The sequence below is a fragment of the Streptomyces zhaozhouensis genome, from assembly GCF_900230195.1.
Taxonomy (GTDB): domain Bacteria; phylum Actinomycetota; class Actinomycetes; order Streptomycetales; family Streptomycetaceae; genus Streptomyces; species Streptomyces zhaozhouensis.
Genome location: NZ_OCNE01000001.1, coordinates 1 through 226,341, shown reverse-complemented (window position 1 = coordinate 226,341; position 226,341 = coordinate 1). Strand labels below are relative to the sequence as shown.

Sequence of the window (226,341 nt, the reverse complement as noted above, 5' to 3'; positions counted from 1 at the left end):
GTTGTAGAAGAGCGCGAAGGTGTTGGTGCCGGTGGGCACGGCGACCAGCTGCTCGTTGGCCCGCCCGGAGGCCAGCAGCTCCTCCTCGATGCCGGAGGTGTCCAGCACGCCGCCCTCGAACTCGCCGAGATCGTAGAGGAGTCCGCCGTTGCCGTACTCCAGCAGCCGGGAGAGGTCCATCTGCATCACGTCGGGCAGCTCGCCCGAGGTGCCGTCCGTGCTGCGCTGGGTCCAGTAGTCGTTGAACTCGGCGAAGCTGGTCTGCACGGTGATGCCGGGGTTCTGCTCCTCGAAGAGGTCGACGGCCTCCTGGTAGCGGTCGGCCCGCCCCTCGGTGCCCCACCAGGTGAACCGGAGGGTCACCGTTCCGTCGTCGTCGCCCCCGCCGTCGCCGCCGCAGGCGGCCAGCGTCAGCACGCCGGCCAGGGCCACGGCGAGCCCTCTCAGCGCGGTCTTCCTGTTGGGCATCGAAGCGCCTCCTTGCTCGGTGAACAAAACGGGAACGGCCCGCCGTGAATCGATTCATTTAATGGCCGGAAAACGGCGCGGCTCAGCGATCGGGAAGGGGGCCCCAGCACCCGCCCCCCTGGGTGATCGGCGAGCGCTCGGGTCCCCGGAGTCTGGCAACGCCAACTCGTCCCCGTCAAGGGGTGTGCAGGCCGCACGGCACCCCGCCCGCCGTGTGCCGCGCCGCGCGTCCGCAGTGTCGAACGAGGCGCGGCGCAGCCGGCTCCCCGGGGCGGGCCATGGGCGTGAAACGCTTCATTGAACGCCCTCCGATCCGGGTATCGCGGGACGGTGCCTCACCCCTGGGCGACCGGCCGGCACAGGACCGGGTTCTGGAGCTCCGTGCAGGGGCGGTGGCCGTGGGCGCGGACGAGGTCGCGGCCGACCTCGTCGGTCAGATAGCGCAGAAAGCTCGCGGCCAGCGACTTCGCCGGCAACTCGCCGTAGGTGTAGGCGTACTCGGTCTCCCAGAACGGGTAGGCCCCGTAGTCGGCGGCCTCCGTCGACGCCTCGTGGCCGGAGAGCCTGACGCGGGGCAGGTTCTCGCGTTCCTGGGCCGCGCCCAGCTCGGCGTAGCCGAGCGCGCCCGGCGTCTCGGCCACCGTGTCCAACACCTCGGGCGTCGCGTCGCGTTCGCAGCGGGTCAGCCGGTCGCGTGCGCCCGGATCGCGGTCGCGGCAGTTGTCCGAGGTGCTGCCTGGCTCGCGGAAGCCGTCGAGCACCCGCTGCTGGAGGACCCGCCGGGTGCCGGACTTGTCGTCCCGGCCGACCAGGCGGATCGGCACGTCCTCGCCGCCCAGCTCGCCCCAGTTGGTCAGGCGTCCCTCGAAGATCGCCCTGACCTGCTCGGGGGTGAGGTCCAGGACGCCCGCCTCCTCGTTGATCACCAGAGTGAAGAGGGAGAGCGCGACGGGGCGCGGCAGCAGCCGGGGGTGGCCGTCGCCCTTCGGGCCGTCGGAGAACGCCAGCATGGACGGCTCGCCCCGCTCGTGCTCCCGGCCGGCGGATTCCAGCGCGTTCAGACCGTTGGCGCTGCCGTCGGCGGTGACGGTGATGCGGGAGCCGGGGCAGGTGTCCTCGTAGGCGGTCGCCGCCTCCTCCAGCACCGGCGCGAACGCCGTGGAACCGGTCAGGGCCAGCTCACCCGAGGCGCAGTCCAGCGGCGCGTTCTCGTCGCGGAGCGAGAGGAGCGACTGCGTGACGATGATGACCATCAGGAAGCAGACCAACGAGATGGCCGGCACCGAGGTGCCGGTGCGGCTCCGTGTCTCCGGGATGTCGCCCGAGCCGACGCCGCCCTTGATCCCGCCGATCACCTTGGGGGGCGCGAACTCGGCGCCCGCCGCCCGGGTCGCGCCCGGCTCGCGCTCCAACGCGGCCAACACCTTGTAGTGGGTGCCCCTGTTCATCGGGACCCGGGGCAACTGGATGACCCCGTTCCTGACATGCAGCCCCGAGTCGCCCTCGAACGACGGCCGCAGATAGGGGTGGCTCAGCTCGGTGACGACCAGTCCGGCCACCCGTCGGTCGGGGAAGACGACGCGGATGCCGACGCGGTCGTCGTCCAGGACCGCGTAGTCGGACTCGTCGATGTGGGTGGCGCCGTTGTTCTCGAAGCGCAGCAGCACGAACGAGGGGTCGAGCAACGGCGTGCCGCCGTCCCGTTCCAGCCGTTGCAGCGCGCCGGCGTACGCCGAGTGCACCTCGTCGCTGGCGATGGTGTCCATCTGCACGCGGTAGCCGAGGCGCTTGCGGCCGACGAAGACGAACTCGTAGAGCGCGGCGAGGATGGGGACCACCACACCGAGGACGGTGAGGAAGACGTCCCACCGAAGGATGTCCACCCGGCAAACGTATGACCTAGGTTGACGGGGCGTGGGCAAGGTGGGTGAGCCGTCGACGGCTGTTCATCCGGGCGTCAACCGGGCGCCGGCGCCCGCGCGGGACGCGGGGCGCGAGGGGCGTGCGCGCCGGAGCGCGCCGCGTCGGGCACACCGAACGGGAGAGACGGATGCGACTGAGGAACAGGCGGGCCCCCTTGCTGACGGCGGCCGTCGCCGCCCTGCTGCTGGGGGCGACCGCCCCGGCCGGGGCCACCACCGGGACGGACGGCGGGGGCTGGGAGCCGGCGCCCTCCGCGCCGTGGGAGATGCCGGCGGGGGAGCGCTGCGACGCGCCGGTCAGCGGCGTGCCGGTGGTGGACGAGGTCGAGCGGCTGGTGCTGGCCGCCCACGCGGACGGGACGCCGGCCACGGTGCTCTACCGGGGGCCGCTGGTGGTGCGCGTGACCAACGACGACACCGGCGCCACCCACGACACGGACATCGGCGGGACCGCGCTGGTGCGCTACGGGACCGACGGCTCCGAGCACTGGTCGGTGGCCGGGCCGGTGCTGGTCGGCGTCGCGGAGCACGGCGGCAACCTGGGCCGCGGCCTCTACACCGTCGACGGCCTGTTCACCCTGGAGATAGACGCCGACGGCTACCGCACCGTCACCCAGGCCGCGGGCGGGGTCGACGACCTCTGCGCGCGGGTCGGCGCCTGACGGCCCGACCGGCCCTACCGCCACCGTCGCGGGGGCGGCGCCGGTGCGCCCGGGCGCACCGGCGACCGCCGCGCGCTCAGGCGAGGCCGAGCTTCGCCTCCCTGGCCCGCGCGACCGCCTCCTCCTCGCCGTCGAACTCGACCTTCGCCACCCGCTGCCGGCCGAAGGCGAACAGCAGCAGCTCGCTCGGCTCGCCGGTCACCGTCACGACCGGGGTGCCCTTGTGCGCCACGACCGTCTGCCCGTTGGGCCGGCGCAGCACCAGGCCGACCGGACTGCGGCGGCCCAGCATCCGGCCCGAGGACTCCAGCCGGCGCCACAGCGCGTCGGCGAAGACCGGGTCGAGCGAGCGGGGCTTCCACTCCAGCCCGGTCCTGCGGACGTCCTCGCCGTGCACGAAGAACTCCACCGTGTTCGCCGCCTCGTCGACCTGCTTCAGCGAGAACGGCGAGACCTTCGAGGGACCGGACCTGAACATCTGGACCAACTCGTCGTACGGGCGGGCCGCGAACTCGCCCCGCACCCGCTCGCCCCTGGCGGCCAGCGGCTTGATCACCAGCCCGCCGGCCGCGTCGGCCCGGCGCTCCCGGACCACGAGGTGGGCGGCCAGATCCCGGGTGGTCCACCCCTCGCACAGGGTGGGGGCCTCCGGCCCGGCGGACTCCAACAGATCGGCGAGCAACAGGCGTTCACGCTTGGCATGGGTAGACATGACCCCAGGGTATGACCTCCCGCTGACAACGCAGCGTAACCGCGCGGACGCGCCCGTCACGGGCCCCGGCGCGAGGCAGAATGGGGCCATGTCCCGCACCCCGCCCCCTCGGCTCGCCCCCGAGATCGCCGCGCGCCTCAAGCGGAACGCCGACGGCCTCTTCCCCGCGATCGCCCAGCAGCACGACACCGGAGAGGTGCTGATGCTCGGCTGGATGGACGACGAGGCCCTGCGCCGCACGCTGGTCACCGGCCGTTGCACGTACTACAGCCGCAGCCGCCGGGAGTACTGGGCCAAGGGCGACACCTCGGGCCACGTGCAGCACGTCAAGTCGGTCGCGCTGGACTGCGACGGGGACACCGTGCTGGTCAGGGTCGACCAGGTCGGCGCGGCCTGCCACACCGGTGACCGCACCTGCTTCGACGCCGACGAACTGCCGCTCGGCGGGGGCGCGGAGACCGCCTGACCGGCGCGCGGAGCGTTCCCGGCGGCCCGGAGGGTCGCCCGCTGTCAGCGGTGTCGCCTAGGCTCAACGGCCATGACCACTGAGGACATCGACCGTTTCCGGGTGCTCGCCAAGGAACGCCGGGTCATCCCGGTGACCCGTCGCCTCCTCGCCGACGGCGACACCCCGGTCGGCCTGTACCGCAAGCTGGCCGCCGGCCGGCCCGGCACGTTCCTGCTGGAGTCCGCGGAGAACGGCCGCACCTGGTCCCGTTACTCCTTCGTCGGCGTGCGCAGCGCGGCCACGCTCACCGTGCGTGACGGGCAGGCGCACTGGGTCGGCAGGCCGCCGGTCGGGGTGCCGGTGGAGGGGGACCCGTTGACCGTGCTGCGGGAGACGCTGCGGGTGCTGCACACGCCGCGCGACCCGGAGCTGCCGCCGTTCACCGGGGGGCTCGTCGGCTATCTCGGCTACGACGTGGTGCGCCGGCTGGAGTCCATCGGCGAGGACACGGTGGACGACCTGCGGCTGCCCGAGCTGACGATGCTCCTCGCCTCCGATCTCGCGGTGCTCGACCACCGCGACGGCACGGTGCTGCTGATCGCCAACGCCTTCAGCGACCTGCCGCTCGGCGAGGACGAGGAGCGGCTCGCCGAGGTGCACGCCGACGCGGTGGCGCGGCTGGACGCCATGGCCGCCGACCTGACGCGTCCGGTCGCGATGAGCGCCGTCGCGCTGCCGCCCAGCGAACTGCCGCCCTTCACCGCGAGGTTCGGCGGGGAGCGGTACCGGAGCGCCGTGGAGGCGGTGAAGGAGTACGTGCGGGCGGGCGACGCGTTCCAGGTGGTGCCCTCCCAGCGGTTCGAGACGCCGTGCGCCGCCGGCGCGCTGGACGTCTACCGGGTGCTGCGCACCACCAACCCGAGCCCCTACATGTATCTCTTCCGGTTCGCGGGCGAGGCGGGGGAGAGCGGCTTCGACGTGGTCGGCTCCAGCCCCGAGGCCCTGGTCAAGGTGACGGAGGGCCGCGCCATGCTGCACCCCATCGCGGGCACCAGGCCGCGCGGGGCGACCCCGGGCGAGGACGCGGCGCTCGGCGCCGAGCTGCTGGCCGACCCCAAGGAGCGCGCCGAGCACCTGATGCTCGTCGACCTCGGCCGCAACGACCTCGGGCGGGTCTCGGTGCCCGGCACCGTCGAGGTCGTCGACTTCATGTCGGTCGAGCGGTACAGCCACGTGATGCACATCGTCTCCACGGTCACGGGGCAGTTGGCCGAGGGCCGCACCGCGTTCGACGCGCTCACCGCCTGCTTCCCGGCCGGCACGCTCTCGGGCGCGCCGAAGCCGCGCGCCATGGAGATCATCGAAGAGCTGGAGCCGACCCGGCGGGGGGTCTACGGGGGCTGCGTCGGCTACCTCGACTTCGCGGGCGACGCGGACACCGCGATCGCCATCCGCACCGCCGTGCTGCGGGACGGCGTGGCCCATGTGCAGGCCGGCGCGGGGGTGGTCGCGGACTCCGATCCGGTCGCCGAGGACACCGAGTGCGCCAACAAGGCGGCGGCCGTGCTCAGGGCGGTGGCCACGGCCGGGAGGTTGCGCGGTAGCGTGGAAGCGTGAGCCGAAACCCGTCCGACAGTGCCAGGGTGTCGCGCCGTGCACTCGGCGCGGCGCTGCTGAGCGGCGCGGCCGGGGCAGCCGTCGTGCTGGTCTCGGCCGGTCAGACCTGGGGCGAGGGGGATGCCCAGGGCGGCGGCGGCGAGCTGCCGGTGACGGCCAGCGGGAGCGCGGTCTCCGGGCTGCCGAGCGCGTTGGCGCTGGTCGGCCTCGCCGCGCTGGTCGCGGTCTTCGCGGTGCGCGGCACCGGCCGGTTCGTGGTGGCCTCGGTGCTGGCGCTCAGCGGCGCCGGCTCGATCGGCGCCGCGCTGCTGGGCTACGGCGACACGGAGGCGCTGGACCGCGCGGCGGCCGAGGCGATGGGCATCTCGGACGTGGCGGTGACCTCGGTGAGCCACACCGGCTGGCCCTGGTTCTCCGCGTTGGGCGGGCTGTTGCTGCTGTGCGCCGGCCTGTTGGCGCTGAGCTACGGCCGGCAGTGGCCGGCCATGTCCAGCCGTTACGAGCGCGGCGGCCGCGAGGCGCGCGGCCGGCGGGGCGGTCGCGGCGGCGCGGGCGACCCCGAGCGGCCCGAGGACATCTGGCGCGCGCTGGACCGGGGCGAGGACCCCACCTGACCGGCCGGCCCCGTGCCGCCCCGGGGCGCGTGGTGACGCACCCCACCCGTCACGCCGTGAACGGCCTGCCACAATGGAGGGGGGCGCGGGACGTGAGCGCCCGGCACCTTTTCTTTCCCAGAGGAGCGCACATGGCGGGCCAGCACGACCACGGACACACCCCTGCCGCCTGGACGGCGGTGACCATCGCCTTCATCGGGTTCTGCCTCGGCAGCTACTTCACCGTCGTCGCGCAGCCGTGGGGCGTCGCGGCCAGCGGTGTGGTGCTGGTGCTGGCCGGCGTGGTCGGTCTCGTGATGCGGGCGATGGGCCTCGGCCAGCAGCCGGCCCCGGCGCGGGCCGCGAAGCCGGCCGTCGCGGCCGAGCCCGCGCCGGTCGTCGAGCCGGCGACGCCGGCCGCCGCCGGCTGACGGGGGCCGCCGACCGGCCCACTTCCGCACGCGCGGTGCCGCGGCGGTGGTGAGACTGGTCACATGCGGCAACGACAGCGACTTCTCGACGCGGGAGCACCACTGGCCGCCGTCGCCCTGGGGGGCGCGGCGGTCGGTTGCGTCGTGGTCAGGGACCCGACGCGGGCCGGGAGCTTCCCGCCCTGTCCGCTGCTGACCGGGTGGGGCGTGCACTGCCCGGGGTGCGGCGGGTTGCGGGCCGTGCACGCCCTGGCGCACGGGGAGTGGTCGGCGGCGTGGCACGCGAACGCGTTGGTGGTCGTCGGCGGGGTGCTCGTCGGGCTGGGGCTGCTGGCGTGGCTGGCCGCGGCCCTGGCCGGCGTCTCGTGGCGGGTGACTCCGCCGGCCTGGGCCGGGTGGACGGCGCTGGCCGGCGCGACGGCGTTCACGCTGCTGCGCAACGTGCCGCCCGGCGCGTTCCTCGCGCCCGGGGGGTAGGGGCGACGACGGCGGTCCCGCCCGGTGGGGCGGGTGGCCGCCCGCGCCCCGGTGCGGGGTGGGGCGGTGGGCCGAGCGCGGCTCTTGAGCGGGTCGATACCGCGCTGACCAGGGGTTTCGCGGGGTGGGTGCAGGTCCCTGCGTTCTGCGTGGGCGGGTGGTGAGGGGGCGGCGGGCGGCGGATACTATCGGTGGGGATTGCTCTCCCCACACCGACAGGAAGGGGCCGGTCGCGTGAGTGTGCTCGACGAGATCATCGAGGGAGTCCGCGCCGACCTCGCAGAGCGGCAGGCGCGGGTCTCTCTTGACCAGCTCAAGGAGCGCGCCGCCGCGGCCCCCCCGGCGAAGGACGGGGTGGCCGCCCTCAAGGGGGACAGCGTCACCGTCATCTGCGAGGTCAAGCGCTCCAGCCCGTCCAAGGGCGCGCTGGCCGCGATCGCCGACCCGGCCGGTCTCGCCGCCGACTACGAGGCGGGCGGCGCCGCCGCCATCTCCGTGCTGACCGAGCGCCGCCGCTTCGGCGGCTCGCTCGCGGACCTCTCCGAGGTGCGCGCCCGGGTGGACGTCCCGGTGCTGCGCAAGGACTTCGTCGTCACCTCCTACCAGCTGTGGGAGGCCCGCGCGCACGGCGCGGACCTGGTGCTGCTGATCGTCGCGGCGCTGGACCAGCCGGCGCTGGTCTCGCTCGTGGAGCGCGCCGAGTCGATCGGCCTGACGCCCCTGGTCGAGGTGCACGACGAGGACGAGGTGGAGCGCGCGGTGGACGCCGGCGCCCGGATCATCGGGGTGAACGCCCGGGACCTGCGCACGCTCCAGGTCGACCGGTCCACCTTCGAGCGGGTGGCGCCCGAGATCCCGGAGGGGATCGTCCGGGTCGCCGAGTCCGGGGTGCGCGGCCCGCACGACCTGATCGCCTACGCCAACGAGGGCGCCGACGCCGTGCTAGTCGGCGAGTCCCTGGTGACCGGCCGTGACCCGCGCACGGCCGTCGCCGACCTGGTCGCCGCCGGCGCCCACCCCGCCCTGCGGCAGGGGCGCTGAGCCGTCATGCCCGCCGCCCCCTCCGCCGAGCGCGCCCCCGCGCCGCCCCGAGACCGCCGCGACCGCGCGGTCGGGCGGATAGCGGTGCGCGGCGCCAGGGGCGCACGCCCGCGCGGCCCCCGCGCGCCCGCGCGCCGGGTGCTCGGCCGTCGGGTGCGGTATCACATCGGCTGCGAGCCCGGTCAGATCAGCGGTCGCCGATGGCCGGCCGCCCCCCGGGCCTGACCGGCCCCCGTCCCCAGGGGACGCGACGCGCGGCCCCGTCGCACGGCGCCGCGCCGCCCCCGCACCCCCTCACGCGCCACCGCGCGCCCCGGCGTCCCGCCGGGCGCCCCGGCGCGTTCCAAGCGTTTCCCGTCGCTTTCGTACCGCTTCGTACCGCTTCGCTCCGCGCGCCTCCCGAGTCGCGCGCCGTCCCGGAAGGCAGCAGTCACCCATGTCCGCCGAGTACTTCCATCCCGACCACGAAGGCGAGGTGCCCGACGCGCGCGGGTACTTCGGCGCCTTCGGCGGCACCTTCGTCCCGGAGGCCCTGCGGGCCGCCATGGACGAGGTCGCCGACGCCTACGAGAAGGCCAGGAACGACCCCGCCTTCGTCGCCGAGCTGGACGACCTGATGGTCAACTACGCCGGCCGTCCGAGCCCGCTCACCGAGGTGCCGCGGTTCGCCGAGCACGCCGGCGGCGCCCGGGTCTTCCTCAAGCGCGAGGACCTCAACCACACCGGCTCGCACAAGATCAACAACGTGCTGGGTCAGGCGCTGCTCACCCGCCGGATGGGCAAGACCCGGGTGATCGCCGAGACCGGCGCCGGGCAGCACGGCGTCGCCACCGCGACCGCCTGCGCGCTCTTCGGCCTGAAGTGCACCATCTACATGGGGGAGATCGACACCGAGCGCCAGGCGCTCAACGTCGCCCGGATGCGGATGCTGGGCGCCGAGGTGATCGCCGTCTCCTCGGGGAGCCGCACCCTGAAGGACGCCATCAACGAGGCGTTCCGCGAGTGGGTGGCCACCGTCGACGAGACCCACTACCTGTTCGGGACGGCGGCCGGGCCGCACCCGTTCCCCGCACTGGTGCGGGACTTCCACCGGGTGATCGGCGTCGAGGCCAGGCGGCAGATCCAGGAGCGGGTCGGCCGGCTGCCGGACGCCGTGGTGGCCTGCGTCGGCGGCGGCTCCAACGCCATCGGCCTCTTCCACCCCTTCGTGGCCGACGCCGACGTGCGGCTGGTCGGCTGCGAGGCGGCCGGCCACGGCGTGGAGTCCGGGGAGCACGCGGCGACGCTGACCGCCGGCGAGCCCGGCATCCTGCACGGCTCGCGTTCGTTCGTCCTCCAGGACGACGAGGGCCAGATCACCGAGCCGTACTCGATCTCCGCCGGTCTCGACTACCCCGGCATCGGTCCCGAGCACGCCCATCTCAAGGCGAGCGGGCGCGGCGAGTACCGCCCGGTCACCGACGCACGGGCGATGGAGGCGCTGCGGCTGCTCTCCCGCACCGAGGGCATCATTCCGGCCATCGAGTCGGCCCACGCGCTGGCCGGCGCGCTGGAACTGGGCCGCGAGCTCGGCGAGGACGCCGTGCTGGTGGTCAACCTCTCGGGCCGCGGCGACAAGGACATGGACACCGCCGCCCGGTACTTCGGGCTCTACGACGGCGAGGAGAACGACCGGTGAGCGAGCAGCAGACGGCAGGCGGACGACTCGACCTGCTGAGCGCCACACTGGCCGACACGGCCGCGGCCGGCCGCGCCGCGCTCGTCGGCTACTACCCGGCCGGCTTCCCCACCGTGGACGGCGCGGTGCGCGCCGCGACCGCCATGGTGGAGGGCGGCTGCGACATCGTGGAGATCGGGCTGCCGCACAGCGACCCGGTGCTGGACGGCCCGGTGATCCAGACCGCCGACGACATCGCGCTGCGCGGCGGGGTGCGGATCGCGGACGTGCTGCGCACCGTGCGCGAGGTGCACGCGGCGACGGGCGTCCCGGTGCTGGTGATGACCTACTGGAACCCGGTGGACCGCTACGGCCCCGAGCGTTTCGCCGCGGAGCTGGCCGAGGCGGGAGGCGCCGGGTGCATCCTGCCCGACCTGCCCGTCGAGGAGTCCGACGCCTGGCGCAAGGCGGCCGAACAGCACTCCCTCGCCACGGTGTTCGTGGTCGCGCCGAGCAGCAGGGACGAGCGGCTGGCCACCATCACGGCGGCCGGCAGCGGCTTCGTCTACGCGGCCTCGCTGATGGGCGTCACCGGCGGTCGGGCCGCCGTCAGCGCCCAGGCGGCCACCCTGGTCGAACGGACCAGGGCCACCACCGAACTGCCCGTCTGCGTCGGCCTCGGTGTCTCCAACGAGGCGCAGGCGGCGCAGGTCGCCGGGTTCGCGGACGGGGTGATCGTGGGCTCCGCCTTCGTGAAGGTGGTGCTCGAACACGAGGGCGACGAGCCCGGCGCCCTGGCGCGACTGCGCTCCCTGGCCGGCGAGTTGGCGCGGGGCGTGCGCTCCGGGCGCTGAGGCGCGCGATGGCGTGAAACGCCCAGCCGGGGCGCGGTGCCGTGAGCGCCCGCGCCCCGGCCCCCGGACCCGACCGGTACAGTCGGTCCATGGGGATCGAGGGGACCGCGGAGGACATAGCCTGGCAGCCGCCGACCACCGTGGAGGAGCGGCTCTACCAGGCGGGGCTCCAGGCGGACTGGCCGGCGTACTTCGAGGTCGTGGCGGGCACCGACCTCTTTCTGCCCACGTCGCGTGATCTGGCGGACGCGGTGCCGGGACGGCTGCGGTTCAGCCCGTTCCACCACCCCGAGGTCAAGGGGCTGTGTTTGCCCGTCTACACCCGGGGGATGCTGCCGCCGCCCGTCGACGACGGGGTCTTCGAGCGTTCCTCGCTGGCCGACCTCGCGAAGTACTGGCCCCGGCCGGCGCGTTGGCTCGCGGTCAACCCGGGCACCCCGGTGGAGACGCTGCTGCCGGCCGAGCCGCGCAAGTGGAAGCGGCAGGCGAAGCACGGCGCCGAGGAGCGCCAGCTGAAGACGCTCTGGACGGGGCACCGCGGCGGCCCCATGGCGCACGGTCTGGCCTGCGGCGCCCTGCTGATGGTGAACAACGCGGCCATCTGGAACCACATGGGCTGGCAGAGCGGCGGCTACACCGAGGAGAAGGAGCTGCTGCGCTCCTGGTGGGGCGTGGGGAACCGGGCGCAGTGGCAGGAGATACTGCGCCGGCTGCTGGGCGGTCAGGTCATCTCGCCCGCCTGGGAGTTCGTGCTGCGGGTGCGGCAGGCGATGGTCCGGGAGTACGGGGCGACCCCGAACCCGGTGGCCTGGCGGGAGGCGGCCGAGCGGGTGCTGCTCTCCCGCACCGCCGAGGTGGTGGACCGCACGGGCCGGCCGCCCGAGTTCGACCTGGACGCCGACATCGCGCTGGCCCACGAGCTGATCGGCCAGGTGCTGCGGTACGAGTCCCGGTTCCGCGCCGACGGGCTGCTGACCGACGACGGCTGCGTGCGTTCCGTCCTCGCCTGGGACATGGGGCGGGCCTCCTGCATGGCGCGTTGGGGCCTGGGCGCGCGCTTCGCCGAGCCGCACGAGACCGAGCAGGCGGTGCTGCGGGCCGGCGAGGGGGCGCGCCAGGTCTACGACTCGTGGGGCGAGTTCGCCGCCGGCTATGTGCTGGGGCGCTGTCTGCACTTCGACAGCGAGGAGTTCGGCGACTGGTACACGGAGATGGTCGACGTCTTCCGCATCCTGACGACCGACCCGGAGAGCCCCTGGCTGAGCGTCCCCTGGGAGCAGCCGGCGGTCGACCTGACCGAGCGCTGAGCGCGGACGCCCCGGCCGCGCCGGGGAGTTCGCCCGGCCGGCGGGCGACTCGGGCGCGGCGCGCGGTAATCCGCCGGTATCGCCCGACAAGGGCCTAGCGTGACCGTTATGCGTGTACTGGTCACCGGAGGAGCCGGTTTCATCGGCTCGCACATCGTGGAAGAGTTGCTGACCGCCGGCCACGAGCCGACGGTGCTCGATATCCGCCCGCCCGTGCCGGGCGAGCCCTTCGCACAAGTCCCCTGGGTCCGCGCGGACATCCGCGACCCGCAGGCGCTGGCCCGCGCGCTGCCGGGGATGGACGCGGTCTGCCACCAGGCCGCCATGGTCGGCCTCGGCAAGGACTTCTCGGACGCGCCCGAGTATGTCGCCGTCAACGACCTGGGCACGGCCGGGCTGCTGGCCGCGATGGTCGACGCCGGGGTGCGCGACCTGCTGCTGGCCGGCTCGATGGTGGTCTACGGCGAGGGCCGTTACGACTGCCTGCGGCACGGTCAGGTCAGGCCGGGTCCGCGCCGGGTGGCCGACCTGGACGTGGGGCGCTTCGAGCCCCCGTGCCCGGAGTGCGGCGCGCCGCTGGTCCCCGGGCTGGTCGAGGAGGACGAGCCCGTCGACCCGCGCAGCGTCTACGCCGCCACCAAGCTGGCCCAGGAGAACCTGGCCTCGGCCTGGGCGCGGGACGTCGGAGGGCGGGCGACCGTGCTGCGCTACCACAACGTCTACGGCGACCGGATGCCGCGCGACACGCCCTACGCGGGGGTCGCGGCGTTCTTCCGCTCGTCGCTGGAGGCGGGCCAGCCGCCGCGGGTCTTCGAAGACGGCGCGCAGCGGCGGGACTTCGTCCATGTCACGGACGTCGCCAGGGCCAACGCGGTGGCGCTGGCCGCCCTCGCCGACCGGCGCGCCGGCAGCGTGCGGGCCTACAACACCGGCAGCGGGCAGCCGCACACCGTCGGGGAGCTGGCCGCGGCCCTGTCGGCGGCGCGCGGCGGCCCCGCGCCCGAGGTCACCGGCGCGTACCGGCTCGGCGACGTGCGGCACATCACCGCCTCGTCGGCCCGGCTCCACAAGGAGCTGAACTGGTCGCCCCGCGTCGGGTTCGAGGAGGGCGTGACCCGCTTCGCGAACGCCCCGCTGCGCGCCGTCTGAGCCCCCGCTCCCCGCCTGCCCACGCCGGCCGCGAACCGCCCGGCGGGGGTGGGATTTTCCCGCCGGTCCTTCGCGGGGCCTTCGCCGTTCCTCCGCCGGTCTTTCCTCGGCCGCCCGCCGGTTCACCGATGCGGGCGTCGTTCCGGGGGAGGAAAACCACCGCTTCGAGTGGCATGGCCGGCGCGTTGGCCCGCGCGTCCCCCACCCGCCCCCGGCGGCGGGACACACTCCCCGGCACACCTGCGCCCGTCGCGCGCCCCGGGCGCCGGCCGCGACGCGAGGAATCGAACGCCGGGTTTTATCAGCGGTGTTGTCCAGGTATACGGCGAATGTCTTCGTAGGGTGTGCGGGGTGACCAACCATTCATCCCCGCAGGGCGACCTGGTGCTGCCCTGCCTGAACGAGGCCGAGGCGCTGCCGTGGGTCCTCGACCGGGTCCCCGAGGGCTGGCGGGCCGTCGTGGTGGACAACGGCTCGACCGACGGCTCCGCCCGGATCGCCGAACGGCTGGGCGCCCACGTGGTGTTCGAGCCGCGCCGCGGCTTCGGCGCCGCCTGCCACGCCGGGCTGCTGGCCGCCACCGCCGAGCTGGTGGCGTTCTGCGACTGCGACGCGACCCTCGACCCGGGCGAACTGCCGCGGGTCGCGGCCCCGGTGGCGCGCGGCGAGGCCGACCTGGTGCTGGCCCGCCGCCGCCCGACCGACCGGGGCGCCTGGCCGCTGCACGCCAGGGTCGGCAACCAGGCGCTCTCCCGGCTGGTGCGCCGCCGCACCGGGCTGCGCCTGCGCGATCTCGGGCCGATGCGGGTGGCCCGCAGACAGGCCCTGCTGGCCCTGGACCTGACCGACCGGCGCAGCGGCTACCCGCTCCAGATGGTGGTGGGCGCCGTCGACGCCGGCTGGCGGGTGGTGGAGACCGAGGTGCCCTACCGGACCCGCGTCGGCGCCTCCAAGGTGACCGGCACCTGGCGCGGGACCTGGCACGCCGTGCACGACATGCGGGAGGTACTGAAGTGAGCACTTCGCCGGCCGGCCCCACGCTGCTGGTCATCGCCAAGGAGCCCGTCCCCGGGCGGGTCAAGACGCGGTTGACGCCGCCGTTCACCCCGGAGGAGGCGGCCGCGCTCGCCGAGGCGGCGCTCGCCGACACCCTCGCCACGCTGCTGCGGGTCCCCGCGCCCCGGCGGGTGCTGGTGCTCCAGGGCCGCCCCGGGCCGTGGCTGCCGCCCGGCTACGCCGTGGTGCCGCAGTGCGGCGGCGGCCTCGACCGGCGGATCGCGGCCGCGTTCGCCGGGTGTACCGGGCCCACCCTGCTGGTGGGCATGGACACCCCGCAACTGACCCCCCAGCTGCTGGCCCCGGCCACCGGGCCCGACAGCTGGCCGCCGGGGCGCGCCTGGTTCGGTCCCGCCGAGGACGGCGGCTTCTGGGCCCTCGGCCTCGCCGAGCCGCGCCCCGACCTGGTGCTCGGCGTGCCGATGTCGACACCCGACACCGGCCGCCTCCAGCGGCTGCGGCTCCGCGAGGCCGGTCTCGACGTGCGCGCCCTGCCGCCGCTGCGCGACGTGGACACGGCCGCCGACGCGGCCGAGGTCGCCGCCGCGCGACCCGGTGGACGGTTCGCCGCCGCCCACGCGCGGCTGGCGCCCGGGCCCGTGGCGGGGGGCCGGAACCGATGACGACGACGGCCGCGACCACGACCGCCTGGTCGACCGACCCCTACACGCTGGCGCTGCGCGCCGGCCGGGGCCCGCTCTTCCTGCGCCGTTCCGACGGCCACCGGCTGCGCCTGGAGGTCGAACGCTGGTGCGCCCGCCCCGACGCCGCCGACCGCACCGTGCTCGACCGCTGCGTGGGCACCGTGCTCGACGTGGGCTGCGGACCGGGCCGCATGGTGGCGGCGCTGGCCGGGCGGGCCGCCAGAGCGCTCGGCATCGACACCGCCTGGGCGGCCGTGCGGCACACCCGCGACCACGGCGGGGTCGCGCTGCACGCCTCAGTCTTCGACGCGCTCCCCGACGAGGGCGGCTGGGACAGCCTGCTGCTGATGGACGGCAACGTCGGCATCGGCGGTGACCCGCCGACGCTCCTGCGCCGTCTGGGCCAACTGGCGACGCCCGGCGGGCTGCTGCTGGTGGAGGCGGCGGACACCGAGGTGGACGAGCGGTTTCTGGCCTGGCTCGACGACGGCCGGGGCGGTACCAGCCCCGCGTTCCCCTGGGCCCGGGTCGGCGCCCGGGCGCTCTGCTCCCACGCGGAGGCGGCCGGCTGGGACCCGGTCGCCCACTGGACGGCCGGGTCCCGCGCGTTCCTGGCGCTGCGCCGGGGCTGACCCACCCCCGGTCCGCCCCTGGCGGGCCGGGGACGAACCCGCCCCCGCGAGGGGCTACCAGGTGGTCCGGTAGAGGTGGTTGACCAGTAGCGCCATCACCACCTGCGCGACCAGCCACCACCGCGCCCGCCGCGGCGGCAGCAGCGCCGTCAGCGGCAGCAGCCACATCACGAACGGCAGCCAGATCCGTTCCGTCTCCGCCTTGCTCATCCCCGACAGGTCGGCCACCAGCAGCGCGCCCAGCGCCGAACCCGACAGCACCACCAGCGCCCGGTACCCGCGCACCACCGGGCGCCCCGGCGCCAACTCCCGCAGCGCGCCGGCGAGTCGGGGCCCCCACTGCCACAGCGCCGCCGCCGTCGCCAGCCCCACCGTCAACACCTGGGCCGCGAGATTCGCCCAGACGAAGTAACCGTAGGGGCGTTGCCCGCCGGCGCCCGCGAAGTAGCGGTCCACCAGCACCTGGTACCCCTCGTACCACCAGAAGCCGCCCGCGGTGAAGACCGCCACCCAGGCCGCCACCCCCAGCAGCACATAGGGCAACGGCCGCCACGTCCTGGTCAGCGCCAGCACCGCGACGCCGACCAGCGCCATCAGCGTCAGCCCGTAGGACAGGTAGCACAGCAGCCCGAAGAGCACCCCGGAGCCGAGGGCCGCCCCGCGCCAACGCCACCCCGGCCCGCGCCGCGCGCCGCGCCCCGCCAGCGCCAGCAGCGCCACCGCCCACGCGGCGACCGCGGCGAAGTACGCGTCCGCCGAGACCCCGAGCCACACCGCCGCGGGCGCCAGCACCAGGAACGGCGCCGCCCGCCGCGCCAGCCGCTCCCCGGAGAGCAGCCGCACGGTGAGCAGCACGGCGGCCGGGATGGTCGCCGCCCACACCACGCAGAACAGCGACGCCCAGATCCCGCCGTGCAGCCCGATCCGGTCCAGCAGCGCGAACGTCAGCGTGGCGCCCGGCGGATGCCCCGCCACGTGCGCCGGCCAGTTGTCCACCGCGTCGATCGGGATGCGGTCGACGAACCCCTCGAGGAAGTGCCCCCACCCCGGCATCGCGTTGACCTCGCCGACCGAGCGCAGATACTCGTGCTTGGTCTCCAGGTTGTTGACCACCCCCCGGTGCCAGCCGTCGATCCAGGCCAGCGTGAGCAGCCACCCCGTCGACCCCGCCCAGCTCGCCGCCAGCAGCCAGCGCCACGGCAGCCGTCGCGCCAGCGCCGGCCCGTAGAGCACCCCGAGCCCCGCCAGCAGCAGTGCCGGCACGGTGCCGGGACCCACGTGCGGCGCCCAGCTCGCCAGCAGCGGCGGCGACTGGAGGCGCAGCCGGTCGCCGTCGTTGAGGGCCGTGCCGATCACCGCCGACGCGGCGAAGAGCACGGCGGCGACGGCCGCCGCCACCCACTCCCCGCGCCATCCCGCGTCCGGCGGATCGGGCACCGGCGGCTCCACCGCCTCCACCCGGGTACCGACCTGTTCTCTGGGCGGCTGTCGCACGCCCGCTGGCTCAACGCTCGGAGATCTCACACCGGGACAAACGAGACGAACCGTGCCGCGTCACCGGGTCGCCCGGCCGGACGCGCCCGTTCCGGGGCGTGTCCTGGCCGCCCCGGTGTCGTTTGGCCAGGCGTGAGCGCACGGAATCGAGAGGCACAGCGCAGCGCCAGGGAGCGACTGCGGGAGGAACGCGAACGGCAGCGCGCCGGGGAGCGGCGGCTGCGGCTGGTGAAGATCGGCGGCATCGCCGCGCTGGTCCTGGCCATCGCCGCCGGAGCCGGCTTCCTGGCGGCCGGCGACGGCAGCGACGACGACAACGCGGGCCCGGCGGCCGAGCCCATCACCGTCGGGGAGCGCGAGGCGCCGGCGGTGCTGACGATCTACGAGGACTTCCGCTGCCCCGCCTGCGCGCAGTTCGAGAACGCCTTCCGGTCGACGATCAACGAGCTGACCGAGTCCGGCCAGCTCCGTGTCGACTACCACCTGGTCACCATCATCGACGGCAACATGCGGGGCAACGGCTCCCGCTACGCGGCCAACGCGGCGGCCTGCGCCCGCGACCAGGGGGCCTTCCCGGAATACCACGACCTCCTCTTCCAGAACCAGCCGGCCGAGACGGACGACGCCTTCGCCGACAAGTCCCGGCTGATCGACCTGGCCAGGGACGTCGACGCGCTGGACAACGACGCGTTCCGCTCCTGCGTCCAGGACGGCACGCACGACGACTGGGCCAGCCGTTCCAACGCGGACTTCCTGGACGGCGACTTCAACGCGACCCCGACGGTGCTGCTCAACGGCGAGCGGATGGGCCAGGGCGGTGACCCCCTGACGCCGGAGTTCCTCCGCGACAGCGTCGCGGAGCTGGCCGGCTGAGCCGCCCCGGCGGCGGTGTCGGTCGGGGCGCCAGGGTCCACGATCGGCCGGTGGGGCGGCCTAGTTCAGCCCTCGCGCGCGGCCCGGTGGTAGCGTCGGCTGCACCATGGAGATCCTTGCCTCAATCCCCAGTCCGGGCACCAGCGAGATCGAGCTGGGGCCGCTGCCGCTGCGTGGCTACGCGGTATGCATCATCATCGGCGTCTTCCTGGCCATCTGGCTGGGCGGCCGGCGGTGGACGCAGCGCGGCGGGCAGCCGGGAACGGTCGCGGACATCGCCGTCTGGGCGGTGCCGTTCGGCCTGATCGGCGCGCGGATCTACCACGTCGTCACCGACCACCAGCTGTACTTCGACGAGGGCCGCGACCCCGTCGACGCGTTCAAGATCTGGGACGGCGGCATCGGCATCTGGGGCGCGATCGCCGGTGGCGCGCTGGGCGCGTGGGTCGCCTGCCGCCGCCGGGGGATCGCGCTGCCGCCGATGGCGGACGCGATCGCGCCGGGGATCGCGTTCGCGCAGGCCATCGGCCGCTGGGGCAACTGGTTCAACCAGGAGCTCTACGGTCGTCCAACCGATGTGCCCTGGGCTCTTCATATCGACGAGGAGAACATTTCCCCAGAGTTTCGGGGTGTTTATGACACGTTCCACCCGACCTTCCTCTACGAGTCCCTGTGGTGCGTGGGCGTCGGCGTGCTGGTGATCTGGGCCGACCGCCGCTTCCGGCTCGGCCACGGGCGATCGTTCGCGCTCTATGTCGCGGCGTACACGGTGGGCCGGTTCTGGATCGAGTACCTGCGGATCGACGAGGCCCACGAGTTCCTCGGGCTGCGGCTCAACAACTGGACGTCGATCGTCGTCTTCCTCGGCGCCGTCGCCTACCTGGTGGTCTCCGCCCGCCGCCACCCCGGCCGCGAGGAGGCCGTCGAGCCGTCGCCGGACGACCCGACGGCCCCGGAGAGCGCCGAGTCCGCCGAGCCGAAGGACGCCACCGCGAAGGACGCCACCGCGAAGGACGTCGAGCCGAAGGACAGCGAGTCCGCCGGTGCGGCGCCCGAGAAGGCGGCGAAGACCGAGAAGGCGGACGAGCCGGAGGGCGCCGGCCGGGGCGACGGCCTCGCCAAGGACACGGCCACGGCCACGGCCACGGACGCCGAGGCGGCTGACGCCGACGCCGACGCCGACGAGAAGAGCGTCAAGGCCAGCACCGAGAAGTAGGCCCTTCTCCCGCTCCGCCGCACCCCGCCGACGCCGCCCGGCACCACCGGGCGGCGTTGGCCTGTTCGGGCTTTTCGGGGGCGGACTTGTTTCCCGTGGGTTTCGCTCCGTCGACGGCGGGCATGTGCCAGTACGCCCTCAGGACATCGGCGTCCTCGGCTCCCAGCGACCACGAGGCCCAAAACGGCCCATACCGTCGCGACCACACGCGCAGAAGTCCGTATCGTGGACTGTGCTATCCGCTTCCCGGGAATCGGGTCATCGTGTAATCTGCACGAAAATTTAACGAACGCCAGGGCCAACGTCGTCCCTCGTAAGTCCACAGAGACCAAGACGACGACGGGAGAGCCGATGCGTTCTGCGTCCCACCCGGTCAAGCAGGGGATGTACGACCCGCGCCACGAGCACGACGCGTGTGGCGTCGGCTTTGTCGCCACCCTCACCGGCGAGCCCAGCCATCAGCTGGTCGACCAGGCACTCGCCGTCCTGCGCAATCTCGAACACCGTGGGGCCACCGGCTCGGACCCGGACACCGGCGACGGCGCCGGCATCCTCCTCCAGATCCCGGACGGTTTCCTCCGGGAGAGCGTCTCCTTCGCGCTGCCGGCCGCCGGCGGGTACGCCGTGGGCATGGCGTTCCTCCCCGCCGAGGAACCCGGGCTGGCCGCCGCCGTCGCCCGGGTGGAGGAGATCGCCGCCGAGGAGGGGCTGACCGTCGTCGGCTGGCGCGAGGTACCGACCGCGCCGCAACTGCTGGGGGCCGCCGCCCGCGCCACCATGCCGACGTTCCGGCAGCTCTTCGTCGCCGACGCGCGGGACGGCCGCACCGGTCTGGAGCTGGACCGGATCGTCTTCGCGCTGCGCAAGCGCGCCGAGCGCGAGGCCGGCGTCTACTTCCCCTCGCTCTCCAGCCGCACCCTGGTCTACAAGGGGATGCTGACCACCGGGCAGCTGGAGCCGTTCTACCCGGACCTCTCCGACCGCCGGCTGACCAGCGCCGTCGCGCTGGTCCACTCGCGGTTCTCCACCAACACCTTCCCGTCCTGGCCGCTGGCCCACCCGTACCGCTTCGTCGCGCACAACGGCGAGATCAACACCGTCCAGGGCAACCGCAACTGGATGCGCGCCCGGGAGTCGCAGCTGGCCACCGGCCTCTTCGGGGACCCCGAGCGGCTGTCGCGGGTCTTCCCGGTCTGCACCCCCGAGGCGTCGGACTCCGCGACGTTCGACGAGGTGCTGGAGCTGCTGCACCTCGGCGGCCGTTCGCTGCCGCACGCGGTGCTGATGATGGTCCCCGAGGCGTGGGAGAACCACCCGTCGATGGACCCGGCCAGGCGGGCGTTCTACCAGTACCACTCCACGATGATGGAGCCCTGGGACGGTCCGGCCTGCGTCACGTTCACCGACGGCGTCCAGGTCGGCGCGGTGCTGGACCGCAACGGGCTGCGCCCCGGCCGCTACTGGGTCACCGACGAGGGCTTCGTCGTGCTCTCCTCCGAGGTCGGCGTGCTGGACATCGACCCCGCCAGGGTGGTGCGCAAGGGGCGCCTCCAGCCGGGCCGGATGTTCCTGGTGGACACCGCGGAGCACCGGATCATCGAGGACGACGAGATCAAGGAGCGGCTGGCCGCCGAGCACCCGTACGCGGAGTGGCTGGAGGACGGCCTGATCGACCTGGCCGACCTGCCGCAGCGCGAGCACGTCGTGCACACCCACGCCTCCGTCGCCCGCCGGCAGCAGACCTTCGGCTACACCGAGGAGGAGCTGCGGGTCCTGCTCACCCCGATGGCGAAGACCGGCGCCGAGCCCATCGGCTCGATGGGCACCGACACCCCGATCGCCGCGCTCTCGGACCGGCCACGGCTGATCTTCGACTACTTCACCCAGCTGTTCGCGCAGGTCACCAACCCGCCGCTGGACGCCATCCGCGAGGAGCTGGTCACCTCGCTGCTCTCCTCGCTCGGCCCGCAGGGCAACCTGCTGGAGCCGACCGCCGCGTCCTGTCGCAGCGTGACGCTGCCGTTCCCGGTGATCGACAACGACGAGCTGGCCAAGCTCATCCACATCAACGCCGACGAGGAGCTGCCCGGCTTCGCCTCCACCACGCTCTCCGGGCTCTACCGGGTCTCCGGCGGCGGCGAGGCGCTGGCCAGGCGGCTGGACGAGATCTGCGCCGAGGCGGAAGCGGCGATCAACGAGGGCGCGCGGATCGTCGTGCTCTCCGACCGGCACTCGGACGCCGAGCACGCGCCGATCCCCTCGCTGCTGCTCACCTCGGCCGTGCACCACCACCTGATCCGCACCAAGCAGCGCACCCAGGTGGGGCTGCTGGTGGAGGCGGGCGACGTGCGCGAGGTGCACCACGTCGCGCTGCTGATCGGCTACGGCGCCGCCGCCGTCAACCCGTACCTGGCGATGGAGTCCGTCGAGGACCTGGTCAGCCGGGGCACCTACCTGCCGGGGGTGGACGCCGAGACCGCGATCGGGAACCTGATCAAGGCGCTCGGCAAGGGCGTGCTGAAGGTGATGTCCAAGATGGGCATCTCCACGGTCGCCTCCTACCGGGGCGCGCAGGTCTTCGAGGCGATCGGGCTGGACGCGGCCTTCGTCGACCGCTACTTCCAGGGCACCACCACCAAGATCGGCGGCGCCGACCTCGACGTGGTGGCCCGCGAGGTCGCCGCCCGGCACGCCGCCGCCTACCCGGCCTCCGGGGTGGCGTCCGCGCACCGCACGCTGGAGATCGGCGGCGAGTACCAGTGGCGGCGCGAGGGCGAGCCGCACCTCTTCGACCCGGAGGCGGTCTTCCGGCTCCAGCACTCGACGCGCGAGGGGCGCTACGACGTCTTCCGCCAGTACACCTCGCGGGTGAACGAGCAGGCCGAGCGGCTGATGACGCTGCGCGGGCTGTTCCGGCTGCGGGAGGGCGAGCGCCCCGCGGTGCCGTTGGACGAGGTCGAGCCCGTGAGCGAGATCGTCAGGCGGTTCTCCACCGGCGCCATGAGCTACGGCTCCATCTCGCAGGAGGCGCACGAGACGCTGGCCATCGCGATGAACCGGCTGGGCGCCAAGTCCAACACCGGCGAGGGCGGCGAGGACCCGGAGCGGCTGGTCGACCCGGAGCGGCGCAGCGCGATCAAGCAGGTCGCTTCCGGCCGGTTCGGTGTGACCAGCGAGTACCTGGTGCACGCCGACGACATCCAGATCAAGATGGCGCAGGGCGCCAAGCCGGGCGAGGGCGGGCAGCTGCCCGGCCACAAGGTCTATCCGTGGGTGGCCAGGACCCGGCACTCGACGCCGGGCGTCGGCCTGATCTCGCCGCCGCCGCACCACGACATCTACTCGATCGAGGACCTGGCGCAGCTGATCCACGACCTGAAGAACGCCAACCCGGCGGCCCGCATCCACGTGAAGCTGGTCTCCGAGGTCGGCGTGGGCACCGTCGCCGCCGGCGTCTCCAAGGCGCACGCCGACGTGGTGCTGATCTCGGGACACGACGGCGGCACCGGCGCCTCGCCGCTGACCTCGCTCAAGCACGCGGGCGGCCCCTGGGAGCTGGGCCTCGCCGAGACGCAGCAGACCCTGCTGCTCAACGGCCTGCGGGACCGCATCGTGGTGCAGACCGACGGACAGCTGAAGACCGGCCGCGACGTGCTGATCGCCGCGCTCCTCGGCGCCGAGGAGTACGGCTTCGCGACGGCGCCGCTGGTGGTCTCCGGCTGTGTGCTGATGCGCGTCTGCCACCTGGACACCTGCCCGGTGGGGATCGCCACGCAGAACCCGGAGCTGCGGCAGCGGTTCACCGGGAAGCCGGAGTTCGTCGTCAACTTCTTCGAGTTCGTCGCCGAGGAGGTCCGCGAGCTGCTGGCCGAGCTGGGCTTCCGCAGCCTCGACGAGGCGATCGGCCACGCCGAGCTGCTGGACGTCTCCCGGGCCGTCGACCACTGGAAGGCGCGGGGTCTTGACCTGGAGCCGCTGCTCCACGTGCCCGAGCTGCCGGACGGCGCGCACCGTCGCCGGGTCGTCGAGCAGGACCACGGTCTGGCGAAGGCGCTGGACAACCAGCTGATCAAGCTGTCCGCCGACGCGCTCTCCGCCGAGCGGCCGGAGGACGCCCAGCCGGTCCGGGCGCAGGTCGCGGTCCGCAACATCAACCGCACCGTGGGCACCATGTTGGGCAACGCGGTGACCCGCCGCTTCGGCGGGGCCGGGCTCCCGGACGGCACGGTGGACATCACGTTCACCGGCTCCGCCGGCCAGTCGTTCGGGGCGTTCGTGCCGCGCGGGATCACCCTGCGGCTGGAGGGCGACGCCAACGACTACGTGGGCAAGGGCCTCTCCGGCGGCCGGCTCGTGGTCAGGCCGGACCGGGGCGCCGACCATCTGCCCGAGTTCTCCACCATCGCGGGGAACACCATCGCCTACGGCGCGACCGGCGGCGAGATCTTCCTGCGGGGCCGGGTGGGGGAGCGGTTCTGCGTGCGGAACTCGGGCGCCACGGTCGTCGCCGAGGGCGTGGGCGACCACGGCTGCGAGTACATGACCGGCGGCCGGGCCGTCGTGCTCGGTGACACCGGGCGGAACTTCGCGGCCGGCATGTCCGGGGGCGTCGCCTATGTGGTCGATCTCGATCCGGACCTGGTCAACCACGGAATGGTCGCGATCGAACCGCTGGAGACGGACGATCAGGAGTGGCTGCGCGACGTGCTGCGCCGCCACGCGGAGGAGACCGGCTCCACCGTCGCGGACCGGCTGCTGAAGGACTGGGACAGCGCGCTGGTCCGGTTCAGCAAGATCATGCCCACCACCTACAAGGCCGTGCTCGCCGCCAAGGACGCCGCCGAGCGGGCCGGACTCAGCGAGTCCGAGACCCACGAGAAGATGATGGAGGCGGCGACCCATGGCTGACCCGAAGGGCTTTCTCACCACCGGCCGCGAGGTCGCCGAGACCCGCCCGGTCGACGAGCGCGTCAGGGACTGGAACGAGGTCTACGTCCCCGGCTCGCTGCTGCCGGTCATCAGCAAGCAGGCCGGCCGCTGCATGGACTGCGGCGTGCCGTTCTGCCACAGCGGCTGTCCGCTGGGCAACCTGATCCCCGAGTGGAACGACTACGCCTACCGGGGGGACTGGGCGGCGGCCAGCGAGCGGCTGCACGCGACCAACAACTTCCCGGAGTTCACCGGGCGGCTGTGCCCCGCGCCCTGCGAGTCGGCGTGTGTGCTGGGCATCAACCGCCCGGCGGTCACCATCAAGAACGTCGAGGTCACCATCGTCGACAAGGCGTGGGAGGCGGGGGACGTCACCCCGCAGCCGCCCGAGCGGCTCTCCGGCAAGACCGTCGCCGTGATCGGCTCGGGCCCGGCGGGGCTCGCCGCGGCGCAGCAGCTGACCCGCGCCGGGCACACGGTCGCCGTCTACGAGCGCGCCGACCGGATCGGGGGCCTGCTGCGGTACGGCATCCCCGAGTTCAAGATGGAGAAGCGGCACCTCAACCGCCGCGTCGAGCAGATGCGCGCCGAGGGCACCAAGTTCCGCACCGAGGTGGAGATCGGCCGCGACGTGGACGCGGCCAAGCTCCGCCGCCGCTACGACGCCGTGGTGATCGCCGCCGGCGCGACGGCCGCGCGCGACCTGCCCGTCCCCGGGCGGGAGCTCAACGGCGTGCACCAGGCGATGGAGTACCTGCCGCTGGCCAACAAGGTGCAGGAGGGCGACCTCACCCGGGCCCCGATCTCCGCCGAGGGCAAGCACGTGGTGGTCATCGGCGGCGGCGACACCGGCGCCGACTGCGTCGGCACCGCGCACCGGCAGGGCGCCGCCTCCGTCACCCAGCTGGAGATCATGCCGCGCCCGTCCGAGGACCGGCAGCCGCACCAGCCGTGGCCGACGTTCCCGATGCTCTACAAGGTCACCTCCGCGCACGAGGAGGGCGGCGAGCGGGTCTACTCGGTCTCCACGACCCGCTTCGAGGGCGACGAGGAGGGCAACGTCCAGTGGCTCCACCTGATCGAGGTGGAGTTCGTGGACGGCAGGCTGGAGCAGAAGGCCGGCACCGAGCGGCGCATCCCCGCCCAGCTGGTGACCCTGGCCATGGGCTTCACCGGCACCGACCAGGAGAACGGCCTGGTGCGGCAGTTCGGCCTCGAACTGGACGGCCGGGGCAACATCGTCCGCGACGCCAGCTACGCGACCGGTGTCGACGGCGTCTTCGTCGCCGGTGACGCCGGGCGCGGCCAGTCGCTGATCGTCTGGGCGATCGCCGAGGGCCGCGCGGCGGCGCGCGGCGTCGACCGGTATCTGACCGGCCAGTCCACGCTGCCCTACCCGGTCCGGCCGACCGACCGCGCGTTGGCGGTCTGAGCCGTCCCCACCGTCCGAACGGCCCGGCGGCCGTTCGGCGCGAGCGTGCCGTACAACGGGGTACGGACACAGCCGGCGCCCGCCCCTCCCCGACCGAGGGCGGGCGCCGTCATGTGCGGTGCGCGCGGCGCCGGCCGTTCCGTCAGCCGGCGTCCTGCTCCACGACGGTCAGCTCCTCGCCGGTGGCCGCGTCGACGACGGTCCGGTCGCCCAGCTCGGCCTCCAGCTCGACGGGCGCCTCGTCCATCACCATGACCTCGGCGCACATGTCGACGGACGGGTCGGGCTCGGCCCAACCGCCCACGATCACCAGCTCGTCGGTCTCCGCCACCCAGGCGCCGAAGTCGGCGTCGCACTGGCCGTGGCCGATCTCGACCGTCAGCTCCTCGTTCGTCGACTCGGCCGGCAACATGCCGGTCACCGAGGCGAGCTGTTCGGCGGGCTCGGCCGGGGGCAGGGGCTCGGGCCAGCTCTCGGCGACCTCCCGCGCTCTGGCGTCGAAGGCCGCGGCGTCCGCCTCCCCGGCGTCGCCGCCCGTGTCCGCGCCGTCCTCGCCGCCGCCCTCGGTGGAGCCGGCGTCCGCGTCCTCGTCGTCCTGTCCCCCGTCCCCGTCCTCGGGCGGGGAGCCCGCGTCGTCGCCCGACTCGTCGGGCGCGCTCCGCGACGGGTCGTTCGGCTGGCTCTCGTCGGAGTCGTCCGAGTCGGAACCACAGCCGACCAGCAGCAGGCCGGCGACCGCGACAGTGGGCACGATCATCTTGTTTCGCACGACGTACCTCCCTTTGCGTGTCCCGTTCTGACGTGACAGGGACCGATCAGGTTCCGTTTCTCGTCCTCGACCGCCAAAGGTCGGCCCACAGACGGTTCGCCGCCGGGGGTGTGGACCCGGTCCCGGCTGGACAACGCTGTCCTCAGCAACGCATCCGCGTGACCTGATCACCACGGTGAGGAGGGGAGACGGCGATGGCGCGTTCTTCCGGAAGAGGCGGCGTCCCGCCTGCGGGCCGACGGCTGGTGGCGGCCTCGGCGGTGCTGGCGCTCGGCGCGGTGACGGCCTGCGGCGGGGACGGCGGGGGAGACCCCGACACCCTGTCGCTGTGGATCATGGAGGGCACCAACCCGGACGCGGCCTCCTACGCGGCGGAGTTGGGCGCGGCGTTCGAGGAGCGCACCGGGGTCGGACTGGACGTCCAGTTCATCCAGTGGGCGGACGCCCACGACCGGATCACCACCGCCATGGCCGGTGGCGAGCTGCCCGACGTGGCGGAGATCGGCACCACCTGGGCGCCGGAGTTCGGCGCCGCCGGGGCCCTGGCCGACCTGGCGCCGCGCATCGAGGCCGACGGGCTGGGCGAGGACCTGCTCCCCGGCCTGTACGACGCGGGCACGGTGGACGGCGCGACCTACGGGATGCCGTGGTACGCCGGGGTGCGCGCGTTGCTCTACCGGGCGGACGTCTTCGCCGAGCACGACCTGCGACCGCCCACCACCTGGGAGGAGCTGCGCGAGGTCGGGCTCGCGCTGCGGGAGGCGGAGCCGGAGATGATCCCGTTCCCGGTCGCGGGCGGCAGCGAGTACGGCCTGGACCCGTTCATCTGGGGCGCGGGCGGGGAGATCGCCGAGCCGGACGGGGACGGCGGCTGGCGTGCGACGGTGAACGAGCCGGAGGCCGTCGAGGGCATCGCGTTCTACACCTCGCTCGCCACCGAGCACGGGCTGTCCGTGGCCGCCGCGGAGACCTGGCTGGAGACCGACCAGTTGGAGAGCTTCCAGAACGGCGAGGCCGCCATGGTGATCAACGGCAACTGGACCGTCACCACCCTGGTGGAGTCCGACCCGGGGTGGGCGGAGCGGATAGGCGTCGTCCCGATCCCGGGCCCGGAGGGCGGGCTGAGCCCGTCGTTCGTGGGCGGCTCGCTGCTGGGCGACTTCCAGAGCGCCGACCCGGACCTGGCCTGGGAGCTGATCTCCCTGATGACCCAGGGCGAGTTCGCCGGGCGCTGGGCCGAGTCCTCCGGCTACTTCCCCGGCCGGCAGAGCCTGGTGGAGGAGGTGCGGGCGGCGGGGGAGCCGCTGGTCGCGCCGTTCGCCCGGCAGATGCTGGAGGCCGGCGCGAGCCTTCCGGTCACCGACCGGTACGGAACGATCCAGGGCGAGCAGTTGCTGCCCCGGATGCTCCAGTCGATCCTCTCCGGCGAGGCCACCGTGCGGGAGGCCGCCGACGAGGCCGCCGCCGCGATGGACGAGACCTTTGCCGGCTGAGGCGAGCGCGTCCTCCGGCCAGGGGGGCGCGCCGGCTCTCGCGCACGCCCGGGGGGCGCGCCGCGCGGCCTGGACGCGGGCGGCGCGCCCCTGGTTGCTGCTGGCGCCGGCGCTCGCGGTCCTCGCGGTGCTGCTGCTGTGGCCGCTGGTGCGGGTGGTGCTGCTGTCGTTCCAGAACCACGGGCTGCGGCAGATCAACACCGGCGAGAGCGACTACACCGGTCTGGACAACTACCGGGAGATCCTGGGCGACCCGTTCCTCTGGAAGACGGTGCTGCCCAACACGGTGTTCTTCGCCGCCGCCTGCGTGTTCCTCACGTTGCTCGTCGGCACCCTGGTGGCGCTGCTGCTGGCCAGGCTGGGGCGGACCTGGCGGGTGGTCTGCTCCACGGTGATCATGATGGCCTGGGCGATGCCGGCGGTGACCGGCACCTATGTCTGGATCTGGATCTTCGACCCGCTGAACGGGGTGGTCAGCGGCGGTCTGGACGCGGCCGGGGCCATCGAGCCCCGGGAGACCAACTGGTTCACCGACCGCTGGTCGTTCTACGCCATCGCCACGCTCAACGTCGTCCACCACGGCTTCCCGTTCGTGGCCGTCACCCTCTACGCGGCGCTGCTGACCATCCCGCGCGAGCTGCCGGAGGCGGCGCTCATGGACGGCGCCAACGCGTGGCAGCGGTTCTGGCGGATCACCGTGCCGACCATCAGACCGGTCTTCGCGGTGGTGACCATCCTCTCCACCATCTGGGACTTCAAGGTGTTCGCCCAGGTCTATCTGATGCCGGGCGGCTCGGGCGCCAACCCGGAGGTGCTCAACCTGGGCGTCTGGTCCTACATCCAGTCGTTCAGCCGCAACGAGTACGGGATGGGGTCGGCGATCGCGGTGCTGCTGACGCTGCTGCTGCTGGCCCTCACCGTCGGCTATGTGAAGGCGCTGGCCGGGGAGGGGGAGGAGCCGTGAACCGAACGGGACCGTGGCGGCGGCTCGGGCTCGGGACGGCGGTGGCGGCGCTGCTGGCGTTCACCCTCTTCCCCGTCTACTGGATGGTCTCCTCCGCCTTCGACCCCGGCGCCGACCACCGGGGCGCCGCGGTGCTGCCCGAGGGGGTGACGCTCGACCACTTCCGCCATGTGCTGGACGAGGGCGACTTCGGCCGCTACCTGGTCAACTCGGCACTGGTCGGCCTCGGCACGGTGCTGCTCGCCGGGCTGCTGGCCCTCTTCGCGGCCGTCGCGGTCGCGCGGTTCCGCTTCCGGATGCGGACCAAGGTCCTGGTGATGGTCCTGATCGTGCAGATGGTGCCGCTGGAGGCGCTGGTCATCCCGCTCTTCCTGCAGATGCGCGACCTGCGGATGCTCAACAGCCTGCTCGGGCTGACCGTCGTCTACCTGGCCTTCTCGCTGCCCTTCGCCATCTGGACGCTGCGCGGCTTCGTCGCCGCCGTCCCGCGCGAACTGGAGGAGGCGGCCTACCTGGACGGCTGCGGCTGGTGGCGGATGTTCCGTTCCGTGCTGCTCCCGCTGGTCGCGCCGGGGTTGGTCGCCACGAGCGTCTTCGCGTTCATCGTGGCGTGGAACGAGTTCGTCTTCGCGTTCGTGTTCCTCCAGGACGACGGCAAGTACACGGCGGCGGTCGGCCTGCACCGCTTCTTCGGCCAGTACAGCACCGACTGGGGGGCGGTGATGGCCGGTTCCACACTGATCACGCTGCCCGTCCTGCTCTTCTTCGTGGCCGTGCAACGACGGCTCTCCGCGGGGCTGGCGGCGGGCGCCCTCCGGTGACGCGGCGCCAGCCGGTCGGCGGACGCCGCCGCTGACGGGCCGTCGCCCCGCGCACGGGGCGCCAGCCCGTCCCCGGGGGCGAGGCGCACGGGGGGCGGTGGGAACGGTACCGTTCGGCTTGCCCGCACGGCTGTGGCCGTCGACGGTCGTTCCGTCCCGGGCCGGAGGGGACGGCGGGGCGCGCCGCCGACCCGTCCGCGTGCGAGAGTGTTCCGGTCGTGGGAAGTGGCAACGGCCGTCTCCGGCGGCCGGGTTGGCCCATTCCGAGTGCATCGAGAGGGTAGCGAGAGCAGTGGTTTTCCTGACGTCACGGGGGACAGGGAGCAGGGCGTGAAACCGTTGGAGCCCGCGGATCCGCGTGAGTTGGGCGGATACCGGTTGTTGGCGCGCCTCGGGGCGGGCGGGATGGGCCGGGTCTACCTGGGCCGCGCCCCGGACGGGCGGACGGTCGCGGTGAAGCTGATCCATCCGCACTTCGCGTTCGAGCCGGAGTTCCGGCGCCGTTTCCGCCAGGAGGCCGCCGCCGTCCAGCGCGTCTCCGGCGAGTGGACCATGCCGGTGCTCGGCGCCGACACCGAGGCCGAGGTGCCGTGGCTGGCCACCGGCTTCGTGCCGGGCCCCGCACTGACCCGAGCGGTGGACGAACTGCACGGCGCGCTCCCCGAGTTCTCCGTGTGGCGGCTGGCCGAGGGGCTGGCCAGGGCGCTGATGGCCATCCACGGCGCCGGGGTGACGCACCGCGACCTCAAGCCGTCGAACGTGCTGATCACGCTGGACGGCCCGCGTGTCATCGACTTCGGCATCGCGCGCGCCACCGACGGCGCCGTCGCGACGCGGACGGGCGTGGCGATCGGCTCGCCCGGATACATGTCGCCCGAGCAGGTCCGCGGCGAACGCCTCACCTTCGCCAGCGACGTCTTCGGCCTCGGCGCCGTACTCGCCTACGCCGCCACCGGCGAGGGGCCGTTCGGCACCCGTGACTCCGCGGCGCACTCGCTGATGCACCGCGTCGTCGCCGAGCCGCCCACGCTCGACGGGCTCTCGGGCCCCATACGCGACCTGGTGGAACGCTGCCTGGCCAAGGACCCGTCCGACCGGCCCGACCCCGAGGAGATCGCGAAGGAGGCCGAGCGCCACCAGGACCCGGACGGCGCGGAAGGCGTGTGGCTGCCCCCCGCCCTGACCGCGCAACTCGGCAAGGAAGCGGCCCGGTTGCTCGCCCTCAGCGGGCCCACCGACAGCGCGGACGCCGCCGCCCCGACCCGGTGGGACGCCGGGGGCGCGCCGTACACGCCGACCGCGCCGGCGTCCTCAGGCGACGCCACTCCGCAGGGCGCGTTCGGCCCGCCGCTCACGGTCTCGGACGCGCACGCGGCCCCCACGGAACCGGCCACCCCCGCCGCTCCGGTCGCGCCCCTTCCCGCGGAACCCGCGACGCCGCCGCCACCCGCCGCCCCCTCGACCCCCGTCGCGCGCGGGGGCGTTCCCGAGTTCGCCACCGCCTCGGCGCACGCCGCTCCCACGGAGATAGCCACCCCGCCGGCGGCTGACACCGCTCCGCCGGTGGTGGCTGACACCACCCCGCCGGCGGCTGACACCACCCCGCCGGCGGCTGACACCGCCCCGCCGAGCGCGCCGACGCCCGACCCCGAGCCAGCGTCCCGCGCCGAGCCCTCCCCGGCGCCCGCCGACGTCCCGTCGCCCGCCACCCCGTCGGCGCCGCCGCCGGGGAACGACCGCGGCCGAGGGGGAGGGCCCGAGCTCTCGCCCAAGTCGAAGGCCGTCATGGGCTGGCTGCAGGTCTTCTTCGGCGTCTTCGGGCTCGGCCGCTTCTACTCCGGGCACTGGGGCGTCGGTCTCCTCCAGTTCCTCACCGCCGGCGGCGCGTTCTTCTGGGGGTTCGTCGACGGGATCCTCATCCTGAAGAGCGACGAACGCCTCGACGGGGAGGGCCGGCTGATGACGAGGCGGCGCCGGACCTGACGGCCGGCCGGGGCGCCGGGCGGCGCCGCCTCCGGCCGGCGCCCTCAGCCCTGGCCGTAGCAGAGGCAGAACGGATGGCCCGCGGGGTCCGCGTAGACGCGGAAGCCGCTGGTCTCCCCTCCGCTGTCGTGGAGGAACGTCGCGCCGAGGGCCAGCACCCTCGCCTCGGCCTCCGGCAGGTCGGCGAGGGTCGGCACGTCGAAGTCGAGGTGCATCTGCTGGGGGCGCTCCGGGTCGGGCCAGGCCGGCGGCCGGTGGTTCTCCGCGCGTTGGAAGGCGAACCGCAGGCCGTCCGGGGTGGCCAGCGTCACCCACTCGGGCCGGGAGGTGTCCGGCTCGCTGCCGAGGATCTCCCCGTAGAAGCGGGCGAGGGCGGTCGGGTCGGGACAGTCGACGACGAGGCACTGAAGGGAGGCGATCATGCGGGCAGAGTAGTCGGCGGCACTGACACTCGGCCTCGACAGCGCGCCCCGGGGCGTCACTCCTCGTAGACGAAGGGGTCTACGGTGATCTCCTCGACGGCCAGTTCCTCCGCGTCCCAGTCGGCGAGGATCCCGGCGTAGGTCCCGTCCTCGACCAGCATCGAGAGGGCCTCGGCGAGGGCGTCGCGGATCTCCGGCTGCCCCACGCCGACCGCGATGCCGCGTTCGATCATCTCGACCGGCTCACCCACCGTCAGCCCGGCCTCCGCGATCTCCTCGCCCAGCGCCATCGCGGTGCCCTGGAGCATGAGCGCCGCGTCCGCCCCGCCGGAGGCGACCTCGTCCAGCGTCTCCTCCGCGTAGTACTGGCCGGAGGTGTCGGGCGGTGACGCGCAGCCGGCCTCCTCGGACCATCCGGCCAGCCGCTCCTCCAGGAAGAAGGAGTGCCAGGAGGCGAAGGTCGCGCCGCACAGCTCGCCCAGCGTGTCGGGGCGGCCCTCGGGGACGACCAGCACCCACCCCTCCCTCAGATGGCTGACGAAGTCGATGTTGACCGCGGACTCGGCGTCCCGGTCGACCATGAACGAGCCCCAGCCGATGTCCTCGACGTCCATGCCGCCGCTGAGCTCGTTCGACATCTGCTGGAGCACGTCGCCCCGCACCGTGCGGTACTCGAACTCCACGCCGAGCAGTTCGCCGGCCGCCGCCGCCAGGTCCGGCTCGATCCCGGCGTACGCGTCGTCGCCCGTGGGTGCGAAGAACGGCGGGTACTCCCCGCCCGTGCGGACCGTGATCACCCCCGACTCCCGGACGCTCGCCGGCAGCAGGTGGTGCAGCGGCGCCTCCGGATCGCCCGCGCCGCCGTGAGCGCCGTCCTCGTCGCCGCCCGACCCGTCGCCCGATCCGTCGCCCGCTCCCTCCCCGTCCGGGTCCGGCGCGGGCTCGGAGACGGCGGGGTCCTCGGTGGGGGAGCCGCCGGCGGTGGTGTCGTCGTCGGAGGAGCGGTTGAGCGCCCAGCCCAGCGTGGCGGCCAGTACGGCGACGGCGGCGGCCGTCGCCGCGATCACCGTCGTCCTGCTCCGTCCCCCGCCGGAGGCGGGCGGCGAGCCGCCGAACGCCGTCACCGTGGGTGCGTCGGGTGCGTCGGGTGCGTCGGGCGCGTCGGGCGGCGGCGCGGGGCGGAGCTCCGGGGGGCCCGCCGGCGGACCGGCGGGCGGGGGCGGCGTCGCGGGCGCCGGGTCGACCCGGGTGGTCGAGGGACCGTCCAGCGCGAGCAACCCCGCCGCCTCGCGGCCCAGCAGGGAGGTCAGCGTGGCCGGCAGCCACAGCCCGCTCTCCGCGTCCACGGCCGCCCGGCCCCGCCCGGCCGTCGCCTCGACGACCTCGGCCACCGAGGGCCGCTCCGCCGGGTCCTTGGCCAGGCAGCGGGCGACCAACTCCCGCAGGGCGCCGGCCAACGGGCCGTCCTCGGGGCCGAGCGCGGGCTCCTCGTGGACCACGCGGTAGAGCACGGTGTGCACCGGCGCCCGCCCGCCCGAGAACGGCGCCTCGCCCGTGGCGGCGAAGCCCAGCACGGCGCCGAGCGCGAACACGTCGGCCGCGCCCGAGAGCGCCTCGTCGCGGATCTGCTCGGGCGGCATGTAGCCGGGGGACCCGACCAGCGAACCGGTCCGCGTCACCATGCTGGCGTCCGCCGCCCTGGCGATGCCGAAGTCGATGACCCGCGGGCCGTCCAACGTGACCAGCACGTTCGACGGCTTGAGGTCGCGGTGCACCAGGCCGGCCGCGTGGATGTCGGTGAGCGCCCTGGCCAGGCCGTGCGCCAGCGACCAGACCGTCTCCTCGGGGAGCGGGCCGAAACGGTCGTCGACCACCTGGTGCAGCGAGGGACCCGGCAGGTACCCGGTCGCGACCCAGGGCACCGGGGACTCCGTGTCGCTCTCCAGCACGGGGGCGGTCCACTCGGCGCTCACCCGCCGGGCGGCGTCGACCTCGCGACGGAAACGGCGCCGGAACTCGGGGTCGGCGGCCAGCGAGGCGTGGATCAGCTTCACGGCCGTCAACCTTCCCCCGGGCCCGCGCCCCAGGAAGACCTCGCCCATTCCGCCGGCGCCGAGCCGCCCCAGCAGCCGGTAGGGCCCGACGGACGCCGGATCGTCGGAGGTCAGTGGTCTCATCGCTCCGCCTCGGGGTCGTCGATCGCTGATGGGGCCGTCTCGGGCCCCCACATCCTAGGCCGTCGCGCTTAACGGGTGCGAAGGCACGGGGAGTTGTTCCGCGCCGTGGCCCCGCGCCCGGCGGGCCCGGGAGCACGGGCGGCCGCCTCCCGGCCGCGCGACGCTCCCGCATAGGGTGGTGACCATGGAGAAGAGCAGCGACGGGCCAGGGGCGCCCGCCGGTCTGGACGAGAGCGTGCGCGCCGAGCTGGCGGCGTTGCGCGACAGCATCGACAACATCGACGCGGCCGTGGTGCACATGCTCGCCGAGCGCTTCAAGTGCACCCAGCGGGTCGGCCGTCTCAAGGCCGACCACGACCTCCCCGCCGCCGATCCCGCCCGCGAGGCGCGGCAGATCGCGCGGCTGCGCGAACTGGCGGAAAGCGCCAAGCTCGACCCCGCCTTCGCCGAGAAGCTGCTCAACTTCGTGATCGCCGAGGTGATCCGCCACCACGAGACCATCGCCGGCGAACGGCAGTCGGGCGAGCACGCCGCCGACCCGCCGCGCTGAGGAGCCCGCCGCGCTGACGAGCCCGAGCCCGAGCAGGGGAACGGGCACGGGCGCGGCGGCCCGCCACGTCACCGCACGGCGCCCTCCGGCCAGAGGACCCGCACGGGCAGGTGGACCCGCTGCGCGTAGGCGACCACGTCCGCCGCGCCGCCGAAGCCCCGGGCCGGCTCGCCGTCCCAGACCGCCAACAGCCGGTCCACCTGCCCGATCATCACCTCGCTCGCCGTCATGAACGCCCGCTCGTCCGCGACCGCCAGCTCCGTGCGGTGGACCGTGCCGGCGGCGGCCAGCAGGGCGTCGTACTCCGCGTGGTGCCACTCCGGGAGCCGCTGCCGGTAGTCGTCGGCCGGCAGCACCACCTCAAGGCGGCCGCCGGCGTCCAGCACCGCCCGCGCGAACCAGCTGTCCGGCCCGTCGGCGACGCACGAGACGCCCACCAGCGACCCGGGCGCGGCGCGCGCCACCTCGGCCGCGAGCCCCTCGCGCACCTGGACGGCGACAGCGTCCGACAGCCCACGGTGGCCGGTTATCCCTATGCGCATCTGACTCCCTCACCTGCTGAACCGGCCGCCCCGGGCCCCGCGCCCCCCGGCGCGGCACGACCCCGGCGTCCGGCTTCCTGGACGGTGTCCCCCCGGTGTTCCCACGGTGCGCGGAACAGTAGCCCAGGGCACTGACACTCCCCGCGCCCGGGGCACCGCTCCGAGCCCAACGAGCCCTGCGGCGGGGGGAGTTCGGCGCCGACGTCCCGCTCGACGCCGACAACCCGCTGGGCCCGCCGGCGCGCCGTGGGGCAGCATGGCGCCATGGCAACACTGACCCGTCTCGAAGCGGAAGCCCGCGCCCGGCAGCTCACCGTCGAGCGCTACACCCTGGACCTCGACCTCACCCGGGGCGACACCGTCTTCGGCTCGACCACCACCGTCGCGTTCACCGTCCGCGAGGCCGGCGACACCTTCGTGGAGCTGCGCCCCACCACCCTGCGCTCGGCGCTTCTCGACGGCCGGGAGCTGGACCCGGGCAGCCTGGCCGACGGCCGGCTGCCGCTGACCGGACTGGCCGAGGGCGCGCACGAGTTGACCGTGGTGGCCGAGATGCCCTACTCGCGGACCGGTGAGGGGATGCACCGGTTCACCGATCCGGCCGACGGGCTGACCTACCTCTACACCATGTGCTGCATGACGGAGGCGCCCAAGGTCTTCGCCGCCTTCGACCAGCCGGACCTCAAGGCGGTCTTCGAGGTCGCCGTCACCGCCCCCGAGGAGTGGACCGTCCTCGGCAACGGCCGCGCCATCCGGGAGGCCGACCGGCCGGGACGGTGGCACGTCGCGCCGACCCCGCCGATCTCCACCTATCTCCTCGCCGTGGTCGCCGGCCCCTACCACTCGGTGACCACCGAGCACGCCGGGCTGCCCTTCGGCCTGCACACGCGCCGTTCGCTCGCCGCCCACCTGGACAGGGACGCCGAGGAGCTGTTCGACCTCACCCGGCGCTGCTTCGACCGCTTCCACGAGATCTTCGACGAGCCCTACGCGTTCGACTCCTACGACCAGGCGTTCGTCCCCGAGTTCAACGCCGGCGCGATGGAGAACCCGGGGCTGGTCACCTTCCGCGACAGCTACGTCTTCCAGTCGGCCGTCACGGAGACCGAGCGGGAGGTGCGCGGTGTCGTCGTCGCGCACGAGATGGCCCACATGTGGTTCGGCGACCTGGTGACGCTGCGCTGGTGGGACGACGTGTGGCTGAACGAGTCGTTCGCCGAGTACCTCGGCTACCAGGTGCTCCACGACGCGACCGACCACACGCCGTGGACCGAGTTCGCCGTCGTCCGCAAGTCCTGGGGCTACGACGCGGACCAGCGGCCCTCCACCCACCCGGTCGCGCCCGCCCCCGAGGCCGTGCCGGACACCGCGTCCGCCTGGCTCAACTTCGACGGCATCTCCTACGCCAAGGGCGCCTCGGCGCTGCGCCAACTCGTCGCGTGGCTCGGCGAGGAGACGTTCCTCGCCGGGATCAACGACCACTTCGCCCGCCACCGCTTCGGCAACGCGACGCTCGCCGACTTCATCGACGCGATGGCCCGCGCCTCCGACCGTCCCGTGCACGCCTGGGCCGACGCCTGGCTGCGCACCTCGGGCCCCGACACCCTGGCGCCGCGCACCGGCGAGGGCGGCGACGACACCTGGCGGCTCCAACTGTCGCACCACGGCGGGCGCCCGCACCGGCTGCGCCTCGGCGCCTACGACATCGACCCGACCCGGCCGGAACGGGTGCTGCCGCGCGCCCAGTACGACGTGGAGCTGGAGGCGGCCGACGCCACCACCGAGCACGCCTTCCCCGGCGGCCGCCCCGACCTGCTCATCGTCAACGACGGGGACCTCAGCTACGCCAAGGTCCGCCTCGACGAGCGCTCCTGGGCTACCGCGCTGCGCACCCTCTCCAGCCTGCCGGACCCGCTCAGCCGCACCGTGGTCTGGACGGCCGCGCGCGACATGGTCAGGGACGGCGAACTGGCCCCGTTCGACTACCTGGAGGCGGCCCGCCGCCACCTGCCGTCGGAGAGCGCCCACGTGATCGTCAGCGGCGTGCTCGGCTTCGCCGGCGGCGCGCTGGCCGGGCGCTACCTGCCGGACGACCGCCGCGCCGAGGCGCTCGGGCTGGTGCGGGAGATCACCGACCGGCTGCGCGCCGGGGGCGGCGGCGACCCGACGCGGCTGCTGATCGCGGCGCGCGCCGCGATCGACGCGGCCGACGCGCCGGACGGCCTGCTGGCGTGGTGGCGTGCCGGCGCGCTGCCCGGCGGGCCCGAGTTGGACCAGGACCTCCGCTGGCGGCTGCTGCACCGGCTGGCGGTGCTGGGCGCCACCGACCGCGCCACGATCGACGCCGAGGCCGCCGCCGACCCCGGCGCCACCGGCGAGAAGGGCGCCGCGCGCTGCCGCGCCGCGCTGCCGGACGCGGCGGCCAAGGAGGCCGCCTGGGCGGACATGTTCGACGGCGAGGACCGGCTGTCCAACTACCTGTTCTCGGCCACCGCCGAGGGCTTCTGGCACGCGGAACAGCGCGAGCTGCTGGCCGGTTACGTCCCGCGCTACTTCCCGGCGGCCGCCGCGCTCGCCCAACGCCGGGGCCACGCGCTGGCGGTCGCCGCGGGGCGCGCCTGCTTCCCGCACCCGTTCACGGACGCCGCCACGCTCGCGCTCGGCGAGGAGTGCCTGGCCTCCGGGGCGCCGACGCCGGCGCTGCGCAGGGCGCTCGCCGACGAACTCGACGACCTCGCGAGGGCGTTGCGCGTCCGCGCGACGGTCTGACGCGGAGAGTGACGGGACCCGGCGCGCCGACGGCGGGCCGGGTCCCGGTAAGGCATCCCTTACCACCTGGCGGGGTGGTGCGCCGAAACGCTTCGCTCTATAGGGGGAAAGCGCGGCGAAGTGACGGGTGGGGAACGAAGTAGCACATAGCGTTTGGCTGTCCGCCCGATCACGCTCCGTCGTCGTTGGAGAGCCCGCCTCATGTCTGCCCCCACCCCGCTCGACCCGACGCTGCTCGCCGGCGGCTGCGCGGGGCCCGCCGCGTTGCGACCGCTGCTGGAGACGGTGCTGACGGCGCTCGCCGACGGCGCCGCCGAGCGGTGCGGGCCGCTGCCGGCCGGCGGCCCCGACGCGCCGGAGGCGCATGTCGGGGGCACCGTCCTCCCGGAGCGGGGCACCGGCGCGCACGAGGCGTTGGGCGCCCTGGTGCACGCGCTGGCGCGCGGCGCGGCCGACCCGGCCGACCCGCACTGCGTCGCCCACCTCCACACCCCGCCGCTGGCCGTCGCCGCCGCCGCCGACCTGGCCGCCAGCGCGCTCAATCCCTCGCTCGACTCATGGGACCAGGCGCCCGCCGCCTCCGCGCTCGAAGCCCGGGTCACCGCCGAACTGGCCGCGCTGGTCCACCCGTCGGCGCCCGCCCCGGACGCGCTGGTCACCACCGGCGGCACCGAGTCCAACATGCTGGGGGTGCTGCTCTCCCGCGAGCGCCACCCGGCCCCGCCGCGCGTGGTCTGCGGGGAGAACGCGCACCACAGCACCCGGCGCGCCGCCTGGCTGCTGGGGTTGGCCCCGCCGCTCACCCTGCCCACCCCGCGCGGGGTGCTCGACCCGGCGGCCGTGCGGGCCGCCGTCGAAGGACTGCCGCCGGGGGAGCCCGTGCTGGTGGTGGCCACCGCGGGCACCACCGACAGCGGCGCCGTCGACCCGCTGCCCGCGCTGGCCGACGTGGTGGCCGACGCGCGCCGCGACCGCCCGGCCGGCCTGCACGTGGACGCGGCGTACGGCGGTCCGTTGCTGTTCAGCCCGCGCCACCGGGGGCTGCTCGCCGGCGTCGAGCGCGCCGACAGCGTCACCCTCGACCTGCACAAGCTGGGCTGGCAGCCGATCGCCGCCGGCCTGCTCACCGTGCCCGACCGGGGCGCCCTGTTACCCCTGACCCACCGGGCCGACTACCTCAACGCCGACGACGACACCGAGGCCGGGCTCCCCGATCTGCTGGGGCGTTCGCTGCGCACGACGCGCCGCGCCGACATCCTCAAGATCGCGGTCACCCTGCGCGCCCTCGGGCGCTCGGGACTCGCGGGGCTGGTGGACGACGTGCTGGCCGCCGCCCGGCTGCTGGCCCGACGGATCGCCGAGGAGCCGAAGTTGACGTTGCAGGCGCCGCCCGCGCTCAGCACCGTGCTCTTCCGCCCCGCCGGGGCCGACGACGACGGCGTCGCCGCGATCCGCCGCCGGCTGCTCGCGGACGGCAGCACCGTGCTGGGGCGCGCCTGGGCCCCGGACGCCGCAGGCCGGCGCACGCTCTGGCTGAAGGCCACGCTGCTCAACCCCCGGGTGCAGGAGAGCGATCTGACCGCGCTGCTCAAGCTCGTGCTGGAGCGGGCCGCCGAGCCGGTCGCTCCCGCCCGCCCCGCCCCACGCTCCCTCCCCCTCTCCCTCCCTGACCAAAGGAAGCCGCCGGATGACCGCCGCTGACCCCCGATACCCCCTCGACCTCGTGGGGGTGGGCATCGGACCCGCCAACCTCGCCCTGGCCGCGCTCGCCGACGACCAACCCGACCTGCGCACCGCGTGGTACGAGCAGCGCCCCGAGTTCCGCTGGCACCCCGGGATGCTGATCGAGGGCACCACGCTCCAGGTGCCCTTCCTCGCCGACCTGGTGACGCTCGCCGACCCGACCAACCCCTGGTCGTTCCTCAACTACCTGCGCCACCAGGGGCGGCTCTTCCCCTTCTACCTCTCCGAGCGCTTCCACTGCCCGCGCGCGGAGTACGACGACTACTGCCGCTGGGTCAGCGAGCAGTTGTCCTCGCTCCACTTCCACCACCGGGTGGACACCGTCAAGTGGAACGCGGAGCACCAGGTCTTCGACGTGGACCTCACCCCGCTGGCGGCCGGGGGCAACAGTCCCGCGGTCGCCCGGGTGCACGCGCGGAGCCTGGCGGTCGGCATCGGCACCGCGCCCCATGTCCCCGAGCCGCTGCGGCCGTTGATCGACGCGGAGGCGACCGCCCCGGTGATCCACGCCTCCGACTACCTGGAGCACCGCGGCCGGCTGCTGGCGGCCGGTCACATCACGGTGATCGGCGGCGGTCAGTCGGGCGCCGAGGTCTTTCTCGACCTGCTGCGCCGCAGGACCCCCGGCGAGGAGCGGCTGCACTGGATCAGCCGCAGCCCGGCGTTCGCGCCCATGGAGTACAGCAAGCTGGGGCTTGAGCACTTCACCCCCGACTACACCCGGTACTTCCGCGAGCTCTCCGAGCCGGTGCGGGACCAACTGCTCCGCGACCAGTGGCAGTTGTACCGGGCCGTGGACCAGGAGACGCTCGGCGACATCCACGACGAGCTGTACCGCAGGACCGTCACCCACGGCTGGCCGGACGCGGTGCTCAGCCCGGGCGTGGCCGTCCGCACGGCCGGCCGGGTCGGTGCCCACCAGCTGGAGCTGCACCTGGACCACCAGCCGGGCGGCGGCCGCAGCCGGCTGCTGACCAACGCCGTGGTGCTGGCGACGGGTTACCGCGAGCGCCCGCTGAACTCGCTGCTGGCGGGCCTCGACGCCGACCTCGGCCGGGACGCGGCCGGCCGTCCGCTCGTCGACGAGGAGTACCGGCTGTCGCTGGGCCCGAAGATCGGTGGCAGCGTCTTCGTGCTCAACGCGGAGCGCCACACCCACGGCGTCGGCGCGCCCGACCTCGGCCTGATCGCCCACCGCGCCGCCACCATCGTCAACGCCCTGTCCGGCGAGCCGCGTTACCGGCTGCCGGACCGTTCGGCGTTCACCACCTTCGGCGCGCCGGTCCAGCAGCCGGTCGGCGCGGAGCAGGAGCGGCGCGACCCCGGCGGCTTCCCGGGCACGCTGCCGCCGCCCCGGAGCATTCCGGTCTGACCGGCGCACGGGTTTCGCTGACGCGACGGCCGGGCAGAGCTGTTCCGGCCGACGCCCGTGTGCGGCGGAACGCGGTGAAGTCCCCGCCGGGCGGGGAAAGAGAAACGATAAGGCAGTCGAAAGCTCATCAGAGCGCCGTCGCGCTCATTCTGTTGCTTGTCGGTCTCTTGTGAAAAGCCGGCCTTCCCCTCGTCACTTCCCGATAGCCGGGTACTGGCGGGTAACTCCTAGGGTTACTCCATGCGCCGAGCGAAAATCGTCTGCACACTGGGCCCCGCGACCGACTCCCTGGAACGGATCACCGAGCTGGTGGAAGCGGGAATGGACGTGGCCCGCCTCAATCTCAGCCACGGCGCTCACCGCGAGCACGAGCTGCGTTACCAGCGTGTGCGCCGGGCGGCGGAGGCTTCCGGGCGAAGCGTCGGAATTCTCGCGGATCTCCAGGGCCCGAAGATCCGACTCGGTGTCTTTGCGGAAGGTCCCGTTCTGCTGGAACGCGACGACGAATTCACCATCACCACCGAGGACGTGCTCGGCGACCACCGCCGCTGCGGCACCACCTACGGCGGGCTCGCCCAGGACGTGACGGCCGGGGAGCGGGTGCTGGTCGACGACGGCCGGGTGACGCTCCAGGTGGTGGAGACGACCGAGACCGAGGTGCGCACCCGCGTCGTCGAGGGCGGCCTGGTCTCCGACCACAAGGGGCTCAACCTGCCGGGCGTCGCCGTCTCCGTGCCGGCGCTCTCCGGCAAGGACATCGAGGACCTGCGCTGGGCGCTGCGCACCGGGGTCGACATCGTGGCGCTCTCGTTCGTGCGCTCCGGCGACGACATCAAGGACGTGCACCGGGTGATGGCCGAGGAGGGCCGTTTCCTGCCGGTGATCGCCAAGATCGAGAAGCCGCAGGCCGAGGAGAACCTCGTCGACATCGTCGACGCCTTCGACGGGCTGATGGTGGCCAGGGGCGACCTCGGCGTCGAGGTGCCGCTGGAGGCCGTGCCGCTGGTGCAGAAGCGCGCCGTGCGGCTGGCCAAGCGCAACGCCAAGCCGGTGATCGTGGCGACCCAGATGCTCGACTCCATGATCGACTCCTCGCGCCCGACCAGGGCCGAGGCCTCCGACGTGGCCAACGCGGTGCTGGACGGCACCGACGCGGTGATGCTCTCCGGCGAGACCAGCGTGGGCCGCTACCCGGTGGAGACGGTCCGCACCATGAGCCGGATCGTCGAGGCGGCGGAGAACGAGCTGCTGGCCGAGGGGCTGACCCCGCTGGCGGACGCGGAGAAGCCGCGCACCCAGGGGGGCGCGGTGGCCAGGGCCGCCGCCGACATCGGGGACTTCCTCGACGCCGGGCTGCTGGTGGCCTTCACCCAGAGCGGGGACACCGCGCGGCGGCTCTCCCGCTACCGTTCGCCGATCCCGCTGGTGGCCCTGACGCCCGACCCGCTGACCCGGGCCCAACTCAGCCTCACCTGGGGCGTGGAGGCCCGGCTCGTGCCGACCGTGCGGACCACGGACGAGATGGTGGCCGTGATGGACGACGAGCTGCTGCGCATGGGGCGCTGCCGGATGGGCGACGTGGTGGTGATGACGGCCGGCTCGCCGCCGGCCACCCCGGGCTCGACCAATCTGGTGCGGGTCCACCACGTGGGCGAGGACGACTCCCCGCGCTGAGCGGGGCGGGCGAGCGGGGGAAGTGGGGGTGCCGGGTGCGGGATTCGAACCCGCAAGCCCTCTCGGGCAGAGGTGTTTGAGACCTCCGTGTATGCCATTCCACCAACCCGGCCGGCGCCACGGAAGTCTACCGGCTTCCGGCGGGTGCCGGCGACCGACCGGTGACTGGGTAGGCTCGGGGGTGGCCCCAGCTGGCGGAGAACCGAGGAGCAACGTGAGCACCCCCGACGCCCCTGACGAGCGCGACACCCCGGCCGGTCTCCCCGACGCGTCCGTCGCCGAGGACAGCGCCCACGTGCCGCCGCAGACCACCCGTGTGGTGATCGCCGAGGACGAGGCGCTGATCCGCCTCGACCTGAAGGAGATGCTGGAGGAGGAGGGCTACACGGTCGTCGGGGAGGCCGGGGACGGGCAGCGGGCCGTGGAACTGGCCCGCGAGCTGAACCCCGACCTGGTCATCCTGGACGTGAAGATGCCGGTGATGGACGGCATCTCGGCCGCGGAGAAGATCGCCGCCGACTCCATCGCCCCCGTGCTGATGCTGACCGCGTTCTCGCAGCGCGACCTCGTGGAGCGGGCCAGGGACGCGGGCGCGATGGCCTACCTGGTCAAGCCGTTCAGCAAGAGCGACGTGGTCCCGGCGATCGAGATCGCCGTCTCCCGCTTCCAGCAGCTGAGCAGCCTCGCCGGCGAGGTGGCCGACCTGACGCAGCGGCTGGAGACCCGCAAGCTGGTGGACCGCGCCAAGAGCGTGCTCCAGACCGAGTACGGGCTCAGCGAGCCGGCCGCGTTCCGCTGGATCCAGAAGACCTCGATGGACCGCAGGCTCTCCATGCGGCAGGTCGCCGAGGCCGTGATCGAGGACGCCGAGGAGAAGCGGCAGAAGCCGCAGAAGTGAGCGGGCGGCCGCCCACCGCCCGTTAACTCCCCGTTAATTCCTGCCCGGCCTGCCCCGGGGCGTGCTCCCGCCGTTCCGCGCCGGCGCGTCCCCCGGCGCGAGGGTGCTCCGAGACGCGCCCCCACGAGGCGGGGGCGGCGCCCGCCCCCGGACGGGTGTGCACAACGTCCGCACACCGGACCCTTATGTTCTGTTTCCGGCATGTGCCGGAGGTCACAGGCCGATCACATCTGTCGCCGCGCAGTGTTCGCGCAGCTCGCGGGGCAATAGATTCCGCTGCACGCCGCACCAGAGGGCGTGGTGCATGGACGTCGTGCGGTGCCGACATGGCTGGGCTCGTTCCAGGGGGTTTTTCCTAGTGCTCAACAAATCCATCGTGCGACTGGCGATACCGGTGGCCGCCGGTGCGCTTCTCCTCACCGCCTGCGGAAGCGACGACGACGGTGACGGCGGTGGCGGCACCACCTACAAGATCGCCTTCCAGGGCCCGCTCTCCGGTCAGAACGTCGCGCTCGGCGAGAACATGGAGAACGGCATCGAGCTGGCCATCAGCGAGGCCAACAGCAGCGGCGACTTCGACTTCACCATCGAGTACCTCGCGGCCGACGACCAGGGCGCCGAGGGCCAGGCGACCGCCGCTGCCCAGTCCGCCATCGACGACCAGGACGTGATGGCCGTCGTCGGCCCCGCGTTCTCCGGCCCCACCTTCGTGGCCGCCCCGCTCTACGGCCAGGCCGGTCTCGCCACCGTCTCCTCGTCGGCGACCAACCCGACCATCACCGAGGAGGGTTTCCCGACCTTCCTGCGCGCCGTGCCCAACGACAACGCCCAGGGCGGCGCGATGGCCAGGTACCTGGCGGCCCAGGACGGCGTCGACTCCGTCATGGTCATCGACGACGTCACCCCGTACGGCGAGGGCCTGGCCGACGTGGCGATGGAGGAGCTGGAGGCGGCCGGCCTCCAGGCCCAGCGCGAGAGCGTCCCCGCCGACACCGTCGACTACGGCGGCGCGGCGCGCACCGTCACCTCCTCGGGCGTGGACGCGCTCATCTACGCGGGTTACTACGAGGCGTTGGCCCCGTTCGCCACCCGCCTGGCCGAGAGCGGCTTCGACGGCATCGGCATCTCGGGCGACGGTTCCAACGACGACGAGTTCATCAACCTGGCCGGCGGCGCCGCCGAGGGCTGGTTCCTGACCTGCCCGTGCACGGACGCCAGCGCCGAGGACGCGACGCAGGACTTCGCCGACCGCTACCAGGAGGAGATGGGCGAGGCGCCGGGCACCTACTCGGCGGAGAGCTACGACGTCACCAACATGATCATCCAGGCGATCGCCGACCTCAACGGCGACGTGAACCGCCAGTCGGTCTACGAGGCGTTGGCCGGCGGTGAGTACGAGGGGCTGACCAAGACCTTCTCCTTCACCGACACCGGTGAGTTCGAGAACGAGTCGATCTTCCTCTACCAGGTCGAGGAGGGCGTCCGCGGCTACGTGGGCAACATCGACGAGCTGATCGGCGGCTGACACGCCGTGAGGGCGACGACGGGGCGGCCGTGATCGGCCGCCCCGTCTGCCTCAGACCACCCTCCGCTGCCTGTCCACAAGGAAAGTTCCGTCCATGTCCCTTTCCGATAGCTGGGACGTACTCGTCCTCGGCTTGGTGCTCGGCTCCCTGTACGCCGTCATCGCCATCGGCTACACGCTCGTCTACGGCGTGTTGCAGCTGTTGAACTTCGCGCACAGCGAGGTCTTCATGGCCGGTGGTTTCGGCGGCGTGATCGCGCTCACGATCTTCGAGCCGGCCGTCGACCCCTCCGGTATGCAGTCCGTCGTCTACGTGCTTCTCGGCATAGCCGCGGGAGCCGTCCTGGGCGGTGTGATCGCCTTCGGACTTGAGAAAGCGGCGTACCGGCCGCTGCGGAGACGAAACGCGCCACGCCTGGTCTTCCTGATCACGGCGATCGGCGCGTCCTTCTTTCTCTACAACCTGGCGGGCAAGCTCTTCGGGCGCTATCCGATCGCCATGCCGAGCATGTACGAGAACAAGACGGTCTTCACGCTCTTCGGCACCAGCGTCAGCGTGACGCAGCTGCTGATCGTCGGCGCCGCCCTGGTGATGCTGGTGGCCGTCGACGTCATCGTGAACCGCACCAAACTGGGGTCCGGCATCCGGGCGGTGGCCCAGGACCCGGAGGTCGCCGCGCTGATGGGCGTCGACATCGACAAGGTCGTCTCCCGCACCTTCGTGCTGGGCGGCCTCCTCGGCGGCGTCGCCGGCTTCCTCTTCGGCACCAACCTCCAGGTCGAGTACACGATGGGCTTCCTGCCCGGCATCACCGCGTTCGCCGCGGCCGTGCTCGGCGGGATCGGCAACGTCCGGGGCGCGGTCCTCGGCGGACTGCTGCTCGGCGTGGTCGAGGCGTTCACGGTGGAGATCTGGAGCGACGCCTGGCGCTATGTGGGCGCCTTCGCCGTGCTGGTCCTGGTGCTGATGTTCCGGCCGACCGGCCTGCTGGGCGAGCGTGTGGGGAGGACGGCATGACCGCCGGAGTGACGGCGGGGAAGACCCCGTCAGCGGCCAGGCTGCGCAAGCAGTCCTGGTACCAGCAGCCGCGCTACAGGCGGCTCTTCGCCATGGTGATCACAGCGGTCGTGATGGCCCAGGTCACCGGCGTGCAGGGCGCGCGCAACGACCTCTTCTACGCGCTGGAGGAGAACTTCACCGGCACCGGCATCTGGATCTGGCTGGGCATCTTCCTGGCGATCTGGGCCGTCCGGGAGTTCCTCCACGGCTGGCTGCGCGGATTCGTGGACCGCTTCAAGGAGCTGGCGGCCGCGCCCTCCGACGCGGCGGCGCGGAAGGACCCGCCCCCGTCCGGGGTTCCCGGGCTGGTGCGGCGCGCGGCCGACGGGTCGCGGGCCGTGCGGGGGCTCTTCCGCACCCACCGCGGCTACCAGCTGGGCGGGATGGCGGCGCTGCTCGGCCTGCTGATCCTGCTGCCGTTGATGGTCAGCACCTTCTGGCAGCAGGTGATGGTCGACCAGATCGGCATGTTCCTGCTGATCGCGATCGGCCTGAACGTGGTGGTCGGCTGGGCCGGCATGTTGGACCTCGGCTTCATCGCGTTCTTCGCCATCGGCGCCTACAGCGCGGCGTTCTGGACCGGCGGGCTGCCGGTCGAGCCGCCGGTCGAGCTGAACAACTTCCTGGTGATCCCCGTCGCGGTGCTCACCTGCCTGATCGCCGGCGTGCTGCTGGGCGCGCCGACGCTCCGGCTGCGCGGCGACTACCTGGCCATCGTCACCCTGGGCTTCCACGAGATCGTCTATCTGACGGCCAAGAACTGGACCGAGTTCACCGGGGGCACCCGGGGCGCCTCCTCCGACCGGTTCTCGATCGACCTGGGCTTCTGGTCCTACGAGTGGGGGCTGGACCCGGCGCCCTACTACTGGCTGCAACTCGCCTTCATCGTCGGCGTGCTGTTCCTCTTCCTGCGGCTGGAGCACTCCCGGGTCGGGCGTGCCTGGACCGCCATCCGGGAGGACGAGGTGGCGGCCGCCTCCACCGGCGTGGACACCGTCCGCTTCAAGCTGCTGGCGTTCGCCATCGGCGCCTCCACCTCCGGCATCGCCGGCGTGATCTACGCCAGCAAGCTCGGCTTCATCAACTCCGAGATGTTCCTGGTGCTGCTGTCGGTGCTGGCGCTGTCGTACGTGGTCTTCGGCGGGATGGGCTCCATCCCCGGGGTGCTGCTGGGCACCGCCATCCTCGTGTGGCTGCCGGAGTACCTGCGGGACAGCGTCGACCCCCAGGACCGCTACATGTACCTGGGCGGTCTGCTGGTGGTCATGATGATCTACCGTCCGCAGGGCCTGTGGCCCTCGCGGCGCAGGCAGCGTGAGCTGCGGATGTCCCAGGAGGGCACCGGCGCGGCCGACGCCCTGGGCGCGCAGCCGGGAGGTGCGCAGGCATGACGACCGAGACCACTGGGCAGAACGACGCACGGACTGCCGCGTCCGGCGACGACGTGCTGCACGCGACCGGGGTGACGCTCCGCTTCGGCGGCCTCACCAGCCTCGACGCGGTGGAACTCCGTGTCGGCCGGGGCGAGATCCTGGCCGTGATCGGGCCGAACGGGGCGGGCAAGACCTCCCTGTTCAACTCGCTGACCGGCGCGTACCACCCGCAGGAGGGCCGGATCAGCTTCCGGCCGAGGGCCGGCGGCGAGCACGAGCTGCGGGGCCGCAAGCCCCACAAGGTCAGCCGGCTCGGCGTGGCCAGGACGTTCCAGAACATCCGGCTCTTCGGCGCGTTGACGGTGCTGGAGAACGTCAAGATCGCGGTGGAGACCCGGCAGAAGACCGACCCCGTCTCGATCATGCTGGGGCTGCCCAACGCCCGCAGGGACGAACGGGAGAGCGACGCGAGGGCGCACGAGGTCCTCTCGTTCGTCGGACTGGAGCACCGGATCAACGAGCTGGCCTCCGCGCTGAGCTACGGCGAGCAGCGGCGGCTGGAGATCGCGCGGGCCCTGGGCACCCGTCCCGAGCTGCTGCTCCTGGACGAGCCCGCGGCGGGCACCAACCCGACCGAGAAGCGGGACCTGGAGCGGCTGATCCGGCGGATCAACACCGAACTCGACGTCAGCGTCCTGCTGATCGAGCACGACATGCGGCTGGTGATGTCGGTCGCCGACCGCGTCGCGGTGCTCAACTTCGGCAAGAAGATCGCCGAGGGCAGCCCCGCCCAGGTCCAGCAGGACCCGGCCGTGGTGGAGGCGTATCTCGGCGTCTCGACGGGCGACGAGGAGTCCGAGGCCGTGGCCGAGCTGGTCGCGGAGCAGGCGGAGCACGCGGAGGCCGCCCGGCAGGCGGAGGCCGAAACGGCGGACGCCGAGGCCGAGAGCGCCGCCGGCGCCGGGGGCGAGACCGGCGCCGGGGCGGAGGCCGGGGAGAGCAGCGAGACCAGCGAGACCAGCGGCGGGGGCGACCGGCCAGAACGGTCCTCCGGCGCCGCGCGCGAGGAGGACCGAGGGTGAGCACGGACCTGGAGAAGGACGCGCGTCCGGGCGCGGGGGACGGCGCCGCCGACGGCCCGACCCCGTTGCTGGAACTGCGCGACCTGCACGTCTACTACGGCGCGATCGGCGCGCTCAAAGGCGTCAGCCTCACCGTCCCCGAGGGCCAGGTGGTGGCCCTGCTCGGCGCCAACGGCGCGGGCAAGTCCACCACGCTCAAGGCGGCCTCCGGCATGTTGCAGCCGCGCTCCGGCGAGGTGCTGCTGCGCGGCGAGCGTGTCGACGGCATCAAGTCGCACGAACTGGTGCGCTTCGGGATCGGTCATGTCCCCGAGGGACGCCGGGTGTTCGCCCGGATGACCGTGCTGGAGAACCTGAAGATGGGGGCCTACCGGCTGCGTCGGCCCGACCCGGCCGACCTGGAGCGCGTCTTCACGCTCTTCCCCCGGCTGGCCGACCGGCGCAAGCAGGTCGCGGGCACGCTCTCCGGCGGCGAGCAGCAGATGCTGGCCATCGGCCGCGCCCTGATGGGCAAGCCGGAGCTGCTGCTGCTCGACGAACCCTCCATGGGGCTGGCGCCGCTGATCGTCCAGCAGATCTTCGAGATCCTCAAGGAGATCAACGAGCAGGGCACCACCCTGCTGCTGGTCGAGCAGAACGCCTCCCAGGCGCTCCAACTGGCCGACTACGGCTATGTGCTGGAGACCGGCGCCGTCGTCATGTCGGACCGCGCGCCGGCGCTGCTCTCCGACCCCCGGGTGCGCGCCGCCTACCTGGGCGAGGCCGTGGAGTAGACGGCCGACCCACGAGCGGCGCGCGGGCGGTGGCCGGGACGGCCGCCGCCCGCCGCCGTCCTCCGCCCGCCGGCCCGACCGGCCTCGCGCGCCGGCCCGCACCCGCGGGCCGCTGTCACTCCCGCCCGCCGCCCGTCTCGCCCTCCGAGGGGGCGGAACCCGCCTCCGCCGGCGCCGCGTTCTGCTGGGCGGCCGGGCGCAGCGCGCAGGTCAGCCGCGCCGTGCAGACGCGCTTGCCGCGGTCGTCGGTGATCACCACCTCGTAGGTGGCCGAGGTGCGGCCCGCGTGCGCCGGGGTCGCCACGCCCGTGATCGTCCCGGTGCGCACCGGGCGGTGATGGGTGCAGCTGAGGTCGACGCCCATCGCGATCTTGTGCGGCCCGCCGTGCAGCATCGCGCCCACCGAGCCGAGCGTCTCGGCGAGCACCGCGGAAGCGCCGCCGTGCAGCAGGCCGTACGGCTGGGTGTTCCCCTCCACCGGCAGCGTGCCCACGACCCGCTCGGGCCCGGCCTCGTGGACCACGAGGCCCATGCGGGATCCCAGGTCGCCGGCGGAGAAGAGCGCCGGCAGGTCGATGCCGAGCCCCGACCACTCGTCGATGACGTGGGGGGAGAACAGAGTGTCACTGGTTTCGCCCATGGGCGCCGTTCTATCAGCTCTCACTGACAGCGCGTCCCGGGGGTGAGGCGGATCACCACGGACTTGCTGACGGGCGTGTTGCTGGTCTCCGCCGTCGCGTCCAACGGCACCAGGACGTTGGTCTCCGGGTAGTACGCGGCGGCGCAGCCCGGCGCGGTCGGGTAGACGACCAGCCGGAAGCCGGGCGCCACCCGCTCCGTCCCGTCCGTCCACTCGCTGGTCAGGTCGACGAAGTCGCCGTCCGACAGCCCCCGTTCGGCGGCGTCCCCGGGATTGACCAGCACCACCCGGCGCCCGCCCGTGATCCCCCGGTAGCGGTCGTCGAGCCCGTAGACGGTGGTGTTGTACTGGTCGTGCGAGCGCAACGTCTGCAGCAGCAGCCTGCCCTCCGGCACCCTCGGGTAGGTCACGGGCCCGGCCGAGAAGTGGGCCAGCCCCGTGGCGGTGGGGAAGCGCCGCTCGTCGCGCGGGGCGTGCGGCAGGGTGAAGCCGCCCGGCCTCCCCACCCTCGTCTCGAAGTCCTCGAAGCCCGGCACCACCCGCGCGATACGGGCCCGGACGGCGGCGTAGTCGGCCTCGAACTCCTCCCACGGCGTGGCGCTGTCCGGGCCCAGCACCCGGCGGGCCAGCCGGCAGACGATCGCCGGCTCGGAGAGCAGCCGCTCGGAGGCGGGCCGCAGCCGGCCCCGCGAGGCGTGCACCTGCCCCATCGAGTCCTCCACGGTCACGAACTGCTCGCCGCCCGCTTGCACGTCGCGCTCCGTGCGCCCCAACGTCGGCAGGATCAGCGCCCGCGCCCCGGTCACGCAGTGCGAACGGTTCAGCTTGGTGGAGACGTGCACCGTCAACCTGGCGCGCCGCATCGCCCGTTCGGTGACCTCCGTGTCCGGGCTGGCGGCCACGAAGTTGCCGCCCATCGCGAAGAACACCTTCGCCCGCCCGTCGCGCAGCGCGCGGATCGCGTTGACCACGTCGTGACCGTGGTGGCGCGGCGGCTCGAAGCCGAACTCGTCGCGCAGCGCGTCCAGAAACGCCTCGCCGGGCCGCTCCACGATGCCCATCGTCCGGTCGCCCTGCACGTTGCTGTGCCCCCGCACCGGGCAGACGCCCGCGCCCGGACGACCGATGTTGCCCCGCAGCAGCAGGTAGTTGACCACTTCCTTGATGGTGGCGACCGCGTGCTGATGCTGGGTGAGTCCCATCGCCCAGCACACCACCACGCTGTCGGCCGCCAGCGTCATCTCCAGCGCCCGCTCGATCTCCTCCCGAGCCAGCCCGGTGGCCGCCAGCGTCTCCTCCCAGCCCGTCGCCAGCGCCGCCTCGGCCAGCTCCGCGTAGCCGTGGGTGTGCGCCTCGACGAACGCCCGGTCCACGGCGTCCCGTTCGACGATCAGCCGGTTCAGCATCCGGAAGAGCGCCTGGTCGCCGCCCAGCCGCACCTGGAGGAACAGGTCGGTCAACGCCGTGCCGCCGCCGACCAGCCCGCGCGGCGTCTGCGGGTTCCTGAACCGTTCGAGCCCGGCCTCCGGCAGCGGGTTGACGGTGATGATCCGCGCGCCCCGCGCCTTGGCCCGCTCCAGCGCCGACAGCATCCTCGGGTGGTTGGTCCCCGGGTTCTGCCCGGCGACCACGATCAGGTCGGCCCGGTAGAGATCCTCCAGAAGCACACTGCCCTTGCCCACGCCCAGCGTCTCCGTCAGCGCGGAACCCGAGGACTCGTGGCAGAGGTTGGAGCAGTCCGGCAGGTTGTTGGTGCCGAACTCCCGGGCGAGCAGCTGGTAGAGGAACGCCGCCTCGTTGCTGGTGCGCCCCGAGGTGTAGAAGACGGCCTCGTCCGGCGAGTCCAGCGCGGTCAGCTCCTCGGCGACCAGGTCGAACGCCTCGTCCCAGCCGATCGGCCGGTAGTGGGTCGCGCCCTCCGCCAGATACATCGGCTCGGTCAGCCTGCCCTGCTGCCCCAGCCAGTAGCCGGAGCGCCCGGACAGCTCCTCCAGCGCGTGCTCGGCGAAGAACGCCGGCGTGACCCGGCGCAGCGTCGCCTCCTCGGCGACGGCCTTCGCCCCGTTCTCGCAGAACTCGGCTCGGTGCGGCTTGTCCGGCTCGGGCCAGGCGCAGCCGGGGCAGTCGAAGCCGTCCCGCTGGTTGACGCGCAGCAGCGTCAACGCGGTGCGACGCGCCCCCATCTGCCGCTGGGCCATCCGCAGGCTGTGCCCGACGGCCGGCAGCCCGGCCGCCGCGTGCTGCGGCGCGCCGACGTCGGGGGCGTCCTGGACCGGGTCATCGGCGGGCGGCCTCGCTGCCATCGCTGCTTCCACCTCGGTTCTGCTGGGGTCGACTTCGCTGGTCCGATCCGCCCGCCGTGCCCGGCGGGCGCGACGCCCGGCCGGGCCGGCGCCGCGGGCGTCGACGACCGTCGTCCGCCCGATCGTCGCACGGCCGGAGAGGACTGTCAGTGGTCCGTGGCAGGATCGACGACGTGGTTGAGAACGCATCGCAGAGCACCCAGACGCCCCGCCTGCTCCTGTTGGACGGGCATTCCCTGGCCTACCGCGCCTTCTTCGCCCTCCCGGCGGAGAACTTCACTACGGCCGTCGGCCAGCCGACCAACGCGATCTACGGGTTCGCCTCGATGCTCGCCAACACCCTGCGTGACGAGGCGCCCACGCATCTCGCCGTCGCCTTCGACGTGTCGCGGAAGACCTGGCGCTCCGAGCGGTACGCGGAGTACAAGGCCACCCGCTCCGCGACGCCCGACGAGTTCAAGGGCCAGGTCGAGCTGATCGGCGAGCTGCTGGACGCGATGCGGGTGCGCCGCTTCGCCGTGGACGGCTTCGAGGCGGACGACGTGATCGCCACCCTCGCCACCCAGGCGGCGGGGGAGGGGTTCCAGGTCTCGATCGTCACGGGCGACCGGGACGCGTTCCAGCTGGTCACCGAGCAGGTCACCGTTCTCTACCCGACCAAGGGCGTCTCCGAGCTGACCCGCTTCACGCCGGCGAAGGTCCTGGAGAAGTACGGCCTGCCGCCCGCCCGTTACCCGGACTTCGCCGCGCTGCGCGGCGACCCCTCGGACAACCTCCCGGGCATCCCCGGCGTCGGTGAGAAGACGGCGGCCAAGTGGATCAACCAGTTCGGCTCGCTCGACGACCTGGTGGCCCGCGCCGACGAGGTGAAGGGCAAGGCGGGCCAGGCCTTCCGCGACCACGTCGAGTCGGTCAAGCTCAACCGCGTCCTCACCGAGCTGGACCGCGAGGTCGAGTTGGGCTGCCTCCCGGCCGAGCTGGCCCGCGAGCCGTTCGACACGGCGGCGGTCACCGGCCTGCTGGAGGCCCTGGAGTTCCGCAACGCCAACCTCCGCGACCGGCTCTTCGCCGTGGACCCGGGCGCCGCCGAGAGCGAGGTCTCCGTCGCCGAGGGCGTGGAGATCGAGGGCGAGCTGCTGGCCGAGGGGGCGCTCGCGCCCTGGCTCGAGGCCAGGGCCGGCGCCCCGCTCGGCGTGGCGACGCGCGACAGCTGGCAGTTGGGCGCCGGCTCCGTCGCGGCCGTCGCGCTGGCGGCGGCCGACGGGCCGGCCGCCTGGTTCGAGCCGTCGGCGCTGGGCGCGGCGGACGAAACGGCCTTCGCCGCCTGGCTCGCCGACGCCGAGCGGCCCAAGGTGCTGCACGGCGCCAAGGAGATCTTCCGGGTCTTCGCCGAGCACGGCTGGCGCGTGGAGGGCGTCACCATGGACACCGCGCTCGCCGCCTACCTGGTCCAGCCGGGCCGGCGCTCCTTCGCGCTGGACGGCCTGAGCGTCGAGTTCCTCGGCCGCGAGCTGGCCAGGCCCGCCGAGGACAACGGCCAGTTGGCCTTCGGCGCCGACGACGCGGCGGAGGCCGAGACCCTGATGCGGGAGGCCCGCACGATCCTCGACCTGGGGGAGCTGTTCGTCGGCCGGCTCGCCGAGGTCGGCGCCGCGGAGCTGCTGACCGACCTCGAGCTGCCGGTCTCCGCCCTGCTCGCCAGGATGGAGCGCGCCGGCATCGCGGCCGACCGGCCCCGGCTGGTGGCGCTGGAGGAGGGCTTCGCGGTCGCCGTCCACCAGGCGGTGCGGGAGGCCCACGCCTCCGTCGGCCACGAGTTCAACCTGGGCTCGCCCAAGCAGCTCCAGGAGGTCTTCTTCGGCGAGCTCGGCCTGCCCAAGACCAAGAAGACCAAGACCGGCTACACGACCGACGCCGACGCCCTGCTCTGGCTCGCCGGCCAGACCGAGCACGAGCTGCCGGTGATCATGCTGCGCCACCGCGAGCAGGCCAGGCTGCGGACGACCGTCGAGGGCCTGGTCAAGACGATCGCCGCCGACGGCCGCATCCACACCACCTTCCAGCAGACGGTGGCCGCCACCGGCCGGCTCTCCTCGACCGAGCCCAACCTCCAGAACATCCCGGTCCGCACCGACGAGGGGCGCGCCATCCGCGGCGGCTTCGTCGTCGGCGAGGGGTACGAGACGCTGCTCACCGCCGACTACAGCCAGATCGAGCTCCGCGTGATGGCTCACCTCTCCGAGGACGAGGGCCTGATCGAGGCGTTCACCTCCGGCGAGGACCTGCACACCACCGTCGCCTCCCAGGTCTTCTCGGTGGAGAAGGACGCCGTGGACGCCGAGATGCGCCGCAAGATCAAGGCGATGAGCTACGGCCTGGCCTACGGTCTCTCCGCGTTCGGCCTCTCCCAGCAGTTGGCGATCGCCCCCGACGAGGCGCGCAAGCTGATGGACACCTACTTCGAGCGCTTCGGCGGCGTGCGGGACTATCTGCACCGGGTGGTGGAGGAGGCGCGGATCGTCGGGTACACCCAGACGCTGATGGGCCGCCGCCGCTATCTCCCGGACCTCGGCAGCACCAACCGTCAACGCCGCGAGATGGCCGAGCGGATGGCGCTCAACGCCCCGATCCAGGGCACCGCCGCCGACATCGTCAAGGTCGCCATGCTCCGCGTCGACCAGGCCCTGGCCCGGGAGGGGTCGCGCAGCCGGATGCTGCTCCAGGTGCACGACGAGATCGTGCTGGAGGTCGCGCCAGGGGAGCGGGAGCGCGTGGAGGAGCTGGTGCGGCGCGAGATGGCCGGGGCGGTCCAGTTGCGCGCCCCCCTCGACGTCTCGGTCGGCGCCGGCGTGAGCTGGGAGGCCGCCGCGCACTGAGCGCCCCCGCGCCGCGCACACGTTCGCCACATCGTCACACCACCCCCTCCCGCTGTTCCCGTCCCGGGAACCAACCGTGGTCTAGCGTCGTCGGTCACGGAGGGAGTGCGTCAACGAGGGGAAGCAGGCGTGGGGTTGCGCATCAGCAGGATTCGCAGGGGTGTCTCGGGGTCGGCGGTCGCCGCCGCCGCGATGGCGGCCCTGACCGCCTCTCAGGCGTCCGACGTCCTCGGCCGGGACAGCGAGCCGCCGCAGCGGCCAGAACGGTCCTCGGCCGAGGAGCCGCCGCCCGAGAGCCGGGGGCCGGTCGAGCTCCCGTACCACACCGACCTTCCGCCCCTGGACGGCGTCGAGCCCGGCGAGGACGTCGAGGAGGGGCAGGGCGGCGGCGGCCGGCTCTCCGACGAGGCCGGCATCCCGGCCACCGTGCTCGACGCCTACCGGCAGGCGGCGGCCCGGGTGGCGGAGACCGACCCGGGGTGCCGCCTCGACTGGGAGGTGCTGGCGGCGATAGGCAAGGTCGAGTCGGGTCATGCCAGGGGCGGCGACGTCACCGCCGACGGCACCACGGTCAACCCGATCCTCGGCCCCGTGCTCAACGGCGACGGTTTCGCGAACATCCCCGACACCGACGGCGGCGCCCACGACGGTGACGCGCGCTACGACCGCGCCGTCGGCCCGATGCAGTTCATCCCCTCGACCTGGGCGCGCTGGGGCGCGGACGGCAACGGCGACGGCGCCTCCGACCCGAACAACGTCTACGACGCGGCCCTCGCGGCGGGCAACTACCTCTGTGCCAACGACCGGGACCTGTCGGACTCCGACGACCTCGACCAGGCGCTTTTGAGCTACAACCGCTCCTGGGACTACGTCCGCACGGTCCGCTCGTGGCTGGACTTCTACCGGGAGGGCACCCAGGAGGTGCCCGACGGCGAGGGCCGCCTCCCCGGCTCGCCCGGTCCGGGGAACCCGGACGCCGCCGACCGCCCCGGACTCCGCCCGGACCGCGACGACCCCCGCCCGCAGCGCCCCGACCGGGACGAGCACACCGGCTCCCGCCCGCCGGCCGAGTCCGACGGCGAGGTCCGCCCGACGGACCCGGACGACGACGAGCCCGAGCAGCCGGAGCAGCCGGAGCAGCCGGAAGAGCCCGGCGACCCGGAAGAGCCGGGTGACCCGGACGAGCCCGGGGATCCGGACGAGCCGGGTGACCCGGACGAGCCTGAGGACCCCGAGGACCCGGACGAGCCTGGCGAGCCCCAGTGCCCCGAGGACCCCGAGGACCCGGAGGACCCGGAGGACCCCGAGGCTCCCGGCCAGCCGGGGGAGGGCGACCAGGACGGGGCACCGGAGGCCCCGGAGGATCCCGAGGACCCGCAGGATCCGGAGCGGCCCGGCGAGGGCGACGGTGACGAGGGCGGGGACGGCGAAGAGGGCGACGACGCCGACGAGGGTGACGACGCGGAGGACGGGGACCAGGGCGGGGAGTGCCCCGACCCGGAGGACCCGGAGGACCCCGAGAACCCGGACGACCCCGGGCAGCCCGGTGACGGCGGGGAGGAGACCGAGGACGGGACCGGCGGCACGCCGGGCGACGAGGCTCCCGCCGCGGCCACGCGGCGAACGGCCTGAGGCGTTGGGCACCGTCGGGCCGCCGCGTCCCACACGGCGCGGCGGCCGGGGGCGGGTGCCGGACGGTCGCGAACCGCCGGGCAAATGCGCCGGGTTTGGCCCCATAGCGCCCCTCGTGGGGCGAACCGCGCATTGACCCTGATCGGATGCCCCCGTATGCTATAAGACGCGCTGCGGACTTGTGCGCCTCGGACGGAGCAGGTCGCGCTCGCATCCGCTGTATGTCCTCTCGGTCGGCGAGGCGTGTTTCGGGTCCCTCGGGACCGGGAGCCGCGCTTCTCGGGCTGTCCGGCTGCAACGATGCGATAGTGGTCTTCGGCGTAGCAGTGCCTACCAATATGTCCGTACCGGAGCCCTTTACCACATGACGAGCAGCACCGAGACCACCGCGACCACGCCGCAGGTAGCGGTCAACGACATCGGTTCCGAGGAAGCCTTCCTCGCCGCGATCGACGAGACGATCAAGTACTTCAACGACGGCGACATCGTCGACGGCGTCATCGTGAAGGTCGACCGGGACGAGGTCCTGCTCGACATCGGTTACAAGACCGAGGGGGTCATCCCCTCGCGCGAGCTGTCGATCAAGCACGACGTCGACCCCAACGAGGTCGTCGCCGTCGGCGACGAGATCGAGGCCCTTGTCCTCCAGAAGGAGGACAAGGAAGGCCGCCTGATCCTCTCCAAGAAGCGCGCCCAGTACGAGCGCGCCTGGGGCACCATCGAGAAGATCAAGGACGAGGACGGCATCGTCACCGGTACCGTCATCGAGGTCGTCAAGGGCGGCCTCATCCTCGACATCGGCCTCCGCGGCTTCCTCCCGGCCTCCCTGGTGGAGATGCGCCGGGTGCGGGACCTCCAGCCCTACGTGGGCAAGGAGCTCGAAGCCAAGATCATCGAGCTGGACAAGAACCGCAACAACGTGGTCCTGTCCCGCCGCGCCTGGCTGGAGCAGACCCAGAGCGAGGTCCGCCAGACCTTCCTCACCACCCTCCAGAAGGGCCAGGTGCGCTCCGGCGTCGTCTCCTCCATCGTCAACTTCGGTGCCTTCGTGGACCTGGGTGGCGTGGACGGCCTGGTGCACGTCTCCGAGCTGTCCTGGAAGCACATCGACCACCCCTCCGAGGTCGTCGAGGTCGGCCAGGAGGTCACCGTCGAGGTGCTCGACGTCGACATGGACCGCGAGCGCGTCTCCCTGTCGCTGAAGGCCACCCAGGAAGACCCGTGGCAGCAGTTCGCCAGGACGCACCAGATCGGTCAGGTCGTGCCCGGCAAGGTCACCAAGCTGGTGCCGTTCGGCGCGTTCGTCCGGGTGGACGAGGGCATCGAGGGCCTGGTCCACATCTCCGAGCTGGCCGAGCGCCACGTGGAGATCCCGGAGCAGGTCGTCCAGGTCAACGACGAGATCTTCGTCAAGGTCATCGACATCGACCTGGAGCGTCGTCGGATCAGCCTCTCGCTGAAGCAGGCCAACGAGAACTTCGGCCCCGACCCGATGGTGGTCGAGTTCGACCCGACCCTGTACGGCATGGCGGCGTCCTACGACGACCAGGGCAACTACATCTACCCCGAGGGCTTCGACCCGGAGGCGAACGACTGGCTGCCCGGTTACGACAAGCAGCGCGAGGAGTGGGAGCGCCAGTACGCCGAGGCGCAGACGCGCTTCGAGCAGCACCAGGCGCAGGTCATCAAGTCCCGCGAGGCGGACGCCCAGGCCGAGGCCGAGGCCGCCGGCGGCGGCGGCGGCCAGCAGTCGGGCGGCGGTTCCGGCGGCGGCTCGTACTCCTCCAGCCCCTCGGAGGACTCGGGCGCCCTGGCTTCCGACGAGGCGCTCGCGGCGCTGCGGGAGAAGCTGGCCGGCGGCCAGAGCTGACCCAGCCCCCACGGGGCTGAAGAACCCGTGAACGAGGGCCCGTCTCCCCTGGGAGGCGGGCCCTCGGTGTTTCCTCCCGTTTCTTTCCGGGGCATGGTGGAATGCCCCGGCGGGCAGGGACGTTGATCCGTCAGACGCGAGACAACGGAAGGGGAACGGGGACAGTGCGTGATCCACAGGAGTTGTACGCGTGGGAGCCCGACGGGATCGCCAGGGTCGAGGAGGCGGTCGGCGCCCCGGACAGCGCGGGGCCCGTGCTGCTCTACCACTTCGACGGGTTCATCGACGCGGGGGACACCGGCGGCCAGTTGACCGAGCAGCTGCTCGAACTGCCGGGCGCGACGGTGGCCAGGTTCGACCACGACCGCCTTGTCGATTACCGGGCGCGGCGCCCGTCCATGACGTTCCACCGTGACCGGTGGACGTCCTTCGAGCAGCCCACGGTGGAGCTGAGGCTGGTCAGGGACGCGACCCACCAGCCGTTCCTGCTGCTCACCGGGCCGGAGCCGGACACGGAGTGGGAGGGGTTCGCCGCGGCCGTGCGGCAGATCGTGGAGCGGCTGCGGGTGCGGCTGGCGGTCAGCTTCCACGGCATCCCGATGGGCGTCCCGCACACCAGGCCCGTGGGGCTGACCCCGCACGGGAACCGTTCCGAGCTGGTGCCCGTGGGGCGTTCGCTCTTCGACGAGGCGCAGGTCCCGGGCAGTGCGGCGGCGCTGGTCGAGCTGCGGCTGGAGCAGGCCGGGCACGACGTGCTGGGCGTGGCCGCCCATGTGCCGCACTACATTGCGCGCTCCCGTTACCCGGACTCGGCGCTGGTGGTGCTGGAGGCGATCACCGCCGCCACGGGGCTGGTGCTGCCGGAGGCGGTGCACACGCTGCGGGTCTCGGCGCTGAAGACGCAGGACGAGATCGAACGCGAGCTGGCCGAGGGCGAGTCGGACCTGGTGGCCGTGGTGCGCGGGCTGGAGCAGCAGTACGACGCGGTCGCCGGGGCCGCGACCAGGAGCAGCCTGGTGGCCGAGCCGGTGGAGCTGCCGTCGGCCGACGAGCTGGGCGAGGTCTTCGAACGCTTTCTCGCGGAGCGCGAGGACGGCGACGGGCAGCCGTAGCGTAGCCTGCGGCCATGGTGGCAGTGGGGCTGACCGGCGGCATCGGCGCCGGCAAGAGCGAGGCGGCGCGCGCCCTCGCGCGCCGGGGCGCGGTGATCGTGGACTCCGACGTGATCGCCCGCGAGGTGGTCGCGCCGGGGACGCCGGGGCTGGCGGCGGTGGTCGCCGAGTTCGGCGAGGAGGTACTGGCGCCGGACGGTGCGCTGGACCGTGAGCGGCTGGGGCGCGTCGTCTTCGCCGACGACGAGCGCCGCCGGGCGCTCAACGCGATCGTCCACCCGCTGGTGGCGCGCCGTGCGGAGGAGCTCCAGTCGGCGGCCGGCCCCGGCGCGGTGGTGGTGCACGACGTTCCGCTGCTCGCCGAGGAGCGGCTGGCGCACCGCTACCGGGCGGTGATCGTGGTGGACGCCTCGGACGCGACGCGGCTGGCCCGGCTGACCGGGGGGCGGGGGATGAGCGAGGCCGACGCCAGGGCGCGGATGGGTGCCCAGGCCGGCCGCGAGGAGCGGCTGGCGATCGCCGACTTCGTGCTGGAGAACGACGGGTCGTTGGACGAACTCGACGCCCGCGTCGAGAAGTTGTGGCCCCGGCTGGTGGCGCTCGCCGCGTCGGAATGAGCGGTCGGGAGATGCATCCGTACCGTGGCGCGGCGGGTGCCCCGGGAGCTACCGTAAGTGGCATGGACCTTGACTCGGCCCTTGCCCTGGTGACCGCGGCGGCGGGCAGCGTCGCCACCGAGGCCGGGCGGCACGCCTGGGACTCGCTGATGTCCCTGACCCGTCGCATCACCGGCCGGCCGGAGCCGGTCGACCCGGGGGACGAGGACGCGGTGCGGGTGCTCGTCGGGCGGATCTCCGACCGTGCCGAGGCGGACGAGGAGTTCGCCCACCAGCTGCGCGACTGGGCGCGCACCTACCAGTCGGCGGTGGACGCCCGGCACTCCCAGGTGCGCAACGAGATCTCCGGGGACGCGCGGATCACCGGTCCGGTTGTGCAGGCGCAGAACATCACGGGACCGATCACCTTCGGTTCCTGAGCGTTCGCCGACGGGACGTCGACCGAAGCCGACGCGTGCCCGACCGAAGACGACGCCGCGCCGCCGTGTGCCCGACGGAAACCGCGCGGAAGCGGCCGCGCGCAAGCCGGCCTCGCGGAAGCCGGCCGTGCGGAAGCGCGCCGGGGCCTCAGCCGGCGCGCAGGCGCTGGAAACGGCGCTCGACGCCGCTGCGCACCCGGCGCATCCGGCGGCGCACGCGGTGCATCCGGGGGTTGCGCTCGCGCTCCTCGCGGGAGACGCGGTCCAGCTCGGCCGCCAGCTTGGTGGAGCGCTTCTCGCTGTCCAGCTCGTCGAGGAGCCGGTCGACCTCGGCGAGCATCGAGCCGTGCCACTGCCACTGCTTGGGGTGCTCCTGCACCCGGGCCAGCAGCAGTTGGGCGACATGCTCCCGGCTGACCCTGGCCGCGTCCAGCTCCACCTCGAGGAACGCCTCGGCCTCGTCGGCGTCGCTGCTGACCTGGCTGGTGATCAGGGTTGCGTAGCTGTCGACCGCTCCGGCGAGGTTGCTCAGCAGCTCCCGGACGGCGGGTGCCACGTCCTCGGGGAAGAGCGGTTGGTCGCCCCGGAGGGCCGAGAGGTCGGTGAGGTTGCGGGAGAGGGTGCGCAGGATGACCGCGCAGACCTCCAGGGTGTCGAGGCCGGTGCGCAGCACGATCCTGGTCAGCACCGGCTCCTTGGCCCGCGGGTTGAAGCGCAGGCTCTCCTCGGCCTGGGTGAGCGAGGCGTCGACCTGGGCCACGTCCTGGTCGAGCTGGCGCGCCTCCTCCAGCTTCTCGGCGAGCGTCGTCAGCCGTGGCTCGCGCTCGCTGGCCTCCTCGCTCAGCCGCACCAGCAGCTGGCGCATCCGCCGGGCCTGTTCCTCGATGTCGTCGCCCGCGGAGCGCACCCAGACGGGCGGAACGAAGACCAGGTTGAACAGCAGCCCGACGACCGCGCCGATCACCGTCTCCACGACCCGGTCCAGGGCGGTCTCCGCGACCTGGGTCACGCCGAGCACCAGCATCGCGCTGATCGCGACCTCGGGAACGAACTCGCTGACTCGCACCAGATGGCCGGCGGTCAGCGCCGAGAGGATCAGCAGCCCCAGGCTCCACCAGCTGAGGCCGACCACCGAGCTGAAGGCGGAGGCCAACAGCACGCCCGTCACCACCGCGTTGACGCGCCGCACCCCGGTGGTGAGGGTGGAGTAGAGGGTGACCTGCACGACCAGGAGCGCGGTGAGCGGGGCCAGCAGCGGGGCGGTGACGTTGGTCAGCCAGAGGGCGGCCATGTAGGCGAGGGTCGCCGCGGCGGCGGACCGGACGGTCTGGATGCCCACGGGCTCGGCGCGCCGCTTGGCGAGGTCGATGATCTGTTCGGAGACATCCGGCATCTGTCTCCCCTTTCGCTCCTCTGTGGTGTTTTTGGAAAACACCTGACAAAAGATGTCATCTGACGGGTCCAGAGGAGCGAACCCCGGGGAGATCTGCGCGTCCCGGGCGCCGGGCCGGGGCCGACGCCGGGTCCGGGGCCGGGAGCGGTGGGGGGACGGGGGCGGGTCAGGGCGTGCCGGTGAGCCGCATCAGCGTGAGCATCTCGTTCTGCAGCTCGGCGGTGAACGGCTCGTCCTCCGGCCGTTCGTCCTGCCCCATGGGGACGGCGAGCCGCCCGCCGCCCGTCAGCCACGCGTTGAAGGCGCGCATCAGCAGGATGAACTGGTCGGCCGGTAACCGGGCGCGCAGCGCCTCCACATAGGGGACGAGCTGCGGGGGATCGGTGGCGTCTTCGGTCATGGATCTATCGTGCGGTGCCGGGCGCGTGGAGGGAAGAACGCGCCTGGGCGGTGAAGCGAGCGCCGGCTCGTGCGCCCGGGTGCGGGGGGCGGGTGATGATGGGGCCATGCGACTGGAGGCGATCACCCGGGAGAGACTGGCCGCCGCTCTCGCCGAGGGGGTGCTCGCCGCCGGCGGCGCGCCGGACGCCTGGCGGCGGGTGCTGGTCGACGGGGCGCCGGCGGCCGGCGGCGGCCGGCTGGCCCGCGAGGTCGCCGACGAGTTGCGGCTGCGGGGCCGTTCGGCGCTGGTGGTGGACGCGGCCGGCTTTCTGCGCGCGGCCTCGCTGCGCTACGAGTTCGGGCGGCGGGACCCGGACGCGTACCGGGAGTCGTGGCTGGACGAGGGCGCGCTCTGGCGCGAGGTGCTGACGCCCCTTGACCCGGGGGGCAGCGGCCGGGTGCTGCCGGACCTCTGGGACGCGGAGCGCGACCGGGCCACCCGCAGCGCCTATGTCGCGCTCCCGCCGGGCGGCGTGCTGCTGCTCCACGGCGCCTTTCTGCTGGGGCGATGGTTTCCCGCCGATCTGACCGTCCATCTCGCGCTCTCCGAGGGCGCGTTGCTCCGGCGCACCGCGGAGGGGGAACGCTGGACCGTGCCGGCCTTCGCCCAATACGACGCCGAGGAGAGCCCGCTGGAGTCCGCCGACGTGGTGGTGCGCATGGACCACCCCGCGCGCCCGGCGTGGACGGGGCTCCCGGGGCGCGCCTGACCGCCGCGCGCGCCCGGGCGTGAAGTCGCCTCACGGGGCCCCGTTCCGCCCGGGAGCTGACACACTGGGTGTTCGTACCGTCAGCGCACAGTGATCAGGGAGTTGGGGCGTGGACGACACGGTCAGGCCGTACACCAGGGACGAAGTGCTGCACGCCGTGGCGCTGATCAAGGCTCATCTCGCCGAGGACGAGGAGGGGGTGCGGGCCCTTCAGGACGAGTCGGACGAGAGCGCCCGGCAGTGCGCGCGGTCCATGTTCGCCCTGGCGCACCTCATCGTCTTCGGGCAGGTCATCCCGGACATGTGGGTGGTGCGCCAGAAGGTCGACTTCGGCGACACCGGACGCGTCCCCGAACTCAACCTCGCCATCCACGTGTTGAAACGCATGGAGGAGCGCGTCGCGCTCGCCCACGTCCACCCGGTGGTGGGCGCGCTCTCGGCGGGCGACGTGATGGACCTGATCGTGCAGTGCACCGGGACCAGCATGGCCGACGTGCCGCGCTTCCTCGACGGCGTCCGGGAGCGCGTCCTGCACTCCATGGAGCCCTGAGCGCACGCGGACGGCCGGACGCGCCGCGGGGCCGAGCGGGCATCGCGTTCCCACCCCCAACGGGGCTCCGAGCGGCCGGATTTCGACCGTTCCCCACGGTAGGGCCCGCCACTGACAGCGGCGCGGGACGACGGCGATACCGTGGGCGCATGGACAGCACCCAGTCAGACGAGATACATGGCCGCCATGGCGCCGCCGCCACGGTCGAGGTCGAGCCGCGCGGGATCGGGCAGGTGCGCACCGCGTACGCGCCGGAGCCGGACGGGGACCCCGACCCGGGCGAGATCGTCTGGACGTGGGTGCCCTACGAGGAGAACGACGGCCGGGGCAAGGACCGCCCGGTGCTGGTGGTGGCGCGCGAGGAGGGGCGGGAGACGTTGCTGGCCGTCCAGTTGACCAGCCAGGACAAGGACCACGACGACGAGTGGCTGCCGTTGGGCGCCGGCCCCTGGGACCGCACCGGCCGCGACTCCTGGGTCCATCTGGACCGTGTGCTGCGCGTGCACCCCGACGGGATGCGCCGGGAGGCGTGCGCGCTCGACCGCGCGCGGTACAACCGCGTCGTGCACAACCTCCAGGCGCGCCACGGCTGGCGCTGAGCCCCGGCCCGCGCTCCCACCCGCCCCCCGGAACTCCCATGCGACCCGACACATCCCCCGGCACATCCGATGCGTTCGACGGCCCCACCTCCCCGGGCGACCCCGGCACCGGCGCCGTTCCCCGTCCCCATCCCCTGCACGGTCACCGCTATGTGGTGCTCGACTGCGAGACCACGGGCTTCGACCCGGAACGCGGCGACCGCATGGTCTCGCTCGCCCTGGTCACCGTCGTCGACGGCCGGATAGCCGACCGCTGGACCAGCCTCCTCGACCCCGGCCGCGACACCGGCCCGGTCCACATCCACGGCATCACCAAGGCCGAGAGCACCACGGCACCCCGCTTCGCCGCGGTGCTGCCCGAGATCGACCGCCGACTGGAGGGCGCCGTGCTGGTGGCCCACAACGTCGGCTTCGACCTGCGCTTTCTGGCCATGGAGCTGGAGCTGGCCCACGCGGGGCCGCCCCCGGCCACCAGCCTCGACACCCTCACGCTGGCCCGCCGCTACCTCCCCGAGCTGGCCAACCACCGGCTCGCCACCTGCGTCGCGTCCCTCGGCGTGCCCCACCGGGCGCACCGTGCCGACTCCGACGCCGAGGTCACCGCCGTGCTGCTGCTGCGGCTGCTGGACCGCGCCGCCGAGGACGGGCACACCGGCCTCGAAGGGCTCGTCGAGCCCAGCGACGAGGTGCTGCGCCGCGAACGCCGCCGGCGTGCCCGGTGCGACGCGGAGACGCCGGGCCTCAGCGCGGCGCACCGCGACGCCCACGAGGTGATCGCCGCCTGGCGCGGCGGCGTGGGCGCCTGGCGCACGGCGCTGCGCACGCTCCAGGGCGAGGAGTGCCCGGAGGCGGGGCGGCTGTGGGGCTGGTTCGGCGGGACGCTCACCTCGCCGACCCCCGCGTTCGGGCGCCCCCGCCCGGAGTGGGCGCGCGAGGCCCTGCGCACCGCGCTGGACCTGCTGCTCGACGACCCCGCGACCCGCAGGGACGACGTGGCGCAGCCGGTGGCCTGGCTGGCCGCGCTCGACCAGGGCGCGGAGAGCCCCGATCACCTGCTCGGGCTCTTTCCCGACACGGCGGCCGCGATCGCCGCGCTGCCGGACTGCGGCCGCTGCTGGTCCTGCGCCACGCTGGGCCTCTGCGCCACGGGCAGCGCGGGCGCCGCCCTGGTCTCGCACTACGGCTCCGAGCCCGCCTGGGCCGACGAGCTGGCCTCGGCGCTCCCGGTGCTGCGCACCGCGGGCGACCTGGCCGCGCTGGGCCGCGCCGCCCGTTACGCCGGTCAGGGGCTGGAACGCCGGGGGCGCGTGGACGAGGCGATGCGCCTGTGGCAGTGGGCGGTGGACGAGGGCGCGCGCGACCCGGTGGTCTTCAACCGGCTCACGCTCTGCCACGAGCGCCTGGGGGACGACCGCGCGGCGTTGGCCCTGTGTGAACGAGGTCTCACCCACCGCCGTGACGAGGGGGCCCGCGCGGTGTGGGACACCCTGACGCGGCGCGCGGAACGCTGCCGTGCCCGGATCGCCGGACTGCCGGTTCCGGCGGTTTCCGAGCCGGAGCCCCTCGAAGGCTGATCCGCTCACTAGGTTCTTCTCCTGGGCGGGGAACGGGCGCCGCGTCCGTTCCTCGTCCGAGGCGACATTCCGACCCGGAGGAGACCGAAGGTGACCGAGCAGCTGACCCCGATGCCCCTGGACTGGCGACGTGGCCTGGCCGTCGTGGCCCACCCCGACGACCTGGAGTACGGGGCGTCCGGCGCCGTCGCCGAGTGGGTGGAGGGCGGCAGGGAGATCGCGTATGTGCTGGTCACCCGAGGCGAGGCCGGGATCGACTCCCTCCCTCCCGAGGAGTCGGCCCGGGTGCGGGAGGCCGAGCAGATGGCCGGTGCGGCGGCCGTCGGCGTGCGGACGGTGGAGTTCCTCGACCACGCGGACGGCGTGATCGAGGAGGGCCCGGCGCTCCGCGCCGACCTCGCCGCCGCCGTGCGCCGGCACCGGCCTGAGCTGGTGATCACGCTCAACCACCGCGACACCTGGGGCGGCAACACCTGGAACACCCCCGACCACAGGGTCGTGGGCCGCGCCGTGCTGGACGCGGTCGGCGACGCGGGGAACCGCTGGATCTTTCCCGAGCAGCTGGGGGAGGGCGGCCTGGAGCCGTGGAACGGGGTCCGCTGGGTCGCGGTGGCGGCCTCGCCCCGGTCGACCCACGCCCAGGTGCTCGGCGACGCGGCCCTGGAGCGCGGCGTCGCCTCGCTCGTGGCGCACCGCGCCTATGTCACCGGGCTCGGGGAGACGGATCCCGAGGGCTACGCGCGGTCGCTGCTCATCGGCGGCTCGGAGCGGGAGAGCGAACGGTTCGGCGGGCGCCGCTGCACCCCGTTCGAGCTCTTCCCGCGCTGAGGACCGCGGTTCCCTCCTGGCCGGAATGCGGATTTCCTGGCCCCTTTCTGTGGCGCTCGACACAGCCATTTCCGCGCCTACGAGAGTGCTTAGCAGAAAAGCGTGACCAAGGTCCCGGGACTTTCGTCACGAGGCGCCAGGGGATTCCGCCGGGATCGGCGAACGACCTCCGGGTATTCGGGACTCGGTGCAGGTCACCATGGTGGGAAGTGAGAGGCGCGGCCCTTTCTTCGGTGGTGGTGATCGGCCTGTCCAGGGCCTTAGGGCCCTCTTCTCCCGCTACGGCCCCGCTTCGTAACAGAGCTTCTTGTGCCGGGCTGGATATCCCGTTATCAAGGATGTTCACCCGGCTGGTTCCGGTCGGGATGCCCCCGAAAGCGGAGGTTGTTCTTCCATGCCGAACACCCACACGACCACCACCCCGTACCGCGCCCCGAAGTCGCTCCGTGCCCGCGCCGCCGCCGCCGTCGCGGCCGGCGTCTGCGCCACGGTGGCCCTCTCCGGCGCGGCCGTGGCGGCCGAGGGCGCCGGCAAGACCGATGCCCGCGAGGCCCCGCAGGCCACCGAGGTCGTCGAGAGGAACCACGCCCCGGCCGCCGAGAAGCCGAAGGCGAGTGACTGGGTGTCGCCGATCTCGGGTGACTACGAGCTGTCGGCGACGTACGGCAACAGTGGTGACCGCTGGACCAGCAAGCACAGTGGTCAGGACTTCGCCGTGCCGACGGGTACCGAGGTGTCCTCGGTGCACGAGGGGACCGTGGTGAAGGCCGGTGGCAACGGTGCCGGTGACGGTCCCGCGTATGGGAACGCGGTCGTGATCGATCACGGTGATGGCACGTTCAGCCAGTACGCGCACCTTTCCGAGGTGGACGTGGCCGTGGGTGATCAGGTGAAGACGGGCGAGGAGATCGCGCTGTCCGGTAACACGGGTAACAGCAGCGGCCCCCACCTGCACTTCGAGATCCGCACGACCGCCGACTACGGCACCGCCATCGACCCGATGAAGTACCTGCGCGACCAGGACGCCGATGTGTGACCCGGTCGGCGGGTGAGTCCGACCCGACGGCGCCCCGCGGTCAGAAGCCGCCCGGGGCGCCGTCCCCTTCGGCGGTCTCTCGCGCCTCGCACTCCTCGCGGAGCGCCGGATAGGCCGCCGCTATCGCGTCCCGGCACCGCCCGGTGAGCAGCCGCCGGCCCTCGGCCCGGCTCTCGCCGGGCGGCAGCGCGTGCAGCAGCTCCGCGTGCGGCGCCAGTTGCTGGAGCAGCCAGCTCACCTCCCACCGCGCCAGCTCGGCCGGCTCCAGTTCGTCGACCGAGACCGCCCGCGGCCGGTGGCCCCAGGAACGGGCGGCCCGGCTGGCGTCCCAGAGGTTCCGGTGGGCCACCGCGCGCTCCGCCAGCTCCGCTTCCGCCAACCGGGGGACCGCGAGCCGCGCCGCCCGGATCGCCGCCAGCCCCTCGGCCCTGCGCCGGGCCTGGGCGTCGCGCTGCGCGCTGGCCCGCCGTCGGCGCAGCTCCCGCGCGGCGACGAACTCCGGCAGCTCCTCCGTCCGCCTGACCCGGTCGCTCCGGTACAGCTCCACCGGGCTGCCGCGGTCCGGCTCGCCGAGGAACGCACGCACCAGCAGCGGCGTCCAGCCCCGGGCCCGGAGCGCGTCCATCGAGCAGTAGGTGATCGCCGGCCGATCCTGGGACAGCGTCATCGTCGCCCTCCTCACGCTGGACGCCAGTATCGGTGCATATCCGCACTGATCGCCTCCCGGGAGGAGGAGCCGGGCCCCGCCCCCGGGCCGTCCGGCCGCGCGCCTCCCACCCTGCGGGAGGGCCGCCGGCGCCCCCTGCCGACTGCCGCCCGCCGCCCTTCGGCCACGGGCGTGGGCCACGGGCTTACGCGCCCGGCGGGCCACGGGCCCCCGGCTTACGCGTCCCGCGGGGCCGTCGACGCCGGCCGGCGTCTCGTGGGGGAGCGGCCGCCCGTCAGCGCGTCGGTGCTCGGTCCGCCGTGTCTGGCCGGCCGACCGGACCGGCTCAGAAGAGCGGACTGGGCAGCACCCCCTCCAGGGCCAGCAGCCGGCGCTTGGTCTCCAGACCGCCACCGAAGCCGCCTATGCCCCCGTCGGAGGCCACCACCCGGTGGCACGGCACCACCACCGGCAGGGGGTTGGCCCCCATCGCCGCGCCCACCGCCTGCGCCGCGCCCGGCTCGCCGACCCGCCGTGCCAGGTCCTGGTAGGAGACGACGCTCCCCAGCGGCACGCCCGCGGCCAGCTCACGCAGCACCCGCTCGGTGAACCCCGAGGCCAGCGACCAGTCGAGGGCCAGCTCGAAGACCCGCAGCCGCCCGGCGAAGTAGGCCGCCAACTGCTCCGCCGCCTCCGTCAGCACCGGGTGGTCGCCGGGCGAGGGGGCCGGCCGCGCCCCCAGCCCCCTGGCCAGGCCCGACAGCGCCGCCGGCACCCGGCGCCGTTCCGCGTGGAAGACCACCGACACCAGCCCCAGGCCCGTGGCCGCCAGCAGCAGCGGACCGATCGGTGTGCGCTCCACCGACCAGACGCAGCCCTTCTCCTCACTCATGCCGGGGAGCATAGAGGGCGGCACTGACAACGCCCCGGGAGTCTTCGGGTCCGGGAGCGCCGTCCGCGTCGCCCTCACGCCACCGGTCGGCGCCGGTGCCCGCCGTGTCTCAGTCGCGCAGCGCGGCCCGCACCACGTCCGGCACGTCGGAGATGATGCCGTCCACCCCGAGGCCGGCGACCCGGGTGGCCAGCTCGCCGTCGTTGACGGTCCAGGTGTAGACCTTCAGCGGGCGGCCGTGCGGGCCGCGCAACGACTGGACGCTCGCCACGTACTCCGCGGTGAGGTCGGCGTGCCGGGGGTTGATCTGGTCGGCGAACTCCGCGTACTCGGCGATCCTGTCCACCGGCGGGGTGCCGAGGAAGCCGGTCTCCACCCGGGGGGCCAGCTCGTGGACCGTGCGCACCGAGTCCGCCTCGAAGCTCTGGAGCACCAGCCGCTGGCCCGGGTACCACTCACGCAGCCAGCCCTGCTCGTCCAGCTCCTCCAGGATGTCGGCCTCGATGCCCGGGTAGAGCGAGGGGGACTTCAGTTCGAGCAGCAGCCGCTGCCGGTTGCCGTCCAGCTCGTCGAGGAACTCCTCCAGCGTCGGGACCGGCTCGCCCGCGAACTCCTCGCCGAACCAGCTGCCCGCGTCCAGCCGCGAGATCTCCTCGGCGGTGAAGTCCTCCACCCGCCACGGAGCCCGGTCGGGGAAGACCTCCTCCACGTCGGTCGTCCGGTTCAGCGTCTCGTCGTGCATCAGCACCAGCTCGCCGTCGCTGGTGCGCTGCACGTCGGTCTCCACCCAGGTGGTGCGGGTCTGGGCGGCTGCCTCGGCGGCGGCCAGGGTGTTCTCCGGCGCGTAGCCCGAGGCGCCCCGGTGGGCCACCACCAGCGGGTCGTCGTCGAAGCCGAGGCCCGTGGTCGCCGCCGGACGCACACCGTCCGTCGACGCGGCCTCGGCGCTGTGGGGGGAGAGGCCGGGCAACGAGGCGACCGGCATGACGGTGAGGGCCACCGTGCCCAGGGCCCAACCGATCCAGCCGGAGGTGGTGCTGCTCATGGGGAACTCCTCGTAATCCGTGTGGGAACGCGGGGAGCCTGCCCGGCCGGGGGAAACCGCCGGGTACGCGGCCGATGACTGTCAGTTGAACAGCGTGAGACCTCGGGGGGCCGTCCGCCGGCATCGACACGGTTGTCAGTGGGGGGTCGTACGGTGGGGTCCATGCGGCCCGTATCGGATATCCCACGCACGTCGACCCCCTTCGAGGTGGTCAGCCCTTACCAGCCCAGCGGCGACCAGCCGGCGGCCATCGCCGAGCTGGAGAAGCGCGTCTCGGGAGGTGAGAAGGACGTCGTCCTGCTCGGCGCCACCGGCACCGGCAAGTCGGCGACGACGGCGTGGATGATCGAGCGTCTGCAGCGGCCGACGCTGGTGATCGCGCCGAACAAGACGCTGGCGGCCCAGCTGGCCAACGAGTTCCGCGAGCTCCTGCCGAACAACGCGGTCGAGTACTTCGTCTCGTACTACGACTACTACCAACCCGAGGCGTACGTCCCGCAGACGGACACCTACATCGAGAAGGACTCCTCGATCAACGAGGAGGTCGAGCGGCTGCGGCACAGCGCGACCAACTCGTTGCTCACCCGGCGTGACGTGGTCGTGGTCGCCTCGGTCTCCTGCATCTACGGCCTGGGCACGCCGCAGGAGTACGTGGACCGGATGGTGCCGCTGCGGGTCGGCGAGGAGATCGACAGGGACGCCCTGCTGCGTCGCTTTGTCGACATCCAGTACGCGCGCAACGACATGGCGTTCACCCGGGGCACCTTCCGGGTGCGGGGCGACACCATCGAGATCTTCCCGGTCTACGAGGAGCTGGCCGTCCGGATCGAGATGTTCGGCGACGAGATCGAGGCGCTCTCCACCCTCCACCCCCTCACGGGCGAGGTCATCTCGACCGAGGACCACCTCTATGTCTTCCCCGCCTCCCACTACGTCGCCGGGCCCGAGCGCATGGAGCGGGCGATCGACGGGATAGAGAGCGAGCTGACGGGCCGGCTGGAGACGCTGGAGCGACAGGGCAAGCTGCTGGAGGCCCAGCGGCTGCGGATGCGCACCACCTACGACATCGAGATGATGCGCCAGATCGGCACCTGCGCCGGCATCGAGAACTACTCGCTCCACATCGACGGCCGCGAGACCGGTAGCCCGCCCTACACCCTGCTCGACTACTTCCCCGACGACTTCCTGCTGGTCATCGACGAGTCGCACAACACGGTGCCGCAGATCGGCGCCATGTACGAGGGCGACGCCTCCCGGAAGCGCACCCTGATCGACCACGGCTTCCGGCTGCCCTCGGCGCTGGACAACCGTCCGCTGCGCTGGGAGGAGTTCCTGGAGCGGATCGGGCAGACGGTCTACCTCTCGGCCACCCCGGGCTCCTACGAGCTCTCCCGCGGCGACGGCGTCGTGGAGCAGATCATCCGCCCGACCGGCCTGGTCGACCCGGAGGTCGTGGTCAAGCCCACCGAGGGGCAGATCGACGACCTGGTGCACGAGATCAGACTCCGCGCGGAGCGCGACGAGCGCGTCCTGGTCACCACGCTCACCAAGAAGATGGCCGAGGACCTCACCGACTACTTCCTGGAGCTGGGCATCCGCGTCCGGTATCTGCACAGCGACGTCGACACCCTGCGCCGGGTCGAGCTGTTGCGGGAGCTGCGGGCCGGCGAGTTCGACGTGCTGGTCGGGATCAACCTCCTCCGGGAGGGCCTCGACCTGCCCGAGGTGTCGCTGGTCGCCATCCTCGACGCCGACAAGGAGGGGTTCCTGCGCTCCGGTACCTCGCTGATCCAGACCATCGGCCGCGCCGCGCGGAACGTCTCGGGCCAGGTCCACATGTACGCGGACCGCATGACCCCCGCGATGGAGAAGGCCATCGACGAGACCAACCGTCGCCGCGTCAAGCAGTTGGCGTACAACGAGGAGCGCGGCATCGACCCGCAGCCCCTCCGGAAGAAGATCAACGACATCGTCGCCGCGATCGCCAGGGAGGACGTGGACACCCAGCAGCTGCTGGGCACGGGCTTCCGCCAGCCGGTGGAGTCGGCCAAGGGGAAGGCTCCCGTGCCCAGCGTCCCCGCCGGCGGCGGCAGGGCCGGCGGGAAGAAGGAGCCCAAGGAGCTGACCGACCGCCCGGCCGCCGAGCTGGCCGAGACGATCGAGCAGCTCACCGAGCGGATGCGGGCGGCGGCGGCCGAGCTCCAGTTCGAGATCGCCGCCCGGCTGCGCGACGAGGTCTCCGAGCTGAAGCGGGAGCTTCGGCAGATGAAGGAGGTCGGCCTGAGCTGACGCCCGGGGCTCCGCCCCGGCCAGGCGGGGGCCCGGCCGGGGCGGAGCGTGCCGGTCAGCGCCGGGTCACCTCGACCGTCGCGCGGCGCTGCTGGCCGTTCACCGCGACCTCCAGGACGACCTCGCCCGGCCGCAGCCCGGTCAGCTCGCCGGTCGCCGGGTCGAAGGCGGCGACCGCCCGGCGGCCGGCCTCCTCGGCGGGCCCCACGTGCAGCCCGCGCGAGCCCGACCAGTCCGCGCTGACCAGCGGACCCACCGGCACCTCGCGCCGTTCGCCCGCGCCGTCCTGTACCACCACGGCCCCGGCGGCGGCCGTCTCGTCCACCGACACCGTTCCGGGGGCGTCGAGCGACAGCCCGTCGACCCGCGCCATGGTCCGCACCGAGAGCCAGTCAGGGCCGGGGCGCTCGGGCGACCGCCGGGTCTCGGCCTGCTCGGAGCGGGAGACCGGGTCGACGCCGACCAGGGTCCAGCCGTTGAAGCCGCCCTCGTCGGGGACGGTGGCCGGCTCCTTGCCCGCGTTGCCGTTGATCACATACGGCACGCCGTCCACCCGGTAGGTGTCGAAGATGCCGACGTGCCCCCCGACATGCAGGACGCCCTTGCCGGTGCGCTGGCGGAAGTCGGCCAGCCAGCGCTCCACGAGCGCGGCCTCCCAGCGGTCCGTGAGCTGACTCGCCGGCTGGGCCATGGTGTCCCTCGGCGGCACATGGCCGACCACCACCACCGAGTGGACGGACCGGTCGTCCGCCGCGGCGTCCAACTGGGCGCGCAACTCCCTGACCTGGGCGAAGCCGCCGCCGCGCAGCGTCAGCGCCGACGTGTCCAGCGTGAGGAAACGCGTCCCCCGGTGGTCGAACGTCAACTGGGTCTCGCCGAACTCCGCGCGGAAGTTGTCGATCGAGCCGCCCATCACCTCGTGGTTGCCCGGCACGTAGTACCAGGGCAGGTCCCCGCCCAGCTCCTCCTCAAGCACCGCGCGGGCGAACGCCAGGTCCTCGGGCGAGCCCTCGTCCACCAGGTCCCCGTTGATCAGCACGAAATCCGGGTCGGCGGCCCTCGCCTCACGCAGGCTGCGACGGGCCGAGGCGACCAGCTCGCTCTCCGGGTCACGTGCCACGAACTGGGCGTCCGAGACCACCGCGAACCGCCACTCCCGCCCGTCGGTTCCGGCGGCGGTGTCGATCAACGGCTCCGCGCCGCGCGGCTCCTCGGGCAGTTCCGCCTCGGGGGGCGTCAGCGCCCGCAGTTCGTCGATCACCAGTTCGCTGGCGTAGCTCTGGTCGCCCCGGGTCTCCGCCAGGTAGAAGCGCTGGACCGAGACGGGGTAGGCCGTGCCCTCCGGCACCTCGAAGGTCAGCTGCCGCCACCCCTCGAACTCGATGTGCTCGGACCGCAGCACCAGGTCGGTGCCCCGGGCGTCCCGCAGTTGGAGCGAGGGCCACGCGCCCCGCCCGTCGCCCCTCACCCAGAGGGTGAACCGCGAGGGCTGGCCCGGCACCCGGATCTCCTCCGGCGGGTAGACATACGCCGCCCGGGTGGCCGTGCTCAGCGAGAAGTCGTACGCCAGCCGCAGCCCGGCGCCCTCCCGACCTTCCGGCTCCGGCGCCACCGAGCCGTCGGCCCTGGCGTGGTCGAAGGTCCACCCGTCGCCGTCGGAGAAGTCCGCCACCGACGACTCGCGCAGTCCGACGGTCACCGCCATCCGCGTGGTGACCTCGCCGACCGTGACCGTCACGGTCCCCGAGGCCGACTCCCGCTCGCCGGCGGTCACGGTGAACCCGCCGCGCGCCGGGTCGGGCGCGATGGTGAAGAGCGAGGAGTCGTAGTCCAGCCGCACGTCCGCCGGCTCCACGGGCGCCGAGTGGCCCGCCGCGTCGACGCCCAGCACCCCGAAGGAGGAGACGGCCCCCGGCTCGGCCAGCCCGAGCCGCCGGGTGGTGGGGGAGATCTCGGTCAACGGTCCGAGGACGGTCAGCTCCGTCGCCCCGCGCGCCCGTCTCTCCCGCGCGGTGACCTCGACCGTTCCCGGTCGGTTGGCGTGGAAGACGCCGTCGCGCACCGTGCCGACGCGCGGGCGCGAGGAGTGCCATCGCGGGTCCGCTTCCGCCGGGCCGTAGCCGTCGTCGTGGCCGACGGCCGTCAACTCCCTGGTGAGCCCGGGGAAGACGCGTTCCGGATGCCCGCCGGCCACCGGGTCGGCGGTGGGGGCCGCGGCGGGGTCGGCCGTCGGGGCGACGCGCAGCCCGGACAGCTCGCCGTCGCCCACGGGGGCGGTGATCGCCAGGCCGTTGGGCACCGGGCGCTCCTCGCCGTCCGAGGGGCTGTTGACCAGTTCGGGCGCGTCCCGCCCCGGCAGCCTGGCGAGCAGCGTGCTGGAGCCGCCGCCGTCGAGGTTGAGCGCGCTGTACGCCCCGAGGTCGGCCATCATCGAGGCCAGCTCGGTGAGCGTGGTGCCGCCCGAGTGCGCCTGGCGTCCCTCCACGCTCAGCACGTACATCCGCTGCCCGTCGCGGGAGAAGCCGACGGCGGTGCGGGGCGCGGTGTCGTTGTTGGGCAGCCCCTCCCAGTCCTGCGGCTCACCGTCCACGACCAGCAGGCCGCGCCCGCCGACCGCCGTGCGCGGCAGCTCGGAGCCGTCGTCGGCGACCGGGGCGTACTCCACGCTCACCGGGTCGCCGACCTCAAGGCCGTCGAGGGCGAGCGCGCCGCGCTCCCGGCCGAGCAGCACGGTGGCGTCCTCGGGGACGGGGCCGTCGCCCGGCTTGTCGGAGACGGCGGTGACCTCGCCGTCGTCGATCACCACCTCGGTGCTCTCGCCGGCGTCGGCGACCAGCAGCGCGCGGTCGGCGTCGCCCCAGGCGGAGGTGTAGACGCCGACCCCGCCCGGCGGCAGGTCGGGCGTGTTGAAACCGGCGAGGTCGACCGCGCCCTCGGGCAGGGTGGCGGTGCCGTCGAAGTAGAGGTCGAGGACGCGGCCTGCGCCGTCGGGGGAGATCCCGACGGCCTCCGTGGGGCCGCCGGCCGAGCCGTGGACCAGCTCGCCCTCGGCGAGCCCGGGGCCGAGCGGCGCCTCGGTCGCCCCGATGTCGAAGAAGTCGGCGTTGAGCGCCGCGACCGTGGTCCTGCCCTCGCCCGGGTCGTGGTCGGCGACCAGCTCGCTCACCGGTGCCGCGTCGGCGACATGCTCCGGGGCGAGATAGTCGACGCGCAGGTCGGCGGTGAGGTCCAGGCTCAGCGCGTGGGCGCTGAGCCACTTGTCGGACTCCATGCGGTGGTAGCTGGTCAGCTCGGCGCCCGGGGCCAACGGCTGCTCGTTGCGCGAGAGTTCGAACCCGTCGCCCTCGACGATCCCCGAGGGGGCCGAGGCGACGGACGCGACGGGTGCCGCGTGCGCCGGGGTGATCAGCGCTCCGCCGGTCAGGGCGCAGGCGACGCCCGCCGCGATCAGTGAGGGGGCACGCCGTGCGCGTCGCCCCGTGGATCCTGGCAAGTCAACTCCCTGTGAAACGCGTGCCTGGTGGCGCGGGTGTGCGCCGGCGGCTCAGCGTTCCAAGGGAGTTGACTCGGTGCCAGGGGTTCGTCGGGAACTTGGGGAGAACAAAACGCCCGTCAGCGTTTGGCGGCGGCTCGCTTTCTCGCCGGCTTGGCGGGGGCGTCGCCCGCCGTGGCCTTCCGGGAGGGGGACTTCCGTCGGGAGGCGGCCGGGGCGGCGTCGCTCACCGCGTCCCCCAGGATCTCCCGCAGGAACTTGCCCGTGTGGCTCGCCGGCACGGCGGCGACCTGCTCCGGGGTGCCCTCGGCGATCAGCTGGCCGCCGCCCCCGCCGCCCTCCGGGCCCATGTCCAGCACCCAGTCGGCGGTCTTGATCACGTCGAGGTTGTGCTCGATGACCACCACCGTGTTGCCCTTGTCCACCAGGTCGGAGAGGACCGTGATCAGCTTGCGGATGTCCTCGAAGTGCAGCCCGGTGGTGGGCTCGTCCAGCACGTAGACCGTGCTGCCGGTGGAGCGCTTCTGGAGCTCGGAGGCGAGCTTGACCCGCTGCGCCTCGCCGCCCGAGAGCGTCGGCGCCGGCTGGCCGAGGCGGACATAGCCGAGCCCCACGTCGTTGAGTGTGCGCAGGTGGCGGGCGATCGCCGGCACGGCGGCGAAGAAGTCCAGCGCCTCCTCGATCGGCATGTCCAGCACCTCGGCGATGGACTTGCCCTTGTAGTGCACCTCCAGGGTCTCCCGGTTGTACCGGGCGCCGTGGCAGACCTCACAGGGCACGTAGACGTCGGGCAGGAAGTTCATCTCGATCTTGATGGTGCCGTCACCCGAGCAGTTCTCACAGCGACCGCCCTTGACGTTGAACGAGAAGCGGCCCGGCTGGTACCCGCGGACCTTGGCCTCCATCGTCTCGGCGAAGAGCCGCCGGACGTGGTCGAAGACGCCGGTGTACGTCGCCGGGTTGGAGCGGGGGGTGCGGCCGATGGGGGACTGGTCGACATGGACCACCTTGTCGACCAGGTCGTCCCCGGTGACCCGGGTGTGCCGCCCGGGGACCGCCTTGGCGCCGTTCAGCTCGCGGGCGAGATGGGTGTAGAGGATGTCGTTGACCAGCGTGGACTTCCCCGAGCCCGAGACGCCGGTGACGGCGGTCAGCAGCCCCACGGGGAAGCTGACGTCGATCCCGCGCAGGTTGTGCTCCCGGGCGCCGTGGACCGTGAGCATCCGCTCCTGGTCCACCGGGCGCCGCTGGGCGGGCAGCGGGATGGTGCGGGCGCCGGCCAGGTACTGCCCGGTGAGGGAGTCCTTGTTGGTCAGCAGGCCCGACAGGGTGCCGCTGTGGACGACCTGGCCACCGTGCTCGCCGGCGCCGGGGCCGATGTCGACCACCCAGTCCGCCGTCTTGATGGTGTCCTCGTCGTGCTCGACGACGATCAGCGTGTTCCCCAGGTCACGGAGGCGGACCAGGGTCTCGATCAGCCGGTGGTTGTCCCGCTGGTGGAGGCCGATCGACGGCTCGTCGAGCACGTAGAGCACGCCGACGAGGCCGGAGCCGATCTGCGTGGCCAGCCGGATGCGCTGGGCCTCGCCGCCGGAGAGCGAGCCGGCCGCGCGGTTGAGCGAGAGGTAGTCGAGGCCGACGTCGACCAGGAACCGCAGCCGCTCGTTGACCTCCTTGAGTACCCGCTCGGCGATGGTCCGCTCGCGCGCGGTCAGCTCCATCCGCCCGAGGAACTCGGCGCACTCGCTGATCGACATCCCCGCCACCTCGGCGATGGAGCGCCCCTGCACGGTGACCGCCAGCACCAGCGGCTTCAGCCGGGTGCCCTGGCAGGCCGGGCACGGCACCTCGCGCATGTACCCCTCGAAGCGCTCACGGCCGGAGTCCGTCTCGGCCTCCGCGTGGCGCCTGCGGATGAACGGCAGCACGCCCTCGAAGGCCGTGGTGTAGGCCCGCTCCTGCCCGTGGCGGTTCTCGTAGCGGACCTCGATCTTGGTCTTGTGCCCGTTGAGCAGGGCCTTCTTGGCGCGCTGCGGCAGCCCCTCCCACGGCACGTCCGTGCGGAAGCTCAGCGCGTCCCCGAGGGCGCCGATCAGCAGGTTGAAATAGCCCTTGGTGTGCCCGTGCGACCAGGGGTGGATCGCCCCCTCCTCCAGCGTCTTCTCCGGGTCGGGGATGATCAGCTCCGGGTCCACCTCCATCCGCGTCCCGATCCCGGTGCACTCCGGGCAGGCGCCGAACGGCGAGTTGAACGAGAAGGAGCGGGGCTCCAGCTCCTCGAACGAGAGGTCGTCGTACGGGCAGTAGAGGTGCTCCGAGTACATCCGCTCCCGCTGCGGGTCGTCCTCGGGGAGGTCGACGAAGTCGAGGACGACCATCCCGCCGGAGAGGCCGAGGGCCGTCTCCACCGAGTCCGTCAGCCGGCGCTTGGCGCTGTCCTTCACCGTCAGCCGGTCCACCACCACCTCGATGGTGTGCTTCTCCTGCTTCTTCAGCTTGGGCGGGTCGGCCAGCTGGATCGTGGCCCCGTCCACCCGGGCGCGGCTGTAGCCCTTGGTCTGGAGGTCGGCGAAGAGGTCGACGAACTCCCCCTTGCGCTCGCGCACCAGCGGCGAGAGCACCTGGAACCTGCTGCCCTCGGCCAGCCCGAGCACCTTGTCCACGATGGCCTGCGGCGACTGCCGGGCGATGGGCCGGCCGCACTCCGGGCAGTGCGGCTTGCCGATCCTCGCGAAGAGGAGCCGGAGGTAGTCGTAGACCTCCGTGATGGTGCCCACGGTGGAGCGCGGGTTGCGCGAGGTGGACTTCTGGTCGATGGAGACCGCGGGGGACAGGCCCTCGATGAAGTCCACGTCCGGCTTGTCCATCTGGCCCAGGAACTGCCGCGCGTACGCGGACAGCGACTCGACGTAGCGCCGCTGGCCCTCGGCGAAGATCGTGTCGAAGGCGAGCGAGGACTTGCCAGAACCCGACAGCCCGGTGAAGACGATGAGCGAGTCGCGGGGCAGGTCGAGCGAGACATTCCGGAGGTTGTGCTCGCGAGCGCCACGAACGATGAGTCGGTCGGCCACGCCGGATGGCACCTTTCGTTGGTAGATCGGGAACGCCCGCGCTCTCCGCGAGCGACCCGTTCCAGGGTATGGGGCACCTCTGACAATCGTCGCCGAACGCCCGAGGACCGCCTCGCAGCCTATAGCACGCGCGTTCGATTGCCGGCCGTTTCCCGGCGAGATCGCGCCGGATTCACCCGATGGAGTGGCACGAGCGCGGAGGCGGACTAGGGTGCGTGCCATGATCCGAGCCGTTGCCGACCTGGCCGCCGTCGAGGACGCCACCGACCGCCTCCTGCGCACCGCCGCCGGCCTCGACGAGGCCGCGCTCGCCGCACCCTCCCGGCTCCCCGGCTGGACGCGCGGCCATGTGCTGGCCCACCTCGCCCGGAACGCCGACGCCCTCAACGACGTGCTCCACGGCCGCCCCATGTACCCCAGCGACCAGGCCAGGGACGACGCGATCGCCCACGGCGCCGGGCGCCCGCCCGCCGAGCACCTGGCCGACCTGCGCGACAGCTCCGCCCGGTTCCTGGCCACCGCGCGGGCCCTCGACGAGGCCGGCTGGGAGCGCCCCGTCACCCTGCGCAACGGCGTGACCGACCGCGCCGCCGGCCTCCCGTTCCGCCGCTGGGTCGAGGTGGAGCTCCACCGGATCGACCTGGACGCCGGGCCCACCGTCGCCGACCTCCCCGGCGCCTTCCTCGACCGCGCCGTCGACTACCTGGCCGCCCGCTACACCGGCCACCCCGACCTGCCCGCCGTCGAGCTGCGCGCGGAGGACGGGCGCAGCTGGCGCACCGGCGCCACCGGGGGTGAGCCGCGCCGGGTGGTGGGCACGCCGGCCGCGCTGGTCGGCTGGCTCAGCGGCCGCACCCCGGGCAGCGGCCTGACCTCGGCCGAGCCGCTGCCCACGCCGCCGGCGCTGTAGCGGGACGCCGCGCTGTCGGTGCCGTCTGAGAGACTGCCGGGCATGGCGTACACCGGAGACGTGACGGTCGGCGGACCCCCCGACGTGCACGAGTTGACCCACCTGGTGATCACCAAGATCGCCGTCGGCCCCATGGAGAACAACGCCTATCTGCTGCGCTGCCGCGCGACCGGCGACCAGTTGCTGGTCGACGCGGCGGCGGACGCGCCCGCGCTGGTGGAGCTGGTCGGCCCGGACGGGCTCGTCGGCGTCGTGACCACCCACCGCCACGGCGACCACTGGGGCGCCCTCGCCGAGGTGGTCGCCGCGACCGGCGCGCGCACGTACGCCGGCCGCCACGACGCCGAGGGCATCCCGGTGCCCACCGAGGTGCCGGTGGACGACGGCGACCAGATCGCCGTCGGCCGCTGCCGCCTCACGGCCCGTCATCTCGTGGGCCACACGCCCGGCTCCGTCGCGCTCGTCTACGACGACCCCGAGGGCCACCCCCATCTCCTCACCGGCGACAGCCTCTTTCCCGGCGGCGTGGGCAACACCTTCGGCGACTCGGCGGCCTTCACCCGTCTGCTGGCCGACGTGGAGGGCAAGCTCTTCGCCCAACTCCCGGACGAGACCTGGGTCTACCCGGGCCACGGCGCGGACACCACCCTCGGTGCCGAGCGGCCGCACCTGGCGGAGTGGCGCGAGCGCGGCTGGTAGCCGGCGGCCGGGCCACCACGCTCACCCTGTGTGGTGCGCTCACTGTCAGTGGGCGGCAGTAGGGTTGCCGCCATGGCCGATCCTTCCAGCTACCGCCCGAGGCCGGGTGAGATCCCCGACTCGCCCGGCGTCTACCGGTTCCGCGACGAGCACCGCAGGGTGATCTACGTGGGGAAGGCCAAGAGCCTCCGGCAGCGCCTCTCCTCGTACTTCCAGGATCTCTCGGGCCTGCACCCCCGCACGGCCACGATGGTGACCACCGCCGCCTCCGTCGAGTGGACGGTGGTCTCCACCGAGGTCGAGGCGCTCCAGCTGGAGTACTCCTGGATCAAGGAGTACGACCCCCGATTCAACGTCAAGTACCGCGACGACAAGAGCTATCCCTCACTCGCGGTCACGATGAACGAGGAGTTCCCCCGCGTCCAGGTGCTGCGCGGCGCCAAGCGCAGGGGCGTGCGGTACTTCGGCCCCTACGCCCACGCCTGGGCCATCCGCGAGACGGTCGACCTGCTGCTGCGCGTCTTCCCCGTCCGCACCTGCTCGGCCGGCGTCTTCAAGCGCGCGCAGGCCATCGGCCGCCCCTGCCTCCTGGGGTACATCGACAAGTGCGCCGCCCCCTGCACCGGCCGGATCAGCCCCGAGGACCACCGGGCGCTCGCCGAGGAGTTCTGCGACTTCATGGCCGGCCGCACCGGCACCTACCTGCGCCGGCTGGAGCAGGAGATGGGGGAGGCCGCCGAGGCCCTGGAGTACGAGCGGGCCGGCCGGCTGCGGGACGACATCGAGGCGCTGCGCCGCGCCATGGAGAAGAGCGCGGTGGTGCTCGCCGACGCCACCGACGCCGACCTGATCGCCCTCGCCGAGGACGAGCTGGAGGCGGCGGTGCAGATCTTCCACGTGCGCGGCGGCCGGGTCCGGGGGCAGCGCGGCTGGGTGACCGACCGGGTGGCCGACGTCACGGCCGGCGAGCTGGTCGAGAGCGCCCTCCAGCAGCTGTACGGCGAGGAGAGCGGTGAGAGCGTGCCGCGCGAGGTGCTGGTGCCGGCGCTGCCCCAGCCGCCTGAGCCGGTCGCCGACTGGCTCACCGAGCGCCGCGGCTCCCGGGTCAGCCTGCGCGTGCCCCAGCGCGGCGACAAGCGCGACCTGATGACGACCGTGGCGCGCAACGCGCAGCAGGCGCTCACCCTGCACAAGACCAAGCGCGCCTCCGACCTCACCACCCGCTCCCGCGCCCTGGAGGAGATCGCCGAGCACCTCGGCCTCGACTCCGCGCCGCTGCGGGTGGAGTGCTTCGACATCTCCCATCTCCAGGGGGACGACGTCGTGGCGTCCATGGTCGTCTTCGAGGACGGGCTGGCGCGCAAGAGCGAGTACCGCCGCTTCCAGATCAAGAGCTTCGCCGGGCAGGACGACGTCCGGGCGATGCACGAGGTGGTCTCCCGCCGCTTCCGCCGCTATCTGCGGGAGCGCGAGCGCACCGGGGAGTGGGCCGTGGAGGAGGGCGGCGAGGAGGCCGCCGACGTCCGCGTCGGCCCGACCGAGGAGGACGGCCGGCCCAGGCGCTTCGCGTACCCGCCGCAGCTGGTCGTGGTGGACGGCGGCCAGCCGCAGGTGGCGGCGGCCCGGCGGGCGATGGACGAGCTGGGCGTCGACGACGTGGCCGTCTGCGGCCTGGCCAAACGCCTGGAGGAGGTCTGGCTCCCCGGCGAGGACGATCCGGTGATCCTGCCCCGCACCAGCGAGGGGCTCTACCTGCTCCAGCGGGTCAGGGACGAGGCGCACCGCTTCGCGATCCGCTACCAGCGCGGAAAGCGGTCACAATCGATAAGGAAGGGTCCCCTCGACGCCATTCCCGGTCTCGGGGAGACCCGCAAGAAGGCGCTGCTCAAGCACTTCGGCTCGGTCAAGCGGCTCCGCGCCGCCACGGTCGAGGAGATCAGCGAGGTGCCCGGCATAGGCCGCAGGACCGCCGAGACGGTCGCGGCGGCCCTCGCCGGCCAGGCCCAGGCCGCACCCGCGGTCAACACGGCCACCGGTGAGATCGTCGAGGACTGAGCGAGCGCGGAAGAGGCCAGCGACCACGACCCACACACGTCACCGAAGGACAGGCGGGGGATTGAGCGACATGAGCGAACAGAGCAGAGCAGAGGAACCCACCACCCCGCCCGTGGGCGAGGAGGCGACGAGCACCCCCGAGCTGGTGATCATCTCCGGGATGTCGGGCGCGGGCCGCTCCACCGCGGCCAAGTGCCTGGAGGACCTGGGCTGGTTCGTGGTGGACAACCTGCCGCCGGCCCTGATCCCGACCATGGTCGACCTCGGCGCCCGTTCCCAGGGGAACGTCGCGCGGATCGCCGTGGTCGTGGACGTGCGGGGGCGCGGCTTCTTCGACAGCCTGCGGGAGTCGTTGAACGACCTGGAGACCAAGGGCGTCACCCGGCGCATCGTCTTCCTGGAGGCATCCGACAACGCGCTGGTCCAGCGCTTCGAGTCGGTCCGCAGGCCGCACCCGCTCCAGGGCGACGGCCGGATCGTCGACGGCATCGCGGCCGAGCGCGACCTGCTGCGGGAGCTGCGCGGCGACGCCGACCTGGTGATCGACACCTCCAACCTGAACGTCCACGAGCTGCGCGCCAAGATGGACGCCCAGTTCGCCGGGGGAGACGAGCCCGAGCTGCGGGCCACCGTCATGTCCTTCGGCTACAAGTACGGCCTGCCGGTGGACGCCGACCACGTCGTGGACTGCCGCTTCCTGCCCAACCCGCACTGGGTTCCCGAGCTGCGCCCCTACACGGGGACCAGCGAGGAGGTGTCCGGCTACGTCTTCAACCAGCCGGGCGCCAAGGAGTTCCTCGACCGGTACGCCGAGCTGCTCCAGCTGGTGGCCGCCGGCTACCGGCGCGAGGGCAAGCGTTACGTGACCATCGCCGTCGGCTGCACCGGCGGCAAGCACCGCAGCGTGGCGATGTCCGAGCGGCTGGCGCGCCGGCTGGCGGCGGAGGGAGTGGAGACGGTGATCGTCCACCGGGACATGGGACGCGAGTAGCCGATGCCACGGAAGGGAGCAAGGCGCGCGGCGGGAGCCCCGTCCGTCGGCCGGCGCGCGGGGCGCACGCTGCGCGGCGTCCGCCGGGGCGCGCAGCCCAAGGTCGTGGCGCTGGGCGGCGGCATGGGGCTCTCCGCCTCGCTCACCGCGCTGCGGCGGATCACGGGCGACCTCACCGCCGTGGTCACGGTCGCCGACGACGGCGGGTCGAGCGGCCGGCTCCGGGACGAGTTGGGCGTGCTGCCCCCCGGCGACCTGCGCAAGGCGCTGGCCGCGCTCTGCGGGGACGACGAGTGGGGCCGCACCTGGTCGGAGGTGATCCAGCACCGCTTCCAGAGCGAGGGCGAGCTGCACGACCACGCCGTGGGCAATCTGCTGATCGTCGCGCTCTGGGAGCAGTTGGGCGACCACGTCGGCGCTCTCGACCTGGTCGGCAAGCTGCTGGGCGCGCACGGCCGGGTGTTGCCGATGTCCGCGGTGCCGTTGGCGCTGGAGGCGTCCGTGCTCGGCCACGACCCGGCGCGGCCCGAGGAGTTGTCACGGGTGCGCGGGCAGGCGTCCGTCGCGTTGACGCCGGGCGAGGTCCGCGAGGTGATGCTGGTGCCCAGCGATCCGCCGGCCGTGCCGGAGGCGGTGGCCGCCGTGCTGGACGCCGACTGGGTGGTTCTCGGCCCCGGTTCGTGGTTCTCCTCCGTCATCCCCCACCTGCTGGTGCCCGAGTTGCTGGACGCGCTGGTCAGCACCAAGGCGCGCAGGGTCCTCTCGCTCAACCTGGCGCCCCAACCGGGCGAAACTGATGGCTTCTCACCGCAGCGTCATGTGGAGGTTTTGGTACAACACGCCCCTAAACTCGCCTTTGACGTGGTGCTGGCCGATCGGGCCGCCGTCCCCGACGGGGAGAGCCTGAGCAGGGCCGCCGCCGAGCGACTGGGGGCCGAGGTGGTGTTGGCCCCGGTGGCCGCGAACGCTGGTTCCGGTCCCGGCGCCGGCTCGGCCCGGCACGATCCCGAGCTTCTGGCAGCCGCGTATGACCGTGTTTTTCGGATGCATGGAAGGATCGGCCCATGGCGATGACGGCTGCGGTGAAGGACGAGATCTCGCGTCTTCCCGTCACCCGCACCTGCTGCCGCAAGTCCGAGGTGTCGTCGATCCTGCGCTTCGCGGGTGGCCTCCACCTCGTCAGCGGGCGGATCGTGATCGAGGCGGAGCTGGACACCGGCATCGCCGCCCGGCGGCTCCGCCGGGACATTCTCGAGATCTTCGGGCACTCGTCGGACCTGGTGGTGATGGCTCCCGGCGGGCTGCGCAGGGGCAGCCGCTACGTGGTCAGGGTGGTCGCGGGCGGCGACCAACTGGCCAGGCAGACCGGCCTCGTCGACGGCCGGGGCCGGCCGATCCGCGGCCTGCCGCCCCAGGTGGTCTCGGGGGCCACCTGCGACGCGGAGGCCGCCTGGCGCGGAGCCTTCCTGGCGCACGGTTCGCTGACCGAGCCGGGACGTTCCTCCTCCCTGGAGGTCACCTGCCCCGGGCCCGAGGCCGCCCTCGCGCTGGTGGGTGCCGCGCGGAGGCTCCAGATCGGCGCCAAGGCGCGCGAGGTGCGCAGCGTTGACCGGGTCGTCGTCCGGGACGGTGACGCGATCGCCGCCCTGTTGACGCGGCTCGGCGCGCACGAGTCGGTGCTCGCCTGGGAGGAGCGCCGGATGCGGCGGGAGGTGAAGGCGACGGCCAACCGCCTGGCCAACTTCGACGACGCCAACCTCCGCCGTTCCGCCCGCGCCGCGGTGGCCGCCGGCGCCCGCGTGCAGCGCGCGCTGGAGATCCTCGGCGACGAGGTGCCGGAGCACCTGGCCGCCGCCGGCCGGCTGCGGATGGAGCACAAGCAGGCGTCGCTGGAGGAGCTGGGCGCGCTCGCCGACCCGCCGCTCACCAAGGACGCCGTCGCCGGGCGCATCCGCCGGCTGCTGGCGATGGCGGACAAGCGGGCACAGGACCTGGGCGTCCCCGGCACCGAGTCCAGCCTCACCGAGGAGATGGTCGGCTGAACGCCACCGCGCGCCCCGGTGTGGCGCCGGTGTCCGGGGCCTGAACACGGCTGGCCGATGTCACCGGTGACACCCGGGCGCGGTAGGGTCGGAAGCGGTCGGGGACATCCCATACAGCATCGTCGGTGGCAGCCTCACCGGCGTACCAACGAGGAGATCGGTTCGTGACGATCCGCGTAGGAATCAACGGCTTTGGCCGTATCGGTCGCAACTACTTCCGCGCGCTCCTTGATCAGGGAGCGGATGTCCAGATCGTCGGTGTCAACGACCTGACCGACAACGCCACCCTGGTGCATCTGCTGAAGTACGACAGCGTCCTCGGCCGCCTCAAGCAGCCGGTCAGCCACACCGACGACAGCATCACGGTCGGCGACCAGACCTTCAGGACCTATGCCGAGCGCGACCCGGCGAACCTGCCCTGGGCCGAGCTGGGTGCCGACATCGTGATCGAGTCCACCGGCATCTTCACCAAGCGCGAGGACGCCGCCAAGCACCTCGCCGCCGGCGCCAAGAAGGTCCTCATCTCCGCCCCGGCGAAGAACGAGGACGTCACCGTCGTCGTCGGTGTCAACGAGGACAAGTACGACCCGGCGGCGCACGAGGTCATCTCCAACGCCTCCTGCACCACCAACTGCGTGGCCCCCATGGCCAAGGTCCTGGACGAGAGCTTCGGCATCGTCAAGGGCATGATGACCACGGTCCACGCCTACACCAACGACCAGCGGATCCTGGACTTCCCGCACAAGGACCTGCGCCGCGCCCGCGCCGCCGCGGTCAACGTCATCCCGACCACCACCGGTGCCGCCAAGGCCACCGCCCTGGTGCTGCCGCAGCTCAAGGGCAAGCTGGACGGCATCTCGCTGCGCGTCCCGGTGCCGACCGGCTCGGTGACCGACCTGGTGGTCGACCTCGACCGCGAGGTCACCAAGGAGGAGGTCAACGCGGCGTTCAAGACCGCCGCCGAGGGCCAGCTCAAGGGCGTCCTGGACTACACCGAGGACCAGATCGTCTCCTCGGACATCGTCAACTGGCCGGCCTCCTGCATCTTCGACGCCTCGCTGACGATGGTCCAGGGCAACCAGGTCAAGATCGTCGGCTGGTACGACAACGAGTGGGGCTACTCCAACCGTCTGGTCGACCTCACCGTCTACGTGGGCGAGCGGCTCTGACCCGCGGGTGAGCGCAGCGCCGACCGAAGGCCCTGACTCCACGTCACGGCCAGGGGGCCCGCCGAGCGCGCACTGCGCTGGGCGGGCCCTCGCGCGTGCCCGGCGCGCGCTCCGCCACGCGGAGACGGAGCGGGTCAACCGAGAGCCTCAAGGAGACCAGACCAGATGAAGACCATTGACGACCTCGCGGTCGCCGGACGGCGGGTGTTCGTCCGCGCCGACCTCAACGTCCCGCTCTCCGGCGGGGCCATCACCGACGACGGCCGCATCCGTGCCGCCGTGCCGACCATCCGCCGGCTGCTCGACGCGGGCGCCGCGGTCGTCGTCGCCTCGCACCTCGGCCGCCCCAAGGGCGCGCCCGACCCGGCGTTCTCGCTGGCCCCCGTCGCCCGCCGGCTGGGCGAACTCCTCGGCCAGGACGTCGCGTTCGCCACCGACACGGTCGGCGACAGCGCCCGTGAGACCGTCGCCGCGCTGGCCGACGGGCAGCTCGCGCTGCTCGAGAACCTGCGCTTCAACGCGGGCGAGACGTCCAAGGACGACGCCGAGCGCGGCGCCTTCGCCGACCAGTTGGCCGCGCTGGCCGACGCCTACGTCGGCGACGGCTTCGGCGCCGTGCACCGCAAGCACGCCTCCGTCTTCGACCTGCCGGCCCGGCTGCCGCACGCCGCCGGCGGGCTGATCGCCACCGAGGTCGGCGTCCTGAAGCAGCTGACCGACGAGGTCGAGCGCCCGTACGCGGTGGTGCTCGGCGGCGCCAAGGTCTCCGACAAGCTGGGCGTCATCGACCACCTTCTGGAGCGCGCCGACCGCATCCTGATCGGCGGCGGCATGGCGTACACCTTCCTCGCCGCGCAGGGCCACGAGGTCGGCGACTCCCTGCTCCAGGCCGACCAGATCCCGGCCGTCCGGGAGTATCTGCGCCGCGCCGAGGAGAAGGGCGTGGAGTTCGTCCTGCCCGTCGACGTGGTCGCGGCCAAGGAGTTCCCCGACCTGGGTACCAAGGCGCCGGCCGGACCGGTCGAGCTGGCCGCCGACGCCATCCCCGCCGGCCTCCAGGGCCTGGACATCGGCCCGCGCACCCAGGAGCTGTTCGCCGCCAAGGTGGCCGACGCCTCGACCGTCTTCTGGAACGGACCGATGGGTGTCTTCGAGCACCCCGACTTCGCCGAGGGCACCAGGGCCGTGGCCCAGGCGCTGATCGACAGCCCCGCCTTCACGGTCGTCGGCGGCGGCGACTCGGCCGCGGCCGTCCGGCTCCTCGGCCTGGACGAGAACGGCTTCGGCCACATCTCCACCGGCGGCGGCGCCAGCCTGGAGTACCTGGAGGGCAAGACCCTCCCGGGCCTGGCCGCACTGGAGGACTGATGTCCCGGAGCGGCGACACCACCCCCGGCCGCGCGGGCGCGCCGGGACCATCCACCACGGCGGCGGGCTCCGCTGCCTCCACGGCAGACAGGAAAGGGGCGGGCGCGTGAGTCAGCGCACTCCGCTGATGGCGGGCAACTGGAAGATGAACCTCAACCACCTTGAGGCCATCGCCCACGTGCAGAAGCTCGCCTTCGGCCTCTCGGACAAGGACTTCGAAGAGGTCGAGGTGGCCGTGCTGCCGCCGTTCACCGACCTGCGCTCGGTGCAGACCCTGGTCGACGGCGACAAGCTGAAGATCAGGTACGGCGCGCAGGACATCTCGCCCTTCGACTCCGGCGCCTACACCGGTGAGATCTCGGGCGCGATGCTGGCCAAGCTCAACTGCTCCTACGCGGTCGTCGGCCACTCCGAGCGCCGGCAGTACCACGGGGAGAACGAGGAGGTCTGCAACGCCAAGGTCAGGGCGGCCTACCGGCACGGCATCACCCCCATCCTCTGCGTGGGCGAGCCGCTGGACGTCCGCAAGGCCGGCGCCCAGGTGCCGCACACCCTGGCCCAGCTCGACGGGGCCCTGAAGGACCTGCCGGCCGAGGACGCCGCCAGCATCGTCATCGCCTACGAGCCGGTGTGGGCCATCGGCACCGGGGAGGTGGCCACCCCGGACGACGCGCAGGAGGTCTGCGCCGCGATCCGGGCCCGCCTCGCCGAGCTGTACGACGGCCAGCTGGCCGACGGGGTCCGCATCCAGTACGGCGGTTCGGTCAAGTCGGGCAACGTCGCCGCGATCATGTCCCAGCCGGACGTGGACGGCGCCCTGGTCGGTGGTGCGGCGCTGGACACGGACGAGTTCGTCAAGATCGTCCGCTTCCGCGACCAGTAGGCCGCCGCCCGTCAGCCCGGTCCCGTAGCCCCTGGGGCCGTGCGCCGTCATAGCGGTACCCTGTCCGGGAGCCGAAACCCGACGCCCCCGCGCGCCGGGCCGTCTCGGCTCCCGGACACACGCCCGGGTCATGCCAGTCGTCCGTCGTTGCAGAGAGTTGGTCCAGTCGTGGAAACGGCGTTCCAGATCGCCCTGATCGTCGTCAGCGCCCTGTTGGCGCTTCTCGTGCTGATGCACAAGGGCAAGGGCGGCGGCCTCTCCGACATGTTCGGCGGAGGGATGCAGTCCTCCGTCGGCGGTTCCTCGGTCGCCGAGCGGAACCTCGACCGGATCACCGTCGTCGTCGGCCTCGTCTGGGCCGCGATCGTGGTGGTTCTCGGTCTGCTCATGAAGTCATAAGTCAGTAACTCCCGGCACTGGACGTGCGTTGAGCCTTGCATAGACTGAGGACTTCGCAGAATGGCAGGCAGGGAGTAACGACCGTGGCAGGTGGCAACGCGATCCGGGGCAGCCGGGTCGGGGCGGGGCCCATGGGTGAGGCCGAGCGCGGGGAGACCGCGCCTCGGCTGAGGGTCTCCTTCTGGTGCGCGAACGGGCACGAGACACAGCCCAGCTTCGCCAGCGACGCGCAGATCCCGGACAGCTGGGACTGTCCTCGTTGTGGTTTCCCGGCAGGCACCGAGCGCGACGCTCCGCCGGACCCACCCCGGACCGAGCCCTACAAGACGCATCTGGCCTACGTCCGCGAGCGGCGCAGCGACGCGGACGGCGAGGCCATCCTCGCCGAGGCGCTCGCCAAGCTGCGCGGCGAGATCTGAGCACACGAGTCCTCGGCACACGGGCCCGGCCCCCGACCGACCAGGTCGGGAGCCGGGCCCGTTCCGTGTCCCGGTGAACGGTCCACCGCCCGGCGGGTGATCCCCGATCGACTAGGGTCGGTCCCGACGTAGGCACAAGGGATAGCCGAGGCGAAGATGACTGAAGGTGGCCGGGTCAGGCTCGATCAACTGCCCGAGTGGGAGGCGCTGGCCGTACACCGGCGCGCGCTGGGCGAGGTGAGTCTCCGGGAGCTGTTCGACCGGGACCCGGAGCGGGCCGAGCGGCTCGGTCTCGCGGTCGGCGGGCTCTACCTGGACTACTCCAAGCAGCTGGTGACCGACGAGACGCTGCGCCTGCTGCGGGAGTTGGCGAGGGCCACGGACGTGGCGGGGCTGCGCGAGGCGATGTTCCGCGGCGAGCGGATCAACGTCACGGAGGACCGGGCGGTGCTGCACACCGCGCTGCGCGCGCCCGCGGACGCGGTGGTCGAGGTGGACGGCGAGAACGTCGTCCCCGCCGTCCACGCGGTGCTGGCGCGGCTGTCGGACTTCGCCGAGCGGGTGCGCTCCGGCGCCTGGCGGGGGCACACCGGGCAGCGGATCGAGACGGTGGTCAACATCGGCATCGGCGGCTCCGACCTGGGCCCCGCGATGGCCTACGAGGCGCTGCTGCCGTTCACCGCCCGGGAGTTGGACTTCCGCTTCGTCTCCAACGTGGACGGCTCCGACCTGCACGAGGCGGTCCGCGACCTGGACCCGGCGACGACGCTGTTCATCGTCGCCTCCAAGACCTTCACCACCATCGAGACCATCACCAACGCGACCTCCGCCCGCCAGTGGCTGCTCGACGGGCTCGGCGGGGACCAGGCGGCGGTGGCCCGGCACTTCGTCGCGGTGTCGACCAACGCGGAGAAGGTCGCGGCGTTCGGCATCGACACGGCCAACATGTTCGAGTTCTGGGACTGGGTCGGCGGCCGTTACTCCTACGACTCGGCCATCGGGCTCTCGCTGCTGATCGCCATCGGCCCCGAGCGCTTCCGGGAGATGCTGGACGGCTTCCGGCTGATGGACGAGCACTTCCGCACGGCGCCCGCCGAGGAGAACGCGCCCCTGCTGCTCGGTCTGCTGGGGGTCTGGTACGGCGCGTTCTTCGACGCCCAGTCGCACGCCGTGCTGCCCTACAGCCACTACCTCTCGCAGTTCACCGCGTATCTCCAGCAGCTGGACATGGAGTCCAACGGCAAGCGTGTGGACCGGTCGGGACGGCCCGTCACCTGGCAGACGGGGCCGGTCGTCTGGGGCACGCCGGGCACCAACGGGCAGCACGCGTACTACCAGCTGCTGCACCAGGGCACCAAGCTGATCCCGGCGGACCTGATCGGGTTCGCCCGCCCGGTCGCCGAGCTGGCGCCCGCCCTCGCCGACCAGCACGACCTGCTGATGGCCAACCTCTTCGCGCAGGGGCAGGCGCTGGCGTTCGGCAAGACCCCGGACGAGGTGCGTGCCGAGGGGGTGGCCGAGGAGCTGGTGCCGCACCGGACGTTCCCCGGCGACCGGCCGACGACCACGATCCTCGCCGACGAGCTGTCCCCCTCGGTCCTGGGACAGCTGGTCGCGCTCTACGAGCACAAGGTCTTCGTGCAGGGCGCGGTGTGGGACATCGACTCGTTCGACCAGTGGGGCGTCGAGCTGGGCAAGGTGCTCGCCAAGCGGGTCGAGCCCGCGCTCACCGAGGGCGCCGAGGTGCCGGGACTCGACGCGTCGACCGCCGGGTTGGTCGCCCGCTACCGCGCGCTGCGCGGCAGGTGAGCGACGCCCCCGGCGGTCCCGGTCGCGTCAGCCGGCCGCGGCCGCCGGGGGCAGCTCGGCCGCCGCGGCCTGGTCGACCAGCAGCAGCGTGCGGTCGGTACCCCGGACCCCGGCGGCGGGCGTCGCCTCCGGGGCGGTGGCGGACAGGGCGGCGGCCGCCGCCTTCGCCTTGTCGGCGCCGGCGGCCAGCAGCCAGACCTGCCGGGCCGCGTTGATCGCCGGCAGGGTCAGGCTCAGCCGGGTCGGCGGCGGCTTCGGCGCCTCGCGCACCGCCACCACCGTCGCGTCCGCCTCCCGCACCCCGGGCAGCCCGGGGAAGAGAGAGGCCACATGGCCGTCGGGCCCGACGCCCAGCAGCACGACGTCGAACGGGTCGGTGGCCCCGGCCAGCTCGGCGGCGTACGCCTCGGCCGCCGCCTCGGCGTCCTCGCCGTAGGGCCCGTCCGAGGCCGGCATCACATGGACCCGCCCCGGCTCCACCGGCACGGCGTCCAGCAGCGCCCCGGCGGCCTGCGTGTGGTTGCGCTCGGGATCGCCGGAGGGCAGGAAGCGCTCGTCCCCCCACCACAGGTCGATCCGCGACCAGTCGACGGCGTCCCTGGCCGGGGCGGCGGCCAGCGCGGCCAGCAGGCCGTTGCCGTTCCGCCCCCCGGTCAGCACCACGGACGCCGAGCCGCGCGTGGCCTGCGCGTCCTGGACCACGGTGATCAGCCGCGCCGCCGTGGCCTCGGCCATCAGCCGCTGGTCGCGGTGGACCAGCAGCCGCGGCGCGGTCACGAGCCGGCCTCGCCCGGGGCGCCCGCCGTGACCAGCGTGATCTCGCGGCCCGCCCGGATCGCCTCCTCGTACGCCTCGTCCGGGTCGAGCCGGCGCAGCTCCTCGGCCAGCAGCTCCGAGGTGTCCCTGCGGTTGAGCGCCACATGCCGGTTGGGCTGCCCCGGCACGGCCAGGGTCGCCATGGAACCGTCGGGCCGGTCCAGGCAGATCTCGCCGTCCTCGACGGTCAGCCGCACGGCCGTGATCCCCGGCCCCTGGGCCGCCGTCCTGGTCACCGGCACGCCCAGCCGGCGGCCGAGCCAGTACGCCAGCAGGTCGGTGCTCGGGTTGTGCTCCTCGCCCTCGACCTCGGCGGCCGTGACCGTGGAGTGCGTCTGGTCCAGCGCCGCCGCCAGCACGCTGCGCCACGGGGTGATCCGGGTCCACGCCAGGTCCGTGTCGCCGGGCGAGTAGACGTCGGCCCGCGTGGCCAGCTCGGCCGAGGGGTCCTCGGTCGCCGCCGCGTCCGTGATCCGCCGCTGGGCCAACGCGCCCAGCGGGTCGTTCGACGGGTGCGTCGGCGCCTCGTCGGGCCACCACACCACCACCGGCGCGTCCGGCAGCAGCAGCGGCAGCACGGCGCTGTGCGCGTGCCCGGCCAACTCGCCGTGCAGCCGCAGCAGCACCGTCTCCCCGATGCCGGTGTCCCCGCCGACCCGCACCTCCGCGTCGAGCCGGGCGGAGGCCGCCCGTTCGCGCGCGGAGCGGGCCGGCCGCCTGATGACGACCAGGGTCCGCGACGGGTGCTCCTTGGACGCCTCGTTGGCGGCCTTCAGCGCGTCGTAGTGGTTGCCCTCGTCGGTCACGATGACCATGGTCAGCACCATGCCGACGGCCGGCGAGCCCGTGGTCCTGCGGGCCCGCACCAGCGTGGCGTTGATCTGGCTCGACGTGGTGTCCGTGAGATCGATGTTCATGGCCGCCGCCAGCTCCGTCCGTCGCGCGCCAGCATGTCGTCCGCCGCCTTGGGGCCCCAGGTGCCGGCGGTGTACGGCTCGGGCTTGCCGTGGCTCGCCCAGAACTCCTCCACCGGGTCGAGGATCTCCCAGGAGCGCTCGACCTCCTGGTGCCGGGGGAAGAGGTTGGCGTCGCCCAGCAGCAGGTCGAGCAGCAGCCGTTCGTACGCCTCGGGGCTGGACTCCGTGAAGGACTCGCCGTAGGCGAAGTCCATCGTGACGTCCCTGATCTCCATCTGCGTGCCGGGCACCTTCGAGCCGAAGCGGACCGTGATCCCCTCGTCCGGCTGCACCCGGATGACCAGGGCGTTGCGTCCCAGCTCCTGGGTGTCCGTCGTGTTGAACGGGGAGTACGGCGCGCGCTGGAAGACGACCGCGATCTCCGTCACCCGCCGGCCGAGCCGCTTGCCGGTCCGCAGGTAGAACGGGACGCCCGCCCAGCGGCGGTTGTCGATCTCCAGCTTTATCGCCGCGTAGGTGTCCGTGACGGAGGCCGGGTCGATGCCGTCCTCCTCCAGGTAGCCGGCGACCTTCTCGCCGCCCTGCCAGCCGGCCGCGTACTGTCCGCGCACCGTGTGCAGGCCCAGGTCCTCCGGGAGGTTCACGGCGTTCAACACCTTGAGCTTCTCGGTGACCAGGGTGTCCGCGTCGAACGAGGAGGGCTCCTCCATCGCCGTCAGCGCCAGCAGTTGCAGCAGGTGGTTCTGGATGACGTCCCTGGCGGAGCCGATGCCGTCGTAGTAGCCGGCCCGGCCGCCGATGCCGATGTCCTCGGCCATCGTGATCTGGACATGATCCACGAACGAGCGGTTCCACAGCGGCTCGAACATGGTGTTGGCGAAGCGCAGGGCCAGGATGTTCTGGACCGTCTCCTTGCCGAGGTAGTGGTCGATCCGGAACACCTCGTGCGCCGGGAAGACGTCGTGCACCACCCGGTTCAGCTCCTGCGCCGAGGCCAGGTCGTGCCCGAAGGGCTTCTCGATGACCGCCCGCCGCCAGCTGTCGCCCGGCGCCTCGGAGAGCCGGTGCTTCTTCAACTGCCGGACCACTGTGGGGAAGTACTTCGGCGGGACGGAGAGGTAGAACGCGAAGTTCCCCCCGGTGCCCCGCGCCTTGTCCAACTCCTCGATGGTGCCGCGCAGCCGGGTGAACGCCTCGTCGTCGTCGAACGTCCCCTGGACGAAGCGCATCCCCTCGGCCAACTGCCGCCAGACCTCCTCGCGGAACGGGGTCCTGGCGTGCTGCTTGACCGAGTCGTGCACGACCCGGGCGAAGTCCTCGTCCGCCCAGTCCCTGCGGGCGAACCCGACCAGGGAGAAGCCCGGCGGCAGCAGCCCGCGGTTGGACAGGTCGTAGACGGCGGGCATCAGCTTCTTGCGGGAGAGGTCACCGGTGACCCCGAAGATGACCAGACCCGACGGCCCCGCGATGCGGGGCAGTCGGCGGTCCTGGGCGTCGCGTAGCGGGTTTGTGTGGTTCCCGATTCCGCTCACCGGCGGCTCAACCCTCCTCGCCCACCAGGCGCTCCAGCTCCGCCTTGGTGGACTCCAGCAGACCGACCCACGCCTTCTCGAACTTCTCCACGCCCTCGTCCTCCAGCACGCGCACCACGTCGTCGTAGTCGACGCCGACGCCGGCCAGCGCGTCCAGGTCGGCGCGCGCCTGCTCGTAGGTGCCGGCGACCGTGTTCCCGGTGATCTCACCGTGGTCCTCGGTCGCCTTGAGGGTGTCCTCCGGCATGGTGTTGACGGTGCCCGGGGCGACCAGCTCGGTGACGTAGAGGGTGTCCGGGTAGTTCGGGTCCTTCACGCCGGTGGAGGCCCACAGCGGGCGCTGCACGTTGGCCCCGGCGCGCTCCAGCGCCTGCCAGCGGTCGGCGGCGACGACCTCCTCGAACGCCTGGTAGGCGAGCCGGGCGTTGGCCACGGCCGCCTTGCCGCGCAGCGCGGTGGCCTCGGGGGTGCCGACGGCGTCCAGGCGCTTGTCGATCTCGGTGTCCACCCGGGAGACGAAGAACGACGCCACCGAGTAGATCTGGTCCAGCTCCAGGCCCTTGGCCTTCGCCTGCTCCAGGCCCTTCTGGTAGGCGTCCATCACCTCGCGGTAGCGCTCCAGCGAGAAGATCAGCGTGACGTTGACGCTGATGCCGCGCGCGACGGTCTCGGTGATCGCGGGCAGCCCGGCCCTGGTCGCCGGGATCTTGATGAACGTGTTGGGCCGGTCCACCAGCCAGGCCAGCTGCTTGGCCTCGGCCACGGTCGCGCGGGTGTTGTGCGCCAGGCGCGGGTCCACCTCGATGGAGACCCGGCCGTCCTGGCCGCCGGTCGCCTCGTGCACGGGGCGCAGCACGTCGGCCGCGTCCCGCACGTCGGCGGTGGTGATCATGCGCACGGCCTCCTCGACCGTGACGCGGCGGGTCGCGAGGTCGGTCAGCTGCTCCTCGTAGCCGTCACCGTGCGAGATGGCCTTCTGGAAGATCGTCGGGTTGGTGGTCACCCCCACCACGTGCTGCTGGTCGAGCAGCTCGGCGAGGTCGCCGGACGAGATCCGCTTGCGGGACAGGTCGTCCAGCCAGATCGCGACACCCTCCTCGGAGAGGCGCTTCAGTGCGTCGGTCATGGAATTTCGCGTCTCCTGCTGTCGTGTGTGTCGATGTCAGCGCTCGGCCGCGGACAGGGATTCCCGCGCCGCCTGGGCGACGGCCTCCGGGGTGATACCGAACTCCCGGTAGAGGGTCCGGTAGTCGGCCGAAGCGCCGAAGTGCTCCAGCGAGACCACCCGACCCGCCTGACCGACGTAACGGTGCCAGGAGAGACCGACGCCGGCCTCGACCGCGACCCTGGCGTGCACCTCGGGCAACAGCACATGATCCCGGTACGCCTGGTCCTGCTCCTCGAACCACTCGGCGCAGGGCATCGACACCACCCGAGTGGGCACCCCCTCGGCCTGGAGCGCCTCCCTGGCGGCCAGCGCCAGGTGCACCTCGGAGCCGGTGCCGATCAGGATGACGCGGGCCGCGCCGCCCTCGGCCTCGGTGTGGACGTAGCCGCCCCTGACGGTGTCCTCGTTGACCGCGTAGACCGGGACGTTCTGCCGGGTCAGCGCCAGCCCGTGCGGGGCGGGGGCCGAGGAGTGCCGGCGCAGGATCTCCCGCCAGGCGAGGGCCGTCTCGTTGGCGTCGGCCGGGCGGACCACGTTCAGCCCGGGGATGGCGCGCAGCGCCGCCAGGTGCTCGACCGGCTGGTGGGTCGGGCCGTCCTCGCCGAGGCCGATCGAGTCGTGCGTCCAGACGTAGGTGACCGGCAGCCGCATCAGGGCGGCCAGCCGCACCGCGGGGCGCATGTAGTCGGAGAAGACCAGGAAGGTGCCGCCGTAGATCCGGGTGTTCCCGTGCAGCGCGACGCCGTTCATCGCCGCGCCCATCGCGTGCTCGCGGATGCCGAAGTGCACCGTGCGGCCGTACGGGTCGGCCTCGCCGAGCGGGTTGTCCGCCGGGAGGAACGAGGAGGAGGCGTCGATCGTGGTGTTGTTCGAGCCGGCGAGGTCGGCGGAGCCGCCCCACAGCTCGGGCAGCACCGCGCCCAGGCCCTTGAGGACCTGGCCGGACGCCTTGCGGGTGGCGACGTCGCCGCCGGCGTCGAACGAGGGCAGCGCCTTCTCCCAGCCGTCCGGCAGCTCGCCGGCACGCACCCGGTCGAAGAGGGCGGCGCGCTCCGGGTTGGCCTCCCGCCAGCCGACGAGGCGCTTCTCCCACTCGGCGCGGGCGGTCTGGCCGCGCTCCACGGCCTCCCTGGCGTGCGCGAGCACCTCGGGCGCGACGGCGAAGTCGGCCTCCGGGTCGAAGCCCAGCACCTTCTTGGTGGCGGCGACCTCCTCGGCGCCGAGCGCGGAGCCGTGCGCGGCCTCCGTGTTCTGCGCGTGCGGCGCCGGCCAGGCGATGATCGAACGGGCCGCGATGATCGACGGCCGGTCGGTGACCTCCCGCGCGCCCTGGAACGCCGCGTGCAGCGCGGCCGGGTCCAGGTCGCCGCTCTCCTGCGGCGCGACCCGCCGCACGTCCCAGCCGTAGGACTCGAAGCGGGCCAGCACGTCCTCGGAGAACGCGGTCTGGGTGTCGCCCTCGATGGAGATGTGGTTGTCGTCGTAGAGCAGCACCAGGTTCCCCAGGCGCTGGTGCCCCGCGAGCGAGGCGGCCTCGGCGGCGACGCCCTCCTGGAGGTCCCCGTCACCCGCGATGACCCAGACGGTGTGGTCGAACGGGGAGGTGCCCGGCTCGGCCTCCGGGTCGAACAGGCCGCGCTCGTAGCGGGCGGCCATCGCCATGCCCACCGCGTTGGCCACGCCCTGGCCCAGCGGGCCCGTGGTGGTCTCCACGCCGACCGTGTGGCCGTACTCGGGGTGCCCCGGGGTACGGGAGCCCCACGTGCGGAAGGACTTCAGGTCGTCGAGCTCCAGGCCGTAGCCCGCCAGGTAGAGCTGGACGTAGAGGGTCAGGCTGGAGTGGCCGACGGACAGCACGAAGCGGTCCCTGCCGGCCCAGTCGGGGGAGGTCGGGTCGTGCCGCATCAGCTTCTGGAAGAGCAGATAGGCGGCGGGGGCCAGACTCATGGCCGTGCCGGGATGGCCGTTGCCGACCTTCTGCACGGAGTCCATGGCCAGGACGCGGGCGGTGTCAACGGCCCGTTGGTCCAGTTCGGTCCATTCGAGGTCTGAGGTCGTCGGCTTGCTGCTCACCCTGCGTCAGGGCTCCTCTCCGGCGATGCGTAGCTGGTGACTTCGCGGTACCCGCCCGGCGGCGGCCGCGGTTCACCCGGCCGAGTCGAGCCTACCTCTGGCCAACGCGCCGTTTCCTGGCCGCCGGGGGTTAGTTCGGCGGAAGCGCTTCCGCCCCGTCCGGCCGTGCGCCGGGCGCCTCTTCCCGGCTCCGCGCGGCCCATGATCCGCGGCCGGTGCGCCAACACGGCACCCCCGGGGCGGGACGGCGGACCAGGGCGACTAAAGTGACGGCGTATGTGCGGACCTCGTCCACCGGCGGAACGCCGGCCGGGGCCCGCCCAACACGCCCCAGGCTCCCTCCGCCCCCCAGGGCGGGCGGAAGCTCTTCGATCGCTGATGTCGCACATCCAGAGGTGCCCGTGACGGCCGTTGATTCCCGCCCTGTGGCAGGGTCCGCTTCGGGCTCCGACCATTGGTCCACGGGAGACCGGGTCAAGGCGTTCATCGCGCTGACGAAGCCGCGCATCATCGAGCTGCTGCTGATCACCACGGTGCCGGTGATGTTCCTCGCGGCGCAGGACGTGCCCGACCTGTGGCTGGTCCTCGCCACCTGCGTCGGCGGCTACCTGTCGGCGGGCGGCGCCAACGCGCTGAACATGTGGTTCGACCGGGACATCGACGCGCTGATGGAGCGGACCCGCAACCGTCCGCTGGTGACCGGGGTGGTCTCGCCCGCCGAGTGTCTGACCTTCGGCCTCGTGCTGGCGGTGGTCTCCACCGCGTGGCTCGGCTGGACGGTCAACTGGTTCTCCGCGTGGCTGGCGTTGGGCGCGCTCCTCTTCTACGTGCTGGTCTACACGATGCTGCTGAAGCGGCGGACCAAGCAGAACATCGTCTGGGGCGGCATCGCCGGCTGTATGCCGGTGCTCATCGGCTGGTCGTCGGTGACCGGCGAGCTCTCCTGGGCGGCCGTGATCCTCTTCCTCGTGATGTTCTTCTGGACGCCGCCGCACTACTGGCCGCTGTCCATGAAGGTCAAGGAGGACTACGCCCGGGTCGGCGTGCCGATGCTGCCGGTCGTCGCGGGCAACCGCGCGGTCGCGCGGCAGATCGTCCTCTACAGCTGGGTGATGGTCGGCGTCTCGCTGCTGCTGTGGCCGATGGGGTACACCGGCTGGTTCTACCCCGTGGTGGCCGTCGTGGCCGGCGGCTGGTGGCTCTGGGAGGCGCACGCGCTGCACGCCCGCGCCCGGGCCGGGGTCACGGGAGCGAAGCTCAAGGAGATGCGGCTCTTCCACTGGTCCATCACCTACGTCTCGCTGCTCTTCCTCGCGGTGGCCATCGATCCCTTCCTGCGCTGAGCCGGCGCCGGACCGAAGGTCCCCACGGTCCCCCGTGTGCTACCGGCGCGTAGCATACGGGGCATGACTGACACCGCAGAGAACGCCGAGAACGGTTCGGTCCCCGACGAGGTCGTCACCGACCGCGCGACCGAGCGCAGGACCGCGCGGGTGGCCCGCAGGCTGCGCGGCTTCGTCGCCCGCCACGGGGCCGGGACCGAGGGCCAGATCAGCTATCTCGGGGAGCGCGGCTACCGGCTGGTGCTGGTCGGTCAGGACGGCACCCTCGGCGATCAGGTGGCGCCGGGCAGGGACATCCTCGCCGGGGCGGCCGAGCGGGCCGGCGTCACGCTGCGGGACTCCTTCGACGGGGAGTTGGCGGCCCGGGTGCGCACCGGTCCCTACGAGTGGTCCCGGATGGCGGGTCTCGGTATCGGCGGTGCCTCCGAGGCCAACGGTCAGACGGCCGCCGGGAGTTCGACGAAGGCTGCCTGACCTGCGCTTTCACTCGACTGTCAGTGGCATGGTGCACCATGCCCGGCATGAGTGGGAACGATGAGTGAGAGCGCCGCCACCGAGCAGGCCGTCCCCGTCCTCAGGGTCCGGGAGCTGGCGGTCGCGCTCGGCTGGTATCTCCGCCTCGGCTTCGGGCTGTGCTGGGAGCACCGCTTCGAGCCGGGCTTCCCGGCCTTCGCCGAGGTGGGCAGGGGGTCGCTGCGGCTCTTCCTCTCCGAGCACGAGGGGGACGCCCCGGCCGGCGGGCTGGTCTATCTGCGGCTGAGCGATCTGGACACGGTCGCCGAGGAGTTCGGCGTCGCGCCGCGGGTCCAGCCCTGGGGGCGGGAGCTGGAGCTGACCGACCCGGCGGGGAACCGGCTGCGCATATCCGGCCCGGCGGCCGGGTAGCCGGCCGGCCGCCGGGGTTTCCCACGCCGTCGGGTCAGGAGGCCCTGGCCAGCGGAGTGGGCTCGGGCGCGGGGGGTCCGTCGTCGGACGGCCGGGCGTCGGCGCGTTCGCGGGTGGCCAGCAGCAGCCGCAGCACGCTGATCCACACCAGGGTCGCGCCCAGCAGATGGAGGCCGACCAGAAGTTCGGGCTCGTCGAGGGCGTACTGCACATAGCCGATCGCGCCCTGCGCCAGCAGCACCAGCACCAGGTCGCGCGCCCTGCCCAGCACCGCCGGAGGGGCGTCCATCATCCGCAGCCCCAGCCAGATCGCGAGGGCACCGAGCACCACCACCCAGGCCAGAGCCGAGTGCACCCGCGTGACGGTCTCCCAGTCGAACGGCATCCGCTCGATGTCGCTGTCGTCGCCCGCGTGCTTGCCCGAGCCGGTGACCCCGGTGCCGACGACGACCAGCGCGGCCGACAGCACCGTCAGCGCGGCGACGGCGCGCCGCACGGGGACGCCCACCAGCGGCCGGGGCGGCCCGTCGCCCTCGCGGGCCCGCACCCAGCTCAGCGTGGTGACGGTGACCAGCGCGGTGGCGGCGAGGAAGTGGCCGGCGACGATGAAGGGGTTCAGCTCGGTCAGCACGGTGATGCCGCCGATCACGCCGTTCGACGCCACCACCCAGAACTGCGCCCAGCCCAGCCGGGTCAGCGAGCGGCGCCGGGGCTCGGCCGACCTGGCGGCGACGATGAACCAGCCGACGGCGGCGCTGACCACATAGGTCATCATCCGGTTGCCGAACTCTATGGCGCCGTGGAAACCCATCTCCGTGGTCGCCGTCAGGCTCTCGTCGCTGCACTTGGGCCAGGTGTCGCAGCCGAGGCCGGAGCCGGTCAGCCGGACCGCGCCCCCGGTCACCACGATGACGACGCTCATCACCAGGGCGGCCAGCGCCGCGCGGCGGACCGTCTCCGGCCGTGGCGTCCAGCGGGCGGCGACAAAGGCGAGGGGGTTTCGCACGACTTCCTTGAGCACCCGCTCATCGTAGGCCCCCGCTTGTGCGCGGATTCACGAGCCCCCGTCCCGGGGGTGCGCCCGCCCGGTCCACCGGGGGCCGCGCCGCCCCAGGGGGTCACTCCCAGCGGAAGAAGCGCGCCGCGAGCCCTAGCCCGGCCACCGACCAGCCGGTCAGCACCGCCACGTCCGAGAGCGCGGGCCAGCCGCCCTCCCGCAGCACCTCGCGCAGCCCTTCGGCGAGCGCCGGCACCGGCAGCAGCTCCAGCACCGCGCGCAGCGCCCCCGGGTACTCCTCCAGCGGCACCACCACCCCGCCGAAGAGCACCAGCAGCACGAAGAGCAGGTTGGCGGCGGCCAGTGTCGCCTCCGCCCGCAGCGTCCCCGCCATCAGCAGCCCGAGCCCCGACAGCGCCGCCGTGCCCAGCAGCATCAGCCCGACCACGGCCAGCGGGTTCCCCCGGGGCGACCAGCCGAGCGCCAGCGCCACCGCGACCAGCAGCACCGACTGGAGCACCAGGGTGACCAGCACCGCGCCGGTCTTCCCCACCAGCAGCGCCCAGCGCGGCAGCGGCGAGACGCCCAGCCGCTTGAGCACGCCGTAGCGCCGCTCGTACCCGGTGGCGATGGCCTGGCCGGTGAACGCCGTCGAGAGCACCGCCAGGGCCAGCACCCCCGGGGTCAGGAAGTCGACCGGTTCGCCGGGGCCGGTGTCGATCAGGTCGACAGTGCTGAAGAGCACCAGCAGCAGCGCCGGGATGATCATCGTGAGCAGCAGCTGCTCCCCGTGCCGCAGCAGCATCCGCGCCTCCAGCGCGGTCTGCGCCAGGATCATCCGCGCACGGGGCGCGGCACCCGGGGCGGGGGAGTGGCGTCCGGTCGTGGTGGCCATCAGCGCAGCTCCCTGCCCGTCAGTTCCAGGAAGACGTCCTCCAGCGTGTGACGCCTGGTGGTGATCCGGTCGGCCAGCACGCCGTGCTGGGCGCACCAGGCGGTGACCGTGGCCAGCAGCCTCGGCCCCACGTCGCCGGTGATCCGGTAGCTGCCCGGCGTCGGCTCGGTGACCTCGCTGTCCGCCGGCAGCGCCGCGCGCAGCGAGGCGAGGTCCAGCCCCGGGCGGCCGGCGAAGCGCAGCACGTCCCCCGCCCCGCCCCGGCACAGCTCGGCCGGGCTGCCGTCCGCGATCACCCGGCCGCCGTCCAGGATGGCCACCCGGTCGGCCAGCTCCTCGGCCTCGTCCATGAGATGGGTGCTGAGCACCACGGTGACCCCGTCGGCCCGCAGTTCGCGCACCAGCTCCCAGGTGGCCTGGCGGGCCTGCGGGTCGAGGCCGGCCGTCGGCTCGTCGAGGAAGACCAGCTCCGGCCGGCCCACCACGGCCATCGCCAGCGCCAGCCGCTGCCGCTGGCCGCCGGAGAGCCGGCGGTAGGGGGTCCGGCCGCAGGAGCCGAGGCCCAGGCGTTCGCCGAGCGCGGCCACGTCGAGGGGGTGCGCGTAGAGGCTCGCCATGTGCCGGAGCATCTCCCCGGCGCGCGCGCCCGGGTACACGCCCCCCTCCTGCAACATCACACCGATCCGGGAGCGCAGCCGCTCGCCGTCCACACCCGGGTCGAGCCCCAGCACCCGCAGCGTGCCGGAGTCCATCCGGCGGTACCCCTCGCACGCCTCGATGGTGGTGGTCTTGCCGGCGCCGTTGGGCCCCAGCACCGCCGTGACCGAGTGGGCGGGAACGGTGAGGTCGAGGCCGTCGACGGCGGTCCGTTCCCCGTACCGCTTGACCAGGCCGACCGCCTCGACCGCCGGTTGATCCCCCGCGCTGCGCATGGGCCGAGTCTAGGTCGGCCGGCACACCGGTCCCGCGCCCGGGTGCGCCGGCCGACCCACGCGGCGCGGGGCCGTGCTCAGTCCGCCAGCCGGGTGCCGCCGTCCGCCAGCCACACGGGGAGCCCGGTGCGGGCCGACTCGTTGCCCGCGACCCCGGTCAGCACCGAGCGGATCCCGGCCAGATAGCCCGCCTGCCGGCGCAGCGGGTCCTCGCTCGCGCCCCGGAACACGTCGTCCAGCAGCAGCCGGTCGCCGCCGCCGTGCCCGCCGGTGCCCTGCTCGATCGGCACGTCCCTGGGCGGCTGCCAGTGCTGGTGCAGCGTGAGCCGCTCGGCGTAGCCGTCGTCGTCCCCGTGGCCGGTGGCGCTGGGGTCGATCGCGGCCTCGCGCGAGGCCCAGGCGCGTTCCACCACCTCCAGCTCAAGCCGTCCTCCGGTGCCGTTGAAGACCACCCGGTAGCCCTCCCAGGGGGCGTAGGCGTGCAGCGCGTAGGTCAGCTGGGCGCCGTTGTCGTACCTGACCAGCAGCGACATGGTGTCCGAGATGTCGATGCCGGGGCCGAAGACGTCGCGGTCGCGGTGGTAGCCGTCCTCGTGCTCGGCGTCCAGGTAGAGCGCCTTGAGCGCGGGGTCGGCCGCCATGTCCAGCAGGAACGGGTCGGTGCCGAGCCCCGGCGCGCCGTGTGAGCGCTCGGGCCGGGGGCCCAGCTCGGCGGCCGGCGGGTTGGCGTCCCCGTAGAAGCGGAGCTGCTGCTGGGCGAAGACCAGCTCGGGGCCGGCGTCCAGCCACCAGTTGACCAGGTCGAAGTGGTGGGTCGACTTGTGGACGAGCAGCCCGCCCGAGTTCCGGGACTCCCGGTGCCAGCGGCGGAAGTAGTCCGCGCCGTGCAGGGTGTCCAGCGCCCACTCGAAGTGCACGCCGGTGACCTGCCCGATCGCCCCCTCGGCGAGCACCCGGCGGACGGCGGAGTTGCGGGGCGAGTAGCGGTAGTTGAACGTCACGACCAGCCGGCCGGGGCCGCGCTCCGCCGCCTCGGCGATGGCGGCGCAGCCGGCGGCGTCGGTGGTCATCGGCTTCTCGACGACCACGTCCTTGCCGGCCTCCAGGGCCGCCACCACGTAGCGGGCGTGGGTGGCGTCCACGGTGGTCACCACGACGGCGTCGGCCGCCGCCAGCACCTGGTCGAAGGCGTCGGGGTGAAAGGTGGGGACGGGGTCGAGGCCGGCGGCCAGGACGCGGTCGTTGTGGTGGTCCATCCGGGTCTGGTTGGTGTCACACAGGGCGACGATCTCTCCTGCGTCCCGCCAGTCGCCGAGCAGCGCGTCCGCGTAGAGGCGGGCGCGGCTGCCGAGGCCGACCAGGGCGTAGCGGCGTGTCATCGGAGGGCTCTCCCGAGGGGTGCGGCGGTTCGTGCGGCGCCAGGGCGTCGCAGAAAGCGCTTACCCCGGCGCCGGTCCCACCCTTTCCCCTCCCCCCTGGCGCGTCAAGGGGTGGTGGCTCGCGGGCGGGCGGCCCCGGCGTGAGGTTAGGTTCGCCTTACGTGATGTACTGCATCCCGGCTGGTCAGGACGCGGCTTGCTCGGCTCGCCGGAATTACGCAACAATGGCGTTGTGAAATACGGGAGCGGTCGGCGCGCGACCCCGACGACCCCAGCGGTCGCCGGTGGCTCGGCCCTGCCGCACGCCTCCGACGAGCAGTCGACGACGCGCCGTCGGGTGGCCCGTTCCATCCTCGACCACGGCCCCTCCACCGCCGCCCAGCTGGCCGAGCGGCTCGGTCTCACGCAGGCCGCCGTCCGTCGCCATCTGGACGCGCTGGTGGCCGACTCCCTGGTGGAGCCCAGGGAGAAGCGGGTCCACGGCTCGCGCGGCCGGGGCCGGCCCGCCAAGGTCTTCGCCCTCACCGACCAGGGCCGCGACGCCTTCGACCAGGCGTACGACCAGCTCGCCGTCGAGGCCCTGCGCTGGATCGAGCGGGCCGCGGGCGGTGGTGAGCGGGGCGCCGCCGCCGTTCTCGACTTCGCCAGGGCGCGGGCCGCGGCCCAGGCCGAGCGGTACCGTGCGCTGGTGGAGCGGGTGCCGCCCGAGGAGCGCGCCAGGGCCCTGGCCGACGCGCTGTCCCGGGAGGGGTACGCTGCCGCGGCGCGGGGCGTCGCCTCGCCGGCGGGCGAGCAGCTCTGCCAGCACCACTGCCCGGTCGCGCACGCGGCGGCCTCCTACCCCCAGCTCTGCGACGCGGAGACCGAGGTCTTCTCCGAGCTGCTGGGCAGCCACGTGCAGCGGCTGGCGACCATCGCGCACGGCGATGGCGTCTGCACCACCTTCGTCCCGCACACCTCGGCCGCCGCCCCGGCGGACGGTGGGGCGGAGAGCGGGTCGCCGGCCGGCGGCCCCCAGCCCCGGGGGAGACCGGCCGCGCGCGCGAGCCGCGACACCGCCACACCCCGCAAGACCACCGCACAAGCACCCATCGCCGGGAGGAACCCCGCATGACTTCGCCTACGGAGACCGCCCACCCCGAGCTGGAGGGGCTGGGTACCTACGAGTACGGCTGGTCCGACTCCGACGCGGCGGGAGCGGCCGCCAGGCGCGGCCTGTCCGAGGAGGTCGTCCGCGACATCTCGGGCAAGAAGTCCGAGCCCGAGTGGATGCTCAGGATGCGGCTGAAGGCCCTGAAGCTCTTCGGCAAGAAGCCCATGCCGACCTGGGGCTCCGACCTCAGCGGCATCGACTTCGACAACATCAAGTACTTCGTGCGCTCCACCGAGAAGCAGGCCCAGAGCTGGGAGGACCTGCCGGAGGACATCAAGAACACGTACGACAAGCTCGGCATCCCCGAGGCGGAGAAGCAGCGCCTGGTCGCCGGCGTCGCGGCGCAGTACGAGTCCGAGGTCGTCTACCACCAGATCCGCGAGGACCTGGAGGCGCAGGGCGTGCTCTTCCTGGACACGGACACCGCGCTGCGCGAGCACCCGGAGCTGTTCCAGGAGCACTTCGGCACCGTGATCCCGTCCGGTGACAACAAGTTCGCCGCGCTCAACACGGCGGTCTGGTCCGGCGGCTCGTTCATCTACGTCCCGCCCGGCGTGCACGTCGACATCCCGCTCCAGGCCTACTTCCGGATCAACACGGAGAACATGGGCCAGTTCGAGCGGACGCTGATCATCGTCGACGAGAACGCCTACGTGCACTACGTCGAGGGCTGCACCGCGCCGATCTACCAGTCGGACTCGCTGCACTCGGCGGTCGTGGAGATCATCGTCAAGAAGGGCGGCCGCTGCCGCTACACGACCATCCAGAACTGGTCGAACAACGTGTACAACCTGGTGACCAAGCGCGCCGTCGCGCACGAGGGCGCCACCATGGAGTGGGTCGACGGGAACATCGGCTCCAAGGTCACCATGAAGTACCCGGCGATCTACCTGATGGGCGAGCACGCCAAGGGCGAGACGCTCTCCGTCGCCTTCGCCGGCGAGGGGCAGCACCAGGACGCCGGCGCCAAGATGGTGCACATGGCGCCCAGGACCTCGTCCAACATCGTCTCCAAGTCGGTGGCCAGGGGCGGCGGCCGCACCTCCTACCGCGGGCTGATCGAGATCGCCGAGGGCGCCGAGGGCTCCAAGTCCAACGTGCTCTGCGACGCGCTGCTGGTGGACACGGTCTCGCGCTCGGACACCTACCCCTACACGGACGTCCGCGAGGACGACGTGACCATGGGCCACGAGGCGACGGTCTCCAAGGTCAGCGACGACCAGCTGTTCTACCTGATGAGCCGGGGCCTGTCGGAGGACGAGGCGATGGCGATGATCGTGCGCGGCTTCGTCGAGCCCATCGCCAAGGAGCTGCCGATGGAGTACGCCCTGGAGCTGAACCGGCTGATCGAGCTGCAGATGGAGGGCGCGGTCGGCTGACCGCCCGCCCCGACCGAGCCACCCGAAGTGGCCCGGTGCCGCGCACCCACGGCCCCGGGCCCAGAACCCAAGAGAGCGAGCACGACGAGACCCATGGCTGAGGCCCAGAGTATGCCCGGCGCCGACAGTGCGGGGGAGGCGGTCGCGGCGGCCGTCGAGTCCTCCGTGGTCACCCGGACGAGCGCCCCGCCGTCGTTCGACGTCGCGGACTTCCCGGTGCCGCACGGTCGCGAGGAGGAGTGGCGGTTCACCCCGCTGTCGCGGCTGCGCGGACTGCACGACGGGACGGCCGCGGCCGACGGTTCGATCAAGGTCGACCTGTCGGCGCCCGACGGCGTGACCGTCGAGACCGTCGGCCTGGACGACCCCCGGGTCGGCCGCGCCGGCACCCCGGTCGACCGGGTCACCGCGCAGGCGTTCAGCTCCGTGGAGAAGGCCACGGTCGTCTCCGTCCCCCGGGACGCGGTGCTGTCCGAGCCGGTGCGGCTCGGCCTGCACGGCGAGGGCGGCGTGACCTACGGGCACACCGTCTTCGACATCGGCGCCTTCGCCGAGGCGGTCCTGGTGCTGGACCACACCGGCGACACCGCCCGTGCGGCCAACGTCGAGTTCCTGGTGGGCGACGGCGCCAAGCTCACGGTGGTCTCGGTCCAGGACTGGGACGACACCGCCGTCCACGTCACCCAGCACAACGTGCTGGTCGGCAGGGACGCCTCGGTGAAGTCGATCGTGGTGACCTTCGGCGGCGACGTCGTCCGCGTCCATCCCCGGGTGAGCTACGCGGGCCCCGGCGGCGAGGCCGAGCTCTACGGCCTGTACTTCACCGACGAGGGCCAGCACCACGAGCACCGGCTGCTCGTCGACCACAACGCCCCCAACTGCCGGAGCAACGTGGCCTACAAGGGCGCGCTCCAGGGCGAGACGGCCCGCGCGGTGTGGATCGGCGACGTGGTGATCAGGGTCCAGGCCACCGGCACCGAGACCTACGAGCTCAACCGGAACCTGGTCCTCACCGACGGCGCCCAGGTCCACTCGGTGCCGAACCTGGAGATCGAGACCGGCGAGATCCAGGGCGCCGGCCACGCGTCGGCGACCGGCCGTTTCGAGGACGAGCAGCTGTTCTACCTGATGGCCAGGGGCATCCCGGCCGACGAGGCCCGCCGTCTGGTCGTGCGCGGCTTCTTCGCCGAGCTGGTGCAGCAGATCGGCGTCGCCGACGTCGAGGAGCGGCTGCTGGCGAAGCTGGAGGCCGAGCTGGCGGAGTCCATCGGATGAGCGCCGTCGACTTCCAGCCGGCCTGCGTGCTGGGCGACCTGGCCGAGGACACCCCGCACCGCGTCGAGATCGCGGGCACCCCGGTCGCCGTCGTCCGCACCGAGGGGGAGGTGTTCGCGGTCAACGACATCTGCTCGCACGCGAACGTCTCGCTCTCCGAGGGCGAGGTGGAGAACTGCCAGATCGAGTGCTGGCTGCACGGCTCCAGCTTCGACCTGCGCACCGGCAAGCCCTCGGGCCCGCCGGCCACCCGCCCCATCCCCACCTACCCCGTCAAGATCGAAGGAGAGGGCCCGGCGGCGACCGTGCTCGTCTCTCTCACCCAGGAGTCCTGAGGCATCCCCATGGCAACGCTTGAGATCCACGACCTGCACGTCTCCGTCGAGTCCGAGACCGGCTCCACCGAGATCCTGCGCGGTGTCGACCTGACCGTGAAGCAGGGCGAGACGCACGCCATCATGGGCCCCAACGGCTCCGGCAAGTCCACCCTCGCCTACTCGCTGGCCGGACACCCCAAGTACACCGTCACCGGCGGCACCGTGACGCTCGACGGCGAGGACGTCCTGGAGATGTCCGTCGACGAGCGTGCCAGGGCCGGCGTCTTCCTCGCCATGCAGTACCCGGTGGAGGTCCCCGGCGTCTCCGTCTCCAACTTCCTGCGCACCTCGGCCACCGCGGTCCGGGGCGAGGCCCCGCGCCTGCGCACCTGGGTCAAGGAGGTCAAGGAGGCGATGGAGCGCCTGGAGATGGACCCGGCCTTCGCCGAGCGCAACGTCAACGAGGGTTTCTCCGGCGGCGAGAAGAAGCGCCACGAGATCCTCCAGCTGGAGCTGCTGCGGCCCAAGGTCGCCATCCTCGACGAGACCGACTCCGGCCTGGACATCGACGCGCTGCGGATCGTCTCCTCCGGCGTCAACCGCGTCCGGGAGAGCGGCGACGTCGGCACCCTGCTGATCACGCACTACACGCGCATCCTGCGCTACATCAAGCCCGACCACGTGCACGTCTTCGCCGGCGGCCGCATCGTGGAGTCCGGCGGCGCCGAGCTGGCCGACAAGCTGGAGGCCGAGGGCTACGAGCAGTACACCAAGGGGGCTGCCTCATGACGGAAGGGCGCCCGGTGTCCGGCCTGGAAGGGCTGTTGGACACCGAAGCCATCCGCAAGGACTTCCCGGTGCTGCACCGCACCGTCCACGACGGCCGCCCGCTGGTCTACCTGGACAACGCGGCTAGCTCGCACAAGCCACGCCAGGTCCTGGACGCGCTCACCGAGTACTACGAGCGCCACCACTCCAACGTCCACCGCGGCGTGCACGTGCTGGCCGAGGAGGCCACCGCGCTCTACGAGGGCGCCAGGGACAAGGTCGCGGCGTTCGTCAACGCGCCGAGCAGGGACGAGGTGGTGTTCACGAAGAACGCCTCGGAGTCGCTGAACCTGGTGGCCAACATGCTGGGCCTGGCCGACGAGCCCTACCGGGTGGACTCGGGCACCGAGATCGTCATCACGGAGATGGAGCACCACTCCAACATCGTGCCCTGGCAGCTGCTGGCGCAGCGCACCGGCGCGAAGCTGAAGTGGTTCGGGCTGACCGACGACGGCCGGCTGGACCTCTCCCGGATCGACGAGGTGATCACCGAACGCACCAAGGTGGTCTCGTTCGTGCTGGTCTCCAACGTGCTCGGCACGCACAACCCGGTCGAGGCGATCGTCCGCCGCGCCCAGGAGGTCGGCGCGCTGGTGCTGATCGACGCCTCGCAGGCGGCGCCGCACATGCCGCTGGACGTGCAGTCGCTCCAGGCGGACTTCGTGGTCTTCACCGGCCACAAGATGTGCGGTCCCACCGGGATCGGCGTGCTCTGGGGACGCCAGGAGCTGCTGGAGGACCTGCCGCCGTTCCTCGGGGGCGGCGAGATGATCGAGACCGTGACGATGAGCTCGTCCACCTACGCGCCGGCGCCGCACAAGTTCGAGGCGGGCACCCCGCCGATCGCGCAGGCGGTCGGCCTCGGGGCGGCCGTGGACTACCTCTCCGGCATCGGGATGGAGCGGATCGCGGCGCACGAGCGGGCGATCACCCGGTACGCGCTGGAGCGGCTGGCCGGTGTGGAGGGGCTGCGGATCGTCGGGCCCACCACGTCCGAGGAGCGCGGCGCGACCATCTCGTTCACGCTGGGCGACATACACCCGCACGACGTGGGCCAGGTGCTGGACGAGCAGGGCATCGCGGTCCGGGTCGGACACCACTGCGCGCGGCCGGTCTGTCTGCGGTACGGAATTCCGGCGACCACGCGGGCGTCTTTCTACCTGTACTCCACGCCGGCGGAGGTGGACGCCCTCGCCGACGGGCTGGAGTACGTGCGTGGTTTCTTCGGATGAGCCCCCGATGAGAGCGGTATGAGGACGTGCAGCTGCAATCGATGTACCAGGAAGTGATCCTGGACCACTACAAGAACCCGCACGGGCAGGGCCTGCGCGAGGGCGACGCGGAGGTCCACCACGTCAACCCGACGTGCGGGGACGAGATCACCCTGCGGGTCAGGTACGACGGGGAGCGGATCGCCGACGTCTCCTACGAGGGGCAGGGCTGCTCGATCAGCCAGGCCAGCGCCTCGGTGCTCAACGAGCTGCTGGTGGGCAGGGAGCTGCCCGAGGCGCTGGAGATCCAGCGCTCCTTCCTGGAGCTGATGCAGTCGCGCGGCCAGTTGACGCCGGACGACGCGATGGAGGAGCTGCTGGAGGACGCGGTCGCGTTCGCCGGTGTCTCCAAGTACCCGGCGCGGGTGAAGTGCGCCCTGCTGAGCTGGATGGCCTGGAAGGATGCCACGGCCCAGGCGCTGGGCGAGAGCTCCGTGCGGGGTGGGCAGTCGTGACAGGTGACGCGAACGAGAGAGGTGCTGTCGCATGACCGAGACCGAGACCGTCGCCAGCCCGGCGAGCGAGGAAGAGGTCCGGGAGGCCATGATGGACGTCGTCGACCCCGAGCTGGGGATCGACGTGGTCAATCTGGGCCTGATCTACGGCGTGCACGTCGACGAGGGCAACGTGGCGACCGTCGATATGACGCTGACCTCGGCGGCCTGCCCGCTGACGGACGTCATCGAGGACCAGGCGCGGTCGGCGACCGAGGGCCTGGTGAACGAGCTGAAGATCAACTGGGTCTGGATGCCGCCGTGGGGTCCTGACAAGATCACGGACGACGGCCGCGACCAGTTGCGCGCGCTGGGGTTCAACGTCTGAGGGCGCCTTCCGCCGTGTGGGCCGGGCCGCGGCCCGGCCCACACGGCGCGGCCGAACGGGGCCGAGCCCCACTCAAGGTGCGCCGGAGCGCGGCCGAAGAGTGGGGGCATGACGAGATCTCTCACGCGTCGGGCCGCCCTGGCCGGCGCCGCCCTGCTGACGGCCGGCGGCTCCTCACTGTTCGCGGCCCCCGCCGCCCGTGCCACCCCCGTCGGCTCCGCGGGAGCAGGTGGCCGCGCCGCGTGCCGGCTGGTTGGGCAACGTCGGGTGGGGGAGCGGCTGGTCGAGCTGACCCTCGACTCCCCGGCCCTGGGCACCACCGCTCCCGTGACCCTGCTGACCCCGCGCGGCTGGGACCGCCGGAAGCCGGGCGACCGCTGGCCGACGCTCTATCTGCTGGCCGGCGGCGACGGGGACCACACGACGTGGACCTCGCTCTTCCGGGTGCAGGAGCTGGTTCAGTTGCGCGTAGTCCTCGTGGTGATGCCGGCCATGCCGGTCTTCGGTTTCTGGACCGACTGGTGGAACCACGGGGTCGGCGGCACGCCCCGGGTGCGGAGCTACTTCCTCGACGAGGTCGTCCCCCTGGTGGAGCGCGACTACGGCGCGGGGCCGCGCCGCGCGGCGGCGGGAGAGTCCCAGGGCGGCTTCGGGGCCTTGGGCATGGCCGCCAGGCTTCCCGGCCTCTTCGGCGCGGTCGCCACCTTCAGCGCTCCCGTCCACCCGATCCGCCATCCCGAGGTGTGGCTGTCCGGGGCGGCGTACCTGGGCGTGGACGGCTCCGCGATCTGGGGGGACCCGTGGCACCAGTGGGAGGTCTGGCTGGAGTGGGACCCGGTCCACCACGCCGAGGGACTGGTGGGGACGCCGGTCTACCTCGCCTCGGGGGACGGGAGGCCAGGGCCGCTGGACGGTGACCCCGAGGTGCACATCCCGGGCACGGAGAAGTGGATCGCGCTCTTCCCCGACGATGTCGTCTCCGTCACCGAGGCGGCCTGCGGCCACGAGACCCGCGCGCTGGACCGCCGGCTGACCGATCTGGGGGCGCCGGTCACCACGCATCTCTACCGCGGCACCCACAGCGGGACCTACGGGTACCGGGAGCTGCGCCACGCGCTGCCGACGCTGCTGGACGCGCTTGAGGGGTAGGGCCTCGGGCCTGAGCGCTCCGGGCTCCGGTCGTCCGGTGACCCCGCCCGCCGCCGGGCGGCTTCGCCGCGGGCCGGGCGGGGCGGTTCAGGCGTGGTCGACCAGCTGGGCGTGGCCCTGGACGCGCGCGCAGTGGGCGCAGCAGTAGAAGTGGCCGTCCTCGGTCTCCAGGCCGTGGCCGAGGATGCGGCACTCGCAGTTCTCGCAGACCGGGGCCATCCGCTGGGCCGCGCACTCCAGGCTGTCGAAGACGTGGACCCGACCGGCGGCCCGCACCTCGAAGGCCATGCGGTAGTCGTTGCCGCAGACCTCACACTGAGCCATCTCGTTGCTCCCTCTCGCTTGTCCGACAAGCTTTCCGGATCACCCTCGCCGCCCCGGTCCCCGCGCGACGCGCGGCTCCCCGGGCGGGGTGGCCGGCTCACCCGTCCGGAGGGCCGCGCCCGCGTTGCGTACACGCGTCCACATCGTTGTGTACGCTTGTCCGCATGGCGTATCTGACCCTCTCCGGGGCGATCCTGCTGGAGATCGCCGCGACCACCCTGATGAAGCAGAGCGACGGCTACAGCAGGCTCTGGCCCACGGTCGGCTCGATCGCCGGCTATCTGCTGGCTTTCGCGCTGCTCGCTCAGGCGTTGAAGACCCTGGACGTCGGCACCGCCTACGCGATCTGGGCCGGCGCGGGCACCGCGCTGATCGCGGTGATCGGCATGGCGTTCCTCGGCGAGTCGACGACGCCGCTCAAGATCTCCGGGGTGCTGCTGGTCATCGCCGGCGTCGTCGTGCTCAACCTCGGCGGCGCGCACTGATGCCCCGCCGCTACGACCCCGAGCGGCGCGAGCGGATCGTGGCCGCAGCGGCCCGGGTGCTGGAGCGTCGCGGGATCAACGGGCTGACCCATCGCGCGGTGGCCGCCGAGGCGGACGTGCCGCTGGGCTCGACCACCTACCACTTCGACGGCGGCGAGGCGCTGTTGCTCGCCGCGCTGGAGAGGGTCAACTCCGAGTGGCTGGAGTGGTTCGGGCGGTGGGTCGCCGAGGCCGGCGCCGCCCCCTCGGTCGCCGACCATGTGGTGACCCTGCTGGACGACTGGACCGGACCGCGCAGGGCCTCGGCCGAGCTGGTCTACGGACTCTACTTCGCCGGCCTGGAACGCCCCGCGCTGCGCCCGCTGGCCGCCCGCTGCGTGGACGAGATGGTGCGGCTCGCGCGGCCGTTGGCGGGGGACGAGGCCGGCGCGCGGGCGTTCGTCGGACTGGTGGACGGGCTGCTGATCCAACTGCTGCTCACCGGGGGGCCGCACCGTCCGGAGGAGACCAGGGCGGCGCTGGCGCGGCTGCTTCCCGGGACGGGTTCGCGGCCACGGCCGGGCACCGGCTAGCGTCGGGTCCATGACCGACGAGACCCCTCGCACCGCGACCGGCGCCGTCGCCGCCGGCCTGGCCACCCTGGCCGCCGACGGCACCGTGCTGGACACCTGGTTCCCCACCCCCGAGCTGACCGAGGAGCCCGGCACCGCCGGCACCGAACGCCTCACCCCCGAGCGGGCCGCAGAACTGCTCGGCCCCGACGCCCCCGCCGCGCTGGGCCCCGACCCGCGCCGGAACGTCGAGGTGGTCGCGGTGCGCACGGTCATCGCCTCGACCGACGACAAGCCGCTGGACGCCCACGACGTCTACCTCCGGCTGCACCTGCTCAGCCACCGGCTGGCCCGGCCGCACGGGCTCAACCTGGAGGGCATCTTCGCCCTGCTGGCCAACGTCGCCTGGACCACCATCGGTCCGGTGCCGGCCGCGGAGGTCGGCCGCGCCCAGCTGGCGGCGCGGGCGGCGGGCCAGACGTTCGCCGTGACCAGTGTCGACAAGTTCCCCCGGATGACCGACTACGTCGTCCCCCCGGGGGTGCGCATCGGCGACGCCGACCGCGTCCGGCTCGGCGCCCACCTGGCCGCCGGCACCACCGTGATGCACGAGGGCTTCTGCAACTTCAACGCCGGCACCCTCGGCTCCTCCATGGTGGAGGGCCGGATCAGCGCGGGCGTCGTGGTCGGGGACGGCTCCGACGTCGGCGGCGGCGCCTCGATCATGGGAACGCTGTCCGGCGGCGGCAAGCAGACCATCTCCCTCGGCAGGCGCTGCCTGTTGGGCGCCCAGTCCGGCCTCGGCATCTCGCTGGGCGACGACTGCGTCGTGGAGGCCGGCCTCTACCTGACCGCGGGCACCCGGGTCACGCTGCCCGACGGGACGGTGGCCAAGGCCCTGGAGCTGTCCGGCGCCGACAACCTGCTCTACCGCCGCCACTCCACCACCGGCACCGTGCAGGCGCTGCCCCGCAGCGGCAGCTGGGGCGGCCTCAACGCGGCGCTGCACACCCACAACTGAGGCGCCGAGGGCCCGACGAGGCGGCCGCCGGGGGCGAACCCGGCGGCCGCCTCCGTGCGCACCCGCCGGGTCGCCGCGCGCTTGACCCTCGACCAGCTTCAGGGCCCAGGGTGAAGGCCGTGGAGAGCGAACGACCTGACCACCGGCCGTCCGAGGCGGACGGCGGGGAGCTGGGGATCGGCGCACTCGCCAGGGCCAGTGGGCTTCCGGTGAGCGCGCTGCGGTTCTACGACGGCGCCGGCGTGCTGGTGCCGGCCGTCGTCGACCCGCGCACCGGCTACCGCCGCTACGACCCCGGCCAGCTCGACGAGGCGCGGCTGGTCGCCGCGTTGCGCCGGGTCGGGATGCCGTTGGCGGACATCCGGCTGGCGCTGGCCGGCCGGGCCGGCGGCGACCCGACGCTGCCGGCCCGGCTGCTGGCCGCGCATGTGCGGCGGCTGGAGCACGGGGTGGCCGAGGCCAGGCGCGAACTCTCCCGACTGCGCACCGGCGTCCGGCCGCACGGCCGGCGCGAGGACCGTCCGAGGGAGCACGCCATGCACGACGAACGCCGACACGACGGCCAGGGACACGAGGGCCGCCGACACGAGGTGGTGCTGGCCCTGCCCGGCGCCGAGCTCGCCGGCGCGCTCGACGCGGTGCGGTTCGCCGTCGGCGGCGACCCCGAACTGCCGTCGCTCGGCGGGGTGCTGTTCGACGTCGACGACGAGGGCGGGCGGCTGCGGCTCGTCGCCACCGATCGCTACCGGTTGGCGCTCGCCGGGGTCGCGCTGTCCGAGCCGGGCGCCGGCGCGCGCGCCCTGGTCGCCGCGCCCGTGGTGGACGCGATGCGGGCGCTGCTGACGGACGCCTCCCCCGCCAGGCTGACGCTGCGGGACGGCGAGGCGTCGCTCGACGTCGGCGCACGCCGGGTCGCGGGCCCCACGGTCGACCACGAGTACCCGGACTACCGCCGGCTGGTCGACCTGCCCGCCGGCCGCCGCGTCACCGTCGACACGGCGGCGCTGCGCGCCGAGGTCGCGGCCGCGCCGGCGCGCGAGGAACGGAGCGCGCCGGACGGAGGCGCGTGCGCGGTGAGCGTGCTCACCGTCACGGACGACGCGCCGGCACGGCTCACCGCCTCCCCGGAGGCGGCGGGCGGGGGCCCGCGGGTCGCCGTCAACCGGGACTTCCTCACCGAGGCGCTGGCGGCCCTGGGCGCCACCCACGCGGAGATCGAGATCGGCGGCCCGACGGCCCCCCTCAGCCTCCGCCCCCGCGACGCCGCCTCCGACCGGCTGTCGCTCCTGATGCCGGTCCGCCTCGACGACATGGACATGGGCTGACCGGCCCGGCGCGGGCCGGGACCGGGGGCGCGGGGGAACGGCGCGGGCGGCGGGTCAGCCCTCCGCGACGGCCGCCCGGAGCGTCTTCGCGAGAAGCGCGGTCAGTTCGGGGTCCGCCGGCAGCAGCGGCGGGCGGACCGGGCCGCCGGGGAGCCCCGCCGCGCGGAACAGCGCCTTGACCGCCACCGTGCCGGGCCCGTGCCCGGTCAGCGCCTCGACCAGCGGCAGCAGCGCCCCGTGGCGGCGGGCCGCCGTCTCCGTCTCGCCCGCGGCGAACGCGTCGACCACCGCGCGCACCTGGTTGCCGACCACGTTGGCCGCCGTGCTGACCACGCCGCTGCCGCCGAGCGACAGCAGCGGCAGGTTCAGCTCCTCGCTGCCGGCGTAGTAGGCCAGGTCCGTCTCGGCCAGCGCCCGCCCGGCCTTCAGCAGGTCGAAGGAGCAGTCCTTGACCGCCACGACCCGGGGGTGCTCGGCGAGCCGGCGCAGCGAGTCCAGGGTCAGCGCGGTGCCCTCGCCGGTCCGTGCCGGGATGTCGTAGAGCATCACGGGCAGCTCGGTGGCGTCGGCGACCGTCAGCAGGTGCCGGACGACGGCCTCCTGGGTCGGCCGCGAGTAGTAGGGCGTCACCACCAACAGGCCGTCGGCGCCCGCCTGTTGAGCGGAGCGGGCCAGCTCGACCGAGTGCCGGGTGTCGGCCGTCCCGACGCCGGCCACCACCGTGGCCTCGCCGCCGACCGCGCTCACGACGGCCCGCACCAGCGTCGTCTTCTCCGCGTCGCTGGTCGTCGGCGACTCGCCCGTGGTGCCGTTGACCACCAGGGCGTCGCAGCCGCCCCGGCGGATCAGGTGGGCGGCCAGCCGCTCGGCGCCCGTCGGGTCGAGCGCTCCGTCCTCGGTGAACGGGGTGATCATGGCGGCCGCACAGCGGCCCAGTGGTCCCAGACGCATGACCGAGAGTCTGGTCCCACCGGGCCGTCCCGGTCCACTTCGTCATGCTGTGCGGCATCCTTCAGCGCCGCTTCACAGTGCCTCGCCCCTGCCCACGCGCCGCGCCATGCCCCGTGCGGCGCTCCGTTCCCGGTTCAGGGGCGGAAACGCAGCACCTGCGGGTCGTGGTCGCTCGCCTGGTCGGCGAACTCGGCGTTGATGTGCACCACGTCCAGCTCGTAGCGGCGGATCGCGGGGGAGACCAGCGTCTGGTCCAGCACCTGCGACTGCCCGTCGAACACGTAGGTGTAGCGCTCCCGCGCCGGCAGCGAGTCCAGCGCGTTCTCCAGCAGTCCGCCGCCGGTCAGCACCTCGGCCGTCGCGGAGAACTCGAAGTCGTTGAGGTCGCCGAGCACCACGACGTTCGCCGGCCGGCGCACGCCCTCGGCCTCGCGCGTCTCGCGGACGAAGTCCCGCACGGCGCGCGCCTGCGCCAGCCGCTGCTCCTCCGAACCGCGGTGCGGGGGCTGGAAGCGGCCGTGCGCCGGCTGGTCGCCGCCCTTGGACGCGAAGTGGTTGGCCACCACCAGCACCGTCCGGCCCCGGAAGCGGAACTCCCCGGCCAGCGGCTTGCGGCTGTCGTGCCACGCCTCGTCCGCCGGCGCGATCCTGCCGGGGGAGTGGCTCAACGTGGCCTCGCCGCGCCGCCCCACCACCTCGGTCGCGCGCTCGGCGTCCCCGCCGGGGCGGTCGACGAAGGAGACGCGCGCGGGGTTGAAGAGCAGCACGTTGCGGATGTTGCCGCCCGGCTGCCCGCCGTCGGCGCCGTCCACCGGGTCGATCCCGCGCCACTCGTAGCGCGGCCCGCCGGCGGCGACCACGGCCTCGGTGAACAGCCGCAGCGTCTCCTCGGCCGTCACCGTCCCGTCGTCCGTCGGGCCGCTGTCGTCCTGGATCTCCTCGACGGCCAGCACGTCGGGCGAGGCGAGGTTCTCCACCACGGCGCCGGCGAGTCGTTCGAACTTCTCCGCCGGGTCCCCCGGGTTCAGGTTCTCGACGTTGTACGCGGCCACGGCCAGCTCCCCGGGCCGCTGCGGCCTGGTCCGCTCGCGGTCGAGGCCACCGTCGGCGACCTCCCCCAACTCCCTCGCCGCCAGCGTGTATCCGCCGAACGAGTCGTAGTCCAGGGGGCCGGTGGTGGTGCCGGTCAGCCGGTCGCCCACGTTGGCCTCGGGGAACGGGCGTTCGGCGAACGGGATCAGTGACTCGACCTTCAGGCGGCCCGGATTGTGAGCCGCGTAGGACGAGTAACGGGTCCCGCCGCGCGGCGTCGGGTTCTCCTCCGGGCGGAGGGTCACCCAGAGTTCGCCGTACTCGGTGCTGGGACCGACCACCGGCGCGTCCGCGAGCGAGACCACCATGCCCTCAAGCGCCTCGTAGTGGTCGAGCGCGAACTCGTCCTCCCGCAGCGGCAGCCCCTCGATGCCGCCGCCGTCCTCGGGGTCGCCGGTCGGCGCGTACCGCCGGGGGAGCGAGTCGCCGGTCAACTCCACGGGCTCCGGCAGCTCCTCGCCCGAGGAGACGACCGTCACGCGCGGGTCGGTCAGCTGGGTGAGTGACTGGCCGCCGCCGTCGACACCGCCCGGGTAGTACTCCTCGACGGTGCCCTCGACCTCCACCGCGTCGCCGACCGCCGCCTCCGGGACGGCGTCGCCGGTGTAGACGAAGATCCCCTCGCTGGTCGCCGGGTCGCCGTCACCCACCGGGTCCTGGACCCAGAACCCGCGCGAGCCGAACGCCCGGACCCCGGTCACCACGCCCGCGACGCCGGTGACCCGCTCGCCGGCCAGCGGCGAGAGCCTGGTGTCGCCCTGGATCTGCGCGATCCGCACCGCGACCGGCTCGGCGGCGGCGGAACCCGGCCCGCACACCAGCGGCAGGCACAGCCCACCGGCGACGGCGGCGGCCAAGGCGAGGGAACCGCGCGGCGGTTGGCGGAACGGACGGGCGCGGTCGGCGGGGCGGTGGGCGTTCACGTGACACTCTCCAGGACGGACGTTGCGGACAGGCGTTGCGGACGGACGTTGCGGACAGGCGTCGCGGACGGGCGGGAACGGCGGGGCGGGGGAACGAGGACGGGGTCACGCTACGCGGGTAACGCCGCGCGGGGCAGGGGTCTTGCCGTGCGTCAACCAACTGTTAACCAGCGGGTGAGCGGGGCGACGCCGGGCCCCGCCTCCCGGCGGCGCGCGCTTCCCGGCGTCCGCCGGGGCGAAGCGGCGACCGCCGGGGACGACGTTCGAAGGAAGCGGAGCGGAACCCGCCGGATGCGCCACGGGGCGGGCCCGATCACGTCTAGGCTGGGCCCTGCCCGACCGCACCGACCGCCTGCGGGAAGCCGACCCGCCCGAGGAGTTCGCCCCATGTCGCTCGACCCGAAGGACGACCGCCCCGTGATGCCGCCCGTACGGCTGCCGTCCGTGGACGAGTTGGCCCGCCAGGCGCTCGCCGCCCCGTTGCTCTCCCGCGCGCTGCGGCTCGCCGCCTGGGCCGAGGGCGGCGTGCCGGTGGGCGCGGGCGGGGAGTTGCTCGAACCCCGGCTGGCCGCCGCCGTCGACGAGCTGGCGCTCGGCGACGACCCCGAGGGCGAGGCCGTGACCGTCGAGGCGTGGAACTTCGCGGTCGACTCCGGCCTGGTCAGCGTGGTGGAGACGGCGGGCGACGGCGAACGGGAGGCCGGCGCCGAGGAGGACCACGCCGTCGGCCTGGCCTCGCCCGACAAGGAGTTGGCCGACCTCGCCGACGGTGACCCCGAGGAGGTCCTCGGCGTCTGGTCCGACGGTCTTGAGGTGGTCCTCTCCGACGTGGCGACCCCCAGCTTCGAGGAGCTGCTGGGCGAGGACCTGGCCGGTCTCTTCGACGAGGACGGCCAACTCGACCCGGACGCCATTGATGTGGACGCCCTGGAGTGGGACGCGGAGGCGGAGACCGGGCTGCTGGACAGCGTTCTCGGCCACCTCTACCTGCTGGGCGTCACCGACGAGGACGGCCAGGGCGTGACCCCGCTGCCGCTGCCGATGGTGGCCGCCGCCGTGCTTCTGCCGGACGACGCCGAGGAGTTGACCGACGAGGCCCTGGAGGACGTCTCCTCCCTGGTGGTCCGGCTCGACCAGTGGTTCCGGGTGCTGGCCGACACCGGCCTGCTGGTGTACCGGCCGATCGACGACGAGGTGCTGCGGGACGACGAGGACGACGACGCGCCCGGCGGCGTTCAGGACATCGGCGACGCCGACCTGGACGACCTGACCCGTTACGGCCAGGTGCGGCTGACCCCGCTCGGCTTCCACGCGGTCCGCGCCCGGATGCGGGAGGCGGGCGTAGAAGCGCCGCTCGTCGGCGAGTTGACCGCCGAGCCGGCGGGGGCGCTGCTCGACGCGCTGACCGAGCGGGCGCCGTCGGATGCCACGGAGGAGGCGCAGCGTTGGCTCGCCGAGCGCGAACCGGCCGCGGCGGCCAGGGAGTTGCTGGCGGCGGCGCGCGGCGACGACCCGGCGGGTCCGGCCCGCCGGCTCGGCTGCCAACTGGCCCTCGCGCTGCTGGGCACCGAGGCCGAGCCGGCGCTCCGCGAGGTGCTGGACGACCCCGAGCTGGGCGGGCTCGCGCGGGTCTGGCTGGTGGAACGGAGCGCGGCGGACGTACCCCCGCCGCCCGAGGAGATGGTCTTCTGGCTGACCATCGACACGCTCGCGGCGCAGTTGGGCACGGAGAGCGAGGAAGAGGAGAGCGCGCCGGAGCTGCGGGAGCTGGTGACCGGGCTGGTCGACCAGAACACGGCCTTCCTCGACCGCGCCTGGCGGACCGAACACCCGGCCACGGCCGACGTGTTGGAGGCCGTGGGCCGGATGCACCCCGACCGCCAGCTGGCCAAGCAGGCCCGCAAGGCCGCCTTCAAGGCGCGGTCCCGCTCGGCGGTCTGAGGCGGCCGACGACGGTCCGGGCGGATCGTGGTGGGCGTGGTCGGTCGGGTGCCGGTGGCGGCCGCCTCAGGGGCGCGGGGAACGGCGCGGTGCCTCTGTGGCGCGGATCAGACGACGACGGTCCCGCGCTGGTAAGGCGGGTGGTCGCTCCCACGCCCGCCGGGGCCCGCGCCCGCCGGCTAGGCCAACGCGGCGTCGACGAGGGCCGTCGCCGCCTCCGTGACGGCCCGCACCGTGCCGGGCACCTCCGCGATCGCGTTGCTGACGATGGCCCCCTCGTGGAGCGCCAGCAGTTGGACCGCGAGCGTCGACGCCGCCCCCTCCTCCGCCCCGGCCTCCGTGATCCGGTCGTGGAAGAAGCGCCGCAGCCACTGCTTCTCCGCCCTGATCACCCGGTTCCCCGGGTGATCGCGCTCCGGCAGTTCGGCGAAGGCGTTCACGAAGCTGCATCCGCGGTCCGACTCGGTCAGCCACTCGGGTAGCACCGTGAACGGCACCAGCACCCGCGCCCGCGGGTCTCCGTTCTCGCTGCCGAGGCGGTCGACGACGAGTTCACGCCATCGGCGGTCCTTGGTCTCCAGATAGATGCGCAGCAGGTTGTCCTTGGAGCCGAACCGGTTGTACAGCGTGCGCTTGGTGACCCCCGACTCGGCCGCGATGGTGTCCACTCCGACCGCGTGGATTCCGCGCCGGTAGAAGAGCTCGGAGGCGACCTCCAGGATGCGCTGCGCGCCGGGCGTGAGCTCTTCCGTTTCCCGCTCGGTCGAGTCGGTTGGCATGGCGTGTAATCCCCTTGCATATACAGATCTGTGTACCTACTCTGGTCACTACCTTTACAGATCAGTATAGGAGGAGGTCGTGATGCGACGCGTCGTGTGGCAACTGCCCAGCTCGTTCAAGGCTTTCGCGGAGGGTGTGCACGCCGGTCACGCCATCCGGCACGGTGTCGCCAGGCCGGTCGCCGGTGCTCCGGCGCCCGTCCCGGAGTCGGCCGTGGAGCCGGTCGTCCTGTCGTCTTCCCGGGTCGAGCGGAGCGGCGAGGTCGCCGTTCCGGTTGACGCCTGAGGCCCGTGCACGGTGGCCCGCGGGGTCGCCCCCGAAGTCCGGGGGCGACCCCGTTTCCCGTGGGTGCCGCCCTCCGCTCTCCCCGGCTTTCCTCCGCCTCGTCCGGAACACTCGCTTAAGGCGTTGCTTATATAAGCCGTGCTTATTATGGTGGCCGCCATGCACGCACTGGATGTGCTGGGTGACCCGGTGCGCCGCCGGATACTCGAGCTGCTCGCCGACGGCGAGCGCCCCGCCGGCGCCGTGACCGAGACCGTCCGGACCGAGTTCGGGATCTCCCAGCCCGCCGTCTCCCAGCACCTGCGGGTGCTGCGCGAGACCGGCTTCGCCACCGTCCGCCCCGAGGGTGCCCGCCGGCTGTACGCGGTCGCACCCGAGCGGTTCCGCGAGGTCGACGCCTGGCTGGAACACTTCGGCCGGTTCTGGGAGCAGCGGCTCGACGCGCTCGGCACCGAGTTGGCCCGAGGCAAGCGAGAAGCGAGAAGGAAGACCGAGGATGACCGACCTCATTGACGACATCAACGCCGTCCACCGTGAGCTGGGCCGGCGTGACATCCCCGCCGGCGCGGGCCGCACCGTGGTGCTCAGCCGCCGCTACGACGCCACCCAGGAGGACGTCTGGAACGCCTGCACCGACCCCGAGCGCCTCGCGCGCTGGATGGTGCCGGTCACCGGTGACCTGCGCGAGGGCGGCGCCTACCAGCTGGAGGGGAACGCCGGCGGCGAGATCCTGGCCTGCGAGCGGCCCAGCCTGCTCCGGGTGACCTGGGTCTACGGGGAGAACGTCACGGAGAAGGACGTCTCCGAGGTGACCCTGCGGCTGTCGGCCGAGGAGTACGGTGCCACCCTGCTGACCCTGGAGCACGCCGCCGTGGACGACCCGGCCTTCTTCGGGAAGTACGGCCCCGGCGCCACCGGCGTCGGCTGGGACCTGGCGCTCCTCGGCCTCACCCGCCATCTGGCCGGCGCCCCGATGCCCGACCCCGACCGCTTCCACACCACACCCGAGGGGCGCGGCTTCATCCTGGAGGTCAGCCGCCGCTGGGGGGCGGCCCACGCCGCCTCCGGCGCCTCCGAGGAGGAGGCGCGCCGGTGCGCGGCCGAGACCGCCGCCTTCTTCGCGCCCGAGGAGTGAGCGGACGGGCGGCGCGGCGCCGGGCCGGGGCGCCCGTTGTCACACCCGCGTGTCCGTGCGCGTCAAGGAGGTGACACCCGTCAGCGGAAGAGTGTGACCTCATGAACGAACACGAGTTCCTGGCCCAGCGGTTCGAGGAGCATCGTCCCCGGCTGCGCGCCGTCGCCTACCGGATGCTGGGCTCCCTGAGCGAGGCCGACGACGCCGTGCAGGAGGCGTGGCTGCGGCTGAGCAGGGCCGGAGCGGACGAGGTGGACAACCTCGGCGGTTGGTTGACCACCGTGGTCGGCCGCGTCTGCCTCACCATGCTGCGCTCGCGCGGGCGCCGGGCCGAGGAGTCGCTGGAGACCCATGTCCCCGACCCGGTCGTGGACGGTCCCGGCGGACTCGGCACCGGCGACCCCGAGGAGCGCGCGCTGCTGGCGGACTCCGTCAGCCTCGCCCTGCTGGTCGTGCTGGAAACGCTCAGCCCGGCCGAACGGCTGGCGTTCGTGCTCCACGACCTGTTCGCCCTGCCGTTCGACGACATCGCCCCGCTGGTCGGCCGCAGCACGCAGGCGACCCGGCAGCTCGCCAGCCGCGCGCGGCGCCGGGTGCGGGGCGCGGCGCCCGCCTCGGACGCCGACCTCGCCACGCAGCGCCGGGTGGTCGACGCGTTTCTGACCGCCGCCAGGGGTGGCGACCTGGAGGGGTTGCTCGCCGTCCTCGACCCGGACGTGGTGCTGAGGTCCGACGGCGGGGCGCGGGGGCCGACGACCGTGGTCCGCGGGGCGCGGTCGGTCGCTGAGGGCGCGATCGCCTTCGGCCGCGGCGGGAGCGGCGGGGGACGGCCGGTGCTGGTCAACGGGGCCGCGGGGGCCGCGGCCTGGCGGGACGGGCGGGTCGTCTCCGTCGCGTCGTTCACGGTGGCGGGAGGTCGCGTTGTCGACATGACCATCCTGGCCGACCCCGAGCGGATCGCCGCGCTGGGACTGACGGGGCCCTGACCCCCGCGGGGCCGGGGGTACGGCGGCGGTCCGCGACCGGCCGCGGCGGGTCGCCGTCCTCCGGTCCTCCGGGCGGCGACGACGCGGGGGTGGTCGGTCGGGTGCGCGTGCGCGCCGGCCCGTTGGCGGCCCGAGGGGGCGGAGGCCGCGCCCCCCGGCCGCCGAGCGGCCCGGCGGACGGCGACGACGCGGGGGTGGCGAGAACCCGCCCCCGGCCGACGGCAACCGCTTTCGTCCGAACCGTTGACGCGGCCCGCGCCGGGTCCTACCGTCGTCGCCACCGCTTCTCGTACGCCATATGTCATATACGAGACGCGATACGCGATTCCCGCGACCCCACCCGCCGAGAACCCGTCGACTCGAACCCCGAGGGCACCCCACGCATGAGAGCACCCGCATGAAGGCACCCCTGTCCGGCGCCGGCGCCACCCCGGTGCCCATACCGTCCCGGACGCAGTTCGTCCTCGAACACCTCACCCACGCGATCCTCACCGGCGGGCTCGCGCCGGGGACCGCGCTGGTGGAGACCGAGCTGGCCGGTCGGTTCGGGGTCTCGAAGACCCCGGTGCGGGAGGCGCTGAAGACGCTGGCCGGGCGCGGACTCGTGGTGATGAGCGAGTACCGGGGCGCCTCGGTCCGCGCGGTCGACGCCGGGATGGCGCGCGCGATCTACGACGTGCGGCTGCTGCTGGAGCCCGAGGCGCTGCGCCGCACCGTCCGGGACGGCGCCGCGCTGGCCGCCGCGCACACCGCGCTGAACGCCGCGGACTCGGCGGCCGACAGCGCCGAACGCTCCCTGGCCAACCGGGACTTCCACCGGGCGCTCTACCTGCCCTGCGGCAATCCGCTGCTGGTGGTGATGCTGGACGACCTGCGCGACCAGGCAGCCCTGGTCTCCTCGTTCGTCTGGCAGACCGTGCCCAGCTGGGAGCGCGAGGCCGAGGAGCACCGGCTGATCCTGGCGGCGGCCGAGGCCGGGGAGGCCGAGCGGGCGGGGGAGTTGCTCGCGGGGCACATCAGGGGCTTTGTCGAGCGGGCCTTCCCCGAAGCGGAAGAGCCAGGCGAGGAGACCGGCGGGGCCGCCGGCGAGAGGGAGGTGTCGGCATGACCGACTTCGCGCGACAGCGAGCGGCGTTGGCGGACGTGGTCGCCATCCCGGTCACTCCGTTTACCGAAAGTGACCAGATCGACCAGGAGCGTTACCGCGCGCTCGTCCGGCGTCTTCTCACGGCCGGCGTGCAAGCGCTTACCCCGAACGGCAACACCAGCGAGTTCTACGCGCTCAGCCCCGAGGAGCGGCGCGCCGAGGTGGAGTTGACGCTGGCCGAGGTCGAGGCGGCGGGCGCGGACGCGCAGGTGCTGGTCGGCGTCGGCCTCGACGTGCCGACGGCGGTCGCCTCGGCGCTGGAGGCACGGGCGGCCGGGGCCGCGATGGTGATGGTCCACCAGCCGGTGCACCCCTACGTCTCGCAGGACGGCTGGGTCGACTACCACCGGGCCGTCGCCGAGGCCGTCCCCGACATCGGGGTGGTGCCCTATCTGCGCAACCCCGCGATCGAGGGCGCCGCGCTGGCCCGCCTCGGCGACGCCTGCCCGAACGTCATCGGCGTCAAGTACGCGGTCCCGGACGTCGTCCGCTTCGCGTCGGTGGCCAGGGACGCGGGTCTCGACCGCTTCGTCTGGGTCGCGGGGCTCGCCGAGCTGTGGGCGCCGAGCTACTTCGTCTCCGGCGCCACCGGCTTCACCTCCGGGCTGGTCAACGTCGCCCCCGAGGTCTCCCTCGCGCTGCGCGACGCGCTGCGCGCCGGCGACCACGCGGCCGCGATGCGGGTGTGGGAGCTGATCCGCCCGTTCGAGGAGCTGCGCGCGGCGCACCAGTCGGCCAACAACGTGACGGTGGTCAAGGAGGCCCTGGCCGCCCTCGGCCTCTGCCGCCGCGAGCTGCGGCCGCCCAGCACGGTGCTGCCGCCGGGGGAACGGGAACGCGTCGCGACGATGGTGAAGGGCTGGAGGCTGCCGTGAGCGAGGACCGCACCGGGCCGCGCGAGGAACCCCGGGGACACCGACTGACCAGCGAGGAGCTGCGCAGCCACCAGTGGTGGGGCACCGAGGGGCTGCGGTCGTTCAGCCATCGGGCGCGCACCCGTCAGCTCGGCTATCTGCCCGAGGAGCACCTCGGCAAGCCGGTCATCGCGATCGTCAACACCTGGTCCGACATCAACCCCTGCCACCAGCACCTGCGCGAACGGGCCGAGGCCGTCAAGCGGGGGGTGTGGCAGGCCGGCGGGTTCCCGCTGGAGTTCCCGGTCGCGACGCTCTCCGAGACGTTCCAGAAGCCGACCCCGATGCTCTACCGCAACCTGCTGTCGATGGAGACCGAGGAGCTGCTGCGGTCCTATCCGGTGGACGGCGCGGTCCTGTTGGGCGGCTGCGACAAGACCACGCCCGCGCTGCTGATGGGCGCGGCCAGCGTCGACCTGCCGGCGGTCTTCGTGCCGGCGGGGCCGATGCTGCGCGGCCACTGGCGCGGGGAGACCCTCGGCTCGGGCACCGACATGTGGAAGTACTGGGACGAGCGGCGGGCCGGCCGGATCGGTGACGCGGAGCTGGCGGAGCTGGAGGGCGGGCTGGCGCGTTCCCCCGGTACCTGCATGACCATGGGCACCGCCTCCACCATGGCCTCGGTCGCCGAGGTGCTGGGCGTGACCATGCCGGGCGCGGCGGCGATCCCCGCCGTGGACTCCGCGCACAGCAGGATGGCGGCGGCGGCCGGCCGACGGATCGTCGAACTGGTCTGGCACGACGAGCGGTTGTCGCGCTTCCTGACGGTCGAGGCCTACCGCGACGCGGTGGCCACGGTGCTGGCGCTCGGCGGCTCGACCAACGCGGTGATCCATCTGATCGCCATGGCCGGCCGCTCCCGGGTGCCGCTCGCGCTGGCCGACTTCGACCGGATCGCCCGCGAGGTGCCGGTGCTCGCCGACCTCAGGCCGGGCGGCCGGTTCCTGATGGAGGACTTCTACTACGCCGGCGGGTTGCCCGCGCTGCTGGCCAGGCTCGGGGAGGAGCACCTCCACCTGGACCGGCCGACCGTCGGGCGCACGACCCTCCGCGCGCAACTGGCCGGCGCCGCCACCCACGACACGGAGGTGATCCGCACACCCGACCAACCCCTCGCCGACCAGGGCGGACTGGCCGTGCTGCACGGCAACCTGGCGCCCGACGGCGCGGTGATCAAGCACATCTCCGCCGAACCGAGATTCCTCAAGCACACCGGGCCCGCCGTGGTCTTCGACGACTACAGGACCATGCAGGCCACCATCAACGAGCCGGCCCTGGAGATCACCCCCGACAGCGTGCTGGTGCTGCGCGGCGCGGGGCCGCTGGGCGGTCCAGGGATGCCCGAGTACGGGATGCTGCCGATCCCGGACTACCTGCTCAAGCAGGGCGTCACCGACATGCTCCGCCTCTCCGACGCCCGCATGAGCGGCACCAGTTACGGCGCGTGCGTGCTGCACATCGCGCCCGAGTCCCACGTCGGCGGCCCACTGGCGCTGGTGCGCGACGGCGACCTGATCAGCCTCGACGTGGCCGCGCGCACCCTGCGGCTGGAGGTCGACGACGCGGAGCTGGCACGCCGCCGCGCCGCCTGGACGCCGCCGGAGCCCCGTTACGGCCGGGGGTTCGGCGCGCTCTACCAGGAGCACATCACGCAGGCCGACACCGGCTGCGACTTCGCCTTCCTCTCCCGTGAGGGAGAGGTCCCCGAGCCCCACGCGGGCTGAAGCGGCCGGCGCCGACCCCCGAGGGCCGGCGCCGGTCCCCACAGAACTGTCCGAGCTTTCCCGGAGCTTCCCGGGCCGCGTTCTGGGAGCGCTCCTGTTCAGGCGCTTCCAGAGCCCGGGGATCCTTCGCACCACTTGCGGGAGCGCTTCCATGGGACGCGGCCCGCCCGTCGAGAACGGAGAAGCGGTCATGGCCGAAGCCGCGACGGAACGGACCCGGCCGAGGCGCCGCCGCCGCGGACGTACCCCACGTTCGCTGCCCTATGTGCTGCTCGCGCCCGCCGGGCTGCTGATGCTGGGATTCATCGCGTATCCCATGTTCAGCGTCCTCTACTACAGCCTTCAGGACTACAACGTCACCAAGCCCTGGCGGAACGGGTTCGCCGGCCTGGAGAACTTCCGGGAGATCTTCACCGACGACCCGTTCTTCTGGGAGACGCTGGCGTTCAGCGCGAAATGGGTCTTCGTCGAGGTCTCGCTCCAGCTGGTCTTCGGCCTGGCGCTGGCGCTGATCATCAACCAGACCTTCATCGGCAGGGCGGCCGCCCGCGCCCTGGTCTTCTCGCCGTGGGCCGTCTCCGGGGTGCTGACCAGCACCATCTGGATCCTGCTCTACAACCCCTCGACGGGCCTGAGCCGCTACCTCGCGGACGCCGGCATCGGCGAGTACGGGACCTCGGTGCTCGCCGACACCGGAACGGTCTTCTGGGGGGCGGTGATCGCCGAACTCTGGCGCGGCGTACCGTTCTTCGCCATCCTGATCCTCGCCGACCTCCAGTCCGTCTCCAAGGACCTCTACGAGGCGGCCTCGGTCGACGGGGCCAGCCGGGTGCGGCAGTTCTTCCACATCACGCTGCCCCACCTGCGCGACGCCATCGTGCTCTCCACGCTGCTGCGCGCGGTCTGGGAGTTCAACAACGTGGACCTGCTCTACACGTTGACCAACGGCGGCCCGGCCGGGCAGACCACCACGCTGCCGCTGTACGTGGCGCAGACGGGTATCCACGGCAACGAGTTCGGCTACGCGGCGGCGCTCACCACGGTCGCGTTCGTGATCCTCCTCTTCTGTTCCATCCTCTATCTGCGTCTGAGCAAGTTCGGAGGCGACGACAAGTGACCGCCGCACTCACCACGCCGCAGCCGGTGGTCACCCCGCCGCCCTCCGAGCCCGGGGGGTCGCGCAAACGCCGCCGCTCCTACGACGAGCCGCCGCGCTGGCAGATCTACCTCCCGCTCGGCGTCTACCTGGTCTTCACGCTGGTCCCGTTCTACTGGATGCTGCTCTTCGCGCTGCGCGAGCCCGGCTCGGACTCGCTGGTGCCCTGGCCGATCACCGGCGAGCACTTCGCCAAGGTCTGGAACGAGCGCGGCTTCGACACCTACTTCGTCAACAGCATGTACGTCGGGATCGCCTCGATGCTGATGACGCTGCTGGTGGCGCTCTCCGGCGGCTACGCGCTGGCCAGGTTCAAGTTCCGGATGCGGATGCCGTTCATGCTCGCGCTGCTGTGCTCGCAGTTCATCCCGGGCGCGCTGATGCTGGTGCCGCTCTTCGAGATCTTCCGCGAGCTGACGCTGCTGAACTCGCTGTGGAGCGTCATCATCGCCGAGACGGTCTTCCAACTGCCGCTGTCGATGATCCTGATCAGCGGGTTCATCCGCAACGTGCCGCCCAGCCTGGAGGAGCAGGCGTGGGTGGACGGCTGCTCGCGGTTCCGGGCGTTCCTGGCCGTGGTGCTGCCGCTGCTGCGGCCGGGGCTGGTGGCGGTCGGCTCGTTCGCCTTCGTGCACAGCTGGAACCACTTCCTGTTCGCGCTGATGTTCCTCAACTCCCAGGACAAGCAGACGATCCCGGTCGGCCTCAACACGCTGCTCGGCTCGGACAGCGTCGACCTGGGGGCGCTGGCGGCGGGCGGCGTGGTGGCCGCGGTGCCGGTGGTCATCGTCTTCGCGTTCATCCAGCGCTGGTTGATCACCGGCTTCAGCGCGGGGGCGGTCAAGGGATGAGAGCCGCGCCCGTACCCGTGGTGCTCGCCGGGGCCAGGGGCCACGGCCACTGGCACCTGGCCAACCTCCGCCGGCTGTCGGCGTCCGGACTGGTCCGGCTGGTCGGCGTCTGCGAGCTCACGCCGCTGGGCGAGGACGAGCTGGCAGGGCTCGGCAGCCCCGCGCAGTCCGACGACCTGCCCGCCCTGCTGGAGCGGACCGGCGCCGAGGCCGCCATCGTCTGCACCCCGATCCACACCCACGCCGGCCTCGGCCTCGCCGCGGCCGACCGGGGCGTCCACCTGCTGCTGGAGAAGCCGCCCACGCCGTCGCTTGACGCCTTCCGCCGGCTCACCGAGGGCGTCCGACGCGCCGGCGTGGCCTGCCAGATCGGCTTCCAGTCGCTCGGCTCCGGCGCCATCGACCACATCAGACGGCTGGTCGCGGACGGCGCGATCGGCCGGGTCACCGGGCTCGGGGCGGCCGGGGCCTGGGTCCGCGACGAGGCGTACTGGCGGCGCGCGCCCTGGGGCGGGCTGCGGCGGCTGGACGGCCGGGACGTGGTGGACGGCGTGCTGACCAACCCGCTGGCGCACGCGGCGGCCACCGCGCTGCGCATCGCGGGGGCCGACCGCGCCGAGGACCTGGCCTCGATCGATCTCGAGCTCTACCGGGTCAACGCCATCGACGCCGACGACACCTCCTGCGCCCGGCTGCGGACCACCGGGGGAGTGGAGCTGGTCATCGCCGTCACGCTCTGCGCGGAGCGGCCGGGCGAGCCGTATGTGGTGGTCCACGGCGAGGCCGGCCGGATCACCTTCTGGTACAAGGAGGACCGGGTGCTGCTGGAACGCCCGGGGCGCGACCCGGTGACCACCGAGCATCCGCGCACCGATCTGCTGGCCAACCTGGTCACCCATCTCCGTGACGGCGCCGAGCTGTTGGTGCCGCCCGAGCGCACCGGCGGCTTCATGCGGCTGGTCGAGGCCGTCCGCACCGCCCCGGACCCGCGGCCGCTGGCGCCCGCCCACTGGCGGGTGGAGCACGGCGAACGGGGCCCTCGTCGGATGCTTCCCGGCATCGACCGGCTGACCGCCGAGGGCGCGGAGCGGCTGGCGCTCTACTCGGAGCTGGGCGCGCCCTGGGCCGACGCCGGAGGAGGCCGCCCATGACCGAGCGGGACTCCCGTGCCCTTCCGGCCGCCCGTGCCGGGGCCGGCGAGCTGACCACTTCCCTGACCGGTTCCTATACCAATCCGGTGCTGCCGGCCGACTGGTCGGACCCGGACGTCATCCGGGTCGGCGAGGACTTCTACCTGACCGCCTCCAGCTTCGGCCGGGCGCCGGGGCTGCCGCTGCTGCACTCCCGCGACCTGGTCAACTGGCGGCTGCTCGGCCACGCGCTCGAACGGATCGAGCCCGCCGAGGAGTTCGCCCGCCCACGCCCCGACTGCGGCGTCTGGGCCCCCGCGCTGCGCCACCACGACGGCCGGTTCTGGATCTTCTGGGGCGACCCCGACCACGGCATCCAACAGGTCAACGCCCCCGCCGTCACCGGCCCCTGGACCCGGCCGCACCTGGTCAAGGCGGGGCGCGGCCTGATCGACCCCTGCCCGCTGTGGGACGACGACGGGCAGGCGTATCTGGTCCACGGCTGGGCCCGTTCACGCTCCGGCGTGAAGAACCGGCTCACCTGCCACCGGATGAGCCCCGACGGCCTGCGCCCGCTGGACGAGGGGCGGTTGCTCGTGGACGGCGACCGGCTGCCCGGCTGGTTCACCCTGGAGGGCCCGAAACTGTACCGCCGGGGCGACTGGTACTGGCTCTTCGCCCCCGCCGGCTCGGTGGAGACCGGCTGGCAGGGCGCGTTCCGCTCCCGCCACGTGCTGGGCCCTTACGAGGAGCGGATCGTGCTCGCCCAGGGCGCCACCCGGGTCAACGGCCCGCACCAGGGCGCCTGGGTGGACACGGCCGACGGCGCCGACTGGTTCCTCCACTTCCAGCAGCGCGCCCCCTTCGGCCGGGTGGTTCATCTCCAGCCGATGCGCTGGGACCAGGAGGGCTGGCCGGTCATCGGCGACGCGGGCGAGCCGGTCGCCGGCGGCCCGCTGCCGGTGCCGGGGGAGCCGCCCCGACGCCCGGCCACCGACGACGACTTTCCGCGCGGCGCGTTCGGCCCGCAGTGGTCCTGGCAGGCCAACCCGGCGCCGGGCCGCACCGAGCCGCACGAGGGCGCCGGGCTGCGGCTGGTCGCCCACCCCGACCCGCACGCCGACGACCCCCGCCGGCTGCCCGGCGTGCTGGGGCAGCGCCTGCCGGTCGGGCCGCTGACCGTCGAGGTCGAACTGACCCTGCGCGCCACCGCCCCCGGCGCCAGGGCCGGGCTGCTGGTGCTCGGCGACGCCTGCGCCTGGATCGGTCTGGAACGCGGCGCGGACGGCGCGGTCGCGCTGGTGCACCGCTTCGCCGAGCCGGTGGCCGAGGTGGAGCGCGACGCGGCCCACCCCCGTCCCGCGCCCACCGCGACCGCGCGGCTGGCGCTCACCGTGACCGACGACGGCCGCTGCACCTTCCGCGCCGCGACCGGCGCGGAGGGCGAACCCGCCGCCTCGGGACCGGAGTTCGCCGCCCGCCCCCGCATGTGGGTCGGCGCGCAGCTCGCCCTCTTCGCCGTCGCGCCCGCGCCCGCGGCCGACGCGCCGCACGCACCCGAGACGCCCCCGGAGCCGTCGGGACACGCCGAGTTCCGCGCGTTCCGGGTCCTCCCGCACCGCACGACACCCGTACCAACCGAGGAGCATCTATGAGAGCACAGCGGACCCGTGGCGCCGTCGTCGTCGCCACCGGCCTTGTCCTGGCACTGACCGTCACCGCGTGCGGGGACGACGGCACCTCGTCCGGCGCCGAGGGCGACGGCACCGGCGAGATCGTCTTCTGGGACAACAACGGGGGCGCCCGCACCGACGTCTGGAACGAGATCATCGACGCCTTCCACGAGGAGCACCCGGACATCCGGGTGCAGTACGTGGGCGTGCCGATCGCCGACGTCCAGTCCAAGTACGACGCCGCGATCCAGGGCGGCGCCGACGGGCTGCCCGACGTGGGCGGCGTCTCGACCTCCTACCTGGCCAACCTGGTCGCCCAGGGCGCGCTCGACCCGGTCGACGACCGGCTCGCGGAGAGCGGGCTGGAGGACGAGATCATCCCCAACATGATGGAGAGCGTGCGCTCCACCGTCGGGGACGGCGAGGAGGCGTACTCCGTCCCGACCTCCGCCAACCAGGGCGTGATCTGGTACCGCACCGACCTCTTCGAGGAGGCCGGCCTGGAACCGCCCACCACCTGGGACAACTTCTTCACCGCCGCGGAGACCCTGACCGACCGGGGCAACAACGCCTTCGGCTTCACCCTGCGGGGCGGCGAGGGCTCCGTCGCGCAGGCGCTGGACATGATGTACGCGCAGTCCGGCATCGACAGCTTCTGGGACGGCGACGAGACCACCGTCAACGACCCGGCCAACGTCGAGGCGCTGGAGAACTACGCCGCGCTGTACAACGAGGTCACCCCCGAGGCCGACCTCAACAGCGACTTCACCAACATGGTCGCCACGTTCACCGGCGGCACGGTCGGGATGCTCCAGCACAACCTCGGCTCCTACACCGACCACACCACCGCGTTCGGCGAGGGCGTGGTCGACGGGCTGCCGATGCCCACGGGCGGCGAGGACGGCCACCACACCTTCGTCTCCAACCCGGTCGACGGCCTGGGGCTCTTCAGCGGCAGCGACAACAAGGAAGCCGCCTGGACGTTCATCGAGTTCGCCCTCCGGCACGAGATGAACAGCCTGTGGAACGAGTCCGCCGGCCAGATCCCCTCCAACACCGCCGTGCTGGAGGACCCGTGGATCGCCGAGGCGCCCCCGACCCGGGCGGCGGTCGAGGCGCTGAACGACGAGAACACCACCATCGTCCAGCTGCCCTACTACCTCCCGGACTGGAACGACATCACCAAGGCCGGCACCGAGCCCAACTTCCAGCGGCTGCTGCTGGGGGAGATGACGGCCCAGGAGTTCGCCGACGACCTGGCCGAGCAGCTCAACGAGGCCCAGGCCGAGTGGCTCGAACAGCGCTGACCCACCCCGGGCGCGGGGCCGGGCCCACCCGGCCGGCCCCGCGCCGCCCCACGCACGACCCGCCCCACGCACGACCCGTCCTGTCCGCACCGTCCTTCGGAGTCGCCATGCACCACGTCATGTCCGCCGCGAGACCCCGGACGCTCGCCGCACTCGCCGTCACCGGCTGCGCGGCCCTGGCCCTGACCACCCTGCCCTCCGCCTCCGCCTCCGCCTCCACCCCCGCGGGGCACGGCGGCCACGGCCCCCGCCCGCAGGACGCCACCCTCCCCGAGGGCGACGGCTGGGGCTCCGCCGAAGGCGGCGTCACCGGCGGCGCGGGCGCCTCCGGTGACCGGGTCTTCACCGTCACCGACCGCGCCGAACTGGCGGCCGCGCTCGCCGCGCCCGGTGACGAGCCCCGCGTCATCCGGGTCGCCGGCGCGATCGACGCCAACGTGGACGACGCCGGCGACGCCCTGGACTGCGCCGACTACGCCAGGGACGGCTACACCCTGGACGCCTATCTGACGGCCTACGACCCCGAGACCTGGGGCCGCGACGAGGAGCCGAGCGGCCCGCTGGAGGACGCCCGCGTCGCCTCGGCGCTCGCGCAGAAGGAACGGGTCGTGCTGTCCGTCCCCTCGCACACCACGCTCGTGGGCGTCGGATCCGACGCCACGCTGCTCGGCGCGACGCTGGACGTGCGGGACGTGGAGAACGTGATCGTCCGCAACCTGACCTTCGAGGACACCTTCGACTGCTTCCCGCAGTGGGACCCGACGGACGGCGACACCGGCAACTGGAACTCGGAGTACGACTCCGTCGTGCTCTACGGCGCCCGGCACGTCTGGGTCGACCACAACACCTTCACCGACGGCCGCCGCCCGGACGCGGAGCAGCCGGAGTACTTCGGGATGCTCTTCCAGCAGCACGACGGCCAGTTGGACATCGTGCGCGGCACCGACCTGGTGACCGTCAGCTGGAACGTCTTCACCGACCACGACAAGACGATCCTCCTCGGCAACAGCGACTCGGCCGACGCCGACGACCGGGGGAAGCTCCGCACCACCCTGCACCACAACCTGTTCGAGAACGTCAACGAGCGCGCGCCGCGCGTCCGGTTCGGGCAGGTCGACACCTACAACAACCACTACCGGCAGGAGGCCGGCGCCCGCTACGGCTACAGCTGGGGCATCGGCAAGGAGTCCGCGCTGGTCGCGGAGCACAACGCGTTCACCCTGCCCGAGGAGATCACCCCGGACCGGGTCATGCACCAGTGGACGGCGGACACCGCGCTGACCGAGAACGGCAACGTGGTCAACGGCGAGCCCGTCGACCTGCTGGACGCGTACCGCGCCGCCAACCCGGACAACACGCTGGGCGACGACGCCGGTTGGACCCCGACGCTGCGCCCCGAGGTCGACGACCCCTGCGCGCTCCCCGCCCTCCTCGACGACCGGGCCGGTGCCGGCCGGCTCTGACCCCGCCCGGCACCCTCCCCGCGCCCCCGCGCCCAGGCAAACCCGGGGGCGCGGGGCCCGCGCGGCAGGCCCCGGCGGGAGCGGACGGCCACGCGTCCGGCCGCCCCGCCCGTCGCCGTCCGCGCACCGGCGCTCCGCCCCGCGGACCGGGACACCGGCGCGGCCGGGACGGTGCACAATGCCGGCATGGCCGACACACACCGCCCCCCGCCGCTCCGTCATGTCGCCGCCCCCGAGGGGGTCGCCCCGGGCAACGGCTACAGCCACGTGGTCAGCGGCCACGGGGAGTGGGTCGTCGTCTCCGGCCAGGTGGCGCTCGACGCGGAGGGCCGGGTCGTCGGCGAGGGCGACCCCACCGCCCAGGCCGAGCGGGTCTTCGACAACCTGCGGCGCTGTCTGGCGGCGGCCGGCGTGGGCTTCGCCGACGTGGTGAAGCTGACGTACTTCCTGACCGATCTCGCCCATCTGCCCGCCGTGCGGGCGGCGCGCGACCTGCACGTGGACGTGACGCGGCCGCCGGCCAGCACCGCCGTGCAGGTCTCCGCGCTCATCCGGCCGGAACTGCTGCTGGAGGTCGAGGCGCTGGCGCTCAGACGGCGCTGAGCGCCGTCGCCGCAGCGGCCTGCCCGGTCGGCGCGGGCGCGGTGAGCCGCCAGACGCGGGCCGGCGGCAGATTGCCCCAGACCGTCCGGGAGCGTGCCGCGCACCGGTCGTGGTACGCCGCCAACTCCTCCTCCACACGCAGGTGGCGCATGGCCTCGGCGCGGGAGGCCACCAGGGCGCGGGCCCGCCGGGTGCCCCGGTAGGCGAAGTAGGTCAGGACCCCGCCGGGCCGCAGCAGTTCCAGATAGCGGTCCATGATCGCGGTGACCCGCGCGGTGGGGAAGTTGGCGAACGGCAGCCCCGAGACGATCACGTCGTACCGCACGTCGGCCAGCAGTTCCTCCACCCTCCCGATGTGCACCCGCACGTCCCGGCCCGCCGGGCGCGGCAGCCGGTGCAGCCGGTCGGCGAAGCGCGGGTTGGCCTCGACCACGTCCAGCCGGCTCCCCGAGGGCAGCCGCGCCAGCAGCACCCGCGTCACGGCGCCGGTGCCGGCCCCCACCTCCAGCACGTTCGCCGCCCGCCCCCGCCGTTCGCGCAGTGGCAGCGTCAGCGCCGAGGCCAACGCCCGGCCGCTGGGTGCCACGGCGCCCGTGGCCTGGAGGTCGCGCGCGGCCTCCAGCAGGAACGCCCACCGTCCGGCGGAGCGCACACGGCACGGCGCGGCGGCGGAGCGGGCGGGGTTCGGAAAGCGGTGCGGGGTCTCGGGAAGGGGCGCGTCGTCCATGGTCAGGACGGTAGAAAGCCGGGAGCGCCGGGGAATCCGCCGATCCGCGACGGGCCACCCCCGACGAAAGTCGGTGCCGAGCCGCCCGATGGTCGAGGGCGGACGGCCCCACGGCCGACCTACGATCGGTCCCGTGAGTCGGGTCGGTCTGGTGAGCGCGCTGAGCAGGAGAGAGAACCCCGCCTGGGGCACCTACGCGCGCTACGGGGTGGTGCTCTTCCTGACCGGCACCTCCGTGCTGAACGCGGGCGCGGCCGCCGCGGGCCGCTATGTCTCGCCGGCCACCGGTGCCGCGTTGCTCTGCGCCCTGGCCCTGCTGGTGCGCGGCATCCCCTGGTGGGTCGCCCCGGCGCTGACGACCGTCGCGGTCGGCCTCGGCGGCTGGCCGCTGCTGCCGCTGCTCCTGGTCGCGCTGCTGGACCTGGCGACGCGACGCCGCACCGCCGTCGCCGTCGGCTGCGCCCTCGCCGCGCTGACCGCCAACTTCGCGGCGCCCGAGTCGATCTCCCTGTGGCGGCCCCAGCAGTACGGGGCGCCGGTCTTCATGGTGCTGGCCATCATCGTCGGCGGGTGGCTCGGCAACCGGCGGCGGCTGGTGCGCGCGCTCCACGACCAGGTCGAACACCTGCGGATCGAACGCGCGTTGCGGGAGGAGACCGCCAGGGCCGCCGAACGTTCCCGGATCGCCCGCGAGATGCACGACGTGCTGGCCCACAGACTGAGCCTGATCGCCCTGCACACCGGGGTGCTGGCCACCCGCTCGGAGTCGCTGCCCGCCCCCGTCGTCGCACGCCTCGGGCTGCTGCGCACCACGTCGACCGAGGCCCTGTCCGACCTGCGCGACGTGCTCGGCGCGCTCCACGACCCGGGCGCCGCCGCCGCGGGGACCGCGCCGGCGCCCGTGCTGCGCGACGTGCGGGAACTGGTCGACCAGGCGGGCGAGGCGGGGCAACGGGTCACCCTCGAGGTCGCCGGAACGCCGGAACGGGCACCGGCGGCGCACCGGCTCGCCGTCTACCGGCTGGTGCAGGAGGGACTGACCAACGCCCGCAAGCACGCCGGCGACGCGCCGGTCGACGTGCGCCTCGACCACGGCCCGCCGGCCACCGTCGTGGAGATCGCCAACGGCCGCGGCGCCGCGCCGGCCACCAGCGCGCCCTCCGGCTTCGGCCTCGTCGGCCTGCGCGAACGGGTCGCCGCCCTCGGCGGCAGGCTGGAGGCCGGGCCCGACGAGGCCGGCGGCTGGCGGCTGACGGCCCGCGTTCCGCATCCCACCCACTCCGAGCCCACCGCCCCGGGCCCAGAAGAGAACGGCTCCCGCGCATGATCCGCGTCCTGATCGTCGACGACGACGCCCTGGTCCGCCTCGGACTCGCCGACCTGCTCGACGCCGACGGGGACATCGAGGTGGTCGCCCAGGCGCCGGACGGGCTGCGCGCCGTCGAGTTGGCCACCGCGCACCGGATCGACGTGGCACTGGTGGACGTGCGGATGCCCCGCATGGACGGCATCACGGCCACCGGCCGGCTGCGCGCGCTGCCGCACCCGCCGAGGGTGATCACCCTGACGACGTTCGACCTGGACGAGTACGTCTACGGGGCGCTCGCGGCCGGCGCGGACGGCTTTCTCCTCAAGGACACCGACCCGGCCGAGATCCAGCGCGCCGTCCATCTGGTCGCCTCCGGCTCCGCGATGCTCCACCCGACGGCGGCCCGCCGGCTGATCGACCGCTACCACCACACCGGCCAGCCCCGCGCGACGGCGGCGCGCGCCCGCGTCGAGCGGTTGACGCCACGGGAGCGGGAGGTGCTGGCGCTGGTCGGCCAGGGCGAGACCAACGCGGACATCGCCGGCCGCCTCGGGATGCGGGAGAGCACCGTGAAGGCCCATGTCAGCCGGGTGTTGACGGCGCTGGAGGTCACGAACCGGGTCCAGGCGGCCCTGCTGGCCAGGGACGCCGGCCTGAGCGGGTAGCCTCCGGCGGTCCGCTGGGGCCGCGGTTTCCCGCGCCCCCGGTGCTGGTGGGCGTGGTCGTTCAGGCGCGGGTGCACGCGCTGCCGGCGGGGCGGCCTGAGGGGGCGCGCGGAACGGCGCGGTGCATGAGTGCCGCGCCGGCTACGTGGGGGGCCGTCCGCGGCCCGGCGCGGCGAGCGCGTCCGTGGCTCAGTGGGGCCACAGCGGCGGGTCGGTCATGAAGTGACCGCCGAGCCGCGCCTGTTCGGGTTGACTGGTGTCCAACTCCCCGTGCTCGGCGATCAGTTCCGCCGCGAACTGCTCCGAGTCGTCCTGCGGCTCGTATCCCAGCGCCCGCGCCGAGGTCAGGTCCCAGACCGTGCGGGTGTTGGCGGACGAGCCGTAGACCACGGTGTGGCCGACGTCCGGCGCGCTGAGCGCCGCGGCGAAGAGGCGGGCGCCGTCGGCCGGGCTCATCCAGACCGACAGCATCCGCACGGACGTGGCCTTCGGGAAGCAGGAACCGATCCGGACGGAGACGGTCTCGATCCCGTGCAGCTCCCAGTACAGCTGGGCCAGGTCCTCGCCGAAGCACTTGGAGAGCCCGTAGAAGGTGTCGGGCCGGTGCGGCGTGTCCACCGGGATCGGCGGCTCGCCAGGGGCCGGCCACTCCGTCGCGCCCACGGCGTGGTTGCTGGAGGCGAAGACGATCCGCCGCACGCCCTCCTCGCGGGCCGCCTCGTAGAGGTGGTGCAGGCCCTCGATGTTGGCCCGCAGGATCTTCTCGAAGGTGGACTCCACGGAGATGCCGGCCAGATGGAGGATCGCGTCCGTGCCGCGCACCGCCTCCCGCAGCGCCTCGCGGTCGGCGAGGTCGGCGACGACCGCGTCCGGCTCGCCCTCCACGGGCAGCATGTCCAGACAGCGCAGCCGGTACCCGTGCGCCGGCAACAGCTCCCGCATCAGCGTCCCGACGCCGCCGGCCGCCCCGGTGAGCAGGACGAGGGGGCGCGTGTCGTTCCCCTCCGACGGTGTCCGTTCAGCGGGCTGATCTGCCGGCATGGGCGCTCCAGGAGTCACGAGGCGGGACAAGGGCGGGCCGCGAGGCGGGTTTCCGGGTCACGGTAAGCGCTGACCTGGACGTCGTCAACGGCGGGTTGACCGGGGAATCGCCGCTGAACTAGCGTGGGTTGTTCAGAAACATGGACGATGGTCATCATCATGCACGGTCAGGGGAGTAGAGAATGACCGACGCGAGACTCGGTGAACGCCTGGACGGCCTGCTGTTCTTTCCGGTGACCGCCTACGGTCCCGACGGCTCGCTCCACCTCGACGCCTACCGCGCCCACGTGCGCGCCGGCGTCGACGCGGGCGCCGGCGCGGTCTTCGCCTGCTGCGGCACCGGCGAGTTCCACGCGCTCACCCCCGACGAGTTCGAACGCTGTGTCGCCGCCGCCGTCGAGGAGACCGCCGGCGCCGTCCCCGTGGTGGCGGGTGCCGGCTACGGCACCGCGCTGGCGGGCGAGTTCGCCCGCCGCGCCGAACGCGCCGGCGCCGACGGCCTGTTGGCGATGCCGCCCTATCTGGTCGTCGCCGACCAGCGCGGCCTGTTGCGCCACTTCACCGAGCTGGCCGCCGCCACCTCGCTCGACGTCATCGTCTACCAGCGCGACAACGTCGTCCTCGCCCCCGACACCGTCGCCGCCCTCGCCGCCACCCCCGGGATCGTCGGCCTCAAGGACGGCCTCGGCGACCTCGACCTCCTCCAGCGCACCATCTCCGCCGTGCGCGCCGCCCACCCCGACCGGCCGTTCCGCTACTTCAACGGCCTGCCCACCGCCGAGCTGACCGGGCTGGCCTACCGCGGCCTGGGCGTCACCCTCTACTCCTCGGCCGTCTTCGCCTTCCTCCCCGAGGTGGCCCTCGCCTTCCACGCCGCCCTCCACGCCGAGGGCCCGGAGCACGAGGAGACGCTGCGCCGGCTGCTCGACGGCTTCTACCGCCCGCTGGTGGAGCTGCGCAACGAGGGCAGGGGCTACGCCGTCTCCCTGGTCAAGGCCGGGGTGCGGATGCGCGGCCTCGACGTCGGCGAGGTGCGGGCCCCGCTCAGCGAGCCGCTGCCCGCACACCTCGACCGGCTCGCCGCGTTGATCGACACCGGCCTCGGGCTGGTGCGGAGCTGACATGCGCGCCTCGACCTTCGTCTATCCCTGGGACCTCGTGGGCGACCCCGCCGCCGCCGAGCGGATCGCCGCCCTCGGCGTGCGCCAGGCCACCCTCGCCTCCGCCTACCACAGCACCCGCGCCCTCACCCCGCGCCACCCGGGGCACCGGGTGGTCACCGCCCGGCACTCCGCCGTCTACTACCCGCCCGACGAGGCCCGCTGGGCCGGCCGCGCGCCGCGCCCGTACCGCCAGGGCTGGCTCGACGAGGACGACCCCTACGGCGTGGCGGCCGAGGCGCTGGCCGCCGTCGGCGTCGAGACGCACTCCTGGGTGATCCTCGCCCACAACTCCCGGCTGGGCGAGGAGTATCCGGAGAGCACCGTGGTCAACGCCTTCGGCGACCGCTACCCCTGGGCGCCGTGCGTCGCCAGGCCCGAGGTGCGCGCCTACGCGGAGGCGCTGGCGGCGGAGGCCGCCGTCCGCCCCGGCGCCGCCGGCGTCGAGCTGGAGTCCTGCGGCTGGTACGGGCTGGAACACCTGCACGCCCACGACAAGATCGGCGGCGCCGCGCTCGGCGGCGTCGGCGCCCTGCTGATGTCCCTCTGCTTCTGCGCGGTCTGCGCCGACGGCTACGCCGACGCCGGCGCCGATCCCGAGCGGCTGCGCGCCGCCGTGCGCGCGGCGCTCGCGCCGGCGTGGGCAGGGGCGTCCGCGCCGGGCGCGGGGGACCGCGCGGGGGAGTGGGCCGGCGTGGTCGCCGCGCTCGGCGAGGAGCGGGCCAAGGCCGTGGCGGCGTGGCGGTTCGGCGTCGCCGACGCGTTCCAACGCGCCACCGTCGCCGCCGTCCGTGCCCGCGCCGCCGAGGCGGGCCGCCCCGACTTCCGCGTGCTGCTCCACGCCGACCCGGCGCCGCACCGCTGCGGCGCCAACGTCGGGGTCCAACCGGCCGCCGTGCTCTCCCACGCCGACGGCGTCGTGGTGCCCTGCGCCGGGGGAGCGGCGGCGCGCTCCGCCGCGCTGACCCCGTTCCAGGGGCCGGCCGCCGCCGGCCGGACCGTCGCCGCCAATCTGCCCGTCGTCGCGGGCATGGGCGGCTCGCCCACCACGCTCGCGGCCGACGCCGCCCACGCCGCCGCGCTGGGCGCCACCGAACTCCGCCTCTACCACGCGGGGTTGGCCAACGACGCCGATCTGCGCGCGGTCACCGAGGCGTTGAAAGCCCTGGACTGAGCCCTTCGCGCGCCCGCCGTCCGCCCTCCGGACGCAGGACGCGATTGCGTAACGTTGCCGTCGTTCGTCACCCCCGCGAAACCCGCGCACCTCGCCGAACAGGGAGAATCCACGAGTCCCGACCCCGCTCAGTCAAGGATTCAACGATGCCGGTCCATCGGCCGACCCAGGGCGACAGCGCGCCAGGAGCCAGCGCTGCCAGCTCCCCACTGGAGCGCTTCTTCCAGCTCGGCGCCCGAGGTTCGAACGTGGCCAGGGAGGTGCGCGGCGGCGTCGCGACCTTCTTCACCATGGCCTACATCCTGGTGCTCAACCCGCTCATCCTCAGCGGCGCCCAGGACGTCCACGGCGACACGCTCTCCCCCGTCCAGGTGCTCACCGTCACGGCGCTGGTCGCCGGTGTGATGACCATCCTGATGGGCATCACGGCCAACCTCCCGCTGGCGCTGGCCGCGGGCCTCGGCATCAACGCGATGGTCGCCTTCCAGATCGCGCCCCGGATGTCCTGGCCCGACGCGATGGGCCTGGTCGTCCTGGAGGGGCTGCTGCTCTGCGTGATCTCGCTGACCGGCTTCCGCGAGGCGGTCATGAACGCCATCCCCATGGCGCTCAAGCAGGCCATCGGCGTGGGCATCGGCCTCTTCATCGCCCTGATCGGCTTCGTCAACGCCGGCTTCACCATGGGCCACGAGGGGTCCCCGCCGCTCAGCCTCGGCGCCACCGGCGAGCTCGCCGGCTGGCCGGTGCTCGTCTTCTGCCTCGGTCTGCTGCTGACGCTCGCGCTGCTCGCCCGCCGGGTCAAGGGCGCGATCCTCATCAGCATCGTCGTGATGACCGTCTTCGCCATGATCGTCAACGCCGTCGCCGACATCCCCGAGGCGGCCTGGGGGCTGACCGTTCCCGTCTGGCCGGACGCGCTCGTGGCGGCGCCCGACTTCGGCCTCGTCGGCCAGTTCAGCCTCTTCGGCGCGTTCGCCGAGATCAGCGCCATCACCGTGGTGCTGATCATCTTCACTCTCTTTCTGACCGACTTCTTCGACACCATGGGCACGGCGGTCGGCGTCACCAGCGAGGCCGGTCTGCTCGACGACGAGGGGCGCGTCCCGCGCCTGGGGCGGCTGCTCTTCGTCGACGGCCTCGCCGCCGCGGCGGGAGGCGCGGCCTCCGCCTCCTCCAACACCTCCTACGTCGAGTCGGCCGCCGGAGTCGGCGAGGGCGCCCGCACCGGCCTGGCCAACCTCGTCACCGGCGCGCTCTTCGGCCTCGCGCTCTTCCTCTCCCCGCTCGCCACCGTCGTCCCCGCCCAGGCCGCCGCGCCGGCGCTGGTCGCGGTCGGCTTCCTGATGATGACCCAGGTCGCCAGGATCGACTGGGCCGACCACACGCTCGCCATCCCGGCGTTCGTCACCATCGCCGTGATGCCGTTCACGTTCTCCATCACCAACGGCATCGGCGCCGGTTTCGTCGCCTATGTCGTCCTCAAGGCCGTCACCGGACGCGTCCGCGACGTCAACTGGCTGGTCTGGGTCACGGCGGCGCTCTTCGTCGTGTACTTCGCGATCGACCCGATCCGCCAGGCGCTCGGCGTCGACTGACACCCGTGCCCGGCCGTCGCCCGCCGCGACCGGCTCCGGTCCGCCATACTGCCGGGGAGTCCGGCGGCAGGGGAGGGGCGATGGGCGGGCGCAGGTCGGCGCGGGTGCTGTTGGTGGACGGCAGTGAACGGCTGCTGCTGTTCCGGATGGCGGGGGAGAACGGCGCGCCGACGCTGTGGATGACGCCCGGTGGGGGCGTGCGGCGGCGGGAGTCGCTGGCCGTCGCGGCGGCGCGGGAGCTGTGGGAGGAGACGGGGCTGCGCGTGGCACCCGGGACGCTGGGCGCCCCCGTCGCCTGGACCGGTGGGCACGCGGATCTGGGCTGGCGCAGCGGCTACTTCGAGGACCACTTCTTCTTCCACCGGGTCGCCGCGCACACCGTCGACGCCGCCCACCGGGACCCGCACGAGGTGCGGGCGCTGGCCCTGCACCGCTGGTGGCCGGCCGCCGAACTCGCCACCAGCGCCGAGCCGCTCACCCCGCACGGCCTCTCCCCGCTGCTGACCGACCTTCTCGCCGGCCGTCGTCCGTCGGCCCCCGTCCGCCTGCCCTGGCACCACTGAGCGGGCCTTCGGGGCTCACCCCGCCGGGCTCAGTCCCGCGACCGCCACCTGGAAGAGCCGTTCCGCCTGGGCCTCCGGGGCCGCGTGGTGCTCGGTGGCCAGCGCGATCCCGACGATCAGCGTGATCAACTCGCTCATCGTGACGCCCCCGTCCACCGCGCCGGCGGCCTCCGCGCGGCGCAGCAGCGGCGCTCCGGCCCGCTCCAGCGACGCCGAGCAGGCGTTCTCGTAGACCGACTCCGGCTCGGCGCCGTCGACGGCGATCGCGGCGGCGAACCCCCGGGCCGAGGCGCAGTAGGCGACCACGTCGCCCAGCCACTCCAGCAGCGCGGCCCGCGCGTCCTCGCCCCGCTCCAGCTCGGCGGCCCGCGCGCACAGCGCGTCGATGCGCGCCCGCGCGACCGACTCCAGCAGCGCGCGCCGGGTGGGGAAGTGGCGGCGCACGGTCGCGGAGCCCACCCCCGCGACGCGGGCGATCTGCTCCAGCGAGGCGCCCGCGCCGTGCTCGGCGACCTCCGCCTCGGCCACGGCGAGGATCCGCGCGTGGTTGCGGCGGGCGTCGGCGCGTCGCTGGGGGGCGGGCTTCGACATGGGGCTCACCTCGGGGGTTGCGTGAAGTGGCGGGGTCCGCCGTATTCTATCGTCCACGGAAACGGCGGGCCCCGCCGTTTGTGCCGCGCAGGCACGCCCGAACTCCCCGGAGGAACACATGTCCACCGACTCCGCACCCGTTCTGGTCACCGGCGCCACCGGCAGGCAGGGCGGCGCGACCGTCCGCGCCCTGCTCCTCGCCGGGCGCCCCGTGCGGGCCCTGGTCCGCGACCCGGGCACCGCACGCGCCCGGGAGGTCGAGGCGCTCGGCGCCCGGCTGGTCACCGGCGACCTGGGCGATCCCGCCTCGCTGGCGCCCGCGGTCGAGGGCGCCGGCGCCGTCTTCTCCGTGCAGATGCCGCCGGCGCGCGGCGCCGACTTCGACTACGCCGCCGAGATCGCCCAGGGCGTCCATCTGGTCGAGGCCGCGCGGGCCGCGGGCGTGCGGCAGTTCGTGCACACCTCGGTCAGCGGCGCCGGCCAGCACCGGGACGCGCCCGGCTGGGCGGAGGGGCGCTGGGCGGCGATGATGCCCACCCTGGAGGCGAAGGCGACGATCCAGGACCGGGTGCGGGAGGCCGGTTTCGCCCGCTGGACGCTGCTCAAGCCGGGTTTCTTCATGGAGAACTTCCTTCCCTCCATGGCCTTTCTCTTCCCGCGCGGCGTCGAGGGCGGCCTCGTCTCCGTCGTCCGCCCGGACACCCGGCTCTCCCTGGTCGCCACCGCCGACATCGGCCGGGCCGCCGCCGCCGCGTTCGCCGCGCCGGAGCGGTTCCACCGGGTCGAGCTGGAACTGGCCGGCGACCATCTGGCCATGACGGCCGTCGCGGAGGTCCTCTCCGACGCGCTCGGCCGGGAGTTGGCGGCGCCCGACATGACGGAGGAGGAGGCGCTCGCCGCCGGGATGCCCCGCATGGGGGCCTCCCACGAGTGGCTGAACGTGGTCGGCCAGCCCGCACGCCCCCGCTTCGCGCGGGAGTTGGGCCTCGACGTCACCTCGTTCGCCGACTGGGCGCGCTCCCGGCTGCGCGCGGCCTGACGCCTCCTCCGGCCGGGGTGCTCACAGGTGCCGCGTCGCCAGGCTGAGCCGGTCGCGCGCGTCGAAGAGCGCCTCCCTGATCAACTGCTCGTGCGCCTCGGTGAGTCGGGCCACCGGCACCGAGCAGCTGATCGCGTCCCGCGCCGGCCGGCGGTAGGGGATGGCGATGCCGAAGCAGCGCAGGCCCAGCGTGTTCTCCTCGCGGTCGACCGCGTAGCCGCGCTCCCTGACCACCGCCAGCTCCGCGATCAGCTCCTCGCGGTCGGTCAGGGTGTGCTCGGTCAGTCCCTCCAGCCGCTCGGGCAGCAGCTCCCGCACCTTCTCGTCCGGGTGGGTGGCCAGCAGCGCCTTGCCCAGCGAGGTGGAGTGCGCGGGCAGCCGGCGGCCGACGCGGGTGAAGGGGCGCAGATAGTGTTCGGACTGGCGGGTCGCGAGATAGACCACGTTGGTGCCGTCCAGCCTGGCGAGGTGGATGGTCTCGCCGGTGTCGTCGGCGATCCGGTCCAGCGTCGGCCGGGCGGCGGCCACCACCTCGTCGCCGTCGATGTAGGAGGTGCCGACCAGCAGCGCCCGGACGCCGATGCCGTACCGGGTGCCGGTGGCGTCGGTCTCCACCCAGCCCAGATCGACCAGGGTGCGCAACAGCATGTAGAGGCTCGACTTGGGGTACCCGACGGCCGACTGCACGTCGGCGAGCGAGTGCATTCCGGGTCGGCCGGCGAAGAACTCCAGAAGCTCCACCGTGCGGACCGCCGACTTGACCTGGGAACCACCCATCTCACCGGCTGGCATCGTCCTTGACCCCCTTGTTTCCCACCCGATAGAGTCCGAACCGAAATTCACATATCGGGACGATGTTCAGAATCTCGAACGGTACTATAGCGAACCTCGTCCCTCCGGGAGCAGACCGTTCAGGAGGATCGATTCCGGTGGCAGTACCAGTGTGGAGTGTGGACCCCCGAACCGGGAACCAGCGCGAGCAGGCGGCGGTGGAGGCCACCGCCGAGGAGGTGGACGCGGCCGTCCGGGCCGCCCACGCGGTGCGGGACGCGCTCGCCGACCGGGAGGTCAGGATCGCGCTCCTCCGCGCGGCCGCCGACGAGTTGACCGCCGACGGCGAGCGGCTCATCGCGACCGCCGACGCCGAGACGGCGCTCGGCGAGCCCCGCCTCACCGGCGAACTAGGCCGCACCACGGGCCAGTTGCGCGCGTTCGCCGACGAGATCGAGGACGGCGGCTACCTCGACGTGATCATCGACCACGCCGACGCCTCGCTCACCCCGCCCCGTCCCGACCTGCGGCGCTACAAGATCCCGCTCGGAGTGGTCGCGGTCTACGCCGCCTCCAACTTCCCGTTGGCCTTCTCGGTGCCCGGCGGCGACACCGCCAGCGCCCTGGCCGCCGGCAGCCCCGTCGTGGTCAAGGCGCACCCGGACCACCCGGCCACCTCCGAGCTGGCCGGCGCCGCGCTGCGCCGGGCCGCGGCGAAGGTCGGGCTGCCGGAGGACGTCGTCACCGTGGTGCACGGCTTCGAGGCCGGCGTCGCGCTGGTCAAGCACCCGCTGGTCGCCGCCGCCGGCTTCACCGGCTCGGTGCGCGGCGGGCGCGCGCTCTTCGACGCGGCGGCGGCCCGGCCGCGGCCGATCCCGTTCCACGGCGAGTTGGGCAGCCTCAACCCGGTGGTCGTGACCGAGGCCGCGGCGGCCGAGCAGGCCGACGAGATCGGCGCCGGGCTCGCCGGCTCGATGACGATGGGCGTGGGCCAGTTCTGCACCAAGCCGGGGCTGGTCCTGGTCCCGGCGGGCGAGGTCGGCGACCGGTTGGTGACCACGCTCGGTGAGAAGTTGACCGAGGTCGCCCCCGGCGTGCTGCTCGACGGCCGGATGCGCGACGCGTTCCTGGCCGGCGTGGACGACAGGAAGGCACTCGACGGGGTCGAGGCCCCGGTGAGCGCCGGCGAGGGCGAAGGCCGCACGGTCGCCGCCGGCTTCCTGACGGTGGACGGGCGACGGCTGCTGTCCGAGGGCGACCACGACCTGCTGCTGGAGGAGTGCTTCGGCCCGATCACGGTCGTCGTCCGCTACGCCGACACCGCGCAACTGACCGCGCTGCTCGGCAGGTTCCCCGGCAACCTCACCGCCACCGCGCACCTCGGCGCCGCCGACACGGACGACGGCACGGGCGCGCGGCTGCTCGCCGAGCTGACCCCGCTCGCCGGGCGGGTGCTGGTCGGCGGCTGGCCCACCGGCGTCGCGGTCGCCCCGGCCCAGCACCACGGCGGCCCCTACCCGGCCTCCACCTCAGGCTCCACCTCGGTCGGGGCCACCGCCATCGAGCGGTGGCTGCGACCGGTCAGTTACCAGAACGCACCCGAGGCGCTGCTCCCCGCCGAGCTGCGCGACGACAACCCGCTGGGAGTCCCCCGGCGCGTGAACGGCATCCGCGAGGTGCGCGAGGGCTGAGCACGCCCCGCACACCCCCGCGCGCCGAGCGGAGACGGACACGTGCGAACGAGAGGGGAACGTGCGGCCGCCGCCCGTACCCACGGTTGAGTGAACCCACAGGGTGAATCAGCCGTATGGGCGGAGGTGGTCGCGCGTTCACCTTGGCGGTCACTTTGCGCCATTGTTGACTCCTAGCCTCACCGGAACCGAACACGAACAGTTCCGCCAACAGCCATGTGAGGACTCGCGATGTCAGCACAGCACCCGGTGTTTCCGCAGGTGGACCCGGACGACGTCAGTTCCAACCGCTCCGACAACCCGTCCTTCGGCGAGGTCGTCCAGAGCCGGATGTCCCGGCGCAGCGCGCTGTTGGGCGGCACGGCCGCCGCGGCCGCGTTCCTCGTGGGCCCGGGCGCGGCCAACGGCGCGGCGGCCCCGGCCGCCGCCGACGCGCGGCACGGCGGCGGACGCCCCGGTCACGGCCGCCGGCTGCTGGGCTTCGAGCCGGTCTCCACCTCGGACGCCGACACGTTCGTCGTTCCCGAGGGCTACGAGGCGCAGGTCATCATCCCCTGGGGCACCCCGATCCGCCCCGAGGGACCCGCCTGGCGCGAGGACGGCGGCAACACCGCCGACGAGCAGGCCGAGCAGGTCGGCATGAACCACGACGGGATGCACTTCTTCCCCCTCGGCCACGGCCGCGAGGGCAGCAGGCGCGGACTGCTGGTCCTCAACCACGAGTACGTCGACCAGGAGCTCCTCTTCCCCGACGGCGCCGCCGACATGACCGGGGAGAAGGTGCGCAAGGCGCTCGCCGCGCACGGCGTCTCCGTGGTCGAGATCGAGCGCCGCCGCGACGGCTCCTGGGAGCGGGTCGACTCCCGCTACGCCCGCCGGGTCACCGGCGACACCCCCGTCGCCTTCTCCGGGCCGGTCGGCGCCGACCACCCGGCGCTGCGCGCCGCCGGTCGGCCGCGTGGCACCCTCAACAACTGCTCGCACGGCGTGACCCCCTGGGGCACCTATCTCGCCTGCGAGGAGAACTGGAACAACTACTTCGGCACCACCGACACCGGCTGGGAGCCGGATGCCACGCAGGAACGTTACGGCGTCTCCGCGGAGGGCGGCGGCTTCGACTGGCACCTGGCCGATTCCCGCTTCGACCTGGCGGCCAACCCGAACGAGATCAACCGCTTCGGCTGGATCGTCGAGATCGACCCCAAGCGCCCCGACGCCGAGCCCGTCAAGCGCACCGCGCTCGGCCGCGTCAAGCACGAGGGCTGCACGGTCACCGAGTCCCGGGGCCGCGTCGTCGCCTACACCGGGGACGACCAGGACGGCGACTACATCTACAAGTTCGTCGGCAAGGGCAACTGGCGGATGCAGCGCGCCCGCGGCCGCAGCCCGCTCGACCACGGCACGCTCTACGTCGCCAGCTTCCAGGACGACGGCAGCGGCGAGTGGCTGCCGCTGACGCACGGCGAGGGTCCGCTGACCCGTGAGAACGGCTGGGCCGACCAGGCCGACGTGCTGCTGCGCACCCGTGAGGCGGCCGACGCGGTGGGGGCCACCAAGATGGACCGCCCCGAGTGGATCACCGTCAACCCCCGCAACAACGACGTCTACTGCACCCTCACCAACGGCAGCGGCTGGGACTCGGCGGTCAACCCGCGCAAGCCCAACCCCTATGGCCACATCGTCCGTTGGACCGAGAAGCACCGCGACCACACCTCGACCACCTTCGAGTGGGACCTCTTCGTCCTCGCCGGCGACCCCGCCTACGACGAGCGGGTCGACCTCGACGAGAGCAACATCTTCGGCTCGCCCGACGGCGTGTGGTTCGACGACGACGGCCGGCTGTGGATCCAGACCGACATCTCCAACGGCTCGCAGCACCTCGCCGAGAAGGGGTACGACAACATCGGCAACAACCAGATGCTGGCCGCCGACCCGGAGACCGGCGAGATCCGCCGCTTCCTGACCGGCCCCCGGGGCTGCGAGATCACCGGCGCCACCGCCACCCCCGACCAGCGGACGCTGTTCGTCAACGTCCAGCACCCGGGGGAGTCCACCGACCACTGGGGCGAGACGACCGCCGAGAACCCGAGGGCCGTCAGCAACTGGCCCGACTTCCGGCCCAACGGCCGCCCCCGTTCCGCCACCGTCGCCATCACCCGCGTCGACGGCGGCAAGATCGGCGCCTGACCCGGCGTCGGCGCCGAGCCGTCGACCGCGCCGACGCCGGGACTTCGGGGGGTCCCGGCGCCGGCGCGCGTCACGGCGTGTCGACCGTGAAGCGCCGCACGAAGCGTCGCTGCCAGGGGGTTTCCACGGCACGAGGGTGGTAGTGCTCACGGACGAACGCGACGGCGTCCTCCGGTGGAACTCCGTCGAGGACGGCCATGCACGCCAAGGCCGTCCCCGTTCGTCCCTTCCCGCCCCCGCAGGCGACCTCGACGCGTTCGTCCCGCGCCCGGGACAACGCCTCCCGCAGCACCTCCCGGGCCTGCCGGTGATCCTTGGGCAGTCGGAAGTCGGGCCACGGCAGCCATCGGGCCTCCCAGGCCGTCGCGGGAGGCTCCTTCCCCAGCAGATACACCCCGAAGGACGGCGTCGGCCCCGACGGCAAGGGATATCGCAGGCCCCGGCCACGCACCAGCGTGCCGGAGGGCATACGCAGGACTCCGTCCGTCGAACTCCAGGCTTCGCTCATCCGGGCAGCCTACTCGGGGCCGGCGGGGCTCAACTCGCCCAAGGGCGGCTTCCCTTCACCGGTTCCCAACGATGGGGGAGACGTGTTGTGGGCGGGTGAGGAACGAGATCCACACGTCCGGCGGCAGCTCGGGCCGGTTCGGGACCGGACGGCGTTCCTCGGTCCAGGACTCGCCCGCGACCTTCTCGGCGACGCGCCGCCAGAAGCGGACCGCGCCCGCGTTGGCGTCCTGGAACGCCACCTCCCACCGGCCCGGATGACGCGCGACGACCTCAAGGACCGCCCGCGCCCCGATCCCCGCCCGGCGCGCCCCGCGCACCACGAAGAAGCTGTTCACCACGCGCGTCGGCCCGTCGAGACCACGGACGAACGCGAACCCCGCCGGGCGGTCCCCGCTGGTCAGCAGGTAGGGCGCCCAACCGGCCCCGGCGAAGGCCGCCTCCAGCCGCTCGCGCCGGAACGACCCGTCGGGGAAGGGCAGCCGCCCGCCGAACTCCGACATGTCGTGCTGGAACATCAGCCACAGCCGCTCGACGACCGGACGATCGTCAGCGGTCGCGAGGCGTACGGACACGTCGGACACGGCACTCCTTCGAACAGGAAACGAAGTCGGCGGAACGATGCGCCGCCCCGACATGGTGCACACATCAGGAGCCCGGCGCCGACCGGCCCGGGGGCGCCCCGCTCCCGCCCCGGTCACGCGGCCGCATGACGCGTGGGGACGGGTCGCGGCGTCCCCGGCCAGGGGACCGACGCCCCGTCCCGTCCGTCCTTCCGTCGGCTTCCGGCCGGCGAGCCGGCGGCGCTCAGACCTCGCCGCCCGCCTCGCCGACCCGCTCGAACGGCGCCGGGGGCTGGCCGGTCCAGCGGTAGAGGTGCACCTCGCCCTCCTGCGACGACCCGTCCTCGCCCGGGACCGAACGGCCCTCGGCGCCGTAGTAGTAGCCGTCGCCCAGCGACTCCAGGCCGTAGGAGGCGTCGAAGTCCCAACCCCACACGCCCGAGCCCTCGTCGTGCTGCCCCTGCGGCAACAGGCTCAGCAGCCGGCCGCGTTCGTACTCGGGCTGTCCCACGATCTCGCCGCGCCTCGGCCGCTCGCCGCCGTCGACCATGAAGAGCGAGTAGTTGGGGAACTCGGCCTTGGTGCCCGGGTAGACGGCCAGCATCCAGTTGCCCGTGTGCGGGTCGTACTCCAGGTTCTGCACGCCGTAGGTCGTGTTCCCCGTGTACAGGAAGAGCTTGTCGTCCACCCGGCGCGGCCCGCTGCGGTGCGGCTCGGCCTCGGAGAGCGGACGCTCGTAGCGCTCCCAGTGCCGCACGTCGTACTCCAGGACCACCTGGTGGTCGTTGTCCGCGCGCTCGGTGTTGGCGTACACGCCGTACGCCACCATCAGCTTCTGCCGGCTGTCCTCCCGCGCGCCGAACGACGGGCCGAACGACACCCCGTCGATCCCGCTGCACCCGTAACGGTGGTCCTCGGTGTCCCCGGTGTCGCCGTCGAAGACGCCGTCGCCGTTCATGTCGGCGGTGAAGTCCTCGACGACCTCGTCGAGATGCACGGTGGTCAACACCCCGTCCGTCTCGGCGTCCATCCCCACCCGGTCCACCCGGGAGACGTCCACGATCGCGATGTAGAACGCCTCCTCGGCCTTGTACTCCAGGGAGCCGTAGACCCGCCCGTCGCGCGGGTTGAGGTCGATGTCGCCGAGGTGGCCGGTGATGCCCTCGACCGTGCCGACGACGTTCCCCTCCATGTCCGTCTTGACGAGCATCTGGGTGAACGACCAGTAGACGAAGCCGTTCTCGTCGTCGACGACCACGCCCTGCACGTGACTCGTGGGCCAGACACCGCCGTTGATGTACTCGGGCCAACGCGGCGGATGCGGACCGTCCAGCCCGTCCGTGGTCTCCTGCTCCAGCGTGGTGCGGGGGGTGACGCTCGGGTTCGTGGACGCCGCCTGCGCGGTGGGGGCCGCCTGTGCGGCGGGGGCCGCCGCCACCGTCAGCCCGGCGGCGGCGAGAGCGGCGACAAGGATCAGTCTGGCCTGAGACACGTGCTTCTCTCCCATGGTGTGACGACGACGGGCACGATCGGCGCGGTGAGCCACGAGAACGGTAGGAAGCGTGCGTTATCGGCGCCCCCGACCCGGACGACCAGCGGACAACGGCGTCATGAACGACCGTATCGTAACCGTTCCGTTGCCAAACTGGAACCTTGGCAGGGAGAGGCGGCAGCCGCCCTGGTGAGGCGGGGTGGCGTCGCGTCAGGAAATCCAGACAGGGTGCCGTAGGCGAGGGTCCGCACGGTCCCGTCCTCGCCGATCACCACGTGGCCCTCCTCCCGCGGACGGGAACTCCGCGCGCCCCCGCCGCGCTCCCCGAGCCCGCACCCCCGTCGGTCGTCGCCGCCTCCCCGCCGTTGGCCCTCCTCAGCCGGGGCGCCCTACGGCCCCACTGACGACGCCTCGGTGGTCGGCGCCGCCGGCGACGGCCGTGGTGGTCGCGGTCGCGGGACGGATTGTCAGTGGCGGGTGTCAGGATGCGCAGCGGTGACTCCGAGACCACGGGGGACGACATGGGCACCTGGGACGTCGGTCCTTTCGACAACGACACGGCCGCCGACTTCCGCGGCGCGTGGGATGACGCGCCGGCCGGTGAGCGCGCGGAGAAGGTCCGCACGGCGCTCGTGACGACGGTGGAGAGCGGGGACTACCTCGACGCCGACGAGGCGTGCGAGGCCGTGGCCGCCGCCGCGCTGATCGCGGAGCTGCTGCCGGAGGGTGCCGTGCTGCCGGGGGAGGAGCGGCCCTACCCTCCCCGGGAGTCGCTGCCCGACCTGATCGGGCTTCGGGCGCTGGCGGTGCGGGCGTTGGACCGGGTGGTGGCCGAGGGTTCCGAGCTGCGCGAGCTGTGGGACGAGTCCGGCGGCGAGGAGTGGCTGGCCGGCATAGCCGCCCTCCGGACGGCGCTCGCCGCCGCGCGCTGACCGGCCCGCCCGGGGGCGGGCCCCTCGCACCCCCACGCACGCCCTTGGGGGCGGATCACCGGGACCATGCGGGCAGACCACGACGCCCCGCCGCGCGCGGAACCCGCCCGCGCGCCGCCCCCGGCCTCCGTCGAGCCGGCTCAGCGGCGTGCGAGCACGGCGTCCGCCGTCTCCTCCGGGGTGAGACCGGTGGAGTCCAGGACGTTCCGCTCGTGCGGACCGAGGTCGGCGAAGCCGTCGTAGATCCGGTCCAGGACCTTCCGGTCGGTGAGCGGGTGCCGGGAGCGGGACGTTCCGCGCGCGAGCGCCGTCTCCCGGTCGGGGCGCAGCACCACGTAGAGCAGCCCGACCCTCGCGGCCTCGGCCGCCTCCTCGTACGCCCCCAGGAACCACGGCCCGACCACCCCGTCGACCACCGTGTGGTAGCCCCCCGCCGCGTAGCCCGCGGCGGCCCGGGCGATCACCCCGGTGACGATCCGGTTCTGCTCGTGCGCCTCCGGCAGATACGGTGCCAGCGCGCCCTGCCTGATCGCCGCGTAGAAGTCGTCCGTGTGCAGATGCACGCTCGGCGAGAGCCTGCTTTCGGCGAGGAGGCGCGCGACGGTCGTCTTCCCCGATCCGGAGGGGCCGCTCACCAGGATGACGCGCATCCCCGCATTCTAGGGCGGCGGGAGCGGCGGGAGCGGCGGGAGCGGTGGCTCAGGCGGTCTCCCGCACCACCAGCTCCGTCGGAAGGATCACCGCCGAGGTGTCCTCGCCCGCGATCCGGTCCAGCAGCACGCGCACCATCTCCTGGCTGATGCGGTCCCAGGGCTGGCGCACCGTGGTCAGCGCCGGCGCCGAGGCCAACGCGGCGGACGAGTCGTCGAATCCGCCGACCGCCACGTCGCCCGGCACCGAACGCCCCGCGTCCCCCAGCGCCTCCAGCGCGCCGCGTGCCATCAGGTCCGAGGCGACGAAGAGCGCGTCCACGTCCGGGTGGCGCGCCAACAGCCGCTCGGCGCAGGCCCGGCCCCCGGCCCTGCCGTAGTCGCCGGTCTCCACCAGCGTCTCCTCGAACGGCAGCCCGGCCTCCGCCAGCACCTCCCGGTACCCGGCCAGCCGGTCGACGCCGCCCGGGGTGTCCTGGGGCCCGGCGATGGTGGCGATCCGGCGCCGGCCGGCGGACAGCAGATGGCGCACCATCTCCCGCGCCCCCTCCCGGTCGTCGGCCGCCACGTGCGCCAGCCGTCCCGCGCGCGGGTCCATCGGCTTGCCGCAGGCCACCACCGGGGTCCCGGCCCGCGCCAACTGCGCCGCCACCGGGTCGCCGGTGTGGCTGGAGACCAGCAGCACCCCGTCGACATGGCCGGCCGTGACATAGCGGACGATCCGCCGCTGCTCGTCCCGCGAACCCGCGATCATCAGCAGCAGAGGGATGTCGTGCGCCGCCAGCGCCTGGGTGCAACCGCGCAGCAGCACGTTGAAGTTGGGGTCCTCGAAGAAACGCTCCTGCGGCTCGGTCAGCAGGAACGCCGCCGAGCCCGAGCGCCCCGTGATCAGGGAACGCGCGTGCCGGTTGACCACGTAACCCGTCCTGCGGATCGCGGCGTTGACCGCCTCGGCCGCCGCCGGGCTGACGTGGTGGCCGCCGTTGAGCACCCGCGACACCGTGCCGCGTGAGACGCCGGCCACCCGCGCGACGTCGTGGATCGTGGGCCGCTGGCGCCGCGCCGGGTTGTTCATGGTCAAGACTTTACGGCCCCCGACAGCAGGTCCAGACTCCAGAACCGCTGGATCACCAGGAACAGCGCGATCAGCGGCAGCACCGCCAGCAGCGCGCCCGTGATCACCAGGGTGTACAGGGCGGGGGTGTTGGACCCCTGGTTCAGCAGCGTGAACAGGCCCAGCGTCAACGGGAACTTCTCGTCGTCGCTCAGCATGATGTACGGCAGCAGGAAGTTGTTCCAGATCGCCACGAACTGGAAGAGGAAGATCGTCACCAGCCCCGCCCGCATCATGGGCAGCGCGATCGACCGGAAGATCCGCCACTCGCCCGAGCCGTCCATCCGCGCCGCCTCCACCACGTCCACCGGCACCGAGGCCGCCGCGTAGATCCGCGCCAGATAGATCCCGTACGGGGACAGCAGCACCGGGAGCAGCACCGCCAGCCGGCTGTCGGTGAGATCGGCCTCCGCGAGCAGCAGGTACTGCGGTACCGCCAGGATCACCGGGGGCATCAGCACGCCCGCCAGCAGCACGTTGAAGATCGACTCCCGGCCCGGGAAGCGGTAGATCGCCAGCGCGTACCCCGCCAGCGCCGAGACCGCGCAGGACAGCAGCGCGCCGACGCCCGCGTAGAGCGCGGAGTTCGCCATCCACCGCCAGTAGATCCCGTCCCGGTAGCCGTGCAGGTCCGAGAGGTTCTCCAGCAGCCCGCTGCCGGGCGCGAAGGTGAACGTGGAGAACAGCTCGTCGCCGCCCTTGGTCGCGGCGACCACGACCCAGGCCACCGGCAGCAGGCAGTACAGCGCGCCCAGCAGCAGCGCGGCCGTCGGCAGCAGCGCGACCCGCCGCGGGCGGCCGGGGCCCGTCGCGGCGCTCGTCGGACGCGGCGCGGCGCTTCTCGTGGCGCTCGTCGTGGCGCTCATCGGGCGTTCTCCTCACGGCGGTTGCGGGCGGTGGCCAGCCGCAGGAAGCCGAACGACAGCGCCAGCGTGACCAGGGCGATCACCACGGCCGTCGCAGCGGCGGAGTGGATGTCACCGCCGGTGAACGCGTCCTCGTAGACCTTCATCAGCGGGGACCACGTCGTGGACAGGCTGTTGGTCAACGGCCGCAGCGTCGTCGGCTCGTTGAACACCTGGAGGGTGGCGATGATCGAGAAGAAGAAGGTGAGCACCAGCGAGGGCGCCACCATCGGGATCTTGACGCGCAGCGCCGTCTGGAACGGCGTGCAGCCGTCCAGCCGCGCCGCCTCCCGCACCTCCACCGGGATGGCGCGCAACGCGGTGTAGATCACGATCATGTTGAAACCGGTGCCGCCCCAGATCGCGATGTTCGCCAGCGAGCCGTAGAGCGCCGGCCCGGTCAGGAAGTCAGGCGACGGCAGCCCCAGCGTCTCCAGAACGTCCGTGACCGGGCTGACCGACGGGAGATAGAGGAAGCCCCACAGCAGCGCGGCGATCACCCCGGGAACGGCGTACGGCAGGAAGATCGTCAACCGGCCGAACCGCCGCCCGCGCACCCGCTCGTCGTCCAGCAGCAGCGCGAAGAACAGCGCCAGGCCCAGCATCACCGGCACCACGATCGCGCCGTAGCCCAGCACCCGGAGCGCGCCGTCCAGCAGCTCCGAGTCGGTCAGCGCCCTGCGGTAGTTGGCCAGCCCGGCCCACACCTCCTCGCGGCCGTCGGGGCCGAGGCCGAGGCCCTTGATGCGGACCTTCCGCACGCTGAGGTAGAGCGCGTAGCCGATCGGCAGCGCGAAGAACAGCAGGAAGAGCACGGCGGTCGGGGCGAGGAAGCCGTAGGGCGCGGAGCGGAGCGAGGCGCCGCGCCGGCGTCCGGGGCGGGCGGGGGCGCTCACTGGACCACCTCGAAGCCGAGCCGGTCCATGTCGTCGAACGTGGTCCGCTGCATCACGGCCAGGGCCTCCTCGAACCCGGCCCGGCGGCCGGCCGCCGAGCCGAAGGCGTTGTTGAACGCGCTGTAGGCGACGGTGACGTTCGGCCCCCAGGCGGCGGGCGCCGCGCCCTCGGCCACCTCGGCGGCGGTCTCGTAGAAGTCGGACTGGTTGGCGAAGAACGGCGGCGGCTCCGCCAGCGCCCCTCCCGTCCGGGCGTCGGTCGCGGCCGGGTAGATGCCGCCGAACCGGACGAGCGCGGACAGCGCCTCCGGGTCGGTGTTCAGCCAGGTCGCGAACTCGGCGGCCTCCTCCCGATGGTCGGTGTCCGTGGTCACGGCGGTGCTGGAGCCGCCCCAGCTGCCGGTCACGTTCTCGCCGGCCTCCCACTGCGGCAGCGGCGCCGCCGCCCAGCGGCCCTCGGTGTCGGGGGCGGCGGTGGCCAGCGTGCCGGGCGCCCAGACGCCGGCGATCCAGGCGATCTGCTGGCCCTCGTTGAGCGCCTGGTTCCAGGCGGGGGTGTACATCGGCTGGTTGTCGACCAGTTCCTCGGCCACCAGCTCCTCCCAGAACGCGCTCACCCGCCGCCCCGCCTCGTCGTCGATCGCGACCCGCCAGCGGTCGGTCTCGGTGGTCCACCACTGGGCGCCCGCCTGCTGCGCCAGGCCGGCGAAGAGGCCGGCGTCGTTGGCGGAGAACGTGGTCAGGTCGCGGTCGGGCGCCACCTCGTGGAGCTCGCGCGCGGTCTCGGCGAACTCGTCCCAGGTCGCCGGGACGTCCAGCCCGAACTCCTCGAACAGGTCGGCACGGTAGAAGAACAGCAGCGGCCCCGAGTCCTGCGGCAGCGCGTAGACCGCGTCGGTGCCGAGGGTGACCTGCTGCCAGACGGCGGGGGTGAACCGTTCCTCGACGTCGGCGACCTCCGCCGAGATGTCGGCGGTGACGTTGTTGCTGGCCAGGGTCGGCAGCGCCTGGTACTCGGCCTGGACCAGGTCGGGCGCGGTGCCGGCCTGGGCCGCGGTCACCGTCTTGGTGACCAGCTCGTCGCCGCTGGCCTGCTTCTTGACCGTGACCTGGATGTCGGGGTTGGCCTCGTTCCAGAGCGCGACGACCTCCTCCATCCCGGGCGCCCACGCCCAGTAGGTCAGGCGGACGGTCCCGTCGTCCGAGGAGCCGCAGCCCCCGAGCGTGGTGACCGCCAGCAGCGTGGCGGCGCCGATGGCGAACGCGCGGTGGCGCATGGGCCCTCCCGGGCTGTGGCTGTGGCTGTGGGTCGTTCCTCGCTGATCCGGCGAGTTCTGTGAACGTGCACAGTGAAGAAATGTTTCGCGCTCTTGTCAACCGTTGGTGATTGAGGTTTCTTGGAGAAGCGCAGTGATACAGGCTGTGCACGTTCACATGAATCTGGAGAGGTGCTCATGCCGCACGCCACCCCCAGGGGGTTGGGCCGGCTCGCCTTCGGCGGCGACTACAACCCGGAGCAGTGGCCGGAGGAGGTGTGGCGCGAGGACGTCGCGCTGATGCGGGAGGCCGGGGTCAACCTGGTCAGCCTCGGCATCTTCAGCTGGGCCCGGATCGAGCCCCGCAGGGGCGAGTTCGACTTCGGCTGGCTGGACCGCGTGATCGCGCTGCTCCACGAGGGCGGCATCAGGATCGACCTGGCGACGCCGACCGTGGTGCCGCCCGCCTGGTTCTACCGGGAGCACCCCGAGGCGCTGCCGGTGAGCAGGGACGGCACCCGCTGGGCGTTCGGCTCACGCGGCGCCATCTGCCACAGCTCGCCCGCCTACCGCGAGGCGATCACCCGCGTCACCACGGCGCTCGGCGAGCGGTACGGCGACCACCCCGCGCTCGCCATGTGGCACGTGCACAACGAGTACGGCGTGCCCGTGCTGGAGTGCTACTGCGACGTCTCCGCCGCCCACTTCAGGCGCTGGCTGGCCGACAGGTACGGCGACCTGGAGGCGCTCAACGCGGCCTGGGGCACGGCGTTCTGGGGGCAGGTGTACGGCGCGTGGGACGAGATCCAGCCGCCGCGGCTCACCCCGACCGTGGCCAACCCGGCGCAGCGCCTCGACTTCGCGCGCTTCGCCAGCGACAGCGCGCTGGAGAACTTCCGGCACGAGCGCGACCTGCTCCACGGGCTGTCCCCCGGCGTCCCGGTGACCACCAACTTCATGGTCTCCCCGACCCAGTGCGACACCATGGACTACTGGGCCTGGGGCCGCGAGGTGGACCTGGTCACCAACGACCACTACCTGGTGGGGGAGGAGGACAGGAACCACGTCAACCTCTCCATGGCCGCCGACCTCAGCCGCGCCGTGGGCGAGGGCCGGCCCTGGCTGCTGCTTGAGCACTCGACCAGCGGGGTCAACTGGCAGCGGCGCGGCATCGCCAAGCGCCCCGGGGAGATGGCCCGCAACAGCCTGGCGCACGTGGCGCGCGGCTCCGAGGGCGCCATGTTCTTCCAGTGGCGGGCCTCGCGCGCGGGCGCGGAGAAGTACCACTCGGCGATGCTGCCGCACGCGGGCACGGACAGCCGCGTCTGGCGCGAGGTGGTCCGACTCGGCGCCGACATCGGCCGTCTGGCCGAGCTGAGGGGCAGCCGCACGGTCGCCGACGTGGCGGTCGTCTGGGACTGGCAGTCCTGGTGGGCGCAGAAGCTGGAGTGGCGGCCCAGCGAGGAGCTGAACGCCCGGGAGCGTGCCGAGGCGTACTACGCCGCGCTCTTCGACCGGCACCTGACCGTCGACTTCGTCGCGCCGGACGCCGGTGGGCTGGAGCGCTATCCGCTGGTCGTGGTGCCGGCCCTCTACCTGGCGACCGAGGGCGCTGGCCGGCGGCTGCGCTCCTACGTGGAGGGCGGCGGGACGCTGCTGGTCTCCTACTTCTCCGGGATCGTGGACGAGCACGACGCCGTCCACCCGGGACCGCACCCGGGCGCGCTGCGCGAGGTGCTGGGGCTGACCGTCGAGGAGTTCCAGCCGCTGCACGCCGAGCGCGCGGTGCGGCTGACCGCGCCCGGCGGCGGCCCGGAACTAGCCGCCGACACCTGGGCGGAGACCGTGGTGCTCCGGGGCGCCGAGCCGGTGTGGGAGTACGCGGACGGGCCGGCGGCCGGTGGTGCCGCGGTGACGCGGCACGCGCTCGGCGAGGGCGCCGCCTGGTATGTCTCCGCGCGGATCGGGCGGGCCGACCTCGACGCCGTGCTGGCGCGCGCGGCGGCCGACGCCGGGCTGCCCGAACGCGACGAGCTGCCGCGCGACCTGGAACTGGTGCGCCGCAGCGGCGAGCGCGGCGACTACCTGTTCGCGATCAACCACAACGACGCGGAGGCGACGCTGCCGCTGGCCGGGGCCGCCGGCTCCCGTTCCGGTGCGGGCTCCGGCGAGGAGCTGCTGACCGGCGAGCGGGTCAGCGGCAAGCTCACCGTCCCGGCCGGCGGGGTGCGGGTGGTGCGCCTGGACGGCTGAACACGTCGGCGTGGGCCGGGGCTGGACCGCGATGACCGAACGACCGGAACGACGCGAAAGCACGCACACGCGCGACCCCGACGACGCGCGTGCCGTGCCCGACAGAGGGAGTTCACGATGAGCACCAGCAGAAGAACCCTGCTCCGCGGAGCGGGCCTCGCCTTGGCCGCGCCGATGGCCTGGCCGCTGCTCTCCGGCGGCTCGGCCCACGCCGCCGAAGGACCGATCCGAGGGGTCGACGTCTCCTCGCTGCCCAAGGCGGAGGACCTGGGCGCGGTCTTCCGCCGCGCCGACGGCTCCACGGCCGACGCGCTGACCATCCTCGCGGAGAACGGCGCCAACTGGGTCAGGCTCAAGGTCTGGGTCGACTCTCCGGACGGCTACCACGACACCGCGCGGATCTGCGAACTGGCCGCACGTGCCTCGGCGTTGGGGATGGAGACACTGGTCGACTTCCACTACTCCGACAGCTGGGCCGACCCGGGCCAGCAGCACAAGCCAGCGGCCTGGGCCGGTCTGGACGCGGCCGGACTCGACCGGGCCGTCGCCGCGCACACCTCCGAGGTGCTGGGCGCGCTCGTCGCGCAGGGCACCCCGGCGGGCATGGTCCAGCTCGGCAACGAGATCAACGCGGGGATGCTCTGGCCGGACGGCTCCACCGACGACTTCGACCGGCTGGCGTCGCTGCTGACCGTCGCCGCCGAGGCCGCCGCCGAGGCGTCGCCCGGCACCCGCAGGGCGCTGCACCTGGCCGAGGGGGGCGACAACGCGCTCTTCCGCTGGTGGTTCGACAACGTCACCGCCCGCTCGGTGCCGTTCGAGGTGGTCGCGCTCTCCTTCTACGGCTACTGGCACGGCACGCTTCCGGAGTTGGACGCCAACCTCCGTGACCTGGTGGCCCGTTACGACCGCGACGTGGTCGTGGTCGAGACGGCCTACCCGTTCACCCTTGGCAGCGACGACGGCCACGCCGACATCATCGGCGAGGAGTCCCAGCTGGTCTCCGGCTACCCGGCCACCCCCGAGGGTCAGCGGCGCTGGGTCCGGGACATCGCCTCCGTGGTCGCCGGCGTCCCGGGCGGCCGGGGCCTCGGCGTCTTCTACTGGGAACCCGCCTGGACCGCGGTGCCGGGCAACGGCTGGGACCCCGCCGACCCCGCCTCCGGCAACGCCTGGGAGAACCAGGCCGTCTTCGACTACGACGGCACCGTGCTCCCCGCCGCCGGCTGGTAGCCGGCCCGGCGCCGCGCCGGGCCGCGGCGGCGCCTCGGCCTCAGGTCTGTCGAGAGGGCGCATAGCTCTCCGCGTCCAGCCCGAACGTCCAGGCCACCGCCTCCCGCGCCGTCCGGGTCCTGGGCGGCACCCGGAGCCAGTAGGTGCGACGGGTGCCGTCCGGCTCGGGCGTCGAGTTGACCACCTCGACCATCACGATGTCCTCGTCGTCGAACTGCGCGATCCGCCACAGCACGCCCGTCTCGTCCCGGTCGACGGGCTTGGCGCCGGTCTCCCGCAGATAGCGCTCGTAGCCGTAGTGCTCGAACATCACCCGGCGCAGCTCCGCGTTCCCCTCGTCCGTGATCCGCTGGGGCGTCAGCGACTCCAGCTCCTCCAAGAAGTCCGGCGGCACCGGCATCCCCCGGAAGGCGTGCAGCGCGAACCCGTCGGGGAAGACCAGCGCCGGCCCGTCCATCCGGTGCAGCCGCCCCAGCTCGTCGCGGTGGATCTCCGTCGGCCGCTCGCTCAGGACCACCCGCCGCTCGTACGGCCACCACCAGCCGGCCGCGCCCGCGACGGCCGCCAGGCCGTCCAGCCCGTTCGGCTCCCCGTCGGGCCGCAGCGCGGCGATCCAGGGCGCCTCCTGCGGGCCGAGCACCGCCTCCAGCATCAGCACCCGCAGCGCGGGCTCGTCCTGACGGCCGGGAGCCAGCTCCGCCACCACGGCGGTCCTCACCCGCTCCACCAGCGGCGCCGTCAGCGCCCACACCTCCGCGCCCGTGGCCCGCCACCGCTCGCCCCAGCCGAGCGGGCCCAACTCCGCGTGCACGGCCGCCCGTTCCTCGGCGACCGGCCGATCCCGCACCGCCTGCCGCACGCTCGCCCCGCGTTCCGTGCGCCCGGCCCCCGAGAGCAGCCGCGCCGCCGCCAGCGGTGAGGCCACCCACTCCACCGACTCAGGCTCCGGCAGCCCGGCCCGCCGGTAGGCCAGCCGGACGCCCTCCTCGGCCGCCTCCCGCTCGCTCGGTCCCGTGGCCAACGCCGCCGTCCGCCAGTCCATCCGCTCGCTCATCCTGTCGCTCCGTCGTCCCGTCACTCACACACTCGTCTCGCGCTCCCGCCGGGGCTTCCCGCTAGTCGGCGACCAGCCGCACCGCGCCCGGCGCGTACTCCCGCTGCCGCACCACGTGGTACCAGCCGCGCGGCAGCGAGATCGCGTCGTGCTCCTCGTGCACCAGCCGCGCGCCCTCCGGCACGTGCAACAGCGCCGGCCCCGCCGGGTCCGAGGACCGCACCAGCCGGCCGGGGCCCACCACGGCGTGTGCGTGGCCCGTCGCCTCGCCCAGCGCGAGCACCAACCGCCCGCGCCCGTCGCGCGCCTCCGACTCCGCCTCACGCGCCCCCTCGGGAACCGCCTCCTCCGCCAACGGCACGATCAGCACGTCGCCCTGTCGATACATGGACACACCTCTCCCGCTCCCCGCCCCGGGCCGCCCCTCCGGCGTCCCGACGACCTTGGTGACGAACAGTAGGGGGAGCCACTGACAACGGCCTCCGGCGAAGGCCGTCGACCGTCGCGGCGTGCGGGACTGTCAGTGGCTGTTGATAGAACACCCTCGCCGTCCCCGCACGGGTCGGGGGCGGCGGTCACCCACGAGGACGAGGACACGCGCGACATGGCCATCTACGACCACATGGCGGAGTTCCACGGGCTGCCGATCTCCGACTGCGAGGACTTCCTGGACGGCGGACCGGTGGACCCCGCCTCCCTGCCGGCGCCCGGCGCGGTGGCGTGGCGGCTCCGGGTCGACCCCTTCGAGGAGTCGGCGGGCCCGCCGGACGTCCCGGAGGAGTGGGCGGGCTGGGGTGAGTGGCGCAAGCGGTTCGCCCGCTTTCTCGACGCGGTCGACCCGGGCGGGGTGCGGGCGCTGGTGGTCGGCGAGTGGGGCGAGGCCTACGAGACCGACGCCGGCGAGCCGATAGAGGCGATCGTCGAGGCGCGTGGCCGGTTGGCCTCGCTGCGGGCGGTGTTCGTGGGGGACATCGTGATGGAGGAGGCGGAGATCTCCTGGATCCAGCAGGGCCGGGTCACCGATCTGCTGGCCGCCTTCCCCGCGTTGGAGGAGCTGGGGGCGCGGGGCGGTTCGGAGCTGCGGTTCGAGGAGGTCAGGCACGCGGGGCTGCGGCGGCTGGTCGTCGAGACGGGCGGGATGCCGGCCGGGGCGGTGCGGGGCGTGGCCGGGAGCGAGTTCCCCGCCCTGGCCCATCTCGACCTGTGGCTGGGGACGCCGAACTACGGCGGGGACGCGTCGGTGGACGACCTGGCGCCGATCCTGTCGGGCGAACGGCTCCCGGCGCTGCGGCACCTGGCCCTGCGCAACAGCGAGATCCAGGACGCGGTGTGCGCGGCCGTGGCCTCGGCCCCGGTGGTCGCGCGGCTTGACTCGTTGGACCTGTCGATGGGCGTGCTGACCGACGAGGGGGCGTCGGCGCTGCTCACCGGCCAACCGCTCACGCACCTTCGGCGGTTGGACCTCTCGCACAACTACCTGAGCGAGGAGATGCGCGCCCGTCTGAGGGAGACCCTGGAGCCGGCCGGTGTCGAGCTCACCGTGGACGCCGGCGGCGCGAAAGGGGACGAGCGCTGGCGTTTCGTCGCGGTGGGGGAGTAGCCGTCCGCGATTGTCAGCGGGGCTTGGTAGAACATGCTTATCGCCCGTCACCCGGGTGAGCCCACACGACGACGAGGAGCGGGCGCGGCATGACCATTCACGGGCATCTGGAAGAGTTCCACGGACTGCCGGTCTTCGAGTTTCCGCAGCTCTCGCAGGGTCCGGTGGACCGCTCGTCGCTGCCGGCCGCCGACGCCGCCGCCTGGCGGATCACCGTCGGGTCCTACGACCCGGAGGAGCCGTGGGCGGACGCGTTCGCCCGCTTCCTCGACGCGGTCGACCCGGGCGGGGTGCGGGCGCTGGTGGTCGGCGCCTGGGGCGAGTCCTACGAGAACCACTCGACGGAGGTGCTGGCGGCGATCGTGGCGGCGCGGGACCGGTTGACCTCGCTGCGCGCGGTGTTCGTGGGGGACATCGTGATGGAGGAGTCGGAGATCTCCTGGATCCACCAGGGCCGGGTCACCGATCTCCTCGACGCCTTCCCCGAGTTGGAGGAGCTGGGGGTCAGGGGCGGCACCGACCTGGAGTTCGAGGAGGTCAAGCACGCGGGGCTGCGGAAGCTGGTCGTCGAGACCGGCGGGATGCCGGCGGCGGCCGTACGGGGCGTGGCCGGCGGCGAGTTCCCCGCGCTGACCCGTCTCGACCTGTGGCTGGGGACGCCGGACTACGGCGGGGACGCGTCGGTGGACGACCTGGCGCCGATCCTGTCGGGCGAACGGCTGCCGTCGTTGACCCACCTCGGGCTGTGCAACAGCGAGATCCAGGACGCGGTGTGCGCGGCCGTGGCCTCGGCCCCGGTGGTCGCGCGCCTGGAGGTGCTGGACCTGTCGATGGGCATCCTCACCGACGACGGCGCCGCGGCCCTCCTCAGCGGCCAACCCCTCACGCATCTGCGGGAGTTGGACCTCACTCACAACTACCTGAGCGACGCCATGCGCGCCCGCCTGACGGAGACCCTGTCGCCGGCGGACGTCGTTCTCCACCTGGACGCGGACGACGCGGAGCAGGAAGAGGAGGAGGACGGCACGATGTGGCGCTACGTGGCGGTGGGGGAGTAGCCGACACGGACTGTCAGTGGCACTTGGTAGAACATCCGTAGCGTCCGTCACGCGGTGAGCGCGCCGAGCGGACGGGGAACGACGAGGAACGGGGGCTCGGCATGAGCGCGTGCGCGTACGCGACGGGGTGCCACGGGACGTGCGCACCGGCGGTGGCCCGGCCCAGGGCGGGGGACTCGGAGCGGACGAGCCGCCTCGACGAGGGCGATCGCGGTGTCCGCGCCGGTGCGTAGCCCGGCGGCTCCCCGGTGGGCCGTCGTGGGGAATCCGGAGAACCGCCGGGTCGGCCTCTTCGCGCGGGCGGTCGAGGCCGTGGGGGACCCGCCGCCGCGGATCGTGCCGTGGGCGCGGGTGCTGCGTGAGGGTGGGCACGCGTTCGCCGACGACGAGGTGGTGCGGCTGGACTCGCCGGGGGAGGACGCCGAGGTCGACCGGCTGCTGCGGGACCTCGACGAGCCCACGCGGGTGGAGGGCACGGGGCTGTGGTACCGCAGACTGACGGCCGCCGTCGGCACGCTGCGCGGCGGGCTGCGGCTGGACGACCCGGACGAGTTGGCCGTCCTCTTCGACAAGCGGCTGTGCCACGCGCGGCTCGCCGCCGCCGGGGTTCCGGTGCCGCCGTCGGCCACCTCCGGAGCCGGCCGCCCGCTCGCCGGCTGGGAGGAAGTGAGGGCCGCCGCCGAGGAGTTGGAGGCGACCCGGTTCTTCGTCAAGCCCGCGCACGGCTCGTCGGCCTCCGGTGTGCTGGCCGTCGAGACCGCGCCGGGCGGCCGGGTGCGGGCGACGGTGCCGGTCGAGGTGACGCCGAGGGGAGACCTGCACAACACGCTGCGGGTGCGGCGGCTCGGCGACGAGCGGGCCATCGCCCGGATCGTCGACGCGCTCGCGCCGGACGGACTGCACGTCGAGCGCTGGATGCCCAAGGCGTCGCTCGACAGGCGGGCCGCCGACCTGCGGGTGGTGGTCGTCTCGGGCAGGGCCACCCACGCCGTCGTGCGCACCAGCCGGCTGCCGATGACCAACCTCCATCTCGGCGGCGCCCGGGGCGATCTCGCGGCCGTCCGCGCGCTGGCCGGAGAGAGCTGGCCGGAGGCGCTGGAGATCTGCGAGCGTGCCGCCGCCCGCTTCCCCGGCACGCTCTGCGTCGGCGTCGACCTGTTGCCGCTGGCCGGCTGGCGGGAGTTCGTCGTCGGCGAGGTCAACGCCTTCGGTGACCTGCTCCCCGGGCTGACCGGCCTGCCCGGCAGCGGGGCCGAGGGCCTGGACACCTACGGCGCCCAGGTCGCCGCCGTCCACCGCGCGCCGACCGACGCTCCGCACCGCCACCAGCCGAGGACCCAGCCGAAGAACCAGCCGAGGACCCAGCCGAGGACCCAGCCGAGGGACGACCCGAGGAGCGCCCATGCGCCACGCTGAGCGGCGGCGCCCCGACGCCGCCGAGGGCTCCGGGCACACCCCGGAGCCCGACATGAACGAGGTGGTCGGCCGCGACGACCTGCTGCTCCTCACCCTGGACACGCTGCGCTACGACGTGGCCGCCGAGTTGGCCGCCGCCGGCGAGCTGCCGGGGCTGGCGGCCCATCTGCCCGGCGGTGCCTGGGAGGAGCGGCACGCCCCCGGCAGCTTCACCTACGCCTCCCACCAGGCGATGTTCGCTGGCTTCCTGCCGACACCCGCCCGCCCGGGGCGTCACCCGCGGCTCTTCGCCGCCCGCTTCGCCGGCAGCGAGACCACCGCCGACGGCACCTTCGTCTTCGACGCGCCCGATCTGCCCACCGCGCTCGCCGCGCGCGGCTACCACACGGTCTGCGTCGGCGGCGTCGGCTTCTTCAACCGACGGGGCGCGCTGGGCCGGGTGCTGCCCGGCATGTTCGCCGAGAGCCACTGGGAGCCGGAGTTCTCCGTGACCTCCCCGACCTCGTTCGAGGCGCAGGTCGCCAGGGTCGAGGAGATCGTCGGCCGACTGCCGCGCGAGCGGCGGCTGTTCGTCTTCCTCAACGTCTCGGCGCTGCACCAGCCCAACTGGTTCCATCTCCCCGGCGCCACGAGCGAGAGCGGCGACAGCCGCGCCAGCCACGCGGCGGCGCTGCGCTACGTCGACCGCCACGTGGGCCGGCTCTTCGCCGCGATGCGCGCGCGTCGCCGGTGCTTCGCCATCGTCACCTCCGACCACGGCACGGCCTACGGCGAGGACGGCTACACCGGCCACCGCGTCGGCCATCCGACGGTGTGGACCGTTCCCTACCGCCACTTCTTCCTGGAGCCGCCGGCATGACCACCACCGCGGCGCCCGCGCGCCCCTACCAGCACTATGTCTACGCCTACCCGCACAAGACGGCCTACCGCCCGCTGCCCGAGCGGCCCGCGCTGGCCGACGTGTGGGCGGGGGAGCCGCGTGACGCGCTCTCGTTCTACGCGCACGTCCCGTTCTGCGAGGTGCGCTGCGGCTTCTGCAACCTCTTCACCCGGGTCGGCGCCCCCGAGGGGCTGACGGGCCGCTACCTCGACGCGCTGGAGCGGCAGGCCCGCGCGGTGCGGGAGGCGCTCGGCGAGGAGGCGCCGGTGCGGTTCGCCAACGCGGCGTTCGGCGGCGGCACCCCGACCTTTCTGGAGGCGGCGGAGCTGACCCGGCTGTGCGACATCGCCGAGCGGCTGATGGGCGTCGACCTGCGCGCCGTCCCCTTCTCCGTCGAGGCGTCGCCGGCGACCGCGACGGCCGACCGGCTGGCGGTGCTGGCCGAGCGGGGCGCCACCCGGCTCAGCCTCGGCGTGCAGACCTTCGTCGAGGCCGAGGCGCGGGCGGCGGTGCGCCCTCAGCGGCGGGCCGACGTGGAGGCGGCGCTCGGCAGGATCAGGGACGCCGCGCTGCCGGTGCTCAACATCGATCTCATCTACGGCATCGAGGGGCAGACGGCGGCCAGTTGGCGCCGGTCGCTGGACGCGGCGCTCGCCTGGCGGCCCGAGGAGATCTATCTCTACCCGCTCTATGTCCGCCCGTTGACCGGCCTCGGCCGGCAGGGCCGCGCCGGCGGCACCGGGGAGGCGCCCGACGCCGACCTCGCCTGGGACCGCGAGCGGCTGGCGCGCTACCGGGAGGGCAGGGACCATCTGCTCTCCCTCGGCTACGAGCAGCGCTCGATGCGGATGTTCCGCCGGGCCGACGCCCCCGCGCAGGGCCCCGACGACTACGCCTGCCAGACCGACGGCATGATCGGCCTGGGCTGCGGCGCCCGTTCCTACACCTCCTCGCTGCACTACGCGTTCGACTACGCCGTCGCCATGCCCGAGGTGCGCGGCATCATCGACGCCTACACCGCCACCCGCGACTTCTCCCGCGCCGTCCACGGCCGGGCCGTCGACGGGGACGAGGCCCGCCGGCGTCATCTGCTCCAGTCGCTGCTCCAGGCCGCGGGGCTGCCGGTCGTCGAGTACCGGGAGCGGTTCGGCACCACCCCCGAGGAGGACTTCCCGCGCGAGCTGGCCGAGTTGGTCGAGCGCGGCTGGCTCGCCGAGGAGGACGAGGGACGGACGCTGCGGCTGACCCCCGAGGGGTTGGCGCACTCCGACGCCGTCGGCCCGCCGTTCTTCTCGCCGGCCGTCCGCGCGGCGATGGCCGACCACGAGCTGAGGTGACGTCCGTGCACCTGACCGTCCTCTACCGGGGCCCGCTCGCCTCGTGCGACTACGACTGCCCCTACTGCCCGTTCGCCAAGCGCCGCGACTCCCCGGCGCGGCTCCGCGCCGACCGGGCCGCGCTGGAGCGGTTCACCGGCTGGGCCGTCTCCCGCCCCGAGGAGCGGCTCTCGGTCCTCTTCACCCCCTGGGGCGAGGGACTGACGCGCTCCTGGTACCGGCGAGCGCTCGTCGAGCTGTCGCACGCCCCCGGCGTCGCGCGGGTCGCGATCCAGACCAACCTCAGCTGCCGCACCGGCTGGCTCGCCGACGCCGACCGGGAGACGCTGGCGCTCTGGTGCACCTACCACCCGGGGCAGACGCCGCACGAGCGGTTCCTGGCCAGGACCCGCGAACTGGCCGAGCTGGGCGTCCGGTTCAGCGTCGGCGTCGTCGGGCTGCCCGAGCATCTGGCCGCCGCGCGCCGGCTGCGCGCCGAGCTGCCCGCGCACGTCTACCTCTGGATCAACGCGGCCGAAGGCCACCGCTACGACGACGCCGAGGCCGCCCGGTGGGCCGAGATCGACCCGCTCTTCCCGTTCAGCCGCGACCCGCACCGCTCCGCCGGGCGCCCCTGCCGGACCGGTGAGACGGTGGTCTCCGTGGACGGCGAGGGCACGGTGCGCCGCTGCCACTTCGTCGCCGACGAGCTGGGCAGCCTCTACGACGGCTCCTACCGCGCCGCACTCGCGCCGCGCCCCTGTCCGCTCGCGGTCTGCGACTGCCACATCGGCTATGTCCACCTGGAGTCGCTGCCGCTCTACGACGCCTTCGCCGGCGGCGTGCTGGAGCGGGTGCCGACGGCCGCCGCCCTCGCCGCCCCGCCCCCGGTGCCCGGTCGGCGGACGCTGCCGCTGCTGTCGGAGTCCGCGTGTCCGACCGGCGCCGGTTGACAGCCGGCGGTCGCCGGGTGACGGAGGTCGACCGAGTGGTGACAAGGAGCGAACGCCGGTGCCAGAGTAAGAGGGTGACGCCGCCCCCGCGCTCCACCCCGGACGCAGCCCGCGCGGCCTCCGAGCTGGTCGAGCTGCTGGAGGTGCTGTGGGAACGAGGGCGCGACGCGGCGTCCCCCGCGCCGGTCTCCCCCTCGCAACTGCGGGTCCTGCACGTGCTGGAGCGCGAGGAGGGGATCAACCTGCGTGGTCTGGGCGAGGTGTTGGGCGCCGCGCCGTCCTCGGTGAGCAGGCTGTGCGACCGGCTCCAGGCGCTCGGCTATGTCGAGCGCGAGCAGAGCCCGGCGAGCCGCCGCGAGCTGCAGCTGTCGTTGACGCCGGGCGGGCGGGCGTTCCTCGCCGAGCTGCGGGGGCGCAGGGAGCGTGCGTTGGAGGCGGCGATAGCCGCCATGGCGCCGGGCGCGCGCCGGGCGCTCGTCGAGGGGCTCGCCGGCTTCCGGGCCGCCGTGGAGCGCGTCCCGCCCGATGCCGCGGCCCCGGAAGGGCCCCGGGCCGCGGGCGTCCCGCCGGACCGCGCGCCCCGCGACGACGCGGCCGCCCGGCCTCCCACCTCCCGTTTCTCCACCGAGCCTGCCCCGTGGGGGGACCGCGCCGAGGGCCCGCCCGGTCCCCGTACGCTCGGGGGGCGCGTCGGAACCTCCGAGGCCACGGCGGGATAACGACCGGCGCCGCGGTGGCCGTTCGGGTTACGGCGGCAGGGCGGGGAAGGCTAAAGTTTGCCGAGCGGCAACTATGGGCTTTTCACACGTCGATGACATCCCAGGACGCCTCGGGGGGAAGGGCGGAGCGCCGGTGCGACCGCGGTACGAGAGGGTTTGATGTGAGTGCCATCGAGTCGGCGGGACGGGCCCGGGTGGCCCGCGCCCTGCGCGACCACGAAGCGGAGATCGCGGAGAACTGGATCAACCTCCAGGTCGAGCAGGACGTCCTGGTCGCCGGCATCGGTGAGGGCGAGCTCAGGGGCGAGGCCGACCAGCTGGTCGCCTCCCTGCGCGGCGCGCTGGCCGACGAGCAGCTGCCGACCGCCCGGCTCGCCGGGGAACACGCCGAGCTGCGCCGCACCCTGGCCGACCTCTCCCTGCGCCGCGCGCGCGGCGGCGCGACCCCGGCGGCCATCTCGCTCGCCGTCCTCGCGCTGAAGGACGTGGTGCTGGAGATCCTGCGCCGCTCCACGCGCGACGCGACCGAGCTGTTCGAGGCGGCCGTGGTGCTCAACCGCGTGCTGGACGCCGGCGGCATCCTCGCGTTCGACCAGTACGTGGCGACCCGCGAGGAGATCATCAGCCGGCAGAGCCGTCAGCTGATGGAGCTGTCCACCCCCGTCGTCCGCCTCTGGCGCCACGTGTTGGCCGTGCCGCTGATCGGCACGCTGGACACCAGCCGCACCCAGGTCGTGATGGAGAGCCTGCTCCAGTCGATCAAGGACGACGAGGCGCAGGTCGCCATCATCGACATCACCGGTGTCGCCGCCGTCGACACCTCGGTGGCGCACCACCTGATGCAGACCGTCGCCGCCGTGCGGCTGATGGGCGCGGACTGCGTGATCAGCGGCATCCGCCCGCCGATCGCCCAGACCATCGCCCAGCTGGGCGTCGACCTCTCCGCCATCCTGACCCGCGCCACCCTCGCCGACGCCCTCGCCGCCGCCCTGCGGATCACCGGCGACGCCCCGCTGCCGGCCGGCGTGGGGGTCGGCTCGTGACCGGGGTGCGCCGCGCGACCGGCGTGCCGATCCTGCGCCTCGGCGACGTGCTGGTCACGGGGCTGCTGGAGGAACTGGACGACCGGTCGGCGACGGCGTTCCTCGACGAGCTGACCGAACGCATCACCGCCGAGGGCGCCACGGGCGTGCTGATCGACATCTCCCGGCTGACGATCATCGACTCGTTCGTGGCCCGCACCCTGAGCGAACTGACCACCACCGCCCGACTCCTGGGCACCCGGGTCATCGTCGCGGGGATGCGGCCGCCCGTCGCCATCACCCTCGTCGAGCTGGGGCTGCGGCTGGACGGCGTGGAGACCGCGCTCACCGCAGAACGCGGAATGGCCGCCCTGGGCTGGTTCCGCACCGCGTCTTCCCAGGAGGTCGGGCATGGCGACCATGCCGGATGAGCCGTCCGTGCGGCTGGCCAGCCGGCAGGCGCCGCCGTTCGCCGGACCGCCGGGGCCGGTGACCAGTCGCAGCGAGCATCCGGTCCGCGTCGAGGAGGACCTGATGGAGGCGCGGCACGCGGTGCGCGCCGCGGCCCTCGCCGTCGACCTCGGTCTGGTCGACCAGACCCGGGTCGTCACCGCCGCCAGCGAACTGGTGCGCAACGCCTACATCCACGGCGGCGGCGGTGTCCTGGTCATCGAGCAGCTCAGCCGCAAGGGCGGGCGCGGCATCCGGCTGACCGTCAGCGACGAGGGGCCCGGCATCCCCGACCTGGACGCCGCGTTGAACGACGGCTTCAGCACCGGCGCCGGGCTCGGCCACGGCCTCGGCGGCGCCCGGCGCCTGATGCACGAGTTCGACGTCGAGTGCCCGCCGGGCGGCGGCACCACCGTCCGCGTCACCCGCTGGGCGACGGGGTAACGCGCGGGTGACCGGCCCTCCACCGTCCCGGGTCACCCGGCAGGTGCGCGTCGACCACGTCTCGGCCGTGCACCTCGCCGTCACCGAGGCCCGCGCGCTGGCGGGGGCGCTCCGACTGCCGGGCGCGCTGCCGGAGAAGGCGGCGGTCCTCGCCAGCGAACTGGCCACCAACCTCGACAAGCACGCCCGCGCCGGCGTGCTCTACCTCCAGCCGCTGCCCCGGGGCGGCGGCCTCGAACTGACGGCCGCCGACCACGGCCCCGGCATCGCCGACGTGCGCGCCGCGCTCGCCGACGGTTTCTCCACCGCGGGCACCCTCGGCAGCGGACTCGGCGCGGTCCGCAGGATCGCCGACACCCTGACCCTCCACTCCGACCCGGACGGCACCCTGGTCCGCGCCACCCTCACCGCGCCCGGGGCGCGGGAGTCCGAGCCGCTCGGCGCGATCTGCCTGCCGGCCGCCCCGGACGACGCGGCCGAACCCGGGGGCGCGCGCGGCGAACGGGAGGAGCCGTGCTGCGGCGACGCGTTCGCCGTGCGGGAGACGCCGGACGGCCCCACGGTCGCGCTCGTCGACGCGCTGGGCCACGGCCCCGAGGCCCAACGGGCCGCCGAGACCGCGCTGGCCGTCTTCGACGAGGACCCGTCGCTGCCGCTCACCGAGCTGCTCACGCGCCAGCACCGCGCGCTGCGCCGTTCGCGCGGCGCCGCCGTCGCGCTGCTGCGGCTGGGCGCCGAGGAGGCCGCGTTCGCGGCCGTCGGCAACGTGCGGCTGGTGCGGATCGGTCTGGGACGGCCGCACGGCGGGCCGGCCGGACCGCCGGGCATCGTCGGCTACACCCTGCCGCGGCTGGTCGCCCACCGGCTGCCGCGCGTGCCGGGGGAGACGCTGCTGCTGCACACCGACGGCATCGACCCCGGCTGGCACCGCGCGCCCGCCGCCGGGCCGCCCCGGCTGCCGCCGACCCTGCTCGCCCCGTTTCTCGCCCATCGCCACCGACGGGTCCGCGATGACGCGGCGGTCGTCGCCATCCCCACGTGAGGTCATGAACAGCAAGGACAGCAACCGCTTCGCCGACCTCGACGCGCTGCGTCGGGCCGTGCGGCAGATCGCCAGACGCCACGGCCTGCCCGTCGACCTGCGTGCCCGGCTGGTCGTCTCGGTCAGCGCCGTCGCCGGCGTGGAGTTGGCCGCCGGGCGCCCCGTCACGCTGGAGAGCACCCTGCGCCGCGCCGCCGCGCGCCCGCCGTTGCTCACCGTCGCCTGCCGCTGGGCGGACCACGAGACCGTGCCCGACCTGGCCGAACTCCCGCTGCCCGCCGAGGTGGGCGACGACGGCTCCGTCCGCTGGGAGCTGCCGGTGACCTGGCGGGAGCGCCCGGGGCGGGAGGGCCCCGAGGACGAGGCGCTGGAACACGAGCTCCAGCACGCGCTGGCCAGGGCCGACGCCCTCGCCGCCGACCACCGCCGCCTCAAGCACGAGCTCTCCGAGACCAACAGCGGGGTGCTCGCCCTCTACGTGCAGCTGGAGGAGCGCGACGAACGGCTGCGCCGCGCCCACGGCAAGACCCTGCGGGAGCTGGAGGACGCCCTGCGGCCGCCGCCCGTCGAGGTCGCGGGCGTCGAGATGGCCGTGCACTACGCGCCGGCCGGCACCGACGCGCCCACCGGCGGCGACCTCTACGACTGGTTCACGCTGCCGGACGGCTCGCTCCACATCACCGTCGTCGACGCCCTCGGCCACGGCGTGACCAGCACCCGCTCCGCGCTCAACGTGACCCACGCGGTGCGCACCCTCGTCCTGGAGGGGCACCGGCTGGACCGGGTGGTGGCCCGCACCGACGAGGTGCTGCACCCGTTCGACCCGGCGCTGATGGCGACGTTGCTGCTGGTGCGGATCGACCCGGCCAGCGGCGAGGTCACGCTCGCCAACGGCAGCCACCCGCCGGCCCTGGTGCTGCGCCGGGACGGGCGGCACGGCTATCTCGACCTGAAGGGGCGCGGCATCGGCTTCCCGATGGCCGGCAGCGACGAGATGCTCACGACCCGGCTGGACCCCGGCGACCTGCTGCTCCTCTACACGGACGGGCTGACGGAGAGCCGGAAGAACCCGCTGGAGGGCGAGGCCAGGCTGGTCGAGGCCGCCGCCCGGGCCACGGGCCTGCCGATCGCCGCGATCCCCGGCCGGCTCGCCGAGGAGATGCACACGGTCATCCTGCACCCGGACGACACCCTGGCCCTGGCGATCCGCCGCACCGCGCCGCCGGCCGTCCCGTGAACCCGCGCCCGCACGCCGCCGCGCCGACTACCGTGTGCGGGATGCGACGCCCCGACCCCGACCGCGCCCCCGACCCCGCGCGAGACCGCGCCGCCGCCCGCCCGAGGGTGCTGCTCTCCTGCGCGACCTCGATCGACGGGTTCCTCGACGACCGCACCGACCGCCGGCTGGTGCTCTCCGGTGCCGAGGACCTGGACCGGGTGGACGCGGTGCGGGCCGCCTCGGACGCGATCCTGGTCGGGGCGGCCACGGTCCGCGCCGACGACCCCCGGCTGCTGGTGCGTTCCGCCGCACGCCGCGCCGCCCGCGAGGCCGCGGGGCTGCCGGCCGACCCGGCCCGGGTGGTGCTGACCGGCAGCGGCCGACTCGACCCCGGCGCCCGGGTGTTCACCGTGGGCGGCGGGGAGCGGCTGGTCTACTGCCCCGCGACGCGGCTGCCGGGCGCGGTGGCCGCGCTCGGCGGCGCGGCCACCGTGGTGGCCGGCGGTGACCCGCTCGACCTGCCCCGCGTCCTGGCGGACCTGCGCGGACGCGGGGTGCGCCGGCTGATGGTGGAGGGCGGCGGCGAGATCCACACGGCGTTTCTCTCCGCCGGCCTCGTCGACGAACTGCACCTGGTCGTGGCGCCGTTCCTGCTGGGCGAGGCGGGCCGGCCGCGCTTCACCCGGCCGGTCGCCTTCCCCCAGGGGCCCGAGCGCCCGATGCGACTGGCCGAGACCCGTCGGCTGGGGGAGTGCGTGCTGCTCCGCTATCTGACCGGCCCGGCGAGCGGGACCCCGGGGGAACCCGTCGGCGCCCCCGGCGTGGAAGGGACGACGGCATGAACACGCACTACCCGACCGAGGGGCCGCCGCCGCCCGAGGAGCGGCGCCGCCGGCTGCGCGAGACGCTGGAGCTGGCCCGCCGCAGCCCGCCCAGCCCGACCGCGTTCGCGGTGGGCGCGGTGATCGTCGCGGCCGACGGCACCCGGATGGCCACGGGCTACTCGCGCGAGACCCACCCCACCGACCACGCCGAGGAGGCCGCGCTCGCCAAGCTCGCCGCCGACGACCCCCGGCTGGTCGGCGCCGTCCTCTACAGCTCGCTCGAACCCTGCGGCCAGCGTGCCTCCCGCCCCACGACCTGCGCGGAGCTGATCATCGCCGCCGGCATCCCCACCGTGGTCTACGCCTGGCGCGAGCCTCCGCTCTTCGTGACGGCGGCGGGCGACCACCGGTTGCGCGCCGCCGGGGTGACCGTTCTGGAGGAGCCGGCGCTCGCCGCCGAGGCGCGCGAGATCAACCGCGCGCTGTTCCGGAAGCCGGAGCCGGAGCCCGAGTCGGAGGCCGAGCCCGAGCCGAAGCCGGAGTTCGAAACCGAGCCAGAGCCGGAGCCCGAGCCCGAGCCCGACGCGGCGTCCGGGCCGGCACCGGCGCCGCCGGCCCGCCCCGACGCCCAGGACCATCCCTGAGCGACGGCGGCCCGCACGGGAAAACCCCGGTACCCAGGGCCCGCCTCACCTGGGCGGACCCCGGGCACCGGGGCAGAGGGACGCGCGGTCAGCGCACCGGGGTGAAGTCCCGCGCGCCGATGAAGCTCGGCCGGCGCACCGGGGCGGCGAACGGCTCGACCGCCGCGTTCTCCACGCTGTTGAAGACGATGAACACGTTGCTGCGCGGATAGGGCGTGATGTTGTCGCCGGAGCCGTGCATACAGTTGCAGTCGAACCAGGTCGCCGACCCGGCCTTCCCCGTGAAGAGGCGGATGCCGTGCCGGTCGGCGAACCCGGTCAGGGCCTCGTCGGACGGGATGCCTGCGTCCTGCATCTGGAGGGACTTCTTGTAGTTGTCCTTCGGCGTCTCACCCGCGCACCCGAGGAAGGTCAGGTGCGACCCGGGCATGATCATCAGCCCACCGTTGGTGTCGTAGTTCTCGGTGAGCGCGATCGAGACCGAGACGGTCCGCATCCGGGAGAGCCCGTCCTCCGCGTGCCATGTCTCGAAGTCCGAGTGCCAGTAGAAGCCGCTCGCCCCGAACCCCGGCTTGACGTTGATCCGGCTCTGGTGGACGTAGACGTCCGAGCCGAGGATCTGCCGGGCGCGGTCGACGACCCGCGGATCACGGACCAGACCGGCGAAGACCTCGCTGATCCGGTGCACCTCGAACACCGACCTGATCTCGCCCGACTTGGGCTCCACGACGGAGCGCTCGTCGGCGCGCACCCCGGGGTCGGTCACCAGGCGGTCCAGCTCCGCCCGGTAGGTGGCGACCTCTTCGGGAGTGATCAACTGGTCGATGGCCGCGAAGCCGTCCCGCTCGAACGAGCCCAACTCGTCGCCGCTGAACGGCCCTGAGGTTCCCGGCTCGGACCACACCACCGGGTCCTGCCGGGGGGTGGCCACCTCGGTGGCCCCGCGGGTCGGGTACAGGTCTGCGGTGCGTTCGGGTGCGGTGGTCATAGTGCTCCCTTCGTATCGATCAGGCTTCGGTCAGCAGCGGGTAGACCCCGTTCTCATCGTGGTCCTCCCGGCCGGTGACCGGGGGGTTGAACACGCACAGCACACGGAAGTCCGTCTTCGGGCGGACGGTGTGCCGCTCGTGGCCGTTCAGCAGGTAGATGGTGCCCGGCTTGATCAGGTGCTTCTCGCCGGTCTCCTCGTTGGTCAGCTCCGCCTCGCCCTCGACGCAGAAGACCGCCTCGATGTGGTTGGCGTACCACATTGTGGTCTCGGTACCCGCGTAGAGCACCGTCTCGTGGAAGGAGAACCCGACGCCTTCCTTGGCGAGCAGCAGTCGCTTGCTCCGCCAGGTGCCGGAGGCGGACTTCACGTCGCGGTCGGTTCCCTCGATGTCGCTGAGCGATCGAACGATCACGTTGGTGCGCTTCCTTTCCTCTGTGGATTTCCGTGTCCCGGTGGTGGACCCCGGCGGACCGGTGGTGGTCCAAGGGGACGGCGCCCCCCGACTCGCGGGGGACGCCGGTGGGGTCCTCGGGTGGGTCAGTCGGTCTCGCGTACGGCCCTGGTGAGCACGCGCAGGCCCTCGTCCAGCTCCTCGGGCGTGGCGGTCAGCGCCGGCAGCAGCTTGACGACCTCGCTCTGCGGGCCGGAGGTCTCGACCAGCATCCCCAGCTCGAAGGCGCGCTGGCAGACCCGGCGCGCGCGGTCGGCCTCGTCGAAGGTGAGCCCCCAGACCATGCCGCGCCCCCGGTAGCTCGCGCCGGCGTGCGCGTGCTCCACGGCCAGCGCGCTGAGGGCGTTCTCGATCTGCTCGCCCCTGGCGAGGGTCTGCTTCTCCATCTGGCCGTCCGCCCAGTAGGTGTTGAGCGTGGCGGAGGCGGTGACGAAGGCCGGGTTGTTGCCCCGGAAGGTGCCGTTGTGCTCGCCCGGCTCCCACACGTCCAGCTCGGGGCGGAAGAGGCACAGCGACATCGGCAGACCGTAGCCGCTGATGGACTTGGAGACGGTGACGATGTCGGGGACGATGCCGGACTCCTCGAACGAGAAGAAGGCGCCGGTCCGGCCGCAGCCCATCTGGATGTCGTCGACGATCAGCAGCATGTCGTGGCGCTTGCACAGGTCGGCCAGCGCGCGCAGCCACTCCGGACGGGCGACGTTGACGCCGCCCTCGCCCTGCACGGTCTCCACGATGACGGCGGCGGGCTGGTTGAGCCCGGAACCGGTGTCCTCCAGCAGCCGCTCGAACCAGATGAAGTCCGGGGTCTGCCCGTCCAGGTAGTCGTCGAACGGCATCGGCGTGCCGTGCACCAGCGGGATGCCGGCGCCGGCCCGCTTGAACGCGTTGCCCGTCACGGCCAGCGCGCCGAGCGACATGCCGTGGAAGCCGTTGGTGAACGAGACGATCGACTCCCGGCCCTTCACCTTGCGGGCCAGCTTCAGCGCCGACTCGACGGCGTTGGCGCCGGTCGGGCCGGGGAACATCACCTTGTGGTCCATGTCCCTGGGGACCAGCACCACGTCGCGGAGGGTCTCCAGGAAGGCGCGCTTGGCCGTGGTGGACATGTCCAGGCCGTGGGTGACGCCGTCGCGCTCCAGGTAGTCGATGAGGGCGCGTTTGAGGACCGGGTTGTTGTGGCCGTAGTTCAGCGACCCGGCGCCCATGAAGAAGTCGAGATAGGTGTGGCCGTCCTCGTCGTACAGGTAGCTGCCGCGCGAGCGGTCGAAGACCGTCGGCCAGTTGCGGCAGTAGCTGCGCACCTCGGACTCCAGGGTCTCGAAGATGCTCAGGTCGGGCTGGGTGATGGTCACAGCGGATCTCCAGGTGAGGCGAAGAGTGGTCGTCGGGTCAGCGCGCGGCGGCGACGTCGGGGACGCGGATCGGGCCGATCCGGTACAGCACTTCGGGCTGGTGGCCGCTCTCGGGGAACGCCTGGCTGTCGAAGAGCACCTCGCGCCGTACGGAGGCCAGGTGCCGTTCGGCGAAGGCGGCGAACAGCCGGTTGGAGGCGGTGTTGTCCGGTGTGACGGTGGTCTCGATGGTGGTCACCCCCAGCTCCTCGCCCGTCCGGCGGGCCAGGGCGTCGAGCATCGCGGCGGCGAGGCCGCGTCCCCGCTGTGCGTGGTCGACGGCGACCTGCCAGATGAGCAGGGTCGCCGGAGCGTCAGGGCGGACGTATCCGGTGATGAAGCCGACCGGTTCGCCCGACGCGTCTCTGGCCACGATAGAGGTGCCGGCGTAGTCACGGCACCACAGCAGGTAACTGTACGAAGAGTTCAGGTCAAGAACGCGGGAGTCCTTGGCGATCCGCCAGAGGATGGCCCCGTCCGCCAACTGTGGTGTGTCGAGCGTGAGCCCGTTTCCTTGTTCCACTGTCCCGGCTATTTCCTGGTAATCGACGGCACGTGCATGGTCTGCTTGTGCGGGGGTCATGCGAATTGAATTTACCCAGCATGAGTGGAAAATGCATCGCCGGGCGGGGTTAACGAGGGTGGGGGAGATGTGTTACGCGCGCGCGTGGGTCGGCCGGGGAGGCTCGGCGAAACGAGGCGGTTTGTCCGTTAGTTACCGGGCAAAACGGGCGCGTTCGTGCGCTTGGTCACATATTCGTAACGACGGTGTGACCCCGCTGGCCCGACGGTGTGACGTTGGGGCCACCCTCGGGCGAGTCGGTTTAGGGATCAGAAAACCGGGAAGAAGCGCCTCGGTCCCCCACCCCGATAAACCTCGGGAAACCGCTGCCGAATTCGGGTCGACCGGCCGGTGTCTCGCATGGTGGAAGTTTTCTCCGCCCGGTACCCCGAAGGCGCGGAAAAGATTATGCGGATCGCCGGTGGCAAATGCCAACGGGACGCGGCCGGTCAGCTGAAACCGCCGCCGCCCTCCACCGCGCCGCCCGGACCCTCGCCGGTGACCAGGTAGCGGTCGAACGCCGCGTCCCTCGGCCCCTCGCCGTGGTCGTACTGCGCGGCGAAGACGTGCTCCCCCTCCGGCACCTCCCGGCCCTCCCGCAACTCCCACCGGAAGACCAGGTCCCCGCCCTCCTCGCCGGTGGTGAACACGAAGTCCTCCTCCGGCGGCGTCCGCCAGCCGCCCGTCGGCCGTGCCTCCTCGTCCGCGACCACCCGCACCTCCACGGTCAGCGCGCTGAGCGGGTGGCTTGTTTCGAGCGTGACCTCGCTCTGCGACCAGTACGGGTTGTCGTCCCGGTAGATCTCGCCCGACGTGGCCAGCGTGCCCCGCGCCGACGGCGAGGCGGCCGTCGCGCCGCCCCGTTCGTCGCCGCCCAGCCACCCGCCGGCCAGCACGGTCACCGCGAGCACACAGCCGACCGCCCCCACCGCCCCCGCCACCAGCCGCCCCCGCCGGCGGCGCGGCGCGACGGCGGCCGGGCCGCGCGCCGCCATCCCGCGCGCGACGCGCGCCCGCATCCGCTCCCGGTCCGGGCGGTGCTCGGCCGCCGCCGCCCGCAGCAGCTCCCGCGTCTCCTCGCGGTCGGCCATCAGCACTCGTCCTCTTCCGGTTCTGCGTCCGCGCGGCGGCGGGCGCGCGGGCGCGCGACCGCTCACCAGCCGCGATGCTGGGGTGGGCCGGCGGACAGCGCCCGCAACAACTCCGGAGCCCCGCCCGCCTCCCCCGCGCGGACCTCCGTCTGGCGCAACAGGCGTTGCAGTTCGGCCAGTCCGCGCGAGGTCTGGCTCTTCACCGTACCCACCGTGATGTCCAGGGTCCGCGCGGTGTCGCGTTCCGAGAGGTCGAACGCGTGGCGCAGCACCACGCACGCCCGCTTGCGGTACGGCAACCGCGCGAGCGCGGCCCGCACGTCCAGCACCGCCGGGACGTCGGGCCCCTCGGTGTGCTCCGCCTGCCGTGCCCAGAAGAGCGCGATCCGGCGGCGTTCCCGCATCCGGGTGCGGATCTGCGAACGGGCGAGGTTCGCGACCACGCCCCGCGCGTAGGCCAACGGCCGTTCCGTGCCGGCCATCCGGTCCCAACGGTGCCAGAGCGCGACCAACGCGTCGGCGGCGAGATCGTCGGCGCCCTCCCTGCCGCCGTCACCGCCGAGCAGCAGATAGGCGAGTCGGGAGAGTTCGACATGGTGACGCTCGAAGAAGGCGTGGAAGTCTTCACTGGGGCTGGCCACGCCGGCCTCCTCGGGTGTGCGGCTCCTCGGTGCCTGCCGACGGCGTTTGTTCGACAGGTCGTGCGGTGTCCGTATCTTCGTCCAGCCCCGGGAGTTGGGAGCGTAGCAGGGGATCGGTAGGCTGCCGAGGCTCGTGAACCGGCTGGTATGAGACGAGTTCCCGGCCCATGCGCCGCCGCGCCGCCGCTCCGGGGTCGGCGGCGCCCGCCGCCCGTCGATTCCGCTCCAGGGAGGTCCCGTTGTCGAACGGTCAGGTGCTGCGTGTCACGGGTCGGGTGCTGACCGGCCCGGCCGCCGCGACGGACGAGGGGGAGGTGCGCGACGAGCTCTGGGTCGTCGACGGCCGGATCAGCCTCACCCCGCCGGCCTCCACCCGCGAGGTCACCACGGTCCGCGGCTATGCGCTGCCCGGCCTGGTCGACGCCCACTGCCACGTCGGCCTCGGCCCCGAGGGCGCGGTCGACGCCGCGACCTCCGAGGCGCAGGCGACGGCCGAACGGGAGGCCGGCGCCCTGCTGTTGCGGGACGCCGGCTCGCCGGCGGACACCCGCTGGATCGACCGGCGCGAGGACCTGCCGCGCGTCATCAGGGCGGGACGCCACATCGCCCGTCCGCGCCGCTACATCAGGAACTACGCGCACGAGATCGAGCCCGCCCAACTGCCCGAGCGGGTGCGCCGCGAGGCGCGCGCGGGCGACGGCTGGGTGAAGCTGGTGGGCGACTGGATCGACAGGGAACGCGGCGACCTCGCGCCGCTCTGGCCCGCCGACGTGCTGCGCGAGGCCGTCGCGGCCGCCCACGAGGAGGGTGCCAGGGTCACCGCGCACTGCTTCGCCGAGGACTCCCTGCGCGACCTGGTCGAGGCGGGCGTCGACTGCGTCGAACACGCCACCGGGCTCACCGAGGAGACCATCCCGCTCTTCGCCGAGCGCGGTGTCGCGATCGTGCCGACGCTGGTCAACATCGCCACCTTCCCGAAGCTCGCCGAGGGCGGCGAGCGCCGCTACCCGCGCTGGGCCGCGCACATGCGGCGGCTGCACGAACGCCGGCACGCGACCGTGGGCGCCGCCTGGGAGGCGGGCATCCCGGTCTACGCCGGCACCGACGCCGGCGGCTCGCTCGCCCACGGGATGATCGCCGCCGAGGTCGCGGAACTCGCCGTCGCCGGGCTGCCCCCGCTGGCCGCGCTCTCCGCCGCCACCTGGGGGGCGCGCGCCTGGCTCGGCCGGCCGGGACTGACCGAGGGCGCCCCCGCCGACCTGGTCGTCTACGCCGAGGACCCACGCCGCGACCTCACCGCGCTGGCCCGCCCCCACCGGGTCGTGCTGCGTGGCCGGATCGTGGGCTGAGGCGCGCGGGACGTGGTAAGCGCCGGCGTGCGCGCCGGCCCACCGTGCGAACGGGGAACACCCATGCGGCTGGACGTTCCCTCGTATGAGTGAAGTGACCTCTGATGGTCATCGATCACCCCCGGCAGGCCGAAGGATGGCGGCGTCCCGGTCGCCGCCGCGCCTGTCCCTGTTCACGCGGCGGCGACGTTCACCATCTCGTGGGGGTTCATCACCCGTGTTCAACTCTGCCTTCGGGCGGTCCCTCTCCCTTGCCCTGGCGGCCGGTTGCGGCGCGCTTCTGGCGGGCGCCACGCCCGCCGCCGCCGACGAGGCGCCGGAAGGGGAGACCCACGGCACCGCGAACGCCGCGGTGCTGCGCACCACGCTCGACGTCTCGCTGCTGGACGGCGCGGCCAACCTGCCGCTGAACCTGGCGCTCAACGAGGTCAGCGCCCCGGCCGACGGCGCCTCGGCCGACGAGACGCTGCTCACCGCCACCCTGGACGGGGTGGCCGACGGCCGGCCGTTCGACGTGCTGCGCGCCGAGGTCGCCCGCGCCGAGGCCGCCGCCGACGAGTCGGCCGCCACGGCCGACACCGAACTGGTGGGCGCCCGCGTCCGGTTGCCGGGGCTCGGCGCGCTCTCGCTGATCGAGCTGAGCGCCGTGCACTCCCGCGCGCACTGCGCCGCCGGCGAGACCCCCGTCGCCGAGACGACGGTGCCGGCCAGCGCCACGGTCCTCGGTCAGGAGGTCACCCTCGACTCCACCGGCGAGACCCGGCTGGAGGTGCCGGGTGTCGGCGAGGTCACCCTGGCCCTCGGCCAGCGCGAGACCACCGACGCCTCCGCCGCCGCCACGGCGCTCGAACTGTCCGTGGACATCGACCCGTTGGAGCTCAACGTGGCGACCGTCAGCGGCCGGGTCACCCTGGCCGAGGCCGCCTGCGCCACCCCGGCGGGCGCGCCCGCGCCCGAGGAGGAAGCGCGGGAGCCGGAGGCGGAGGAGCCCGAGGGGCCGGCGCCGCGGAGCGAGGGCGAGCGTCCGGCCGGCGACCTCGCCGAGACCGGCGGCGGCTCCGCCACGCCGTACGTGGTCGGCGGCGGCCTGGCGCTGCTGGCCGTCGGCGCCGGCACGGTGGTCTACGCCCGCCGCCGCGCCGCCTGAGCGGCCGTCGGCGCGGCGGGCGTTGACCCGCCGTCGACACGCACGGGGCCCGGTGCCCGGCGGGCATCCGCCGGGCACCGGGCCCCACCCGGGGGGCGGGCGGCGGGCGTCAGGCGGCGATGATCCAGATGCCGTAGCAGACGGCCGCCGCGCACAGCCCGAAGGAGAGATAGCCGGCCGACCTCGCCGGGGCACCGCTCGTCGGGCCGCTCGTCCGGATGCCGAGCGAGAAGAGCCCGACCACGGCCACGGTCAGCAGCACCGACACCAGGATGACCTGGCCCAGCACGTCCCATTCGATGTTCATCGCGTGTGAGGACCTTCGCGTTTCGAGGTGTTTCCGGGTGGGGTGTCAGGGGGTGTCAGGGGTGGGGCTCAGGAGGCGGTCGGGGTGGAGCGCCCGGCCGTCGAGTCCGCCGGCGCGGTCCGCTCCTCACCGTCCGGCTCGACGACCGGCGGCGCGAGCACGGCCAGGGCCGGTTCCTCGTCCCCGGCGCCCGACGTGTGCGCCGGGGTCCCGGGGGACGCGTTCACCGTTCCGTTCACCTTCCCGGTCGTCGAGGCGTCCGCCACCGACGCGTCGGTCACCGGCTCCTCGTCGCGGACGGCGACGGTCTCCTCGGCCGGCAGGGCGTTCGGGTCGTCGTCGTTGACGTTGTCGTGGGAGACCGGACGGCGGCGCGAGCGCGCCCAGATGGCGCCGCTCACCACGACCAGCAGCACCGCGACCGTCGCCACGCCCCAGTCGCCCTGCTCGGCCAGCAGCGCGCCCAGCGCGCCGACCAGGCCGGCGGCCGGCAGCGTCAGCAGCCACGCCACGACCATCCGGGAGACCGTGTTCCACCGGATGACGCCGCCGCGCCGCCCCAGCCCGGAGCCGGTCACCGCGCCCGAGCAGACCTGGGTGGTGGAGAGCGCGAACCCCATGTGCGAGGAGGCCAGGATGGTCGTCGCCGCGCTGGTCTGGGCGGCGAAGCCCTGCGGCGGCTGGATGTCCGTCAGACCCCTGCCCAGCGTGCGGATGATCCGCCAGCCGCCGAGGTAGGTGCCCAGCGCGATGGCCACACCGGCCGAGGTGATGACCCACAGCGGGGGGTCGGAGTCGGGCGCCAGCGAGCCGCCGGCGATCAGCGCCAGCGTCATCACGCCCATGGTCTTCTGCGCGTCGTTGGTGCCGTGCGCCAGGGAGACCAGCGCGGCGGAGGCGATCTGCCCGGCGCGGTAGCCCTTGGAACTGGCGGCCTCGTCGGCGTTCCTGGTGACCCGGTAGGTCAGCCGGGTCGCCATGGTCGCCGCGATCCCGGCCACCAGGGGGGCCACCACGGCGGGGATGACCACCTTGGTGATCACCGCGTCCCCGTTGATCGCGCCGAAGCCGACCGAGGCGACGGTGGCGCCGATCAGGCCGCCGAAGAGCGCGTGCGAGGAGCTGGAGGGGAGGCCGGCGAGCCAGGTGAGCAGGTTCCAGACGATCGCGCCCACCAGCCCGGCGAAGATCACTTCGGGCTGGATGCCCGCCTCCTCGTCGATGATCCCGCCGGAGATGGTTCTGGCGACCTCGACGGAGAGGAACGCTCCGACGAGGTTGAGAATCGCCGACATCGCGACCGCGGGTTTGGGTTTCATCGCCCCGGTCGAGATGGTGGTGGCCATCGCGTTGGCCGTGTCGTGGAAGCCGTTGGTGAAGTCGAACGCCAAAGCCGTGATGATCACGATCGCGATCAACAGCGTGAAGTGTTCCATGTACCGGACAATCGTTCGGCGGGGTGGGGACAAGCGAAGTTAACGTAGGGTGAATAGGTGAACGGAAGATGAATGAACGGCGGCGTAACGCTGTTGCTTCGATCCTTTTTTCGGCGGGTCCCTCCGGGGGGCGGCGGCCGATACCCGCCGAATGGCGTTCCGCCTGGCGGGAGTTGGTGCGGGCCGCCCGGCAGACGGTCACCGATGGTCTGGTCGTCGGCACCTCGGGTAACCTCTCGGTCCGCCTCGGCGAGACGGTCCTCGTCACGCCAAGTGGCGTTCCGTACCGCTCACTCGGGCCCCGGGACCTCCTCGCCGTCGATCTCGACGGGCGGGTGGTGGCCGGCCGGCTCAAGCCGACGAGCGAGCTCCCCCTCCATCTCGCGGTCTACCGGGAGACCGGAGCGGGCGCGGTCGTGCACACCCACGCCGCCCACGCGACGGCGGTCTCCACGCTGGTCGACGAGGTGCCGACCATCCACTACATGGCGGCGGCCATGGGCGGGCCGATCCGGGTGGCACCGTACGCGACGTACGGCTCCGACGCGTTGGCGAGCGCGGCGCTCACGGCGCTGGAGGGACGCAGCGCGTGCCTGCTGCGCAACCACGGCACGCTGGTCCACGGCCGGGACCTGCGGCAGGCGATGGACCACACCGCGCAGCTGGAATGGATGTGCGAGGTGTGGCTCGCGGCCAGCTCCGTCCCCGGCCGTCAGCCGACCCTGCTCGACGAGGCGCGGCTGGCCGAGGTGAGGGAACGCCTGCGCGACTACGGCAACGACGCGCGCCGCTGAGGTCTTCCGACGGAGCGACGGGGCGACGGAGCGACGGAGCGACGGAGCGGCGGGGCGGCGGGGAACCCGAACGGGGGCCGCCCCGTGGCCCTTCCCCCGGCGCGCTCCCATGCTGGGGTCATGCGACGGCGGATCACGGCGGCGGTCGCCGCCAGCACGGTGTTGGCGGCCGGGGCCGGGCTGGGCACGGCCCTGGTGACGCGGTGGGCCACCCGCACAGGACTCGGCGCGGCCGGCGCCGGCCGGCCCCTCGGCTTCGCCGGCGTCCGCTTCGCCGTGCACGACAGCACGCCCGACACCGTCACCCTCACCCGTTCCCCTCTCTCCCTGCGTCCCGGCACCTACCGGCTCACCGGCCGCCACGGCTCGGCCGTCGTCGGGGAGCCGCTGGAGGTGACCAGTTCGCCGGACACCGTCGTGCGCCGCCTGCTCACCAGCGGTGCCGCCGCCCCGTTCGCCACCGGCGCCTCCGTCGGCCTCACGCCCCAACTGCACGTCGGCACCCCGCGTTCCGCCCTCGGCATCGAGTACACGGACGTCGCGCTGCCGCACGGCTCGGTCACCCTGCCGGCCTGGCATGTCGCCGGCGACCGCGAGACCTGGTTGATCGCGCTGCACGGGCTCGGCACCACCAGGGAGGGCCCGTTGAACGTGCTGCCCTTCCTCCACCGGCACCAGTTCCCCGTCCTGCTGCCCGCCTTCCGGGGCGACCCGGGCGCCCCGCGCCGCGTCGACCCCGTCTACCGGCTGGGCGCGGGGGAGTGGCACGACGCGGAGGCGGCGCTCCGCTTCGCTGTGCGCTCCGGCGCGCGCCGGGTGGTGCTCTACGGCTGGTCCGCCGGCGCGACGATGGCGCTGTACGCCGCCACGCACTCCCCGCTGCGCCGTCACGTCGCCGGCTTGGTCCTCGACTCCCCGGTGCTCTCGCCCACCGCCACCCTGCGTGCGCTCGCCGTCCGGCGCGGCCTGCCCGCGCCGCTGCGCCCGCTCGCCGTCGCCGCCGCGCGCCGCGACGCGCTCCCGGAGGGCCCGCCCCCGATGCCGCCCACCGGCGAGCGGAACGCGCCCCCGCCCGTGCTGCTGCTGCACGGGCCGGACGACACCGTCGCCCCCTTCGCCGCCAGCCGCGACCTCGCCGGCCGCCACCCGGAGAACGTGCTGCTGCACACCGTTCCGGGGGCCGAGCACGCCGCGATGTGGAACGCCGACCCCGGCGGCTACGAGGAGACGCTGCGCCGCTTCCTCACCCCCCTGATGTGAGCCCCGCCCCCGGACCCGCGGCGACGCCGCGCGGATGTCCGTCATCTACCGCTCTGGGCGGGGGGTTTGGGCTTTGACGGCCCTAACGGCGAAACTGCTCGGGTGACGTCCCGAACTCCGCGTGAGCCCCGGTTGCGCCTTGTCCCGCAGAACGCCCCGCAACGAGCGCCCGTTCAGCGCCGCACCGGGGAGCGCAGACGGACCCCACGGCCACCCAAGGGCGTGCTGCCTCCCGAACGGCTGGCGCGGCAGGCGCGCGAGCTGCTGGCCGACGCGGTGCGGGTCGCGCACTGGGCCCGGGAGGCCGGGCTCTCGCCCGAGCAGGACGCCGCCCGCGCCGCCGGCGAGCTGGGGATGTCCACCGCCGAGCTGCGGGAGAACTGGAGCCGTGCCCGGCTCGCGGGGCTGCTGGAGATCGACGGCGAGGACGGCGCGGTCAGCGCCGGCTGGCGGCTGCGCGCCTGGGAGCGCGACGACACGGCGGCGCTGCGCGGCTGGGTCGCGCTCTTCGACGCCTGGTGCCTGGCCCGCCCAGCGCCGCCGGACGCCGACCCCTCCCTGGTCACCGACGTGGTCGCCGCGATGCCCCAGCTGCTCTCCGTGATGCGGCTCTCCGAGGGCCCGGTCACCGCCGCCGGGCTGATCGACCTGATGCGCCGCCGGGTCGCCGAGCTGCGCGCCGAACGCCCGGACGGCGCGGGCCCCGACACCCCGGCGCCCGAACCCGTCGAGCCCCCCGAGGCCGAGGACCGCGCGACCACGGCCGAACGCGTCCGGCTGTTGGGCTGGGCGCTGGACGCGCTCTCCTCCGTCGGCGCCCTCACCCTGCACGCCCGCGGCGACCGCCCGGCCAGGGCCCGCCTGACCGACCTGGGCAGCTGGGCGATGTGGACCAAGCTGGAGCAGATCTGCGTCGCCGCGCAGAGCCCCGCCGGCAACATCGAGCAGTCGGCCGTCGCCATGCTGCGCGGCTGCGCCAACCTCACCCCCGGCCCGGCCCGCGCCGAGTACCGCGCCTGGCTCGCGGTGCGCCCCACCGCCCCGGCCGTCGACGAGCTGCTGGCCGCCGCCAAGGGCGAGGACGCCCTGATCCGGGGGCTGGCGTTCCAGGCGCTGCGGGTGGTCGGCGCCCCCGCGTCCGAGGCGGTCCGCGCCGTGGTGGACGACCCGGTGCTGCGCCCCTACGCGCTGTTGTGGCTCGCGGACCACGAGGGCGGCGACCCGCGCGAGACGGCGGAGTCCTCGCTGGGCGTGCTCAACCGGCAGGAGGCCACCTGGCTGTGGGTGGACACCGCGTCGGCGGCCCAGGAGCACGGCGCCGAGCGGCTGCTGCTCGACCACCTCGACACCGCCCCGCAGCCGAACGTCGCCGAACTGGTGGACGAGATCCGAATCTGTGGCCACCCGCGCACCGTCCAGGTGCTGCTGGCGCTGGCGGCCGTCCACCCCGACCAGACCGTCGCCAAACGGGTCCGCAGGGCGGCGTTCCAGGTTCACAGCGGAGGCGCCTGAGGTGGGGGAGGAGCGGGGGGACGGTGGGCGGAAAACGCGTTGCGCGGCGCGGCTAGAATGGCCGCCATGGACACTCCGTTCCTCGTGCATTAGCGGCCGTAAGCGCTGATCCGACCCCTTCTCACACGTTCCGTACCTGGAGTCTGTCCATGATCACCGCATCCGGGATCGAGCTGCGCGCCGGCGCCCGCGTCCTGATCGAGAGCGCCTCGTTCCGCGTCGCCCAGGGCGACCGGGTCGGCCTCGTCGGGCGCAACGGCGCCGGCAAGACCACCCTCACCAAGTGCCTGGCCGGCCAGGGCACCCCCGCCGGCGGCACCATCACCCGCTCCGGCGAGGTCGGCTACCTCCCGCAGGACCCGCGCACCGGCGACCTCGACGTGCTCGCCAGGGACCGCATCCTCTCCGCCAGGGGGCTGGACACCGTTCTGCGCGGGATGCGGGAGAACGAGGAGCGGATGGCGGGCGGCCAGGGCGCCATCCGGGAGAAGGCGATGCGCCGCTACGAGCGGCTGGAGACCGAGTTCCTCACCAAGGGCGGCTACGCCGCCGAGGCCGAGGCGGCCACCATCGCCGCCAGCCTCGGTCTGCCCGACCGGGTGCTCGGCCAGCCGCTGCACACCCTCTCCGGCGGTCAGCGCCGCCGCGTCGAGCTGGCGCGCATCCTCTTCTCCGACGCCGACATCCTGCTGCTCGACGAGCCGACCAACCACCTCGACGCCGACTCGGTCATCTGGCTGCGGGACTTCCTGCGGACCTACCGCGGCGGGCTCATCGTGATCTCCCACGACATCGACCTCGTCGAGACGGTCGTCAACAAGGTCTTCTACCTGGACGCCAACCGCGCCGCCATCGACATCTACAACATGGGCTGGCGGCAGTACCAGATCCAGCGCGAGGCCGACGAGAAGCGCCGCCGCCGCGAGCGCGCCAACGCGGAGAAGAAGGCCGCCGCGCTCAACTCCCAGGCCGACAAGATGCGTGCCAAGGCCACCAAGGCCGTCGCCGCGCAGAACATGGCCCGCCGCGCCGAGCGGCTGCTGGCCGGCCTGGAGGAGGAGCGCCGCAGCGACAAGGTCGCCAAGCTCCGCTTCCCCGACCCGGCGCCCTGCGGCAAGACCCCGCTGGCCGCCGAGGGGCTGTCGAAGTCCTACGGCTCGCTGGAGATCTTCACCGACGTCTCGCTCGCCGTCGACAAGGGCTCACGGGTCGTCATCCTCGGCCTCAACGGCGCGGGCAAGACCACCCTGCTGCGCCTGCTCGCGGGCGTCGAGTCCCCCGACACCGGCAGGGTCACCCCCGGTCACGGACTCAAGCTCGGCTACTACGCGCAGGAGCACGAGACCCTGGATCCCGAGCGCACGGTCCTGGAGAACATGCGCACCGCCGCCCCCGACCTCGACCTAGTGCAGGTGCGGAAGACGCTCGGCTCGTTCCTGTTCTCCGGCGACGACGTGGAGAAGCCGGCCGGGGTGCTCTCCGGCGGCGAGAAGACCCGGCTGGCGCTGGCCACCCTGGTCGTCTCGTCGGCCAACGTGCTGCTGCTCGACGAGCCGACGAACAACCTGGACCCGGCCAGCCGCGAGGAGATCCTGGGCGCGCTGGCCAGCTTCAGCGGCGCGGTCATCCTCGTCACCCACGACGAGGGCGCCGTCGACGCCCTCCAGCCGGAGCGCATCATCCTGCTGCCGGACGGCGTCGAGGACCTCTGGAGCGCGGACTACGCGGATCTGGTCGCCCTCGCCTGAACGGCCCACCGGGGCGTCTCCGGTTCCGTTGATCACGCGGCGATGGACCAATCGACGCACGGGTGATCATTCATCTGAGTGAGTGCGGTCGTAGCCGGGCGTGTCGGAACGTCCGGCGCGCCGCGCTCGCCCCGTGCCCCGTCCACGCGCCCTGTCCGCCGCTTTCACCTGCCGCTTCGTGCCCGAGCGCGGCGCCCGCCCGCGCCGTTCCGCCTTCTCGGAACGGTCCCCGAGCGGTCCGTTTGTCGTACGTACCGCGACGAATGGGTGGCCAGAACCCCGGTTAGGGGTGATCATGAGAGTCCAGAGCGCACTTCGTATGAGGAGGCACGAGTGGCCGAGACTCTGAAGAAGGGCAGCCGGGTGACCGGCACCGCGCGCGAGAAGCTCGCGGCAGACCTGAAGCGGAAGTACGAGTCGGGCGCCAGCATCCGGGCGTTGGCCGAGGAGACCGGCAGGTCGTACGGCTTCGTCCACCGGATGCTGAGCGAGGCCGACGTCACCCTGCGCGGCCGCGGCGGCGCGACCCGGGGCAAGAAGGCCGCCTCGGCCTGAGCCCCGCCCCGACCGCCCCGGACGACCGGGCACGGGCGCCGATCGTTACGCTTCCAGGCATCACTACTGCCGAGTAACGAGCGGAGACCCGATGAGCCTGCTCGACCAGGACGGTGTGCGTGTCACCGTCCACGACGCCGTGGCCACCGTCACGCTGACCAACGCCGCGCGGCGCAACGCGCAGACCCCCGCCCTGTGGCACGCCCTCGCCGAGACCGGACGACGGCTGACCGGGGACGTCAGGGTCGCCGTGCTGCGCGCCGAGGGCGTCTCCTTCTCGGCCGGCCTCGACCGGCGGGCCCTCACCCCGGAAGGAATCGAAGGCCAGCTCTCGCTCTTCGACCTGGCCGGCGCACCCGAGTCCGAACGCGACGCGACCATCGCCTCCTACCAGGAGGCGTTCACCTGGTGGCGCCGCCCCGACCTGGTCAGCATCGCCGCCGTCCAGGGACACGCCATCGGCGCGGGCTTCCAACTCGCCCTCGCCTGCGACCTGCGCGTCTGTGCCGAGGACGCGCAGTTCGCCATGCGCGAGACCAGCCTGGGCCTGGTCCCCGACCTCGGCGGCACCCATCCGCTGGTCGGACTCGTCGGCTACGCCAGGGCGCTGGAGATCTGCGCCACCGGGCGCGCCGTGCACGCGGCGGAGGCCGAACGCCTCGGGCTGGCCAACCTGGTGGTGCCGGCCGACCAACTGTCCGCCGCCACCGACGACCTGACCGCCGCCCTGCTGGCCGCGGAGCGCGGCGCGCTGATCGAGACCAAGGCGCTGCTGCGCGCCGCGACCCACCAGGACTACGACACCCAACGCGCCGCCGAGCGCGCCGCCCAGGGCCGCCGGCTGAGGGAACTGGCCGGCCTGGACTGACGCGTCCGGCCCCGGCTCAGTCGACGGCGGTGACCAGCAGCGTCACCAGGACCGGCCCCGGGGCCCCGCCGTCCCCGGCGGCCGCCGAGGCCGCCGTGCGGGCCACCTCCTCGGCCAGCGCGGGCAGCGGGCGGCTCCCCTCGGCCTCCCACTGGAGCCGCACCAGCCGGGACGGGGGCTCCTGACGGTCCTCCACGCGGACCGCGCCCAGCCAGCCGTCGAGCACGGCCGACAGCCCGGCGACCCCGTCGACCGCCGTCACCGCCTCGGCCACCGCGTCGGCGCACGGCCCGCCGGAGCGCGGGGCGTCCGGCGGCGACGGCGGCTCGTGCGGCGGCCCGGAGGGCTCGGGCGGCTCCGACAGCAGCTCGGTGACCTCGAGGTCGACGGCGGCCACCGGGAGCCCCAGCCGTTCCGTCGCCTCCGCGGCCAACGCGGCCCGCACCCGTTCGGCCACCCCGGTCAACGGCACCGCCGGGTAGGCCGCGAACTCGGCCCTCACCCGCAGCGGCCCGGGGGGCAGCGCCCCGGAGGGCGCGGGGAGCGCGGCGTCCTCCGGCGGGTCGGGGCGGTCCCCGTCCCCGCCGAGCCGCAACTCGCCCAGGCGCACCTCCGGCACCGCCTCGGCGACGGCCCGGGTCAGCGCGGCGCGCGCGGCGCGTTCCGTCAGCCACCCCGCCCACGCCTCCTCCTGCCGCACCGGCAGCAGCCTGCCCAGGCCCAGCTGACGTCGCATCGTGCTCAACAGACCGTCGCCGCCCATTTGTTGCCACCTTCCGTCCTGCATGGGTTTGTACTCAACCGGCCAGGGCTGGGTACAGCATCTCCCAGGAGCGTGGCGACGGCCGCCCGGGGCGCCACCCGATCGGGCGGCCGCGAGCGGGGCGCGGAGCCCGCCGCGCTTAGTGTGGCCAAGGAGGCGACGGCCGACAGCCGCCGCCAGGAAAGGGGCGAGGCACAGTGAGTGACACCACCACGGAGCAGGGGACGGGCCAGGGGGCGGACCAGGGGGCCGAGCAGGCGACGGAGTCCGGCAGGACGCTCGGCACGCGCCGGGGCACCGGTGACCCGGCGACCCGGGGGCGCACCACGATCGCCGACGGTGTGGTGGCCAAGATCGCGGGCATGGCCACCCGCGACGTCGTCGGCGTCCACGCCATGGGCAGCGGGCTCGCCCGCACCTTCGGGGCCGTCAGGGACCGGGTGCCGGGCGGCAGCCGGTCCGTGACCCGCGGGGTCAAGGCCGAGGTCGGCGAGGTGCAGACCGCGCTCGACCTCGAGATCGTCGTCGAGTACGGGGTCTCCATCCCCGATGTCTCCCGTACCGTACGGGAGAACGTCATCACGGCCGTCGAGCGGATGACCGGACTCGAGGTCGTCGAGGTCAACGTCAACGTCGTCGACGTCAAGCTGCCCGACGACGAGGAGGACGACGACGAGCGTCAGCTCCAGTGACCACCCCGTTCCGGTGATCTCGCGGTTGTCGGCAGCACGTCGTTCCACTTGAGGAGTACGAGATGAGCATGGCGGTGATCGGCATGGTCGCCGGGATGGCCCTGGGCTTCGCCGGATACTTCGGCGGGTTCGCGGCCTTCCTGCTGGTGGCGGCGCTGGGAGCGATCGGCTTCGTGGTCGGCCGGTTCGTCGACGGCGACCTGGAGCCCGGCGACCTCTTCCGCTCCGGGACCCGGGGCGGCGACCGGCGGCGATGACGGTGGAACAGGAAGTACCGGCCGGCCAGCGCGGCACCACCCGGATCGCCGACCGGGTGGTGGCCAAGCTGGCCACCCAGGCGGCGCGCGAGGCACTGCGGGCGGGGCGCGCCGACCCCCCGGCCCCGCGCGGCCGGCACGGCGGGCCGCACGCCACGGCCGTGGTGCGTCGCCCGCCGGGTGCGGACGGGACGGGTGGGCTGGCCAGCGTCCGGGTCTCCGTCGAGCTGGGCTACCCCTCGGACATCGGCGCCCAGTGCGGCTCGGTGCGCCACCATGTGACGCGCCGCGTGGGCGAGTTGGCCGGGATGGAGCTGCAGGAGGTGGCCGTCGCCGTCGAGCGGCTGCACTCCTCGGAGCTGGACGGCGCCGCGTCGGGGAAGCTGCTGTGACCGCCCGTCACGCCCACCGGGGTTCGGGCGGCGAGGGCGACCCGGCGGACGCGGGGCCGTTCGAGGAACGCGGCGGGGGCGGGGACACCGTCCGGCTGAGCAAACCGGCACCGCCCCCGGAGCCGGGCGGCGGCCGGGGTGACGGGACCCCCCTCGACGGCGACGCGTCGGATCCGATGCGGCAGTCCGCCTCGACCGCCCGCTACGAGCCGGGGCAGGCCGAGGAGGGGCGCGCGCCGCGCTTCTGGTCGGTGCGCCGGGTGCCGGCCGGGCTGGTCGCCGCCGCGCTGCTGGCCGGTTCTGGGCTACTGCTCTTCGACATCGTCTCGGTGCGCGCCGACCGGCCGGCCGCCGCCTGGCGGCGCGAGACGGCCGACGCCCTGGCCACCCGCCCGCTCGACGACGGCTGGGTGGTGGCGGGCGCGGCGCTCGCCATGGTGCTGGGCGTCGGTCTCGTGGTGCTGGCGTTCACCCCCGGCCTGCGCCGGCTGCTGCCGATGCGCCAGGACAGCGCACTGATGCGCGCCGGCATCGAACGGTCCGCCGCCGCGCTGGTGCTGCGCGACCGGGCCCTGGAGGTCTCCGGGGTGCGCAGCGTGCGGGTCGCGGTGGGGCGGCGCCGGATCAGGGTCGCGGCCGAGGCGCACTTCCGCGAGCTGGACGCGGTCCGCGCCGACCTGGACGCGGTGCTGGGCGACGGCATCGACGAGCTGGGTCTGGCCCGCCGGCCGGCCCTCGCCGTCCAGGTGCGCCGGCCGGCGAAACGATAAGCGAGAGGAAGCGGTCGGGATGCTGCGGATCGTCAACCGGGTGCTGCTGGCCCTGACCGGGGTCGCGCTGTTCCTGCTCGGCCTGTCGGTGCTGGTCGGTACGCTCGACCTGCCCGAGCGCTGGGGCTTCACCACCCCCTCGTGGTGGACGTGGGACACGCCGGACGACGTGCTGCTGAGCGAGGGGGACCGGCTGCGCCACCGCGAGGACAGCTGGTGGTGGCCGGTGGTGATCGGCTCCCTGTCGCTGCTGGTGCTGCTGAGCCTGTGGTGGCTGCTGGCCCAGCTGCGCCGCCGTCGGCTCTCCGAGGTGCTGGTCGACAGCGGCGACGGCGTCGGCGCGCTGCTGCGCGGGCGGGCGATGGAGGACGTCGTCGCCGCCGAGACGGAGGCCCTGCCGGGCGTGGACCGGGCGCGGGTCACCCTGGTCGGCCGCCGCGAGCAGCCGAGGGCGCGGGTCGCCCTCGTCCTGGCGCCGCAGGCGCGACCGGACGAGGTGGTCCGCAGGCTGCGCGCGGAGTCCATCGAACACGCGAAGGTCTCCGCCGGCCTCGATGCCCTCCCCGCCGAGGCCCGCCTCCGCGCGGCCAAACACGGGCCGGAACGGGTCAGCTGAGCCCTGCGGGGCTTTCCCCGTGAGTGGCTCGGGTGGGTTGTCGGCGTGAGCCCGGTGTGTGGTTGCTCGCGCCGTTCCCCGCGCCCTTGCACTGCCGGTGGGCGGCTTGGGGGCGCGGGGAACTGCGCGGTGCATTCGTGGCGGGGGTTGGTCGACTACCGGCCTTGCCGGCCTGGGTGGGTTGTCGTCCTCGGCCTGGTGGTGGGTTGCTCGCGCCGTTCCCCGCGCCCCTGGGGTGGTGGCGGTGGGTGTGGTCGGTCAGGCGCGAATGCTTTCGTGGCGGGGGTTGGTCGACTGCGGAGCTTCGTGGCTGGGTGGGTTGTCGTCCTCGGCCCCGTGGTGGGTTGCTCGCGCAGTTCCCCGCGCCCCTGATGGGGCTGGGGTGGTGGGCCAGTCGCGGGTCCAGCGCTGGCCGTGGGTGGACGACCACCGTGCCGCACCCGGCTACGCCGGCGGCCCGCCGACCGGGGTCGGTTCCTCGGGCTGGGGACGGGCCTCCGCCGGCTTCCCCGTACCGCCGGCGTCGGCCGGCTTCGCGGCGGCCGCCCGGCGGTCGTTGAGGTCCCGGCGCAGCAGGAGGACCCAACCGACGGGGACGCCGGCGGCGAAGAGCCACCACTGGACCGCGTACGCGAAGTGCGCGCCGATGCCGGTGTGGTCCGGCTCGGGGAGCAGCTCCAGGGCCGGGTCCGCCGGGTCAGGAGGCGTGGTCTCGGTCAGGTCCAGGTAGCCGCCGAGCATCGGCTGTCCGAGATCGGCAGCCCGCTGCTCGCTGTTGATCAGCATCGTCATGCCCTCGGGCAGACCCGATCGCTCGCGGACACCGGTGTTCCCGGTCGTCTCGTCGGCCATCAGCCGTCCCGTGACCGTGACCTCGCCGGACGGGGGCGGCGGCACGTCGGGGGCCTGGGTCAGGTCCCGGCCCGCGGCGACCCAGCCGCGGTTGACCAGCACCGCGGGGCCGTCCTCCGGCACCAGCGGGGTCAGCACGTGGTAGCCCATCGCGCCGTCGGCGTTGGTGCGTTGCCGGACCAGTACCTCGTGGTCCGCGGCGTAGACGCCGGTCGCCGTCGCGGGCCGGTAGCGGTCGTCCGGGTCGGGGCCCGTCTCCGGCGTGGACAGCTCGGCCATCGGCACCGGCTCGGCCTCCAGGCTGGAGGCGATCAGGTCGTTGCGCGCCACCCGCTGGTCATGGCGGTCCATCTGCCAGAACCCGAGCCAGACCATGGCCGGGATCAACAGCAGTGCGAGCAGGGTGAGGATCACCCACTGCCGGGACAGCAGAAAGCGGTACACGCCTGATGACGCTACCCGAACCCGGTCACACCCCCTTCGCCGGGTCCTCCGCCGGAGCCCCGGCGGGCGCCTCCGCCGGGGCCACGTCCCGCAGCAGGTGGGTGAAGGCGGCCTCGTCCATGATGGGCGTGCCGACGGCGCGGGCCTTGGTGAGCTTGCTGGTCGCCGCGTCGGGGGCGTTGGTCACCAGCAGGCTGGTCAGCGCGGAGACACTGGTCGCCACGTGCAGTCCGGCCTCGACGGCCTGGTCCTCCAGCAGGTCGCGGTCGATCGAGGTGTCCCCCGAGAAGGCGACCCGCATCCCCTGTATGAGCCGCCCGCCCGCCTGGTAGCGCCCCGGGTTCGGATACGGGCAGGCCGGCCGCCGCCGGCTCGGCCGCCAGCCGCGCCAGGCGCCCGCCGCGCCGACCCGCTGCCGCCGCTCGGCGGCCGGCGCCTCCGACCACTCCGTGATCGGCCGGCAGGCGTGCAGCGGCAGCGGCAGCCGACGGCCGGCCGCCTGGTGGAGGCTGGGCCGGAACGCCTCCGCCAGCACCCGCGCGTCGTCCAGGGCGTGGTGCGCCCGCCGCTGCTCCACGCCGAAGTGGTCCACGAGGGTCTCCAGCCGGTGGTTGGGCAGGGGCAGCGCCAGCTCCTTCGCCAGCCTGATGGTGCACAGCCGCTGCCGCGTCGGCGGCGTGCGGTCGGCGCGCGCGAACTCCCGCGCCAGCATCGTCCAGTCGAAGACCGCGTTGTGCGCGACCAGCACCCGGTCGGCCAGCCGCTCCGCCAACTCGTCGGCGACATCGGCGAACAGCGGCGCGTCCCGCAGCATCTCCGTCGTCAACCCGTGGATCCATGTCGGCCCCGGGTCGCGCTGCGGATTGACCGGGGAGTACCAGTGGTCCTCCACGTCACCCCTGGCCGTCAGCCGGTAGACGGCCGCCGAGACGATCCGGTCGTGGCTGGCCAACCCCGTGGTCTCGACGTCGACCACGGCGAAGCCCGACGGATAGCCCTCCGGCCAGGGGCCGTCCGGCGTCGTCCGTGGCAGGGGGAGGTCAACCATGGCTGCCTGGTCGTGGTCTTCGAGCATGGTCCCAGAGGATACGGGCCGGCACCGACAGTGCCCGCCGCACGGCCGGGAGTTGGGCGGCCCCGCGGGGGCGCCGGCGCGGCCGTTCCCGCTGGTTGTCACAGGGGTGACGTACGCTGCGAGACATCTGCTTCCCACCAGCGGAGGTGCCAGGATGCTCCTCGACACCCACGGACGGACCGCCACCGACCTGCGGGTCTCCCTGACCGACCGGTGCAACCTGCGCTGTACGTACTGTATGCCGGAGGAGGGCCTGGCATGGCTGGCCAAGCCGGAGCTGCTGACGGATGACGAGATCGTGCGGCTGGTCGGCGTCGCCGTCGGCCGACTGGGCGTCACCGACGTCAGGTTCACCGGCGGGGAGCCGCTGCTGCGGCGCGGCCTGGTCTCCCTCGTGGAGCGCTGCGCGGCGCTCGGCCCCCGCCCCCGGCTCTCCCTGACGACCAACGGCATCGGCCTGGAGCGCGTGGCCGGCCCGCTGCGCGAGGCGGGGCTCGATCGGGTCAACGTGTCGCTGGACACGCTGAGTCCGGAGACCTTCGAACGGATGACCAGGCGTCGGCGCCACGCCGACGTGCTGCGCGGGCTGGCCGCCGCGCGGGACGCCGGCCTCACCCCGGTCAAGGTGAACGCGGTGCTGATGCCCGGGGTCAACGACACGGAGGCGCCCGAGCTGCTGGCCTGGGCGCTGGCCGAGGGGTACGAGCTGCGGTTCATCGAGCAGATGCCGCTGGACGCCCAACACGGCTGGCAGCGCGCGGAGATGATCACGGCCGAGCGGATACTGACGGCGCTGCGGCGCCGGTTCACCCTCACCCCCGAGGAGACGCGCGGCTCCGCGCCGGCCGAGCGGTGGCTGGTGGACGGCGGCCCCGGCCGGGTCGGCGTGATCGCCTCCGTCACTCGCCCGTTCTGCCGCGCCTGCGACCGCACCCGGCTCACGGCCGACGGCCAGGTGCGGGACTGTCTCTTCACCCGTGAGGAGTCGGACCTGCGCGGCCCGCTGCGGGACGGCGCCGACGACGCGCGGCTGGCCGAGCTGTGGCGGCGGGCGATGTGGGGCAAGAAGGCGGGCTCGGGGCTGGACGAGCCGACGTTCCAGCAGCCGCAGCGGCCCATGTCCTCGATCGGGGGTTAGCGACGCGGGCGGGCGCCCCCGAGGTCAGGTCTCGTTCCGCGCGCGCCACTCGGCGAGCGGCACGACCTCCCTGAGGAACTCCCGCAGCCCCAGGAAGCGCGACAGGTACTCCCGGTGCTCGTCGCAGGCCAGCCAGGTCTTGCGACGCTCCGGGGTGTGCAGCTTCGGGTTGTTCCAGGCGAGCACCCAGACGGCCGCCTGCCGGCATCCCTTGGCCGAGCAGACCAGCTCGGTCTCGGCGGGCTCGTTCGACACGGGTTCCTTCCAGCTTCTTCTCGGTTCCTTGGCGTTTCTGCTCAGATCCCGGCCGATCCTGTCCGGTCCCGCACGAAGAGGACACGACGCTGATCGAGACGCTGACTGGTCCCGAACATGCCCGAACATGATCGACGCCGGGCGGCCACGGGGGGAGCCGCCCGGCGTCTCTCTGTCGCTCCGACGGGGGATACGGAGCGCCCTTGAAGTATGACACGCCATCGGGCGTCCAATGCAGGGGAATGACCCAAATGAACTGAGCTTTTCCGGGTGTTGACCGTCGGAAGCGTCAACTCCGCTTGTGGGCTTCCCGCTGACCCGCCGGCAGCGCCCGGGGCGCCACCGACTCCCCGACGAATGTGGAGGGCAGCGCGGGCACGTTCTCCCGGCCCGCGTTGGCCACCACCACGGCGATGTACGGCAGCGTGACGCCCAGCACCAGCGTGACGACCGCCAGCGGCAGGCTGACGTTCCACAGCAGCGCGGTCAGCAGCACCGCCAGCGTGCGCACCACCATCGCCGCGATGTACCGCCGCTGCCGGCCGCGCACGTCGTCGTCCAGGCTCTGCCGCGCGCCTGTGATCCGGTAGACCTCGGACTCCTCGTCCCGGCCCCCGCCGGAACGGCGCAAGTGCGCCATCTCACCTCACCCGTCTCCCGGGACACCGGGCGCGACACCGCGCCACGCCCGGCCCTACGCCCACGGTAAGCCCGGCCCCCGCTCAGTCGCGCAGCTGGGCCAGCTTCCGCCCCGCCTTCAGGTACAGCCCGTCGGGCGCCCCGGTGGCGGCGCGCTCCGCGACCACCTCGGACAGCGGCCGCAGCGCGTCCGCCTCGGACAGCACCTCGGCCCGCTGCTCCGCGCCGTCCTGGAGGACGAGCCGCAGCGCGTTCTGCTTGGCCAGCCGCCGCGCGGCCGAGGCGCTGGGCGCGAACCCCAGCACCTTCGCCAGCACCGTCGTCACCGGCTCCCCGCCGTGCTCCGCGAGCGACACCTCGGGCAGCGCCTCCACGTCGGCGAAGCTGCGCCGGGAGAACTGCGCGGTGAACCCGGCGCGCGCCTTCATCGCCGCCTCCACGCCGTGCAGCGCCGCGACCACCTCGCCGGCCAGCACCTTCTTCAGGTCCATCGGATGCAGCGAGGAGTCCGCCAGCCGGCCCCGGACCGCGTCCAGCTCGGCGTCCGTCCACTCCGTCCAGGCCCGCAGGTAGGGCTCCATCAGCCGGTCCGGGATGGACATGACCTTGCCGAAGACGTCGTCGGCCGTCGAGTTCAGCCCGATGTAGTTCCCCTTGGACTTGGACATCTTCGCGCCCGACCCGTCGGTGCCCTCGATCAGCGGCATCCCGACCACCAACTGCGGGGTGAGGCCGTAGATCTCCATCACCCGCCGGCCCATCTGCATGTTCAGCAGCTGGTCGACGCCGCCCAGCTCCACGTCCGCGTCGATCTCCGCCGAGTCGATCGCCATCGCCACCGGGTAGATCAGCTCCGACATCGACAGCCCGTGACCGGCGTCCAGCCGGCCCCGGAAGTCCTCGCGCTGGAGCAGCGAGGACGCCGAGACCTGCGCGAGCACCCCGATCAGCCGCGGCAGGGTGATACCGGCCAGCCACTCGCTGTTGTGCCGGAAGCTGACCTTCTCGAAGTCGAAGAACGGGCGCACCTGGTCGCGGTAGCCCGCGAGGTTGGCCGCGATGTCCTCGTCGGTCAGCGGCGGGCGCTCGGCGGAGCGGCCCGAGGGGTCGCCGATCTTGGCGGTGATGTCCCCGATGATCAACGTCACGTCGTGGCCCATCCGCTGGAAGCGGCTGAGCACGATCATCGGCACCGCGTGCCCGAGATGCACGTCGGCGGCGGTCGGGTCGATGCCGAACTTCACGTGCAGCCCGTGCCCCGCCGCCCGCGCGGCCCCGATGCGCTCCGCCAGCCGCTCGGCCGACGGCACCAGCTCCACCGCGCGGGCCGCGATCAGCCCGGCCTGCTCCGCCGGCGACAGGTCGCTCAGGTCCAGATAACGCCGCGTCGCCGTCTCCTCCAGCAGCCGCTGGACGGTGGTGTCGGAGGAGAGGTCCTGCGCCAGCAGCGCGCTGGCGCGCTGCACGGATTCGCCGAGGCGTGTCACGTTTCGGTCCTGCCGTCGTCGGGGGATGAGAACGCCCCGATTCTACGACCGCCCCCTCACACGCCGGGGCTGACCGAGCTCATGTGGAACTCGGGCACCCGCAGCGCCGGCATCGCCGCCCTCGGGAAGTACATCCCCCACTCCCGGGAACGGGTCAGCTCGGTCGCCGACGCCTCGGTGGCCCGGCCGATGACCTCCACCGGGGACTCGTTGAACCGGAAGTTGTTGACCTGCCCGACCACCTGACCACCCTCGACCAGGAAGACCCCGTCCCTGGTCAACCCGGTCAGCAACAGGTTCTTCGGGTCCACCTCGCGGATGTACCACAGGGAGGTGACCAGGAGGCCGCGCTCGGTGGTCGCGACCAGTTCGTCCAGCGAGGCGGTGCCGCCGGCGTCCAGCCGCAGGTTGTCCACCCACGGGAGCCAGCGGCAGCCCGGTCAGCTCGGCCGAGTGCCGGCTGTTGGTCAGCGTCCGCAGCGTCCCGTCCGCGATCCACTCGGTGCGGCCCAGGGGCAGCCCGTTGTCGAAGACCGAGTTGCTCGCGAGGAAGCTCTCCGCGGAGGAGCGGGAGAGGACGAACGGCGCCGCCGCCATCCCCTCCGCGCCCGGGTCGCTGGAGAGCGTCATCGGCAGCGCCGTCAGCCGCTCCCCGACCCTGGTCCCGCCGCCCGGCCTGCTGAAGACCGTCCGGCCCTCGTGGCTGCGCCGGGCGTCGACGGTCAGATGCTGGTAAAGCAGCAGGTCGGCGACCGAGCTGGGCGGCAGCAGCGTCTCGTAGCGTCCGGGCGGCAGCTCGACCGTGCGGTCGCCCCACGCCAGCCGCGCCGCCAGCGAGGCGTCCATGGCCCCGATGTCCACGGTGGCGAAGTCGTGCACCGGAACGGTGGCGAACGAGGAACGACGCCTGCCGTCCGACTTGGCGTTCAGCTCCAGCGAGCCCGTGGCCTGGTCGTGCCGCAGCCGCAGCCCGGTCGAGGTGCCCAGATAGCTGGAGACCAGCTCGTGCTCGGCGAAGCCGAAGAGCTCACGCCCCTCGCGCGCCGCCCGCGCGAACGTCTCCCCGAGCGCCGGCGCGAACTCCGCGAAGACCGCCGACGAGGTTTCCGCGGGCGCCTCGGCGAAGTCGGCCGAGGCGGGCGCCGCCGTGCCCGGCACGAGCGGAGCGGCCTCGTCCGAGGTCGGCGACTGCCGCGCCGCCTCCTCGGCGGCCCGGACGAGGGCCTCCACCTCGCCGTCGGCGGCGGCGGACCGGGAGACCACCCCGACCGACACCCCCGTGGCACCGTTCACCGTGGCGATCACGGTCACCTGCCGGCCCCTGGTCTGCCCGTTGGTGGTCAGCGCGTTGAGCGCCCACCGGAGGTTGGCCGAGCTTCGCTCCTCGACGATCACGACGGTGCCGTCGGCACGCGACAGCTCCAGCGCCCGTTCGACCGTCTCGTGTGGTCCGGCAGCGCTCATCGGCTCGCCTCCCGCGTGGTGTGCCCCGACCGAAAGCCCTCTGTGTGCATTGACGCAGGCTAGAGGGCGCTCGGCCACGGGGGCTAGGTGTGTTGTTCGGAGAGGTCGGTGACACGGCTGGCTGGGATGTGACCGGGGACCGCGTGGCGAGCCACGGGTCGTTCGGTTCTGATCGGGGCGGGGGCCAGCGGACGGGGCCGAGCGCGGTCATACCGGTCAGCCGATCGGCGGACTCGGCGGCGCTCAAGGCGCGCGGACCGGTCAGCCCACCGGCCGGGCCCCACCCTCCCCGGCGGGGCCGGTGCACGCGGCCGGGGGCGGGACAGGCCGCGACGCTGGTGTCGGTCCCCTGTGCCACGCTGAGGGAATGAACGAAGAACAGCGGCACGCACGGGACCTGGAAAGCCTGTACGAGCGGTGGATCACGGCGCTGTGGAACGGCCCCGCCGACGTCGGGGAGCTGACCGCTCGCGCGGAGACCGTGGTCGCCGGCGACTTCGTGGGGCACTGGCCGGACGGGGACGTCCGGGGGCCGGACGGGCTCGGCCGGCTCATCGCCGAGACGAAGGGCATGTTCACCGCGCTGTCGTTCACCGTCGAGGTGCCGCCCTTCGCGGGCGGGGACCTCGTCGCCGGCAGGTGGGTGGGCCGGGGGCGCACGTCCGAGGGGCCGGTCGAGTTCTTCGGCAACGACATCCTGCGGGCGGTCAACGGAAGGTTCGCGGAGTACTGGGTGGCGTCCGGCCAGCGGTAGGGGGCGCTCGCTCGTCAGTTCGCAACCGCTGGGTGACCGCGTTCCAGAGGAACGCCCCCACCTTCCCAGGGGTCTTCGTAGACTGAACGTGTCCAGACGGCTACGGAGAAGGACCGCCGACCCGATGCGCCCCGCCCGATTCCAGCAGTTCGCCCTCGCCTCCTACCAGGCCGCCGGGCTCCACGCCGAGCCGTGGGCCGAGGGGACGTCGCGACCCTTCGGAGTGAAGATCCGCCTCCCCGGCGGCGCCGAGGTCTGGCACGCCGTCACCACGCAGCCCCGCGACGGTGACCGGCCGGACGAGCCGGAGGAGCCCGTGGAGAAGGACGCGCCGCAGCCGGTGGATGTCCCCGAGCTGCCCGCCGGCCGGGTGCCGGTGGTGGTCGTCGAGCGCTACCTCGCCGCGCTGCTCACCAACGCGGGCTCGGCCGAGATCGCCCGGGTCTACGGCTACACGGACCGTGAGCAGAGAGGGAGCGTGGCCGGGTTCGGCGTCGAGTTCTGGAGCGGGGCGAAGGCGTTCGCGCCGTTCGTGCACGCCCTGCGCCCCGGCCAGGCCGCGCCCGGCCAGGGCTTCGACCTACCGCGGGAGGTCTGAGCGCTGATCGGTCCCGGCCGCTGGGGAGGGAGCCCGAGCGTCCGGGGCGCGTGTCCACCTCAGGAGAGCGCCGCCTCCTGCGCCGTGTTGAGCACGTTCACGCCCCGGAAGAGCGCCGAGGGGCAGCCGTGGGAGACGGCCGCCGTCTGGTCGGGCTGGGCCTTGCCGCACATGAACGAGCCGCCGAGCACATAGGTCTCGGGCCCGCCGACCGCCTCCATGGAGCCCCAGAAGTCGGTGGTGTTCCCCTGGTAGGCGAAGTCCCGCACCTGACCGGCCAGTCGGCCGTTCCGGATCAGATACGCCCGCTGCCCGGTGAACTGGAAGTTGTACCGCTGCATGTCGATCGACCAGGAGCCGTTGCCCAGGATGTAGAGGCCGTTCTCCACCCGCTCGATCAGGCCGTCCGTGGCGGGCCCCTCGGGGTCGGGCCGCAGGGAGACGTTGGCCATCCGCTGGAGCGGCACATGGGCGGGGGAGTCGGCGAAGGCGCAGCCGGTGGAGCGGTCGAAGCCCTGGCGCCTGGCGATGCGGCGGTCCGTCTGGTAGCCGACGAGGACGCCGTCCCGCACCAGGTCCCAGCTCTGCGCCGCCACGCCGTCGTCGTCGAACCCGACGGTGGCCAGGCCGTGTTCGACCGTGCGGTCCCCCGTCACCTGCATGATGTCCGAGCCGTAGCGCAGCGAGCCCAGCTGGTCGAACGTGGCGAACGAGGTCCCCGCGAACGCCGCCTCGAAGCCCAGCGCACGGTCCAGCTCGGTGGCGTGGCCGATCGACTCGTGGATGGTCAGCCACAGGTTGGAGGGGTCGATCACCAGGTCGAGGCTGCCGGGGGTCACCGAGGGCGCGGCCATCTTCTCGGCCAACAGCGCGGGCATCCGCGCCAGTTCGTCGTCCCAGTCCCAGCCGGTCCCCGTCAGGTACTCCCAGCCGCGCCCGACCGGGGGCGCCAGGGTGCGCATCGTGTCGAACCGGCCGGTGGCGGCGTCCACCGAGGTGGCGGTCAACGAGGGGGCCAGCCGTACCCGTTGCTGCGTGGTGACGGTGCCGGCGGTGTCGGCGTAGAACTTGTTCTCCTGCGCCGCCCACAGCATGGTGTCGACGTGGCTGACCCCGTCGCCCGCCAGCAGCCGGGAGCTGTAGTCCGCCAGCAGCTCGATCTTCTCCGCGTCGGGCACCTCGAACGGGCTGGTCTCGTAGGAGGAGATCCAGGTCTGTTCGCCGTGCGACGGTTCGTCGGCCAGCTCGACCCGCTCGTCCGCGCCGGCCGCCCCGGTCACCCGGGCCGACAGCTTCGCCAACGCGACGGCCTGGGCGGCGACCTTCGCCGCCGCGTCCATGGTGAGGTCGACGCCGGCGGCGAAGCCCCAACTGCCCCCGTGCACCACGCGGACCGCGTAGCCGGTCGTCGTGGTGGACTCGGTGCCGGCCGGGCGCGCGTCGCGCAGCGACCAACGGGCGTGGCGGACGGATTCCAGCCGGAAGTCGGCGTGTTCGGCGCCCAGCGCCCTGGCCCTGGCGAGGGCGGCGTCGGCGAGTTGTCGTAGGGGCAGCGCGAGGAACGCCTCGTCGATGGTTCTGGGCAACCGTCTCTCCTGTCCTGCCTGTCCTGCCTGTCCTGCCTGTCCCGGCCGGGTCCACGGCGGCGCGTTGGTGACGCGCGTGCACAGATACTCGTCCCCCGACCCCCCGTCGGCCAAGGCCGTGTGCGGCGTCGGGTGCCCGGCCCCAAGGGCGCGGTGTCCCCGGCCTACCATGATCCGCATGTCGTCCGATGCCGCTCCCTCGTCCGTCTGGCCGGTTCTGCACTATGACGACACCGTGGAGGCGTTGCGCTTCCTGGTCGAGGTGCTGGGGTTCACGCGGGCGGTCGCCGCGCCGGACGAGCACGGCGGGATCGGGCACGCGGAGTTGCGCTGGCCCGGCGGCGGTGCGCTGGTCTTCGGCTCGACCCGGCACACGGACAGCGTGCACGGGACGATGCGGGCCGGCACCAGCGCGGTCTACGTCGTCAGCGACCGGGACGGGGTGGACGCGGTGCACCGGCGGGTGGTCCGCGCCGGCGGCGTGGTGCTGGAGGCGCCGCACGAGACCCGTTTCGGTTCGGGCGCCGCGGCTTACGTGTGCACGGTGCGGGACCCGGAGGGCAACCTGTGGACCTTCGGCACCTACCGCGGCCCCGCCCCGGCGTAGGGCTTCGCCCCCGGGAGCGGACGGGGGACCGGCCGGCCCGCGCCGGCGGGTGCGCCGCCACCTCGCCGGCGCGGCGCGCCGGTTGGCCACCTCGCCGCCACAAGAGGCGACGACGTCCCGTCGTTCCTGGTCGTTTCCGTTCCCGACCGGTTCGGAGCGTTACGGAACGTCTTTCTTCGGCCGTCCCGCGTGGCGCCTTTCGCACGCTGTGGGAACCCCACAGCCAGCCGTCGCGCTGGCTGTCGCGCCTTGGTTAACGCGTTTACCACCGGAGGGTCTAGCGTTGTGGAAAGCACACGAGACGAAAGAGGTGGTCCCTTGAGCCGCTCGGTACTGGTGACCGGAGGCAACCGCGGGCTCGGCCTTGCCATGGCCCGCGCTCTGGCCGGGGCGGGTGACAAGGTCGCCATCACCTACCGCTCCGGCGAGCCGCCCCAGGAGCTGGTGGAGTTGGGCTGTCTGCCGGTGAAGTGTGACATCACGGAGCCGGAGCAGGTGGAGCAGGCGTTCAAGGAGGTGGAGGACGCGCACGGCCGGGTCGAGGTGCTGGTGGCCAACGCGGGCATCAACCGCGACACGCTGCTGCTGCGGATGTCCGAGGAGGACTTCTCGGCCGTCCTGGAGACCAACCTGATGGGCACCTTCCGCGTCGTCAAGCGGGCCTCCAAGGGGATGCTGCGGGCGCGTACCGGCCGGATCGTGCTGATCTCCTCCGTGGTCGGGCTCGCGGGTTCCGCCGGCCAGGCCAACTACGCCGCGTCGAAGGCCGCGCTCGTCGGTTTCGGGCGTTCGCTCTCCCGCGAGCTGGGCTCGCGCGGCATCACCTGCAACGTGGTGGCGCCCGGCTTCATCGACACCGACATGACCCGGGAGCTGACGGACGAGCAGCGCAAGGTGATCATGGAGAAGATCCCGGCGGCGCGCTACGGCGAGCCGGAGGAGGTCGCCGCGACCGTGCGCTTCCTGGCCTCCGAGGAGGCCGCTTACATCACCGGAGCCGTCATCCCCGTTGACGGCGGATTGGGCATGGGTCACTGACATCATGAGTGGACTTCTCGCCGGCAAGCGCATCCTCGTCACCGGGGTGATCACCGACGCGTCGATCGGTTTCCACGCCGCGCGGCTGGCCCAGGAGGAGGGGGCCGAAGTGGTCCTCACCGGCTTCGGCCGGCTCTCCCTGGTGCAGCGGATCGCCAAGCGGCTGCCCAAGCCCGCCCCGGTCATCGAGCTGGACGTGCAGAACGCGGAGCACCTGGCGACCCTGGCCGACCGGGTCACGGAACACCTCGGCGAGGGCGTGGGGTTGGACGGCGTGGTGCACTCCATCGCGTTCGCCCCCCAGGACGCGCTGGGGGGGAACTTCCTGCACGCGGAGTGGTCGTCGGTGGCCACGGCCGTCGAGGTCTCCGCCTACTCGCTGAAGTCGCTGACCATGGCGGTCCTGCCGCTGCTCGAACAGCGCGGCGGTTCGGTCGTGGGGATGGACTTCGACGCCCAGGTGGCGTGGCCCAAGTACGACTGGATGGGCGTCTCGAAGGCCGCGCTGGAGGCCACCTCTCGCTATCTGGCCCGCGACCTGGGCGACCGGAACATCCGGGTCAACCTGGTCTCGGCCGGCCCGATCAAGTCCATGGCCGCCAAGTCGATCCCGGGCTTCGAGGAGCTGGCCGACGTGTGGAACACCCGCGCGCCCATCGGCTGGGAGCTGACGGACCCGGAGCCGGCGGCCCGTGGCGTGGTGGCGCTGCTGTCGGACTGGTTCCCGAAGACGACCGGCGAGATCGTCCACGTGGACGGCGGCGTCCACATGATGGGTGCCTGACCCACGTCCTCCAAGGGCGCGGGCGTTGCGGACGCACGCCCGCGCCCTTCGGCGTGCGCGGGGGAGCGGGGGCGTGCGCGCCGCATACGCGCGCCGCTGAGAACTCCCGCCCGCCGTCGCGAACTCCCGCCCGCCGTCGTGAACTCCCGCGCGCGGCCGGAATCAGCCGGCCGCGTAGAGCGAACGGCCGCACACCCGCGCGTACGACCCGGCCTCGCTGCCCGCCGTTTCCGGGTCCCCGGAGCGGATCGCGTCCACCAGCCGACCGTGGTCCATGTGCTCGTCGGCCCGCAGCTCGTCGCCCACATCATGGCGCAAAAACGCCCTCACGACGGAGCCCAGATCCGCGTACAGCGCCGTCAACACCTCGTTGTGCGACGCCTGGACGACCGCCATGTGGAAGGTGGCGTCCGCCTCGACGAAGCTCTCCACGTTCCCCGTACCCCAGGCGCTCTCCCGGCGTTCCAGCAGCGTGTCCAACTGCCGCAGCTCGCGCGGCGTCCTGCGGCGCGCGGCCAGCCGGGCCGCCGACGCCTCCAGCGTGCTGCGCACCTCCGCCACGTCACGCGGCTGGGCCTCCGCGAAGCGGCGGTGCATCACCCCCGCCAACTCGCTGGTCGCCGCCACATAGGTGCCCGAGCCCTGCCGGATGTCCAGCAGCCCGTTGTGGGCGAGGGCGCGGATCGCCTCGCGGACCGTGTTCCTCGCCACGCCCAGCCGTTCCACCAGCTCGGGCTCGGTCGGGATCCGGGAGCCGACCGGCCACTCGCCCGAGGTGATCTGGAGGCGCAGTTGGCCGATCACCTGGTCGGCCAGCGCGGCGCGACGCGGTGCGGTCAGTGACATGGCTCTCCCCGTTGCCGATCCCGGTCCCGTGGGGCACTCCCCCCGGAGCCTGATTCATCCCATGATTCTATGATGAGAGTCATGGGGCTTCTGCAGAGAGACCGTACTCCGCCCCGACGTTCCGCCGTCCATGACCGACCACCCGCCGGCCATCCCGACGCACGGATGCGCCGGGGGCGCGTACTGCTGGCACTCGCGCTGGTGTTGACCGCGTTCAACCTGCGCCCCGCGATCTCCGGACTCGGTCCCGTGCTCGCCGAGGTCCGCGACGACCTCGGGATGTCCGCCACCGTCGCCGGACTGCTCACCTCCGTGCCCGCGCTCTGCTTCGCCGTCTTCGGCGTCACCGCGCCCCGGCTCGCCGGCCGCTTCGGCGCGGTCCGGGTGGTGCTCGCCGGGCTGGTCGCCATCAGCGTCGGCCTCGGCGTGCGCGCGGTCGCGGGCGACACCGCGGTCTTCCTGGCCACCAGCACCCTCGCGCTGGCCGGCATCGCCGTCGGCAACGTGCTGATGCCGGTCCTGGTCAGACGCTTCTTCGCCGACCGCGTCGGGCTGCTCACCGGGCTCTACTCGATGGGCATGGCCCTGGGAACCGCCGGCGCCGCCGCCCTGACCATCCCGGTCAGCAGGGCGTTCGGCGGCAACTGGCGGTACGGGCTGGCGGCCTGGGCCGCGCTGGCGGTCCTGGCGCTGCTCTTCTGGCTGCTGGTGCCCGGCCGGTCACGCGGCGGCGCCGAACGCCGCGCCGGCGAAGGCCCCGCGGAACCGGGGCAGCGGCGGCTGCGGCTGACCCGCTCGCCGACCGCCTGGGCGCTCGGCGTCTTCTTCGGACTCCAGGCGACCGCCGCCTACGTCACCATGGGCTGGCTCCCGCAGATCTACCGCGACGCCGGCGTCCCCGCCTCCGAGGCCGGGATGCTGCTGGCCCTCGTGATGGGCCTGGGCGCCCCGCTCAGCTTCCTGATCCCCACCCTCGCCACCCGGATGCGCGGCCAGGGCCCGCTGGTGCTCGCCATCGGGCTGTGCGGCTTCGCCGGCTACCTCGGCCTGTGGCTGGCGCCCGCCGGCGGCGCCTGGGCGTGGGCGGTGCTGCTGGGCATCGCCAACACCGCGTTCACCGTCGCCCTGACCATGATCGGCCTGCGCGCCCGCACCGGCGCCGGCGTCATCCGCCTCTCCGCGTTCGCCCAGAGCGTCGGCTATCTGCTCTCCGTCCCGGGACCGCTGCTGGTCGGCGCGCTCAACGAGGCGACCGGCGGCTGGAGCGCTCCGCTGCTGCTGCTCGGGGCGCTGCTGGCGGCCCAGGTCTGCTGCGGGGTGCTCGCCGGGCGGGACCGCTGCGTGGAGGACGACGGATGAGTGCGAGACTGGTCCCATGCCAGCGCTCGACCCCAACCCCCGCAACGGCCAACGCAACCTGCTGCTGATCCTGGGCGCCATGCTCGGGATCTCGGTGGTCATCGCCGTGATCGCCACCATCGCCTCCCCCTGAACCCGCTCCCGGCACCCCTCCCGGGCCCGGCGGCGCCGCCCCGGGGTGGTGCTGGCCACACCTCCCCCTAGGGGGTTGGGTTCAGGGAGGACTGGGTGGCTCACCGGATGGGCCCGCCCACCCGCCGTCCGTAGATTCGTGGTCAACGGGAGCCCGGACGCCCCACCGAGGGCGCACGGGCCCCGCGCCGACGAGGAAGCGGACGAAAGGGAAGCGCCATGACCGCTCGCGCCCGGTCCACCGAGGGGGAGCTACGCCTGCGTTGGTGGGCGGTCGCCCTGCCGATAGCCTGCTTCGCCGCGCTGCTCACCCTGCTCGCCTCCGCCCAGGAGAGCACGGCCGCCACCGTGGGCACCGACCCGGTCAGCCGGCTCGTCGAGTACGTCCACACCTCCCTGCGCTGACCCCCGCCACCGCCCCGCCTCGCGGCCGGAACGACGCCCAACGGCTCGGGCCCCGCCGCTCGTTTCGTGCGAAGCTGGGGCACATGAGCGTCGAAGTCGTCCGCAGAATCGTCCTTCTCCGACACGCGAAAGCCGACTGGCCCGACGTGGCCGACCACGATCGCCCGCTCGCCGAGCGCGGCCGCCAGGACGCCGCCGTCGCCGGACGCCGGCTCGCCGGCTCCGGCGTCACCCCGGAACTCACCCTCTGCTCCACCGCGGTGCGCGCCCGCGACACCTGGAAGCTCTGCGCCGCCGAGCTCCCGCGCCGCCCCAGGACCACCTACGAGAGCCGCCTCTACGAGGCCACGCCCGGCCAGGTGATCGCCGTGCTCAACGAGGTGGACGACGCGGTCAGGGACCTGCTGGTCGTCGGGCACAACCCCACCCTGCACACGCTGGCCGACCTGCTCGCCGGGACCGCCGAGGGCGACACCCTCGCCCGCGTGCACGCCAGCGGCTTCCCCACCGCCTCCCAGGCGGTGCTGACCCTGGCCGGCGGCTGGAAGTCACTGGAGCCCGGCGCCGCCACGCTCACCGACTTCTGGACCCCCCACGCGTGAGCCGGGCCACCCCCGGCCGGCCGCCGCGCCACCGCCTCACCACCCCTGGGCGTCGGCGGCCTCCACTTCCTCCCGGGTGATCCCCAGCAGGTAGAGCACGGTGTCCAGGAACGGCACCGAGACCGCGGTGTGCGCGGCCTCCCGCACCAGCGGCTTGGCGTTGAACGCCACCCCGAGCCCCGCCGCGTTCAGCATGTCCAGGTCGTTGGCCCCGTCGCCGATCGCCACCGTGCGGGACAGCGGCACCCCCGCCTCGGCGGCGAACCGCCGCAGCAGCCGCGCCTTCCCCGGCCGGTCGACGACCTCGCCGGTGACCCTGCCGGTCAGCTTCCCGTCCACCACCTCAAGGGTGTTGGCCGCCGCGAAGTCCAGCCCGAGCCGTTCCCGCAGCGAGTCCGTCACCTGCGTGAAGCCGCCGGACACCACGCCCACCTGGCAGCCCAGCCGCTTCAGCGTCCGGATCAGCGTCCGCGCGCCGGGGGTCAGCCGCACCTCGGACCTGACCTTGTCCACCACCGACTCGTCAAGACCGGCCAGCAGCGCCACCCGCTGGTGCAGGGACTGCTCGAAGTCCAGCTCCCCGCGCATCGCCGCGGCCGTGACCTCGGCGACCCGCTCCTCGCAGCCGGCGTGCGCCGCGAACAGCTCGATCACCTCGTCCTGGATCAGCGTGGAGTCGACGTCCATCACCACCAGCCGGGGCGCGCGCCGTTGCAGCCCGGAGGAGACCACCGCGATGTCCACGCCACTGGCCGCCGCCTCCCGCGCCAGGGCCGTGCGAAGGACCTCGGTCGGCACGCCGGAGACGTCGAACTCCACGGCCGTCACCGGGTACTTCGCCAGCCGGTAGATCCGGTCGATGTTGCCGCCGGTGGCCGCTATCCGGGCCGCGACCGAGGCCGTGACCTCCGCCGTCAACGGGTTCCCCAGCACCGTCACGTGGCTGCGGCCCGTGCCGCGCGCCGGGTTGTCGCCGGTGCCGGAGATGATCTCCGCCTGGAGCCCGGCGCCCTCGGCCCAGGCGTGCACGGTCGCCCGCAGCTCGCCCTCGCCGCCGCCCCCGGACGCGTCCCCGACCGGGGCGCGGACCAGCGCGCAGAGCGTGATCCTTCCCCGGGTGACGACCTGCTCGATATCGATCACGTCGACCTGGAAACCGGCCAGCGTGCGGAAGAGCCCGGCGGTCAGGCCCGGCCGGTCGCCGCCGAAGATCTTCACCAACAGCGTGGGGGCCATCTCGTCGGCCCAAGTCACGGAGGTCATGATGGGGCCCACGTTAGCCGCTGCCCGACCGGCCGGCGCCCCGGGTGTCCGGCAGCCGGACACCCCCGACCGGCCGCCGGTCACCGCACCGACGCCGATGTCACGGGCGTGTTCACGCTTGGCGACAGCGTGGCCACTTTCGGGGGGCGACTTCCTGTTTTCGCCCCGAGCCTGGAATAGTGCCCCAACGATGTTCAACCATCCCTAGACTTCCGGTCGGAGGTCACTCGGGGGACGACTTTGTGGGGCATGGAGTGCCAGAACTCGTACTGGAACTGAACGGTCAGAGCTGGACCTTGGACCCTACGCGGTCCTACAGCCTCGGGAGAGACCCGCAGGGGGACTTCGTCCTCCAGGACTCCCGGGTCTCGTGGCGCCACGCGACCGTGCGGTGGGGCGGGCAGAGCTGGATCGTCGAGGACCACGGCAGCACCAACGGGACGTACGCCCAGGGGCAGCGGGTCCAGCAGCAGCAGCTGGGGCCCGGCGCGGTGATACACCTGGGCAACGCCACCGACGGCCCCCGGCTCTCGTTCACCGCGGGCGCCGAGCCTTACCAGTCGCAGCAGACGGCGGCGATGCCCTACCAGTCGGGACAGGGCGCGGCTTACCAGTCCCAGCAGGCTCCCGCTACGCCTTACCAGTCCCAGCAGGCCCCCGCCACGCCCTACCAGGCCCCCGGGATGCCGGCCGCGCCGCCCTACCAGCAGCCGGGCGGCCCGCCGCCGCAGCAGCCCGCCGCCGCTCCCGCGCCCGGCGACGGCCAGCCCAACCACGGCGCGACCAGCCTTCACCAGTTCGCGGTCGGCCAGGTCACCCGCATCGGCCGTGCCCTGGAGAACGAACTCGTCGTTCCCGACCTCCAGGTCTCCCGGCTGCACGCCGAGTTCCTCGCCCACAGCGACGGCCGGTTCGAGATCCACGACATGGGCAGCCACAACGGCACCTATGTCAACGGCCAGCAGTTGCCGAAGAACGGCCGCGCCAACCTCGGCCCCAACGACACCGTCGGCATCGGCCACTCCACGTTCCGCCTGGTCGGCAACCAGCTCCAGGAGTTCGTCGACACCGGTGAGGTCTCCTTCTCGGCCCGCCACCTGACCGTCCAGGTCAACAACGGCCAGACCACGATCCTCAACGACGTCTCCTTCGGCGTCCCCGAGAAGTCGCTGATCGGCGTCATCGGCCCCTCGGGCTCCGGCAAGTCGACGCTGCTGCGCGCCCTCACCGGCTACCGCCCCGCCACCTACGGCGAGGTGCTGTACGACCACCGGAACCTCTACACCCACTTCGCCGAGCTGCGGCACCGCATCGGCCTGGTCCCGCAGGACGACATCCTGCACACCGCCCTGCCCATCCGGCAGGCGCTGCGGCTGGCCGCCCAGCTGCGGTTCCCCGGGGACGTCGCGGTCGCCGAGCGCAACAACCGGGTGGAGGAGGTGCTGGCCGAGCTGAAGCTGCTGCCGCACGCCGACAAGCGGATCTCCTCCCTCTCCGGCGGCCAGCGCAAGCGCGTCTCCGTCGCGCTGGAGCTGCTCACCAAGCCGTCGCTGATCTTCCTGGACGAGCCCACCTCGGGCCTCGACCCGGGCATGGACCGCGACGTGATGCAGCTGCTGCGCGGGCTGGCCGACGACGGCCGCACCGTGCTGGTCGTCACCCACTCCGTGGCCGAACTCGGCCTGTGCGACCGGGTGCTGGTCATGGCCCCCGGCGGCGGCGTGGCCTACTTCGGCCCGCCGGACGAGGCGCTGAACTTCTTCGGCTACGACAACTGGGCCGACGTCTTCTCCGCGTTCGAGAACTACCGCGACTACGACTGGATGGGCCGCTGGCGCGGCTCGCAGCACTACCAGATGTACGCCGCCGACCTGGACGCCGTGCAGCCGCAGGCCGCCCCGTACCAGCCGATGGGGATGATCCAGCAGAAGGCGCAGACCTGGGGCTCCCAGGTGCTGACCCTGATGCGCCGCTACGCCGCCGTCATCCTCGCGGACAAGGGCTTCCTCGGTCTGACCGTCGCCCTGCCCATCATCCTCGGCCTGGTCAGCCTGGCCATCCCCGCCGACTCCGGCCTCGGCTACGGCCCACCGGAGAGCGGGCTGCGCAACGGTGACGCCAGCATCGTGCTGCTGGTCCTCGTCGTCGGCATGTGCTTCTCCGGCGCGGCCAACGCGGTGCGCGAGCTGATCAAGGAACGCGTCATCTACGAACGAGAACGGGCCGTCGGCCTCTCCCGTTCCGCCTACCTGATGTCCAAGGTCTTCGTGCTGGGCATCGTCACCGTGCTCCAGGGCGCCATCCTGTGCGTCATCGGCCTCGCGCCGCGCGAGATGCCCCCGGAGGGTGTCCTCTTCACCAGCTCGCCCGCGGTCGAGATGAGCCTGGTGATCATGATCCTCGGCTGCACCTCGATGATGATCGGCCTGGTCATCTCCGCGCTGGTGCGCACCTCCGAGATGACCATGCCGCTGCTGGTGATGATCTCCGTCGTCCAGCTCGTCTTCACCGGCGCGCTCTTCCAGGTCCACGGCACCCTCGGCGTCGAGCAGCTGGCCTGGCTGATGCCGTCCCGCTGGGCGCTGGCCGGCACCGGCACCACCGTCGACCTCAACACCCTGACGGCCTCGCCCACCGAGGACCCCGACCCGGACCCGCTGTGGAAGCACGAGGCCGGCTTCTGGCTGCTGGACGTCTCCGCCCTGCTGGTGCTCGCCGTGATCTGCGGGTTCCTGGTGATGAAGTTCCTGCGCCGCCACGAGCCCGAGGTCATGCGCGCCTGACCCGGAGCCGGGCCGCCTCGGTCCCGCGACCTAGGCCCCGCGCCGCACGCCACGACCCGCCGCCGCCCGATACGACCCGGGAGGCGGCGGGTTAACGTTTCGCCCATGGGCCCACCCACCGGTCTGGCCGCGGTAAGCGCCGCGCTGCTGGCCATGAACCGCACGCTCCAGGTGCACGACGTGCTCCAGACCATCGTGCGCTCCGCCCGCGAGCTGCTGGACGCCCGCTACGCCGCGCTCGGCGTCCCCGACGGCAACGGCGGCTTCGCCCAGTTCCTCGTCGACGGCGTCACCGACCGGCAGTGGAAGGCCATCGGCCCGCTGCCCCGCCAGCACGGCATCCTCGCCGCCATGCTCAACACGGCCGCCCCCGTCCGGCTGCCCGACGTCCGCCTCGACCCGCGCTTCGAGGGCTGGCCCTCCGCCCACCCCGAGATGACCGACTTCCTCGGGATGCCGATCGCCGACGGCGAGGAGGTGCTCGGGGCCATATTCCTCGCCAACAAGCGCTGCCCGCGGAACGCGCCGACGCCCCCCGACGGCTGCGGCTTCACCGGCGAGGACGAGGAGCTGCTCCACCTCCTCGCCGAACACGCCGCCATCGCCCTGACCAACGCCCGCCTCTACGAGCGCAGCCGCGAGCTGACCATCGCCGACGAACGCGCCCGCCTCGCCCACGAGCTGCACGACGCCGTCTCCCAGAAGCTCTTCTCCCTGCGGCTCACCGCCCAGGCCGCCACCACCCTCCTGGACCGCGACGTCGAACGCGCCAGGGGCGAGCTGCGCCAGGTCGCCGCCCTCGCCGCCGAGGCCGCCGAGGAACTGCGCGCCGCCGTCGTCGAGCTGCGCCCCGCCGCCCTCGACGAGGACGGCCTCGCCGCCACCCTGCGCGCCCAGGTCCAGGTCCTGGACCGCGCCCACCCCGCCCGGGTCGGCTGCGACTGCCGCGACATCCGCGCCCTGCCGCCCGCCCACGAGGCCGCCCTGCTCCGCGTCGCCCAGGAGGCCCTGCACAACGCCCTGCGGCACGCCGCGCCCGCCACCGTCGACGTGCTGCTGTGCCGCGCGGACGGCGCCACCCTGCTGCGGGTCAGCGACGACGGCGCGGGCTTCGACCCCGACGCCGTCCGCACCGCGGGACGCCACCTCGGCCTGGTCTCCATGCGCGACCGGGCCTCCGCCGTGGGCGGCACGCTCACCGTGCGCTCCGCGCCGGGCGAGGGAACCGTGATCGAGATGGAGGTGCCCGGTGGCTGACGCCATTCGCGTGCTGATCGTGGACGACCACCAGGTGGTGCGGCGCGGGCTGCGCACCTTCCTGGAGGTGCAGGACGACATCGAGGTGGTCGGCGAGGCCGCCGACGGCGCCGCGGGCGTCGCCGCCGCCGCCGAGCTGCGCCCCGACGTGATCCTGATGGACGTCAAGATGCCGGGGACCGACGGCGTCGAGGCCCTCGGCCGGCTGCGCGAGCGGGGCAGCGACGCCCGGGTGCTGGTCGTCACCAGCTTCACGGAACGCCGCACCGTCGTCCCCGCGTTGCGCGCCGGCGCCGCGGGCTATGTGCACAAGGACATCGACCCGGACGCGCTGGCCGGCGCCATCCGCTCCGTGCACGCCGGCCACGTGCTGCTCCAGCCCGAGGTGGCCGGCGCGCTGCTGTCGGGGGAGGGCGGGGGAGGCGGCCGCGCCGGCGCGCTGACGGACCGGGAACGCGAGGTGCTGGCCCTGATCGCCAGGGGCCGCGCCAACCGGGAGATCGCCCGCGCCCTGGTGCTCTCGGAGAAGACGGTGAAGACCCATGTCTCCAACATCCTGATGAAGCTGGACCTCGCCGACCGCACCCAGGCCGCCCTGTGGGCCGTGCGCCACGGCATGGCCGACTGACGTCCACCCGGTCAACTCCGCTCGTCATACCATCGGGTGACCTAGTGATCGTGCGCGTGTCCCCGTCGCCGGACGGCCGTTCTTGAGGGAGGAGTCGGGGCAACCCCGCCCCGGACGAGAACCCGAGAACCCAGCCAAAGGACTCGACGTGAACCACTTCAAGAAGGCCGGCGCCGTCGCCCTCATCGTCGGCGGCATCGCCGCCACCGGCGCCGGAGTGGCCGCCGCCGACAGCAACGCGGTCGGCGGCGCCGCCGGCTCGCCCGGCGTCGCCTCCGGCAACAGCGTGCAGATCCCGGTCGACGTGCCGCTCAACGTGAGCGGGAACACCGTCAACGTGGTCGGCCTGCTCAACCCGGCCTTCGGCAACACCGCCGTCAACCACTGACCCGGGCGAGCGGGCACCGTCAGCCCGCGCCCCCCGCGTTGATCCGAACGGAGGTAACGGGCCGCCCGCCCGTGCCGCACGTCAGATCGACGCGTTGTGCACCACGCGACCCCCGCAGCGGGGTCGCGGCACACGCATTCGTCCAGGAGGAACGCATCTCATGAACAACGCGAAGAAGGCCGCCCTGGTCCTCGCCGCCACCGGCGCCGCCCTGGGCGCCGCCGCGGGTACCGCCGCCGCCGACTCCGGCGCCATCGGCGGCGCCGCCGGCTCGCCCGGCGTCATCTCGGGCAACAACGTCCAGGTCCCGGTCGACGTGCCGGTCAACGTCAGCGGCAACTCGGTCAACGTGATCGGCGTGCTCAACCCGACCTTCGGCAACACGGCCGTCAACAGCTGACGCCACCAGGGTCACCCGCGGCCCCCGGACGCCGGCCAGGCTCCGGGGGCCGCTCCCTTCCCCGACCACCGCACCCGACTACCCCCGCTGCCGCTCCCGTTCCTCCGCGTACGCGTTGTACGCCGCCACCCGCGCCCGCCGCGCCGCGCGCTCCACCGGCCGCAGCAGCGCCTCCCGGCGGGCCAGCTCCCCGGCGCTCACCGCGCCGCCGCCCTCGTCCCCCCGCGCGATCTCCACCAGCGCCCCCACCCGGGACGCCAGCTCCAACACCCGCACCGCGCGCGGCGGGTACCCCGGCGCCAGCAACTGCCGCCCCCGCTCCATCCGCGCCCGGTACGCCGCCAGCGAGGCGTCCGCCACCGGCCCGGAACCCGCCACGTCCAACGCCGTCAGCGCCGCCGTCGCGTCCCGCATCACCTCGGCCAGCTCACGCTCCGCCTCGCCCAGCGACGGCACGTCGGCCGGCGGCGCCGGCCGCACCGGCGACACCCGCCACAGCACCTCGCACCAGGTGTCGTCCTCCGGCCCGCGCTCGACCACCTCGGGCACCAGACCCAGCGCCGCCCCCGAGACCAACACGGCCTCACCCGCGTCCAGCGCCGCCTCGTTGAACTCCGGCGGCCCGCTCAGCCCCAGCGGATGCCCCGGCGCCGGCAGCGCGATCCGCAGCCCCACCGCTCCCAGCGCGCGCAGGCGGCCCCACGCCAACGTCAGCCCCACCTGCCCCGACTCGCCCGGCAGCCCCGCCACACGGTGCGCCGCGTCCTCCCCGACCGCACCGGCGGCCGCGTCGTCCGGCGACACCAGACCGGCCAGCAACGCGTTGCCCCAGGCGGCCAGCCGCCCCACACGAGGTTCCTCCCACATGCCCTCTACCTTAGGGAGTGACGCGGAACAAGCCGCCTGGCGCCCGGCGACGGTGAGAGGTGGCGTAGGTTTTGTCCTGGGGAAGTGCCCACAGGCACCGAAACGGCGATGGCAAGGGGAGAAACCGCGCGCATGAGCGATGTACTGGAGCTGGTGGACGTATCCGTGGTCCGCGATGGCCGCGCTCTGGTGGACAAGGTCTCCTGGTCGATCGCCGAGGGCGAGCGCTGGGTGATCCTTGGCCCCAACGGAGCGGGCAAGACCACCCTGTTGAACGTCGCCTCCAGCTATCTGTTCCCCACCAGCGGCACGGCCCAGATCCTCGGCGAGAAGATGGGCGGCGTCGACGTCTTCGAGCTGCGCCCCCGCATCGGCATGGCCAGCAGCGCCCTCGCCGACAAGCTCTCCCGCCGCCAGACCGTGCTCCAGACCGTGCTCACCGCCGCCTACGGCATGACCGCCGGCTGGCAGGAGAGCTACGAGGCCGTCGACGAGCAGCGCGCCCGCGCGTTCCTCGACCGCCTCGGGATGAACGACCTCCTCGACCGACGCTTCGGCACCCTCTCCGAGGGCGAGCGCAAGCGCACCCAGATCGCCCGCGCCCTGATGACCGATCCCGAGCTGCTGCTGCTGGACGAGCCGGCCGCCGGGCTCGACCTCGGCGGGCGCGAGGACCTGGTGCGCCGCCTCGGCCGCCTCGCCCGCGACCCGTACGCCCCCGCCATGGTCATGGTCACCCACCACGTCGAGGAGATTCCACCGGGCTTCACCCATGTGCTGCTCATCCAGGGCGGCTCGGTGCTCGCCGCCGGCCCCCTGGAGGCCACGCTCACCTCGGCCCAGCTCTCCCGCTGCTTCGGCCTGCCGCTGGTGGTCGAGCGCCAGGGCGACCGGTGGACCGCCAGGGGGCTCCCCCTCGGCTGAACTCCGCGCCCCGGCTGACCGGTTGACGCCCTGTTCCTCGGCGTGTCCGGGGCACTACGATGGGCGCGTGGACTTCTGGGTGTGGTGGCTGATAGCCGCCGGAGGATTCGGCATCGCACTGGTGCTCACCACCATGCCGGAGCTGGGGATGCTCGGCGCCGGCGCCGTGGCGGCCGCGGTCACCGCCTCGCTCACGGACAACCTGGTCCTCCAGGTCGTGGTGTTCGCCGTGGTCTCCACGGCGCTGATCGCCGTCGTGCGCCCGATCGCCCGCCGTTCCCGCAACGGCCCACCCGAGCTGCGCAGCGGCGTCGACGCCCTGAAGGGACGGTCCGCCCTCGTGCTGGAGCGCGTCGACGCCAACAACGGCCGGATCAAGCTCGCCGGCGAGGAGTGGTCGGCCCGGTCCCTGGGCGACGACGACGCCTTCGAGCCCGGCACCCAGGTCAGCGTCGTCGAGATCGACGGCGCCACCGCCATCGTGATGTGATGGTCGCCGCGACACCCCAACCGTCCCAACTCAACTAGCAGCAAGGGGAGTACACGATGGACGCCATCATCATCGTGCTGATCATCCTGGTGGTGCTGGTCGTCATCGCGCTCGTCCAAACGATCCAGGTGATCCAGCAGGCCAGCGCGGCCATCGTGGAGCGCTTCGGCCGCTACACCCGCACCCTGAACGCCGGCCTCAACATCGTCGTTCCCTTCATCGACCGCATCCGCAACCGGATCGACCTGCGGGAACAGGTCGTTCCCTTCCCGCCGCAGCCGGTGATCACCCAGGACAACCTGGTGGTCAACATCGACACCGTCATCTACTACCAGGTGACGGACGCGCGGGCGGCGACCTACGAGGTCTCCAACTACATCCAGGCCATCGAGCAGCTGACCGTCACCACCCTGCGGAACATCATCGGCGGCATGGACCTGGAGCGCACCCTGACCTCCCGCGAGGAGATCAACGCGGCACTGCGCGGCGTCCTCGACGAGGCGACCGGCAAGTGGGGCATCCGCGTCAACCGCGTCGAGCTGAAGGCGATCGAGCCGCCGACCTCCATCCAGGACTCGATGGAGAAGCAGATGCGCGCCGACCGTGACAAGCGCGCGGCGATCCTCCAGGCCGAGGGTGTGCGGCAGTCCGAGATCCTCCAGGCCGAGGGCGCCAAGCAGTCCGAGATCCTGCGCGCCGAGGGTGACGCCCGCGCCGCCGCCCTCCGTTCCGAGGGTGAGGCCCAGGCGATCCGCACCGTCTTCGAGGCGATCCACGCGGGCGACGCGGACCAGAAGCTGCTCTCCTACCAGTACGTGCAGATGCTGCCGAAGATCGCCGAGGGCGACTCCAACAAGCTCTGGATCGTGCCCAGCGAGATCGGCGACGCGCTCAAGGGCCTGGGCGGCAACCTCAACCGCCTCACCGGCGCCGGGGACAACGACAACGGCGGCGGTGGCAACGGCGGGGGCCAGCCGGCCCTCGACAAGCCCCCGGCCCCCCGGGAGCGCCCCCGCATCGAGTGAGCCCGCGGCGCTCACCCACGACGGCGACGCGACGGTGCCGCCCGGGAGTCGATCTCCGCGGGCGGCACCGTCGCGTCGCCGTCGGGCGCGGAAGGTCAGGCGGCGCCGGCCATCCCGGTCCGCGCCGCCAGCCACTCCGGCAGCGCGGCGGACGCGCCCCCCGCTCCCAGCGCCAGCACCAGGGCGTCCGCCGGAGTCGGCTGGAACGGCTCGACCAGCAGCCGCATCCCGGCCTCGGCCGGCGTCCGGTTCGCCTTGCGGCGGTTGTCGTCCGCGCAGGCGGCGACCGTGTTCAACCAGGTGTCCCCACCCCCGCGCGAACGCGGCACCAGGTGGTCCACCGTGCTCGCCCGCCGACCGCAGTAGGCACAGCGGTGCCTGTCCCTGACCAGCACCCCCCGGCGTGACCAGGGCGCCTGTTGTCGAAAGGGAACCTTCACAAATCGCCGCAACCTGATCACCTGGGGAACCGGGAGGTCGAGGGCCGCCGCCCGGAAGTGCACACCCGGCACCGCGTGCTCCAGGTCCGCCTTGCGCTGCAACACCAGCACCACGGCCCGACGCGGCGAAACCGTCGACAGCGGCTCGTAGCTCGCGTTCAACACCAGGGTTCCCGACACCCCGACCACCTCCCCGTCTCCCGCACCGCCACCCCCGGCGGTCCGGCACCCACTGTGCCGCCACCACCACGGTCGGACAACGCAATTTCCCCCGCCTCCACGGCACGGGAACGGGAGATGAACGACGGACGGGCCCCCGCCGGGGACCCGTCCGTCGCTCCTCGGGTACGCGGGGCACCGCCTCAGGCGGGCACCTCGTACTCGGCGATCAGCCGCGCCCGCCCGATCGCGTGGAAGCGCAGCATGAACCCGACCTGGGCGGGCGTCGCGTTCTCGTCCGGGCCCAGCTTCTCCTGGTCCACGGCGTAGACGGTGAAGACGTAGCGGTGGGGCCCGTCACCGGGCGGCGGCGCGGCCCCGCCGAAGTCCCGCGTCCCGTAGTCGTTGCGCGCCTGCACCGCCCCGTCCGGCAACCCGGCGCCGCCCGCGGCCCCGGCCCCCGCCGGCAGCTCGGTCACCGAGGCGGGCAGGTCGAACAGCACCCAGTGCCAGAACCCGCTCCCGGTCGGCGCGTCCGGGTCGTAGCAGGTGACGGCGTAGCTCCGGGTGCCCTCGGGAGCCCCGGACCAGCTGAGCTGAGGCGAGGTGTTGCCCCCGGCGTGCACCTGCGCGTCGGGCAGGGTCGCCCCCTCGTCGAACCCCTCGCTGGTCACCTCGAACGCGGCCACCGGCGGGTGGAAGTCGTGGGGCAGGGGACGACGGCGCAACTCGGACATAGAGCGGAAACCTCCTCGTCGAACGGTTTGCTGGCCCCGTTAGCCTAGTCAGCGGACCACCCAGGAGACCCGAAGAGCCGCGGGAAGACCCGAGGAAGACGCAGGAAGATCCACGTGCCGACGAAGCCCAGCCCCGAGCAGCCGCTGCCCCGCGACTTCTTCGACCGACCGGTGCTCGACGTCGCGCCCGAGCTGCTCGGCCGCACCCTGGTCCGTACCTCCGAGGAGGGGACGATCACCGTCCGGATCACCGAGGTCGAGGCCTACGCGGGCGAGATCGACCCCGGCTCCCACGCCTACCGCGGTCGCACCGAGCGCAACGCCTCGATGTACGGGCCGCCTGGCCACGCCTACGTCTACTTCACCTACGGCATGTGGCACTGCCTCAACCTGGTCTGCGGACCCGAGGGCCACGCGAGCGGTGTGCTGCTCCGCGCCGGCGAGATCCTCACCGGGACCGAACTGGCCCGCGCACGCCGGCCGAAGGCGCGCAAGGACCACGAGCTGGCCAAGGGGCCGGCCCGCCTGGCCACCGCGCTCGACGTGGACCGCGCACTGAACGGCACGGATGTCTGCGGGGCGGACCCCGCCGCCCCACTCCGCGTCCGGCAGGGCACGCCCGCCGTCAGCCGACTGGTCAACAGCGGCCCACGCACCGGGATATCGGGCCCCGGCGCGGTGCACCCGTGGCGCTACTGGATCGCGGACGACCCCACCGTCAGCCCCTACCGGGCCCACCAACCCCGGCGACGAGCTGCGCGGCTTGACGCCGGGGCAACAGGGTCGTAATGTAGATCGAGTCGCCTGAAGCAGACGCTCCTGGAAGACGGTCGTCAGACCCTTCGGAGCAGCTTGGGCGACAACCCACTACAAAGCAGCGGACTCTCCCTCCGGGGCCTTTTTCGGCTTGCCGAAAACAACCAGGAGGAACCCGATTTGGAATTCGGGCGGGGTTGGTTCTAAAGTAGTGGACACAGCGAAGGGAAGCGCCCGGAGGGCCCTGAGAGGGGTTTGAAGGAAGCGTCCGTTCCTTGAGAACTCAACAGCGTGCCAAAAGTCAATGCCAGATTTTTGAGTTATTT

211 protein-coding genes, 1 tRNA gene and 2 pseudogenes (1 of these 214 only partly in view) are annotated in these 226,341 nt (G+C 73.4%); 148 read left to right on the top strand and 66 right to left on the bottom strand.

What is annotated here, in order from left to right; all coding sequences use genetic code 11:
- Together CRP51_RS01070 and CRP51_RS01065 are read right to left on the bottom strand one after the other, a co-directional pair.
- Positions 1-468, bottom strand: the start of a protein-coding gene (locus CRP51_RS01070) for an ABC transporter substrate-binding protein (RefSeq protein WP_097228991.1). 840 nt of this gene lie to the left of the window's left edge; only the first 468 of its 1,308 coding nucleotides appear in the window; the start codon lies at positions 466-468; its stop codon lies beyond the left edge, outside the window.
- A 335-nt stretch (positions 469-803) separates the two neighbouring features.
- Complete coding sequence (locus CRP51_RS01065; RefSeq protein WP_097228990.1) at positions 804-2,351, bottom strand: PstS family phosphate ABC transporter substrate-binding protein; 1,548 nt, start codon at positions 2,349-2,351, stop codon at positions 804-806.
- Positions 2,352-2,518: 167 nt separating this feature from the next.
- On the opposite strand from CRP51_RS01065, the gene CRP51_RS01060 reads away from it, so the two are divergent.
- Positions 2,519-3,052, top strand: a complete 534-nt coding sequence (locus tag CRP51_RS01060; protein WP_097228989.1) for a hypothetical protein — start codon at positions 2,519-2,521, stop codon at positions 3,050-3,052.
- Between the two features lie 76 nt (positions 3,053-3,128).
- Here CRP51_RS01060 and CRP51_RS01055 read toward each other — a convergent pair whose 3' ends face one another.
- Positions 3,129-3,764, bottom strand: a complete 636-nt coding sequence (locus CRP51_RS01055; protein ID WP_097228988.1) for a TIGR03085 family metal-binding protein — start codon at positions 3,762-3,764, stop codon at positions 3,129-3,131.
- A gap of 88 nt (positions 3,765-3,852) precedes the next feature.
- On the opposite strand from CRP51_RS01055, the gene hisI reads away from it, so the two are divergent.
- From hisI to CRP51_RS00985, 14 genes are all read left to right on the top strand, one after another.
- Positions 3,853-4,230, top strand: a complete 378-nt coding sequence (hisI, locus tag CRP51_RS01050; RefSeq protein ID WP_097228987.1) for a phosphoribosyl-AMP cyclohydrolase — start codon at positions 3,853-3,855, stop codon at positions 4,228-4,230.
- A 72-nt stretch (positions 4,231-4,302) separates the two neighbouring features.
- Positions 4,303-5,829 carry an anthranilate synthase component I gene (locus tag CRP51_RS01045; RefSeq protein WP_097228986.1) on the top strand — a complete coding sequence of 509 codons (1,527 nt, stop codon included), beginning with the start codon at positions 4,303-4,305 and terminating at the stop codon, positions 5,827-5,829.
- Between the two features lie 26 nt (positions 5,830-5,855).
- On the top strand, positions 5,856-6,443 hold the full coding sequence (locus CRP51_RS01040; protein ID WP_245880292.1) for a TIGR02234 family membrane protein: 588 nt from the start codon (positions 5,856-5,858) through the stop codon (positions 6,441-6,443).
- Between the two features lie 131 nt (positions 6,444-6,574).
- A complete protein-coding gene (locus CRP51_RS01035; RefSeq protein WP_097228984.1) occupies positions 6,575-6,853 on the top strand; it encodes an HGxxPAAW family protein in 279 nt (92 codons plus the stop codon).
- Between the two features lie 63 nt (positions 6,854-6,916).
- Entirely contained in the window at positions 6,917-7,330 is a 414-nt protein-coding gene (locus tag CRP51_RS01030; protein WP_097228983.1) for a DUF2752 domain-containing protein, read from the top strand.
- A 234-nt stretch (positions 7,331-7,564) separates the two neighbouring features.
- Entirely contained in the window at positions 7,565-8,371 is an 807-nt protein-coding gene (gene trpC / locus CRP51_RS01025; RefSeq protein ID WP_097228982.1) for an indole-3-glycerol phosphate synthase TrpC, read from the top strand.
- A gap of 6 nt (positions 8,372-8,377) precedes the next feature.
- The gene (gene trpM / locus CRP51_RS30155; protein WP_097228981.1) at positions 8,378-8,596 is read left to right on the top strand and encodes a tryptophan biosynthesis modulator TrpM; all 219 of its coding nucleotides are present in this window, start codon (positions 8,378-8,380) and stop codon (positions 8,594-8,596) included.
- A 211-nt stretch (positions 8,597-8,807) separates the two neighbouring features.
- Positions 8,808-10,049 carry a tryptophan synthase subunit beta gene (trpB, locus tag CRP51_RS01015; RefSeq protein ID WP_097228980.1) on the top strand — a complete coding sequence of 414 codons (1,242 nt, stop codon included), beginning with the start codon at positions 8,808-8,810 and terminating at the stop codon, positions 10,047-10,049.
- On the top strand, positions 10,046-10,882 hold the full coding sequence (gene trpA, locus CRP51_RS01010; protein WP_097228979.1) for a tryptophan synthase subunit alpha: 837 nt from the start codon (positions 10,046-10,048) through the stop codon (positions 10,880-10,882). Before trpB ends, trpA begins: the two co-directional genes overlap by 4 nt.
- A gap of 89 nt (positions 10,883-10,971) precedes the next feature.
- The gene (locus tag CRP51_RS01005; RefSeq protein WP_097228978.1) at positions 10,972-12,189 is read left to right on the top strand and encodes a DUF1266 domain-containing protein; all 1,218 of its coding nucleotides are present in this window, start codon (positions 10,972-10,974) and stop codon (positions 12,187-12,189) included.
- Between the two features lie 108 nt (positions 12,190-12,297).
- Positions 12,298-13,338 carry an NAD-dependent epimerase/dehydratase family protein gene (locus CRP51_RS01000; protein ID WP_097228977.1) on the top strand — a complete coding sequence of 347 codons (1,041 nt, stop codon included), beginning with the start codon at positions 12,298-12,300 and terminating at the stop codon, positions 13,336-13,338.
- A 342-nt stretch (positions 13,339-13,680) separates the two neighbouring features.
- Positions 13,681-14,355: a glycosyltransferase family 2 protein gene (locus CRP51_RS00995; protein WP_097228976.1), complete on the top strand. Its 675-nt coding sequence runs from the start codon at positions 13,681-13,683 to the stop codon at positions 14,353-14,355.
- Positions 14,352-15,017: a TIGR04282 family arsenosugar biosynthesis glycosyltransferase gene (locus tag CRP51_RS00990; RefSeq protein ID WP_245880291.1), complete on the top strand. Its 666-nt coding sequence runs from the start codon at positions 14,352-14,354 to the stop codon at positions 15,015-15,017. Before CRP51_RS00995 ends, CRP51_RS00990 begins: the two co-directional genes overlap by 4 nt.
- Entirely contained in the window at positions 15,014-15,670 is a 657-nt protein-coding gene (locus tag CRP51_RS00985; protein ID WP_097228975.1) for a methyltransferase domain-containing protein, read from the top strand. The genes CRP51_RS00990 and CRP51_RS00985 overlap by 4 nt, the downstream gene beginning before the upstream one ends.
- Positions 15,671-15,724: 54 nt before the next feature.
- On the opposite strand, the gene CRP51_RS00980 is transcribed toward CRP51_RS00985, so the two are convergent.
- A complete protein-coding gene (locus CRP51_RS00980) occupies positions 15,725-17,164 on the bottom strand; it encodes a hypothetical protein (protein WP_170970386.1) in 1,440 nt (479 codons plus the stop codon).
- Between the two features lie 132 nt (positions 17,165-17,296).
- Between CRP51_RS00980 and CRP51_RS00975 the strand changes: the two genes are divergently transcribed.
- From CRP51_RS00975 to CRP51_RS00960, 4 genes are all read left to right on the top strand, one after another.
- Positions 17,297-18,037, top strand: a complete 741-nt coding sequence (locus CRP51_RS00975; RefSeq protein WP_097228973.1) for a DsbA family protein — start codon at positions 17,297-17,299, stop codon at positions 18,035-18,037.
- Between the two features lie 106 nt (positions 18,038-18,143).
- A complete protein-coding gene (lgt, locus tag CRP51_RS00970) occupies positions 18,144-19,253 on the top strand; it encodes a prolipoprotein diacylglyceryl transferase (protein WP_097228972.1) in 1,110 nt (369 codons plus the stop codon).
- 351 nt (positions 19,254-19,604) lie between these two features.
- The gene (gene gltB, locus CRP51_RS00965) at positions 19,605-24,161 is read left to right on the top strand and encodes a glutamate synthase large subunit (protein WP_097228971.1); all 4,557 of its coding nucleotides are present in this window, start codon (positions 19,605-19,607) and stop codon (positions 24,159-24,161) included.
- Positions 24,154-25,614: a glutamate synthase subunit beta gene (locus CRP51_RS00960; RefSeq protein WP_097228970.1), complete on the top strand. Its 1,461-nt coding sequence runs from the start codon at positions 24,154-24,156 to the stop codon at positions 25,612-25,614. Before gltB ends, CRP51_RS00960 begins: the two co-directional genes overlap by 8 nt.
- Before the next feature lie 142 nt (positions 25,615-25,756).
- Here CRP51_RS00960 and CRP51_RS00955 read toward each other — a convergent pair whose 3' ends face one another.
- A complete protein-coding gene (locus CRP51_RS00955; RefSeq protein WP_097228969.1) occupies positions 25,757-26,383 on the bottom strand; it encodes a hypothetical protein in 627 nt (208 codons plus the stop codon).
- 194 nt (positions 26,384-26,577) lie between these two features.
- On the opposite strand from CRP51_RS00955, the gene CRP51_RS00950 reads away from it, so the two are divergent.
- The 4 genes from CRP51_RS00950 (at position 26,578) to CRP51_RS00935 (ending at position 31,644) form a co-directional block, all read left to right on the top strand.
- Positions 26,578-27,876 (top strand): extracellular solute-binding protein, encoded by a 1,299-nt coding sequence (locus tag CRP51_RS00950; protein ID WP_097228968.1) that lies wholly within the window; start codon positions 26,578-26,580, stop codon positions 27,874-27,876.
- On the top strand, positions 27,866-28,840 hold the full coding sequence (locus CRP51_RS00945) for a carbohydrate ABC transporter permease (RefSeq protein WP_097228967.1): 975 nt from the start codon (positions 27,866-27,868) through the stop codon (positions 28,838-28,840). Before CRP51_RS00950 ends, CRP51_RS00945 begins: the two co-directional genes overlap by 11 nt.
- Positions 28,837-29,661 (top strand): carbohydrate ABC transporter permease, encoded by an 825-nt coding sequence (locus CRP51_RS00940; RefSeq protein ID WP_097228966.1) that lies wholly within the window; start codon positions 28,837-28,839, stop codon positions 29,659-29,661. The genes CRP51_RS00945 and CRP51_RS00940 overlap by 4 nt, the downstream gene beginning before the upstream one ends.
- A gap of 330 nt (positions 29,662-29,991) precedes the next feature.
- Positions 29,992-31,644: a protein kinase domain-containing protein gene (locus CRP51_RS00935; RefSeq protein WP_097228965.1), complete on the top strand. Its 1,653-nt coding sequence runs from the start codon at positions 29,992-29,994 to the stop codon at positions 31,642-31,644.
- A gap of 44 nt (positions 31,645-31,688) precedes the next feature.
- Here the strand turns inward: CRP51_RS00935 and CRP51_RS00930 are convergent, their stop codons facing one another.
- On the bottom strand, positions 31,689-32,066 hold the full coding sequence (locus tag CRP51_RS00930; protein ID WP_097228964.1) for a VOC family protein: 378 nt from the start codon (positions 32,064-32,066) through the stop codon (positions 31,689-31,691).
- A 56-nt stretch (positions 32,067-32,122) separates the two neighbouring features.
- On the bottom strand, positions 32,123-34,243 hold the full coding sequence (locus CRP51_RS00925; protein WP_097228963.1) for a serine/threonine-protein kinase: 2,121 nt from the start codon (positions 34,241-34,243) through the stop codon (positions 32,123-32,125).
- 184 nt (positions 34,244-34,427) lie between these two features.
- On the opposite strand from CRP51_RS00925, the gene CRP51_RS00920 reads away from it, so the two are divergent.
- Entirely contained in the window at positions 34,428-34,793 is a 366-nt protein-coding gene (locus CRP51_RS00920) for a chorismate mutase (RefSeq protein ID WP_097228962.1), read from the top strand.
- 68 nt (positions 34,794-34,861) lie between these two features.
- Here the strand turns inward: CRP51_RS00920 and CRP51_RS00915 are convergent, their stop codons facing one another.
- Complete coding sequence (locus CRP51_RS00915; protein WP_097228961.1) at positions 34,862-35,335, bottom strand: hypothetical protein; 474 nt, start codon at positions 35,333-35,335, stop codon at positions 34,862-34,864.
- 264 nt (positions 35,336-35,599) lie between these two features.
- On the opposite strand from CRP51_RS00915, the gene pepN reads away from it, so the two are divergent.
- The 4 genes from pepN to pyk all read left to right on the top strand — a co-directional run bounded on the left by pepN (position 35,600) and on the right by pyk (position 42,893).
- Positions 35,600-38,104, top strand: a complete 2,505-nt coding sequence (gene pepN, locus CRP51_RS00910; RefSeq protein ID WP_097228960.1) for an aminopeptidase N — start codon at positions 35,600-35,602, stop codon at positions 38,102-38,104.
- A gap of 201 nt (positions 38,105-38,305) precedes the next feature.
- On the top strand, positions 38,306-39,805 hold the full coding sequence (locus CRP51_RS00905) for a pyridoxal phosphate-dependent decarboxylase family protein (RefSeq protein ID WP_097228959.1): 1,500 nt from the start codon (positions 38,306-38,308) through the stop codon (positions 39,803-39,805).
- On the top strand, positions 39,792-41,219 hold the full coding sequence (locus CRP51_RS00900) for a lysine N(6)-hydroxylase/L-ornithine N(5)-oxygenase family protein (RefSeq protein WP_097228958.1): 1,428 nt from the start codon (positions 39,792-39,794) through the stop codon (positions 41,217-41,219). Before CRP51_RS00905 ends, CRP51_RS00900 begins: the two co-directional genes overlap by 14 nt.
- Positions 41,220-41,459: 240 nt before the next feature.
- Positions 41,460-42,893 carry a pyruvate kinase gene (gene pyk / locus CRP51_RS00895; protein WP_097228957.1) on the top strand — a complete coding sequence of 478 codons (1,434 nt, stop codon included), beginning with the start codon at positions 41,460-41,462 and terminating at the stop codon, positions 42,891-42,893.
- A gap of 29 nt (positions 42,894-42,922) precedes the next feature.
- Here pyk and CRP51_RS00890 read toward each other — a convergent pair.
- A tRNA-Leu gene (locus tag CRP51_RS00890) sits at positions 42,923-43,005 on the bottom strand.
- A gap of 102 nt (positions 43,006-43,107) precedes the next feature.
- Between CRP51_RS00890 and CRP51_RS00885 the strand changes: the two genes are divergently transcribed.
- The 6 genes from CRP51_RS00885 (at position 43,108) to CRP51_RS00860 (ending at position 49,604) form a co-directional block, all read left to right on the top strand.
- Positions 43,108-43,791 (top strand): ANTAR domain-containing response regulator, encoded by a 684-nt coding sequence (locus tag CRP51_RS00885; RefSeq protein WP_097228956.1) that lies wholly within the window; start codon positions 43,108-43,110, stop codon positions 43,789-43,791.
- Positions 43,792-44,167: 376 nt separating this feature from the next.
- Complete coding sequence (locus CRP51_RS00880) at positions 44,168-45,316, top strand: branched-chain amino acid ABC transporter substrate-binding protein (RefSeq protein WP_342748992.1); 1,149 nt, start codon at positions 44,168-44,170, stop codon at positions 45,314-45,316.
- A gap of 94 nt (positions 45,317-45,410) precedes the next feature.
- Positions 45,411-46,334 carry a branched-chain amino acid ABC transporter permease gene (locus CRP51_RS00875; RefSeq protein WP_097228954.1) on the top strand — a complete coding sequence of 308 codons (924 nt, stop codon included), beginning with the start codon at positions 45,411-45,413 and terminating at the stop codon, positions 46,332-46,334.
- Positions 46,331-47,767: a branched-chain amino acid ABC transporter permease gene (locus CRP51_RS00870; protein ID WP_097228953.1), complete on the top strand. Its 1,437-nt coding sequence runs from the start codon at positions 46,331-46,333 to the stop codon at positions 47,765-47,767. The genes CRP51_RS00875 and CRP51_RS00870 overlap by 4 nt, the downstream gene beginning before the upstream one ends.
- The gene (locus CRP51_RS00865; RefSeq protein ID WP_097228952.1) at positions 47,764-48,831 is read left to right on the top strand and encodes an ABC transporter ATP-binding protein; all 1,068 of its coding nucleotides are present in this window, start codon (positions 47,764-47,766) and stop codon (positions 48,829-48,831) included. Before CRP51_RS00870 ends, CRP51_RS00865 begins: the two co-directional genes overlap by 4 nt.
- 8 nt (positions 48,832-48,839) lie before the next feature.
- Positions 48,840-49,604 (top strand): ABC transporter ATP-binding protein, encoded by a 765-nt coding sequence (locus CRP51_RS00860; RefSeq protein ID WP_097229401.1) that lies wholly within the window; start codon positions 48,840-48,842, stop codon positions 49,602-49,604.
- Between the two features lie 115 nt (positions 49,605-49,719).
- Here CRP51_RS00860 and CRP51_RS00855 read toward each other — a convergent pair whose 3' ends face one another.
- Positions 49,720-50,244, bottom strand: a complete 525-nt coding sequence (locus CRP51_RS00855) for a PaaI family thioesterase (RefSeq protein ID WP_097228951.1) — start codon at positions 50,242-50,244, stop codon at positions 49,720-49,722.
- A 20-nt stretch (positions 50,245-50,264) separates the two neighbouring features.
- Positions 50,265-52,547 (bottom strand): FdhF/YdeP family oxidoreductase, encoded by a 2,283-nt coding sequence (locus CRP51_RS00850; RefSeq protein ID WP_097228950.1) that lies wholly within the window; start codon positions 52,545-52,547, stop codon positions 50,265-50,267.
- Between the two features lie 173 nt (positions 52,548-52,720).
- Between CRP51_RS00850 and polA the strand changes: the two genes are divergently transcribed.
- The 6 genes from polA (at position 52,721) to CRP51_RS00820 (ending at position 61,073) form a co-directional block, all read left to right on the top strand.
- The gene (gene polA / locus CRP51_RS00845) at positions 52,721-55,423 is read left to right on the top strand and encodes a DNA polymerase I (RefSeq protein ID WP_170970384.1); all 2,703 of its coding nucleotides are present in this window, start codon (positions 52,721-52,723) and stop codon (positions 55,421-55,423) included.
- A gap of 129 nt (positions 55,424-55,552) precedes the next feature.
- Complete coding sequence (locus CRP51_RS30085; protein WP_342748991.1) at positions 55,553-57,055, top strand: lytic transglycosylase domain-containing protein; 1,503 nt, start codon at positions 55,553-55,555, stop codon at positions 57,053-57,055.
- A 364-nt stretch (positions 57,056-57,419) separates the two neighbouring features.
- Entirely contained in the window at positions 57,420-58,925 is a 1,506-nt protein-coding gene (rpsA, locus tag CRP51_RS00835) for a 30S ribosomal protein S1 (protein WP_097228949.1), read from the top strand.
- 164 nt (positions 58,926-59,089) lie between these two features.
- The gene (locus tag CRP51_RS00830) at positions 59,090-60,037 is read left to right on the top strand and encodes a proteasome assembly chaperone family protein (protein WP_097228948.1); all 948 of its coding nucleotides are present in this window, start codon (positions 59,090-59,092) and stop codon (positions 60,035-60,037) included.
- Between the two features lie 14 nt (positions 60,038-60,051).
- Positions 60,052-60,654, top strand: coding sequence for a dephospho-CoA kinase (gene coaE, locus CRP51_RS00825; RefSeq protein ID WP_097228947.1), 603 nt, complete (start codon positions 60,052-60,054; stop codon positions 60,652-60,654).
- Positions 60,655-60,716: 62 nt separating this feature from the next.
- Positions 60,717-61,073 carry a hypothetical protein gene (locus CRP51_RS00820; RefSeq protein WP_097228946.1) on the top strand — a complete coding sequence of 119 codons (357 nt, stop codon included), beginning with the start codon at positions 60,717-60,719 and terminating at the stop codon, positions 61,071-61,073.
- A gap of 148 nt (positions 61,074-61,221) precedes the next feature.
- Here the strand turns inward: CRP51_RS00820 and CRP51_RS00815 are convergent, their stop codons facing one another.
- Positions 61,222-62,466, bottom strand: coding sequence for an FUSC family protein (locus CRP51_RS00815; RefSeq protein WP_097228945.1), 1,245 nt, complete (start codon positions 62,464-62,466; stop codon positions 61,222-61,224).
- A 166-nt stretch (positions 62,467-62,632) separates the two neighbouring features.
- Complete coding sequence (locus CRP51_RS00810; protein ID WP_097228944.1) at positions 62,633-62,866, bottom strand: hypothetical protein; 234 nt, start codon at positions 62,864-62,866, stop codon at positions 62,633-62,635.
- A 106-nt stretch (positions 62,867-62,972) separates the two neighbouring features.
- On the opposite strand from CRP51_RS00810, the gene CRP51_RS00805 reads away from it, so the two are divergent.
- The 6 genes from CRP51_RS00805 (at position 62,973) to CRP51_RS00780 (ending at position 68,204) form a co-directional block, all read left to right on the top strand.
- The gene (locus CRP51_RS00805; RefSeq protein ID WP_097228943.1) at positions 62,973-63,617 is read left to right on the top strand and encodes a nucleoside/nucleotide kinase family protein; all 645 of its coding nucleotides are present in this window, start codon (positions 62,973-62,975) and stop codon (positions 63,615-63,617) included.
- 109 nt (positions 63,618-63,726) lie between these two features.
- Complete coding sequence (locus tag CRP51_RS00800) at positions 63,727-64,167, top strand: DUF6224 family protein (RefSeq protein ID WP_097228942.1); 441 nt, start codon at positions 63,727-63,729, stop codon at positions 64,165-64,167.
- Positions 64,168-64,316: 149 nt separating this feature from the next.
- Positions 64,317-64,766 carry a type II toxin-antitoxin system PemK/MazF family toxin gene (locus CRP51_RS00795; RefSeq protein ID WP_097228941.1) on the top strand — a complete coding sequence of 150 codons (450 nt, stop codon included), beginning with the start codon at positions 64,317-64,319 and terminating at the stop codon, positions 64,764-64,766.
- A 38-nt stretch (positions 64,767-64,804) separates the two neighbouring features.
- Entirely contained in the window at positions 64,805-66,340 is a 1,536-nt protein-coding gene (locus CRP51_RS00790; RefSeq protein ID WP_097228940.1) for a 3'-5' exonuclease, read from the top strand.
- A 111-nt stretch (positions 66,341-66,451) separates the two neighbouring features.
- Positions 66,452-67,168 carry a PIG-L deacetylase family protein gene (locus CRP51_RS00785; RefSeq protein ID WP_097229398.1) on the top strand — a complete coding sequence of 239 codons (717 nt, stop codon included), beginning with the start codon at positions 66,452-66,454 and terminating at the stop codon, positions 67,166-67,168.
- 394 nt (positions 67,169-67,562) lie between these two features.
- Positions 67,563-68,204 carry a M23 family metallopeptidase gene (locus CRP51_RS00780; protein WP_097228939.1) on the top strand — a complete coding sequence of 214 codons (642 nt, stop codon included), beginning with the start codon at positions 67,563-67,565 and terminating at the stop codon, positions 68,202-68,204.
- A gap of 40 nt (positions 68,205-68,244) precedes the next feature.
- Here the strand turns inward: CRP51_RS00780 and CRP51_RS00775 are convergent, their stop codons facing one another.
- The 3 genes from CRP51_RS00775 to CRP51_RS00765 all read right to left on the bottom strand — a co-directional run bounded on the left by CRP51_RS00775 (position 68,245) and on the right by CRP51_RS00765 (position 70,787).
- Positions 68,245-68,871 (bottom strand): hypothetical protein, encoded by a 627-nt coding sequence (locus CRP51_RS00775; protein WP_097228938.1) that lies wholly within the window; start codon positions 68,869-68,871, stop codon positions 68,245-68,247.
- Positions 68,872-69,196: 325 nt separating this feature from the next.
- A complete protein-coding gene (locus CRP51_RS00770; protein WP_245880290.1) occupies positions 69,197-69,742 on the bottom strand; it encodes a methylated-DNA--[protein]-cysteine S-methyltransferase in 546 nt (181 codons plus the stop codon).
- Between the two features lie 109 nt (positions 69,743-69,851).
- On the bottom strand, positions 69,852-70,787 hold the full coding sequence (locus tag CRP51_RS00765; protein WP_097228936.1) for a glycerophosphodiester phosphodiesterase: 936 nt from the start codon (positions 70,785-70,787) through the stop codon (positions 69,852-69,854).
- Positions 70,788-70,949: 162 nt separating this feature from the next.
- On the opposite strand from CRP51_RS00765, the gene uvrB reads away from it, so the two are divergent.
- The gene (uvrB, locus tag CRP51_RS00760) at positions 70,950-73,076 is read left to right on the top strand and encodes an excinuclease ABC subunit UvrB (protein ID WP_097228935.1); all 2,127 of its coding nucleotides are present in this window, start codon (positions 70,950-70,952) and stop codon (positions 73,074-73,076) included.
- Positions 73,077-73,131: 55 nt separating this feature from the next.
- On the opposite strand, the gene CRP51_RS00755 is transcribed toward uvrB, so the two are convergent.
- Positions 73,132-76,569 (bottom strand): phosphodiester glycosidase family protein, encoded by a 3,438-nt coding sequence (locus tag CRP51_RS00755; protein WP_097228934.1) that lies wholly within the window; start codon positions 76,567-76,569, stop codon positions 73,132-73,134.
- A gap of 119 nt (positions 76,570-76,688) precedes the next feature.
- Positions 76,689-79,640: an excinuclease ABC subunit UvrA gene (gene uvrA, locus CRP51_RS00750; RefSeq protein WP_097228933.1), complete on the bottom strand. Its 2,952-nt coding sequence runs from the start codon at positions 79,638-79,640 to the stop codon at positions 76,689-76,691.
- A gap of 220 nt (positions 79,641-79,860) precedes the next feature.
- Between uvrA and CRP51_RS00745 the strand changes: the two genes are divergently transcribed.
- The 12 genes from CRP51_RS00745 (at position 79,861) to pgi (ending at position 92,384) form a co-directional block, all read left to right on the top strand.
- A complete protein-coding gene (locus CRP51_RS00745) occupies positions 79,861-80,550 on the top strand; it encodes a maleylpyruvate isomerase family mycothiol-dependent enzyme (RefSeq protein ID WP_097228932.1) in 690 nt (229 codons plus the stop codon).
- Positions 80,551-80,592: 42 nt separating this feature from the next.
- Positions 80,593-81,249 (top strand): MBL fold metallo-hydrolase, encoded by a 657-nt coding sequence (locus tag CRP51_RS00740; RefSeq protein ID WP_097228931.1) that lies wholly within the window; start codon positions 80,593-80,595, stop codon positions 81,247-81,249.
- Positions 81,250-81,321: 72 nt separating this feature from the next.
- A complete protein-coding gene (gene uvrC / locus CRP51_RS00735; RefSeq protein ID WP_097228930.1) occupies positions 81,322-83,304 on the top strand; it encodes an excinuclease ABC subunit UvrC in 1,983 nt (660 codons plus the stop codon).
- 70 nt (positions 83,305-83,374) lie between these two features.
- Positions 83,375-84,295 carry an RNase adapter RapZ gene (gene rapZ, locus CRP51_RS00730; RefSeq protein WP_245880289.1) on the top strand — a complete coding sequence of 307 codons (921 nt, stop codon included), beginning with the start codon at positions 83,375-83,377 and terminating at the stop codon, positions 84,293-84,295.
- Positions 84,296-84,298: 3 nt separating this feature from the next.
- Complete coding sequence (locus tag CRP51_RS00725; protein WP_097228928.1) at positions 84,299-85,369, top strand: gluconeogenesis factor YvcK family protein; 1,071 nt, start codon at positions 84,299-84,301, stop codon at positions 85,367-85,369.
- Complete coding sequence (gene whiA, locus CRP51_RS00720) at positions 85,360-86,337, top strand: DNA-binding protein WhiA (RefSeq protein ID WP_097228927.1); 978 nt, start codon at positions 85,360-85,362, stop codon at positions 86,335-86,337. Before CRP51_RS00725 ends, whiA begins: the two co-directional genes overlap by 10 nt.
- A 164-nt stretch (positions 86,338-86,501) precedes the next feature.
- Complete coding sequence (gap, locus tag CRP51_RS00715) at positions 86,502-87,506, top strand: type I glyceraldehyde-3-phosphate dehydrogenase (protein ID WP_097228926.1); 1,005 nt, start codon at positions 86,502-86,504, stop codon at positions 87,504-87,506.
- Between the two features lie 165 nt (positions 87,507-87,671).
- Positions 87,672-88,874, top strand: coding sequence for a phosphoglycerate kinase (locus tag CRP51_RS00710; RefSeq protein ID WP_097228925.1), 1,203 nt, complete (start codon positions 87,672-87,674; stop codon positions 88,872-88,874).
- A 106-nt stretch (positions 88,875-88,980) separates the two neighbouring features.
- Positions 88,981-89,757: a triose-phosphate isomerase gene (gene tpiA / locus CRP51_RS00705; protein ID WP_097228924.1), complete on the top strand. Its 777-nt coding sequence runs from the start codon at positions 88,981-88,983 to the stop codon at positions 89,755-89,757.
- Between the two features lie 168 nt (positions 89,758-89,925).
- Positions 89,926-90,156: a preprotein translocase subunit SecG gene (secG, locus tag CRP51_RS00700; protein WP_097228923.1), complete on the top strand. Its 231-nt coding sequence runs from the start codon at positions 89,926-89,928 to the stop codon at positions 90,154-90,156.
- An 83-nt stretch (positions 90,157-90,239) separates the two neighbouring features.
- Entirely contained in the window at positions 90,240-90,575 is a 336-nt protein-coding gene (locus tag CRP51_RS00695) for an RNA polymerase-binding protein RbpA (protein ID WP_097228922.1), read from the top strand.
- Positions 90,576-90,731: 156 nt separating this feature from the next.
- Positions 90,732-92,384, top strand: coding sequence for a glucose-6-phosphate isomerase (gene pgi, locus CRP51_RS00690; protein ID WP_097228921.1), 1,653 nt, complete (start codon positions 90,732-90,734; stop codon positions 92,382-92,384).
- Between the two features lie 27 nt (positions 92,385-92,411).
- Here the strand turns inward: pgi and pgl are convergent, their stop codons facing one another.
- Genes pgl through tkt form a run of 5 tightly spaced genes read right to left on the bottom strand, consistent with a single transcriptional unit; the run spans position 92,412 to position 98,890 of the window.
- On the bottom strand, positions 92,412-93,119 hold the full coding sequence (gene pgl / locus CRP51_RS00685; RefSeq protein ID WP_245880331.1) for a 6-phosphogluconolactonase: 708 nt from the start codon (positions 93,117-93,119) through the stop codon (positions 92,412-92,414).
- Between the two features lie 38 nt (positions 93,120-93,157).
- The gene (opcA, locus tag CRP51_RS00680) at positions 93,158-94,117 is read right to left on the bottom strand and encodes a glucose-6-phosphate dehydrogenase assembly protein OpcA (RefSeq protein ID WP_097228919.1); all 960 of its coding nucleotides are present in this window, start codon (positions 94,115-94,117) and stop codon (positions 93,158-93,160) included.
- A complete protein-coding gene (zwf, locus tag CRP51_RS00675) occupies positions 94,114-95,640 on the bottom strand; it encodes a glucose-6-phosphate dehydrogenase (protein ID WP_097229397.1) in 1,527 nt (508 codons plus the stop codon). The genes opcA and zwf overlap by 4 nt, the downstream gene beginning before the upstream one ends.
- 16 nt (positions 95,641-95,656) lie before the next feature.
- Complete coding sequence (gene tal / locus CRP51_RS00670; RefSeq protein ID WP_097228918.1) at positions 95,657-96,775, bottom strand: transaldolase; 1,119 nt, start codon at positions 96,773-96,775, stop codon at positions 95,657-95,659.
- Between the two features lie 36 nt (positions 96,776-96,811).
- Positions 96,812-98,890 carry a transketolase gene (tkt, locus tag CRP51_RS00665; protein WP_097228917.1) on the bottom strand — a complete coding sequence of 693 codons (2,079 nt, stop codon included), beginning with the start codon at positions 98,888-98,890 and terminating at the stop codon, positions 96,812-96,814.
- Positions 98,891-99,291: 401 nt separating this feature from the next.
- Here tkt and CRP51_RS00660 point away from each other — a divergent pair, with 401 nt between their 5' ends.
- The 3 genes from CRP51_RS00660 (at position 99,292) to CRP51_RS00650 (ending at position 101,118) form a co-directional block, all read left to right on the top strand.
- Positions 99,292-100,233, top strand: coding sequence for a heme o synthase (locus tag CRP51_RS00660; RefSeq protein ID WP_097229396.1), 942 nt, complete (start codon positions 99,292-99,294; stop codon positions 100,231-100,233).
- Between the two features lie 63 nt (positions 100,234-100,296).
- Entirely contained in the window at positions 100,297-100,707 is a 411-nt protein-coding gene (locus tag CRP51_RS00655; protein ID WP_097228916.1) for a hypothetical protein, read from the top strand.
- A 60-nt stretch (positions 100,708-100,767) separates the two neighbouring features.
- A complete protein-coding gene (locus CRP51_RS00650; RefSeq protein WP_097228915.1) occupies positions 100,768-101,118 on the top strand; it encodes a glyoxalase superfamily protein in 351 nt (116 codons plus the stop codon).
- Between the two features lie 34 nt (positions 101,119-101,152).
- Here the strand turns inward: CRP51_RS00650 and CRP51_RS00645 are convergent, their stop codons facing one another.
- The 4 genes from CRP51_RS00645 to CRP51_RS00630 all read right to left on the bottom strand — a co-directional run bounded on the left by CRP51_RS00645 (position 101,153) and on the right by CRP51_RS00630 (position 105,321).
- Positions 101,153-102,139, bottom strand: a complete 987-nt coding sequence (locus CRP51_RS00645; protein ID WP_245880287.1) for a COX15/CtaA family protein — start codon at positions 102,137-102,139, stop codon at positions 101,153-101,155.
- A gap of 97 nt (positions 102,140-102,236) precedes the next feature.
- Positions 102,237-103,010, bottom strand: coding sequence for an ABC transporter permease (locus tag CRP51_RS00640; RefSeq protein ID WP_097228913.1), 774 nt, complete (start codon positions 103,008-103,010; stop codon positions 102,237-102,239).
- Positions 103,010-103,942, bottom strand: coding sequence for an ABC transporter ATP-binding protein (locus CRP51_RS00635; RefSeq protein ID WP_097228912.1), 933 nt, complete (start codon positions 103,940-103,942; stop codon positions 103,010-103,012). The genes CRP51_RS00640 and CRP51_RS00635 overlap by 1 nt, the downstream gene beginning before the upstream one ends.
- Before the next feature lie 77 nt (positions 103,943-104,019).
- Entirely contained in the window at positions 104,020-105,321 is a 1,302-nt protein-coding gene (locus CRP51_RS00630; RefSeq protein ID WP_097228911.1) for a Gfo/Idh/MocA family protein, read from the bottom strand.
- 232 nt (positions 105,322-105,553) lie between these two features.
- On the opposite strand from CRP51_RS00630, the gene CRP51_RS00625 reads away from it, so the two are divergent.
- From CRP51_RS00625 to CRP51_RS00585, 9 genes are all read left to right on the top strand, one after another.
- The gene (locus CRP51_RS00625; RefSeq protein ID WP_439333098.1) at positions 105,554-106,435 is read left to right on the top strand and encodes a helix-turn-helix transcriptional regulator; all 882 of its coding nucleotides are present in this window, start codon (positions 105,554-105,556) and stop codon (positions 106,433-106,435) included.
- Positions 106,432-107,853, top strand: coding sequence for a Fe-S cluster assembly protein SufB (gene sufB, locus CRP51_RS00620; protein ID WP_097228909.1), 1,422 nt, complete (start codon positions 106,432-106,434; stop codon positions 107,851-107,853). The genes CRP51_RS00625 and sufB overlap by 4 nt, the downstream gene beginning before the upstream one ends.
- 93 nt (positions 107,854-107,946) lie before the next feature.
- Positions 107,947-109,128 (top strand): Fe-S cluster assembly protein SufD, encoded by a 1,182-nt coding sequence (gene sufD / locus CRP51_RS00615; protein ID WP_097228908.1) that lies wholly within the window; start codon positions 107,947-107,949, stop codon positions 109,126-109,128.
- Positions 109,125-109,463: a non-heme iron oxygenase ferredoxin subunit gene (locus CRP51_RS00610; RefSeq protein ID WP_097228907.1), complete on the top strand. Its 339-nt coding sequence runs from the start codon at positions 109,125-109,127 to the stop codon at positions 109,461-109,463. Before sufD ends, CRP51_RS00610 begins: the two co-directional genes overlap by 4 nt.
- Positions 109,464-109,472: 9 nt before the next feature.
- A complete protein-coding gene (gene sufC, locus CRP51_RS00605; RefSeq protein ID WP_097228906.1) occupies positions 109,473-110,234 on the top strand; it encodes a Fe-S cluster assembly ATPase SufC in 762 nt (253 codons plus the stop codon).
- A 14-nt stretch (positions 110,235-110,248) separates the two neighbouring features.
- Entirely contained in the window at positions 110,249-111,505 is a 1,257-nt protein-coding gene (locus tag CRP51_RS00600) for a cysteine desulfurase (RefSeq protein WP_097228905.1), read from the top strand.
- Between the two features lie 26 nt (positions 111,506-111,531).
- Positions 111,532-111,999, top strand: coding sequence for a Fe-S cluster assembly sulfur transfer protein SufU (sufU, locus tag CRP51_RS00595; protein WP_097228904.1), 468 nt, complete (start codon positions 111,532-111,534; stop codon positions 111,997-111,999).
- A gap of 31 nt (positions 112,000-112,030) precedes the next feature.
- Positions 112,031-112,366 carry a metal-sulfur cluster assembly factor gene (locus tag CRP51_RS00590; RefSeq protein WP_097228903.1) on the top strand — a complete coding sequence of 112 codons (336 nt, stop codon included), beginning with the start codon at positions 112,031-112,033 and terminating at the stop codon, positions 112,364-112,366.
- Between the two features lie 108 nt (positions 112,367-112,474).
- Positions 112,475-113,515 (top strand): alpha/beta hydrolase, encoded by a 1,041-nt coding sequence (locus CRP51_RS00585; protein WP_097228902.1) that lies wholly within the window; start codon positions 112,475-112,477, stop codon positions 113,513-113,515.
- 87 nt (positions 113,516-113,602) lie between these two features.
- Here the strand turns inward: CRP51_RS00585 and CRP51_RS00580 are convergent, their stop codons facing one another.
- Positions 113,603-113,839, bottom strand: coding sequence for a metallothionein (locus CRP51_RS00580; protein WP_097228901.1), 237 nt, complete (start codon positions 113,837-113,839; stop codon positions 113,603-113,605).
- A 164-nt stretch (positions 113,840-114,003) separates the two neighbouring features.
- On the opposite strand from CRP51_RS00580, the gene CRP51_RS00575 reads away from it, so the two are divergent.
- The 4 genes from CRP51_RS00575 (at position 114,004) to CRP51_RS00560 (ending at position 117,221) form a co-directional block, all read left to right on the top strand.
- Complete coding sequence (locus CRP51_RS00575) at positions 114,004-114,324, top strand: DMT family transporter (protein ID WP_097228900.1); 321 nt, start codon at positions 114,004-114,006, stop codon at positions 114,322-114,324.
- Positions 114,324-114,896: a TetR/AcrR family transcriptional regulator gene (locus CRP51_RS00570; protein ID WP_097228899.1), complete on the top strand. Its 573-nt coding sequence runs from the start codon at positions 114,324-114,326 to the stop codon at positions 114,894-114,896. The genes CRP51_RS00575 and CRP51_RS00570 overlap by 1 nt, the downstream gene beginning before the upstream one ends.
- Before the next feature lie 10 nt (positions 114,897-114,906).
- Positions 114,907-115,896: a 2,3,4,5-tetrahydropyridine-2,6-dicarboxylate N-succinyltransferase gene (gene dapD / locus CRP51_RS00565; RefSeq protein ID WP_097228898.1), complete on the top strand. Its 990-nt coding sequence runs from the start codon at positions 114,907-114,909 to the stop codon at positions 115,894-115,896.
- Positions 115,897-116,015: 119 nt separating this feature from the next.
- On the top strand, positions 116,016-117,221 hold the full coding sequence (locus CRP51_RS00560; protein ID WP_245880286.1) for a DNA polymerase III subunit beta family protein: 1,206 nt from the start codon (positions 116,016-116,018) through the stop codon (positions 117,219-117,221).
- 54 nt (positions 117,222-117,275) lie between these two features.
- Here CRP51_RS00560 and dapA read toward each other — a convergent pair whose 3' ends face one another.
- Positions 117,276-118,172, bottom strand: coding sequence for a 4-hydroxy-tetrahydrodipicolinate synthase (gene dapA / locus CRP51_RS00555; protein ID WP_097228897.1), 897 nt, complete (start codon positions 118,170-118,172; stop codon positions 117,276-117,278).
- 134 nt (positions 118,173-118,306) lie between these two features.
- The gene (locus tag CRP51_RS00550; RefSeq protein WP_097228896.1) at positions 118,307-120,187 is read right to left on the bottom strand and encodes a DUF8508 domain-containing protein; all 1,881 of its coding nucleotides are present in this window, start codon (positions 120,185-120,187) and stop codon (positions 118,307-118,309) included.
- Between the two features lie 387 nt (positions 120,188-120,574).
- On the opposite strand from CRP51_RS00550, the gene CRP51_RS00545 reads away from it, so the two are divergent.
- Positions 120,575-122,128 carry an amino acid adenylation domain-containing protein gene (locus CRP51_RS00545; RefSeq protein WP_097228895.1) on the top strand — a complete coding sequence of 518 codons (1,554 nt, stop codon included), beginning with the start codon at positions 120,575-120,577 and terminating at the stop codon, positions 122,126-122,128.
- A gap of 179 nt (positions 122,129-122,307) precedes the next feature.
- Here the strand turns inward: CRP51_RS00545 and CRP51_RS00540 are convergent, their stop codons facing one another.
- The gene (locus CRP51_RS00540) at positions 122,308-122,907 is read right to left on the bottom strand and encodes a TetR/AcrR family transcriptional regulator (RefSeq protein WP_097228894.1); all 600 of its coding nucleotides are present in this window, start codon (positions 122,905-122,907) and stop codon (positions 122,308-122,310) included.
- Positions 122,908-122,989: 82 nt separating this feature from the next.
- On the opposite strand from CRP51_RS00540, the gene CRP51_RS00535 reads away from it, so the two are divergent.
- The 14 genes from CRP51_RS00535 to CRP51_RS00470 all read left to right on the top strand — a co-directional run bounded on the left by CRP51_RS00535 (position 122,990) and on the right by CRP51_RS00470 (position 137,282).
- A complete protein-coding gene (locus CRP51_RS00535; protein WP_097228893.1) occupies positions 122,990-123,193 on the top strand; it encodes a hypothetical protein in 204 nt (67 codons plus the stop codon).
- A 159-nt stretch (positions 123,194-123,352) separates the two neighbouring features.
- Positions 123,353-123,706 carry an ArsR/SmtB family transcription factor gene (locus CRP51_RS00530; protein ID WP_097229394.1) on the top strand — a complete coding sequence of 118 codons (354 nt, stop codon included), beginning with the start codon at positions 123,353-123,355 and terminating at the stop codon, positions 123,704-123,706.
- Positions 123,690-124,328, top strand: a complete 639-nt coding sequence (locus CRP51_RS00525; RefSeq protein ID WP_097228892.1) for an SRPBCC family protein — start codon at positions 123,690-123,692, stop codon at positions 124,326-124,328. The genes CRP51_RS00530 and CRP51_RS00525 overlap by 17 nt, the downstream gene beginning before the upstream one ends.
- A 101-nt stretch (positions 124,329-124,429) precedes the next feature.
- Entirely contained in the window at positions 124,430-125,314 is an 885-nt protein-coding gene (locus tag CRP51_RS00520; protein WP_097228891.1) for a sigma-70 family RNA polymerase sigma factor, read from the top strand.
- A gap of 397 nt (positions 125,315-125,711) precedes the next feature.
- Entirely contained in the window at positions 125,712-126,422 is a 711-nt protein-coding gene (locus CRP51_RS00515; protein WP_097228890.1) for a GntR family transcriptional regulator, read from the top strand.
- A complete protein-coding gene (locus CRP51_RS00510; RefSeq protein ID WP_097228889.1) occupies positions 126,419-127,336 on the top strand; it encodes a dihydrodipicolinate synthase family protein in 918 nt (305 codons plus the stop codon). Before CRP51_RS00515 ends, CRP51_RS00510 begins: the two co-directional genes overlap by 4 nt.
- Positions 127,333-129,099 (top strand): L-arabinonate dehydratase, encoded by a 1,767-nt coding sequence (gene araD / locus CRP51_RS00505; RefSeq protein ID WP_439333097.1) that lies wholly within the window; start codon positions 127,333-127,335, stop codon positions 129,097-129,099. The genes CRP51_RS00510 and araD overlap by 4 nt, the downstream gene beginning before the upstream one ends.
- 190 nt (positions 129,100-129,289) lie before the next feature.
- On the top strand, positions 129,290-130,216 hold the full coding sequence (locus tag CRP51_RS00500) for a carbohydrate ABC transporter permease (protein ID WP_097229392.1): 927 nt from the start codon (positions 129,290-129,292) through the stop codon (positions 130,214-130,216).
- Positions 130,213-131,106: a carbohydrate ABC transporter permease gene (locus CRP51_RS00495; protein ID WP_097228888.1), complete on the top strand. Its 894-nt coding sequence runs from the start codon at positions 130,213-130,215 to the stop codon at positions 131,104-131,106. Before CRP51_RS00500 ends, CRP51_RS00495 begins: the two co-directional genes overlap by 4 nt.
- Positions 131,103-132,257, top strand: a complete 1,155-nt coding sequence (locus CRP51_RS00490) for a Gfo/Idh/MocA family protein (RefSeq protein ID WP_097228887.1) — start codon at positions 131,103-131,105, stop codon at positions 132,255-132,257. Before CRP51_RS00495 ends, CRP51_RS00490 begins: the two co-directional genes overlap by 4 nt.
- Positions 132,254-133,891, top strand: coding sequence for a glycoside hydrolase family 43 protein (locus CRP51_RS00485; protein ID WP_097228886.1), 1,638 nt, complete (start codon positions 132,254-132,256; stop codon positions 133,889-133,891). Before CRP51_RS00490 ends, CRP51_RS00485 begins: the two co-directional genes overlap by 4 nt.
- Positions 133,888-135,216 carry an ABC transporter substrate-binding protein gene (locus tag CRP51_RS00480; RefSeq protein WP_097228885.1) on the top strand — a complete coding sequence of 443 codons (1,329 nt, stop codon included), beginning with the start codon at positions 133,888-133,890 and terminating at the stop codon, positions 135,214-135,216. Before CRP51_RS00485 ends, CRP51_RS00480 begins: the two co-directional genes overlap by 4 nt.
- 119 nt (positions 135,217-135,335) lie before the next feature.
- Positions 135,336-136,679 (top strand): pectate lyase family protein, encoded by a 1,344-nt coding sequence (locus CRP51_RS00475; RefSeq protein ID WP_097229391.1) that lies wholly within the window; start codon positions 135,336-135,338, stop codon positions 136,677-136,679.
- A gap of 186 nt (positions 136,680-136,865) precedes the next feature.
- The gene (locus tag CRP51_RS00470; protein WP_097228884.1) at positions 136,866-137,282 is read left to right on the top strand and encodes a RidA family protein; all 417 of its coding nucleotides are present in this window, start codon (positions 136,866-136,868) and stop codon (positions 137,280-137,282) included.
- On the opposite strand, the gene CRP51_RS00465 is transcribed toward CRP51_RS00470, so the two are convergent.
- Positions 137,269-138,009, bottom strand: a complete 741-nt coding sequence (locus CRP51_RS00465; RefSeq protein ID WP_097228883.1) for a class I SAM-dependent methyltransferase — start codon at positions 138,007-138,009, stop codon at positions 137,269-137,271. The two genes, CRP51_RS00470 and CRP51_RS00465, sit on opposite strands and share 14 nt — an antisense overlap.
- Positions 138,010-138,169: 160 nt before the next feature.
- On the opposite strand from CRP51_RS00465, the gene CRP51_RS00460 reads away from it, so the two are divergent.
- Complete coding sequence (locus tag CRP51_RS00460) at positions 138,170-139,336, top strand: sensor histidine kinase (RefSeq protein WP_439333111.1); 1,167 nt, start codon at positions 138,170-138,172, stop codon at positions 139,334-139,336.
- On the top strand, positions 139,333-139,983 hold the full coding sequence (locus CRP51_RS00455; protein WP_097228881.1) for a response regulator: 651 nt from the start codon (positions 139,333-139,335) through the stop codon (positions 139,981-139,983). The genes CRP51_RS00460 and CRP51_RS00455 overlap by 4 nt, the downstream gene beginning before the upstream one ends.
- Positions 139,984-140,172: 189 nt before the next feature.
- Here CRP51_RS00455 and CRP51_RS00450 read toward each other — a convergent pair whose 3' ends face one another.
- The gene (locus CRP51_RS00450) at positions 140,173-141,024 is read right to left on the bottom strand and encodes an NAD-dependent epimerase/dehydratase family protein (protein WP_097228880.1); all 852 of its coding nucleotides are present in this window, start codon (positions 141,022-141,024) and stop codon (positions 140,173-140,175) included.
- A 182-nt stretch (positions 141,025-141,206) separates the two neighbouring features.
- On the opposite strand from CRP51_RS00450, the gene CRP51_RS00445 reads away from it, so the two are divergent.
- From CRP51_RS00445 to CRP51_RS00430, 4 genes are all read left to right on the top strand, one after another.
- Positions 141,207-142,145 (top strand): 5-dehydro-4-deoxyglucarate dehydratase, encoded by a 939-nt coding sequence (locus CRP51_RS00445; protein ID WP_097228879.1) that lies wholly within the window; start codon positions 141,207-141,209, stop codon positions 142,143-142,145.
- A 1-nt stretch (position 142,146) separates the two neighbouring features.
- Positions 142,147-143,358 carry a hypothetical protein gene (locus CRP51_RS00440; protein WP_097228878.1) on the top strand — a complete coding sequence of 404 codons (1,212 nt, stop codon included), beginning with the start codon at positions 142,147-142,149 and terminating at the stop codon, positions 143,356-143,358.
- A gap of 146 nt (positions 143,359-143,504) precedes the next feature.
- Positions 143,505-144,953, top strand: coding sequence for an NCS2 family permease (locus CRP51_RS00435; protein ID WP_097228877.1), 1,449 nt, complete (start codon positions 143,505-143,507; stop codon positions 144,951-144,953).
- Between the two features lie 80 nt (positions 144,954-145,033).
- Positions 145,034-145,516 carry an NUDIX hydrolase gene (locus CRP51_RS00430; RefSeq protein ID WP_097228876.1) on the top strand — a complete coding sequence of 161 codons (483 nt, stop codon included), beginning with the start codon at positions 145,034-145,036 and terminating at the stop codon, positions 145,514-145,516.
- A gap of 15 nt (positions 145,517-145,531) precedes the next feature.
- On the opposite strand, the gene CRP51_RS00425 is transcribed toward CRP51_RS00430, so the two are convergent.
- Entirely contained in the window at positions 145,532-146,107 is a 576-nt protein-coding gene (locus CRP51_RS00425) for a TetR/AcrR family transcriptional regulator (protein WP_097228875.1), read from the bottom strand.
- A 118-nt stretch (positions 146,108-146,225) separates the two neighbouring features.
- Between CRP51_RS00425 and CRP51_RS00420 the strand changes: the two genes are divergently transcribed.
- Complete coding sequence (locus tag CRP51_RS00420; RefSeq protein ID WP_097228874.1) at positions 146,226-147,146, top strand: NmrA family NAD(P)-binding protein; 921 nt, start codon at positions 146,226-146,228, stop codon at positions 147,144-147,146.
- 21 nt (positions 147,147-147,167) lie between these two features.
- Here the strand turns inward: CRP51_RS00420 and CRP51_RS00415 are convergent, their stop codons facing one another.
- A complete protein-coding gene (locus tag CRP51_RS00415) occupies positions 147,168-147,938 on the bottom strand; it encodes an IclR family transcriptional regulator (protein WP_097228873.1) in 771 nt (256 codons plus the stop codon).
- Between the two features lie 137 nt (positions 147,939-148,075).
- Here CRP51_RS00415 and CRP51_RS00410 point away from each other — a divergent pair, with 137 nt between their 5' ends.
- Together CRP51_RS00410 and CRP51_RS00405 are read left to right on the top strand one after the other, a co-directional pair.
- Positions 148,076-149,608: an aldehyde dehydrogenase (NADP(+)) gene (locus CRP51_RS00410; protein WP_245880285.1), complete on the top strand. Its 1,533-nt coding sequence runs from the start codon at positions 148,076-148,078 to the stop codon at positions 149,606-149,608.
- A 231-nt stretch (positions 149,609-149,839) separates the two neighbouring features.
- On the top strand, positions 149,840-151,795 hold the full coding sequence (locus CRP51_RS00405; protein ID WP_097228871.1) for a PhoX family protein: 1,956 nt from the start codon (positions 149,840-149,842) through the stop codon (positions 151,793-151,795).
- A 70-nt stretch (positions 151,796-151,865) separates the two neighbouring features.
- Here CRP51_RS00405 and CRP51_RS00400 read toward each other — a convergent pair whose 3' ends face one another.
- The 3 genes from CRP51_RS00400 to CRP51_RS00390 form a co-directional block, all read right to left on the bottom strand.
- Positions 151,866-152,303, bottom strand: coding sequence for a protein-tyrosine phosphatase family protein (locus tag CRP51_RS00400; RefSeq protein ID WP_097228870.1), 438 nt, complete (start codon positions 152,301-152,303; stop codon positions 151,866-151,868).
- A gap of 55 nt (positions 152,304-152,358) precedes the next feature.
- Entirely contained in the window at positions 152,359-152,886 is a 528-nt protein-coding gene (locus tag CRP51_RS00395) for a GNAT family N-acetyltransferase (RefSeq protein ID WP_097228869.1), read from the bottom strand.
- A gap of 223 nt (positions 152,887-153,109) precedes the next feature.
- Positions 153,110-154,372, bottom strand: coding sequence for a hypothetical protein (locus CRP51_RS00390; RefSeq protein ID WP_097228868.1), 1,263 nt, complete (start codon positions 154,370-154,372; stop codon positions 153,110-153,112).
- 506 nt (positions 154,373-154,878) lie between these two features.
- On the opposite strand from CRP51_RS00390, the gene CRP51_RS00385 reads away from it, so the two are divergent.
- Positions 154,879-155,289 (top strand): DUF4259 domain-containing protein, encoded by a 411-nt coding sequence (locus tag CRP51_RS00385; RefSeq protein ID WP_097229390.1) that lies wholly within the window; start codon positions 154,879-154,881, stop codon positions 155,287-155,289.
- Between the two features lie 140 nt (positions 155,290-155,429).
- On the opposite strand, the gene CRP51_RS00380 is transcribed toward CRP51_RS00385, so the two are convergent.
- The 5 genes from CRP51_RS00380 to CRP51_RS00360 are packed head-to-tail and all read right to left on the bottom strand — an operon-like array spanning position 155,430 to position 160,131.
- Positions 155,430-155,939 carry an AAA family ATPase gene (locus CRP51_RS00380; protein WP_099459278.1) on the bottom strand — a complete coding sequence of 170 codons (510 nt, stop codon included), beginning with the start codon at positions 155,937-155,939 and terminating at the stop codon, positions 155,430-155,432.
- 49 nt (positions 155,940-155,988) lie between these two features.
- Positions 155,989-157,020 (bottom strand): LacI family DNA-binding transcriptional regulator, encoded by a 1,032-nt coding sequence (locus CRP51_RS00375; RefSeq protein WP_097228867.1) that lies wholly within the window; start codon positions 157,018-157,020, stop codon positions 155,989-155,991.
- A complete protein-coding gene (locus CRP51_RS00370; RefSeq protein ID WP_097228866.1) occupies positions 157,017-157,919 on the bottom strand; it encodes a carbohydrate ABC transporter permease in 903 nt (300 codons plus the stop codon). Before CRP51_RS00370 ends, CRP51_RS00375 begins: the two co-directional genes overlap by 4 nt.
- Positions 157,916-158,854, bottom strand: coding sequence for a carbohydrate ABC transporter permease (locus CRP51_RS00365; protein ID WP_097228865.1), 939 nt, complete (start codon positions 158,852-158,854; stop codon positions 157,916-157,918). Before CRP51_RS00365 ends, CRP51_RS00370 begins: the two co-directional genes overlap by 4 nt.
- A complete protein-coding gene (locus CRP51_RS00360) occupies positions 158,851-160,131 on the bottom strand; it encodes an ABC transporter substrate-binding protein (protein ID WP_097228864.1) in 1,281 nt (426 codons plus the stop codon). Before CRP51_RS00360 ends, CRP51_RS00365 begins: the two co-directional genes overlap by 4 nt.
- Positions 160,132-160,308: 177 nt before the next feature.
- On the opposite strand from CRP51_RS00360, the gene CRP51_RS00355 reads away from it, so the two are divergent.
- Both CRP51_RS00355 and CRP51_RS00350 read left to right on the top strand, forming a co-directional pair.
- A complete protein-coding gene (locus CRP51_RS00355; protein WP_097229389.1) occupies positions 160,309-162,363 on the top strand; it encodes a beta-galactosidase in 2,055 nt (684 codons plus the stop codon).
- 117 nt (positions 162,364-162,480) lie between these two features.
- Positions 162,481-163,596, top strand: a complete 1,116-nt coding sequence (locus CRP51_RS00350) for a glycoside hydrolase family 53 protein (protein ID WP_097228863.1) — start codon at positions 162,481-162,483, stop codon at positions 163,594-163,596.
- Positions 163,597-163,636: 40 nt separating this feature from the next.
- On the opposite strand, the gene CRP51_RS00345 is transcribed toward CRP51_RS00350, so the two are convergent.
- The gene (locus CRP51_RS00345; RefSeq protein ID WP_097228862.1) at positions 163,637-164,650 is read right to left on the bottom strand and encodes a DUF6745 domain-containing protein; all 1,014 of its coding nucleotides are present in this window, start codon (positions 164,648-164,650) and stop codon (positions 163,637-163,639) included.
- 61 nt (positions 164,651-164,711) lie between these two features.
- On the bottom strand, positions 164,712-165,038 hold the full coding sequence (locus CRP51_RS00340) for a DUF8820 family protein (protein ID WP_097228861.1): 327 nt from the start codon (positions 165,036-165,038) through the stop codon (positions 164,712-164,714).
- A 216-nt stretch (positions 165,039-165,254) separates the two neighbouring features.
- Here CRP51_RS00340 and CRP51_RS00335 point away from each other — a divergent pair, with 216 nt between their 5' ends.
- The 14 genes and pseudogenes from CRP51_RS00335 (at position 165,255) to CRP51_RS29265 (ending at position 178,237) form a co-directional block, all read left to right on the top strand.
- Positions 165,255-166,250 carry an STM4015 family protein gene (locus tag CRP51_RS00335; RefSeq protein ID WP_097228860.1) on the top strand — a complete coding sequence of 332 codons (996 nt, stop codon included), beginning with the start codon at positions 165,255-165,257 and terminating at the stop codon, positions 166,248-166,250.
- Positions 166,251-166,339: 89 nt separating this feature from the next.
- Positions 166,340-167,308: an STM4015 family protein gene (locus CRP51_RS00330; protein WP_097228859.1), complete on the top strand. Its 969-nt coding sequence runs from the start codon at positions 166,340-166,342 to the stop codon at positions 167,306-167,308.
- Between the two features lie 207 nt (positions 167,309-167,515).
- Entirely contained in the window at positions 167,516-168,724 is a 1,209-nt protein-coding gene (locus CRP51_RS00325; protein WP_097228858.1) for an STM4014 family protein, read from the top strand.
- Positions 168,725-168,776: 52 nt separating this feature from the next.
- Positions 168,777-169,583, top strand: coding sequence for an STM4013/SEN3800 family hydrolase (locus CRP51_RS00320; protein WP_097229388.1), 807 nt, complete (start codon positions 168,777-168,779; stop codon positions 169,581-169,583).
- Positions 169,580-170,941, top strand: a complete 1,362-nt coding sequence (locus CRP51_RS00315) for an STM4012 family radical SAM protein (RefSeq protein ID WP_097228857.1) — start codon at positions 169,580-169,582, stop codon at positions 170,939-170,941. Before CRP51_RS00320 ends, CRP51_RS00315 begins: the two co-directional genes overlap by 4 nt.
- Before the next feature lie 5 nt (positions 170,942-170,946).
- Positions 170,947-171,873 (top strand): STM4011 family radical SAM protein, encoded by a 927-nt coding sequence (locus CRP51_RS00310; protein ID WP_097229387.1) that lies wholly within the window; start codon positions 170,947-170,949, stop codon positions 171,871-171,873.
- A gap of 74 nt (positions 171,874-171,947) precedes the next feature.
- Positions 171,948-172,421: pseudogene (locus CRP51_RS00305) on the top strand (MarR family winged helix-turn-helix transcriptional regulator); the annotation flags it as partial.
- A 332-nt stretch (positions 172,422-172,753) separates the two neighbouring features.
- A complete protein-coding gene (locus CRP51_RS00300; protein WP_097228855.1) occupies positions 172,754-173,635 on the top strand; it encodes an STAS domain-containing protein in 882 nt (293 codons plus the stop codon).
- Entirely contained in the window at positions 173,632-174,045 is a 414-nt protein-coding gene (locus tag CRP51_RS00295) for an STAS domain-containing protein (protein ID WP_245880284.1), read from the top strand. The genes CRP51_RS00300 and CRP51_RS00295 overlap by 4 nt, the downstream gene beginning before the upstream one ends.
- Positions 174,026-174,508 carry an ATP-binding protein gene (locus CRP51_RS00290; RefSeq protein WP_439333096.1) on the top strand — a complete coding sequence of 161 codons (483 nt, stop codon included), beginning with the start codon at positions 174,026-174,028 and terminating at the stop codon, positions 174,506-174,508. The genes CRP51_RS00295 and CRP51_RS00290 overlap by 20 nt, the downstream gene beginning before the upstream one ends.
- A 7-nt stretch (positions 174,509-174,515) precedes the next feature.
- Positions 174,516-175,550 carry an ATP-binding protein gene (locus tag CRP51_RS00285; protein ID WP_097228854.1) on the top strand — a complete coding sequence of 345 codons (1,035 nt, stop codon included), beginning with the start codon at positions 174,516-174,518 and terminating at the stop codon, positions 175,548-175,550.
- A gap of 4 nt (positions 175,551-175,554) precedes the next feature.
- Positions 175,555-176,787 carry a PP2C family protein-serine/threonine phosphatase gene (locus tag CRP51_RS00280; RefSeq protein ID WP_097228853.1) on the top strand — a complete coding sequence of 411 codons (1,233 nt, stop codon included), beginning with the start codon at positions 175,555-175,557 and terminating at the stop codon, positions 176,785-176,787.
- A 41-nt stretch (positions 176,788-176,828) separates the two neighbouring features.
- Complete coding sequence (locus tag CRP51_RS29270; protein WP_097228852.1) at positions 176,829-177,611, top strand: RibD family protein; 783 nt, start codon at positions 176,829-176,831, stop codon at positions 177,609-177,611.
- The gene (locus CRP51_RS29265) at positions 177,608-178,237 is read left to right on the top strand and encodes a cytidine/deoxycytidylate deaminase family protein (RefSeq protein ID WP_097228851.1); all 630 of its coding nucleotides are present in this window, start codon (positions 177,608-177,610) and stop codon (positions 178,235-178,237) included. Before CRP51_RS29270 ends, CRP51_RS29265 begins: the two co-directional genes overlap by 4 nt.
- An 88-nt stretch (positions 178,238-178,325) precedes the next feature.
- Here the strand turns inward: CRP51_RS29265 and thpD are convergent, their stop codons facing one another.
- The 6 genes from thpD to CRP51_RS00240 form a co-directional block, all read right to left on the bottom strand.
- Positions 178,326-179,225: an ectoine hydroxylase gene (thpD, locus tag CRP51_RS00265; RefSeq protein WP_097228850.1), complete on the bottom strand. Its 900-nt coding sequence runs from the start codon at positions 179,223-179,225 to the stop codon at positions 178,326-178,328.
- A gap of 19 nt (positions 179,226-179,244) precedes the next feature.
- A complete protein-coding gene (locus CRP51_RS00260) occupies positions 179,245-179,640 on the bottom strand; it encodes an ectoine synthase (protein WP_097228849.1) in 396 nt (131 codons plus the stop codon).
- Between the two features lie 125 nt (positions 179,641-179,765).
- Entirely contained in the window at positions 179,766-181,034 is a 1,269-nt protein-coding gene (gene ectB / locus CRP51_RS00255; RefSeq protein WP_097228848.1) for a diaminobutyrate--2-oxoglutarate transaminase, read from the bottom strand.
- 37 nt (positions 181,035-181,071) lie between these two features.
- Entirely contained in the window at positions 181,072-181,656 is a 585-nt protein-coding gene (gene ectA / locus CRP51_RS00250; protein WP_097228847.1) for a diaminobutyrate acetyltransferase, read from the bottom strand.
- Positions 181,657-182,084: 428 nt separating this feature from the next.
- A complete protein-coding gene (locus CRP51_RS00245) occupies positions 182,085-182,726 on the bottom strand; it encodes a hypothetical protein (RefSeq protein WP_141514523.1) in 642 nt (213 codons plus the stop codon).
- Positions 182,727-182,788: 62 nt separating this feature from the next.
- Positions 182,789-183,367, bottom strand: coding sequence for a SigE family RNA polymerase sigma factor (locus tag CRP51_RS00240; protein WP_097228845.1), 579 nt, complete (start codon positions 183,365-183,367; stop codon positions 182,789-182,791).
- Between the two features lie 239 nt (positions 183,368-183,606).
- Here CRP51_RS00240 and CRP51_RS00235 point away from each other — a divergent pair, with 239 nt between their 5' ends.
- Both CRP51_RS00235 and CRP51_RS00230 read left to right on the top strand, forming a co-directional pair.
- Positions 183,607-184,716 (top strand): amidohydrolase family protein, encoded by a 1,110-nt coding sequence (locus CRP51_RS00235; RefSeq protein WP_097228844.1) that lies wholly within the window; start codon positions 183,607-183,609, stop codon positions 184,714-184,716.
- Between the two features lie 217 nt (positions 184,717-184,933).
- The gene (locus CRP51_RS00230) at positions 184,934-185,863 is read left to right on the top strand and encodes an SCO1860 family LAETG-anchored protein (RefSeq protein WP_097228843.1); all 930 of its coding nucleotides are present in this window, start codon (positions 184,934-184,936) and stop codon (positions 185,861-185,863) included.
- Between the two features lie 109 nt (positions 185,864-185,972).
- Here the strand turns inward: CRP51_RS00230 and CRP51_RS00225 are convergent, their stop codons facing one another.
- Positions 185,973-186,170, bottom strand: a complete 198-nt coding sequence (locus CRP51_RS00225; RefSeq protein ID WP_097228842.1) for a hypothetical protein — start codon at positions 186,168-186,170, stop codon at positions 185,973-185,975.
- 68 nt (positions 186,171-186,238) lie between these two features.
- On the bottom strand, positions 186,239-187,606 hold the full coding sequence (locus tag CRP51_RS00220) for an inorganic phosphate transporter (protein WP_245880283.1): 1,368 nt from the start codon (positions 187,604-187,606) through the stop codon (positions 186,239-186,241).
- 68 nt (positions 187,607-187,674) lie between these two features.
- Here CRP51_RS00220 and CRP51_RS00215 point away from each other — a divergent pair, with 68 nt between their 5' ends.
- From CRP51_RS00215 to CRP51_RS00190, 6 genes are all read left to right on the top strand, one after another.
- Positions 187,675-188,400: a class II aldolase/adducin family protein gene (locus CRP51_RS00215; RefSeq protein WP_097228841.1), complete on the top strand. Its 726-nt coding sequence runs from the start codon at positions 187,675-187,677 to the stop codon at positions 188,398-188,400.
- A gap of 120 nt (positions 188,401-188,520) precedes the next feature.
- Complete coding sequence (locus CRP51_RS00210) at positions 188,521-189,660, top strand: alpha/beta hydrolase family protein (protein WP_097228840.1); 1,140 nt, start codon at positions 188,521-188,523, stop codon at positions 189,658-189,660.
- Between the two features lie 102 nt (positions 189,661-189,762).
- Positions 189,763-191,172, top strand: coding sequence for a hypothetical protein (locus CRP51_RS00205; protein ID WP_097228839.1), 1,410 nt, complete (start codon positions 189,763-189,765; stop codon positions 191,170-191,172).
- Between the two features lie 149 nt (positions 191,173-191,321).
- A complete protein-coding gene (locus CRP51_RS00200; protein WP_097228838.1) occupies positions 191,322-192,920 on the top strand; it encodes an ABC-F family ATP-binding cassette domain-containing protein in 1,599 nt (532 codons plus the stop codon).
- A gap of 333 nt (positions 192,921-193,253) precedes the next feature.
- A complete protein-coding gene (locus CRP51_RS00195; protein ID WP_193318133.1) occupies positions 193,254-193,475 on the top strand; it encodes a helix-turn-helix domain-containing protein in 222 nt (73 codons plus the stop codon).
- 91 nt (positions 193,476-193,566) lie between these two features.
- The gene (locus CRP51_RS00190; protein WP_097228836.1) at positions 193,567-194,343 is read left to right on the top strand and encodes an enoyl-CoA hydratase/isomerase family protein; all 777 of its coding nucleotides are present in this window, start codon (positions 193,567-193,569) and stop codon (positions 194,341-194,343) included.
- A gap of 16 nt (positions 194,344-194,359) precedes the next feature.
- On the opposite strand, the gene CRP51_RS00185 is transcribed toward CRP51_RS00190, so the two are convergent.
- Complete coding sequence (locus CRP51_RS00185; protein WP_097228835.1) at positions 194,360-195,106, bottom strand: nucleopolyhedrovirus P10 family protein; 747 nt, start codon at positions 195,104-195,106, stop codon at positions 194,360-194,362.
- A 197-nt stretch (positions 195,107-195,303) separates the two neighbouring features.
- On the opposite strand from CRP51_RS00185, the gene CRP51_RS00180 reads away from it, so the two are divergent.
- From CRP51_RS00180 to amaP, 5 genes are all read left to right on the top strand, one after another.
- The gene (locus tag CRP51_RS00180; RefSeq protein WP_097228834.1) at positions 195,304-195,798 is read left to right on the top strand and encodes an Asp23/Gls24 family envelope stress response protein; all 495 of its coding nucleotides are present in this window, start codon (positions 195,304-195,306) and stop codon (positions 195,796-195,798) included.
- Between the two features lie 62 nt (positions 195,799-195,860).
- Positions 195,861-196,055: a hypothetical protein gene (locus CRP51_RS00175; RefSeq protein ID WP_097228833.1), complete on the top strand. Its 195-nt coding sequence runs from the start codon at positions 195,861-195,863 to the stop codon at positions 196,053-196,055.
- On the top strand, positions 196,052-196,447 hold the full coding sequence (locus tag CRP51_RS00170; RefSeq protein WP_097228832.1) for an Asp23/Gls24 family envelope stress response protein: 396 nt from the start codon (positions 196,052-196,054) through the stop codon (positions 196,445-196,447). Before CRP51_RS00175 ends, CRP51_RS00170 begins: the two co-directional genes overlap by 4 nt.
- A gap of 95 nt (positions 196,448-196,542) precedes the next feature.
- A complete protein-coding gene (locus tag CRP51_RS00165) occupies positions 196,543-197,217 on the top strand; it encodes a DUF6286 domain-containing protein (RefSeq protein WP_097229384.1) in 675 nt (224 codons plus the stop codon).
- A 19-nt stretch (positions 197,218-197,236) separates the two neighbouring features.
- Positions 197,237-197,833, top strand: a complete 597-nt coding sequence (gene amaP, locus CRP51_RS00160) for an alkaline shock response membrane anchor protein AmaP (protein ID WP_097228831.1) — start codon at positions 197,237-197,239, stop codon at positions 197,831-197,833.
- A gap of 444 nt (positions 197,834-198,277) precedes the next feature.
- Here amaP and CRP51_RS00155 read toward each other — a convergent pair whose 3' ends face one another.
- A complete protein-coding gene (locus tag CRP51_RS00155; RefSeq protein WP_097228830.1) occupies positions 198,278-199,129 on the bottom strand; it encodes an SURF1 family cytochrome oxidase biogenesis protein in 852 nt (283 codons plus the stop codon).
- A gap of 25 nt (positions 199,130-199,154) precedes the next feature.
- Positions 199,155-200,204, bottom strand: coding sequence for a DEDDh family exonuclease (locus tag CRP51_RS00150; protein ID WP_097228829.1), 1,050 nt, complete (start codon positions 200,202-200,204; stop codon positions 199,155-199,157).
- 154 nt (positions 200,205-200,358) lie between these two features.
- Here CRP51_RS00150 and moaA point away from each other — a divergent pair, with 154 nt between their 5' ends.
- A complete protein-coding gene (gene moaA / locus CRP51_RS00145; RefSeq protein ID WP_097228828.1) occupies positions 200,359-201,342 on the top strand; it encodes a GTP 3',8-cyclase MoaA in 984 nt (327 codons plus the stop codon).
- A 24-nt stretch (positions 201,343-201,366) separates the two neighbouring features.
- On the opposite strand, the gene CRP51_RS00140 is transcribed toward moaA, so the two are convergent.
- From CRP51_RS00140 to CRP51_RS00125, 4 genes and pseudogenes are all read right to left on the bottom strand, one after another.
- Positions 201,367-201,597 (bottom strand): hypothetical protein, encoded by a 231-nt coding sequence (locus tag CRP51_RS00140; RefSeq protein WP_097228827.1) that lies wholly within the window; start codon positions 201,595-201,597, stop codon positions 201,367-201,369.
- 289 nt (positions 201,598-201,886) lie between these two features.
- The gene (locus CRP51_RS00135; RefSeq protein WP_097228826.1) at positions 201,887-202,237 is read right to left on the bottom strand and encodes a DUF3099 domain-containing protein; all 351 of its coding nucleotides are present in this window, start codon (positions 202,235-202,237) and stop codon (positions 201,887-201,889) included.
- A gap of 82 nt (positions 202,238-202,319) precedes the next feature.
- Entirely contained in the window at positions 202,320-203,723 is a 1,404-nt protein-coding gene (gene tyrS, locus CRP51_RS00130) for a tyrosine--tRNA ligase (RefSeq protein ID WP_097228825.1), read from the bottom strand.
- Positions 203,724-203,779: 56 nt separating this feature from the next.
- Positions 203,780-205,187, bottom strand: a pseudogene (locus CRP51_RS00125) (metallopeptidase TldD-related protein).
- Positions 205,188-205,554: 367 nt separating this feature from the next.
- Here CRP51_RS00125 and CRP51_RS00120 point away from each other — a divergent pair.
- Positions 205,555-205,941, top strand: coding sequence for a nuclear transport factor 2 family protein (locus CRP51_RS00120; protein ID WP_097228824.1), 387 nt, complete (start codon positions 205,555-205,557; stop codon positions 205,939-205,941).
- 124 nt (positions 205,942-206,065) lie between these two features.
- Positions 206,066-206,539: a hypothetical protein gene (locus CRP51_RS00115; protein WP_097228823.1), complete on the top strand. Its 474-nt coding sequence runs from the start codon at positions 206,066-206,068 to the stop codon at positions 206,537-206,539.
- A 59-nt stretch (positions 206,540-206,598) separates the two neighbouring features.
- Here CRP51_RS00115 and CRP51_RS00110 read toward each other — a convergent pair whose 3' ends face one another.
- Entirely contained in the window at positions 206,599-208,125 is a 1,527-nt protein-coding gene (locus CRP51_RS00110) for a TldD/PmbA family protein (RefSeq protein WP_097228822.1), read from the bottom strand.
- 178 nt (positions 208,126-208,303) lie between these two features.
- Between CRP51_RS00110 and CRP51_RS00105 the strand changes: the two genes are divergently transcribed.
- The 3 genes from CRP51_RS00105 to fabI all read left to right on the top strand — a co-directional run bounded on the left by CRP51_RS00105 (position 208,304) and on the right by fabI (position 210,554).
- Positions 208,304-208,732 carry a VOC family protein gene (locus CRP51_RS00105; protein ID WP_097228821.1) on the top strand — a complete coding sequence of 143 codons (429 nt, stop codon included), beginning with the start codon at positions 208,304-208,306 and terminating at the stop codon, positions 208,730-208,732.
- Between the two features lie 318 nt (positions 208,733-209,050).
- Complete coding sequence (fabG, locus tag CRP51_RS00100; RefSeq protein ID WP_097228820.1) at positions 209,051-209,770, top strand: 3-oxoacyl-[acyl-carrier-protein] reductase; 720 nt, start codon at positions 209,051-209,053, stop codon at positions 209,768-209,770.
- A 4-nt stretch (positions 209,771-209,774) separates the two neighbouring features.
- Positions 209,775-210,554 carry an enoyl-ACP reductase FabI gene (gene fabI, locus CRP51_RS00095; protein ID WP_097228819.1) on the top strand — a complete coding sequence of 260 codons (780 nt, stop codon included), beginning with the start codon at positions 209,775-209,777 and terminating at the stop codon, positions 210,552-210,554.
- Between the two features lie 162 nt (positions 210,555-210,716).
- On the opposite strand, the gene CRP51_RS00090 is transcribed toward fabI, so the two are convergent.
- Positions 210,717-211,400: a FadR/GntR family transcriptional regulator gene (locus tag CRP51_RS00090; RefSeq protein WP_097228818.1), complete on the bottom strand. Its 684-nt coding sequence runs from the start codon at positions 211,398-211,400 to the stop codon at positions 210,717-210,719.
- Between the two features lie 81 nt (positions 211,401-211,481).
- On the opposite strand from CRP51_RS00090, the gene CRP51_RS00085 reads away from it, so the two are divergent.
- From CRP51_RS00085 to CRP51_RS00070, 4 genes are all read left to right on the top strand, one after another.
- Positions 211,482-212,759, top strand: a complete 1,278-nt coding sequence (locus CRP51_RS00085; RefSeq protein ID WP_170970380.1) for an MFS transporter — start codon at positions 211,482-211,484, stop codon at positions 212,757-212,759.
- Between the two features lie 16 nt (positions 212,760-212,775).
- Positions 212,776-212,892: an SGM_5486 family transporter-associated protein gene (locus CRP51_RS29895; RefSeq protein ID WP_097228816.1), complete on the top strand. Its 117-nt coding sequence runs from the start codon at positions 212,776-212,778 to the stop codon at positions 212,890-212,892.
- 218 nt (positions 212,893-213,110) lie between these two features.
- On the top strand, positions 213,111-213,296 hold the full coding sequence (locus CRP51_RS00075; RefSeq protein ID WP_097228815.1) for a hypothetical protein: 186 nt from the start codon (positions 213,111-213,113) through the stop codon (positions 213,294-213,296).
- Between the two features lie 83 nt (positions 213,297-213,379).
- Positions 213,380-213,898: a SixA phosphatase family protein gene (locus CRP51_RS00070; protein ID WP_097228814.1), complete on the top strand. Its 519-nt coding sequence runs from the start codon at positions 213,380-213,382 to the stop codon at positions 213,896-213,898.
- 36 nt (positions 213,899-213,934) lie between these two features.
- Here the strand turns inward: CRP51_RS00070 and serB are convergent, their stop codons facing one another.
- On the bottom strand, positions 213,935-215,161 hold the full coding sequence (gene serB / locus CRP51_RS00065) for a phosphoserine phosphatase SerB (RefSeq protein ID WP_097228813.1): 1,227 nt from the start codon (positions 215,159-215,161) through the stop codon (positions 213,935-213,937).
- 254 nt (positions 215,162-215,415) lie between these two features.
- Between serB and CRP51_RS00060 the strand changes: the two genes are divergently transcribed.
- The 5 genes from CRP51_RS00060 to CRP51_RS00040 all read left to right on the top strand — a co-directional run bounded on the left by CRP51_RS00060 (position 215,416) and on the right by CRP51_RS00040 (position 220,617).
- Positions 215,416-217,944, top strand: a complete 2,529-nt coding sequence (locus CRP51_RS00060) for an FHA domain-containing protein (protein WP_097228812.1) — start codon at positions 215,416-215,418, stop codon at positions 217,942-217,944.
- Between the two features lie 105 nt (positions 217,945-218,049).
- Complete coding sequence (locus CRP51_RS00055) at positions 218,050-219,201, top strand: GAF domain-containing sensor histidine kinase (RefSeq protein WP_097228811.1); 1,152 nt, start codon at positions 218,050-218,052, stop codon at positions 219,199-219,201.
- The gene (locus CRP51_RS00050) at positions 219,194-219,829 is read left to right on the top strand and encodes a response regulator (RefSeq protein WP_097228810.1); all 636 of its coding nucleotides are present in this window, start codon (positions 219,194-219,196) and stop codon (positions 219,827-219,829) included. Before CRP51_RS00055 ends, CRP51_RS00050 begins: the two co-directional genes overlap by 8 nt.
- 148 nt (positions 219,830-219,977) lie before the next feature.
- Positions 219,978-220,217: a chaplin gene (locus tag CRP51_RS00045; RefSeq protein WP_097228809.1), complete on the top strand. Its 240-nt coding sequence runs from the start codon at positions 219,978-219,980 to the stop codon at positions 220,215-220,217.
- Positions 220,218-220,377: 160 nt separating this feature from the next.
- Positions 220,378-220,617 (top strand): chaplin, encoded by a 240-nt coding sequence (locus CRP51_RS00040; RefSeq protein ID WP_097228808.1) that lies wholly within the window; start codon positions 220,378-220,380, stop codon positions 220,615-220,617.
- Positions 220,618-220,695: 78 nt separating this feature from the next.
- On the opposite strand, the gene CRP51_RS00035 is transcribed toward CRP51_RS00040, so the two are convergent.
- Positions 220,696-221,484: an Rv1486c family protein gene (locus CRP51_RS00035; protein ID WP_097228807.1), complete on the bottom strand. Its 789-nt coding sequence runs from the start codon at positions 221,482-221,484 to the stop codon at positions 220,696-220,698.
- A 132-nt stretch (positions 221,485-221,616) separates the two neighbouring features.
- Between CRP51_RS00035 and CRP51_RS00030 the strand changes: the two genes are divergently transcribed.
- From CRP51_RS00030 to CRP51_RS00020, 3 genes are all read left to right on the top strand, one after another.
- Complete coding sequence (locus CRP51_RS00030; RefSeq protein ID WP_097228806.1) at positions 221,617-222,408, top strand: ABC transporter ATP-binding protein; 792 nt, start codon at positions 221,617-221,619, stop codon at positions 222,406-222,408.
- Positions 222,409-222,475: 67 nt separating this feature from the next.
- Positions 222,476-222,898, top strand: coding sequence for an NfeD family protein (locus tag CRP51_RS00025; protein ID WP_097228805.1), 423 nt, complete (start codon positions 222,476-222,478; stop codon positions 222,896-222,898).
- A 56-nt stretch (positions 222,899-222,954) separates the two neighbouring features.
- Positions 222,955-223,923: an SPFH domain-containing protein gene (locus tag CRP51_RS00020; protein ID WP_097228804.1), complete on the top strand. Its 969-nt coding sequence runs from the start codon at positions 222,955-222,957 to the stop codon at positions 223,921-223,923.
- Positions 223,924-224,018: 95 nt separating this feature from the next.
- On the opposite strand, the gene CRP51_RS00015 is transcribed toward CRP51_RS00020, so the two are convergent.
- Both CRP51_RS00015 and CRP51_RS00010 read right to left on the bottom strand, forming a co-directional pair.
- Positions 224,019-224,543: an HNH endonuclease gene (locus CRP51_RS00015; protein ID WP_097229383.1), complete on the bottom strand. Its 525-nt coding sequence runs from the start codon at positions 224,541-224,543 to the stop codon at positions 224,019-224,021.
- A 182-nt stretch (positions 224,544-224,725) separates the two neighbouring features.
- On the bottom strand, positions 224,726-225,259 hold the full coding sequence (locus CRP51_RS00010; protein ID WP_097228803.1) for a YbhB/YbcL family Raf kinase inhibitor-like protein: 534 nt from the start codon (positions 225,257-225,259) through the stop codon (positions 224,726-224,728).
- A gap of 114 nt (positions 225,260-225,373) precedes the next feature.
- Here CRP51_RS00010 and CRP51_RS00005 point away from each other — a divergent pair, with 114 nt between their 5' ends.
- The gene (locus tag CRP51_RS00005; RefSeq protein ID WP_097228802.1) at positions 225,374-226,048 is read left to right on the top strand and encodes a DNA-3-methyladenine glycosylase; all 675 of its coding nucleotides are present in this window, start codon (positions 225,374-225,376) and stop codon (positions 226,046-226,048) included.
- Positions 226,049-226,341 lie beyond the last annotated feature (293 nt).

Bases quoted from the DNA above. Each gene is read 5' to 3' on its own strand.
- CRP51_RS00345 (WP_097228862.1), bottom strand. From the start codon at position 164,650: ATGAGCGAGCGGATGGACTGGCGGACGGCGGCGTTGGCCACGGGACCG.
- CRP51_RS00385 (WP_097229390.1), top strand. From the start codon at position 154,879: ATGGGCACCTGGGACGTCGGTCCTTTCGACAACGACACGGCCGCCGAC.
- trpM (WP_097228981.1), top strand. From the start codon at position 8,378: ATGCCCGCCGCCCCCTCCGCCGAGCGCGCCCCCGCGCCGCCCCGAGAC.
- CRP51_RS00200 (WP_097228838.1), top strand. From the start codon at position 191,322: ATGATCACCGCATCCGGGATCGAGCTGCGCGCCGGCGCCCGCGTCCTG.
- CRP51_RS00340 (WP_097228861.1), bottom strand. From the start codon at position 165,038: ATGTATCGACAGGGCGACGTGCTGATCGTGCCGTTGGCGGAGGAGGCG.
- CRP51_RS00185 (WP_097228835.1), bottom strand. From the start codon at position 195,106: ATGGGCGGCGACGGTCTGTTGAGCACGATGCGACGTCAGCTGGGCCTG.
- CRP51_RS00170 (WP_097228832.1), top strand. From the start codon at position 196,052: ATGACGGTGGAACAGGAAGTACCGGCCGGCCAGCGCGGCACCACCCGG.
- CRP51_RS00575 (WP_097228900.1), top strand. From the start codon at position 114,004: ATGGCGTATCTGACCCTCTCCGGGGCGATCCTGCTGGAGATCGCCGCG.
- CRP51_RS00570 (WP_097228899.1), top strand. From the start codon at position 114,324: ATGCCCCGCCGCTACGACCCCGAGCGGCGCGAGCGGATCGTGGCCGCA.
- CRP51_RS00040 (WP_097228808.1), top strand. From the start codon at position 220,378: ATGAACAACGCGAAGAAGGCCGCCCTGGTCCTCGCCGCCACCGGCGCC.
- CRP51_RS00540 (WP_097228894.1), bottom strand. From the start codon at position 122,907: ATGCCAACCGACTCGACCGAGCGGGAAACGGAAGAGCTCACGCCCGGC.
- CRP51_RS00120 (WP_097228824.1), top strand. From the start codon at position 205,555: ATGAACGAAGAACAGCGGCACGCACGGGACCTGGAAAGCCTGTACGAG.
- CRP51_RS00740 (WP_097228931.1), top strand. From the start codon at position 80,593: ATGGCGTACACCGGAGACGTGACGGTCGGCGGACCCCCCGACGTGCAC.
- CRP51_RS00215 (WP_097228841.1), top strand. From the start codon at position 187,675: ATGAATGAACGGCGGCGTAACGCTGTTGCTTCGATCCTTTTTTCGGCG.
- CRP51_RS00400 (WP_097228870.1), bottom strand. From the start codon at position 152,303: ATGAGCGAAGCCTGGAGTTCGACGGACGGAGTCCTGCGTATGCCCTCC.
- CRP51_RS00865 (WP_097228952.1), top strand. From the start codon at position 47,764: ATGACGACCGAGACCACTGGGCAGAACGACGCACGGACTGCCGCGTCC.
- CRP51_RS00500 (WP_097229392.1), top strand. From the start codon at position 129,290: ATGGCCGAAGCCGCGACGGAACGGACCCGGCCGAGGCGCCGCCGCCGC.
- CRP51_RS00210 (WP_097228840.1), top strand. From the start codon at position 188,521: ATGCGACGGCGGATCACGGCGGCGGTCGCCGCCAGCACGGTGTTGGCG.
- CRP51_RS00370 (WP_097228866.1), bottom strand. From the start codon at position 157,919: ATGAGCGCCACGACGAGCGCCACGAGAAGCGCCGCGCCGCGTCCGACG.
- CRP51_RS00090 (WP_097228818.1), bottom strand. From the start codon at position 211,400: ATGTCACTGACCGCACCGCGTCGCGCCGCGCTGGCCGACCAGGTGATC.
- CRP51_RS00950 (WP_097228968.1), top strand. From the start codon at position 26,578: ATGGCGCGTTCTTCCGGAAGAGGCGGCGTCCCGCCTGCGGGCCGACGG.
- sufC (WP_097228906.1), top strand. From the start codon at position 109,473: ATGGCAACGCTTGAGATCCACGACCTGCACGTCTCCGTCGAGTCCGAG.
- CRP51_RS00985 (WP_097228975.1), top strand. From the start codon at position 15,014: ATGACGACGACGGCCGCGACCACGACCGCCTGGTCGACCGACCCCTAC.
- CRP51_RS00150 (WP_097228829.1), bottom strand. From the start codon at position 200,204: ATGCTCGAAGACCACGACCAGGCAGCCATGGTTGACCTCCCCCTGCCA.
- CRP51_RS00085 (WP_170970380.1), top strand. From the start codon at position 211,482: ATGGGGCTTCTGCAGAGAGACCGTACTCCGCCCCGACGTTCCGCCGTC.
- CRP51_RS00790 (WP_097228940.1), top strand. From the start codon at position 64,805: ATGCGACCCGACACATCCCCCGGCACATCCGATGCGTTCGACGGCCCC.
- coaE (WP_097228947.1), top strand. From the start codon at position 60,052: ATGGTGGCAGTGGGGCTGACCGGCGGCATCGGCGCCGGCAAGAGCGAG.
- CRP51_RS00355 (WP_097229389.1), top strand. From the start codon at position 160,309: ATGCCGCACGCCACCCCCAGGGGGTTGGGCCGGCTCGCCTTCGGCGGC.
- CRP51_RS00450 (WP_097228880.1), bottom strand. From the start codon at position 141,024: ATGCCGGCAGATCAGCCCGCTGAACGGACACCGTCGGAGGGGAACGAC.
- CRP51_RS00405 (WP_097228871.1), top strand. From the start codon at position 149,840: ATGTCAGCACAGCACCCGGTGTTTCCGCAGGTGGACCCGGACGACGTC.
- opcA (WP_097228919.1), bottom strand. From the start codon at position 94,117: ATGAACATCGATCTCACGGACACCACGTCGAGCCAGATCAACGCCACG.
- CRP51_RS01055 (WP_097228988.1), bottom strand. From the start codon at position 3,764: ATGTCTACCCATGCCAAGCGTGAACGCCTGTTGCTCGCCGATCTGTTG.
- tal (WP_097228918.1), bottom strand. From the start codon at position 96,775: ATGACCGACGCACTGAAGCGCCTCTCCGAGGAGGGTGTCGCGATCTGG.
- CRP51_RS00925 (WP_097228963.1), bottom strand. From the start codon at position 34,243: ATGAGACCACTGACCTCCGACGATCCGGCGTCCGTCGGGCCCTACCGG.
- CRP51_RS00455 (WP_097228881.1), top strand. From the start codon at position 139,333: ATGATCCGCGTCCTGATCGTCGACGACGACGCCCTGGTCCGCCTCGGA.
- sufD (WP_097228908.1), top strand. From the start codon at position 107,947: ATGGCTGAGGCCCAGAGTATGCCCGGCGCCGACAGTGCGGGGGAGGCG.
- CRP51_RS00590 (WP_097228903.1), top strand. From the start codon at position 112,031: ATGACCGAGACCGAGACCGTCGCCAGCCCGGCGAGCGAGGAAGAGGTC.
- CRP51_RS00465 (WP_097228883.1), bottom strand. From the start codon at position 138,009: ATGGACGACGCGCCCCTTCCCGAGACCCCGCACCGCTTTCCGAACCCC.
- CRP51_RS01000 (WP_097228977.1), top strand. From the start codon at position 12,298: ATGCGTGTACTGGTCACCGGAGGAGCCGGTTTCATCGGCTCGCACATC.
- CRP51_RS00445 (WP_097228879.1), top strand. From the start codon at position 141,207: ATGACCGACGCGAGACTCGGTGAACGCCTGGACGGCCTGCTGTTCTTT.
- pepN (WP_097228960.1), top strand. From the start codon at position 35,600: ATGGCAACACTGACCCGTCTCGAAGCGGAAGCCCGCGCCCGGCAGCTC.
- CRP51_RS00280 (WP_097228853.1), top strand. From the start codon at position 175,555: ATGAACAGCAAGGACAGCAACCGCTTCGCCGACCTCGACGCGCTGCGT.
- CRP51_RS00545 (WP_097228895.1), top strand. From the start codon at position 120,575: ATGTCGCTCGACCCGAAGGACGACCGCCCCGTGATGCCGCCCGTACGG.
- pgi (WP_097228921.1), top strand. From the start codon at position 90,732: ATGACTGAAGGTGGCCGGGTCAGGCTCGATCAACTGCCCGAGTGGGAG.
- CRP51_RS00875 (WP_097228954.1), top strand. From the start codon at position 45,411: ATGTCCCTTTCCGATAGCTGGGACGTACTCGTCCTCGGCTTGGTGCTC.
- CRP51_RS00320 (WP_097229388.1), top strand. From the start codon at position 168,777: ATGAACGAGGTGGTCGGCCGCGACGACCTGCTGCTCCTCACCCTGGAC.
- gltB (WP_097228971.1), top strand. From the start codon at position 19,605: ATGCGTTCTGCGTCCCACCCGGTCAAGCAGGGGATGTACGACCCGCGC.
- CRP51_RS00525 (WP_097228892.1), top strand. From the start codon at position 123,690: ATGACCGACCTCATTGACGACATCAACGCCGTCCACCGTGAGCTGGGC.
- CRP51_RS00135 (WP_097228826.1), bottom strand. From the start codon at position 202,237: ATGGCGCACTTGCGCCGTTCCGGCGGGGGCCGGGACGAGGAGTCCGAG.
- CRP51_RS00105 (WP_097228821.1), top strand. From the start codon at position 208,304: ATGTCGTCCGATGCCGCTCCCTCGTCCGTCTGGCCGGTTCTGCACTAT.
- hisI (WP_097228987.1), top strand. From the start codon at position 3,853: ATGTCCCGCACCCCGCCCCCTCGGCTCGCCCCCGAGATCGCCGCGCGC.
- CRP51_RS29895 (WP_097228816.1), top strand. From the start codon at position 212,776: ATGCCAGCGCTCGACCCCAACCCCCGCAACGGCCAACGCAACCTGCTG.
- CRP51_RS29265 (WP_097228851.1), top strand. From the start codon at position 177,608: ATGAACACGCACTACCCGACCGAGGGGCCGCCGCCGCCCGAGGAGCGG.
- sufB (WP_097228909.1), top strand. From the start codon at position 106,432: ATGACTTCGCCTACGGAGACCGCCCACCCCGAGCTGGAGGGGCTGGGT.
- CRP51_RS00055 (WP_097228811.1), top strand. From the start codon at position 218,050: ATGGGCCCACCCACCGGTCTGGCCGCGGTAAGCGCCGCGCTGCTGGCC.
- CRP51_RS00915 (WP_097228961.1), bottom strand. From the start codon at position 35,335: ATGCGCATAGGGATAACCGGCCACCGTGGGCTGTCGGACGCTGTCGCC.
- CRP51_RS00580 (WP_097228901.1), bottom strand. From the start codon at position 113,839: ATGGCTCAGTGTGAGGTCTGCGGCAACGACTACCGCATGGCCTTCGAG.
- CRP51_RS00030 (WP_097228806.1), top strand. From the start codon at position 221,617: ATGAGCGATGTACTGGAGCTGGTGGACGTATCCGTGGTCCGCGATGGC.
- CRP51_RS00785 (WP_097229398.1), top strand. From the start codon at position 66,452: ATGCCCCTGGACTGGCGACGTGGCCTGGCCGTCGTGGCCCACCCCGAC.
- CRP51_RS00515 (WP_097228890.1), top strand. From the start codon at position 125,712: ATGAAGGCACCCCTGTCCGGCGCCGGCGCCACCCCGGTGCCCATACCG.
- CRP51_RS00810 (WP_097228944.1), bottom strand. From the start codon at position 62,866: ATGACCGAAGACGCCACCGATCCCCCGCAGCTCGTCCCCTATGTGGAG.
- CRP51_RS00655 (WP_097228916.1), top strand. From the start codon at position 100,297: ATGACTGACACCGCAGAGAACGCCGAGAACGGTTCGGTCCCCGACGAG.
- CRP51_RS00520 (WP_097228891.1), top strand. From the start codon at position 124,430: ATGAACGAACACGAGTTCCTGGCCCAGCGGTTCGAGGAGCATCGTCCC.
- lgt (WP_097228972.1), top strand. From the start codon at position 18,144: ATGGAGATCCTTGCCTCAATCCCCAGTCCGGGCACCAGCGAGATCGAG.
- CRP51_RS00710 (WP_097228925.1), top strand. From the start codon at position 87,672: ATGAAGACCATTGACGACCTCGCGGTCGCCGGACGGCGGGTGTTCGTC.
- fabI (WP_097228819.1), top strand. From the start codon at position 209,775: ATGAGTGGACTTCTCGCCGGCAAGCGCATCCTCGTCACCGGGGTGATC.
- CRP51_RS00290 (WP_439333096.1), top strand. From the start codon at position 174,026: ATGGCGACCATGCCGGATGAGCCGTCCGTGCGGCTGGCCAGCCGGCAG.
- CRP51_RS00115 (WP_097228823.1), top strand. From the start codon at position 206,066: ATGCGCCCCGCCCGATTCCAGCAGTTCGCCCTCGCCTCCTACCAGGCC.
- rpsA (WP_097228949.1), top strand. From the start codon at position 57,420: ATGACGAGCAGCACCGAGACCACCGCGACCACGCCGCAGGTAGCGGTC.
- uvrC (WP_097228930.1), top strand. From the start codon at position 81,322: ATGGCCGATCCTTCCAGCTACCGCCCGAGGCCGGGTGAGATCCCCGAC.
- CRP51_RS00635 (WP_097228912.1), bottom strand. From the start codon at position 103,942: ATGCGCAGCGCGGGGGATCAACCGGCGGTCGAGGCGGTCGGCCTGGTC.
- CRP51_RS00225 (WP_097228842.1), bottom strand. From the start codon at position 186,170: ATGAACATCGAATGGGACGTGCTGGGCCAGGTCATCCTGGTGTCGGTG.
- CRP51_RS00585 (WP_097228902.1), top strand. From the start codon at position 112,475: ATGACGAGATCTCTCACGCGTCGGGCCGCCCTGGCCGGCGCCGCCCTG.
- CRP51_RS00920 (WP_097228962.1), top strand. From the start codon at position 34,428: ATGGAGAAGAGCAGCGACGGGCCAGGGGCGCCCGCCGGTCTGGACGAG.
- CRP51_RS00010 (WP_097228803.1), bottom strand. From the start codon at position 225,259: ATGTCCGAGTTGCGCCGTCGTCCCCTGCCCCACGACTTCCACCCGCCG.
- CRP51_RS00780 (WP_097228939.1), top strand. From the start codon at position 67,563: ATGCCGAACACCCACACGACCACCACCCCGTACCGCGCCCCGAAGTCG.
- CRP51_RS00315 (WP_097228857.1), top strand. From the start codon at position 169,580: ATGACCACCACCGCGGCGCCCGCGCGCCCCTACCAGCACTATGTCTAC.
- uvrB (WP_097228935.1), top strand. From the start codon at position 70,950: ATGCGGCCCGTATCGGATATCCCACGCACGTCGACCCCCTTCGAGGTG.
- CRP51_RS00820 (WP_097228946.1), top strand. From the start codon at position 60,717: ATGGACCTTGACTCGGCCCTTGCCCTGGTGACCGCGGCGGCGGGCAGC.
- CRP51_RS00350 (WP_097228863.1), top strand. From the start codon at position 162,481: ATGAGCACCAGCAGAAGAACCCTGCTCCGCGGAGCGGGCCTCGCCTTG.
- CRP51_RS00380 (WP_099459278.1), bottom strand. From the start codon at position 155,939: ATGCGCGTCATCCTGGTGAGCGGCCCCTCCGGATCGGGGAAGACGACC.
- ectA (WP_097228847.1), bottom strand. From the start codon at position 181,656: ATGACCCCCGCACAAGCAGACCATGCACGTGCCGTCGATTACCAGGAA.
- CRP51_RS00175 (WP_097228833.1), top strand. From the start codon at position 195,861: ATGAGCATGGCGGTGATCGGCATGGTCGCCGGGATGGCCCTGGGCTTC.
- CRP51_RS00430 (WP_097228876.1), top strand. From the start codon at position 145,034: ATGGGCGGGCGCAGGTCGGCGCGGGTGCTGTTGGTGGACGGCAGTGAA.
- CRP51_RS00775 (WP_097228938.1), bottom strand. From the start codon at position 68,871: ATGACGCTGTCCCAGGATCGGCCGGCGATCACCTACTGCTCGATGGAC.
- CRP51_RS00765 (WP_097228936.1), bottom strand. From the start codon at position 70,787: ATGAGCAGCACCACCTCCGGCTGGATCGGTTGGGCCCTGGGCACGGTG.
- CRP51_RS00440 (WP_097228878.1), top strand. From the start codon at position 142,147: ATGCGCGCCTCGACCTTCGTCTATCCCTGGGACCTCGTGGGCGACCCC.
- CRP51_RS00470 (WP_097228884.1), top strand. From the start codon at position 136,866: ATGGCCGACACACACCGCCCCCCGCCGCTCCGTCATGTCGCCGCCCCC.
- CRP51_RS00070 (WP_097228814.1), top strand. From the start codon at position 213,380: ATGAGCGTCGAAGTCGTCCGCAGAATCGTCCTTCTCCGACACGCGAAA.
- moaA (WP_097228828.1), top strand. From the start codon at position 200,359: ATGCTCCTCGACACCCACGGACGGACCGCCACCGACCTGCGGGTCTCC.
- CRP51_RS00435 (WP_097228877.1), top strand. From the start codon at position 143,505: ATGCCGGTCCATCGGCCGACCCAGGGCGACAGCGCGCCAGGAGCCAGC.
- CRP51_RS00530 (WP_097229394.1), top strand. From the start codon at position 123,353: ATGCACGCACTGGATGTGCTGGGTGACCCGGTGCGCCGCCGGATACTC.
- CRP51_RS00415 (WP_097228873.1), bottom strand. From the start codon at position 147,938: ATGCCAGCCGGTGAGATGGGTGGTTCCCAGGTCAAGTCGGCGGTCCGC.
- CRP51_RS00725 (WP_097228928.1), top strand. From the start codon at position 84,299: ATGCCACGGAAGGGAGCAAGGCGCGCGGCGGGAGCCCCGTCCGTCGGC.
- CRP51_RS00610 (WP_097228907.1), top strand. From the start codon at position 109,125: ATGAGCGCCGTCGACTTCCAGCCGGCCTGCGTGCTGGGCGACCTGGCC.
- CRP51_RS00510 (WP_097228889.1), top strand. From the start codon at position 126,419: ATGACCGACTTCGCGCGACAGCGAGCGGCGTTGGCGGACGTGGTCGCC.
- CRP51_RS00245 (WP_141514523.1), bottom strand. From the start codon at position 182,726: ATGGCCGACCGCGAGGAGACGCGGGAGCTGCTGCGGGCGGCGGCGGCC.
- CRP51_RS00900 (WP_097228958.1), top strand. From the start codon at position 39,792: ATGACCGCCGCTGACCCCCGATACCCCCTCGACCTCGTGGGGGTGGGC.
- CRP51_RS00930 (WP_097228964.1), bottom strand. From the start codon at position 32,066: ATGATCGCCTCCCTTCAGTGCCTCGTCGTCGACTGTCCCGACCCGACC.
- CRP51_RS00795 (WP_097228941.1), top strand. From the start codon at position 64,317: ATGGACAGCACCCAGTCAGACGAGATACATGGCCGCCATGGCGCCGCC.
- CRP51_RS00905 (WP_097228959.1), top strand. From the start codon at position 38,306: ATGTCTGCCCCCACCCCGCTCGACCCGACGCTGCTCGCCGGCGGCTGC.
- CRP51_RS00480 (WP_097228885.1), top strand. From the start codon at position 133,888: ATGAGAGCACAGCGGACCCGTGGCGCCGTCGTCGTCGCCACCGGCCTT.
- thpD (WP_097228850.1), bottom strand. From the start codon at position 179,225: ATGACCACCGCACCCGAACGCACCGCAGACCTGTACCCGACCCGCGGG.
- CRP51_RS00870 (WP_097228953.1), top strand. From the start codon at position 46,331: ATGACCGCCGGAGTGACGGCGGGGAAGACCCCGTCAGCGGCCAGGCTG.
- CRP51_RS00770 (WP_245880290.1), bottom strand. From the start codon at position 69,742: ATGAGTGAGGAGAAGGGCTGCGTCTGGTCGGTGGAGCGCACACCGATC.
- CRP51_RS00220 (WP_245880283.1), bottom strand. From the start codon at position 187,606: ATGGAACACTTCACGCTGTTGATCGCGATCGTGATCATCACGGCTTTG.
- CRP51_RS00490 (WP_097228887.1), top strand. From the start codon at position 131,103: ATGAGAGCCGCGCCCGTACCCGTGGTGCTCGCCGGGGCCAGGGGCCAC.
- CRP51_RS00020 (WP_097228804.1), top strand. From the start codon at position 222,955: ATGGACGCCATCATCATCGTGCTGATCATCCTGGTGGTGCTGGTCGTC.
- CRP51_RS00035 (WP_097228807.1), bottom strand. From the start codon at position 221,484: ATGTGGGAGGAACCTCGTGTGGGGCGGCTGGCCGCCTGGGGCAACGCG.
- CRP51_RS00390 (WP_097228868.1), bottom strand. From the start codon at position 154,372: ATGGGAGAGAAGCACGTGTCTCAGGCCAGACTGATCCTTGTCGCCGCT.
- CRP51_RS00535 (WP_097228893.1), top strand. From the start codon at position 122,990: ATGCGACGCGTCGTGTGGCAACTGCCCAGCTCGTTCAAGGCTTTCGCG.
- CRP51_RS29270 (WP_097228852.1), top strand. From the start codon at position 176,829: ATGCGACGCCCCGACCCCGACCGCGCCCCCGACCCCGCGCGAGACCGC.
- CRP51_RS00650 (WP_097228915.1), top strand. From the start codon at position 100,768: ATGAGTGAGAGCGCCGCCACCGAGCAGGCCGTCCCCGTCCTCAGGGTC.
- rapZ (WP_245880289.1), top strand. From the start codon at position 83,375: ATGAGCGAACAGAGCAGAGCAGAGGAACCCACCACCCCGCCCGTGGGC.
- CRP51_RS00850 (WP_097228950.1), bottom strand. From the start codon at position 52,547: ATGGCAGCGAGGCCGCCCGCCGATGACCCGGTCCAGGACGCCCCCGAC.
- CRP51_RS00425 (WP_097228875.1), bottom strand. From the start codon at position 146,107: ATGTCGAAGCCCGCCCCCCAGCGACGCGCCGACGCCCGCCGCAACCAC.
- CRP51_RS01045 (WP_097228986.1), top strand. From the start codon at position 4,303: ATGACCACTGAGGACATCGACCGTTTCCGGGTGCTCGCCAAGGAACGC.
- CRP51_RS00640 (WP_097228913.1), bottom strand. From the start codon at position 103,010: ATGGCCACCACGACCGGACGCCACTCCCCCGCCCCGGGTGCCGCGCCC.
- CRP51_RS00075 (WP_097228815.1), top strand. From the start codon at position 213,111: ATGACCGCTCGCGCCCGGTCCACCGAGGGGGAGCTACGCCTGCGTTGG.
- CRP51_RS00360 (WP_097228864.1), bottom strand. From the start codon at position 160,131: ATGCGCCACCGCGCGTTCGCCATCGGCGCCGCCACGCTGCTGGCGGTC.
- CRP51_RS00805 (WP_097228943.1), top strand. From the start codon at position 62,973: ATGCGACTGGAGGCGATCACCCGGGAGAGACTGGCCGCCGCTCTCGCC.
- CRP51_RS01035 (WP_097228984.1), top strand. From the start codon at position 6,575: ATGGCGGGCCAGCACGACCACGGACACACCCCTGCCGCCTGGACGGCG.
- CRP51_RS00960 (WP_097228970.1), top strand. From the start codon at position 24,154: ATGGCTGACCCGAAGGGCTTTCTCACCACCGGCCGCGAGGTCGCCGAG.
- pgl (WP_245880331.1), bottom strand. From the start codon at position 93,119: ATGGCCGAGGCCACGGCGGCGCGGCTGATCACCGTGGTCCAGGACGCG.
- CRP51_RS00330 (WP_097228859.1), top strand. From the start codon at position 166,340: ATGACCATTCACGGGCATCTGGAAGAGTTCCACGGACTGCCGGTCTTC.
- CRP51_RS00190 (WP_097228836.1), top strand. From the start codon at position 193,567: ATGAGCCTGCTCGACCAGGACGGTGTGCGTGTCACCGTCCACGACGCC.
- dapA (WP_097228897.1), bottom strand. From the start codon at position 118,172: ATGCGTCTGGGACCACTGGGCCGCTGTGCGGCCGCCATGATCACCCCG.
- pyk (WP_097228957.1), top strand. From the start codon at position 41,460: ATGCGCCGAGCGAAAATCGTCTGCACACTGGGCCCCGCGACCGACTCC.
- CRP51_RS00335 (WP_097228860.1), top strand. From the start codon at position 165,255: ATGGCCATCTACGACCACATGGCGGAGTTCCACGGGCTGCCGATCTCC.
- serB (WP_097228813.1), bottom strand. From the start codon at position 215,161: ATGACCTCCGTGACTTGGGCCGACGAGATGGCCCCCACGCTGTTGGTG.
- CRP51_RS00745 (WP_097228932.1), top strand. From the start codon at position 79,861: ATGATCCGAGCCGTTGCCGACCTGGCCGCCGTCGAGGACGCCACCGAC.
- dapD (WP_097228898.1), top strand. From the start codon at position 114,907: ATGACCGACGAGACCCCTCGCACCGCGACCGGCGCCGTCGCCGCCGGC.
- CRP51_RS00630 (WP_097228911.1), bottom strand. From the start codon at position 105,321: ATGACACGCCGCTACGCCCTGGTCGGCCTCGGCAGCCGCGCCCGCCTC.
- amaP (WP_097228831.1), top strand. From the start codon at position 197,237: ATGCTGCGGATCGTCAACCGGGTGCTGCTGGCCCTGACCGGGGTCGCG.
- whiA (WP_097228927.1), top strand. From the start codon at position 85,360: ATGGCGATGACGGCTGCGGTGAAGGACGAGATCTCGCGTCTTCCCGTC.
- CRP51_RS01030 (WP_097228983.1), top strand. From the start codon at position 6,917: ATGCGGCAACGACAGCGACTTCTCGACGCGGGAGCACCACTGGCCGCC.
- CRP51_RS01060 (WP_097228989.1), top strand. From the start codon at position 2,519: ATGCGACTGAGGAACAGGCGGGCCCCCTTGCTGACGGCGGCCGTCGCC.
- CRP51_RS00855 (WP_097228951.1), bottom strand. From the start codon at position 50,244: ATGGGCGAAACCAGTGACACTCTGTTCTCCCCCCACGTCATCGACGAG.
- CRP51_RS00485 (WP_097228886.1), top strand. From the start codon at position 132,254: ATGACCGAGCGGGACTCCCGTGCCCTTCCGGCCGCCCGTGCCGGGGCC.
- CRP51_RS00475 (WP_097229391.1), top strand. From the start codon at position 135,336: ATGTCCGCCGCGAGACCCCGGACGCTCGCCGCACTCGCCGTCACCGGC.
- trpB (WP_097228980.1), top strand. From the start codon at position 8,808: ATGTCCGCCGAGTACTTCCATCCCGACCACGAAGGCGAGGTGCCCGAC.
- CRP51_RS00815 (WP_097228945.1), bottom strand. From the start codon at position 62,466: ATGCCGGATGTCTCCGAACAGATCATCGACCTCGCCAAGCGGCGCGCC.
- CRP51_RS00420 (WP_097228874.1), top strand. From the start codon at position 146,226: ATGTCCACCGACTCCGCACCCGTTCTGGTCACCGGCGCCACCGGCAGG.
- CRP51_RS01005 (WP_097228978.1), top strand. From the start codon at position 10,972: ATGGGGATCGAGGGGACCGCGGAGGACATAGCCTGGCAGCCGCCGACC.